Origin of the sequence: Actinokineospora fastidiosa (assembly GCF_014648415.1) — a bacterium.
GTDB lineage: Bacteria > Actinomycetota > Actinomycetes > Mycobacteriales > Pseudonocardiaceae > Actinokineospora > Actinokineospora fastidiosa.
In genome coordinates, this window is the sequence record NZ_BMRB01000001.1 from 340,504 (window position 1) to 567,046 (window position 226,543).

A 226,543-nucleotide genomic window follows, 5' to 3' on the forward strand; every position below is an offset into this window, starting at 1 on the left:
CACTGGCCTGGGGCTGGGGCCTCACCTGGCTGGACGTCGCCTTGGCGGTGTTCTTCTTCTACTTCTCCGGACTCGGCGTCACCGTCGGCTACCACCGGCTGTTCACGCACGGCTCGTTCAAGGCCAACCGGCCGCTGAAGATCGTCCTGGCCGTCATGGGCAGCATGGCCGTGCAGAGCCCGCCCATCACCTGGGTGGCCGACCACCGCCGCCACCACGCCTTCTCCGACCGCGACGGCGACCCGCACTCGCCCTGGCTGTTCGGCACCTCGCCGGTGGCCCTGGCCAAGGGCTTCTGGCACGCCCACATGGGCTGGCTGTTCGAGCACAGCGTGACCAACAAGCAGCGCTTCGCGCCCGACCTGCTGGCCGACCGCGACATCGTGCGGATCAACAAGCTGTTCCCGCTGCTCACCGGCCTGACGCTGATCCTGCCCGCGCTCATCGGCGGCCTGCTGACCTGGTCGTGGTGGGGCGCGTTCACCGCGTTCTTCTGGGCGGGCCTGGTGCGCGTCGCGATCCTGCACCACGTCACCTGGTCGACGAACTCGATCTGCCACATGATCGGCGAGCGGCCCTTCGCCAGCCGCGACAAGGCCGCCAACTTCTGGCCGCTGGCGATCCTGAGCTTCGGCGAGTCCTGGCACAACCTGCACCACGCCGACCCCACCTGCGCCCGGCACGGCGTGCTCAAGGGCCAGATCGACACCTCGGCGCGGCTCATCTGGCTGTTCGAGAAGTTCGGCTGGGCCACTGACGTGCGCTGGCCCACCCCGCAGCGGCTGGAGAAGATCTCGGCGAAGTAGCGGCGGCCCGCCCCCGGGGAGAGCACTAGGCTCCCCCGGGTGGCGGGGAGGCGGCGACGCAGCGCCGCGGGCGCCGGAACGGAGGTGTCCGCGGTGGCTCGCGTGCGCATGAGCGGCAGGGAACGTCGGGAGCAGCTGCTGGACGTGGCCCGCGCCCTGTTCGCCGAGAAGGGCTTCGAGGCGGCGTCGGTCGAGGAGATCGCGCACCGGGCCAACGTCAGCAAGCCCGTCGTGTACGAGCACTTCGGCGGCAAAGAGGGGATCTACGCCGTCGTGGTGGACCGGGAGATGCAGTCGCTGCTGGCGGGCATGACGCGGGCGCTGTCGGAGGACGCGCACCCCCGGCTGCTGCTGGAGCGGGCGGCCAGGGCGCTGCTCGACTACATCGAGGGCTCCACCGACGGCTTCCGCATCCTGGTCCGCGACTCGCCGGTCGCCACGTCCACCGGGACGTTCTCCAGCCTGTTGAACGACATCGCCAGCCAGGTCGAGCACATCCTCGGGGTGCAGTTCAGCAAGCGCGGCTACGACGCGAAGCTCGCCGCGCTCTACTCGCAGGCGCTCGTGGGCATGGTGGCGCTGACCGGCCAGTGGTGGCTGGAGGCGCGCAAGCCGAAGAAGGACGAGGTGACCGCGCACCTGGTCAACCTGTCCTGGAACGGGCTGTCCAACCTGGAGGGCAAGCCGGGACTGCGGGAGAAGTCGTGAGCCTGCTGGGGCCGGTGGAGATCCGGGCGCTGGCCGAGTCGCTGGGCGTGCGGCCGACCAAGAAGCTGGGGCAGAACTTCGTCCACGACCCGAACACCGTGCGGCGGATCGTGGCCACCGCCGACCTCGCCCCCGACGACGTCGTGCTGGAGGTCGGGCCGGGCCTCGGGTCGCTGACGCTGGCCCTGCTGCCCGCGTGCGCCGCCGTCGTCGCGGTGGAGATCGACCCGGTGCTGGCGGCGCGGCTGCCCGCGACCGTCGAGGACCGCGCGCCGGAGTTGGCCGACCGGCTGACCGTGGTGTGCGACGACGCCATGAAGGTGTCCACGCTTCCGTTGGCGCCCACGGCTTTGGTGGCGAACCTGCCGTACAACGTCGCCGTCCCGGTGGTGCTGCACCTGCTGGCCGTCGTGCCGACGCTGCGGCGGGTGCTCGTCATGGTGCAGGCCGAGGTGGCCGACCGGATGGCGGCCGGGCCGGGCGGGCGGGTGTACGGGGTGCCGAGCGTGAAGATCGCCTGGTACGCCTCGGCCCGGCGGGTGGCGACCGTGCCGAGGGCGGTGTTCTGGCCGGTGCCCAACGTCGACTCGGCGCTGGTGCTGCTGGAGCGGCGCGAGCAGCCGGACGCCGACCGCGACGCGGTGTTCGCGGTGATCGACGCGGCCTTCGCGCAGCGGCGCAAGACGCTGCGGGCGGCGCTGGCGGGCTGGGCCGGGTCGGCGGCCGCGGCCGAGGCGGCGTTGGTCGCCGCCGGTGTCGATCCCGGGGCGCGCGGTGAGCAACTGGCCGTCGGCGACTTCGTGCGGATTGCTCAACACGCGCATACCCGCCGGTAGTAGACCGTTCGGGGTCCTGGTCCGCACTCCGAGAGTGTGACGTTGCGAACGGTACGGCCGAACCTGCCATAAGCGGGTTGCGCGGCGACCAGGCGATCGGGTGTACTCGGGTCAGCTATCCATCAGGAGCGGCCGAGAGACCTGGCTCTGTGACGCCGCAGCAACCACCCACCGCGGGCAGGTGCTACCGCCAGGACCGATGGAGGAACCACATGGGGATTCTCACCCGCAGGCGGGTCATCGACGAGTGCAGGCGCACCGTGACCGGCTGTCGGCGAATGCGCGTATCCAGCTGATCCAGCTGTAGCCCGTCGCCTTCATCCACTTCGGACACCCCTTCTTCCCGCGCGCCTGGGGGCGCGTGGGCGCGCCTGGAGCCCTGTCATGATCACCGTTGAGAACGCCACCAAGACCTTCTGGACCGGCACCGGCCAGGTCGTCGCCATCGACGACGTCACACTCGACCTCGCCCCCGGCGCCATCACCGGGGTCGTGGGCGCCGCCGGGTCGGGCAAGTCGACCCTCGCCCGGCTCGTCTCCCTGCAGGACCGGCCCGACAGCGGCGTCGTCCGCGTCGAGGGCTACAACACCGCCGCGCTCGACCAGCGCCGCCTGCGCGCCGCGCGCCGCCGCATCGGCGTGGTCGGCCACGGCGAGCTGCTGCCGCAGCGCACCGCGGCAGGCAACATCGCGATGCCGCTGGAGCAGGCGGGCATCGACGGCCCGCAGCGCCGCGAGCGCGTCGGCAGGCTGCTGGACCTGATCGGCCTGACCGCGCGGGCGGGCGCCACCCCCGCCGACCTGACCCCGGGTCAGCGCGCCCGGGTCGAGATCGCCCGCGCCCTGATCGGCGATCCCGGCCTGCTGCTGGCCGACGACCCGACCGCGGGCCTCGACGCCGACGGCGCCGCTGGCGTGCTGGCCGTGCTGGACCGCGCGCGCAGCGAGCTGGGCACGACCGTGCTGGTCACGACCTCCGACGGCGGTGTCGCCCGGCGCATCGCCGACGACGTCGCCCTGCTCGACGGCGGCCGGGTCGCGGCGAACGGCTCGCTGCTGTCGCTGATCCAGAACCCGGGCAGCCCGATCGCCGACGCGCTGCTGCCCGCGATCGACACCCCGGAGTCCGTGCGCGCCGCGCACGACCGCACGGCCGAGGTCGTGCTGATCGGCTTCGCCGCGGTCGGCGCGCTGCTGCCGGAGGCCAGCGGCCGCTTCGGCACGGACGTCTCGGTGATCGGCGGCGGGCTGACCCGGGTGGGTGAAACCCCGGTCGCGCGCTTCCTGCTCGGGGTGTCCGGCCCGCAGGCGGAATCGACGCTGTCCTGGATCAGCGAGCGCGGCGGCGTGGTCAAGCGTCCGGTGCGGGGGCCGGAGGGCATCGCCGCCTGACCCGTAGGCTGGTCGGGTGCTCGCCGTCGTACCGCATCCCGTCACCGTTCGCGTGCCGTCCAAGGTGAACCTGCACCTCGCGGTGGGCGACGTGCGGCCGGACGGGTACCACGACCTGACGACGGTCTTCCAGGCGCTGTCGCTGACCGACGAGGTCACCGTGGCCGTCGCGGACGAGCCGGGCGTGGAGGTCGTCGGCGAGAACGCCGACGCCGTGCCGACCGGCCCGTCCAACCTGGCGTGGCGCGCGGTGCAGGAGCTGGCGCGGTTCTCCGGGCGCGACCCGGAGGAGCCGCGCGTGCGCGTGGTGATCCGCAAGGGCATCCCGGTGGCCGGGGGGATGGCGGGCGGCAGCGCCGACGCCGCGGCGACGCTGGTGGGCCTGTCCGCGCTCTGGCGGCTGGAGGTCACCCGCGACGACCTGGCCCGGCTGGCCGCGCGCATCGGCAGCGACGTCCCGTTCACCCTGTACGGCGGGACGGCGCTGGGGACCGGGCGCGGCGAGCAGCTGGTGCCGGTGCTCTCCCGGCACACCTACCACTGGGTCCTGGCCTTCGACCGCCGCGGCCTGTCCACCCCGAAGGTGTTCGGCGAGCTCGACCGCCTGCGCGCGGAGGGCGCCCCGCCCCGGGCGGGCGCGGTCGAGCCGGTGCTGGAGGCGCTGGCGACCGGCGACCCCCGGCAGCTGGCCCTGCTGCTCGGGAACGATCTCCAGGCCGCCGCGGTGTCCCTGCGGCCCGGCCTGCGCCGCACGCTGCGCGCCGGGGTGAACGCGGGCGCGCTGGCGGGCACGGTGTCCGGCTCCGGCCCCACCTGCGCGTTCCTGTGCGCCGACGAGCAGGCGGCGCTGCGCGTGGCCGCCGAGCTGGCGGGCGCGGGCGTCTGCCGCACCGTCCGCGTGGCCCACGGCCCGGTCCCCGGCGCCCGGGTGATCGGCGGCGAGGACGCGCCGCGGCCGGTGCCGCCGGAAGTGCACGCCTGACCATCCGGGTCGTGCCGGGACCGGTAACCGGTCGGGTGACTGCGGTTGAGGGGTGTCGGGCGCGCTGGTAGCCCTGTCCCATGTCGCTGCGGATCGGGGTGGTCGTGCCCAGGACGGGCAGGCTCTCGGCGTTGGGGGAGCCGCTCGACTTCGTCGCCGCGCGGTTCGCGGGCAGGGCGCGGATCTTCACCGCCGACAGTCGCTCGACGCCCGAGGGCGCGCGGCGGGCGGTTGAGCGTTTGGTGGTCGAGCACCGGGTGCCCATCGTGCTGACCATGGCGGGCAGCACGGTCCTCCCGGCCGCCGCCGACGCGTGCGACCGGCTCGGCGTGCCGTGTCTGTCCACGACGCTGCCCTGGCAGCTGTACCGGTCGTCCGGTTTCCACTTCGCGTGGGGCCTGGACGACATCGCGCGCGCCTTCGCCGAGCTGTGGGACCGGGTCGCGGAGCGGGCCACGGTGGGGTGCCTGTGGAACGACGGCATGCAGGGCGCCGCGCTGCGCCGGGGCTTCCTGCCCGCCTGCCGCGACCGGGTGATGGTGCACGAGCCCGCCTACACCGAGCGGACGCCGGACTTCGCGCCCCAGATCGCCGCGTTCGCCGACGTCGACGTCGTCACCAGCGCGGCGACCGCCGCCGACCTGGCCGCGTTCCTCGCGCAGGCGGCCCCGCCCCGGCTGGTCACCTGCTCCCGGTGGCTGACCTACCCGTTCGGCGTGCGGCGGCACAACCTGGACCGCGTCGCCACCATCGTCTACTGGACCCCGGACCACCCTTACGTGTCCAGTGTGGACGGCACGACCGCCGCGGAACTGGCCAGTGCCTACACGGAGTCGACCGGCAGGCCGTGGGCGCAGCCGCTCGGCCTGGCGCACGCCCTGTTCGAGGTCGCCCTGCACGCCTTCGCGCACGCGGCCGACCCCACCGACCCGGCCGCGCTGGCCGAGGCGATCGGGCGCGCCCGGGTCCCCACGATCGCGGGCCCGATCGACTGGCCGGGCGGCCCCGCGCCGGGCGTGGCCGCGGTCGCGCTGGCCGGGGGCCAGTGGCAGGGCGGTGACCTCGTCGTCGTCGCCAACACCGGCGCCCCGGACGCGCCCATCCGCGGTGATCTGCTGGTCAGTCGATCAGCGTGACGTCGAACCGGTAGACGACCGCCTTCGAGTCCGCCAGCACGGCCCGGGTCTGACCGCGCGCCGCGCTGTACTCGCCGGTTCCGCCGGTGACGGCGAAGGTCGTGTTCTTGAAGGTCCCGTTCGCGTACTCGCGCAGGCTGGACATGTGGATGTCGCCGCCGTCCAGGCGGAAGACGGTCGAGCAGTGCGCGGTCAGGACCGGCGGCACGGCGGTGCTGATCTCGGCGAGGGTGCACGACGACACCGCCCGTCCGACCGGGGCCTTGCGCGCGTCGGCCAGCTCGCCGCCCGCGAGGAACGTCGCGCCCACGGTGGGCGCGCCCGGCAGCGTGAACTGCCCCCGGGTGCCGAAGACCGTGATCACCTGCTCGGCCTGCGCCTGCCCGGGCGCCGAAGCCGCGCCGAAGACCGGGATGGCCAGCACCGCGGCGACTGCGCACGCGGCGGCGAGAATGCGATTGCGGTGGGACACGCCTCTCCTCCTGTCCTGTCGGTGTCACCAGGCGGGGAGGGGGACCGTTTCCTGTCTACCCGGCCGCGGGCAGTGCCCGCACCGGTAGCCACCCGAACGGGATGCGGGCTAGAACTCCCAACTCCAGCCCTCGGTGTCGCCCGCCAGGTTGTGCGGGCTGTAGACGAGGGTGCCGTGCTCGGCAGCGGAATCGAGGAGGACGACGCCGTAGTAGCCGGAGTCGGAGAGGTAGAAGTCGTCGACGAGGTAGTGGCTGTCCGGAAGGCAGGACGTGATGATTCCTCGCCCGTTCTCCTGCCCGTTCGAGTCGATCGTGGAGAAGTCGCTCGCGCTCATCCACCAGCCCCAGTCGGGCTCGTAATCCTCGGTGGTCTGCAGCACGATCGTCGCGGCGAGGTAGTGGCCGCGGTTGGGCGGGAGGCTGCCCGGCTCGGTGCAGGTCACCGGCTTGACGCTGTCCAGCCACATGGTCGCCAGCGTGGGACTGCCGGTGGCCCTGATCTGGATCTCCCGGCCCAGCTGCGCTGGCACCACGCCCTCCCCCGCCGGGGCGGTGCCGCATCCGGCGATGACCAGGAGCACAACCGCACCGATGACGCGGAACATTCCACCTCCAAGACAAACCCTACGTCGTAGGTAGTCGGAAATTGTTCCGATGTCAAAATGGTGAACACAGGGTATTGATCCCATCGCCCGCTGGTCCATTAACTGTGAAAACCGGGTGACGGGCGACACTGGGTAGGCTGGTCCGGTCTGTGCAGTGCCGGTCGAAGGTGCGTGAATGACCAACCTGGTCAACCTGGAGAAGGTTAACAAGAGCTTCGGTGTCCGTCCGCTGCTCGACGAGGTCTCCCTCGGCGTGTCCAGCGGCGACCGCATCGGGGTGGTGGGCCTCAACGGCGGCGGCAAGACCACGCTGCTGGAGGTGCTGGCCGGGCTGGAGCCGCCCGACGGCGGCCGGGTCAGCCGGGCCAGGGACCTGCGGATGGCGGTCGTCACCCAGCGCACCGACCTGCCCGCCGGGTCGACGGTGCGGGAGGCGGTGCTGAGCGCGTTCGACGCCGAGCACGAGTGGGCGGCCGACGCGCGCATCCGCTCCATCCTCGACGGCCTCGGCCTGACCGCGCTGGGCATGGACAGCCCCGTCGACACCATGTCCGGCGGCGAGCGGCGGCGGGTCGCGCTGGCCGCGGCGCTGGTGCGCGAGCTGGACCTGGTCGTGCTCGACGAGCCGACCAACCACCTCGACATCGAGGGCGTGCAGTGGCTCGCCGATCACCTGCTGGCCCGGGGCACGGCGCTGGTCGTCGTCACCCACGACCGCTGGTTCCTCGACACGGTGTGCACCAAGACGTGGGAGGTCGTCGGCGGCCGGGTCGAGCAGTACGAGGGCGGCTACGCGGACTGGGTCTACGCCCGCGCCGAGCGCGCCCGGCTGGCCGACACGCTGGAGGAGAAGCGGCGCAACCTGGCCCGCAAGGAGCTGGCCTGGCTGCGGCGCGGCGCGCCCGCGCGCACCTCCAAGCCGCGCTACCGCATCGAGGCGGCGGAGGCGCTGATCTCCGACGTGCCCGCGCCCCGCGACTCCGTCGAGCTGCTGGCCTTCGCCAAGCGCCGCCTCGGCCGCACGGTGCTGGAGCTGGAGGACGTCTCGATCGACGCGGGCCCCAAGCCGATCCTGCGCGACGTCACGTGGCGGATCGGGCCGGGCGACCGGGTCGGGCTGGTCGGGGTCAACGGCTCGGGCAAGTCCACGGTCCTCAAGCTGCTGGCGGGCGACCGCGAGCCGTCGGCGGGCAAGCGCATCCAGGGCCAGACGGTGCGGCTGGCGCACCTGAGCCAGGAACTGCACGACCTCCCCCCGACCCTGCGCGTCCTGGAGGCCGTCGAGGAGATCGCCCGGCGGGTCGTGCTCGGCAAGCAGGAGATGTCGGCGTCGCAGCTGGCCGAGCGCTTCGGCTTCCCCGCCGCCCGCCAGTGGACCCCCGTCTCCGACCTCAGCGGCGGCGAACGCAGGCGCCTGCAACTGGCCCGGCTCCTCATGGCCGAACCCAACGTCCTCCTCCTCGACGAACCCACCAACGACCTGGACATCGACACCCTCCAACAACTGGAGGACCTCCTCGACTCCTGGCCAGGCACCCTCGTCGTCGTCTCCCACGACCGCTACCTGGTAGAACGAGTCTGCGACTCCGTCCACGCCGTCCTAGGCGACGGAAAGGTCACCCACCTGGTCGGCGGCATCGACGAATACCTGTCCCGCCGAGCCACCCCACCTGGACAGACCCCTCCCACCCAGGGGGCTGACCCCCTTGGTCTTCAGCCTACCGGGGAGGACCGACAAAATCGGAAGCGACACTCCGGTAACGACGGAATGCGTGCCGGATCGGCTGAACATCGCGCGGCCCAGAAGGAACTGGCCCGCCTCGAACGCCGCCTGGAGACGCTGACCGAACGCGAGACCCGCCTGAACCACGACGTCGCCGAAGCGGGCACGGACCTCGAGCGCCTGGCGAAGCTCGACGCCGAACTCCGCCAGGTGGTCGAGGAGAAGGCCGACGTCGAGACCCGCTGGCTGGAACTGGCCGACGCGCTGGAGTAGCGACGGCAGGAATGGTGCGACCACCGCCAGGACGCCCGTCGCCGAAGGGGACGGCGGGAGTGGCCGCGTCAGCCGGACGACCCCCGGCGGACGGCTGGGGGTGCGTGATCCGGCGGGGCAACCGGAGCACTGATTCGGCGGAACGGGTCGAGCGCCCCAATCCCACCGGGCGGCCGGGGCGTGCACTCGGCAGAGGCAACCGGAGCACTGATTCGGCGGAACGGGTCGAGCGCCCCATCCCACGGGACGGCCGGAGCGCTCACCCGGCGGAGGCAACCGGAGCGCTGATCTGGCGAAGCGGGTGGAGCGCCCAATCCCGCGCGCTGGCCGGTGCACTCAACCGGCGGAGGCAACCGGAGCGCTGATCTGGCGAAGCGGGTGGAGCGCCCAATCCCGCGAGGCGGCCGGGGCGCCCACCCGGCGGAGGCAACTGGAGCTCTGGTTCGGGAGGGCGGGTGGTGTGGTCGCGCCCGACAGGGACGACAGAACGCCTTGCGGGAGCGGGGAACCCCAGCTGGGGGCAGGCGGCCGTGGACAGGACCGGCTGGCGTTGTCATGCGCCGGTGCGGGCGGGCGAGACGGCGTACTGGTGGAGGGGCGAGGACAGCGGCCACCAGCCCGGGCAACGGTCACCAGCCGAGGTGGGTGCGGAGGCGGTGAGTGGCCCGAGTTGATCCTGCTCGCGGAGCGCGGATAGGCGCGGGCAGGCACTCCCGTTGCCCCGCACAAGCGCTGTCGATCCGGATGGGGGCGGTCGGCCGACTAGGCTCCACCGCATGAGTCGGTTCGTTGACATGATGCTGGAGTCGGCCCGTACCCGGGGGTCGGCGCGGGGCATCACCACGGGGGAGCCCAAGGCGCCGGTTCGGCACACGTGGGGGCAGGTGCACGAGCGGGCCGCGCGGATGGCGGGGGCGCTGGTGTCGGGCGGGCTGGCCCGCAACGGCGCGGTCGCCGTGTTGGCCGCTGAGCCGGTGGCGATCGCGCCCGCCGTGCAGGCGGTGTGGTTGGCGGGCGGCAGCGTGACCATGCTGCACCAGCCGACCCCGAGGACCGACCTCGCCGAGTGGGCAGCGGACACCGTGCGGGTCCTCGCCATGATCGATTCCAAGCTGGTGCTGCTCGGCGCGCCGTTCGAGGCGGTGGCTCCGGTGTTGGACCAGCACGGCGTCGCCTACCGGATGCTGGCCGACCTGGAGTCCGGCGAGCCGCTGGCCGAGCCCGTCGATGTCGACGAGGACTCCCCCGCGCTGCTGCAGCTGACCAGCGGGTCCACCGCCGAGCCGAAGGCCGTGCGGATCACCCACGGCAACCTCTACAGCAACCTGACCGCGATGGCGCAGACGTCCGAACTGGACGTCGAGAACGACATCATGGTGTCGTGGCTCCCCCTGTTCCACGACATGGGGATGGTCGGCTTCCTGACCGTCCCGATGACGGTCGGGCTGGAGCTGGTCAAGGTCACGCCGGTCGAGTTCCTGACCGGCCCGCTGCTGTGGGCGGACCTCATCTCCCGCTACCGGGGCACGATCACCGCCGCGCCGAACTTCGCGTACGCGCTGCTCGGCCGCCGTCTCTCCAATGTGGACGACGACAACGCGTACGACCTGTCCTCCCTGCGAATCGCGTTGAACGGCGCCGAGCCGATCGACGAGGCCGCGGTGTCGGCGTTCGTCACGCAGGGCGCGCGGTTCGGCCTGGACCCGCGGTGCGTGTTCCCGGCGTACGGCATGGCCGAGACGACGCTGGCGGTGTCGTTCGCGCCGCTGGGCACCGGGCTGACGCTGGACCACATCGACGCCGAACTGCTGGAGGCGGAGAACAAGGCGGTGCCGTCGCCGGAGGGCTCGCGCGCGTTCGCGGTGCTGGGCAAGCCGTTGCCCGGCCTGGAGGCGCGGATCGTGTCCGAGTCCGGCGAGGTGCTGGGCGAGCGCGAGGTCGGCGAGATCCAGCTGCGCGGCGAGGCCGTCACGCCCGGATACCTGACCGTCGACGGCCCCGTGCCGACCCAGGACGCCGACGGCTGGCTGGCGACCGGCGACATCGGATACACAGTGGACGGTCAGATCGTGATCTGCGGGCGGCAGAAGGACGTCATCATCCTCGCGGGCCGCAACATCTACCCGACCGACATCGAGCGCGCCGCGGTCGGCGTCGAGGGGGTGCGCGCGGGCAACGCCGTCGCGGTGCGCCTGGACGCGGGCTCGCGGCGCGAGCGCTTCGCCGTCGTCGTGGAGTCCCGCTCGGCGGGCGACGATGCCGAGGAGAAGCGCATCAAGCGCGAGGTCGGGGCGCGGGTGTTCGAGTCGGTCAACGCGCGGCCGAGCGCGGTCCTGGTCCTGCCGCCCGGCACGCTCCCGAAGACCCCGTCCGGCAAGCTCCGCCGCGCGGCGGCCGGGCAGCAGCTCGCGGGCGGGATCTCAGCAGCGGAATCGTGACCGCGACCCGTGGCTGGCCGCTTCCCGAAGCGGCCAGCCGCGGCCACCGTTCTCGGCGCTCGCGGGTCAGGCTTCGCGGCGGCGCAGGTCCAGCGTCCAGGCGTCCACGAGGGCGTCGACCGTGCGGGGGTCGTAGCCCTGGCCGACGAGGGGTGTGAGGGTCAGGCGCAGCTGGGCCAGCTGGGCCGCCGTGGGCGCGTTGGCCGGGTCCTTCGCGGCCGCGGTCAGCAGGCGGGACAGGCGGTCGACGTCGTCGGGGCGGTAGCCGCGGACGTTCGGGGGCGCGGGCGGCAGGGGCAGGAACGGGACCTCGACCACGTCCGGCGGGGTGACCACGCGCTGGATCACGACGGTCCTGTTCGCCGCGCCCTCGGACAGGGTGACCACGACGGCGTCGAGGAAGGCGTCGACCTGGTCCTCGTCGTAGCCGCGGCGGATCCGGGATGCCTGGTCAAAAACGGCGGCGCGGACGTCGTCCGGCGTCAGCGGGGCCCCGCCGGACAGGGCGGCCTCGACGCGGTCGAGGAACGCGTCGACCTGCTCCTCGTGGTAGCCGCGCCTGCCCAGGGGCGCGCGGTCGAAGGTGACGGCGCGCACCGTGTCGGGGGTCAGCGGCGCCTTCACGCGTGGAAGGTGTTCTGGGCCGCGATGAGACCCTGGCCCACCAGCGCCTCCACGGCGTCGGCGCAGCGGTCGATCTCCAGGGCCAGGTCCTTGCGCTCGGTGGCGGAGAAGTCCTTGAGCACGAAGTCTGCCGGGTCCATCCGGCCGGGCGGGCGGCCGATGCCGAACCGCACCCTGGTGTACTCCCGCGTCCCCAGCGACTTGGTGATCGAGCGCAGGCCGTTGTGGCCGTTCTCGCCGCCGCCCAGCTTCAGCCGCACGGTGCCGAACGGGAGGTCCAGCTCGTCGTGCACGACCGCCAGGTCGGCGACGGCCACCTTGTAGAACTTCGCCACCGACGACACCGGGCCGCCGGAGACGTTCATGAACGAGCGCGGCTTGGCCAGCACCACGCGCCTGCCCGCGAGCCTGCCCTCCAGCACGTCCGCGCCGGACTTGTGGGCCTTGAACCTGCCGCCCACGCGGGCCGCGAGCTCATCGAGCACCAGGAAGCCGATGTTGTGGCGGTTGCCTTCATACCGAGGGCCCGGGTTGCCCAGGCCGACCACGACCGCCGGTGCGGTGTCCATGTCCACCCCTCAAGCATGACAATGCCCCGGGCTCGCGGGAGCCCGGGGCACACGTCAGGACCGACTCACTCCTCGGTGTCGGACTTGGGCTCCTCGACCACGCCCGCGCCCTCGGTGTCGAGCTCGCCCTCCATCTGCTCGGCCGTCGGCGCGGCGTTGACCGCCACGACCAGGGCCTCGGCGTCGGTCACCAGGACCGAGCCGCGCGGGAGGGTGATGTCGCCTGCGTGGATCTGGGTGCCCACGGCCGCGTCCTGCACGCTGACCTCGACGCCCTCGGGGATGTGCAGGGCCTCGACCTCCAGCTGCACGGTGGTCAGCTCCTGGTTGACCAGGGTGCCGCTGGCGGCGTCGCCGACCACGTGCACCGGCACGTCGACGGTGACCTTCTCGCCGCGCTTGACCAGCAGCAGGTCGACGTGCTCGATGTAGTTCTTCAGCGGGTGGGTGGTGACCGTCTTGGTCAGCGCCAACTCCGTCTCCGCGCCGAGGTCCAGGGTCAGCACGGCGTTGTTGCCGTGCTCGCGGACGACGCGGGCGAACTCGAGGGCCGGGAGGGACAGGTGCTTGGGCTCGGAACCGTGGCCGTAAAGCACGGCGGGGATGCGCCCCGCGCGACGAGTGCGGCGCGCGGCGCCTTTGCCAAACTCCGTGCGCTGCTCGGCGGCCAGACGTACCTCGGACACGGTGCTGCTCTCCTTGCTTGCTCAAACGCGGCAGGGGTGCTGCTCGGGGCTGGGAGCGCCTGCGGCGGAGGGGACGCGGAGAGCGTGAACGCGTGCGACTGTCATGCAGCCGCCACGTCGATCACGCCGGCGCTTGACCCGCCTCGCCGAGGCAACCCGGATAGCTTACGCGCCTGCGGGACAGCGGGCCCGTGGGGGTGCGCTTCGAGTTATCCACAGGCTCGCGAGGTAGCCCTATTGACAAGGGTGCGACGCCGGTAACCTGGAAGAACAGGGCGGTTAGGCCCCCGGTTGGGGCGGGGTGTCGGGTCGGATGGGGTGGCTGGGCTCGGGGATTCCCGATGACGCCGGACATCGGCGGTTGCGCGGGATGGTGTCGGCCTGCATCCACAGCGCCGTCCTGCCCGGTTCTGTGCGTGATGGCGTATTGGTGACGCGCTTCGCGAGTTGATTTGGGGGTCCGATGGGGTGGACCCGCATTCGCGGGGCCCCTAAGCGAAGCGTCGCGGGCGCGGAGAAGCGGCGGATCGGCGAAGCCGTCCGCGCCCGGGCGAGGGTAGCGACGCTTCGCTCCCCACGAATGCGGGTCCACCCCATCGGACAGAGCTCGTGGGGCGTGTTGCGTTCGTGGGTGGTTGCGCTGCTTTCACGGTTCGTATCGGGTGGTGCTTTGGCGTTGGCTTGCTAAGCGGCCCCGGAAAGGGCGAAGCCCCGGTGGCCCGCGTGGCGGGGCGGGGCACCGGGGCTTCGGTCGGGCTGGGTGTCAGGTCGGGAGGCCGAGCTGGCGCGAGCAGTGGGGCCAGGCGCCGTAGCCGCCGCGGTCGTCGCGGAGTTTGGTGGCGATGGCGATCTGCTGCTCCCGGGTGGCCTGGTGGGGGTACTCGGCGTACTGCTGGCCGCCGTAGGCGTCCCAGGTGCCCTTGTTGAACTGGAGGCCGCCGTAGTAGCCGTTGCCGGTGTTGATGGCCCAGTTGCCGGTGGACTCGCACTGGGCGAGGCGGTCCCACACCTGGCCGTCCGGGATGACCGGGACGGGGGGCTGCTTGGTGCCGACCCTGATCTTCTTCGGCTTGGCTTCCTTGACGACCTTCGAGCCGATCTCCTCGCGCTTGACCTCCTTGCCGTTCTTGGAGGTGATGCGGAGGGTGGCGATGCGCTCGCCGGGGACACCTTCCTCGACGACCACGGTCTTGCCCTTGTCGAGCTCGGGGTCCTCGACCTCGACGACCGGGGGCTCGATCTTCATCTTCTGGTTGATCACCGTCACGCCGGTCCGGCTGATGCGGACCTCGGCGCCGTCGCTGAGCTTGGTCTCGGCCTTCGGGGTGAGGGCGTCGTCCTTGCCGACGGTGAGGCCGAGCTCCTGCAGCAGCTCGCCGACGGTCACCGCGGTCGTGGTCAGCGGCGCGGGCTTCTTGCCGCCGTCGAAGAGGGTGATCCCCTTGGCGGTCTTGATCTCGACCGCCATGCCCTCCAGCGGCACGGGCGCGTCGGCCGGGGCCGACACCCACGAGCCCGCCAGCGGGGCGTTGGCCTGGCGCAGCGCCTCGCCGAGGTTGGTCGCGCGGACCCAGACCTCGGTGCGCTCGCCGTCGACGGTCATCGTCAGCGGGCGGCCGCGCTGCAGCACGATGCGGCCGTCGTCGTTGATCTCGGCGGCCGGGGACGGGCTGACCAGGTCGTGCTGGCCGACCGACAGGCCCTCCTCCTGGAGCACCTCGCCGACGGTGTCGGCGTAGGTGTTGACCTCCATGGCCTGGCCGTCGACCTCGACGGTGACCTGGTTGTTCATGGCGATCGCCGCGGCGCCCCCGCCGATCAGCGAGGTCAGCACGGCGGCGATGGTGGCCTTGAGGAACGTGGCCTTCCACCGCTTGACCGCGGTGATCAGGCCCGGGGCCGCCTTGGGCTGCGGCTCGGCGGCGATCTCGTCCGGGATGACCGGCAGCACGGTCGTCTCGGCGTTGACCAGCCGGATCAGCTCGTCGACGTCCACGCCCGCGGTCGCCATGATCTCCTCGGCCTGCGGGCCGAGTGCGTGGCGGACGTCCTGCGGGGTGATCGTGAGGGAGTCGGAGTACCCCGTGTCGTAGTCGTACTCGGGGAACTGGGAGCGCCAGGCGCGGAAGTCGTCCTCGTGCCCGTCGGCGGAAGGCTTCTCGACCGGCGTGAACCAGTCGGTGTCCGCGAATGCGCCGTGCTCGAGGCGGTCGAAACCGCCGTTCTGTTTACCGCTCACTGGGTCGTGTCCTCCAAGGCGGAGCCGCAATCCCGCACGCCGCTCACACCTCTTCGTCTTCTCGTGTCGACCCGCAGCCTGGCCACCCCGACGGTGTACTTGGCTCGCTCCGGGCTTCCCTGGGCACCGCTGCCCCGGGAGGTACGGTCACGGGACAGTAACGAGGGCAAGGGGGTTGCGCAAACACATCCGGCAATCTCGTGAGTCCCATCACACCAGCGCGTGATCAACACGTTCCCCCGTTCAGCGCAATCCCTGACGTTCGGAATCGTGGGATGTCACGCTGGGCAACGAAAACAGCCGCTCCGCCGTTGTCGAGACCACCTGCGCGAACTCGGCCACGTCGACGCCGCGGAGATCGGCGATCGCCCGTGCGGTGTAGGCGGCGCAGTAGGGCTCGTTCGGCCTGCCGCGGAACGGATGCGGTGTGAGATAGGGCGCATCCGTCTCGACCAGGATCCGGTCGGCCGGGACGAACGCGGCGGCCTCGCGCAGCGGGCGGGCGTTGGTGAACGTCACCGGGCCTGCGAAGCTGAGCACGTAGCCGCGATCGACGCAGGCGCGGGCGAAATCGAGATCACCCGAGAAACAGTGGAACACCACGTCTTCGGGTGATCCTTCGGCGTCGAGCACGGCGAGGATGTCGGCGTGGGCGTCGCGGTCGTGGATCATCAGCGGCTTGCCGACGCGTTTGGCCAGGTCGATGTGCCAGGCGAAGGCGTCCTTCTGCGCGTCGGGCGGCGAGTAGTCCCAGTAGTAGTCCAGGCCCGTCTCCCCCACCGCGACCACGCGCGGCTGCCGGACGAGCGCCTCGATCGCGGCTTTGTCCTCATCGGAGAAATCAGCGGTCCGGGTGGGGTGCACGGCGCAGGCGGCGAAGACGCGGTCGTCCCAGGTCGCCGCCTCGGCCGCCCAGCGGGCGGCGGCGAGGTCGTCGGCCACGGTGATCACCCGGCCGACCCCGGCCGCCGCCGCGCGATCCACCATTTCGGACACCGCGGCGGCGTCGGCCTCGACCCCCCGGCCCGCCGCGCACGCGTCGAGATGCGTGTGCGCGTCGACCACCGGGGCCGGGAGCGGCTCCGGGATCGGCGGACGCTCGCCGCGGCGGGGCGTCACGGGGCGATCGGGGCCCACTCGGGCCCGGTGTCGCCCAGTTCGGCGTCCAGCTTGGCGAACAGCGGGGACGGCTTGGCCAGCGGCCTGCCGACCTCGATGTCCACCGACTCCCACTTGGCCTGCTCGGCGGCGTAGTCACCGGTCAGGATCGGGTAGGCGCGCTCGGGCACGTCGAGGTCGGTGACCTCGTCGATGCGCGGCTGCGCCGACCACACGCCCGTGCCGCCCAGCGCCTCGTGCACCTTCTGCGCGGCGTGCGGGAGGAAGGGCGTCAGCAGCGTGTTGGCGTCGGAGACGACCTGCAGGGCCGTGTGGAGGATCGTGTCGCGGCGCTCGGGGTCGTCCTTGCGCTTCCACGGCTCCTGGTCCGACAGGTACTTGTTCGCCGCCGACACCACGCGCATGGCCTCGGAGGCCGCTGCCTTGAACCGCGAGCGGCGCAGGTTGTCGCCTACGACCCCGAACGCGGCGCGGGCCTGCTCGCGCAGGGCGATGTCCTCGCCGGTCAGCGCGGTCGGCGTGGGGATCGCGCCGACGTTCTTGTGCGCCATGGAGACCGAGCGGTTGACCAGGTTGCCCCACTCGTTGGCCAGCTCGAAGTTCGTCCGCCGGACGAACTCCTCCCAGGTGAAGTCCGTGTCCTGGTTCTCAGGGCCCGCCACGGAGATGAAGTACCGCAGCGTGTCCGGGCCGAAGTCGCGCAGGAAGTCGCGCACGTAGATCACGGTGCCGCGGGAGGTGGAGAACTTCGACCCGCTCATCGTCAGGAACTCGCTGGAGACGACCTCGGTCGGCAGGTTGAGCGTGCCGAACGCGCCCGGCTCGCCGCCCTTGTCGCCCGCGCCGTTCTGGCCGAGCAGCAGCGCGGGCCAGATCAGCGAGTGGAAGACGATGTTGTCCTTGCCCATGAAGTAGTAGCCCTGGGCGTCGGGGGTCCAGAACTCCTTCCACGCGTCGGCGTCGCCGGTGCGGCGGGCCCACTCGACGGAGGCGCTCAGGTAGCCGATCACCGCGTCGAACCAGACGTAGAACCGCTTCATCGGGGCGTCGCGCCAGCCGTCCAGCGGGACGGGGACGCCCCAGTCGAGGTCGCGGGTCATCGCCCGGGGGCGCAGGTCGTCGAGCAGGTTCTGGCTGAACTTGAGCACGTTCGGCCGCCACTCGGTGCGCGTGGACAGCCAGGAGCCCAACGTCTCGGTGAACGCGGGCAAGTCGAGGAACAGGTGCTCGGTCTCGACGAACTTCGGCGTCTCGCCGTTGATCCGCGACTTGGGGTTGATCAGGTCGGCGGGGTCGAGCTGGTTGCCGCAGTTGTCGCACTGGTCGCCGCGGGCGCCGTCGTAGCCGCAGATGGGGCAGGTGCCCTCGATGTAGCGGTCGGGCAGCGTGCGGCCGGTCGACGGGCTGATCGCGCCCATCTGCGTCTTGGGCACGATGTAGCCGTTGCGCCACAGCGCCATGAACAGGTCCTGCACGACCTTGTAGTGGTTGCCCGTGGTGGTGCGGGTGAACAGGTCGTAGGACAGGCCCAGGCCCTGCAGGTCCTCGGCGATGACGCGGTTGTACTTGTCGGCCAGCTCGCGGGCGGTCAGGTTCTCCTTGTCGGCCTGCACCGAGATCGGCGTGCCGTGCTCGTCGGTGCCGCTGACCATGAGCACCCGGTGGCCCGCCATGCGCATGTAGCGGGAGAAGACGTCCGAAGGGACACCGAAACCGGAGACGTGACCGATGTGGCGGGGCCCGTTGGCGTAGGGCCAGGCGACCGCGGTCAGCACTGGGGTGCTCATGGCGGCCTAGCCTACGGACGTCAAGAGCGACCCCGTCAGGGAGGACTGCGATGTCGGCCACGCGGATGCTGGTCCTCGGGATCATCCGGGGAGCGGGCCCCGCGCACGGTTACAAGGTCCGCGCCGAGCTGATGGGCTGGAACGCCCAGGAGTGGGCCCGGATCAACCCCGGGTCGATCTACCACGCCATCCGCAAGGCCGCCGCCGACGGGCTGCTGGTCGAGGCGCCCGACGACGCGCGCGAGGCAGGCCCGGACCGGATGCGGTACGCGGTGACCGAGGCGGGCGAGCGCGAACTGCGCGACCTGGTGCGCGCCGGGCTGCGGGTCACCCGCGACCCGTTCATGCTCAACGCCGCCGTGGCGATGCTGCCGGTGCTGGAGCGCGCCGAGGCCGTGGCCGCGCTCGACGAGCGGCTGGCCGAGCTGCGGACCGCGGTCGCCGAGTTGGAGTCCTGGGGCGACCGGACGCCGTATGAGAGCCCGGAGCACGTCATCGAGCAGGTCCGGCTGTGGCTGGCGCAGGTCAGGGCGGACATCGACTGGTCGTCCGGGCTGCGGCGGCGGTTGCTCGACGGCGCGTACCGGATGGCCGACGACTGACAATTCAAACTTGACTAGCCAGCGTAGGCTGAGCCGCGATAGTCAAACTTGATTAGAGGGGGACGGGTGATCACAGCACGGGGGTTGGCGCGGACGTTCACCGCGCGCGGCCGGTCCGTGGAGGCGGTCCGGGGTGTCGACCTGGACGTCGCGGCCGGGGAGCTCGTCGGGTTCCTCGGGCCCAACGGCGCCGGGAAGACGACGACACTGCGGATGCTCACCACGCTGATCAGGCCGACGGCGGGCACCGCGACCGTGGCCGGGCACGACCTGGCTGGCGACCCGCTGGGCGTGCGCCGCGGCATCGGCTACGTGGCCCAGGGCGCGGGCGCCACGCCGAACGCCAAGGTCGGCGAGGAGATGGAGCTGCAGGGCAGGCTGTACGGGCTGGGCAAGGCGGAGGCGCGCAGGCGCGGCGTCGAGCTGGGCGAGCGGCTGGACCTGTCCGGGCTCTCCGACCGGCTGGTCAAGACGCTGTCCGGCGGCCAGCGCAGGCGGCTGGACATCGCGCTCGGGCTGGTGCACGACCCCAAGCTCGTCTTCCTCGACGAGCCCACGGCCGCGCTCGACCCGCAGAGCCGCGCCAACCTGTGGGAGCACATCCGCGCGTTGCGCGACACCCACGGCACGACGGTCTTCCTGACCACGCACTACCTGGACGAGGCCGACGCGCTGTGCGACCGCATCCTGGTGATCGACCACGGCCGGATCGTCGCCGAGGGCACGCCCGCGGCGCTGAAGGCGCAGGTGTCCGGCGACCTGGTGGCGGTCTCGGTCGTCGCCGACGACGTGCCGCGCGCCGCCGAGATCGCCCGGCGGGTGCCCCAGGCGACCGAGGTGTCGACCGAAGGCGACGCCGTGCGGTTCCGGGTGCCGCGCGGCGACCAGGCCCTCGCCGAGCTGCTGCGCGGCCTGGACGCGGCGGGCATCGCCACGACGTCCCTCCAGGTGCACAGCCCCACCCTGGACGACGTGTTCCTGACCCTGACCGGGCGGTCGCTGCGCGACGCGGACCAGACGGAGGCCGAGCATGTTCCTGCGTGACACGTGGCTGATCTTCCGGCGGGACATGATCCTGTCGCTGCGCAACCCGGCGTGGATCGGGATCGGGCTGATGCAGCCGGTGCTGTACCTCTTCTTCTTCGGGCCGCTGCTGGAGCGCATCACCGAGAGCACGCCGGGGTTCCCGCCGGGCACGGCGTGGCAGATCCTCACCCCGGCGCTGATCATCCAGATCGCGCTGTTCGGCAGCTCGTTCGTCGGCTTCGGGCTGCTGGCCGACCTGCGCACCGGCGTGGTCGAGCGGCTGCGGGTGACCCCGGCGAGCAGGCTGGCCCTGCTGCTGGGCCGGGTCTTGCGCGACGCGCTGCAGACGATCGCCCAGGCGGTGATCATCCTGGTGATGGCGTTCACCATCTTCGACCTGCGGGCCTCGGCGGGCGCGATCGCGCTGACGCTGGTGATCGTCGGGCTGATGTCGGTGACGCTGGCGTCCTGCTCCTACGCGCTGGCGCTGCGGCTGAAGAACGAGGAGGCGTTCCCGGCCATCCTCAACACCGTGCTGATGCCGGTGCTGCTGCTGTCGGGGATCTTCATCCCGATCACCCAGGGGCTGGCCCCGGCCTGGCTGTACGAGCTGTCGCGGTGGAACCCGTTCACGCACGTGGTCGACATCGAGCGGGCGTCCTTCCGCGGGGACTTCACCACCGACGCGCTGCTCACCGGCTCGCTGGTGCTGTTCGCGATGACCGCGCTCGCCCTGTTCTGGGGCGTGCGCACGTTCCAGCGGGAGAACGCCTAGCGGACGGCCGCGTCGTACAGGGCCTTCTTGCTGACGCCGGTCTCGGCGGCGACGGCGGCGGCGGCGTCCTTGAGGCGGGCGCCGTCGGCCGCCATCGCCTTGACCCGGGCGACCAGGGTGTCCAGGTCGGGCGCCTCGGGCTCGGCCCCCGCGAGGACGACGGTGATCTCGCCCTTGACCCCGGCCTCGGCCCAGTCGGCCAGCTCGGCCAGCGTGCCGCGCTTGACCTCCTCGTACGTCTTGGTCAGCTCCCGGCACACCGCGGCCCTCCTGCCCGCGCCGAGCACGGCGGCGGCGTCGACCAGGAGGCTGTGCAGGCGGTGGGGCGACTCGAAGAGGACGGCCGTGCGCGGCTCGGCCCTGAGCTGCTCCAGCCAGCGCGTGCGCTCCCCCGGCTTGCGCGGGGCGAACCCCTCGAAGCAGAAGCGGTCGCACGGCAGCCCGGACAGCGCCAGCGCGGTGGTCACCGCGGACGGCCCGGGCAGGCAGGTGATCGGCAGGTCCGCCGCGGCGCAGGCGACGACCAGCCGGTACCCGGGGTCGGAGACGCTGGGCATGCCCGCGTCGGTGACCAGCAGGACGGTCTGCCCCTCGCGGACGGCGTCGACCAGGCCCTCGGTCTTCTGCGCCTCGACGGCGTCGTAGAAGCTGACGAACCGACCGCGCGGCTGGGCGGCCAGCGCGGCGGCGAGCGTCTTCGTGCGCCGGGTGTCCTCCGCGGCGATGACGTCGGCGGACTCCAGGGCGTCCCGCAGCCGCGGCGAGGCGTCGGCGGCGTTGCCCAGCGGCGTGCCCGCGAGGATGAGCCTGCCCTCAGCCACGGGAGTGCCTGCGGACGGCGGTGTGGAGGTCGGTGGACTTCCAGTCCGGCACGAAGTCGCTGACGATCACCGTCCGGTCGGAGCCGTTCCTGCGCATCCGCTCCACCGCCTTCCGGGGGGCGGGCTTGTCCGGGTCGACCGCCGTGGTCTCGGCGGCGCGGAACACCAGCTCGTCCCGCTTGAACAGGCCGATCGTGCGGACCTGCTCGAAGTCCCGCCAGCGCAGGACCGTGCGGACGTGGTCGCGGACCACCACCAGGCCGTCGTGCACCAGGGTCAGCGACCGGCGGCGGACGGCGCCCGCGGTGAGCGCACCGATGACCAGGCCGATGCCGCCTGCCGCGATCAGCGCCCCGGCCACCTGCCAACGACCGGTGATCGCGTCGATCGTCAGGTGGATCGCCAGCACGCCAGCACCCGCGGCGATCCCCGTGGTCACGGCGTAGACGGCGGTGTACGCCGGGGTCGGACGGTAGGTAGTCGCCACGATCGGTCAGCGTACGCGCGAAGCCCGACGCGGATCGCACATCGGGCGGCCTACGATCTCCCCTCGTGAGCGTCCTGGTTGCCGATGACTCGGCTGAGCGGGCGGCGGTCCCCGGGCCGCGGGTGTCCGACGCGGTGGAGCGGGCCCGGCTGCGGGTGACCGGGCGGCCCATGCCGTCGGATCGGGCGCGGGCGTGGCTGGTGACGGCCGTCATCGGGCTGATCGGCGGGATCGTCCGGTTCCAGAACCTGGGGTACCCGACCGACAAGGGCACGCCGGTCTTCGACGAGAAGCACTACGTGCCCCAGGCGTGGCAGATGCTGCGCAACGGCGGCTTCGAGGACAACCCCGGCTACTCGCTCACGGTGCACCCGCCGCTGGGCAAGTCGCTGATCGCGGTCGGCGAGTGGCTGTTCGGCTACAACGGGTGGGGCTGGCGGTTCACCGCCGCGCTCGCGGGCACGCTGGTGATCATCATGGTCGTCCGGATCGCCCGCAGGCTGACCCGCTCGACCCTGCTCGGCGCGATCGCCGGGCTGCTGATCATCGCCGACGGCGTCTCGCACCTGCAGTCGCGCATGGGCATGCTCGACGCCTTCCTGGTGTTCTTCGTGGTCGCCGCGTTCGGCTGCGTGCTCGTCGACCGCGACCAGACCCGCGCGCGGCTGGCCACGGCGGTCGCCGAGGGCTGGGCGGCCGAGTCGCCGTTCGGCCCGAGGCTCGGCGTGCGGTGGTGGCGCTTCGGCGCGGGCGTCATGCTCGGCCTCGCCTGCGCGGTGAAGTGGTCGGGCCTGTACTACGTGGCCGCGTTCGGCCTGCTCATCGTGCTGTTCGACGCCACGGCGCGGCGCGCGGCCGGGGTGCGCAGGCCCTGGGTCGGCGCACTCGTGCGCGACGTCCTGCCCGGGCTGTGGGCGATCGTCGGCGTCGGCCTGCTGGCCTACCTGGCCACCTGGTGGGGCTGGTTCGGCGGCGAGACCTCGATCGACCGGCACCTGGTGGCCACCGAGGGCACGGACCCGTGGTCGGTCATCAAGGGCGCGGTCGGCTCGCTGCTGCAGAACAGCGAGAAGGTCCTGACCTTCCACACCGAGCTGGTGACCAAGCCGGGCGAGGAACACCCGTGGGAGTCCAAGCCCTGGACCTGGCCCATGGGCCTGCGTCCGATGCTCTACTACTACGAGGGCTCCACGACCGGCTGCGGCGAGGTCACCTGCGTCTCGGCCACCATGCTCATCGGCACGCCCGCGCTGTGGTGGCTGGCGCTGCCGATGATCGCCTGGAGCCTCTGGCGGGTGTTCGCCCGCCTGGACTGGCGCTACGCGGCCGTCATGGTCGGGTACATGGCGGGTCTGCTGCCCTGGTTCATCAACATCGACCGCCAGATGTACTTCTTCTACGCCGCCCCGATGGCGCCGTTCCTGGTGCTGGGCCTGGTGCTGGCGCTGGGGCACGTGCTCGGGTCGAGCAGGGAGGGCCCCGAGCGCCGGGGCACCGGCCTGCTCGCCGTCGCGCTGTACGTCGGACTCGTGGTGGCCAACTTCGTCTGGCTGTGGCCCATCCTCAACGGCGACTCGATCACCGAGGCCCGGTGGCAAGCCGAACTGTGGCTGCCCTCCTGGCGCTGACCTGGTGGCGGGTGACCGGCCGGGCGTAGGCCAGCTCGGCGCGGACGCGCGCCCGGTCGCGGTCGTCGATGTCGGTCGAGCCCGCCATGCGGTGTCCGGGCTGGTGGTTGCGGTCGAGGAGGACCAGGGCGATCACGGCGAGTGCGAGGAGAATCAGCATGGCAGTAAGTCTGCGCTGCGCTAATTCCTGCCACGAGTGGCAGACGTGCCCTTGTGCGACAAAATCCTGCCAGCTACCGTGGCCCGCATGCTGAAGACCGTCGCCGCGCTGCTCATCGACTACGTGGCCCCGTTCGAGTTCGGCGTGGTTGCCGAGATCTTCGGCATCGACCGAACCGAGGACGGCGTGCCCGCCTTCGAGTTCCGGGTGTGCGGGGAGAAGGCGGGGGAACCCCTGCCGACCACCGTGGGCATGCAGGTCATCCCCGAGTACGGCCTGGAGGGCCTGGTGGGCGCGGACCTGGTCGCGGTGCCCGCCGCGACCATCCGCGACGAGTACCCGGCCGCGGTCCTCGACGCCCTGCGCGCCGCCCACGACCGCGGCGCGACGCTGATGTCGGTGTGCAGCGGCGCGTTCGTGCTGGCCGCGGCGGGCCTGCTCGACGGCAGGGCGTGCACCACGCACTGGCACCACGTCGACCGCTTCACCGAGCGCTTCCCGGACATCCACCTCGACCCGGACGTGCTGTTCGTCGACGACGGCTCGATCGTCACCAGCGCCGGGACGGCCGCGGGCATCGACGCCGCGCTGCACCTGGTCCGCCGCGAACTCGGCTCGGCCGTGGCCACGGCGATCGCGCGGCGGATGGTCGTGCCCCCGCAGCGCGACGGCGGGCAGCGCCAGTTCGTCGACCTGCCGGTGCCCGCGTGCACCGGCGACAGCCTCACCCCGGTGCTGACCTGGATGCTGGAGAACCTGGCCGAGGAGCACACGGTGGCCGCCCTGGCCCGCCGCGCGGCGATGTCCGAGCGCACCTTCGCCCGCCGCTTCGCCGCCGAGACCGGCACGACCCCGCACCGCTGGCTCTCCACCCAGCGCGTCCTGCACGCGCGGACGCTGCTGGAGGAGACATCGATGACCGTCGACGAGGTCGCCCGCCGCTGCGGCTTCTCCACCGGAGCCCTGCTCAGGCACCACTTCCAGAAGCTCGTCGGCGTCGCACCGGCCGACTACCGCCGCACGTTCGCGGGTCGTTCGGCCTGATCCCTGCCAGACTGCTTCCCGTGCCCCGGATCACCGACGAAACCCACGGAACGGTGGTGGTCACCACCACCGAGACCCGCGTCCTGGCCGCCGTCGCCACCACCGCGGCCGAGATCACCCGCAGCGGCGACGAAACCCGCCCCGACGTCCCTATCGGCACCCGCGATGCGGACTGCTTGACCCTGGTGGTCAACGGCTCCCCTGCCCGGCTTGCGCCCGGCAACGGCCGTTACAGCAGACGCTCTTACCGCGTGGACGCCTGGGTAGGGGATGTCCACTATCTACTCAAGCCGGAAGCTGACGGGAGCACTCTGTTGGCGGACGGGGTGGAGCGGGGGTTCTTTCCGGAGCAGAACCTGCCTGCGGTGTGGCTGCCAGGGTCGTCGCCCCAGGACGCGGCGATCGGGTACGCGCTGGCGGCTGCCTTCGGTGTGCAGGCCCGGAGCCTCTACGACACGGTCTTTCACGCGGCGGTTGATCCTGTGGTGGGGACTCAGCGGCCGATCACCTGAGCTGGCGCGTTCACGGTTCTGCCCGCGGGCCTGGGTGTGCTCCCCTCGGCCTCAATTGTTTAACCCTGGGAGGGCGGAGTAAAGGGCGCCTTCGGCGTCGCTGCGCGACAGGCTTCGCCTGCCCTTGACACCGCCCTCCCAGGGTTAAAGACGGCCAGGACGAGGGGGCAAGGGGGAAGAGCGGTCGACTGGGGGCAGCAGGTTGAGGTCGTTGTGGGGGACCCCAGCGACCTTCCCCTCTACCTCCTCATCGCATCGGGCGCGTTCGGTCCTCTATGTCCTCTCGGCGCACGATCTGGGTTACTGGGCCGGTTTCGGTGTGGCCCTCCCTGGCCAGCCAGTCGCTCAACTCGCGGGCCACTGCTTGGAGGGTGGGGCGGCGGCGGGGTTCGTTGTCCAGGGCCGCTGTCAGCAGGCGTAGGTGGGCGCTCTGCTTGGGGATCTCGGTCAGGGGCTCGGACTTCGCGGCGGCCATCAGGGCGGCCATGGCGTTCTCGCGGTTGCCGCGTGGGGGCTTGCCGGTGAGGGCGTAGCTCACCGTGGCGGCCAACTGCCAGGCGTCGGAGGCGGGGGTGGCGTTGGCGCCCGCGGCGGTCTCCGAGGCGAGGAAGTCGGGGGTGCCGACCATCATGCCGGTGGCCGTGAGGGTGGAGTCGCCCTTCGAGCGGGCGATGCCGAAGTCGATCAGGTGGGCGTTGCCGTCGGGGTCGATGATGATGTTGGAGGGCTTCACGTCGCGGTGGAGGACGCCCTTGGCGTGGGCGGCGGCGAGGGCGCCCGCCATGGTGATCCACAGCCGGGCGGCGGCCACGTCGTCGAGCGGGCCGCCGTCGGTGACGCGGTCGGCGAGGGGCTGGCCCTCGATGTACTCCATGACCAGGCCGAGGCCCTCGGGCTCGGAGACGATGTCGTACACCCGCACGCAGTTGGGGTGGTGCACGGCGGCCAGCGCGCGGGCCTCGCGCAGCATGCGCTCCTCGGTCTCGGCGTCGGGCGCGTGGGCCATCTTCACCGCGACCGTGCGGTCGAGCTGGGTGTCGACGGCCAGCCACACCGTGCCGAAGCCGCCCCGGCCCAGGGCGCGGACCTTGCGGAAGCGGCTGCCGGTCGGGCGGATGGACGGCGGCGGGGCGGCAGCGCCGCGCGGGGTGAACGGCAGCGGGCCGGGGTCGGCGGCCAGCGCGGCGCCCTCGGGCTCGCCGCGCAGCGTCGGCGGGTGCGCCGGGTAGGCGCCCTCCGGCTGGTACGGCGGCAGCGGCGGGGGCGGCTGGTACGGCGGCGGCTGCTGCCCCGACAGCAGCGGCGGCTGCTGGCCGGACATCAGCGGCTGGCCCTGCCCGGAAAGCGGGCCTGACAGCGGCTGGCCCTGCCCGGAAAGCGGGCCGGACAGCGGCTGCCCCTGCTGCGCTGTCGGCGGGCCGTGGGTGGGCGGGACGACCTTGGCGTTCTGCACGGCCAGGGCGCTGTCCACGCGGGTCGGCTGCGGCGGGCCGACCGGGCGGGCGGGCGGGGGCGGCGGCACCGGCCGGGCCGCGGTCTCCGGGCGCGGACCCTGGTCCGGTCGGGCGGGCTCGGGACGCTGGTAGTTGCGCTCGATGACCGCCCAGCTCGGCGGCCCGACCACCAGCACCGGGATGAGCCCGAGCACCGAGAACAGCAGGAAGCCCGCCCACAGGTGAGCCGCGGTGTTGGCCTCGACCGGCAGCGTGAGCAGCACCATCAGCGCGAACGGGCCCCACAGCAGCCTGCCCGGCCACTTCGGGCCGCGGCGCAGCGCCAGCCTGCCCTGGAGCAGCACGAACAGCAGGCACAGCGCGGGCACGATGACCAGCATCAGCAGCCGCAGCAAGTACATCGGGGTGCTCTCGAAGGGGTGGAACAGCACCTCGTAGGCGTTGGCCCGCCCGCCGAGGTACTCGGCCTGGCTGTCGACCCAGCAGTGCCGGTCGCCGAAGGAGGCCAGCTCGGCCTTGGACAGCGGCACCGGCTGGCCCGCGAACACCCGGTTGTAGACCGTGCCGACGCCGTTGAACAGCAGCCACGGCAGCAGCAGCCCGAACACGCCCCCGACCACGGCGAACACGCTGATCGTGGCGGTGTTGTAGAGGTTGCCGGTGAACTTGCGCACCAGGGCGATGACCAGGGCGCCGAGGGTCGGCAGGAGCGCGATCAGGGCTCCGGCCGTGCTGGTCGCCCACACCCAGTCGCCCGGGCAGAACCCGGGCCCGAAGATGCTGTGCGCGAACGACAGCAGCGAAGCGGCCAGCTCGAGCACTGCGTCCACTGCTCCTCTCTGATCCACCGGCTGTTGTCGACCAGCCTAATGCCGACGCCGATCGCCGCCTCGGGGCTCATCCACAGGGACGTCCGGAGACCCTCGGGGGTTGCGGTCGGATGGCAAGGTGGGGCCATGGGCTCCCACGCCGACGCGCACCGCCGCAGCATCGCCGACCCCGAGGGCTTCTGGCTGGAGGCGGCCGCCGCGGTCGACTGGACCCGGGCGCCGAGCCGGGCCCTGGACGACAGCGCCGCCCCGCTGTACCGGTGGTTCCCCGACGGCGTGCTCAACACCTGCCACAACGCCCTCGACCGGCATCTGCCCGACCGCGCCGACCAGGCCGCGCTGATCTACGACTCGCCCGTCACCGGCGTCAAGGCCACCTACACCTACGCCGAGCTGACGGACCTGGTCGCCCGGTTCGCAGGCGTGCTCGCGGGCCTCGGCGTCGGCCGGGGCGACCGGGTGATCGTCTACCTGCCGATGATCCCGCAGGCCGTGGTCGCGATGCTGGCCTGCGCCCGGCTCGGCGCGGTGCACTCGGTCGTCTTCGGCGGCTTCGCCCCGCGCGAGCTGGCCTCCCGCATCGACGACGCGCGGCCGAAGGCCATCGTGGCGGCCTCCGGCGGCATCGAGCCGAGCCGGGTGGTGCCGTACCGGCCGATCATCGCCGAGGCGCTGCGGATGAGCGCCCACCGGCCCGACCACGTGGTCGTGGTCCAGCGTCCCGAGGTCCCCGCCGAGCCGGTCGACGGCGACGTGGACTGGGACGCGGCGATGGCGGCGGCCGAGCCGGTGGGGTGCGTCCCGGTGGCGGCGACCGACCCGCTGTACGTGCTCTACACCTCCGGCACCACCGGGCGGCCCAAGGGCGTGGTGCGCGACAACGGCGGGCACGCGGTGGCGCTGGCCTGGTCGATGCCGAACATCTACGACATCCACCCCGGCGAGGTGTTCTGGGCGGCCTCCGACGTGGGCTGGGTCGTCGGCCACTCCTACATCGTGTACGCGCCGCTGCTGGTGGGCGCGACGACCGTGCTGTACGAGGGCAAGCCGGTCGGCACCCCGGACGCGGGCGCGTTCTGGCGCGTCATCGCCGAGACGGGCGCGAAGGCCCTGTTCACCGCGCCGACGGCGTTCCGGGCCATCAAGCGCGCCGACCCAGAAGCCGCCGAACTGGCCAAATACGACCTGTCCCGGTTCGAGACGCTGTTCCTGGCCGGGGAGCGGCTGGACCCGCAGACCTACCACTGGGCGGCCGGGAAGCTGGGCGTCCCGGTGATCGACCACTGGTGGCAGACGGAGACGGGCTGGCCGGTCTGCGCCAACCCCCGCGGCCTGGAGCCGATGCAGGTGAAGCCCGGCAGCCCGAGCGTGCCCGTGCCGGGGTTCGACGTGCGGGTCCTGGACGAGGGCGGCGCCGAGGCGCCCGCAGGCGTCGAGGGCGCGATCGCGATCCGCCTGCCGCTGCCCCCGGGCACGCTGCCCACGCTGTGGGGAGACGATCAGCGCTACATCGAGTCGTACCTGAGCCAGTACCCCGGCTACTACCTGACCGGCGACGGCGGCTATTTCGACTCCGACGGCTACCTGTACGTGATGGGCCGCGTCGACGATGTGATCAACGTGGCCGGACACCGGCTGTCCACCGGCGCGATGGAGGCCGTGCTGGCCGCGCATCCCGCCGTCGCCGAGTGCGCCGTCATCGGGGTCCGGGACGCGCTGAAGGGCCAGCTGCCCCGGGGTTTCGTCGTGCTCAAGGCTGGCGCGTCGATCGACCCGGAGACGTTGCGGTCGGAGCTGGTCGCGGCCGTGCGGCGGGAGATCGGCCCGGTGGCCGCGTTCCGCGATGTGGCCATTGTGGACGGACTGCCGAAGACGCGCAGCGGCAAGATCCTGCGGAAGACGATGCGCGGCATCGCCGACGGGCGCGACGAGCCGGTCCCCTCGACGATCGAGGACCCGGCCGTGCTGGCGGCGCTGCGCCCGGTCCTGCTGCCCGGCGAGGCCACCTGACGCGAAGCGGGGCCCGCTCGCGGAGAGCGGGCCCCGGTCGCGCTACTGCTGGTCCTGCTGGGACTGGGCCTCGGCGATCTTGGCCCGCACCTCGCCCATGTCCACGGCCTTGACCTGGCTGATCAGGTCCTCCAGCGCCGCGGCGGGCAGCGCGCCCGGCTGGGCGTAGAGGACGACGCCCTCGCGGACTGCCATCACGGTGGGGATGGACGAGACGCCGAAGGCTTGGGCGAGGGCCTGCTGGGCCTCGGTGTCGACCTTGCCGAACACGACGTCGGTGTGCTTCTCCGACGCCGCGTCGAACACCGGGGCGAACTGGCGGCACGGACCGCACCAGCTCGCCCAGAAGTCGACGAGAACGGTGTCGCCACCGCCCACGACCTCGTCGAAGTTTTCGGTGGTCAGCTCGACGGTTGCCACATGGCCTCCCTGGATTCGGCTGTCCCCAGGTTAACGATCCGGGTCATGGGGGAATTCCCCGGTGACCCCGCCCGGCAATCCCGAAGGGGCCGACTAACACGCTCGGTAAGCGGTCACCACCACCGACGCCGTCACCTGAACCGGCGTCGGCATCGCCGCTATGCGCTCATCGCGGTCCTGACGGGCGTGGAAAGCGTTCGGGCCCATACCGATGAGAGCGCGCACATCGTCGCGGTCGAGGGTGAGGGTGAATTCGCAGAGCCGCTGGTCGCGCACGGTGAAGAACGGCGCGAGGCGGGCGTCGATGCGGTCCTGCTTGTCCTCGTCCACGGTGAGCAGGTCCAGTTCGGACACCAGTTCGGCGAGGTGGCCGCTGGTCGGGGCCGCCACCAGCAGCGTGCCGCCGTCGCGCAGGACGCGGCGGAGTTCGGGCGGGTTGCGCGGGGCGAAGACGTTGAGGACCAGGCTCGCGGCCGCGGTGCGCACCGGTAGCGGCTGCCAGAGGTCGCAGGCCACGGCGCCGATGCGCGGGTGGGCCCTGGCGGCGCGGCGCAGGGCCGGTTTGGACGAATCGAGGGCGATGCCCGGGCCGTCGTCGAGCAGCGCGGAGAGGTAGAAGCCGGTGCCCGCGCCCGCGTCGACCACCAGCCCAGGCGCGCGCCAGTCGGCCAGAGCGCGCACAAGCGGGTCGTAGTGGCCCGCGGCCAGGAACCCGGCCCGGGCGGCGACCATCTCCGCGGTGTCGCCCGCGGCGGGCGCGCCGCGCAGGAGGGTCACGTATCCCTGCTTGGCGACGTCGAAGCTGTGCAGGCGCGGACAACGCAGCACGCCGACGTCCGCCGCCAGGCCCTCACCGCAATGCGGGCAGACCAGGAACGGCAGGACGTCGGCGAGCACGCACCGACCTTACGGGGTCAGCGGCGGGCGAAAGCCGCGCGGACCTTCGGGCTGAACAGGGCCAGACCGCCGCCTGCCAGCAGGAGCAGGCCGGTCAGCAGCAGCCAGCCGGGGTTGGCGCCGGTGTCGGCCAGGTCGTCGTCCTCCCCGGGCGCGCCGGGGGCGGTGGTCGTGGTGACCTCGGGCGAGGTGGGCACGTCCGTCGTCGGCGTCACGTCGGTGGTGGTCTCACCGGGCGCCGTGGTCGTGGTGGTCCCGCTGGAGGTGGTCGTCGTGGTCGTGGTGGTCGTGTCCTTGACCCCGCAGGCGAACCAGTGGCTGACGTCGGGGATGTTGCCGCCGTTGTTGAGCGGCGAGTACAGGTCCAGCCAGGGCAGGGCGCCCAGGTCGGGGGCGTCGTAGGTGTTGTAGCCGTCGCCGCCCTTGACGACCACGCCCACGACCTCGACGCCGTCGGGGACGGACGTGATGTCGATGTACTGCTTGCTCGGGTCGCTGTCGGTCAGCTGGACCGCGGTGCTGCCCGGCCACAGCTGCGGGCAGTCCTTCGCCACGGCGTTGCCGTCGTGCTGGGTCGCTCGGGGGTCTTCTTCAGGCGTCTGGGCCAGCGCCACGGACGGGAGGCAGGTCAGCAGGCCAGCCAGCAGGGCAGCCGCGCCGACGCGTCGCAGAGTGACCACTTTCTCCACCTTTGATCGAACATGGGCCATGTGGGCGACAACGATCGTCTTGGGCGGAAAGGTACCGCACGACTACTACGAGCTGACCACAACCCACCACGCTCGATCGAATGATTACGCCAGATCATCCAGAGCAGCGGAAATGGCGCGGTGGAAGGTGGGGTAGGCGAAGATCATCCCGCGCAGCGAGTCCACCGGGACCTCGGCGTGCACCGCGACGGCGAGCGCGCCGAGCACCTCGCCGCCCGCCGGTCCGACCGACGTCGCGCCGACGAGCACACCCCGTCCGGCGTCCGCGACCAGCTTGATGAAGCCGTCGTTGCCCACCTTGTGGATCCAGCCGCGCGACGACGACGGGATCAGCGTGCTGCCGACCCGGACGTCGACGCCGCGCTCCCGCGCCTGCGCCTCGGTCAGCCCGACCGCGCCCACCTCGGGGTCGGTGAACGTCACCCTGGGCACGGCGCGGTAGTCGGCGGACGCGGGCTCGCCCAGGATGTCGGCCACGGCGATCCCCGCCTGGTACATCGACATGTGGGTGAACGCGCCCTCGCCGGTCACGTCGCCGATGGCCCACAGCCCGTCCGCGGCGCGCATGCGCCGGTCGACCTCGATGCCCTTGGCGGACTCGTCCAGGCCGTACGCCCCGACGCCGAGCGCCTTGAGGTCGGTCCTGCGGCCGGTGGCGATCAGCAGCTGCCCGGCCTTCACCGTGTCGCCGTCGACGGTCACCGAGAACGCGCCGCCGTCGTGGCTCACCGACGTCACCTTCGCGCCGACGCGCACGTCGATGCCCTCGGCGGCGAACTGCTCCGCGATCAGCTCGCCCGCCTCCGGCTCGTCCCTGGGCAGCAGCCGGTCGGCGGACTGCACGACCGTGACCCGCGCGCCGAAGCGGCCGAACACCTGGGCGAACTCGCAGCCCACCGGCCCGCCGCCGACCACGACGACCTCCCCGGGCACGGCCTTGGCCCGCACGGCCTCCCGATTGGTCCAGAACGGCGTCCCGGCCAGCCCGTCGATGGGCGGCACGGCGGGCTCGGTGCCCGGGTTGAGCACGATCCCGCGCTCGGCGTGGATCGTGGTGTCGCCGACGACCAGCTCGCCGGGCCCGGTGATGCGCGCCCTGCCGCGCACGAACTCCACGCCCGCCTTGGTCAGCCGCTCGACGGCCACGGCGTCGTCCCAGTCGTCGGTGGCCTCGTCGCGGATGCGGGCGGAGACCATGGACCAGTCGGTGTGCACCTCCGCCGTCCCGGCCAGCTCCCCCACCCGGCGCGCCTCGGCCAGGGCGTGCGCGGCGCGGATCATCATCTTCGTGGGGACGCAGGCGTAGTACGGGCACTCCCCGCCGACGAGCCGCGCCTCGATCGCCGCGACCCGCAGGCCAGCGCCCGCGAGCCTCGTCGCCACCTGCTCCCCGCCCGGGCCCAGCCCGACCACCGCGATGTCCACCCGCACCGGCTTCTCCTCTCGACGACGTCAACTCTGCCACCGCCGGAGGGTCCCGGCCCCCGTGCGGGGGCCGGGAGCCGCTTTCCGCTACTGGAAGATCACATCACTGCAGAAGTAGTACGACTGGTCGAGGTGGCTGGCCTGCCAGATCGTGTAGACGATGTGGCGGCCCGTCCGGCTGCCCGCGTTGACGTCGACCTGGTAGATCCCGTTGCCGGGCGCGTACCGGCCGGTCGCGGTCACCAGCTGCAGGTCGCTCCACCGCAGCGGCTGGGTCGTGGGGTCGAAGCCCTGCCGGGTGATGTAGATCCGCAGGTAGTCCGCCCCGTGCCGGGCCTGGTCGGTGACGGTCAGCCGGAACTGCCTCGGCTTCACCGCCGCGTGCCAGGGCCCGACGGCGTCCAGCGACCGGTACCGGCCGCCCTCGGTCAGGCCCGCGCTGCACAGCTGCCCGTCGGGGATCGCGGCCTGGTGGTTGCCCCGCACGTTCTCCCGGAACAGCCCGTTCCAGTTCCACATCGCGTTCGGGTTGTCCCGCCACGCCTGCCAGCACATCGGGTCCTGCGTCGCCATCTGCGGGTTCTGGAAGTCGTGGCCCCACCGCTGCCAACACCCGTAGTTGCGCGACGCCGGGTCCGTCGCCGAGCCGTGCGCCGCCGCCGTGCCGGTGAACAGCCCCGACACCAGCAGCCCGACCGCGGCCAGCAGCACGGCCAGCCTTCTGCCTGTTCTCACGAGCGCCACATCGCCCTCCGCGTTGAGGAATCACCAACTGGTTGGGAGCGCTCCCAGTTCCTCACCTTAGGTGGCGCGCGGGATCTTGGGAAGCCCTAGACCCAGACCGCGACGGCGGTGCGGTCGTCGTCGTAGGTCTTGCGGGCGAAGCCGACCTGCGCGGCGAACTCCAGCTCCGGCGGCGGCGTGCGCCACAGCTCGGCCAGCGCGGCGCCCACCTCCCCGGCGCCGTCGCCGAGCGGGTCCCCGACGCCGTCGGAGAGCACGACCAGCACGTCACCGGGCTGGACGTCGGCGCGCGCGAGCACCGGCGTGGCGGGCAGCGGGAGCGCCCGGACCGCGGAGGTGTGGATGTCGGCGCCGTCGTTCTTGACCGGCTGCAAGGGGAACCAGCCGCCGCGGAGCAGCCAGATCGACGTGTCGCCCACGCTCGCCCCGTACAGGCCGCCGGTGGCCAGGTCGAGCACGGCGAACGACGCCGTCGTGGCCATCCGCTCGGCGACCTCGCGCGCGGTCAGCCCGCGGTCGCCGAGGAGGTCGGCGCCGAAGTCGGCGATGTCGGCGGCGATCACCTCGAACAGCTTCTCCCACGGGATGCTCGGCGCGTCCATTGTGGACAAGATGTCGCACAGGTGGTCGCCGCCCTGGCGGACGGCCCAGCAGGCGGCCCGGTGCGAGAGCGCGCCCGCCGACACCCCGTCGGCGACGGCCGCGATCACATAGCGGCCGTCGTCGGTGGTGCGGACCAGGTACTCGTCCTGGCGGACCTTGCCGTAGTGGCGGTGGGACAGGCCCCGCACGCTCGCGGCGCGCACATGCGCCGTGCGGCCCCCGTAGTGGACGGCGTAGCCGTCGATGACCGTGTCCGGCCGGTGCCAGTGCGCCGGGTCGGGGGCGGGCACCACGCTGCCGAACGCGCGGCCCGGCTCGCCGATGACGTAGGCGCCCATCAGACGAAGTCGTCGTCGGCGCCGTAGGACTTGACCCCGCCGGGCAGCTCCTCCTCGGGCGGCAGCAGGATGCCGGAGTCGCCAGCGGCCAGGCTCTGCCCCGACGCCAGGATGCTGGAGATCAGGATCTCGGCCATCATCGTGATCGCCTTGGCCGCGTCCTCGCCGGCATCGGCCAGGAACATCCGCATCGGCTTGCCGCCGCGCGCCGGGTGGATCAGCCGCTGCAGGATCGCCGGGTCCGCGCCCTCGACCCCGCACGGCACGACGTTGGGGAACATCGGGAAGCCCCGGCCGGTCTCCTTGTCGAACGCGGTCAGGTCGGTGAAGGCGGACACCCAGTCGTTCTCGCGGTCGGTGGGCGCGCCGTCGCTGAGGAAGAACACCGCGGGCCGGTGCACGGCGTACCCGTCGGCCTTGAGCTGCTTGACGTTCGCCTCGATCTCGGTGCGCAGCAGGCGGAAGGCGGCCATGTAGGACGTCCCGCCGCGCACGGACAGCTGGGGCAGCACGACGTTCTCGTCGAGCACGTCGCACAGCGGCAGCCGGACCTGGGCGTCGTCGGAGAAGTCGAGCACGCCGAAGCGGACCTTGTCGGACAGGATCGGCGCCTTGGCCAGCGCGTCGACCACCGCGGGCATGATCCGCGCCGCCGCGTCCAGCTTGGCCCCGGACATCGAGTACGACACGTCGATCACCAGGTAGAACGGGAGCAGCTTTCCGCGCATTGGTCTCCTCCTAGTAGTGGTGTCCGTTGGTGTGCACCGGGCGCAGCCGCACCGTGTCCTCCGGCGAGCCGTACGCCGCCTGCCCGTACGGGGTTTGCCCGTATGGCGCCTGCCCGTACGGGGTTTGGCCATGCGGGGCCGAGCCGGTCGGGCCGAAGTCGTGCGGGCGGACGTGGGCGCGGTACCAGCGGTCGAGTTCCTCGTCGGTGCGCGCCATCGCCACCTCGGCCCACACCTCGACCGAGCGCAGCGCGATGGCGCTCTGCCGCTCCACCAGCTTCTCCGTGGCCCGCCTGCCCACCTCGATCTGGGCGTCGACGCGCTGCTGGGCCACCGCGACGCGGGCGTCCTCCTCGGCCTGGCGCAGCTTGCGGTCGTTGGCGACGCGCAGTTCGTCGTCGGCGTCGGCGGCGTCGTCGGACCGCGCGGCGATGCGGTCGTAGAGCGAGTCCGACCCGACGCTCATGAGGACCTTGACCAGGATCGGCAGGATCTCCACGAACAGGAACAGCAGGAACAGCATCAGCCGGGCGGTCGCCGCGCCCGAGTGCTCGTCGCCGATCCGGTCGAGCGCGGTCAGCCGGGCGAGCATGCCGCTGTTGCCGTTCTGCGCCTCGTGGGCGTCGGCCTCGGCGGCCCGTTTGCGCTCCTGGGCGACAGACAGGTCGCTCTGCACCTCCGGCAGCTTCGCGCGCGCGGCGGCCACGGCGGCGGCCGCGCCCTCGTCCATCCGGTCCGTGGCCGCGGCGGTGACCTCGTCGAGCTTGCGCTTGGCCGCGTCGCGGTCGGCCCTGGCCCGGTCGGCGGCGGCGCGCTTCTGCCGCTGCGACTCGCCGACGCCGGGCACGCCGCTGCCGCAGGTGCCGTCCAGTTCGCACTGCGCGATGCGCTCGGCCTCGCGGTAGATCTCGTCCGCCCGCTCGTAGGCCTCCTTGGCGGCGACGACGTCGGGGTCGCCTGCCACGGACGGCCCGTCGCGGCCCTCGATGACCGCCAGCAGCCGCCGCTCCTCGACGGTGAGGTCCTCGATCTGCCGGAAGGCGGCGTCGAGCTCGACCTGGCTGCGCTGGTACGCCTCGGCCCGCATGGACGTCAGCTCGGCCTCGATCTCCGGCTGGAAGATCCGCAGCACCAGCGGCGTGGACACCACCGCGCCGATGACGAACGCCAGGGCGAGCCGGGGCACGGCCACCGCGGCCTTGTGCCAGAACCCGGACACCGACCCCATGCTGATCACCAGCATCCGGTCGAGGTTGAGGATGACCACGAACCAGACCAGCGCGGCGGCGACGGCGGCGACCGGCCCGAGCCCGAGCGCGGAGTGCAGCGCGAAGAACGCCGACACGCCCGCCAGCCCGGCCGTGGTCAGCAGGACGCCGCCCATGGCCGCCTGCTTGCCCAGGTCGCCGGGCGCGCGGGCGAGCACGTCGGGGCGGGCGCCCGCGAGCCGGGCGAGCAGCTGCCTCATGCCGCTCCTTCCGTGTCGAAGGTGAGGACCGGGCCCGCCCCGATGACGTCCTCGGGGGTCATCGACGCGGCCAGCGGGACGGTGAGCCGCAGCGGACCGGCGGCGCGCGCGACGTCCGCGGCGAGCGCGGGCGCCGGGACCGGCGCGGGCGGCACCGGCACGAACATCGGCGGCACGGGCAGGCCGACGTGCGGGAACACCAGCGACGGCAGCGGCGCGGGCAGCCACGCCGTCTCCGGCGGCTGCACCACCGCGACCGGCCCGATCACCTTCACGTCGACGCCGAGCTCGTTGTGCGCGTGGACCTGGACGAACCCGCTGCGCTCGACGTCGGCCAGCACGGTCCCCCTGCCCGCCTTGCCGTCCACGCGCACGGCGAACCCGCCCGAGCGCACCTCGACGGTCGTGGCGTGCTCCGCGGCCCAGGCCACCTCGACCGGCTGCCCGCGCAGGACGTGGTCGCGGCCCAGGCTCGCCGCGGTGATCACCGGCGGCTCCTCGGGCTCGCCGAGCAGCGCGTTGAGGTGGCGGCGCCAGTCCCGGGCGCTCGGCCGGACCGCGGGGTTCGCGTGCAGCGCCCTGGTCAGCAGGTCCATGCCCACGGCGTCGAGCACGGCGGCCGCGGGCGCTGGGTCGGTGTTGTTGGACGCGTCGGCGCCGGGCAGCAGGCAGCGCAGGACGAACAGGCCGTACTTGTAGAGGTCGGTCGCCCTGGTCAGCGGCCCCGGCTCCGGCGGGATCCAGTCCGGGGAGTTGAGCTGCGAGTGCCGCGCGACGACCCCGCGCGGGCGGACGCCGTCGCAGTCGATGAAGAAGACCCCGGTGGGCTCCAGGCGGTAGAGCTCGTTGGCGTGGTTGATGTCGCCGAAGACGACTTCCAGCTCGTCGTGGAAGAACGCGAGCGCGGCGGCCATGTCCCGGCACAGCGCGATCCGGGCGCGCATCGACGGCACCTCGTGCCCGAGGCGCGCCATGCGGCCGGGATCGATGAACAGGTTCTGCACTTCCCGCGCGTGCCGGGCGACGGTGTTGCTGCCGGGCAGCGAGATCTCCGCGGTGTACCGCGCGGGGATGCGCGGCATGACGATCCCGACGACCTCGCCGCCGTCCTCGACCACCCGACACGGCCACGCGGCCAGGCTGTCCAACCGATCCCGCCGCTGCAGATCCAACGCCCCGCGCACGGCGACGATGGTGCGCAGGCGCGCAGGCTCCCCGTGCGGCCTGCGGTACTCCTTGAACACCAAGGGCCCCGGCCGGTCCGGTGAGGACCACTTGGGCAACTCGTACACCGAGGCCTCGCCACCACGCCCGAGAAGCTTCCCGATCTCCCCCAGCCGCGCACGATCGACGGCGATCTCGGGACTTCCCAACGGGGTCACAACGCTCCAAACGGTCGCGGCACGTGTGCGGCAAACATAGGAGTGTGATCACGCCGTCGGCCCGTTTGTGGAGAAAGTGTCCTGAAGCTGTCAGGTCCCGCGGAGTCCCTCTTCCCGTCGACCAGACCGACACCGACGACCACGAGTTCGCCGGGGCGGCTGGCCCGCCCGCTGAGGAGCCCTGGCCATGCTCAACACCAACGGCCCAGCCGCAGCCACCACCCCGTTCCGCCACATCGGCGGCTACACCCCTCAACAACGGCCTGCTGATAGTCGGCTACCGCTACTACAACCCCACCTGGGGCCGCTTCACCCAACCCGACCCCACCAACCAGGAACGCAACCCCTACGCCTACGCCCAATCCGACCCGATCAACAATTCAGATCCCACCGGCGCCCAGTCCGTCGACCCGTGTCTCGGCGTCAACCTCGGTGCCATCTCCGTCGCGGCAGGCCTCTTGACAGGCGGCGTCGGTCTCATCGCCGCCTTCACCACAGTAAGCACGTTCGGCGTCGCCACCGGAATCGCTGCTCTCGGAGGCACACTCATCGGCGCCGTCGGTGCAACCCCACCAGGAGAAGCGTGCGCATGACCAACTACATGCCAATCGTGTTCGGCGCCATCGGGACACTCCTCGGCATTGCGGCCATCCTCATCGCCATGCGAAGCAGACGAAAGAAGTAATGGCAACCAAGGTCGAGCTCTGCCGGGCGCCAGCCGATCTGCGCGGCGGCGGCGTAGGTGGCATGCAGCGCCAGGTCGCCCCGGCCCGTGACGCCAGGTCGTGGGCGATGTCCTCGGCGGTGTCGAGTCCCGCGTCCAAGAACGCGACAGCTGCCCTCACCCGAGTAGCACTCCGGATGCTGAAGGGCGCCTACGCCCCGTACACGCGATGTGACGACCAGCAGCGTAAGCCGCTCCGACCTGGGAGGCGGCTTTCTTGCCATGAAAACCGTAGAGGGCCTACTAGCGGACTGGAACAGTCCTGCTAGTAGGCCCTCTGGGGTGGAGCTGAGGGGAATCGAACCCCTGACCTTCTCGATGCGAACGAGACGCGCTACCAACTGCGCTACAGCCCCGTAAGTGGTGCGCGGAGAGCATAGCAAGGGTCTCCGCGCACCCTCGGACAGGGGGTCCTACTCGCCCACCGCTCGGCGGTACGACAGCTCTCGGGGGTCGCCGAGGTCGTCGAACCAGGGGTCCTCGTCGTCGATGTCGACGGCGACGGCGCCCGGGTGGGTGGGGCGGGTGGCCGGGCGGGGGGCGTAGTCCTCGACCGGGCGGGCGTGGTGGCGGCGGGCGGCCTGCATGCGGGCGAGGCGCCTGCGGCGGATCTCGTCCTCGATGCGGACCTGCCTGCGCAGGTACGTCAGGTACCCGACCAGCAGGACGTCGATGCCGCCGTGGGCCCACCACAGCCACGGCGTGGCCACCCCGGCGACCACGGCGGTGGCGACGGCGGCCAGCAGCATCAGGACGACCACCCGCTGGCGGAACCGGTACTTGGCGCGCGCGGCGCGGGCGGCGGCGTCGGGGTCGAAGCCGCCGCGGCCGGGGCGGTAGCGGCGGGGTTCGATGTCGTCGTCGGCGAGCTGCTCGTCGTCCATGGGGAACTCCTCCCGGACGTGGGCGTCGTCATCGTCGCTTGGTTCGTCAGCAGCGCGGACGACGCGACCGGCGAGGGTGGATTCGGTGGTCCGGGCAATCTCCTGGCGCTTGCGCACGACCATCGGGACGAGAACGACGAGCCAGGCCACGACGAGCGCGACCACGATCAACGAGCTGGGCATGCCCCGGTACCTCCCCCTGTCCGTTCTCCCACGATGCTCCCTGCCTTCGCCACGTTAGTCACAACAGTCACACGTGTGGCGGAGGCGCGCCGCACGTTATCGCCCGTCCGGGTGGTCGCGCAGGGACTTTCCCCCGTAACGGTCTTGATCAAACTTTTTCCGCTGGGGCCGCCCTGCCCTCGGCGAGCAGCCTCGCGACCAGGCCGCCGGGGATGTCCTCTGTGGTCAGCGCGAGGCACCGGTGGTCGCGCCAGTCGCCCGCGACGTCGAGGTAGCGGCGGAAGAGGCCTTCCTCGCGGAACCCCAGTTTGGCCAGCACCCGCAGGCTGGGGACGTTCTCCGGCCGGACGGTCGCCTCGACGCGGTGCAGGCCCGCGCTCGCGAAGCAGTGGTCCACCACCATCGCGACGGCCGCCGTGGCGACACCACCACCCGCGGCATGGGTGCCCACCCAGTAGCCCACCCATCCGGAGCAGAGCGCCCCTCGGACGATGCCACCGACGGTGATCTGACCCGCTGGCCGCCCGTCGAGGACGATCACCAGCGGGATGGAGACACCGCGGCGAGCGAGACCGCGAAGAGTGCCCCATTGGGCAAGCCAGGCCAGCGGCGAGTTGCGGTCCTCCCACGTGCCCGGCGCGACCGGCTCCCACTCCTCCAGGTACCGGCGGTCGCGCAGCCGCACCCGGCTCCACGTGCCGCCGTCGCTCAGCCGCGGCGGCCGCAGCTCCACGACGCCCGCGGGCACCCGCAGCGGACCGAGCCGCACGGGCCATCCGGGGTGGCGCCCGGCCGGGTCAGCCACGCTGGGCGAGGAAGCTGACCTGGACCCGCTCACCGGCCGCGACCTCCGTGGTGTCCTCGTCCACCAGGATCAGGCAGTTGGCCTCGGCCAGCGACGCCAGCAGGTGCGAGCCGGACAGGCCGAGCGGCTGGACCAGGTAGTCGCCGGTCGACTCGTCGCGCAGCAGCTGGCCGCGCAGGAAGCCGCGGCGGGCCTTTGTGGACGTGATCGGGGACAGCAGGGCCGCGGTGACCACCCGGCGGTGCGGGTTGCGCTTGCCCTGGGCGGCGCGGATGAGCGGGCGCACCATGACCTCGAAGACGACCAGCGCGCTCATCGGGTTGCCGGGCAGCAGGAACGTCGGCACCGCGTCCGGGCCGAGCCTGCCGAAGCCCTGCACCGAGCCGGGGTGCATCGCGACCCGGGTCATGTCGATCTCGCCGAGGTCGACCAGCGCGGCGCGCACCTCGTCGGCCAGGTCGCCGCCGACGCCGCCCGCGATCACCACGATCTCGGAGAGCAGCAGCCTGCTCTCCACGGCCTCGCGCAGCTTGCGCGGCTCGGCGGGCACGATGCCCACGCGCACGACCTCGGCGCCCGCGTCGCGCGCGGCGGCGGCCAGGGCGTAGGAGTTGACGTCGTAGACCTGGCCCTCGCCGGGGGCGCGGTCGATGTCGACGAGTTCGTCGCCGACGGAGATGATCGAGACCCGGGGACGCGGGTAGACCAGCACCTTGGCCCTGCCGACCGCGGCGAGCAGGCCGACCTGGGCGCTGCCGATCACGGTGCCGCGCCGCACGGCGACGTCGCCGGTCTGCACGTCCTCCCCGGTGCGGCGGACGAACCCGGCCGACGGCACCGGCTGGTGCACGGTGACCCGCGCGTGGTGGCCGTCGGTGTAGCCGGTGGGCAGCACGGCGTCGGCGAGGGTGGGCAGCGGCGCGCCGGTCGCGATGCGCACCGCCTGCCCCGGCTGCAGCCTGCGCGGCTGGCGCGAGCCCGCCGCGATCTCGCCGACGACCGGCAGCACCACCGGCTCGTCCGCGGCGGACTGGGTGTCGACGCTGCGCACCGCGTAGCCGTCCACGGCGGCCTGGTCGAAGCCGGGCAGCGCGCGCTCGGCGACGACCTCCTCGGCGCAGAGGAGCCCCTGCGCCTCGGAGATGGCCACCCGGACGGGCGCAGGCCGCACCGCCGCGGCCAGCGCACGCTCGACTTGCTCGTCGACAGACCTCATCCGCACTCCCTGAACCCCCTGGTCACGCCAGCCGTTGCGTCAGCCACGCGCGCAGGTCGTCCCCATACTCCGGATGGTCGAGTGCAAAGTCCACGGCGGCGCGCAGGAACCCGCCCGGATTTCCCAGGTCATGTCGCCCGCCGCGGTGCACGACGACGTGCACCGGGTGGCCCTCGGCGATCAGCAGCGCGATGGCGTCGGTGAGCTGCAGTTCCCCGCCCGCGCCGGGGGTGATCCGCTTGAGCGCGTCGAAGACCGCGCGGTCGAGCAGGTAGCGGCCCGCGGCGGCGAAGGTCGACGGGGCCTGGTCGGCGGGCGGCTTCTCCACCATGCCGTTGACCTTGAGCACGTCGGTGTCGGCGGTGGGCTCCACGTCGAACACGCCGTAGGCGCTGATCTGGTCCTTGGGGATGTCGAAGGCGCAGAGGACCGTGCCGCCCTTGCGGGTGCGCACGTCGGCCATGCGGGCGAGGACGCCGGTGGGCAGCACGAGGTCGTCGGGCAGCAGGACGGCCACCGCGTCGTCGTCGCCGCGCAGGTTGGGCTCGGCGCAGCCGACGGCGTGGCCCAGGCCGAGTGCCTGTTCCTGCAGCGCCGTCTCGACTTCCAGGAGCGCGGGGGCGCGGCGGACCTTGTCCAGCAGGTCGGTCTTGCCGCGTTCTTCCAGCGTGCTCTCCAGTTCCGGGCGGGGGCGGAAGTAGTCGACGACCGCCTCCTTGCCGGGCGAGGTCACGATGACCAGGCGTTTCGCGCCCGCCTCTGCCGCTTCGCGGGCGACGTACTCGATGCCGGGGGTGTCCACGACCGGCAGCAGTTCCTTGGGAACCGACTTCGTGGTGGGGAGGAACCGGGTGCCCAGACCCGCTGCGGGCACGATGGCGGTGGTGAATGCGCTCGACGCGTTCATGGACAGTCAGCCTAACCTCGTGGGGTGGCCGGCTCTGGACGTGATCTCGACGCGACGCGGGCGTGGACGAAGGACCAGTGGCGCAGGGCGCTGCTCAGCGAACGCCGACGGGTCCCGGCGAGCGCCCGGTTCGCCGAGGCGATCAAGCTGACGGGCAGGCTCACCGAGGGCCGCGTCGTGCGTCGCGGGGACACGCTGTGCGGGTACGTGCCGATCGGGTCGGAGCCGGGGTCGTGGCAGATGCTCGACGAGGTGGCCGACCGGGGCGTGCGGATCCTGCTGCCGATCGTGGTGGGCAGGGAGCCGCTGGACTGGGCCTGGTACGACGGCAGGGAGTCGCTGCGGCCGGGGCCGTTCGGGCTGCTGCAGCCGATCGGCGAGCGGCTGGGCCCCGCCGCGCTGCGCATCGCCGACGCCGTGCTGGTGCCCGCGCTGGCCGTCGACCGGGCCGGGGTGCGGCTGGGGCGCGGGGCCGGGCACTACGACCGCTCGCTGGCGCTGGCCGCGCCGGGCACGCCGCTGATCGCCGTGGTGCGCGACCAGGAGGTGTTCGACCACCTGCCCGCCGAGCCGCACGACATCCGGATGACGGCGGTGCTGACGCCGGAGAAGGGGCTGCGTCCGCTGGGGGCATGACGGAGGTCACTTCCGGCCGCTTGCGCTGGTGTTTGCGCTCACGGTGGGTGGTGACGCAGAATTGTTTGGCACTCTGGCTGGTCGAGTGCCAGAACTGACGGAGAGGAACCGCGGTCGTGCCCACGTATCAGTACGCCTGTACGGCCTGCGACCACCGTTTCGAGGCGGTCCAGAAGTTCACCGACGCTTCGCTTACCGAGTGCCCGGAGTGCACCGGTAGGCTGCGCAAGCTCTACGGCTCGGTCGGTGTGGTGTTCAAGGGCAGCGGCTTCTACCGCAACGACAGCCGCTCGGGGACCAAGAGCACGACGTCCAGCGACTCGTCGTCCTCCACCACGGAGTCGAAGCCCGCAGCTAAGGCGGAGTCGTCCACGGCGTCCTCCACCTCGTCCTCCTCTACGACGACCACCACCACCGCCAAGGCGTCCTGACCTGCGGTTTCCCCGGTTGTCCACAGGCGCCGGGGCAACCCTGGCAGCGAGTGCTGCCCCGCTCCTACCGTCGGAAGGGACAGATCCGACCGACCTGGGGAGCCCGTGGTGCCTCGTGCCGTTCTCGACCGCCTGACCCGTCCGCTCAGCCTGCGCCGCGCCGCCGCTGGCGTGCTTGTGCTGCTCGCCGCCGTACTCGCGTTCACGCCGTCGGCGCGGGACGGGACGGCGCCCGTGCTCGTCGCCGCCCGCGACCTGCCCGCCGGGGCCGTGCTGTCGGCCGCCGACGTGCGGTCCGTCCGGATGCCGCCGGACCTCGTGCCCGGCGCCGCGCTGGCCGAGGCGTCCGAAGTGGAGTCGGCGGTGCTGGTGGCCGCCGCGAGCGCGGGCGAGCCGCTCACCCGGACCCGGCTGCTCGGGCCGGAGCACGTCCGCCTGGCCGCCGGTCCCGGCCAGGACGCGGTTCCGCTGCGCCTGGCCGATCCCGGGGTGGCGCGGCTGCTGCGGGCCGGTGCGCGCGTGGACGTCGTGGCCGCCGAGCCGCACGCGGTGGTGGCGCGCGACGGGGTGGTGCTCGCCGTGCACGGCGCCGACTCGGCGCGGGACGGGCCGGTGGTGCTGCTCGCCCTTCCGGGGGATTCGGCGACACGGGTGGCCGCCGTAGCTTTGGAGCGGCCGGTGGGCGTTACCCTGCGCTAGCGGTTGATCGCCGAGGCGGTCCGTCCCGCTGGTCAGGCCTGCTTTCGGCGGGCCCTAGACCGCCCATGCCGACACACCCCACCCCCGGACGGTTCCCCCGCCGTCCCCTGCGAACGGAGCAACCCGTGTTCAAGGGCTTCAAGGACTTCCTGATGCGCGGCAACGTCGTCGACCTCGCGGTCGCCGTCATCATCGGCGCGGCGTTCACGACCATCGTCACCGCGTTCACCAACGGCCTCATCAAGCCGTTGCTGAGCGCGATCGGCGGCAGCGACGCGGCGCAGGGCCTCGGGGTGCGCATCCTGAGCGAGAACCCGGCGACGTTCCTCGACTTCGGGTCGGTGATCAACGCCGCGATCAACTTCCTGATCGTCGCGGCGGTCATCTACTTCGTGATCGTCCTGCCGGTGAAGACCATCCAGGAGCGGCGCAAGCGCGGGGAGGAGGCCGGTCCGGCCCAGCCCACCGACGTCGAGCTGCTCATCGAGATCCGCGACCTGCTGCGCCAGCAGAACCACGCGGGCAAGTGACACGATTGGGGGTATGACGGAGTCCGACAACCCGAGCCCGGCCGAGCGGGCAGCGGCGGTCCGGCGCGCCGAACTCGACCGGATCTTCGGCGAGGTGCTGCCGGAGACCACCCGGGACGAGCGCGGCGACGGCGAGGACGAGCGGCGCGGGGACGACTGGTACCAGCGCAATCGTCCCCCGCACCACGAGGGCTGATCAGCTCGCGTAGATGTCCGACAGCTCGCCGATCACGTACGGCACCAGGGTGGACAGCGTGGCCATGCCGTCGCGCACGGCGCTGCGCGACCCGGCCAGGTTGACCACCAGGGTGCTGCCGGAGATGCCGACGAGGCCGCGCGAGATGCCCGCGTCGACCGCGCCCGCGGCCAGGCCGGAGGAGCGCAGGGCCTCGGCGATGCCCGGGATGGGCCGGTCGAGCACGCCCTGCGTGGCGTCCGGGGTGACGTCGCGGGGGGACACCCCGGTGCCGCCGACGGTGATGACGAGGTCGGCGCCGCCGATCACGGCGGTGTTGAGGGCGTTGCGGATGGCGACGGTCTCGCCCTCGACGGGGACGACGCCGTCGACGATGAAGCCTGCTTCCTCCAGCAGCTCGGTCACCAGCGGCCCGACGGAGTCGTCCTCCTCCCCGTGCGCCAACCGGTCATCCACGATGACGATAAGAGCCCTGCCCAGCTGCTGCGCGCTGCGTTCCATGCCGCCAACCGTAGTCGTCCGCCCGGCGACGGGCCGCTGCGAGTGATCCGTGTCGTGCGGGTCGTGTTCCTGACGAAATCGTGACGGCCGCTCGCCCACCGACGGTGAGGCGTGCTCGGGCGGTGGCGGCGTGACTTCGTCGTGGTCTGGCGCTGGCGTCGGGTGGTCCTGGGGTCAGGCGCTCGCCAGGGGGAGGCGGACCTCGAAGCGGCAGCCGGGGCCGTGGTTGCGGGCGGCGATGCGGCCGTGGTGGGCCTCCACCAGGCCCTTGGCGATGGCCAGGCCCAGGCCGCCGCCCGCCGGGTCGGGGTTCGGGGTGGGTGGGGTGCGGGCGGGGCTGCCGCGGAAGGCGACGTCGAAGACGCGGGGCAGGTCGGCTTCGGGGATGCCGCCGCAGGCGTCGGCGACGGCCAGCACGGCGTCCTCGCCCTCGACGCCGACCTGGATGGCGACGGTGCCGTCCGGGGGCGTGTGGCGGATGGCGTTGGAGACCAGGTTGCGCACCACGCGGGCCAGCTCGGGGTCGCTGCCGAGGACCACTGGCCAGGCGTCGGCGTGGGCGTGGATGGTGACGCCCTTGCGACTGGCCACGGGGGTCTGGGCGGCGAGCGCGTCGCTGACGACGTCGCGCAGCGGGACCTCGGACAACGTCAGGCGGAGCGCGCCCGCGGTGATGCGGGAGAGCTCGAAGAGGTCGTCGACCATGCCGGAGAGGCGGGTGGCCTCGTCGCCGATGCGGTCGGCGTAGCGGCAGACCTCGTCGGGGGCGGACACGACGCCGTCGGCGAGGGCCTCGGCCATGGCGCGGATGCCCGCCAGCGGGGTGCGCAGGTCGTGGCTGATCCAGGCGACCAGTTCGCGGCGGGAGGCCTCGGCGCCGCGCTCGCGTTCGCGGGCCTCGCGCTCCCAGACCGTCCGGGCGGCGGTGCGGCGGCCGAGGAACACCGCGACCGGGACGGTGACGACGGTGACCAGCAGGCACACCAGCAACATCGTCGTCAGCGTCGTGTTGAACATGAACCCGCAGATGCCGAGCACGCCCGTCACCATCGCGGCCAGCGGAACCAGCACGAGCACCGTCATCGAGGTCGACAGCGCGCGATCACGCAACAGATGCAGCACGAGCGCGCCGACGGCGACGACCGGGAGGACCAACAGCAACGCGTACGGCAGGATCTCCACGACGTGCCCGATCATCTGCCGCATGGTCTCGTCGTCGTCGACCATCACGTGCTCCTGTCGTAGCGGTACCCGACACCCCAGACCGTGCTGATGCGGGTGGGTTTGGCGGGCGCGCGCTCGATCTTCTCCCGCAACCGTCGCACATGGACGGTAACTGTGGACCGGTCGCCGAACTCCCAGCCCCAGACCTCATGCAGCAGCCGCTCGCGGGTGAACGCCTCGCCGGGGTGGGCCATCAGGAAGGCCAGCAGATCGAACTCGCGCGTGGTGAGGGCCAGCTCCACCCCGTCCATGCTCGCCTGGCGGGCGGCCGGGTCCACCCGCAGCCCACCGTCGACCAACACGGCCGCCACGGGCGGAGCAGCATTGGCCCGCCGCAACACCGAGTCGACCCGCAACGCCAACTCCCGGGGGCTGAACGGCTTGGTGACGTAGTCATCCGCTCCCAGACTCAGCCCCGCGATGCGGTCCTCCTCCTCGCCGAGCGCGGTCAACATGACGACCGGGACAGCACTGCGCTCTCGCAGCCGCCTGCACACCTCCAGCCCGTCGATGCCGGGAAGCATGAGGTCAAGCACGACCAGGTCCGGCCGATGCTCGGCAGCCCAGGCCACCCCCTCCTCGCCGGTAGCCGCCAACACGACCTCATGCCCAGCCCGCTCGAGGTACCGCCGCACCACGTCGGACACGGTCATGTCGTCGTCCACCACGAGCACGCGCCCCATCAAACTCCACCTCTCAGCTGCCCAAAAGAACTGCTGCGCCCGGGATGACAACGCCGCCTCGACCTTTCCGCCCCGGAAGATACGCCCGCCGCAACGACCACCCCGCCCACGAAGCGCACCCAGTCCACGTCCTCCGCCAACACCCGGCACAAACCACCGCCCCACGGCAACGCCGCACTCCCCGCGCACCGCCCCACGGGATAGTCGTTCGACCAGAACGCGCCCGCCTCTGGACCAACGACCGGCCCCGAAACCGCTCGCCCCGACCTGTGCCGCCGAATTACCCCGCAAACGTTTTCGTCCTGCGGTTGCAACCTGACCGCCCGGGACGGCGGGCCCATTCCCCGAGCGACGAGCGCCCTTGCCCCGAGCAGCCTGAGCGCGCCGTCCCTGCTCCCGGTCCTGCGGCACACCGCCGACGGTAATCCAGCGAACTCAGCACCAGCCGGTCCGAGCTACGACGTCACCGATCGGTAAGGACGTGGTGACGAGCGCCGATTACCGTCAATCCATGGACTCGGCCGCCGTCTCGACTTCGTCGGGGGTGTGTATGGCCGGATGCCCGGGTACTCGGTTGAACTGCTGATCCGTGGCGCGATGATAGGGCGGGAGTGCTGCGATGACCGTACTGCTCGTGATCGCCGAGGCGCCGGTCGCCGGGTTGGTGAAGACGGGGTTGATTCCGCCCGCGTCGCCTGCTGAGGCCGCGGATCTGGCGGCTGCGGGGCTCCTCGACACGCTGGCGGCCGTCCGAGCGACGCCGGGTGTGCAGCCGGTGGTCGCCTTGGCAGGCGACGTCCGCGCGGCCGAGCGGGGCGAGCAGGTGGCTGAGGCCTTGTCGGGATGCGTTGTCATCGGACAGCGCGGGCGTGGCCGGGCGGATTGTCTGGCCAACGCCTACGCGGACGTGGCCGTCCGCTACCCGGGGGAAGCGGTCGTGCAGATCGGGATGGACACCCCGCAGGTCACCCCGCCTCTGTTGGCCGCGGCTGCGAGCGGGCTGGACTCCGTTGATGCCGTGTTGGGCCTGGCTCTCGACGGTGGCTGGTGGGCATTGGCACTCCGCGATCCCCGGTCGGCAGGTGTCCTGCGGACGATTCCGGTATCGAGGGCCGACACGGGCATTCGGATCCGGCACGCGCTCATCGAGGCAGGCCATCGGGTCGGCAGCCTACCGCGGTTGTCCGATGTGGACACGCTGGCGGATGTCGACCTGGTCGCCGAGGCCGCGCCCGGGACGCGGTTCGCCGAGGCCGCGCTGCTGCTCCGTGCCCGTCGCTGACCCTGCGCCCGGCGGACCCACTCGATGAGCGGCGGCCGCGGCGGGCGGGAGGGGATCCGCCGCGCCGCGGCCGTCCGCGGAGGGCTCCTCGGCTGGGAGCCGCCGGCTCGGGGGCAATACGAGCCGGGCGTTCAGTTGACCTCGACCGGTTGGCCGCCGAGGGTGGCTTCGACGGTTCGCTCGCCGTCGCCGATCACCAGGGTCACCTTGTCGCCGGGGGCGTGGGCTCGGACGGCGGCCACCAGGGCGTCGGCGCCGTCGATCCGGCGGTCGTTGAGGCGGGTGATGACGTCGCCGGGGGCGAGGCCCGCCTTGGCGCCGCCGCTGTCGGGCACCACCTCGTTGACCAGTGCGCCCAGGCCGTCGGGGTCGTCGCGGACGGTGACGCCCAGGACGGTCTGGGTGGCTTGGCCGGTGTCGATGATCTGGTCGGCGGTGCGGCGGGCCTGGTTGATCGGGATCGCGAAGCCGATGCCGACCGAGCCCGCCTCGCCGGAGCCCGCGCCGGGGCTGTAGATCGCGGAGTTGATGCCGATGACCTGGCCCTGCATGTTGACCAGCGGACCGCCGGAGTTGCCGGGGTTGATCGCGGCGTCGGTCTGGATGGCGTCCAGGACGGTGGCCTGGCTGCCGTCCTCGCCGCCTGCGCGAGTCGGGCGCTGCAGGGCGCTGATGATGCCGGAGGTGACGGTGCCCGCCAGCTCGAACGGCGACCCCACGGCGACCACGCTCTGGCCGACCCGCAGGTCATCCGAGCGCCCCAGCTCGGCGACGACGAGATCGCCGATGTCCTGCGCCTTGACCACGGCGACGTCCGATGTCGGGTCGCGCCCGACGACGGTGGCCCGGGCGGAGCGGCCGTCCTGGAACACCGCGGTGATCCGCCCACCCCCGGCGGCGGCCTCGATGACGTGGTTGTTGGTGACGATCAGGCCGTCCTCGCTGATCACGAAGCCGGACCCCTCACCGGCAGCGTTCCGGCCGCGCACCTGCAACTGGACGACGCTGGGCAGCACCTTCGCCGCCACCGCCTCGATGGACCCCGAGGGCGCGGGCGTGTTGGCCTGCTTGGCGGGCGGCGGCACGTTCAACGCGTTGGCGCTCGACGAGCCCGCCTGGCTCTCGGCGACGAGGTAGCCGCCCGCGGCGCCCGCCCCGCCGCCGACGAGCAACGCCAGCGCGGTCACGCCCGCGATCAGGGCGCCGGACCGCTTCTTCTGCGGCTGCTGGAAGCCACCGGTCGAGGAATGGTGGGCGTGGTGCCCGGGGGCGGAACCGCCGAACAGAACCTGCTGCCCGGACGGCGCCGTGTGGGTGGGACGGGCCCACTCGCTGTGCTGCCAGGACTTGGTGTCGTGGGGCCGCTCCCAGCCGGTGGCCTCGGACCGGTGCTCGGTGGAGCGCTGGTCGGCCGGGCCGTGGTTCCCGGGATAGCCAGCGTGGCCGTACCCGACCGGCTGGCGGTCCGCAGAGCCGTGATCGGCAGGACGCTGCGCGGAGGGGCTGCGGTCGGCGGGATGACCAGCCAGGCCGTGGTCGACAGGACTGTGGTCGGAAAGGCCACGGTTGCCGGGCTGGTCGGCCTGGCCGTGGGCCGCAGGATTCTGGTCGGAGAGACCATGGTTGCCGGGCTGGTCGGCCTGGCCGTGGGCCGCAGGATTCTGGTCGGAGAGACCATGGTTGACGGTGCGGCCCAAGGCGGCCGGGCGTTGGTCGGTGGAGCCTTGGTCCGCCGGACCTTGGTCGGCGGGGCGCTGCTCGGTCAGGCCATGGTCGGCGGAGCGTTGGTCGGTGGGAGCGCTCGACGGGGCGTCGGCGGGGTGGCCGTCGGTGCGGCTGGGCGGTGACTGGGGGGCGGAGCCACCGTCGGCGGCCGAACCAGCAGCGGTGCCGGAATCAGCGCCAAAGCCAGAGCCAGCGGAGGCGCCAGTACCAGAGCCAGCGGCGGCGCCAGAGCCAGCGGCGGCGCCAGCGCCAGAGTCGGAGTCGGCGGCGGAGCCAGCGCCAGAGTCGGAGTCGGCGGAGCCAGCGGCGGCGCCAGTGCCAGAGTCGGAGTCGGCGGCGGAGGCGGCCTCGGCGGGACCGGTGCCAGCGCCAGCGTCGGCAGAAGCGGCCTCGGCGGGACGGGCACCAGCGTCGGCGGAAGCGGCGTCGGTGGGACCGGCGGCGGCGCCAGTGGCGGCTTCCCGGCGGGGGCCGGGGGCGTCGGAGCCGGGGTCGGACATCGGGGTTCCCCCTGGGGGCGTGGTGACGGGCACGGCTTCCGGGTGGTCGGGGCCCTGCTCCCCGACCACCCGGTCGCCGGATGTCGGTTGTCCGGGGCCCTGCTCCCCGGACGAACCGTGGCTCATATTCGGGGTGTTCCCCGGGTGCTGGCGGTCAAAACCCGTCATGACCCCACCATGCGCGTCGTGACTGAGAAGGAGCTGAGGAGGGCCTGTGGGGCCGCCTAGAACCCGTATCGGGGCGGGGCCGCGCGGAGGCGGGCGGCGAGGTCTTCGGGTTTCACGTCGTTGATCCAGACCGCCATGCCGGACTCCGAGCCCGCCAGGTACTTCAGTTTGTCCGCTGTGCGCAGGATCGAGAACACCTGCAGGTGCAGCCACGCCAGCTCGCGGCCCTCGGCCACCGGCGCCTGGTGCCATGCGGCGATGTAGGGCAGTTCCCGGTCGTACAAGCCGTCCAGCCTGCCGAGCACCCGCAGGTACAGCTCCGCGAAGTCCGCGCGTTCCGCCGCCGTCAGCGCGGGCAGGTCAGGCACCTGGCGGTGCGGAACCAGGTGGACCTCGACCGGCCACCGCGCCGCCTCGGGGACGAACGCGGTCCAGTGCGCCGACTCCGCGATGACCCGGGGGCCCGCGCCTTCGGCCGCCAACACATCGCCCATCAGCGGGCGGCCGTGCTCGGCCAGATAAGCCGACGCCGTCGCCAGCATCCGTTCCGTGCGTGGCGTGACAAAGGGGTACGCGTAGATCTGCCCGTGCGGATGGGCGAGCGTGACGCCGATCTCGTCCCCGCGGTTCTCGAACGGGTACACCTGCGCCACCCCAGGCATAGCGCTCAGCGCGGCCGTGCGGTCGGCCCACACGTCGACGACCATGCCCACGCGTTCCAGCGACAGCTCACCGAAGGACGTCGTGTGGTCGGCGGTGAAGCACATGACCTCGCAGCGCCCCATGTCGCCGGAGAAGGACGGGAAGCGGTTCTCGAACACCACCACGTCGTAGTCCGCTTCCGGCACCTCCGTCGGTCGGCCCGGCGCGGAAGGACACAGTGGACACAGCCCGGCGGGCGGCTTGTACGTGCGGCTCTGCCGGTGCGCGGCCAGCGCGACGCACTCGCCGGTGAGCGGGTCGCGGCGGATCTCCGAGGCCGCGCCGCGCGGCGGCAGGTCGCGGGTGTCGACGGCGGTGCGCTCCGGCGCCCCGTCGGCGTCGTAGTAGTGGATCTCCCGGCCGTCGGCCAGCAGCCGGACCGTGTGCCTCATTCCGCGACCCGCGCGGACTCCGGCACGTCGGCGACGATGAGCTCGCCGACGCGGGCGGCCAGGATCTCCCTGGCGTCGTCGGCGATGCCCTCGTCGGTGACGAGCACGTCGGCCTCGCTCAGGTCGGCGATGGTGGAGATGCCGACCATGCCCCACTTGGTGTGGTCTGCCAGCACGACGAGCCTGCCGCCCGCCTCGACGAGCGCCCGGTCGGTCTCGCTCTCGTTGAGGTTCGGCGTGGTGAAGCCCGGTCCGTCGGCCATGCCGTGCACGCCGAGGAACACCATGTCCAGGTGCAGGGAGCGCAACGACTGCACGGCGACCGGCCCGACCAGCGCGTCCGACGGCGTGCGCACGCCGCCGGTGAGCACGACTGTCCTGTCCGGACGGTCGGTGCGCAGCACGTCGGCGACCCTGATCGAGTTCGTCACGACCGTGATGTCCGGGACGTCGTCGAGGTGGCGGGCGAAGGTCCACGTCGTGGTGCCCGCGGAGATGCCGATGGCGGTCCCCGGGCGGATCAGCGAGGCCGCCCGGGCGGAGATCGCGTCCTTCTCGGCCAGCGCGCGCACGGACTTGGCCTCGAACCCGGGCTCGTCGGTGCTGCGCCCGACGACCGAGGTCGCGCCGCCGTAGACCTTCTCGACGAGGCCGCGCTTGGCCAGCACGTCGAGGTCGCGCCGGATGGTCATGTCGGACACACCCAGCCTGGTGACGAGCGCGTGCACCTGGACGGCCCCGCTGCGGCGGACCTCGTCCAGGATCACCTCCTGGCGCTGACGGGCAAGCACAACACAATCGTACACACTCGAACGGTCGATTTTGTTGTTGTCACCCCGGGTGACCGGGCAGTCGCATCGCCATGAGCGCCCCGCCGTCGACCGAGCGGCCCGCGTAGACCGAGCCGCCGTGGCGCTGCGCGGCCTGCTTGACGATCGCCAGCCCCAAGCCCGACCCGGGCAGCGTCCGGGCCTCCTCCGAGCGGTAGAACCGCTCGAACACGTGCGGCAGGTCGGCGTCGCTGATCCCCGGGCCCTGGTCGGCGACCTGGAGGAACGCGTAGCCGGTGCCCGCGTCGTCCAGGGTCACCCGCACCGTGCCGCCCGGCGGGCTGAACTTGACCGCGTTGTCGAGCAGGTTGAGCACCGCGCGCTCCAGCGTCGCGGCGTGGCCGATGAGGTGCCACGGCCGCAGGTTCACCTCGAACCGCACGTCACCGGCCCGGCGGCGGGCCCGGTCGAGGGCCTGTTCGACCACCTCGGTCAGCTCGACGTGCTCGTGCACGTCGGCGCCCGCGTCGGTGCGGGCCAGCTCGACCAGGTCGCCGATGAGCTGGGTGAGCTCGTCGAGCTGGGCGCGCAGGTCGTCCTGGATCTCGGCCTTGTCCGTGGGCGACAGCGTCGGCGCGCCGGGCCGTTCGGAGGCCAGCAGCAGCTCCAGGTTGGTGCGCAGCGAGGTCAGCGGGGTGCGCAGCTCGTGCCCGGCGTCGGCGACCAGCCTGCGCTGCCGCTCCTGGGCCTCGGCGACCGCGCCCAGCATCGTGTTGAAGCTGTGCGTGAGGCGGGCGAGTTCGTCGTCCCCGGCCACGGGAATCGGCCGGAGATCACCCGTATAGGTGACGTGCTCGGTGGCCGCGGTGAGGCGTTGGATGGGTCTCAGGCTGCCACCGGCGACCGCGAGACCGGCCAGGGCGGCGACGATGATCCCCCCGCCGCCGATCACCACGAGGACGACGGCCAGCTTGGCCAGCGTCGCCTTGGTGGACTCCAGCGACTGGGAGAGCACGAGCGCGGTGTTGTCGAGGAATGTGTACTTGACCGCGTACACGCGCGAGTCGGTGCCCTGGTCGGTGCGGACGTTGCTCTGCAGCAGGCCGCGGGCGACCTTGAGCTCCTCATCGCGGATCGGCGGCCGCGCGACCGGCCGGTCGATGGAGATCGCCGACTCCCCGGACGCGTCGATGACGTCGAACTTGACGTCGGAGAGCTCCAGGAAGAACACCGGGATCTCGGTGCGGCCCTCGGTGATCACCCGGGTGTTGTCCAGCAGCGCGTTGGCCCGCTCGATCAGGTTCTCGTCGACCTGCTGGTGCATCCCCTGGTAGACGGTGATGTAGGCGCCGAGGGAGACCAGCGCGACCGCGCCGCCCACGCACAGCGCCGCCAGCAGGCTGATCCGGGAGCGCATGGTGACGCGCTGGCGGGCGCCGGTCGGTGCGGTCATCAGGGCGGGGTCTCCCGCAGCACGTAGCCGACGCCGCGCACGGTGTGGATCAGCCGGGGCTCGCCGTCGGCCTCGGTCTTGCGGCGCAGGTAGCCGATGTAGACCTCCAGCGCGTTGCCGGAGGTGGGGAAGTCGTAGCCCCAGACCTCCTCCAGGATGCGGCTGCGGGTGAGCACCTGCTTCGGGTGGCTGAGCAGCAGTTCGAGCAGCGCGAACTCGGTGCGGGTGAGGCTGATCGCCCGCTCGCCGCGCACGACCTCGCGGGTGCCGGGGTCCATGCGCAGGTCGGCGAAGGACAGCCCGCCCTCGGACTGCTTGGCCTGGTCGGGGGTGGCGCGGCGCAGCAGCGCGCGCAGCCGGGCCAGCAGCTCCTCCAGGGCGAACGGCTTGGGCAGGTAGTCGTCGGCGCCCGCGTCGAGCCCGGCGACCCGGTCGGAGACGAGGTCGCGCGCGGTGAGCACGAGGATCGGCAGGTCGTCGCCGACGCCGCGCAGCCGCCTGCACACCTCCAGGCCGTCGAGCCTGGGCATCATGACGTCGAGCACCATCGCGTCCGGCCTGCTGCCGGAGTCCATGACCAGCTCCAGGGCGGCCTGGCCGTCACCGGCGAGGTCGACCTGGTAGCCGTTGAACTGCAGCGACCGACGCAACGAGTCGCGCACGGCCCGATCGTCATCGACCACGAGAATGCGCATGTCGCCAGTGTTCCTCTTGCTGCTGAGACGCGCCTGAGAGAGGGCCTCAGAACTCGTCGGCCATGCGGGCCGGACGCGCGGCGCCGATCAGCCGGTCGAGTCCGGAGGCGTCACCGCCGGTCAGCAGCCCGGCGCGGCGCAGGGTCGCGCTGTCGGCCGCCCCGGCGTACCAGGCGGACAGACCGCGCGCGGTGATGTGGACCGCTCCCGCTCCGCCGGGCTCGTAGCGCACGGCCGTGCCGTCCCAGACCAGCCGGTGGCGGCCGGAGTTCCAGGGCGCGTCGGCGTCGTCGACCTCGATGTCGACGGTGAACGGCCGGGCGTGCGCCGCGGCGGGCCAGCCGCGGGCGTCGACCGCGGCGGGGAGGTCGACCACGCGCAGCATCCACGGGTGGACGTCGACCGGGCCCTCGGCGCGCGGGACGAGCAGGTCCACGGCCGGGTCGATCAGGCGGAGGCCGACCTCGGCGACCACCGTCGACCACGCGGTCAGCCCGGCGAGCAGGGCGGTCGCGGTCTCGGCGTCGTCGGCGACCAGGTCGTGCACGACGAGCCCGTCATCGCGGCGGTCGGCGGTGAGGTAGCCGCTCAGGCCGTCCTGGCCGTCGACCACGTGGACGATGTCGAGTTTCAGCACGTCGGCGAGGGTGAAGGCGGGGGCGGACCGGTCGAGCATGCCGTCCACGCGGGCGGCGGTGCGCAGGTAGGCGGCGTGCAGCGCGGGCAGGTCGGCCTCGACGGCCGGACGGACCGGCCGCGTGGGCCGCAGGCGCGCCAGCGCGTGCGTCGGGACGCGCAGGCGCTCGGTGGTTCCCGCCAGCTCCCAGCCGTACCGCCGGTAGACGTCGGCAGCGCTGGGGTACAGCGCCGCGATCGGCTGCCCCGCGACCCGCATCATGCCGAGCAGGCCGCGCAGGAGTTCCCCGGCGACGCCGCGCCCGCCGACGTGCGGGAGGACGACGACGCTCGCCACTCCCCCGCACGGCACCGCGCGCCCGCCGAAGAACTGCCCGTAGCGCCACACCCGGGCCGCGCCGACCGGACCGGTCGGGTCCTCGGCGACCAGCCCGGACCACCCCTCGCCGAGCGGACCGCCGCCGCCGAAGGCGAGCCGCCGCATCCGCTGCACGGCGTCGGTGTCGCCGGGCTCGAACGGCCGGACGGTCACCACGTGAAGAAGCCCTGGCCGCTCTTGCGGCCGAGTTCGCCCCGGGCGACCTTCTCGCGCAGCAGGGCGGGCGGCTCGAACCGCGGCCCCAGCTCGCGCGCCAGGTGCTCGGCGATGGACAGCCGCACGTCCAGGCCGACGAGGTCGGTCAGCCGCAGCGGGCCCATGGGCCAGGCGTAGCCCAGCCGCATGCCGGTGTCGATGTCCTCGGCGGAGGCCACGCCCTCGGCCAGCATCCGGATCGCCTCGAGGCCCACTGCCACGCCCAGCCGCGAGGTGGCGAACCCGGGCGAGTCGCGGACCTCGATGACCGTCTTGCCCAGCGCCTCCGCCCAGCCGCGCACGCGCGCGAGCACGTCCGCGCCGAGCCCTTCGTGGTGGACCAACTCGACGAGCGCCTGGACCGGCACGGGGTTGAAGAAGTGCATGCCCAGCACGCGCTCGCCCGGCAGGCCGTCGGCGAGCGCCGAGATCGACAGCGACGAGGTGTTGGACGCCAGCACCGCGTCCGGGCAGACGGCGGCCACCTGGGAGAGCACGGTCTGCTTGAGCGCCAGGTCCTCGGGGACGGCCTCCACGACCAGACCGGCGTCGGCGGGCAGCTCCGCCAGCGAGTCCACAGTGGACAGCCCGGCCAGCGCGGCGGCCGCGTCGGCGATCTTGCCGCGGTCCTGGGCCTTGGCCAGGGAAGCGGCGACGGCGTCCGCGCCCGCTTGCGCGCGAGCGGCGTCGGCCTCGGCCAACACAACGCGTGACCCCGCGACCAGGAACACGTGCGCGATTCCGGCGCCCATGGTTCCCCCACCCACCACGACAACGGTTCCCGGGACGCTCACAGTGACGCTCCTTTAGTCTTTGGCGGTGCATCCAGCCTATGTACCTGCCACAGGATGCTGACAACCGGCACCATGGAAGCGTGCGGATCATCCTCCTTCGGCACGCCGAGAGCATCGGCAACGTCGACGAGCTCGCGTACTGCCGCGTCCCCGACCACGCGCTGCCGCTGACCGAACGCGGCGAGGCGCAGGCGGAGGCGGCGGGCGCGGAACTGCGGGCGCTGCTCGGCGACGAGAAGATCGCCGTCTACGTCAGCCCGTACGTGCGGGCCGTGCGCACCCTGGCCCTGCTCGGCCTCGGGGAGCGGGTGGTGCGCCGGGTCGAGGAGCCCCGGCTGCGCGAACAGGACTGGGGCAACCTGCAGGACCCGGTCGAGCAGGAGGTGCAGAAGCGCAAGCGGCACGAGTTCGGCCACTTCTTCTACCGGCTCGCGCACGGGGAGTCCGGGGCCGACGTCGACGACCGGGTGGCCAGCTTCCTCAACGAGCTCGAACAGCGCGTGGAGTACGACACGTCACACCCGAAGACCGCCTTGGTCGTCTCTCACGGGCTCACCACCCGGCTGCTGTGCAGGCGGATGTTCTCCTGGAGCATCGACCTGTTCGAGTCGCTGTCCAACCCGACGCACTGCGAGCACCGGATCCTCACCTACGCGGGCGGCCGCTGGCACCTCGACCGTCCGTTCGAGCAGTGGCGGACCTCCCCGGACGGCTCCAGTCAGCTCTAATGGGGTCGCGCGGCTCTAATACCATTCAGGGGCATCCCCCTACTTTGGAGAGTCAGCCGATGAGCGACCAGCCCGTGGTCCGACCCGCCCCGATCAGCGGCTTCAGCGAGTGGCTGCCCGAGGTGCGCCTGGTCGAGCTGCATTGGCTGGACCGCATCCGGGCCACCTTCGAGCGCTACGGGTTCGCCTCGATCGAGACCCCGTCGGTCGAGTCGCTGGACGTGCTGACCGCCAAGGGCGAGACCTCGCAGGAGGTCTACACGCTGCGGCGGCTGCAGGCCGACCCGCGCGACACCAGCGACGCCAAGCTCGGGCTGCACTTCGACCTCACCGTGCCGTTCGCCCGCTACGTCGCCCAGCACTTCAACGACCTGGTCTTCCCGTTCAAGCGGTACCAGATGCAGCGGGTGTGGCGGGGCGAGCGGCCGCAGGAGGGCCGCTTCCGCGAGTTCACCCAGTGCGACATCGACGTGATCAACGTCGACAGCGTCCCCCTGCACTTCGACGCCGAGCTGCCCAGGATCATCCACGAGGTGCTGACCGGGCTCGGCCTGCCGCCGTGGTCGCTCAACATCAACAACCGGAAGATCCTGCAGGGCTTCTACGAGGGCCTGGGCATCGGCGACCCGCTCGCGGTCATCCGGATCGCCGACAAGCTCGACAAGATCGGCGTGGCCGGCGTGTCCGACCTGCTGGCAGGCGCGGGCCTGTCGCCAGAGCAGGTCACCGCCTGCCTCGACCTGGCGCAGATCAAGGGCTCGGACGCCTCCGTCGTCGACGAGATCACCCGGCTCGGCGTCAAGTCCGACCTGCTCGCCGAGGGCCTGGACGAGCTGGGCTTCGTGCTGGAGTCGCTGGCCGACCTGCCCGACGGCAGCGTGGTCGCCGACCTGTCGATCGCCCGCGGCCTCGACTACTACACCGGCACGGTCTACGAGGGGAAGTTCCTCGACTGGCCGAACTACGGCAGCATCTGCTCCGGCGGGCGCTACGCCAACCTGGCGGGCTCGTTCATCCGCCGCGACCTGCCCGGCATCGGGCTGTCGATCGGCCTGACCCGGATCTTCGCCAAGCTCGTCGCCGAGGGCCTGCTGCAGACCGGGCCGATGACGCCCAGCCAGGTGCTGGTCGTCGTCCCGTCCGACGAGCGCCGCGCCGACGCGCTGGCCGTGGCCGCGCGGCTGCGCGAACGCGGGTACAACACCGAGATCTACCACCAGGCGGACAAGCTGAAGAAACAGCTCAAGTACGCCTCGCAGAAGGGCATCCCGTTCGTGTGGTTCCCGCCGTTCGAGGACGGCAGGCCGCACGAGGTGAAGGACATGGCCTCCGGCGCGCAGACCGAGGCGGACCCGGGGACGTGGACGGCATGAGCGGCGACATCACGGTCCTGCTCGGCCAGCGGGTGGCCGACGCGCTGGCCCCGCTCGGCGTGGAGATCACGCCGGATGAGGCGCTGATCAGGCCGTCGACCCGCCCGGGCGCGGACTACCAGTGCAACGTGGCGATGAGCCTGGGCAAGAAACTGGGCAGGCCGCCGCGCGAGCTGGCGCAGGCCATCGTCGACGGCATGGCCGCCCCCGAGGTCGAGGCGCCGGAGGTGGCCGGGCCGGGGTTCATCAACCTCGCCCTGCGCACCGACTGGCTCGCCGCGCGGCTGTCCTCGCTCGACGACCGCGTCGGCGTGGTGCCCGCCGCCGAGCCGCGCCGGTTCGCCCTGGACTACTCCAGCCCGAACGTGGCCAAGGAGATGCACGTCGGGCACCTGCGCTCGACGATCATCGGCGAGTCCCTGCTGCGGCTGCTGCGCTTCGCCGGGCACGAGGTCGTCCCGCACAACCACCTCGGCGACTGGGGCACCCCGTTCGGCATGCTCATCGAGCACCTGTCGGAGCTGGGCTGGTCCGGCGACCACACCATCGGCGACCTGAACGGCTTCTACCAGGAGGCCCGCAAGAAGTTCGACGCCGACCCGGACTTCGCCGACCGCGCCCGGCTGCGCGTGGTCGCCCTGCAGAGCGGCGACGAGCCGACGCTGGCGCTGTGGCGGGACCTGGTGGAGGAGTCCACCCGGCACTTCGCCAAGGTGTACGAGCTGCTGGACATCTCGCTCACGCCGTCGGACATCTACGGGGAGAGCTTCTACAACCCGTACCTGGCCGAGGTCATCACCGAGATGGAGGCCCAGGGCATCACGGCGGTCAGCGACGGCGCGGTGTGCGTGTTCCCGCCGGGCTTCGCCAACCGCGACGGCGACCCGCTGCCGCTGATCCTGCGCAAGCGCGACGGCGGCTACGGCTACCCCGTCACCGATCTGGCCACGGTCCGGTACTGGATCCGCGACCGCGGCATGACCGACCTGCTGTACGTGGTGGGCACGCCGCAGGCCCAGCACTTCCAGATGGTGTTCGCGGCCTCGCGCATGGCGGGCTACCTCGGCCCGGGGAACACCGCCGTCCACATCGGATTCGGCACCATCCTGGGCGAGGACGGCAAGACCATCCGCACCCGCGCGGGCGGGACGCTGAAGCTGGTCGACCTGCTCGACGAGGCCGTGCAGCACGCCGCCGCCCTGGTGAAGGAGCGGTCGTCGCTGGACGCCGACGAGCAGGCCGAGGTCGCCCGCGCGGTCGGCATCGGCGCGGTGAAGTACGCGGACCTGTCCGGCGACCGGGAGAAGGACTACACCTTCACCTGGGAGCGGATGCTGGCGACCGAGGGCAACACGTCGGTGTACCTGCAGTACGCCAACGCCCGCATCCACTCGATCCTGCGCAAGGCCGGGGAGTCCGCGCCGGGCGAGATCGTCATCACCGAGCCCGCCGAGCGCGCGCTGGCCCTCAAGCTGGCCCAGTTCCCGACGGCGATCGCCGCCGCGGTCGAGGGGTACGCCCCGCACAAGCTGTGCCTGTACCTGTTCGAGACGGCGACGGCGTTCACCTCCTTCTACGACAGCTGCCCGATCCTCGCCGCGACCACCCCGGAGCCGGTCCGCCGCTCCCGGCTCGCCCTGGCCGTCCTGACCTCCACCGTGCTGACCCGCGGCCTGGGCCTCCTCGGGATCGAGGCGCCGACCCGCATGTGACCTGGGGTGATCTGCGCGACCCCGGGGAACAACCCGGCGCCGCCCGTCGTCGCATTCAGTGGATCATCGGATGTGGAGGTCGGGGTGGGCGGATTCACCGCACGGGTCGACAGCCTGCGCGAGGCCGCGTCGGCGGCGGGCTCGCTGGGCGAGGAGTTGCGCGCGCGGGCGGAGGGCCTGCTCACCGCGGACACCGGCGACCCCGGGCACGCGGGGCTGGCCCAGGAGATGCGCGCCTTCGCCGAGCGCCTGCGCGCACTGGCGGACGGGTTCACCGACGAGGTGGACTCCATCGGCGAGCGGCTCACCGCCTCGGCGGCGGCCTACACCGACACCGACGGCGAAGCGGCGGGGGTGTTCACCGCGTGGCTGAGCTGACCATCCCGGGCGACGTCGCCGCGATCCGGGCCGACGCCGAGCGCTGGCGGCGCTTCGGCGAGGCGCTGGAGGCCGCGCAGCGCGGGGTGGCCGCGCTGGCCCCGGAGTGGGAGGGCGAGGCGGCGCTGGCGTTCGCGGCGTACCAGGAGCGCACGGCGCCGGGCTGGCTGGCCGCCGTGGACGCCTGCCACGCCGCGGGCCGGGCCGTCGCGGCGTACGCGGACACGCTGGAGTGGGCGCAGCGGGAGGCCGAGACCGCGCCGGAGGACGACCACGAGCGCATCCGGACCCAGGTCGCGACCGCAGGCGACGACGCCGTGCTCGCGGTGCGCGCCGCCGACGCCCAGGCCCCCCGGACCCTCGCCCAGCCGGGCGCGTCGGGCAGCAAGTGGGACGACGTGGTCGGCGACCACCCCGACCCGAGCACGATCAACGCCGAGGGCAGGCGCACCCACATCCTGTGGGGAGACCACCGCGGCGGCGGCCACCACCACGACAGCGGGGTCCCGGGCAAGACGGTGTTCCCGGAGGACTGGGACGACGACAAGATCATGGACACGGTGGACGACGTCGCCCGCAACCCGGACCAGGCCCCGCAGCGGCAGGACAACGGCAACTGGATCGCCGAGGGCACCCGTGACGGCGTGCGCGTCGTGGTGATCGTCGACGACGACGGCGACGTGGTGACCGCCTATCCCGAGTACGGCAAGGGCGTCTGCCGCAACGACGAGGAAGGCGACCCGCAGCCGCTCTCCCCCGAGGAGAACGGCGGCCGCAGCAGCGTCGACATCGACGAGGAGCTCGACGACGCGCAGGAGGCCGACGACCACGCCGAGGAGGCCGAACACCGCGCGGACGAGCACGAGGAGGCCGCCGAGGAGGCCGCGGAGGCGGGCGACCACGAGGCCGCGTCCGAGCACAGCGCGGCCGCCCAGTCCCTGCGCGACGAGGCCGAGACCTCGCGCATGGCCGCCGACCAGCACCGCGAACGGGCCGACCGCGCGCACGACGCCGACCGCGACGCGTCCTCGTTCTGGAACCTCTGAAGGGAATGACCGTGCAGACACCCGAGATGCGCGCCAAGGCCACCGCGCTGGTCGAGAGCCTGGCCGACCGCCTCCCGCCGGACCGCCTGGCCCGGTACCGGCAGTTCGCGTTCGTCGGCGAGTGGGGCGAGCTGGCGGACAACCTCGCCGCGGGCCTGGTCAACCGCCGGATCCCGGTCACGGCAGCGGAGAAGGAGGCCCTGCGGGAGGTCCTGTACTCCTTCGAGCTGCCCTACCCGGGCCACAGGTTCATCGAGCGGCGCGACGAGATCCTCGCCGCCCTAACCATGGCCGGGTGACCACGGCTTTCCGGCTCGGGCGGCGGCGCGGAGCATCTATCCTGCCCCGGTGAGCCCCGACCTGATCCTGCTGTCGCGGGTGTCCTACCGGGACCGGGAGATCACCGCGGCCCGGCTCCGGGACCTCGTCGCGCTGCTGGCCGCCGACCTGCGCGGTGGGTGCGGTACGCAGCGGCTCATCGACGAGCTGTGGCCGGACGAGCGGCCGGAGAACCCGGCCAAGGCGCTGCAGATCCTGGTCTCCCGGACCCGCGCGCAGCTCGGCCCCGACCTCGTCGTCCGCACGCCGACGGGGTACCGGCTCGGGCTGGAAGCGGACCAGGTGGACAGTTCCGCGCTGGTCGCCCGCGCGGCGGCGAGCGCGCAGTGCTCGCGCGCGGGCGACCACGCGAGCGCGCTGGAGCACGCCGAGGCCGGTCTGGCGCTCTGGGACGGCGGCGGCGTCGACGGCGACGGCCCGCTGTCGGCCCTGCGCGCGGACCGGATGGCCGCGCTCGGGTCGCTGGAGCGCGCGCGGGCGCTGGCGCTGTCCCGGCTGAACCGCCACGCAGAGGCGCTGGACGCGCTGACCGCGCTGGCCGGGGAACGCCCGCACGACGAGGAGGTCCTGCTGGAGCTGCTGCGCTCCGAGGCCGCCACGGCCGGGCCCGCCGCCGCCCTCGCCCGGTACGAGACCTACCGCCGCTTCCTGCGCGACGAGCTCGGCAGCGACCCCGGGGCCGCCGTCCAGGCGCTGCACCAGCGGCTGCTCCAGGGCGAGCCCGTGCGGCACAACGTCGCCCACGAGCCGAACCCCCTGCTGGGCCGCGACGCCGACCTCGCCGCGGTCACCGGCCTGGTCAGGACGTCCCGGGTGACGTCGATCGTCGGTCCCGGCGGCTTGGGCAAGACCCGGCTGGCGCAGGCCGTCGGCCACCAGGCCGAGCAGCGGGTCGTGCACCTGGTCGCCCTCGCGGGCGTCGGCTCCGACGACGACGTGGCGGGCGAGGTCGCCTCGGTCGTCGGCGCGGGCGAGGGCCGGATCGCCGACGCGCTCGGGCCCGGCGCCCTGCTCATCCTGGACAACTGCGAGCACGTCCTGCGCGGCGCGGCCAATCTCGTGCGGACGCTGGTGTCGACGACGAAGGACCTGCGCGTCCTCACCACCAGCCGCGCGCCGCTGGGCCTGTCGTCCGAGTCGGTGTACCCGCTGCCCGAGCTGGACCTGGCCACGTCCGTGGCCCTGTTCGAGCACCGCGCGCGAGCCGCCCGGCCCGGTGTCGAGCTGCCGAGGGACGTCGTCGCCGAGCTGTGCGAACGCCTCGACGGCCTGCCGCTGGCCGTGGAGCTGGCCGCCGCCCGCGTGCGCGTGCTGTCGGTCCCCGAGATCGCCGCGCGCCTCGCCGACCGGTTCACCCTGCTGCGCGGCGGGCCGCGCGACGCACCCGCCCGCCACCGGACCCTCCGCGCGGTCGTCGACTGGTCGTGGAACCTGCTGGACCCCGACGCCCAGGCCGCCATGACCGCGCTCGCGGTCTTCCCCGGCGGGTTCACCGAGGAATCCGCAGGCTGGCTGATCGACGGCGACGTGCTGGACACCATCGAGGCCCTGGTCGACCAGTCCCTGCTCAAGGTCGAGGACACCCCGACGGGCACCCGCTTCCGGATGCTGGAGACCGTGCGCGAGTTCGCCCAGGGCCCGCCGGACGAGCGCTTCCTCGCCTGGGCGGTCGACTTCGGCACCCGCTACCACGACGCGGTGTTCGGGCCGGACGCCTTCGAGGTGGCCGCGCGGATCCGGGCCGACGAGGACAACCTCCTCCACGCCCTGCGCCTGTCCCCGCACCCCGCGGTCGCCGCCGTGCTGATGAGCCTGTGGATCATCGAGTCCAACTACACCCGGCTCGCCGTGGTCGCCGCCGAGGTCGATCCCGTGCTCGTCCGCGCCGAGCCGTCGGACCCGGCCGTCACCGCCCTCACCCTGTCCACTTGGTACAAGCTGATGCTGGGCGGCTCGCGCCCGGAGCGGACGACGGACGCGTTGCGCGCGATCCTCACGGCCCCGCCGGACACGATGATCCGGGCGTTCGCGCACGTCCTGGTCGGCTCCCGGCCGCACGGCGACGAGCCGCTCCTCGTCGCGGCCGCGAGCGCCCTCGACAGCTACGTCCACGAGCACGACGGCGACCTTGACGCCGCGATCGCAGCGGCCGACCTGGTGTTGGCGAGCACGGACGAGCGGACAACCCCGTGGCAGTGGGCGATGGCGCACAGCAGGCTCGCCGAACTCACCCTGCGCGACGACGACGGCGAGCGCAGCCGTGACCACCTGCTGGCCGCGCTGCCGGTGCTGGAACGGCTGGGCGCCGCGGCCGACGTCGTCGGGCTGCGGTGGTGGCTGGTGCTGACGAACCTGCGGATCGGCGAGCTGGACGAGGCGGGCCGCTGGCTGGAGCTGGTGTCGCGCGGGGCGGAGGAGAACGGCTCGACCGGCTACGACCTCGCCGTGCGGGCCGAGGTCCTGCTCGCCCGCGGCGAGACCGAGGCAGGTCTCGCCCTGTGGCGGCGCGTGCTGGACCACGTCAGGCAGACCGAGGGCGAACCGCCGGGCCACGACCTCTGGGAGATCGAGGCACGCTGCGTCGCCGTGGTCGCCCACGCCCGCCACGGCGCGCTCGACCTGGTCGGCGACGCCCTGGCCGTGCTGACCGAGCACCTGGTCGACATGCTCGACCACCCGGTGGACAACCCGCCGCCCTACCTGATCCAGCTGCCGCTGTGGGGCGCTCAGCTGCTGGCGGTGGGCATGGTCGACCTCGCCCGCGGCGACACGCGCGGGGTCCGGCTGATCGCGCTGGCCGAGGCCTGCGGGTACCTGCGCAACTTCCAGCCCACCATGTCCGTCGCCGCCGCCCGCGCGGCCGCCGAGGACGCCGACGGCCCGGCGTACGCCGACGCGGTGTCGGAGTACGCCGGGCTGGGCCGGGAGGAACTGCGGCTGGCCGCCCTGGCGGCGCTCAGCGGTCGCGGTTGAACAGCTTGCGCGACCACAGGTAGCCGCCCAGCGCGATGACCGCGCACCAGCCCACCGCGAGCCACCCCTTGGTGACCGGGGCGTGGGTCAGCAGACCGCGGATGGTCTCGATGATCGGGGTGAACGGCTGGTGCTCAGCGAAGGCGCGGAGCCCGGCGGGCATCGAGTCGGTGGGGACGAACCCGCTGCTGAGGAACGGCAGGAACATCAGCGGCATGGGCAGGTTGCTCGCGCCCTCGACGGTCTTGGACACCAGCCCGAGCGCGACCGCCAGCCAGACGATCGCGAGGGTGACCAGGGCGATGAACCCGAGCACGCCCAGCCACTCGACGGCGTTCGCGCTGGGCCGGAAGCCGATGAGCAGGCCGACGCCGAGCACCAGCACGATGCCGACCATCGTCTGGACCATGCTGCCGACGACGTGTCCGGTGAGGACGGACACCCTGGCGATGTTCATGGTGCGGAAGCGGGCGATGATGCCCTCGGTCATGTCGGTGGCCACCGAGATCGCCGTGCCCTGCGCGGCGCTGGCGATGGACATCAGCAGGATGCCGGGGACGACGTACTCGATGTAGTCCGCGCGTCCCCCGGACCCGCCGAGCCCGGCGCCGAGCGTGCCGCCGAAGACGTAGACGAACAGCAGCAGGAACAGGATCGGGAAGCCCGCCAGCATGATCGTCACCGACGGGTAGCGCAGCAGGTGCCGGAGGTTGCGGCGCAGCATGGTGGCCGAGTCGGCCAGGGCGTGGCTCATCGCGCGGGCTCCTTGTCGGTCAGGGCGAGGAAGACGTCGTCGAGGTCGGGGGTGTGGATGGACAGCTGCTCGACCTCGATGGACTCGTCGTCGAGGCGGTCGAGCAGGGCCTTCACCGAGCGCAGGCTGCCGTCGCTGGGCACGTGCAGGGCGAGGTCGTCGCGCTGGGCGGCGCCCAGGGCGTAGGCGGCGGACTCCAGGCCGCGGGCGTCGGCGAAGCGCAGCCGGACGTGGCCGCCGGGGATCATCCGCTTCAGCTCGTCGGCGGTGCCCTCGGCGACCAGCCTGCCGCCGTTGAGCACGGCGATGCGGTCGGCGAGCTGGTCGGCCTCCTCCAGGTACTGGGTGGTCAGGAAGACCGTGGTGCCCTGGCGGACCAGGTCGCGGATGATCTCCCACATGCCGCGGCGGCTGCGCGGGTCGAGGCCGGTGGTCGGCTCGTCGAGGAAGATCAGCCGGGGGCCGCCGACCAGCGTCATGGCCAGGTCGAGCCTGCGCCGCATGCCGCCGGAGAAGGTGGCCGCGGTCTTCCTGGCCGCGGCCACCAGGTCGAAGCGCTCCAGCAGGTCGGCGGCGACCCGGCGGCCCGCGCGGCGGCCGAGGTGGTGCAGGTCGGCCATGAGGATGAGGTTCTCCTCGGCGGTGAGCAGGTTGTCCACCGCGGAGAACTGCCCGGTCACCCCGATGGCGGCGCGGATCGCGTCGGGCTCCCGCTGGCCCATGATCGCGACGTCGCCAGCGTCGGCGCGGATGAGGGTGGTGAGGATGTTGACGGTGGTCGTCTTGCCCGCGCCGTTGGGGCCGAGCAGCGAGAAGATCGTGCCTGCCGGGACTTGGATGTCGATGCCGTCGAGGACGGTGTGGTCGCCGTAGGCCTTGCGGAGCCCCACGACGCTGATCGCGTTGGTCATGGGCACAGCCTGCGGCGGCGCCGGATCAGGGCGGTTTCAGCGCGGTTTCAGAGCAACTCGTCGAGCAGGCGGTACCAGTACAGCCTGTCCGCATCGATGGTCGTCGGGCCGTATTCGGCGAGGAAGGCGGCGAAGGCGGGACCGGGCAGTTCCCGCTCGGCGATGGCGAGGTCGCGGTGGCGGTCGGCGCGGCCGAGGCGGGAGACGTCGATCAGCACGCAGGTCCCGTCCGGGCGGAGGAGGACGTTGGCGGGCGTGAAGTCGCCGTGGGCGACGACCGGGTCCGCATCGGCTGGCTTGAGCTTGACCAGCCGGTCGAGGAGGTCGGCGGGCGAGCAGCCCGCGTGGTCGTCGTCGAAGTCGTCCGGGTCGACCCGGCCGGTCTCCACCATGGCGGTCGCCGCGGCCACGGCCGAGTCGGAGCCCGCGTCGAAGGGGCACTCCTCGACGGGGAGGGCGTGGAGGGCGCGCAGCAGGCGGCCCATCGCCGCGCCCGCCGCCTCCGGCGCGACGCCCGCCAGCGACGGCGCGCCGACGTCGGCCAGGACGAGCCAGTCGCCCGCGAACGCCGCGACGGCGGGGACGGCGACGCGCCCCTCCAGCCAGCGCAGGCGCTCGTGCTCCCGGACGGCGTCCGGGCCCCGCTTGACGAAGAACGTCCCCGCCGCGCCGGTGGTCTTCCGCACGCCACCGCTGAGCCCCTCGTGGTCGGCGCTCCACACCGCATCGCCGCCGACGACATCGAGCACGGACCGCGGGATCTCCATACGCCCAGTCTGCCAGAGCGACCGGCGCCCGACCATCCATTATGGACGATCGGGCGCCGGTCGGACGGCTACTCCCTTTCGGTGATCACGAACTCCACGCCGCCCAGGTCCTCGCCGCGCTGGTCGGTCTGGAACATCCGGACGGTCTGGCCGGGGGCGGCGGTGTCGCCCGCGGCGAACGTGAGCGTGGTCTGCAGGCGCTCACCGGGCTTGAGCTCCAGGTCGTGCAGCACGGCGCGGCGCGGGTCGGCGATCTCGACCCGGGTCTCGCCGACCCGGCGCACGCCCTCGGCCTTGCCGCCCGCGGCGAGCCAGCGGCGGGTGAGGTCGGGGCCGAGGTCGAGCACCAGCCTGCCGCCGAACGCCCGCTCACCGCCCGCCAGCACCAGGTCGGTGACCAGCGGCTCGGGGAACGGGTTGCCGACGGTGAACGGGCGGGTGATCGGCTTGGTGCCCGGCAGCGCGCGGACCGAGTTGATGTTGCGCCAGGCGATGTTGTTGTTGTTGCGCGCGTTCGTGTGCGTCGCCGGGGTCTCGGCGAACGTCATCGGGTCGGTCGCCGACTCCCAGCGGGCGAGCAGGCAGAAGTGGCCGGGGCCGGGCACGTTCGGCCACTCGACCATCACCGTCGTCCCGCCCGGGGGCACGGTGACCCCGGACTCGGAGCCGAACTCGGTCCAGTGCGTCGGCCACTGCGCGCCCCCGCCCTGGGCGGTGTAGTAGAGCCGGAGCGTGCCGACCCCGGTGCCGCTGCCGCCCGGGCCCGGGTTGCGCAGGTCCACGAACACGTAGTTCGTCGCCCCCGCGATCGGGTTGGCGCCCGGGCAGGACGACGGCGTGGTGCAGACCCGGATGTCCGGGCTGGTGTACGCCGACCCGGAGACCAGCGGCTCGACACCGGCGTCGGAGGTGTTGTCACGCATGAAGACGTCGGTGGGCGCGCAGTTGTGCAGCGCGCGGCGGATGTAGGCCGCGGTGTCGGCGCCGAGCGGATCGGTCTGGTAGAAGTAGCCGCCGGTCGTGGTGGCGTAGTCCTGCATGATCGGCACGATGGCGCCGCTGTAGACCGTGGACGTGGGCACGTAGATCGGCGTCAGCTTGATGCCGCCCGCCTGCGCGTCGAGGGCTACCTGGTGGGCGTTGGCGACGTCCGCGGCGGTGTGCGCGTTGTCGAACCCTCCGGGGCGGGCGTCGGTGACCATGATCGTGTGCTTGGTGGCGTTGGTGCGCCACGTGCCCGCGAAGTCGCCGGTCTGGGGGCGCCCGGCGGCGGGCAGGTTGTTGACCACGGTGTTGAGCGCCTCGTCGGACGCCTCCGGCTCCGCGGAGCCGCCGGTCGCGGTGAGCGCGCCGAGCTGGGCCGCCACGGCGGCCTGGTTGCCCGCCGCGAGGTCGACGTGCACGGACACGGTGTCCTTGAAGCTGACCAGCCCTAACTTGTAATCACCGCCGGACAGCGCCACCACGTCGGACAGGATGCTGTTGAGCCCGGACTGCACGTTGGTCAGCGCGCCGCCCATGCTGCCGGTCGTGTCCAGCACGATGGTGACGTCCATCGGGCCGCACGGGCTCGCCGCGGCCGGGGCGGCCGCCGCGCTCATCGCCGGGGCGAGGGCGGCGGCGACGGCCACCGCGGCCAGTAGCGGGACGCGCCGCCGCTGCAGGGGGTGGGACATGGGGATCCTTTCCGTCGGACCGGGGTTCGCCCGAGCGTCCGGCCGTCCGGTTGCAGCGGGGTTGTGCCGTGGTTGTCGGCGCAACCCGGTTGGCCGATTTGCCCGTTCGCCCGGCCGGCTACGCTCGCGTCGGGCGATGACGCACGGAGGCGACCTGGGGTGACCGGACCCGGATGGCTCGGTGTCCTGGGACCGGTCGAGGCCGTCGGTCCGACCGGGCGGGCTGAGCTGCACGGCGCGCGTCAACGCGCTGTCCTCGGCGTGCTCGCGCTGCACGCGGGCACGGTGCTGTCCGCGACCCGGCTCGTCGACGTCCTCTGGGGCGACCAGCCGCCGCGCACCGCCGTGAAGACCCTGCACAGCCACGTCGCCCGGCTGCGGACCGCGCTCGCCGCGGCGGGCTTCGGCGGCGTCCTGGTCACCCGAGGCCCCGGCTACATCCTGGACGTCGCGCCGGAGTCGGTGGACGCGCACCGCTTCGCCGCGCTGGTCAGGGCGGCCCGCGGGCTCGCCGCCGACCGCGCCGCCGCGCTGCTGCGCGAGGCGGTCGGGCTGTGGCGGGGCGAGCCGTTCGCCGACACCCCGCTGGCCGACTGGGGCAAGCACGCCGTGGACGACCTCGCCGAGCAGCGATTATCCGCGGTGGAGGACCTCTGGGATGCCGAGCTGCGGCTGGGCGGGCACGACGACGCCGCCCGCGAACTCCCCCGCCTGCTGGCCCGCCACCCGCTGCGGGAGCGCATGGCCGGGCTGGCGATGCTCGCGCTGCACCGCTGCGGCAGGCACGCCGACGCGCTGGCGGTGTTCGACCGGGTCCGCCGCGACCTCGCCGAGTCCTACGGCGCCGACCCCGGGCCGGACCTGGCCGCCCTGCACACCGCGATCCTGCGCCGCGACCCCGCGCTCGACGGCGAGCCCGCCTACCTGGCCGCGCCCGCGCAGCTGCCCGCCCCGGTCGGGCACTTCACCGGCCGCGCCGCCGAGCTGTCGGCGCTGGACGACGTCGTCGCGGGCGCCGAGCGGCCGGTCGTGGTGATCACGGGCGCGGCTGGCATGGGCAAGACCGCCCTGGCCGTGCAGTGGGCGCACCGGGTGGCCGCCCGCTTCCCCGACGGGCAGCTCTACCTCGACCTGGCCGAGCAGGGCCCCGCCGACGCGCTCGCCCACCTCCTGCGCTCGCTGGACGTGCCCGACGACCGCGTCCCCGCCGACGCCGCCGAACGGGCCGCGCTGTACCGGTCGCTGCTCAAGGCCCGCCGCTGCCTGGTGCTCGTGGACAACGCGGGCGGCGTGGACGACGTGCTGCCGCTGGTGCCCGGGGCCGGGGCGAGCGTGCTGGCCGTGACCAGCCGCGCGACCCTGGCGGCGCTGGGCACGCGGCACGCGGTGCGGGTGGTCGCCGTCGACGCGCTCGACCACGCCGACTCGCTCGCCCTGCTCGCCCGGGTGCTCGGCGACGCCCGCGTCCGCCGCGAGCCGGTCGCGGCCGCCCGGCTGGCGCGGCTGTGCGGCGGGATGCCGCTGGCGCTGCGCATCATCGCCGCCCGGCTGCAAGCAGCGGCGTCGGCCACGCTGGCCGCCACGGCCGCCGACCTGGCCAGCGCGGGCCGGTTGGACGGGCTCGCCATCGAGGGCGACTCGCGCACGGTGGGCACCGTGCTGGCCAGCGCGTACCGGCCGCTGTCCCCGGCCGACGCCGCGATGTTCCGGATGGTCGGGCTGGCGCCCGGCGCGACGGTGACGGCCGGGGCCGGGGCCGCGCTGTGCGGGATCGGGACCGCGCAGGCGGCCGACGCGCTGGCCGCGCTCGCCAGCGGGCACCTGCTCAGCCCCGTCGGTCAGGACCGGTACCGCGCGCACGACCTGACGCGCGAGTTCGCCGCGGAGCGGGTGGCGGCCGAGGTGTCGGCCGCCGACCGCGCCGCGGCGGTGGACCGGCTGTTGGACTGGTACCTGGCCGTCGCCGAGGCCGCGAACCGGGTGATCGATCCGCGCCGGGACGCGGTGCGCCCCGACCCCGGGTTCCGCCCGGACCGCCTGCCGTTCCCGGACGACCGGCACGCCGCCCTGGCGTTCCTCAACGGCGAGCGGGACAACGTGCTGCCCGTGGTGCGCCTGGCCCGCGCGCACGGCAGGCTCGACGCCGCGTGGCAGCTGACGTACCTGCTCACCAGCTACCACGACGCGACCGGCCACTGGCACCTGCGGACCAGGGTGTGCGCCGTGGCCGCGGAGGCCGCCGCCGCGCTGGGCGACCCGCGCGCCGAGGCCGAGACGCTGCGCGGCCTGGGCGTCGCGTACTTCATGATCCGCCGGTTCGAGGACGCCCTGGCCACCAACCGCGCCGCGCTGCTGGCCGCCCAGGCGGCGGGCGACGCGGCAGGCGAGGGGCACGTCCACAACAACATCGCCAACGCCCTGGCCGAGCTGCGCCGCTTCGACGAGGCGGTCGTCGCGCACGAGCGCGCCGTGGCGACCTGCGGCGCGGCGGGCAACGCGCTGGGCAGGGCGCTCGCGCAGCGCAACCTCGGCCACACGTACGTGCGCATGGGCCGGGCCGGGCTGAGCCTCGCCCCGCTGACCGACGCCCTCGGCACCTTCGCCGACCTCGGCCACGACCGGCTGGTCGCCGCGACCCTGGACACCATCGGCGAGGCGCGGCTGCAGCTCGGCGAGCACACCGCTGCCCTCGCCGCCGTCGAGCGGGCCATCACCATCAGCCGCGACCTCGGCGACCAGTGGCTGGAGTGGGAGTGCCTGCTCGACGCCGGGCGGGTGCACCTCGACCGAGGCGCCCCCGGCCCGGCGGCCGACCACTTCGCCAGCGCCCTGCAGGCCAGCCGCGCCGTGGGCGACCGCCACGGCGAGGCGGCCGCCATCGCCCACCTGGGCCGCGCCTACCTCGCAGCGGGCCGCCACACCGACGCCCGCCGCGAACTGGAACGCGCCGTCGTCCTGCGCGCGGGCGTGCCGGACGAGGACGAACAGGCGCAGCTGCAGGCCGCGCTGGCCGAACTCCACGAGGTCACCGCACCCGGCCGGTGAGCCGGTGGGGACGCCTCGACCGAGGCGCCCCCACCGGCTGTCGACTCACTTCGCCAGGATGGTCACCACGGTCCTCGGCGAGTCGAGCACGCCTGCCGACGGGTCGAACAGCTCGAACACGAACCGCTCCTCCGCCGGGCGCGGGCCGGGGAGCAGCTTGATCTCCGCGACGCCGGTCGTGCTGCCCACCGGGATGGTGATCAGGCCGTCGCGCACCGGCTCGTAGCCGACGGGCTTGTCCAGCGCGATGGTCCGGAAGTGCACGGTGATCGGCGCGCGGGCCGGGAGGTTCGTCCGGATCGCGACCCGGCAGGTCTGCTCGGAGTTCGTGCCCCGGTCGATCGCCCAGCAGATCTTGCCCCCGTCGACACCCGTGCGCTGCGGCGGGTCATCGTCGTCCAACACGGCGCCGAACCCGGTCTGCTTGGTGATGACGAGGTTGACCGGATTGGTGAGAACCACGGTGAACCCCTCGTCGTTCTCAGCGGTGGAGTCGGCTATGACGGGCACGGTGACGGTGCGCGGCGCGGTACCGCCGTTCCAGCTCACCGTGGTGGTGGTCGCCTGGAAGTCACCCGGCGCCTGCGCCGTGCCGTTGGACGTGTGCACCTGGACGGAGCCGGTCGCCGTGCACCCTGCGGCGGGGGTCACCGCGACCAGGAAGGTGAAGCTGCGGACGCCCTGACCGGTGCCCTCGTAGTTGCTGTAGTTGCTGATCGCGACGGCGGCGGGAGCACAACTCGCCGTCAACGACACCCCCGAGGGTGAAGCCGTCAACGAGCCGACCGTCATCGTCGCCACGAGCGCGCATAACACCGCTGTCCGCACCACTTCGTCCGCCTCCCATCACTGGAACCATCCCAGTCCTGGCTAGACCACGGCGGTTGCAGCACGGTTGTGGACGCAGCTAGACCTTGGTGATCCGGATCGCGGCGAAGGCGATGCGTTCATCGCGGATGGCGCAGCCGGTGTCGCCGCTGTGCTCGTCGTAGCGCTGCTGCATGGTGATGCCGATCATCGCGTCGCCGTCGACGTCGGAGGTGCGGACGGTCGGGAGGTCGACCCAGGAGCCCCGGTGCGCGGACTGGTCGAGGCTCAGGGACATGCTCGGGCCGCTGTACTCGGCGTTGGTGGTCAGCCCGTCGATATCGGGGACGCGGATGGACACCACGTACTCGCCAGCGGGGATGCCGGAGAAGACGTAGGTCGCGTACGGCACCGTGCACCCGCTGCCGAAACGACCGGCGCCCACGCGTAACCGTCCTCGTAGCGCAGGTCCCCGACTACCTCGCTGCCCGAGGGATACGGCCAGAACCGCAGCTGCAGACCGGATCCCGGATCCACCGACGACTCGCGCGAGGTGTCCGGCGTCACCGTCCACGACGCAGCGGGGCGGGGCGCGGCGGTCTTCGGGGCGGGCGCGCGCGGTGTGGTCGTCGGGGGGACCGTGGTGGGCGGCGGGGGCGGCTGGGTGGTGGTTGTCGTCGTCGCAGGCGCCTGCGTCGGCGGTGAGACGGTGGTCTGTTCCGAGGTGGGCGGTGGTGGGAGCCCTTGGGCGGTGCCGGGCCGGGCGTAGAACACGACGAAGGCGACGTTGGCGAGCACGAAGACGATGCCGAGCGCCCGGCCGGCAGCGGGAATCGCGCGCCAGGTCGCGACCACGATGACGGCCACGACGAGCGCGGCGGCGACGCTGCTGAAGGTGAAGAACTCCCGCCACTTCGTCGGGTCGAGCAACGCCGTCGTCAGCGCGGTCGCGATCTGCAGTCCGTCGGCGATGAGCGCCACGAGGATCACCGAACGCGCGCTCTCCATCCGCTGCCAGCCGTTCGGCGGCGGTCCAGGCTGGTAGGTCACCCACGCTCCTCGGTGCTCGACCCGTGGCTGCCGGGCCCGCAGTCAGGGACTCGTCATCGGGCGCCGACCTGTTACATCACGCGGCGTCGTCGAAGGGCGGGTAGCTCTCGCGGCCGGACCGCTCGGCGGCGTCGATGTAGTCGGCGAGGGCGTCGCGGGAGCGGGCGAGCCGCTCGATCCGCTCGTCCAGCCGTCCCAGCCGGGACCGCATCGCGGCCAGCAGCTCGGGGCAGCCGACCAGCTCCGGCGTCTCCCCGGTCGCGCAGGGCAGCAGGTAGGCGATGTCCTCGCTGGACAGGCCCGCGCCGAGCAGGTGGCGGATCTGCTTCACCCGCAGGACAGCGGCGTCGTCGTACTCGCGGTAACCGTTCGCGCCACGCGCCGCGGGCAACAGCCCCTGCGCCTCGTAGTAGCGCAGCTGATGGGCGTGCACCCCCGTGCGACGACTCAGTTCCCCGATCCGCATCGCGACCTCGCTTGACCTTCACACCGGTATCAACGTTGACGATGCTGCCATGACCAACGACAGCAAGGCGCCCGTGACGATCCTCGGCCTCGGCCTGATGGGCCAGGCACTCGCGGCCGCGTTCCTCGACAACGGCCACCCGACCACCGTGTGGAACCGCACGCCAGCCAAGGCCGAGCACCTGGTGGCACGCGGCGCCCGTCTGGCGACGACGATCGACGACGCGGTGAAGGCGGGCCTGGCGATCATCTGCCTCACCGACTACCACGCCGTGCACGACCTGCTGGCCCCCGCCGACCTGGACGGCGCCGTGCTGGTGAACCTGACCTCCGGCACCTCCACCGAGGCCCGCGACACCGCCCGCTGGGCGGCGCAGCGCGGCGCGAGGTACGTCGACGGCGCCATCATGGCGACCCCGCCGTACATCGGGACTCCGGACGCGCTGATCCTGCTCAGCGGCGCGCCCGTGGACGATCAGCTCACCGCTCTAGGCACCGTCAACCACCTAGGCCCCGACCACGGCCTAGCCTCCCTCTACGACGCCGGGGGCCTGACCATGATGTGGGGCATCCTCAACGCCTGGCTCCACGGCACCGCCCTGCTCAGGACCGCGGGCGTCAACGCCGCGACCTACGCCCCCTTCGCCCAACACCTGGCCAGAGGCGTCGCCGAATGGTTGCCCGGCTACGCCTCCCAAATCGACAACAACGCCTACCCCGCCGAGGCCTCAGCCCTGGAAACCGATGCCCGGGCAATGGACCACCTGATCGCGGAAAGCGAGGCAGTGGGCATCAACACCGCCCTACCCCGCCTGTTCAAGACCTTCGCCGCCCGCGCCATCTCGGCAGGCCATGGCGGAGAGCAGTACCCGGTGCTGATCGAGGAGTTCATCAAACCGGGAAACGAGTAATCAGCGCTCCGCGACGGCTGAGCCCCCGATGTCATTCACTCCATCGCCGTTCTGAGTGCCCCCGGCAGGAATCGAACCTGCGACACACGGTTTAGGAAACCGATGCTCTATCCCCTGAGCTACGAGGGCGTGCCTGGGGTCACCTTACCCCGAGGGCGCGGTCGGGGCGGCCACTAGGGGGCCTGCCGGATGTCCGGTTCGCCCGGGGCGGGCAGTATGGGGGGTGTTCGCCCTGGTGAGGACGATGAGGGGAGTGGCGGATGGGTCGCCGTCTGGAGATCGATGGGGTCTCCAAGAGGTATGGGGACGTCGTGGCGTTACGGGAGATGACGTTCGACGTGCGGGCTGGGGAGTTGTTCGGGTTCGTCGGGAGCAACGGGGCCGGGAAGACGACCACCATGCGGATCGCGCTGGGGGTTCTGGCGGCTGATGGTGGGGAGGTGCGGTGGGATGGGGCGCCCATCACACCCACCACGCGGCGGCACATCGGGTACATGCCCGAGGAGCGGGGGCTGTACCCGAAGATGAAGGTGGGCGAGCAGCTGGTCTACCTGGCCCGCCTGCACGGCCTCTCCCCCTCGGCCGCCGAGCGGTCGGTGCGGGAGTGGACCGAGCGGCTCGGGGTGGCGCAGCGGTGGGACGACGAGGTGCAGAAGCTGAGCCTGGGCAACCAGCAGCGGGTGCAGCTGGCCGCCGCGCTCGTGCACAACCCGCTGATCCTGGTGCTCGACGAGCCCTTCTCCGGTCTCGACCCGGTCGCCGTCGACGTCATGAGCACCGTGTTGAAGGACAAGGCGCGGGACGGGGTCCCGGTCGTGTTCTCCAGTCACCAGCTGGATCTGGTGGAGCGGCTGTGCGACCGGGTCGGCATCGTCCGGAATGGACAGATGGTGGCCTGTGACACCGTCGAGGCGCTGCGCGCGGGCGGCACGACGCGGCTGGTCGTGGTGGCGCCGCAGGCCGAGCCCGGGTGGGCCGACCACCTGCCGAACGTGACCGTGCGGGAGCACGACGGCGCGCGGACGGTGTTGGAGCTCGGTGAGGGCGCCGACGACCAGGCCGTGCTGCGCGCGGCACTGGCGACCGGGCCGGTGACCGAGTTCAGCAGGCACCGCCAGTCGCTGACCGAGCTGTTCCGCAGCGTGGTGACCGGGGAGGTGGCGGCATGACCGACACGCCGGACGTGCGGCTGGGCAACTGGCAGGCCGTGGGCCTGGTGGCGGGCCGCGAGATCAAGCTCAAGGTGCGGTCGAAGGCGTTCATCGCCGTCACCGGCGTGACGCTGGTGCTGCTGGTCGGGTTCAGCCTGCTGATGAAGCTGATCAGCGGCGGGTCGGACGCCACGGTCGGGCTCACCGGGCCGACCACCGCCCTGGAACAGCCGTTGAAGGCCACGGCGAGCACCATCGGCCACACCGTCGACACCCGGTCGGTGGCGAACGAGGCCGATGGGCGCGCGGAGCTGGCGGCCGGGAACCTGGACGCGCTGCTCGTCCCCTCGGGCGACACCTTCGTGGTGGTGGTCCAGCAGGACCTCGACGGCTCGCTGGAGGACGTGTTCAACGTGCTCGCCGGGCAGCTCGCGTTCAACAACGCGATCACCGACCTCGGCGGCGACCCGAGCGCGGTCAACGAGACCGTGGCGCGCGCCCGGGTCGAAGTGCTGCCGATCGAGCCGCCCCAGGAGTACGACGGGCAGCAACTGGTGATCGGCATGGTCGCCGGGGTGCTGATCTACATGTCGCTGCTGCTCAACGGGCAGATGGTGGCGACCGGCGTGGTCGAGGAGAAGTCCAGCCGGGTCGTCGAGCTGCTGCTGGCCACCATCCGGCCGTGGCAGCTGATGGCGGGCAAGGTGCTGGGCATCGGGGTCATCGGGCTGGCGCAGATGGCGGTGATCGGCGGCGTGGGCATCGGGGCGGCGCTGGCCTTCGACGTGCTCACGATCAGCCTGTCGACCGCCGTGGGCACGGTGGTGTGGCTGGTCGTGTGGTTCCTGCTCGGCTTCCTCGTCTACTCCCTGCTGTTCGCCGCCCTGGCCGCCCTGGTGTCCCGGCAGGAGGACGTCGGCGGGGTGATCACGCCGCCGCTGATGTTCGTCATCCTCGGCTACGTCGTGGGCATCTCGGTGCTGCCCGCGGACCCGGGCAACAAGCTGGTGGAGACGCTGTCCCTGATCCCGGTCTTCTCCCCCACCCTGATGCCCATGCGCCTGGCGATGGGCGGCGTGCCCGCGTGGCAGGCGATCATGGCCGTGGTCCTCACCATCGCCCTGATCCCGGCGCTGGTGTGGCTGTCCGGCCGCGTGTACCGCAACGCGGTGATGCGCAGCGGCGCCCGGGTGAAGCTGATGGACGCCCTCAAGCCCGTGTGACCACAGCAGAGGAGGGGGGAGCCGGTCCGGCTCCCCCCTCTTGCCGTGTCAGTGGGCGTACACCTCGATCTCGTAGAGCGAGTACCCGTACCGGGTCGCCCGGGTGACGCCCTGCATCCGCACGTAGCGGGCTTCGGTGGCGGGGAACACCGCGGTGTCCAGGCCGCCGTCGCCGGAGGCGGTGGACCAGACCGGCCGCCACGTGGACCCGTCGCGGGAAACCTCGATCCGGTAGGACAGGGCGTGCGCGGCCTCCCACTGGAGCCGCACCCGGGACACCGGCCGCACGGCGCCCAGGTCGACGGTCAGGGACTGGCCGTCAGTCCAGTCGCTGGCCCAGCGCGTCGCCGGGTCCCGGTCCACGGCCAGGGCGGGCGGGTACGCGGTGAACAGGCCGCGTTCGTGGCTGGTCGCGGTCGCCGACCGGGCGAGGTTGGCGATGACGTCGCCTCGGCGGGCCGGGAACTCCACCACCTGCTGGTACGTCGGGCGGTTCTGGGTGGTGATGGGCTCCTGCGTGATGCCGCCCAGCGCCGTGTGGATGATGGCGTCGGCGCACCACTGGTCGCCCGCCGCGCAGTCGCCGTCGCCGGGGTAGACGGTGGTGGCGGGGGTCGCGGCGGCGGCGCGCAGGGAGTCGACGAGCACCGCGCGGCAGCGGGACAGCTCGCCCGCGCCGCAGAACTCCGCGCCCAGGGGACCGGCCACCGGCTCGTTCAGCACGGCGCGGAGGTCCTTGTGGACGAAGCCCCACCAGCCCGCCTGGTACGACGAGCCCTGGTGGGCGTTGCCGTTGGACGGGGACTCGTCCACCTTCAGCACCCGCGTCAGCTCCTGGTACGCCTTGTCGCCCGAGCCGGGGGCGAACTGGGCGCGGACCAGCAACGGCCACCACGCGTCCATGATCCGGATCGCGGTGGCGTGCTGGTAGGCCCGCGCGCCCTGCGCGGTCGGTCGGCGGAGCCCGCCCGCGGCCAGCCACTCGCGCAGCGAGCGCAGGGCGGAGTCGACCGCCGCGTCGCCGGTGGAGTCGCCGATGACGCGCAGCAGCAGGGGCAGCACGCGTTCGGCCCGGAGGTCGACCAGCGCCGCCTCCGCCATCGCCTGGGTCAGGCCGACCCGCGTCACGCCTCCGTCGGCGACCAGGGCCCGCACGCGGGAGTCCAGCAGGTCGCCCCGGTGGACGGCGCCGCGCTCCAGCCCGGACGCCGCCGTGCCGGGCGCCTGGTTGTTGTTCCAGGAGATGATGTAATCCTGGTTCACCACCTGCGGATGCGACTCGTACGACGTGTACGCCGCCCGGTTGGTGTCCGGGTTCCAGTCGACCCAGTCATACCCCGCGTTCGCCAGCACCGGCATGCCCGGGTCGACGGACGGGTGGCGGACCGGGTTGTTGCCGGAGTTGTAGTACGCGATGTCGTCGGCGTCGGCGTAGAACCAGTTGAACGTGTACCCGATGTGCGACGCCGCGCGCTGGAAGTCCGCGGCGGACCGGATCGCCGACGGGTCGTTGAACTCCTGGAAGCCGATCACCGAGTCCAGCTCGTGCAGGTACGTCGACCGCAGCCGGGTGTACGCCACGGGCTTGCCGCCGATGGTCGCGCGATGGGTCACCGGCCCGTACTTCGTCCGATAGACGCGCAGCGTGTACGACCCCGCGTCGACCGGGCTGCCGACCGACCAGTACCAGGAGTTGCGCCGCTCCACGGTCTCCATCGGCACGCACTGGCCGCGGTGCAGGTAGTGGTCGCTCTCCAGGGTCGGCGCGCCGCTGGGCGAGCACAGCTCCACCGCGTACGTGTCGATGATGTCCTGTGAGGACGATGTCGCGCTCCACGCGTAGTCCTGTCCGCGACCGAGCAGGACGTAGAAGCTGATCCCCGCGAACGACGCCCCGCGCGCGCTGATCCCCGGTCCCTGCAACTCCTGCAGCATCAGCAGCTGCGGCGCGAAGTACCCGGTCTGCGGACCGAACACGGCGATGGGGTTCCCGCTGGCGGTGTGCGCGCCGGAGACCAGCAGCGCGTTGGACATGCCGTGCTTGTTCTCCAGCAGGTCCCCCGGCAGGACGCCGTCGGCCAGCACGCCGTGCGCCGCCTCGATCGTCTGCGGCCCGGGCCGCGGCGACGCCAGGTCCTTGCGCTGGACCGCGGCCGCCTGCGCGCCCGACCGGTCGAACACCAACTGCTGGCGCACGACCGACCCGGGATCGGGCAGCGCCGCACCGCGTGGATCGGCGGGCGGGAGCGCGTACGGGAACCGCTGTCCGTTGTGGACGGTCTGGATGTGCTCGGGATCGTCGGCGGTGCGCAGCGATCGCCAGACGCGCTCGCCCTCCACGACGCCGTAGCGCTCCTGGATGGCCAGCTTGGCGACCGCGGCCTGCACCTCCCCGCCGCCGCCCGCGCCGAACTGCGCGCCGATGACCGCGGCGATCACCGCGAGGTCGGTGAGCTTGAACGGCTCGATCCGCCCGGCGTTGGTGACCGCGTCGATGTGGCCGAGCAGCACGTACTCGCCGGGGAAGTACCGGCCGCTGTGCGCCTGGCCGATGTAGGTGTTGATGCCCTCGACGTAGTCGCGCGCGTCCGCCATCGCCTGCGCGCCGCGCGGCCCGGCGGCGGCGCTCTCGTCGATCTGGCGCTGCAGGTCGGCCTCGGTGTACGGGGCGTCGGCGAAGAAGCCCTGCTCCAACTGCTGGTTCGCGGCCGCGCCGCCCGCGAACGGGGTCAGCTGCCCGCGCCCGACGCGGCGCAGGACGTCCATGAGGAACAGCCGGTCCTGCGCGGCGGCGTACCCGGCGCCGAACATGGTGCCGGAGCGGGTCGTTCCGGTGATGTGCGGTGTGCCGGTCGCCTTGTCGCGCACGATGGTGACGTCGGCGCGCGGCCGGATCGTGCTCTCCACCTGCGCGGGCGGCACGCCGAACGAGGAGTCGTTGAAGAACCGGGAGATCGTGTCGGTGGTCAGGCCCGGATAGCCGGTGGCGAGGGCGTCGTACTTGCCGAGTTGGTCGTCCGCGTGCCGGGGTCGGGTGCCGAGGACCTGGTGGGCCAGGATCTCGGTGAGCGTGGCGCTGCCGTTCTGGCCGGGCGGGTTGATGTCGGCGCACTGGCCGATGCAGTGGTCGGTCGCGGCGGTGGGCGGGAGGACCTGCGCCGCTGCGGGCTCGGGGACCGCGAGCAGGGAGGCCAGCACCGTCACACACGTCGCCGCGGGGATGAGGATTCGCACCGTGGGCTCCTCTCACGACGTGACGTTCGGTCACGCTACCGGTGCGTGCCGCATTCGCGAAAGGCTTTCAGCTTCGGCGGCTGGGGCTGGCCGGTAAGCTTTCGAAAAGGGCACCCTTCGGGGAGGGCGCATGCTGAAAGTGATCGTCGCCGACGACGAGGACCTCGTCCGCTCCAGCCTGCGGACGATCTTGTCGAGCGCGCCCGACGTCGAGGTCGTCGCCGAGTGCGCCGACGGCAACGGGGTCGCCGAGGTCGTCCGGCTGCACCGCCCGCACGTCGTGCTGCTCGACATCCGCATGGGTGACACCGACGGGATCACCGCGCTGCGCGCGATCACCGCGCTGCCCGACCCGCCCGCGGTGTGCATGCTCACCACCTTCGACATGGACGACTACGTCCGCCGCGCGCTGCGGCTCGGCGCTGCCGGGTTCCTGCTCAAGGACGTCGACCCGGCGTACCTGATCAAGGCCGTGCACGACCTGGCCTCCGGCGGCGTCGTGCTCGACCCGACGGTCGCCGCGCGCGTGGTCAACGCGATGACCACCGGCGAACGCGAGGCCGAGCCCGCCCGCGAGCGGCTGGCCACGCTGTCCGACCGCGAGCGCGAGGTGGTGACGCTGATCGGGCGCGGGCTGTCGAACGCCGAGATCGGCCGGGAGCTGCACCTGTCGGAGACCACGGTCAAGGGGTACGTGTCCGCGGTGCTGGGCAAGATCGGGGCCAGCAACCGCGTGCAGGCCGCGCTCGTCGCCTACCGCGGCGGGTTGATCGCGTAGTCCTCGACGGAGGCGTGCACCTCGACCCGGTTGCGCCCTCGGCGCTTGGCCCGGTAGAGGGCGATGTCGGCGTTGGCGAACAGCTTCTCCAGCGAGTGCGGCCCCGTCGCCACGCCGATGCTGACGGTGGGCCGCTGGGTGGTGCCGAGCACGGCCGTCCAATCGTGCTGGTCGACGGCGGTGCGCACGCGCTCGGCGACCGAGACGCCGACCGGGACGTCGTGGGCGTGGTCGGCCGGGTTGTCGACGAGCACCACGACGAACTCGTCGCCTGCCCAGCGCGCGATCAGGTCGCCGACGCGGCACTCGTTGCGCAGGACCTGGGCGATCTCGCGCAGCGCCGCGTCGCCCGCGGCGTGGCCCGCGGCGTCGTTGACGCCCTTGAACCAGTCGACGTCGATGAGCACCAGCCACGGCACCCTGCCGCTGGCGACGGCGCGTTCCAGCAGCTCGGGAGCGGTGTGCTCCAGGCCGAGGCGGTTGGCCAGGCCGGTGAGCGGGTCGCGGGCGGCGGCCTCCTGGGCGGCCATGGCCAGGCGCTGGGCGCGGATGGCCAGGCGGCGCTGCTCCAGGGCTTGGCTGAGACCCTCCTGCAGGGTCTCGACCGCGGTCCGGCGGGCCATGACGGTGCGGCGCAGCGCGGCGGCCTCGCCAGCGTGGTCGCCGTTGTCGCGGCAGATGTTGGCCAGGTCCTCGGAGTAGCGCTGGAGCAGGGCGACGTCGTTGATCTGCTCGGCGCACTCGACGGCGGTGATGCCGTGCTGGGTCGCCTCGTCGAGGTCGCCGGTCTGCCAGCGGATGCGGGCCAGCACCCAGTTGCCCACCGACTCCGCCCACACGTCCGGGCCCGGCGCGGCCAGCTCCAGCGTCTGGCGCGCGATGCGCTCGGCCTCCTCCAGCTCGCCCAGCCCCGCCAGCGAGGCCCCGTACGCGGCGAGCAGGGCCAGGTGGATGCGGCCCTCGGTGGCCAGGCCGAGGCCCTCCTGGAAGGCGGCGATGGCCTCCCGGTAGCTGGCCTCGGCCTCGGCGGGCGCCTGCTCGCAGGCGCGGAAGTTCAGCGTTCCGCCCAGGTTCTGCAGAGCGTGCGCCAGGATCTCCACGTCGTCACCCTTGCGTGCGACTTCGACGGCCACGCGGGTGATGTCCAGCGACGCCCGGCGATGGCCGATGCCCTCCAGAAGGTAACCCAGACGGTGCAGCGTGTCGGCGGCGAAGGAGCCGCGCGGCTGCTCGGCGTCGATGTCGCTCCAGCCCTCGGCGGCCAGTTCGAGGGCCAGCGGGATGCGCCGCAGCCGCCACGCCGAGACGGCGCGGCGGGTCAGGATGGCCGCGCGCGTCCACGGCGCCAGACCCGGCGGGACCTTGGCGAGCAGCTGGTCGAACAGCATGTTCGCCTCGTCGGCGCGGCCTGCGTCGATGAGCAGCCGCACCTCCCGGTCCGCCCGGAGCGCCTCAGCGGCGGCGAGTTGGTCGTCCTGGCCCACACCGTCCTCGGTCTTTGTCCTGGCCACCCGCCGCGCGGGCAGGGTGGCCCGTGGTCTGAGACACAGTGGGAAAAGGCTACTAGGCCAGACGTGCGTAACCTGTTCGGAGTAGCCAATTCAGGACAATCCAGACGACAGCGTGCGACCGCTTCGGCACGGACCGTCAGGACCGTCCGGATCCAGGGTAGGGCAGCAACGCCATCTCGCGGGCGTTTTTGATCGCGGTGGCCACCTGTTTCTGCTGCTGCGGCGTGAGGCCGGTGACCCGGCGGGCCCGGATCTTGCCCCGGTCGGAGATGAACTTGCGCAGCAGCTGGGCGTTCTTCCAGTCCACCCGCTCGATGCCCTCGGTGATCAGCGGGTTCGCCTTCTTGCGAACCGGCCGGTCGAACTTCTTCGCCATCACCGCTCCTCCTTGAAGTCGACGTGCCTGCGGGCGACGGGGTCGAACTTGCGCAGGACCAGCCGGTCCGGATCGTTGCGGCGGTTCTTGCGCGTGACATAGGTGTAGCCGGTCCCCGCGGTGGACCGCAGCTTGACGATGGGCCGCAGCTCGTTGCGCGCCATCAGAGCCGCACCCCGTCCCGCCGCAGCCGCGCGACGACGGACTCGATGCCGTGCTTGTCGATCGTGCGGATGCCCTTGACCGAGACCGTCAGGGTGATCCAGCGGCCCTCCGCGGGCAGGTAGTACCGGCGGCGCTGGATGTTGGGGTTCCAGCGCCTGCTCGTGCGCCGGTGCGAGTGCGAGACCTGCTTGCCGAAGCCCGGCTTGCGGCCGGTCACCTGGCAGACCGCGGACATGCGACCTCCATCAGATAATGGGACTCGTTTTCACCTTGCTCGCCGACAGGGTAGCGTTCGGGGCGGTCAGATGGAAATCATTGTCAACAAGGAGGCGCGGTGGAGAACCCCCGGCTCGTGCTCGTGGCCGGTCTGCCCAGGGACGCGGGCCAGGTGGCCACCCGACTGCTCGGCCCCCGGACGGCCGTGGTGCACCACGACCTGCGGCAGGCGGCGGCCGGGACGGTGCGGCGCAGGCTCAGGGTGGGCTGGGAGACCGACACCACGACGGTCGTCGACCTCGCCCACGCCTGCGTGTCCTGCACGCTGCGCGAGGACGTCCTGCCCACGATCGAACGGCTGGCGCGCCAGGTGGACACGATCGTCCTGCACCTGGACCCGATGGTCGAGCCGGAGCCGGTGTGCCGGGCGGTGCGCGCGGTCATGGACGTCCACGCCGTGATCACCGTGGTCGACGAGGGGTCGTGGCTGGCGGACGCCTCCGGCGACGAGCCGGTGCCGTTCGCCCCGGACGACGACGACCGCACGCTCGCCCAGGTCGCGGTCGGCCAGGCCGAGTGCGCCGACGTCCTGGTGCTCACCGGCGACGCCGACCGGTGGACGTCCGCGCGCACCGCGGCCGTGCTCGACCGGCTCGCCCCGGACGCGCGCCGCGTCCGGCTCGACTCGGTGACCGCGTCCGTGCTCGCCCGCGTCCGCCCGGACGCCGAGCGGGGCGAGCCGGTCGACATCCACGGCCCGCTGCTGCGCGGCCAGCCGCCGCTCGCCCCGGACTGCGGGGTGACGGTGACCCTGTTCCGCGAGCGGCGCCCGTTCCACCCCGAGCGGCTGCACGAGGCGATCGACGTGCTGCTGGAGGGCGTGGTCCGGGCCAGGGGGCGGCTGTGGGTGGCCACCCAGCCGGACGTGGCGCTGTGGCTGGAGTCCGCGGGCGGCGGGCTGCGGATCGGCGAGGCGGGCGCCTGGCTGGCCGCGCTGGACGACCGGGGCTGGGACCGCGCGCCCGCGCACCGCAGGGCCAAGGCGGCGCTGGACTGGCACCCGCGGTTCGGCGACCGGGTGCAGGAAGTGGCGGTGCTGGCCCACGACGCCGACCCGGAGCACCTGCTCGCGGTGCTGGGCCGGGCGCTGCTGACCGACGAGGAACTGGACGGCGACTGGTCGGCGCTGGCCGACCCGTTCGCCATCGCTGGAAAGGACATGACGTGAAACCCGGCATCCACCCCGACTACCACCCGGTGGTCTTCAAGGACCTGTCCACGGGGACGGCGTTCCTGACCCGCTCGACGGCGACGTCGTCGACGACGATCGAGTGGTCGGACGGCAACACCTACCCGCTGATCACCGTCGACGTCACCGCCGACTCGCACCCGTTCTGGACGGGCCAGCAGCGCGTGATGGACGCGGCAGGCCAGGTCGAGAAGTTCCGCAGGCGCTACGGGACGAGGCGCTGATGGCCGTCCCCAAGCGCAAGAAGTCGCGGTCCACCACCCGGCACCGGCGGGCGCAGTGGAAGGCGAGCGCGCCGGACCTGGTCGAGGTGCGGACCCCGGACGGGCAGCGGATCCGGGTCCCCCGTCGCCTGGTCGCAGCAGCGGAACGGGGTCTGCTCTGACCCGGAGTCGATCACGACGTACCCGATAGAGGGAACGCCGTCCCCGATGGTGTTGACCCACTAGGCACCGGCGGAGCGGTCCTGATTGCCTTGGCGCGCAGGTCGATCCGCCGGTGCGCGGCGGGGAAAGCGAGTGGGTCGTGCCGCAGCCGTTCCAGTTGCCCGAGTTCTACGTGCCCTACCCGGCGCGGCTGAACCCGAACCTCGACGCGGCCAGGGCGCACACGCGCGAGTGGGCGCGCGCGATGGACATGGTCGACGCCCCGCAGAACGGCGTGCGCATCTGGGACGAGGCCGACCTGGAGGCCCACGACTACGCCCTGCTCTGCAGCTACACCCACCCCGACGCGGACGAGCCCACCCTCAACCTCGTCACCGACTGGTACGTCTGGGTCTTCTACTTCGACGACCACTTCCTGGAGATGTTCAAGCGCACCCGCGACATCGACGGCGGCAAGGCGCACCTGGACCGGCTGAAGGCGTTCATGCCGCGCCACGGCGAGATCAGCGCCGAGCCGACCAATCCCGTCGAGCGCGGGCTAATGGACCTGTGGAACCGCACGGTCCCGCACCGGTCGGAGCACTGGCGGGCGCGGTTCATCGAGAGCACCGCCGCCCTGCTCGACGAGTCGCTCTGGGAGCTGGCCAACATCAACGCCGGGCGGGTGGCCAACCCGATCGAGTACATCGAGATGCGCCGCAAGGTCGGCGGCGCGCCGTGGTCGGCGAACCTGATCGAGCACGTCGCCGACGCCGAGGTGCCCGCCGAGGTGGCCGCGGCCCGGCCGATGCTGGTGCTGCGCGACACCTTCGCCGACGCCATCCACCTGCGCAACGACCTGTTCTCCTACGAGCGCGAGGTGCTGGACGAGGGCGAGCTGTCCAACGGCGTGCTCGTGTTCGAGACGTTCCTCGGCATCGGCACGCAGGAGGCCGCCGACCGGGTCAACGACCTGCTGACCTCCCGGCTGCACCAGTTCGACCACACCGCCGTCACCGAGGTCCCGGCGATGGCCGACGACGCCGGGCTCGGCCCAGCGGACCGGGCGGCGCTGCTGGCCTACATCAAGGGCCTGCAGGACTGGCAGTCCGGCGGGCACGAGTGGCACCTGCGCTCCAGCCGGTACATGAACGCCGACACCCGGTCCTCCGCGCTGGCCGGGCCGCTCGGGCTGGGCACGTCCGCGGCGCGGATCGTGCCGTCGCTGCTGTCGCCTCGGCGGTTCGACCGGTTCACCCACGTGCCGTTCACCCGGGTCGGGCCGCAGGGCGTGCCGCCGATCGACATGCCGTTCCCGCTGACGCTGAGCCCGCACCTGGACCACTCCCGCGACCACGTGGTCGAGTGGTCGGAGTCGATGGGGATCCTCGCGGAGGGGGTGTGGAACGAGACCAAGCTGCGCGCGTACGACCTGCCGCTGTGCGGGGCGGGGCTGCACCCGGACGCGACGGTCGACGCGCTCGACCTCACCTCCGACTGGCTCACCTGGGGCACCTACGGCGACGACTACTACCCGGTGGTGTTCGGCCGGTCGACGAACCTGGGCGCTGCCAAGGCGCTGACCGCGCGGCTGAAGACGTTCATGCCGCTGGAGGGCGACATGCCCAGGCCCGGGATCGCGCTCGAACGCGGCCTCGCCGACCTGTGGGTCCGGACGGCGACCGGGATGACCCCGGAGAACCGGGTGTCGTTCCGCACGGCAGTGACGGACATGCTCGACAGCTGGCTGTGGGAGCTGGCCAACCAGGCGCAGAACCGCATCCCGGACCCGGTGGACTACATCGAGATGCGCCGCAAGACGTTCGGGTCCGACCTGACGATGAGCCTGTGCCGCATCGGCCACGGCAGGCGCGTCCCCCCGGAGATCTACCGCACCCGCCCGGTGCGCGCGATGGAGAACGCCGCGATGGACTGGGCCACCCTGCTCAATGACGTGTTCTCCTACCAGAAGGAGATCGAGTACGAGGGCGAGATCCACAACGCGGTGCTGGTGGTGGAGAACTTCCTGGGCATCGACCGCACCGCAGCGCTGGCTGTGGTCGGGGACTTGATCGACGCGCGCATGCGGGAGTTCCGGCATGTGACCGAGAACGAGCTGCCGATCCTGTTCGAGGACTACGACCTGGGTGACGAGGCCCGCGAGACCCTGCGGAACTACGTCGGGGAGTTGCAGAACTGGATGGCGGGCATCCTCAACTGGCACGAGGGCTGCCACCGGTACACCCCGGAGGCCCTGGAGAAGCACACCGCCCCCGCCGCCGTACAGGCACTCGGCACGACCGGCCTGGGCATGACGGGCCTGGGCATCGGAACCGACCGAATCGGCACAGCCGCCCTGCGCCTCCTCCCGACGCTCCCGCGCTGAACGCCCGGATGATCAGACCGTCTGGATGGTGACATCATCTGGATGTTCAGATCATTTGGATGGTCACGCCATCTGGATGATCAGGCCATTCGAATGGTCACATCATCTGGAAGAACTCGGGCGATCCAGATGGCCAGATTATCCGGATGATGAGGTCATCTAGAGGGTCGAGCCATGTCGATTGGCCACTCGACCGAGATGGTCTGATCATCTGGATGATGCCGTCATGCGGGTCCCGGCTAGGCACGTTGAGCCCGATCGCCTCGCCCTCAATTTCAGATGATGACATCGTTTGGATGTTGTGGGCATCTGAGGCGGGCGGGGACGCCCAGATGATGCGGGCATGCGAATTTGAGATGGTGCGGTCATCTGGAGGGTGGTTCAGATGACCGCACCATCTGGCGGAGTGGTCCGGGTTTGTGTGTGGGGTCTACTGGGCGGCGGGGAGTCCATTGAGGAAGTCGGTGAGGGCCGCGTTGAAGACCTCTGGGCGTTCCAGGTTGGGCATGTGGGCGGCGCCGTCCACTACGACCAGGTGGCCGTTGGGGAGGGCGTCGGCGGTTTCCCTGGCGATCGGGACCGGGGTGAACTCGTCCTCCGCGCCCACCACGACCAGGCCGGGGACCTTGGCCGCGCGCAGGCTGGGCAGGTAGTCCGGGCGGTCGGCGCGACCGCGTTGGGCCGCTGCCGCACCGGCGGCGGGGGCGGCCGCCATCATCGGGAGGACGACGGCGCCCACCTCCGGGTTGTTCGGCGACACCATCTTCCAGATGACGTCGTCGGCATAGCCGCGCATGCCCTCGCGGTCCAGTTGGTCGGCCATGGCGATGCGGTTGCGGCGGGACTCGGGGGTCTCCGGGTGCGGGGTCGTGTCGGCCAGCACCATGCCGCGGACTCGATCGGGGTGCAGGCGGTGGAACTCCATCACCAGCTGGCCGCCCATAGACAGTCCACACAGGACCACCGAGGGCACATCCAGCGCGTCCAGGAGTTCGACCAGGTCGGCGATGTGGGTGGCGAACGGCACCGTGCCCGGGGTCACCGGGCTCTCGCCGTAGCCGCGCAGGTCCGGCGCTATCGCGCGGAAGCCCAGCTCGGGCAGCAGCGCCAGCTGCGGGCGCCACATCGAGCGGTCGAACGGATGTCCGTGCACCAGCAGGACCGCGGGGCCGGAACCGGCGTCGTCGTACGTCAGCACCCTTCCGACGATAACCGAACCGGCTACCAATCCCACCTGAGGAGATAACGCCCCGGCTGGGCGTCCGCCGTGGTGAGCTGGGCGCTGAGCGAGGCGTCCAGGCGCAGCGGCTCGGCGCGGGCCACGGCGCCGCCGCCGTTGCGGTGCTCCCAGCGGCAGCGGGACGGGCGGGCGGCGCGGTCGAAGACGACCTCCAGGTGCAGGTCCCGCACGGGATAGCGGAGCTTGCGCTCGTAGTGGTCGCTGCGCTTGCCCGTGGGCGGGCAGTACAGCTCGTACTCCACGAGGATCGCCTCGCTGCGCGACAGTTCGCGGTCGAACTGCAGGGCGGCGACCATGCGGCCGTGCGCCGCGTCGTAGAACGAGCGGGCGACCGTGCAGTGGCGCAGCGGGCGCAGGCGCGGGCCGATGCGGTGCGGGGCGTCCAGGGCGAAGGCGACGACCACCTCGCGCACCCCGGCGCGTTCGGCGCGCAGGACCTGGCGGACGCGGACGAGCCGCTCGGCGCGGTCGGGGCCGATGCGCACCAGGTCGTGCTGGCTGACCCGGGTCAGGTGGCGGTCGTGGCCCTCGTCGATGCGGCGCAGCAGCAGCGACATGGTCGCGTCGTTGGGCCACACGGCCTCGGGCGAGAGGTCGACGCGTCTGCGCCTGCCACGCGGACGCGGGGCGCCGAGCAGCCCGACCAGCGCGCCGTCGGGAACGCCCACCACCTGCTCCAGCACGCCGAGCGCGACCAGGGACTCCCGCCGCTCCGGGCGGCTGCGGCCGGACTGCCAGTGGCTGAGCGCGGCGACACTGACCGCGCAGCCGTGCTTGGCCAGCCGGGTGCGGATGCGCTCCAGGCTGAGCCCGCTGCGGTGGATCGCCGCGCGCAGGGCCACCTCGAACGGTCCGGTGGCGAGCACGTCGGAGAAGTCCTGCTGTTCGACCGACATCGTCTCTCCGCCTCGGCCCTCCCCCAACGCGATTCGGACGGCGGAACTGTAGCCCGGCACCGCATCCGGGTTCGACAACCCGCTCGCGCCGATGATTGTCCGGCGCAGGTGGGCCGCCGTGCACGCGCCTTTCGAAGAGTTCCACAGATTACGGTTTGGTGGGAAACTCACCAGGACCAGCGGATCCCGGTGATCCCCGGCGGCACGTCGCCGCAGACGATGTGCGGCGCGCGGGTGCGCTCCAGGGCGTGCTCCTCGTCGTCGCGGTACTCCGCGCAGGCCGACGGGGCCACCCCGGGGTCGAAGACGACCTGCAGGACGTAGTTCTGCGCGCTGCGGGCGAAGCGGCGCTCGACGTAGGTCGTCGGCTCGCTGGGCGCGGTGGCCAGCACGTAGTCGACCACCGCGGTCTCGCCGGGGCGCAGCGCGCGGCCGAACATGATCTGGGCGTTCATCAGGCCGGTCTCGTCGTGCGTGCGGACCGCGCCGAGCCAGCCGGAGACGACCCGCTCGAACCGGGGGATCTCGCGGTCGCTCGGCGAGCCCGCCGCGGTGATGTGCAGCCGGTCCACCCCGGGCACCTCCGCGCGCACGACGACGCGGGTGTGGACGCGCCGGGCGAGACCGTCGCGATCGACGAACTGTTGATCGTGCACCGACAGGTAGGAAAGCCTGCGCGGCGGCGGGCAGCCCAGGTCGCCGAGGATCTCCGGCAGCCGCTCGGGATCGACGTTCCACAACCGGTCGAACCCGATGACGCCGCCGCGGTCGGCGGCCCAGCGCCCGCGCGGCCGCTTCGGGCCGAGGAGGGCGACCAGGCCGCCGGGGCGCACGTTCAGCATCGCCTCCAGCTCGCGCACCGCGCGGATGGACGCGGGCCGCTCCGGGCGGCTGCGGCCGCGGCGCCAGTAGCTCAGCGTGGAGAGGCTGACGTCGAGCCCCTTGGCGCGCAGGCGCTCGCGGATGCGGTCGAGGGTCAGCCCGCTGTCGTCGACCGCCCGGGACAGCGCCGCGGCGAACCGGTCAGGGTGCCGCCTGCCGGGTTCCATCTGGTGATCCTCCCCCGCCTCGAAGTGCGGCACAGTATGGCGGGAGACGGCGATCTTCGTAGTGACTCAGGACACATGAGCCTTTCTCGCTAGAGCGCGGCGGCGAGTCGCGTGCCCTGGTCGATGGCGCGCTTGGCGTCGAGTTCGGCGGCGACGTCCGCGCCACCGATGAGGTGCACCGGGATCTCGCCCAACTGGCTGGCGAGATCGCGCACGGATTCCTGGCCCGCGCACACGACGATCGTGTCGACGGCGAGCGTGCGCGGGTTCTCCCGCTTGGGGCCGAAGGTGATGTGCAGGCCGTCGTCGTCGACGCGCTCGTAGTTTACGCCGGTGATCTGCTCCACGCCCTTGCTCTTCAGCGCGGCGCGGTGCACCCATCCGGTCGTCTTGCCGAGCCCGGCGCCGATCCGGGATGTCTTGCGCTGCAACAGGTACACGTGGCGAGGTGACGCGGAAGGGCGCGGCGCCACCAGTCCGTCCGGGCCGACGCCCCACTCCGCGCGCCACGCGGCGAGGTCGAGGGCCGGGGACTCGGCGTGGGTCAGGTACTCGCTGACGTCCACGCCGATGCCGCCCGCGCCGATCACCGCGACCCGCGCGCCCACCGGGGCCCCATGCCTGACCACGTCCACATAGGACAACACACTCGGGTGGTCGATGCCGGGGATGTCCGGCACCCGGGGGGCGACCCCGGTGGCCAGGACGACCTCGTCGAAGCCGGTGAGGTCGGCGGGCGTGGCGCGGACGCCGAGTCGCACGTGGACGCCGGTGAGGTCGAGCTGGCGCTCGTAGTAGCGGATGGTCTCGGCGAACTCCTCCTTGCCCGGGATGCGCCGGGCGATGTCGAACTGCCCGCCGATGTGGTCGGCGGCCTCGAACAGCTCGACCCGGTGGCCGCGGCCCGCCAGGGTGACCGCGGCGGACAGTCCCGCCGGGCCCGCCCCGACGACGGCGACGCGCTTGGCGCGGCGGGCGGGCGCGAGCACCAGTTCGGTCTCCCGCGCCGCGCGCGGGTTGACCATGCAGGTGGCGCGGCGGTTGCCGAAGATGTGGTCCAGGCACGCCTGGTTGCAGGCGATGCAGGTGTTGATCTCGTCGGCCCGGTTCTGCTCCGCCTTGCGGACCCAGTCGGGGTCGGCGAGCATCGGGCGGGCCATGGACACCAGGTCCGCGCCCCCGCTGGCCAGGATCTCCTCGGCGACCTGCGGCATGTTGATCCGGTTGGTGGCCACGACCGGGATGCCGACGTGCGGCTTGAACGCCCGGGTGACGTCGGTGAACGCCGCGCGCGGCACCGAGGTGACGATGGTGGGCACGCGGGCCTCGTGCCAGCCGATGCCGGTGTTGATGATGGTCGCGCCCGCGGCCTCGACCTCCGCGCCGAGCGCGGTGATCTCGTCCCAGGTCTGGCCGTCCTCCACCAGTTCGGCCATCGACAGCCGGTAGACGATGATGAAGTCCGGGCCCACCGCCGCGCGGGTCCGGCGGACGATCTCGACGGCCATGCGGCGGCGGTTCTCCGGGGAGCCGCCCCAGCGGTCGGCGCGCTTGTTGGTGCGCGGGGCGAGGAACTGGTTGATGAGGTAGCCCTCGGAGCCCATGATCTCGACGCCGTCGTACCCGGCCTCCCTGGCCAGCGCGGCGCAGCGGACGAAGGCGTCGATCTGGGCGCGGACACCCCGGTCGGACAGCGCCCTCGGGGTGAACGGGTTGATCGGGGCCTTGATCGCCGACGCGGACACGCTGAACGGGTGGTAGGCGTAGCGGCCTGCGTGCAGGATCTGCAGGGCGATCTTGCCGCCCTCGGCGTGCACGGCCTCGGTGACCGGCCGGTGGCGGCGGGCCTCCGAGGCGGTGGTCAGCTTGCCGGAGAACGGCTTGAGCCAGCCGGTGCGGTTGGGCGCGTACCCGCCGGTGATGATCAGGCCGACGCCGCCGCGGGCGCGTTCGGCGAAGTAGGCGGCCAGCTTGGGCAGGTCGCGGGCGCGGTCCTCCAGCCCGGTGTGCATCGAGCCCATGACGACCCGGTTGCGCAGGGTCGTGAAACCCAGGTCGAGCGGGGACAGCAGGGTGGGGTATTCGCTCATGACGGCTCCATGGCGCCGAGCACTTCGCCGCACCAGGCGACGAAGGCCTCCTCCGCGGCGATGCCGCCGCGCAGGACGAGGTACTGGTGCAGGGTCTGGCCGGTGTGCGCCGGACCGTCGGGGAAGTCGGCCGCCTCGATGGCCCGGTAGGCCGCGAGGCGCTCGGCGTGGACCCGCCGGTGCCGCCGCACCTCGGCGACGACGGCCGCCGGGTCGCCGAAGCCCGCGCCGCGGATCTTCACGGCGAGGTCGGTGCGCAGTTCGACGGGCTCGCCGGGCTCGGCCAGCCAGCGCGCGAGTTCGTCGCGGCCGTCGGCGCTGACGGAGTAGACCTTCTTGTCCGGCCTGCCCTCCTGGGCGACGTGCTCGACGGTGACCCAGCCCTCGTCGAGCATCCGCTTGAGGACGCGGTAGATCTGCTGGTGAGTGGCGCGCCAGAAGAACCCGATCGACTTGTCGAACCGTCGGGTCAGCTCGTACCCGGACCCCGCCCGCTCCCGCAGCGAGACCAGGATCGCGTGCTCCAGCGCCATGTACCGGAGGGTAACTTCGCGGGCGGACCATGTGCAACTAGGTGCATATCACGCCTCGGCCTGCGGAACGACCTGCCGGGCGCCCACGCCGAGGGAAAACTCGAAAAGCTCGAATTGCGGGACAATTGTCGATCAGATGGCGCATTGACCGCCGTGAAGCCGGGTCGATAGCGTGATTGCCGGGGGAACTCTTCCGCGCGGTCCGATCACCCGCGCGCCTCCGCGCTTATGCGCTGAATTCTTCTTATCGACTCTCCATTGAATGGAATGATTCCTGTGCGCTCATTCACCTGGCTCGCGCCGGTCGGCGCCGCGGCCGCGCTCATGCTGGCCGCGGCGGGCGTCGCGACCGCGATGCCGGTCCCAACCGTCTCCGTCTCGCCTTCGGGCCCCTACACCGACGGCCAGACCGTCACGGTGTCGCTGTCCGGGTTCGCCACCTCGACGTCGGCGGTCCTGGAGCAGTGCCACAACCTGTCGGGCGTGGACTACTGCGACCCGACCACCCAGAGCGGCCTCAGCCTCAGCGGCGGCGCGGGCAGCACCACGTACACGCTGAACCAGGACTATTCGGGCGAGGACGCCTCCGGAAACCCGTCGCTGGCCGCGTGCGAGTTCAGCTACTGCTTCATCAGAGCGACCAGCAACACCGGGCTCGTCGCCACTTCCGGGCGACTGGTCTTCTGATCCAGCCGAATTCCGGGCGGGATCGGCGCCTTTCCGGTCCCGCCCGGAATTCGCGCCGCCCGGGAAGTCCGCGCCGGTTCGTGGGTCCGGCCGAGGCGCGCCCGCGCTGGGCCGTTCAGCGGTACCCGGTGGCGGGTCGGGTTCTCCTGGTCACCGAGGTCGCGGCCGCCGGCCGCCCGCGCAGGGCCACCCCCATAAAGTTCCGTACCCCTACGGATACCGACCCTGATTGTTCCCTACCGGGTGTCACTCGAAAGTGACCTGCAGCGAGTGGCCGTCGACCCTGCCTAGAGGCGGCTGTTCCTGATCCGGAAAGGAACCAACGTGAAACGTACACCACGGTCCGTGGGCCTCCTGGCCTTGGCCGCGGCGACGGTGCTGGTGCCGCTCGGCACGACCATCGCGCTGGCGGCCGGGGAAAGCGGCTCCGCGAACGTGCCCGCGGCCAACTACGAGGGCGACACCGTCTCCACCGCCCCCGACAGCGACGCCGGTGCGTACTTCTACAACGGTCAGGACGCGACCGTCAGTGAGTTCCCCGGGATCATCGCGGGCATCCGCGCGGGGGGCACCCGTCCCGAGGGCCAGTCCTGCACCGGCACGGTCGTGGCGCCGCGCAAGATCCTCACCGCCGCGCACTGCAAGGACATCTCCGGCGAGAAGAGCTACGTCTACGGCCTCAACAACCTGGACGACTTCAACGGCGGTTCCGGCCCGGGCGAGCACTACCGGGTCGTCGACTACAAGCAGCACCCCAGCTACGTCAACTTCGACCAGGGCTACGACGTCGCGGTCGTCACCGTCGACCGGGACATCCAGCTGCAGGGCGGCGCCGCCTACCCGCAGGTCGCCACCTCGGCCGACAGCGGGATCTGGGCCGTGGGCGACAACGGCCAGGGCTTCGGCTACGGCAAGAAGACCCACAACGACAGCCCGGCCGACGTCACCCTCGACAAGGCCACCCTGCCGATCGTCAACGGCGACTCGCAGTGCCAGGGCGTCGGCGCCGGGTTCAAGTCCGCGACCATGATCTGCGCGGGCTACGCCGACGGCCGCACCACGATCCTGCAGGGCGACTCCGGCGGCCCGTTCATCGTCGACGGCAAGATCGTCGGCATCGCGTCCTGGAGTCGGTCGGACTTCCGCTGGTACAGCATCTACGGTCGCCTCGACAACGCGATGGGCGACTGGGTCAAGCAGGAGATCGGCGACGTCAACAACCCGACCGAGTTCAGCGTCACGGTCAAGCCCGCGTCCGGCTCGGTCGCCGCGGGCAACCACCTGTCGGTCGAGGTCGACACCGAGGCGGGCGACCTGGGCTCGGCGGACGCCAAGCTGACCACCTCCGGCGTCCCGTCCGGCGTGCAGGCCGTGTTCCAGAACGACCAGGTGACGCTGGGCGAGTCGGCGAAGCTGACCTTCGACGCGTCGACCAGCGCGGCCAACGGCACGCACGAGATCACCGTGACGGCGACGACCACGGACGGCAAGACCGCGTCCGGGAAGTTCAGCCTCACCGTGACCGACGGCAACCAGCAGCCGCCGGGCGAGTTCAGCCTCGGCGCGTCGCCGAACTCGGTGACCGTCGGCGCGGGCAAGACCGTCTCCACCACGGTGACGAGCAACGCGGGCAACGACGGCAGCGAGACCATCAGCCTGACGACCTCCGGCGTGCCGAGCGGTGTCACGGCGCAGCTGCAGCCCACCAGCATCACCACGGGCAACAACGCCAAGCTGTCGTTCACCGCGGGCAGCACCGTCACCTCGGGCACCCACACGGTGACCGTCACCGGCACCGACAGCACGGGCAAGACGGCCACGACGACCGTCACGCTCAAGGTCGAGGGCCAGCCCGGCGGCGGCTCCGTCACCGTGACGGCCAACCCGACCAGCGGCAGCGGCTGGCAGGGCTCGCTGATCCAGACCCGGGTCAGCGCGCGCGGCGGCACCGGCAACCTGACGCTGTCGGCCACCGGCGTCCCGGCGGGCACCCAGGTCTACTGGAACCCGCAGACCATCGCCCAGGGCGGCAGCAGCGACGTCTGGTTCTTCACCAACTTCCAGACGGCGCCGGGCACCTACCGGATCGCGATCAAGGCGACCGCGGCGGACGGGAGCACGGGCACGACCACGTTCACGATGACGGTCACGTCCTTCGCCTACTCGAACGGCCGCGAGTCCAAGGCCTGGTAATCGACACACGGCAGTGACGGCAGGCCCCGCCGCCCTCGGCGTCCGGGGCCTGCCGTTTCGGCTTGCCTGAGGAGTCCTCCCATGACCATGGACACCTTCCCCGCCGTGCTCGACCGCACGATCGAGCGCAGCGGGATGAGCCTCGAACACCTGCAGCGTCGGCTGTCCCAGCGCGGCATCCGGGTCAGCCTGTCGACGCTGAGCTACTGGCGGCGCGGCCGCACGCGCCCGGAGCGCCCGGAGTCGCTGCGCGCGGTGGAGGCGATGGAGGACGTGCTGGACCTCCCCCGCGGCCACCTGGGCTCGCTGCTCGGCCCGCGCAAGCCCCGCGGCCGCTGGGCCGCGCGCGCAGGTGCGACCCGCGAGCCGGAGGCGCTGTGGCGCGACACCGGCGGCCTGGCCACCGCGCTGTCCTCTTTGGACGACCCGGTGCCGGGCACCCTGACCTACCTGTCGGTGCACGACCACCACCACGTCGGCCAGGACCGCAGGGACAGCCACACCGTCATCCGGATGGTCCTGCGCGCGGAGGCGAACGGCATGCGCTCCTGCGTCGTGCTGCACCGCGCGGAGGACGCCGACCGCGCGCTGCCGGTCCTGGTGGCGGGCGCGGGCTGCGTGGTCGGCCGGGTGCGGGCCCAGACCGCCAGCCGCTTCACCGTCGCGGAGATCCTGTTCGACCGGACCCTGTCCACCGGCCAGACCGCCGTGGTGGAGTACGAGGTGCGCTGGTTCGGCACCACGACGACCACCCGCTACAGCCGGGCGATGCGCCGCGACCCGCGCTCGTACCTGGCGCAGGTCAGCTTCCACCCGTCGGCGCCGCCCGCGGAGTGCCACGCCTTCACCCAGGCGGACGCGTGGGCGCCGGAGATGGGCGGCGGCCAGCTGCGCCTGGGCGCCTTCGCGGGGGTGCACACCCTGGTGACCGACCCGGCCGCCCCGATCGTCGGCATCCGCTGGCGGTGGTGAACGACCAGCCGCGAGCTGGTGAGGGAAGTGCGCTGGCCTTCGGTGGGTCAGGCGAGGGCGGTCAGCCAGTCGCCGGGAAGTTCGACGGCGAGGCCGCCGGGGTTGATCAGGATGACGGCGCCCGGGAGCAGGGGGAGCAGGGCGCGGGCGGTGACGTCGACGGGGGTCTGCGCGGCGGGCGGCAGGTGCGCGGGTGAGGTGAACAGCGCGAGGCAGCGCCTGCCGTCCGGGCGGACCGCGGTCACCGGCACGCCCGTTTCGTCGGTCTCGATCAGGAAGCGGGTGTCGAGTGCGGCGGCGGCCAGCGTGTCGCGGGGGAGCCAGTCGGCGGCGGCGTAGGCCAGCAGGCGCTCGAAGGCGTTGTGGGGCTGGGGGAAGCCGCGCCGGGTGGGGCCGGGCCGGTATTCCGGGTTGACGTAGGTCTCCCCGGTCGGCTCGCCCGTCGGGCCGACGCGGTACGCGCCGAGGTAGACGTGTGGGGGCATGCCCCGCAGGAGGCGGGGGTCGGCATCCGGGTCGGGGAGCCAGACCCAGCCGTTGGGGGTGCGCAGGGCCTCGGCGCGCAGGGCGTCGGTGATGGGCGGCAGCGGGTTGAGCACCAGCCTGCCCGCCAGGTAGGCGACGGCGTCCTCCACGTCGCCGAAGCGCCTGCCGCGGTCGTCGCGGTACACGCGGTACCAGTCGCCGTCGCGGACCAGGCACCACACGCCGTCCCGGTGTTCGCCGAGCGAGCAGGCTCCCGGGAAGCGCTGGACGACGGGCGCGACGGCAGCGGCGAACTCCGCGTCCGGCCCCTCCCACGGCCTGCCGGACGCCAGCGCGGCGGCGCGGCCCATCGCGATGCGGGGCACCTCCTCGGGCAGGCGGTAACGCTGGTTGCGGATGTGGTCGACCAGGCCGATCACCGGCGGCACCCCGTGCCTGTCCAGGTAATGCGCCACGGCGGCGGACCAGACCCAGCGGCCGTCCGTGTGGAAGGCCATCGGGACGGCGGGCTCGCCGGTGAACTCGTCGTCGGCCGTGCCGACGGCGGACAGCACCACAGGGGCGTTCTCCAGGTACCGCAGGATGCCCACCGCCTCCCGGGCGTCCACCGCCGCCCGGTGCCACACCGGCCTCCCGTCGGCGTCGCGGCCGTCGAAGAGCCGGGCCATCTCGCAGTCCGTCGGTTCGTCGGCGTCGCCGACCTGCTGGCGCCGCAGGACCTCCAACCCCGCCTCGACCTGCCAGGCGGGCAACAGGTCGGGCCTCGGGTGCACGGGCAGCAGCCGCCAGTCATCGGCCAGGTGCCGCGCCGCCGACCCGGCATCGGACCGCACCCGCCACCGCGGCGGCCGGTCGACCACGTAGTCGGCCTCGACCGGCTGCCCCGGCCGCAAGACGAACCGCGCGGTGAACCACTTCGGGTGCAGACTGCGATGGTGGCGCAGCCGCAGCCGGTGCAGCCACTGCCCGACGATCGCGGGCGGCGACCACGACACGACCCCGCCGTCCGCGTCCGTGACGGTCGCGCTCACTTCCATGCGCCGCACGGTGATCCGGCACTCCAGCCGCACTTCCCGCCATCCGGGCGGCGCGCTCGCGGCGATCGCGTCCATTGTGGCCAGTCGGACGACCTCGCGGTCCGGGTCCGGTGTGGACGCTCCGGTGAGCAGGGCGGGCGTCCACGCACCGGGCAACGGCGGCGCGACGCGGAGCTGCACCAGCCCGCCATCGCCGACGCAGCCCGCCACCGGGTCCGCGTCCACCCGCTCGCCGTCGTCCGTCCACGTGGACAGGTGGAACACCGACTCGAACAGCGAGCGCCGGACCTGGCGGACGGCGCGGCCGTCCGCCAAGGTGACGACAGGACCGTCCAGCGGCACGTCGGGCGCGACGAACGCCGCCGCACCCGGCCCGTCCTCGAACCGGAACACCCGGTCGCCCACCACGGCCAGGTCGGCGGTGGTCATCGTGGCGCCGGGCGACTGCCCGCCATCAGGCCTGCGGCATCTCGTACGGCTTGACCGCGTCGTAGGCCGTCTTGGCGTAGTCGCCGTACTCGGAGAACCGCTCCAGGCCCTTGATCAGGCCGGACATCTTCTCGGTGAGCTTGGCGATCCGCATGCCCATGCGCTGCATGGCCATCAGCAGCTTGCTCAGCCGGTTGGCCATCTTGGTCGCCAGCATCGCCGCCCGGGTGCCCGCGTACCCCGCGTAGGTCGCGATCGACGCGCCCGCGGTCGGGACTGCCGACGCGGCGGCGATCAGCGCGCCCGCGATCAGCTCGCCGATGAGGTCGGAGATCCAGTCGAACACCATGCCGCGCAGCTCGCACACCAGCGCGCCGGACAGGGCGTAGATCGCGGCCGTGCCGTCCATGGTCTTGCCGAGGGCCTCGTACTCCGCGGCCATCTGCTCCATGTTGGCCCGGAACGCCTCGCCGGACTCACCCTCCCAGGAACCGCCCGTCGCGCTGATGTCCTCGCGGTGCTCCTGGGCGATCATCTTCATCTCCAGGGCGGCGGTCTTGAGCTGGTCGGTGTTGGCGTTGATCTCGTCCGGGTTGCCCAGCAGCGCGTCCAGCGGCTCGCGGATGAACGAGATGTGCTCCAGCAGCCAGCCGACCCCGGCGGAGAACACCGCCGCCAGCGGGTTCGCCGCGGACGACACCAGGTCGACGACCATGCCCGCGCCGCCGAGCGCCACGTCGATGACGTCGACGCCCTCGCCCTCGGCCTCACCGGTCAGCGTGTCGACGAACCCGGCGACGCTCTCGACCGCGCCCGCGCCCTCGTACCACTCGGTCACAGCCCTGCCCCCACTCCGCTCTTACTTCCGGTAGATCGATTCGTCGCTGAAGTCGCCGTCGTCGTCGTCCGTCGGCGGCGGGGCGGGACGACGCGGGCGCGCCGGTGGCGGCGGCGGGGGCGGCGTCTCGTCGACCAGCGGCTGCGGGACGAACCGCGCCTGCTCGGGCCGCGCGGGCTCGGGCGCGGGCTCCTCCTCCGGCGGGAGGTACTCGGTGATCATCCGGTAGGTCTCGGACCCGGCGCCCGCCGCGGCCGCGAACGTCTCGGCGACCTGGTTGGCCGCGCTGCGCTGCGCCTTGCGCGCGGTCGCCATGATCTCGGCGGACAGCGCCGCAGGCGACTTCCCCATCGCCGCGGGCGTGAGCCGCAGGTCGGTCAGCGCGCCGGTGGGCGCCACGCTCACGGTGACCGCGCCGTCCGGGGACGACGCGCTGCCGCCCGCGTTGGCCAGCCCCTGCTGGATCGCGGCGGCCTTGGCCTTGGCGTCGGCGATGCGGCCCTCGAACTCGCGCATCCACTCCTCGGGCGTCTTCACCGGCTCCCCCTAGTCGATAGCACCTGCGGCGTGCACAGGGTGTCATACGCCGCAGGCGAGCGTACGCCGAACGGGCGACCTCGCCGCAGCGGACACTCGGACGCGAGCGCGGCCCCGGGGGTTCCCCGGGGCCGCGCCGAATCCACGCTCAGGTCAGAAGGTGAGCGTCCAGGTGTCGATCACCCCGGTGTCGTGCCGGTAGATGTCGGTCACCCGCAGCCTCCACGTGCCGTTCTTGGCCTCGCCGGAGGCGTCGACCGTGAAGGTCTGGTGGATGCCCGCCGCCGAGCCGATGCCCGCCGGGGCGTGCAGCAGGAACGCGCGGCCGGACGGGCCGACCAGCTCGACCTTGAGGTCGGCGGTGTAGGTGTGGTTGATGTCGACCTTCACCGAGGTGGACGCCGACGCGTTGCCCGTGCAGTTGCTGAACACCAGGTCGGAGGTGACCGCGGTGTTGGTGTCCGGGATCGCGACGTCGTCGCCCTTGGTGCCGCCCTCGCACGGCGGCGGCGGGTTGCCGTCGCCCAGGAACATGGTGTTGACCAGCAGGTTCGGCGACCCGGCTCCGGGGCTGTTGATGGTGTCCTTGATCGCGTTCGCGCGCAGCGTGTCGTTGACCTGCTGCGGGGTCGCCGAGGTGTTCGTCGACAGGTAGAGCGCCGCGACACCGGCAACGTGCGGGGAGGCCATGGAGGTGCCGGACATCCCGGTGGACCCGCCGCCCAGGCTCAGCGAGATGACACCGTCGGCCGGGGCCAGGATGTCGACGCAGCTGCCGTAGTTGGACAGCGAGTACTTGCCGTCGCTGCTGTTGGTGCCACCCACGTTGATCGTCGACGGCTCGTTGCCCGGACCGAAGCTGCAAGACCCGCTGTTGTTGTTGCCCGCGGCCGCGACGAACGGGATGCCGGCGCGGTTGAGGCCCGCCAGGGCGTCGTCGCCGATGTCGGCGGTGTCGAAGCCCCAGGACGCGTTGACCACGGCGGGCTTGACCGCGTTCGCGGTGACCCACTCGATGGCCTCGACGCCCGCCGAGTCCGGCGCGGTCGCGCCGCAGTTGACGCCCAGCATCTTGACCGAGACCAGCTTGGCCTTCTTGGCCACGCCGTAGGTCTTGGAACCGATGGTGCCCGCGACGTGCGTGCCGTGGCCGTTGCAGTCCTGGCCGTCCTCGGTCACGAAGTCGGCGCCGACGCTGGCCCGGCCCTCGAAGTCGGCGAGCCCGGTCTTGATGCCGGTGTCGGTGACGTAGACCGTCACGTTCGACGCGGTGCCGTTGTAGTGGTACTTGCGGTCCAGCGGCAGGTCGACCTGGTCGATGCGGTCGATGCCCCACACCGCGTTCTCCTGCACGTCGTACGCGCGGGCGGTGCCGACCTGGTAGACCTTCTTCACCGTCGGGTCCGCGGCCAGCCGACGGGCCTCGGTCGCGGTCATGTCCCAGGTGAGGAAGCCGCTCATGGACGCGGTGAACACCGTGTCCAGCCTGCCGCCGTACTCGGCGGCCAGGGACGCCGACGTGGACTTGACGGAGGCAGCCGACGCGGTCGCCTCACCCGCCTTGAGCGAGACGATGAAGCCGCCGCCTGGCCAGGGCTTGGATGCGGGCACGAAGGCCGCCTCCGCGGACGCGGTGCCTGCGGTGGCGATCAGCGCGGCCGTCACCGACGCCGCGCCAAGGGCGGCCAGTGCCACCCGCCCGAACGAGCGGGACTTTCCTTGCATGACTTGTCCTTCCGCGAAGGTCGACAGCCGCCCCGGGGAACGGCCGACAGGGTTTCGACTAGCGGGGGTCCGGTCCGCCCGCGCGATCGCACCGCGCGGGCGGACCGGGGTTCGTCACGGCGTGATCGACCAGGTGTCGAGCGTGCCGGAGTCGTAGCGCCACACGTCGGTGACCTGCAGCTTCCACGCGCCGTTCGCCGCCTCGCCGGACAGGTCGACGGTGAAGGTCTGGTCGTAGACGCCGGTGCCCTTGCCGCCGCCCGCCTTCTTCAGGTTGTAGGACGTGCCGGACGGGCCGACCAGGTCGATGACCAGGTCGCCGATGTAGCTGTGGCGGATGGTGACCTTGACCTGCGCGTTGGTCGAGCCGTTGCCGGTGCAGCCGGAGACGGTGATCGTCGAGCCCACCGCGGTGTTGCTGTCCGGGATGGCCACGTCGGTGCCGTTGGTGCCGCCGGAGCACTCGCCGCCGCCGCCGTCGCCGATGAAGCCGGTGTAGAGCAGCAGGTTCGGCGAGCCCGTCCCGAGGTTGGTGACCTTGTTCGGGGTGGCGTTGTTCACCAGGGCGTCGCGGACCTGCTGGTTGGTCGCGTTCGGGTTGGCGTGCAGGTACAGCGCCGCCGCGCCCGCCACGTGCGGGCTGGCCATCGAGGTGCCGCTGTTGGCGCCGGTCGAGCCGTTCATCGTGGTCGAGGTGATCCCCGTGCCGGGGGCGAAGATGTCGACGCAGCGGCCGTAGTTGCTGCCGTTGACGTTGTTCCAGTCCGACGGCCGGGCGCGGCTGTCGGTGCGGGTGGTGGCCGCCACGGTGATCGCGTTCGGCGTGCTGGCCGGGCTGTAGTTGCAGGCGTCGGCGTTGTCGTTGCCCGCGGCCACGACCGAGGTCACGCCCGCGTTGATCAGGCGGTTGACCGCGTCGTTGACCGAGGACGCCGAGCCGCCGCCGATGCTCATGTTCGCCACGGCGGGCTTGCGGTGGTTGTTGGCCACCCAGTCGATGCCGCCGATGATCTGCGACCACTGGCCGGTGCCCTGGCAGTTGAGCACCCGGACCGCGACGAGCTTGACCTTCTTGGCCACACCGTACGTCTTGGACCCGACGGTGCCCGCCACGTGCGTGCCGTGGCCCTGGCAGTCGGAGGAGTCGCTGTCGTTGTCGATGAAGTCGCGGCCGTGCGTGACGCGGCCCTCGAAGTCGGGGTGGCTCTCGTCCACGCCGGTGTCGATGATGTAGGCGTTGACCGACGACGCGTCGTTCCCGTAGGTGTAGCTGTTGCTCAGCGGCAGGTCGCGCTGGTCGACGCGGTCGATGCCCCAGGTCGGGTTCTGCTGGGTGTCGCTGATGCTCATGTAGCCGTCTTGCTCGACATACGCGACCGCAGGGTTGGCCGCCAGTCGCTTGGCCGCGGCCTCGTCCATCCGCACGGCGAAGCCGCGGATGGACGCGGTGTAGGTGCTCTTGACCTGGCCGCCGTACTGCTTGGCCAGGTCGAACGCCTTGTTGTTCACCGTGGGCGCGTTCGCGTTGCGGTCCTTGAACACGACGATGTAGCTACCCTCGACCGGGTTCTCGGCCGCGCGGATCGCGCCGGTCGCCTCCTGGGCCGTCGCGGGGCTCGCGGCGACCACGGCGGCCAGGGCGCAGGCGCCCGCCGCCACACTCGCCACCACGACCCGGCGGGTCTTGCGATCATGTCGCATATTGGGCTTCTCCATTCCACTCCACCGGGCGGGGAACACCACCCGGAGGGGCGGCTGTCGGGCAGGGTTGGGTCACTGACAGCCACTCGGGAATCACGATCGGGCGGGGCGAAGGCGTGAACAATCCGGGTATCGGTACGTAGGGCTACGGCTCTTTCACCTAAGATCAACTTTCCGGCCTGTCCGCTTCGCGGAGTTTCCGCCGAGGCCCGAGCGGCCTAGGCTGCGAGACCGGCACGACTCCCCGGGGGTGACGGATGACGCGCAAAGCGATCGATCCTCTGATCCGCACCAGCTCGCCGGTGCTCGTCGGCCGCGACGAGCAGTTCGCCTCGCTGCGGTCGGTGGCCGCGCTGCACCCGGCGGTCGTGCTGATCGAGGGCGAGGCGGGCGTCGGCAAGAGCAGGCTCATCGCCGAGCTGCTCGCGGGCGACCTCGGCCCCGCGGTGCCGCTGGTCGGCGCGTGCGCGCAGGTCGGCGAGCCCTTCCCCTACGGTGCGGTGCTGGAGGCGCTGCGCGGCGCGCGGGGCAGGCTGGCCGCCCGGCCGCCGCTGTCGCCGGTCGCGGGCGCGCTCGCCCCGCTGCTGCCGGAGATCGCCGAGTTCCTCCCGCCGCCGCCCCCGCCGATCGGCGACCCCAGGGCCGAGCGGCACCGCCTCTTCCGCGGCGTGCGCGAGGTGCTGGGCGCACTGGGCCCGGTGCTGCTCGTCGTCGAGGACCTGCAGTGGGCCGACGACGGCACCCGCCAGCTGCTGCGGTTCCTGATGAGCGAGCCGCCGTCCACCCTGGCCGCGATCGTCACCTACCGGCGCGAGGACGTGCCGGGCGGGCTGCCGCTGGGCACCGCGTACCGCCCGCCGACGGGCGTGGTCAGCGTGCTGCTCGAGGTCGTGCCGCTCAAGGTCGAGGACGTGCGCAGGCTGGCCGAGGCGATCCTCGGCGAGGACTCGGTGTCCGCGGAGTTCGCCGCCAAGCTGCACGAGCGGACCGCGGGCATCCCGTTCGTGATCGAGGAGACGCTGCGCGCGCTGCGCAACCCGGCAGGCGCGGTCCACGCCGACGGCGCGACCGCGCGCAGGCTGCTGGACTCCGTCGAGGTGCCGGTCCTGCTGCGCGACGCGATGGCCGAGCGGCTGGCCGCGCTGCCGACGGCGGCGACCCGGCTGGCCCAGGCCGCCGCCGTGCTGGGCGCCGCCGCGCCCGCCGAGCTGCTCGGCGAGGTGTCCGGGGTGCCCGAGCCCCGGCTGCGCGCCGCGCTGAACCACGCGCTGGCGGGCCACGTGCTGTACGAGGTGGACGGCGGCCGCTACGGCTTCCGGCACTCGCTGGCCCGCCAGGCCGTCTACGACACCCTCGGCGGCCCGGACCGCACCCACCTGCACAACCGCGCGATCGACGCGCTGGACCAGGTCGAGCCGCGCCCGCTGGTGCAGCTCGCCGAGCACAGCGCGCGGGCCGGGCGGATCGCCGCGTGGCTGCACTACGGCGAGGCCGCCGCCGACCGGGCCGCCGAGGTCGGTGACGCCGCCACGGCGACCTCCATGCTGCAGCGGCTGCTGCGCGAGCCGACGCTGCCCGCCGAGCACGTCGACCGGCTGGCGATCAAGCTCGGCCAGATCGCGCACACCGGACTCGACCAGCGCGACCCGACCGAGCTGCTGGAGCGGCTGCTCGGCGACTCCCGGCTGTCCACTTCGGTCCGGGGCGAGGTGCGGCTGTACCGGGGGCTGCTGCTGCTGCGCGGCGCGGGCAGGCTCGGCGAGGCGCGCAGCGAGATCGAGCGGGCCATCGGCGACCTGACCGAGCGCCCCGACCTCGCCGCCAAGGGCGTGGCGGTGCTGGCGATGCCCTACGTCGGCCTGGCCCCGCTCGCCGAGCTGGAGCCGTGGCTGGCCAGGGCCGACCGCTACCGCGACGAGTGCGCCGACAGCGAGCTGCGGCTGTCCCTGCTGGCCAACGAGCTGGGCTCGAAGCTGCACGTGGGCGACCCGACGGTGCTCTCCCGGCTGCGCCAGCTCCCCGAGGTGGTCGAGACCGTCGGCGAGCAGCGCCAGCTGGCCAGGGCGTGGTGCAACCTCGCCGACGGCGCCAACGCCACCGGCCACCTGCGGCTGGCCAGCGAGCTGCTGCGCTCCGGGCTGCGCCTGGCCGCCGACTGCGGCGCCACCTGGGTGGTCAGCACCGCGCGGGCCACGCAGTCCAGGTTGGACTGGTTCACCGGCAAGTGGACCGGGCTGGCCGAGCGGACGCACCGGCTGCTGGAGGAGTACCGCGACCTGTTCCCGGTCGCCAGCGAGCTGGCCCTGGTGCTGGGCTCGCTCGCGGTGGCCAGGGGCGAGTGGGCCGAGGCGACCAGCTGGTTCACCGAGACCGGCGCGTTCGCCCCCGAGGAGGCGATCTCGCAGGTCGCGATCGCGGGCTGCGCCGGGCTGGCGTGGAACCACCTGTCCCAGGACGACGCCGAGCGGGCGTGCGCCGACGCCGACCGGGGGATGGCGATCCTGCGCACCAAGGGCGTGTGGGCGTGGGGCGGGGAGATCGCGCCCATCGCGGTCGGCGCGTACCTGGCCGTCGGCCGGGTCGCCGACGCCGAGGCGCTCGTCGCCGAGCTGGCCGAGGGCCTGGTCGGCCGGGACGCGCCGCTGGCCGAGGCCGCGCTGGCCGCGTGCCGGGGCAGGCTGGCCGAGCACGCGGGCGAGTCGGCCGACGCGGTGCGCCACTACCGCGACGCGGGCACCCGGTACGCCGCGCTGCCCGCCCCGTACCTGGCCGCGGGCATGGCCGAGCGCGAGGCGCTCTGTCTGCTGTCGACGGACGCCGACGCCGCGACCGCGCTGTTGTCGGCCCAAGTGGACGCCTACGACGCGCTCGGCGCGACCCGCGACGCCGCCCGCTGCCGCCACCACCTGCGCGGCGTCGGCGGCGGGAAGCCGTCGCGGCGGGGCAGGCGCGGCTACGGCAACGAGCTCTCGCCCCGGGAGCTGGAGGTGGCCCGGCTGCTGGCGGGCGGGCACACCAACCGGGAGATCGCCGAGGTGCTGTTCCTGTCCCCGAGGACGGTCGAACAGCACGCCGCGCGGGTGCTGCGCAAGCTCGGCGTCGGATCACGCACGCAATTGCAGGTGGAGGACCTCACATAACCCGATGGAGCGAGGAATACCGCCCGCGTGATCGCGGACCGTCATAAACAATCACCCGATGGAGGACCGAAATCGGGTGTGGTCGAATACTCGGGTCACATCATTGACGCCGAGGAGTGGTTATGAGAGCGATCGCCTGGGCCCTCGCGCTTGCCGCCGTCCCGCTGGCAGCGGGCACCGCATCCGCCGAGGAGTTCCGTGACACCGACCTGTCGCTGACCACCGACGACGGGTTGCAGGTGTCCTCTGTGTCCAGCGGGGCCCGCCCCGACAGCTCGCACTACGCGAAGGACCACCTGATCGCGGGATTGCAGGGCGTGGACATGGACTCCACGAGCTCCAACACAGAGCCCACCATTCTGGGGGCTGTCCGCTCGATGCTCGGGTAAACACGCCGAACACCAAAGTGCCCCTTCGGGGGACAGGGGTTTCGCTGCGCATGCCGGCAGGCAAGTCTGGAGTCGCCGCCTTCACCGGAGGCGGCGCAAATTCGCCGATTCAGACCAGGAGATCGAATATGCGCAGCATTACCCGAATGGTCCTCGGCGGCCTGCTGGCCGTGCCGTTGACCGTGGGACTGGCGGGCGCGGCCATGGCCGACGACTTCACCGAGCATGTCGCGTACGCCGGTCCTGAGGGGACTGAGCACTACCTCGTGCACGCTGGCGTGGACGATGACGGCAATACGCACTTCTTCGAGTACTACGCGTCGACAGGGCACGACGGCGCGTACTCCTCGACCACGATCGCGGCCGCTGGCGATGACGACGACGACTACGGCCGCGACGACCACGAGGGCTGGGACGGCGGCGGCGAAGCCGTCTACTTCAGCACCTCCAACGCCGCGGGCCCGGACGGGGCGTGGTCGAACACCGTCCTGTCGTCCGTCGACAGCCACGACGAGCAGAGCAACTGCCACAGCGATGACCCGTGCGACGACGACGATGACGACGACCACGATCACCACGACGACGATGACGACCACGACCACGACTACTGCGACGACGATGACGACGACCCGTGCGACGACTGATCGCCTGACCTGACCTGACCGGACTCGGGGGCGCTGGCAGACCAGCGCCCCCGAGGTCGTGTCAGCACGACGGGGGTGTGCCCGGGCCGCCGCTGGCCGGGCACACCCCCGTCGACAGGGATCGCACCAGCCGAGCCGCCCCCTGCGTCGCAAGCGGCTCGGCTCGGACGACGCGGCCGGTGCCGAATCGGCCGCGTCGCGGGGTTTCCGCGATCCGATGGGGCGGGCCGGTGAGGGAGGGCCCGCGCGTGGTGGTCCGTATGGGTGATGTGGTGTTCCTCGCCAAGCCGTCGGGCGGAGGAGAGGCCAGGGCGTTTCGGTCGCCTCTCCTCCGAACCATCCGACGAAACCGCCAGGCAGGGTGTGGTTCTCAGGCGGTTTGCTTCGCAGGGACGACGATCCCCCGGCGCGTGGGGGAAGAACAATCGCGGAACCACTAGGTAGGGCTACCTATTTATTGGCGCGCCCCTGACTTGATCGATCAGACCTGCGCGGAAGGCGCGCGACGCCGCCGGGAGATGGGAACGAACGGGAACAAAGCCCTACGACCGCAGCCTTGTGGGCATCGGATGCGCACGTCACTATTCGACCTGCCAGAGCCGGTGCACGCTGTCGTGAGGGCGCCCCTGCGGGTTCGACAGCGGGTCCGGCACAACCGAACCTCCAGCGCCGTCCGGGCGCACCCTGCAGGAGGCAGCGTGAAACGCAAACGCCTGTCCGTATTGGTCGGCGCGGCGGCGGCCGTCGCCCTGATCGCGACCACCAACCAGACTGCGGCAGGTGGCGACACCGCCGCGGCCGCCCCTCGGGCCTCGGCCGAGTACCACGTCCTCGGCGTGAAGAACGCCCAGCAGCGCACCGCCATCAGCAAGACCGGCGCGGCGATCAACGGGGTCGAGGACAGCCGGACCCTGATCACGGCCACCGACGCCGAGGTCGCCAGGATCCGGGCCCTCGGGTTCACCGTCGAGGCCGAGGCGCCCGCGGTGACCGCGCAGGGCGAGGTCAACCCGATGGACTTCCCGTCGTCGCACTCGGACTACCACAACTACGCCGAGATGACCGCGGCCATCGACCGGGCGGTCGCCGACCACCCGAACCTGATCACCAAGCGGGTGATCGGCAAGTCGTACCAGAACCGCGACCTGTTCGCGCTCAAGATCTCGGACAACCCGGGCACCGACGAGAACGAGCCCGAGGTCCTGTTCACGCACCACCAGCACGCGCGCGAGATCCTGACGGTGGAGATGGCCCTCTACCTGATGAACCAGTTCACCGACAACTACGCGACCGACTCGCGGATCAGGAACCTGGTGGACACCCGCGAGATCTGGATCCTGCCGAACGTCAACCCCGACGGCGGCGAGTTCGACATCTCGACGGGCAGCTTCCAGGGCTGGCGCAAGAACCGGCAGCCCAACAGCAACGGGACCGTCGGCACGGACATGAACCGCAACTGGGACTACCAGTGGGGCTGCTGCGGCGGCTCGTCGTCGACCCCGAGCTCGGAGACCTACCGCGGCACCCGCGGCGAGTCGACCCCCGAGGTCAAGGCGATGGCCGACTTCGTCCGCAGCCGCAACATCGGCGGCAAGCAGCAGATCACCGTGGGGATCGACTTCCACACCTACAGCGAGCTGGTGCTCTGGCCCTACGGCTACACCTACAACGACACGGCCCCCGGTCTGACCACCGAGGACCAGCGGGTCTTCTCGACCATCGGCCGGGAGATGGCGCAGTCCAACGGCTACACGCCCCAGCAGTCCTCCGACCTGTACATCACCGACGGGTCGATCGACGACTGGCTGTGGGGCAGCCAGCGCATCTACGGCTACACCTTCGAGATGTACCCGGCCTCCGGCGGCGGCCTGAGCGGCTTCTACCCGGACGACTCGGTCATCGCGCGGGAGACCTCGCGCAACAAGGAGGCCGTGCTCGACCTGATCGCCTACGCCGACTGCCCGAAGCGGTCGATCGGCCTGACCTGCGACGACAACCAGGAGCCCCCGGGCGGCGACGAGTTCGAGAACACCAACGACGTCCAGATCCCGGACGCGGGCTCGGCGGTCACCAGCAACATCGCGGTGTCCGGCCTGTCCGGCAACGCGCCGTCGGACCTGCAGGTCAGCGTGGACATCCGGCACACCTACCGCGGTGACCTGGTCGTCGACCTGATCGCCCCGGACGGCACCGCGTACCGGCTCAAGAACTCCAGCTCCAGCGACTCGGCGGACAACGTGATCGCCACCTACACGGTGAACGCGTCGTCCGAGGTCGCCAACGGCACCTGGAAGCTGCAGGTCCGGGACGTCTACCGAGCTGACACCGGATACATCAACTCCTGGAAGCTCGTGTTCTAGCGGCCCCACCCGCAACAGCGAAACCTCGATGCCCCGGGCCGCGGCCGACACCGGCGCGCCCGGGGCATCTCCCCCCTGTTTTCCGGCCATCACCCTGCGATGTGGCCGGTGAAAGGAAACGAACCATGACAGAGGGCAAGTGGTTCATCAGAACCGCGCTGGCCGCGGCGGGCGCGGTGGTCACGATGGCCGCCGCCGTCGGCACGGCGGCCGCGGCGCCGCCGTCGTCGGACCCCGGCGACGTGGGCGTCCAGGTCGTCGGCGGCACCCGCGCCGCCCAGGGCGAGTTCCCGTGGATGGTGCGGCTGTCCATGGGCTGCGGCGGCGCGATGTACACCGAGTCGCTGGTGCTCACCGCGGCGCACTGCGTCAACAGCACCGGGCCGAACACCAGCATCACCGCGACCTACGGCGTCGTCGACCTGCAGAGCAGCAGCGCGGTCCGGCGCACGTCGAACTACGTCTACCGCAACCCCGGCTACAGCACGTCCGCGGGCGGTGACTGGGCGCTGATCCGGCTGTCGCAGCCGATCACCGGCGCTGCCCTGCTGCCGATCGCCACCACCAGCGAGTACAACAGCGGCACGTTCACCATCGCCGGATGGGGCGCGGCCACCGAGGGCGGGGCGCAGCAGCGCTACCTGCTCAAGGCCGAGGTGCCGTTCGTCTCCGACGCCGAGTGCCGCCAGTCCTACCCGTCGATGAAGACCGCGGTCGAGATCTGCGCGGGCTACGACCAGGGCGGCGTGGACACCTGCCAGGGCGACTCCGGCGGACCGATGTTCCGCAGGGACAGCGCGGGCCGGTGGATCCAGGTCGGCATCGTCTCCTACGGCCGCGGCTGCGCCCGCCCGGGCTACCCGGGCGTGTACGCCGAGGTCAGCGCGCTGGCCACGGCGATCAGGGCGGCCGCTGCCGACCTCGGCGGCAACCCCGACCCGGACCCGGACCCCGACCCGCCGGGTGACACCTTCGAGAACACCAACAACGTCACCATCCCGGACGCGGGCTCGGCCATCACCAGCGACATCGCGGTGTCCGGCCTGTCCGGCAACGCGCCGTCGGACCTGCAGGTCAGCGTGGACATCCGGCACACCTACCGCGGTGACCTGGTGGTCGACCTGATCGCCCCCGACGGCACGGCCTACCGGCTGAAGAACTCCAGCGGCTCCGACTCCGCCGACAACGTGATCGCCACCTACACGGTGAACGCGTCGTCCGAGGCGGCCAACGGCACCTGGAAGCTGCAGGTCCGGGACGTCTACCGGGCCGACACCGGCTACATCGACGCCTGGAAGCTCGTGTTCTGACCCGCTGTGCCCCTTCGGCCCCGATCAGGTGAGTTCCACCTGGTCGGGGCCGCTTTTTTGGCATATCCGCACGACCGTGCGCATATCTTTTGCGCACACCCTCTGGCCGAACCCGACATCGGCAGGCAAGATACCCGGGAAAGTTACCGATAGGTAGCCGCTTTGCGCCGCTGCCTGCGTCGTGTCGCCGAGGAGCAGATCATGCGCGAATTCGCCGTTCCCCCCGTGGAGAAGCGCACCGAGGCGGGCGGTCTGGCGGACCTGGTCTTCACCAACGCCGTCGAGGCCCCCACCCACGTCTCGTTCCGACGGCGCTCCGGGGCGGGCTGGGTCGACGTCACCGCCGAGCAGTTCCGCGACGAGGTCGTCGCCGCGGCGAAGGGCCTGGTCGCCGCCGGGGTCGGCGCGGGCGACCGGGTGGCCATCCTGGCCGCGACCCGGTACGAGTGGACGCTGCTGGACTTCGCGATCTGGGCGGCTGGCGCGGTCACCGTGCCGATCTACGTGACCTCCTCCGCCGAGCAGATCCAGTGGATCATGTCCGACTCCGGCGCGGTGGCCATCATCGCCGAGACCGACGAGCACCTGGCCAGGATCGAGCAGGTGCGCCCGGCCCTGCCCGCGCTCAAGAGCGTCTGGCGCATCGACGACGTCGACAAGATCGTCGAGGGCGGCGCTGAGGTCGACACCGCCGAGATCGAGGCGCGGCGCACGGCGGTCAAGGGCGGCGACGTCGCCACGATCATCTACACCTCGGGCACCACCGGCCAGCCCAAGGGCTGCGTGCTCACCCACGACAACTTCTTCGCCGAGTGCGGCTACGGCACCACGACGCTGGCCCCGCTGTTCCGCGGCCTCGGCGGCACCGAGGAGCCCAGCACGCTGCTGTTCCTGCCGGTGGCGCACGTGTTCGGCCGCATGGTGCAGATCGGCTGCGTCTACAGCCGCGCGACCATGGGCCACGGCCCGGACGTCAAGAAGGTCATGGACGACCTGGCCACCTTCCGCCCGACCTTCATCCTGTCGGTGCCGTACGTGCTGGAGAAGGTCTACAACGGCGCCCGGCAGAAGGCGCACGCGGCGGGCAAGGGCAAGATCTTCGACGCCGCCGCGGCGACCGCGATCGCCTACAGCGAGGCCGACGGCAAGCCCGGCCTCGGCCTGCGCCTCAAGCACGCCCTGTTCGACAAGCTGGTGTACGCCAAGCTGCGCGCGGCGATGGGCGGCAGGACCAAGTACGCCATCTCCGGCGGCGCGGCGCTCGGCCTGCGGCTGACCCACTTCTTCCGCGGCGTCGGCCTGACCGTGCTGGAGGGCTACGGCCTCACCGAGACCACGGCGGCGTCCACGGTGAACTCCCTCGACGCCTTCAAGCCCGGCACCGTCGGCCGCCCCATCCCGGGCACCGCGGTGCGCATCGCCGAGGACGGCGAGATCCAGATCAAGGGCGAGGTCGTCTTCCAGGGGTACTGGAACAACGCGGAGGCCACCAAGGCGGCCATCGACGCCGACGGCTGGTTCGCCACCGGCGACCTCGGCGAGCTCGACGCCGACGGGTTCCTGAAGATCACCGGGCGGAAGAAGGAGATCCTGGTGACCTCCGGCGGCAAGAACGTCGCCCCCGCGGTCATCGAGGACCGGATCGCCTCGCACCCGCTCGTGGCCCAGGCGATGGTCGTCGGCGACGGCCAGAAGTACATCGCCGCGCTGATCACGCTCGACCCGGAGTACTTCGCCTACTGGAAGACCACCGCGGGCAAGCCTGCCGAGGCGACGATCGCGTCCCTTGTGGACGACCCGGACCTGCTCGCCGAGGTGCAGAAGGCCGTCGACGAGGGCAACTCGGCGGTGTCCACGGCGGAGTCCGTGCGCCGGTTCCGCGTCCTGGCCACGGAGTTCACCCCGGAGACCGGGCACCTGACGCCGTCGCTGAAGCTCAAGCGCCGGGTCATCATGAAGGACTTCCAGGCCGAGGTCGACAGCCTGTTCAGCTAGCGGGCGCACCGGCGTCGGGCCGAGGGCCCGACCCCGGTCCCGTCTCAGGCGGCGCTGAGCACGCCGTCCTGGCGGTCCTCCATCTCGCGCGCGCTGGTCTCGGGGAGCGCGAGGGTGCAGACCACCGAGAGCAGGCCGAAGCCCGCCAGCATCACGCCCACGGCGCCGCCGCCGTGGGCGGCGCTGAGGTCGGCGGCGAGGATGGGCGCGGTGCCGCCGCCCACCACGCCCGCGAGGTTGTAGGCGATGCCCGCGCCGCTGTAGCGGTAGCGGGTGCGGAACATCTCCGGCAGCAGCGCGCCCGCGGGCCCGTACGCCACGCCGAAGACCGCCATGGTGACCATCAGGACGACGGCGAACGCGACGGCCGACCCGGTGTCCAGCAGCGGGAACATCACCAGGCTCCACGGCACCGACACCACGCAGGCGCCGAGCACGACGCGCTTGCGGCCCACGCGGTCGGAGTAGACGCCGGACAGCGCGATCGCCGCGCCGAAGACGATCGTCGACGCCGCGCCGATGGCGAGCACGGCCGAGCGGGACAGCCCCACCTTGGCCGTGCCGTACGAGGTGAGGAACGCCGTGCCGATGTAGAAGAACGCGAACAGCATCGCCAGCGCGCCCGCGGCGAGCAGGATCTCCCGCCACTGGTGCCGGAACGCGCCGACGATCGGGGCGCGCGCCCTCGGCGCTGCCGGGTCGGCGACCGCCTTGCGGAACATCGGGGTCTCGTCGATCGCCAGCCGCACGTAGAGGCCGACGGCGAGCAGCAGCGCGCTGAGCAGGAACGGCACCCGCCAGCCCCACTCGACGAACGCGGGCGAGGCCTCCCCGACGAAGAGGTTGACGATCAGGAACGTGACGCTGGAGAGCGCGAAGGCCAGCGCGGGGCCGAGCTGCGGGAAGACGCCGTAGAGCCCGCGTTTGCGCGCGGGCGCGTACTCCGCGGCCAGCAGCGTCGCGCCCGCCCACTCCCCGCCCACCGCCAGCCCCTGCGCGATCCGCAGGGCGACGAGCAGGATCGGCGCGGCCACGCCGATGCTGGCCGCGCTGGGCAGGCAGCCGATGAGCACGGTGGCGATCCCCATGAGCAGCAGCGTGCTGATCAGGGTCCGCTTCCGGCCGAGCCGGTCGCCGAAGTGTCCGAACAGGACCGCGCCGAGCGGCCGCGCGCCGAAGGCGACGGCGAAGGTGGCGAACGAGGCCACCGTGCCCGCCGCCTCGCCGAGCGCGGGGAAGAAGACCTTGGGGAAGACGAGGGCTGCCGCCGTCCCGTAGATGAAGAAGTCGTAGAACTCGATGGTGGTGCCCGCGCAGCTGGCGAGCGCGACGCGGCGCATCGGTGTGCTCATCTGGCTCTCCCTCTCTTGCGTGGCAGGGAGTGTGAGGGAAGCCACGCTGGCCGGAATACCCCCGGAAAGGGGTAGCCGTCAGGGGAGCAGCATCGCCTTGCGGGCCCGGACGACGGCCTCGTGGCGCGTGCGCGCGTCCAGCTTGCGCATCGCGGACTGCAGGTACGCCTTGACCGTCTCCCTCGACAGCGCCAGCCGGTCGGCGACCTCGGCGTTGGTGCAGCCGAGCGCGACCTGGGAGAGCACGTCGGTCTCCCGAGTGGACAGTCGGACGGCTGGCTCCGGCGTCGGCTCGCCGTCGCCGAGGTCGGCGAGGCGCTGGGCGGCGGCGTAGACGCGCCGCTGCAGGCCGGGGTCGGCGATGCTGCCCGCGATGGCCCGCAGCTCCGAGTGCACCGAGCGCAGTTCCTCCAGGGTCGCGGCCTGCGCGGGTTCGAGGTGGCGGACCGCGGCCAGCGACTGGGCCATGGCCAGCCTGCAGTCCACCTCGTCGCGGACGGCGAACTCGTGGGCGAGGCGGCGGCCTGCGGCGATGAACTGGTCCCACATCCGGTCGCCGAAGGCCAGCGGCTGGCGCAGCGCGCCGTAGAGGACGGCCCGGCAGCGCCCGCCCGCCTGCACGGGCACGGCGAGGATGGAGGACAGGCCCTCGGCGAGGACGGGCCGGTCGTAGTCGTGGGTGATGGTGCGGGCGGCGCCGTAGTCGGTCACCCCGGCCGGGCGGCCCTGCACGAACACCCGCCCGCCCAGCCCGGTGCCCGCGTGGACCTCCAGGTTGTGCAGGCCGGTGGTGCGGGTGCCGACGAACTCGACCAGGCGCAGCCGGTTGGCCGCGACCTCACCGGCGAACGCGACCGGCACCCCCGACTGGCGCAGCGCGCGCAGTTCGGCGCGCAGGACCGCGCGGTCGTCGGGGCGCAGCAACCGGGTGTCCGTCATCGGCCCGCTCCTTGGCGTCGATCCGCCCACGGTACGACGCAGGGGACGGGGAGTCGACCGTCCTACCCACTTCCGGGGGTAGAGCGCCGCGGCCCGCGCGGGCCACCCTGACCGCCGACGTGGGAAGGAGCCGCACGATGACGCCGACGCAGGACTACCGCGAGGCCCGCGACCTGCTGATCCGCTCCCGGACCGAGTACGACGCGGCGATGGCGGGATTCCGCTGGCCGCGCATCGATGGCCGGTTCAACTGGGCGGTCGACTGGTTCGACGCCATCGCCAGGGGCAACGACCGGACCGCGCTGTGGATCGTGGAGGAGGACGGCGCCGAGGCGCGCTACACCTTCGACGAGATGGCGCGCCGGTCCGACCGGGTGGCGACCTGGCTGAGCGGCATCGGCGTAGGGGTCGGCGACCCTGTCCTGCTCATGCTGGGCAACCAGGTGGAGCTGTGGGAGTCGATGCTGGCGCTGATGAAGCTGGGCGCGGTCATCATCCCCACGACGACCGCCCTCGGGCCCGCCGACCTCGCCGACCGCATCGAGCGCGCGGGCGCGCGGTTCGTGATCGCCAACGCCGCCGACACCGGGAAGTTCACCGGGGTCACCGGCGTGGTGGTGGGCGATCCGGCGCCGGGGTGGCACTCCTACTCCGCCGCCGACTCCGTGGCCGACGTGCGCACGTTCTCCTCGGTGACGTCGGCGGACGACCCGCTGCTGTTCTACTTCACGTCCGGGACGACGAACCGGCCGAAGCTGGTGGAGCACACGCAGGTGTCGTACCCGGTGGGCCATCTGTCCACTCTGTACTGGATCGGGCTGCGCCCCGGCGACGTGCACCTGAACATCAGCTCGCCGGGCTGGGCCAAGCACGCGTGGAGCTCGTTCTTCGTGCCGTGGATCGCCGAGGCGACGATCTTCGTCTACAACTACTCGCGCTTCGACGCCGCCGCCCTGCTGGCCCAGGTCCGCCGCGCGGGCGTGACGACGATGTGCGCCCCGCCGACGGTCTGGCGGATGCTGATCAAGGCCGACCTCTCCGGCGGCCCGGGCGCGCTGCGCGAGGTCGTGTCCGCGGGCGAGCCGCTCAACCCCGAGGTCATCGACCAGATCGAGGCCGCGTGGGGCCTGACGCTGCGCGACGGCTTCGGCCAGACCGAGACGACCGCGCAGGTCGGCAACCCGCCGGGCGCGCCGCTGAAGCCCGGGTCGATGGGCCGCCCGCTGCCCGGCGTCCCCGTGGTCCTGGTCGACCCGCTGACCGGCGAGCCGTCGTCGTCGGAGGGCGAGCTGTGCCTGGAGCTGTCCGCGCTCAACCTGATGACCGGCTACCGCGACGACCCGGCCAGGGACGCTGAGGTCAGGGCGGGCGGCTACTACCACACCGGCGACGTGGCCTCCCTGGATTCCGACGGGTACCTGACCTACATCGGCCGCACCGACGACGTGTTCAAGGCGTCGGACTACAAGGTCTCGCCGTTCGAGCTGGAGAGCGTGCTGGTCGAGCACCCCGCGGTGCTGGAGGCTGCCGTCGTGCCCGCGCCGGACGAGGTGCGCCTGGCGGTGCCCAAGGCGTACGTGTCGCTGGCCCCGGGCTGGGAGGCGGGCCCGGCGACAGCGCTGGAGATCCTGCGGCACGCGCGCGAGCACCTGGCGCCCTACCTGCGAGTGCGGCGGCTGGAGTTCTTCGACCTGCCGAAGACGATCTCGGGCAAGATCCGCCGGGTCGAGCTGCGGGGCCGCGAGCAGGCGGCGGCGGGCGTCCGGCTGGCTGAGGAGTACCGCGACAGCGATTTCGCCGAGCTGACCGGCCGGGAGGGTCCGCGCTGACGGTCAGGCCGCGCCGAGGCGCTGCGTCTCGATCGCCAGGTACAGCTCCGCCGTGCCCCGCGGGTCGGCGAGGTCGCGCCCGGTGAGTTCCTGGACCCGGCGGATGCGGTACCGCACGGTGTTGGGGTGGACGAAGAGGCGCTCGGCGGCGTCCTTGGCCGAGCCGTGCTCGGCGAACCACACGCGCAGCGTCGTCAGCAGGACGTCCCGCTCCGCCGCCGGGAGGGCGAGCAGGTTCGCCAGGATGTCGCGGGCGAGTTCCCCGGCGAGCGCGCCAGCGCCCGCCACGAGTGTCGTGAGTGGACGGTCGGTGAACGCGGCCGCGCCGTGCTCGCCGGGGGCGAGGCAGCGGCGGGCGATCCGCGCGCGGCGCAGGGCGGCGGGCAGCAGGTGCATGCCGGTGACCGGCGGGCTCATCCCGACCGCCCCGGCGAGGCGGTCCAGGCTCTGCCGCAGGCCGCGCAGGTCGCCGGGCACGACCACGACGCCCACCTCGGCGTCGGCCGTGCGCCGCCAGACCGCGCGCCAGCGGGCCGGGTCGACCACGGTGGACGGCGCGGGGTCGGCGGCGTCGGCGTACAGCACGACGAAGGGGCCCGCGACGGGCAGGCCGAGGCCGCGGGCGGCGTCGGCGAACTCGGCGGGCCGGGTGACGCGGCCGTCGAGGAGGCCGTCGAGCCAGGCGGCGCGGGCCTTCTCGGCGCAGCGGGCCTCGTCCGCGGCCACCTCGGTGTACGCCGTCGCGATGGTCTCGGAGTAGGCGTCGACGATGCGCCAGATCGCGGTGCTGACCGGCAGCAGCTGCTCCGGGGTGATCGTCCCCGGCGGGATCGCCCGCTCCACGATCGCCTGGTAGGAGAACGTCCCCGCGATGCGGAACGCCCGCAGGACGGCGGGCAGCGGGATGCCCATGCGGGCCTGCGCGCGGGCGGTCTTGCGGGCGCACTCGATGTGGACGTCGCGGCATTCGAGGAACGCGTCGAAGGCGTTGCGGAGATTGACCTCGCACACCTTGCGCAGTTCATCGGGAGCGGTCTCCTCGACCCGCCGGTAGGACTCCTCCTTGTCGCGCAGGAGCGCGGCGAGCTCGGCCGCGAGCACCGGCAGCCGTCCGAGCTGCGCTTTCGCCACCTCGGCGAGCTCGGGCGGCAGCGGCGACATGACCGTCGGAACGCCCATCGCACGACTGTAACCCGGTTTTTGCCCATTCCGTACCGGCCGGTAGCGGAATTGTTGTCACACGGGATCGATCCCGAACGCGCCGAGCAGCGTGCCGAACTTCGCCGACGTCTCGGCCAGTTCGGCGGCCGGGTCGGAGGCGGGCATGATCCCCGCGCCCGCGAACAGCCGCATGCGCGACCCGGCGACCTCGGCGCAGCGGATCGCCACGACCCACTCGCCGTCGCCGGAGGCGTCGCACCAGCCGACGACGCCGCTGTAGAAGCCGCGGTCGAACGGCTCCAGCTCGGCGATGGTGTCGCGGGCCAGCGCGGTGGGCGTGCCGCAGATGGCCGGGGTCGGGTGCAGGGCGGCGGCCAGCCGCAGCGACGAGACGTCCGGGTCGGCCAGCGTCCCGGTCACCCGGGTCGACAGGTGCCACACGGTCGGCGTCCTGATCAGCTCGGGGCGCTCCGGCACGGAGATGGCCGTGCAGAACGGGCGCATGGTCTCGACCACGGCGTCGACCACGACGCGGTGCTCGTCGAGGTTCTTGGCCGAGGCCAGCAGCGCGGCGGCGTTGGCCCGGTCCGCGGCGGGGTCCGCGCCGCGCGGGAGCGTCCCGGCCAGCGGGTTGGCCGTGACGGTCATGCCTCGGCGGGACAGCAGCAGCTCGGGGGTGGCGCCGACCAGCGTGGTGTCGGGCAGCTCGGCGGCGAAGGTGTAGCCGCGCGGATTGGCCCGCACCAGCCCCGGGAGCAGCCCGGGGAGGTCGACCGGCGCGGCGAAGTCCAGCTCCAGGGTCCGGGCGAGCACCACTTTGCGCAGCTCCGACCCGTTACGCAGGGTACGCACGGCGGCCGAGACAGCGGCCTCGTACGCCGACCCCGACGGCACCGACCGCCGCTCCACCGGCACCCACCGCGGCGGCACCCCCGCAGGCGCTACCGCAGGCCCGGCCCGCGTCGCGGACTCGGGAATCACCACATGCGAAGCCGCCCCGGGCAGAAAGGGCAACGCCCCGACGGCGAGCGGGGCGCCGGTGTCGAGCAGCAACTTGGCCACCCGCCCGGCGAGTTCATCGGCATCGGTCTCGGCGACCACGGCCTGACCACCCCGCGCGTGCACCGTGGTCTCCGGCCCCGCGAGCAGGAAGTCGCCGGGGCGGTAACCGGCCACGAGCGAAGCCGCACCCGAGTTATCCACAGGCAGCCACCGTGCCCCTGTTGACAAGTTCGGAATATCGGTAGTTTGGAAAAAGAGGGCGGTTTGCCCCCGGTTGGGGCGGGGTCCGTTCGCCGGGGTTTGCGGGGATGTGGGCGTGGGCGAGGGCCTGCGTGGGGACCGCCGGGCTCGTGGTCCGTCCGCCGGGATCTACGGGAACGTGAGCGTGGGCCTGTCTGGGGGCAGCAGGGCACGTGGTTCGTCCACCGGGATCTACGAGAACGTGAGCGAGGGCCTGCCGCGGGGCAACCGGGCTCGTGGTCCTTTCGCTGGGGATCGAGAGACCGTGGCCATGCGCGAGGGACTGCCAGGGGGCGGTTCGGCTGGTGGTCCGTCCACAGGCGTTCGAGGGAACGTGGCGACGCGGGTGGGATTGCCTGGGGGCAGCGGCGCTCGTCCGTCCGCCGGGATTCGGGAGAGCATGGTCGCGCGCGAGAGCCTGCCTGCGCGCGGCAGGGCTGGTGGTGCGAGCGCCGGGATTCGGGAGAACGTGACCTCGTGCGAGGACCTGCCTGCGAGCAGCCGCGCTGATAGTCCATCGGCCGTGATTCGCGGCGACGTGATCACGTGCGAGGGCCAACCAAGAGGCAGTCGGACTGGTGGTCCGTCCGCGAGCGTTCGGGGCAACGTGGTCGCGCGCGAGGGCCTGCCAGGGGGCAGTCGGACTGGTGGTCCGTCCGCGAGCGTTCGGGGCAACGTGGTCGTGGGCGAGGGCCTGCCAGGAGGCGGCGAGGCTCGGGGTCCATGAGCCGGGATTCGGGGAGGCGTGGACGGGCGCGAGGGTCTGTTCGGGGGCGGCCGGGGTGGGCCGTTCGAGCGCGTCGTCCACGGTCCCATCATGCCTACCGGGGAGTCGGGGGACGGAACGGGCAGTGCGTGTCCTTGCCCACGCAAAGCGGCAGGTGGGCACCCGTGGGGGTGCCCACCTGCGAAAAGGACCTAGGTCCCGATCTAGCCGAGCGCCTCGATCAGTGCGGCGCGCTGGCGTTCGCCGAGGCCGGCTGCGCGGCGGTCGGGGTCGATGCCCGCCTGCTCAAGCAGGGCGGCGACCTTCACCTGACCGAGTCCGGGGACGGCCTTGAGGAGCGCGGCGACCTTGGTCTTGCCGATGGTCTTGTCGTCCTTGGCCTTGCCGAGCACGTCGGCGATGGTCTTCTCCCCCGCTTTGATCGACGCGAGCAGTTCCGAGCGCGCCTTGCGGGCCTCGGCTGCCTTGGCGAGCGCCTCGGCGCGCTGCTCGGGGGTCAACGTGGGCAGAGCCAACGTAATTGTCCTTTCATTCCCACCCCGCCGTTGCGGCGGCGGGGTCACATCTGGTGTGCGGCACCGCGACTACCCACGGTCACCGCTGGAGGCTGTCGTCCCCACCCGTGGTCGGCGGTGCCACCCGGCCTGCCCGGGTGCCTTTGGCCAGTAAACGACACCTCGGGTCGCAACATACCCCCGACACGCGGAAATCTCCTGTGGAGCGTCCCGTCAACGGGTGACGACGGAGCGTGACAGCATGATCAACTAGCCGTCGGGTGGTGTCCTGGGCCACAGGCGCGCACTAGAGTCACGTCTTACTCGCCAGTAAGTCGGGGACCGAACGCCAGGGAGCTTGAGCGACGATGTTGAGCACCATGCAGGACGGCAACCTGTCCATCGGAACGCTGCTGCGGCACGGATCGAGGGTCCACGCGGGCAGCACGGTCAGCACGTGGACCGGTGACGGCGCGCGCACCACGACCTTCGCCGAGATCGGCGCGGACGCCGCCCGGCTGGCCAACGCGCTGCGCGGCCTCGGCGTCACCGGGGACCAGCGGGTGGCGACGTTCATGTGGAACAACGCCGAGCACCAGACCGCCTACCTGGCCGTCCCCGCGATGGGCGCGGTCCTGCACACCCTCAACCTGCGCCTGTTCCCCGACCAGCTGACCTACATCGCCAACCACGCCGAGGACAAGGTCGTCATCGTCGACGCGACCGTGGCCCCGCTGCTGGCGAAGGTCCTCCCCACGTTCCAGACCGTCGAGCACGTGATCGTCGCCAACGGCCCGAAGGACGCGCTGCAGGCCCCCGACGGCATCCAGGTGCACTCGTGGACCGAGCTGCTGGCGGGTCAGTCCGCCGACTTCGACTGGCCGGACGTGGACGAGCGCGCCGCCGCGGCGATGTGCTACACCTCCGGCACCACGGGCAACCCCAAGGGCGTCGTCTACTCGCACCGGTCGATCTGGCTGCACTCGATGCAGGTCTGCATGAGCGACGGCCTGGGACTGTCCCCCGCCGACACCTCGCTGGTGATCGTCCCGCAGTTCCACGCCATGTCCTGGGGCATGCCGTACGCGGCGTTCATGTGCGGGGCGTCGCTGGTCATGCCGGACCGGTTCCTGCAGCCCGAGCCGCTGCTGGCCATGATCGAGGCGCTCAAGCCCACGCACTCGGCCGCCGTGCCGACCATCTGGCAGGGCGTGCTGGCCGCGCTGGAGCAGAACCCGCGCGACATCTCCAGCCTGCGCGAGGTCGTGGTCGGCGGCGCGGCGTGCCCGCCGTCGATGATGCACACCTTCGCGGAGAAGTACGGCGTGCACATCGTCCACGCCTGGGGCATGACCGAGACCTCGCCGCTGGGCTCGGTGTGCCGCCCGCCCGCGGGCCGCTCCGAGGAGGAGACCTGGCGCTACCGCTACACCCAGGGCCGCCTGCCCGCGGGCGTGCGCGCCCGGCTGGTCGGCGACGACGGCGCCGAGGTGCCGTGGGACGGCGTCAGCGTGGGCGAGCTGGAGGTCAGGGGCCCGTGGATCACCGGGTCGTACTACCGCCTCGACGAGGACGGCGACGGGTCGGAGAAGTTCCACGACGGCTGGCTGCGCACCGGCGACGTCGGCACGCTGACCCCTGACGGCTTCCTCACGCTGACCGACCGCTCCAAGGACATCATCAAGTCCGGCGGCGAGTGGATCTCGTCGGTGGAGCTGGAGAACCACGTGATGGCGCACCCGTCGGTCGCCGAGGCCGCGGTGATCGGCGTGCCGGACGCGAAGTGGGACGAGCGCCCGCTGGTCACCGTCGTGCTGCGGGAGGGAGCCAGCGCCACCCCCGAGGAGCTGCGCGGGTTCCTGGCCGACAAGGTCGCCAAGTGGCAGGTCCCGGAGAACTGGGCGTTCATCCCGGAGGTGCCCAAGACCAGCGTCGGCAAGTTCGACAAGAAGGTCCTGCGCGCCCAGCACGCCGAGGGCAGACTGGACGTCACGCACCTGGACTGACGGCCCGCAGGCGCGGCCCGCGACCGCGGGCCGCGCCGGAGCCGCCCCCGGCCCCGCGGCGCGATGGGTAGGGTCTGCGCTGACCCGGGCGAGCGAGGAGGTGACCGGGGCTGCCGACCGAATCGGGCAAACGCGCCCGCAAGCTGAACGCCACGTCCTATGTGGTGCTGGGGATGCTGTCGTACGCGCCCGCCACGAGCTACGAGCTCAAGCAGCGGGTGGGCATGACCATCGGCAACTTCTGGGCGTTCGCCCACTCCCAGCTCTACGACGAGCCCGCCCGGCTGGCCGAGGACGGGCTGGTCACCGCGACCGTCGAGCAGGGCGGGCGGCGCAAGCGCACCTACTCGATCACCCCGGCGGGCCGCGACGCGCTGGCCGCGTGGCTGGCCACCGAGAGCCGCGAGCAGACCGAGGTCCGCGACATCGGCCTGCTCAAGCTGTTCTTCTCCACCATCGGCACGCCCGAGGACCTGCGCAGGCTCGCCCAGGACCGGTACGAGTCGCACAAGGCGCGGGCGGACAACTACCTCGCCCAGCACGAGCAGATCGTCGACCACGCCGACCGCTGGCAGGTCAAGACGCTGGAGCTGGGCATCCGCTTCGAGCGCACGGTCGAGGCCTTCTGGGCGGAGTTCATCGCCGAACTGGACGCCGAATCCTGACGTGTTCACCGACGCCGACTACCCCGCAGCGCCCTATCCGGGGACCCGTCCCCCGACCTCCTTCGTCCACATCGACGGCCGCGGGTTCCCGCTCGCGCCGGACCCCACGGCGCTGTCCGGGTGGCGGGTCGGCGCCGATGACCTGGACGCCTGGCTGGCCGCGCGGTCGTGCCCGCCGCTGGCCGACCGCGTGCCGCTGCTGTCCTACGGGTCCAACGCCTGCCCGTCGAAGCTGACCTGGCTGCGCGCGGCGCACGGGCTGGGCGGGCCGGTCGTCGTGCTGCGCGCGCGTACGTCCGGGCTGTCCGCGGTGTGGGCCGCGGGGCTGCGCGTGGTGGACGACCAGCGCCCCGCGGTGCTGGCGGCCGCGCCCGACGCGGTCGAGGAGCACGCGCTGCTCATGGTCGCCGAGGAACAGCTGGCCGCGTTCGACAAGTGCGAGGGCCGGGGCGACCGCTACCACCTCGCGACCGTCGCCACCGGCACTGTGTCCACTGAGGATAGTGGAGCGTGGGACCGGGTGCTCGCCTACGCGGGCGCGCGGGAGATCCGGCGGCCGCTGCTGGTGCGCGGCGCGGCGGTGCCGTGCTCGGCGGTGTCGCAGGAGGACGCCGTCCACCTGGTCGGCACGCCCGCCGAGGACGACGGGCTGGCCGCGACCCCGGTGTCCGGGCCGCCGGACCCGCGCGACTTCCCCGGTTCGCTGTTCGTCTACGGCACGCTGCAGCCCGGCGCGGCCGCGTGGCACCTGATGGCCCCGCACGCCGACGGGCCCGCGCGGCCCGCGTCGCTCTCCGGCGCCTTGTACGACACCGGTTTCGGCTACCCCGCGCTGCTGCGCGGCGCGGGCTCGGTCGTGTCGGGCTGGTCGGTGCCGCTGCGCTCCGGCGCCGCGCTCGCCGCGCTGGACGAGTACGAGGGTCCGCAGTACGCGCGCGTGCGGGTCGTGTTGACCGACGGCTCGGTGGCGTGGACGTACGTGTGGCTGCGCCCCGTCTCCGGGATGCGCCTGCTCGACGGGCCGTGGCGGTGAGGTCAGCGGACCCGCTTCCTCGGCATGTCCGACGGCTTGGGACCGCGCGGGATCGGCACCGGCGCGGGTGCCTCGGGGAAGCCGTAGTAGCGGAACAGTTCGACGGCGTCGGAGAGCGGCGCCTGCGGCGCGTCCTTCACCACCGACAGCCGCACGCCCACCCGCAGGCCCTCGGTGTCGTTCTGCGCGCCGCGCAGCGGGACGAAGGTCTCCTTGTGGCCGAACAGGCCCGTCCGCACGGTGACCCATTCGGGTTCCCGGGTCACCCCATCGACGTACACCGTGCCCACGCGGCCGATGCGTTCGCCTTCCGGGTCGTAGACGTCGTGTCCGATGAGGTCCTGCGGCTTCATGTGACCAAAATCGCCCCACCGGACGCCGTGGGCAACCGCGATCACCTGAACGTGGGACGCTTCACCCACCCGGGGATGCGGAAAAGCCCAGCATGCGAAGGATGACGCCATGTCGCTCGACGCGCTCGCAGCCGCGCTCCCGGAGTACGCGGAGGACATCCGCCGCAACCTGCGCTCGGTGCTGGGCGACTCCCCGCTGACAGAGCAGCAGGCGTGGGGCGCCGCCCTGGCGTGCGCGGTGGCCTCGCGCGACCCCCGGGTGCTCGCCGAGATCGCCGACGAGGCGTCCGGGCGGCTGTCGGCCGAGGCCGTGACCGCAGCCAAGGCCGCCGCGTCGATCATGGCGATGAGCAACGTCTACTACCGCGCCAAGCACCTCATCGGCGACGACGCCTACGCCGCGATGCCCGCGCGGCTGGCCATGCGGGTCACCGCGCGCCCCGGCGTCGACAAGCTCGACTTCGAGCTGTGGGCGCTGGCGGTCTCGGCGATCGGCGGCTGCGGGGCGTGCCTGGAGACGCACGAGAAGCGGCTGCGCGCCGCGGGCGTGCCCGCCGAGGCCGCGCACGAGGCGCTGCGCATCGCGGCCGTGGTCCACGCGGTCGCGGTGACCCTCGGGGCCGAGCGCGTGCTCAGCTGATCGGATGACAAGGACCGGGTGAATGGTCCACTCTCTGCGTCATGACCTCCGACCCGCTGGACCAGATCACGCTCTCGCCCCGCCGGTTCGCCGCGGTCCTGGCGTCCCTGGCCCTGCTGCTCGGTCTGGTGCTGGCCATCGTCCCGGTGTGGGTGGCCGGGCCCGACCCCGGCAGGCCCGGATCGGTGAACTGCGGGAACGCCGTCGGCGGGGTGGAGACGGCGTGGATCGTCGAGGACCTCGGCCACGACGTGCGGGTGGTGACCATCGAGTACATCGCCATCTGCGAGCAGGCCGTCGACGGGCGCGGGACCAAGGCGTCGCTGCTGTTCCTCGGCGGGCTGCTGGGGATCATCGGGCTGGGCGTCGTCCGACGACCAGCTTCCCCGGGTTCAGCACCCCCGTCGGGTCCAGCTCCCGCTTGACCGAGGCCAGCACGTCCACGCCGAGCCCGCCGATCTCCTCGGCCAGGTAAGGGGCGTGGTCAACGCCGACGGCGTGGTGGTGGCTGATGGTGCCCAGGCCGGTGATGGCCTCGCAGGCCGCGCGCTTGGCGTCGGTCCACTGGGCGACCGGGTCGTCGGAGCGCGGGACCAGGACGGTGAAGTACAGCGACGCGCCGGTCTCGTAGCTGTGGGAGATGTGGCAGGCCACGATCGGCCTGCGCCCGGCCGTGGTGAGGGAGTCGAGCAGGGCGGTGCGGACCGCTGCGCGCAGGGCGTCGAGGCGCGACCAGTGGGTCGCGGTCTCCAGGGTCTCGACGCACACGCCCGCGTCCATCAGGGCGTCGCGCTGGCGGGGCCCGGCGAAGCGGCCGTGCCGCCACGCCTCGCCAGCAGCCGTCCCGAGGGAGACATAGCCGCTGAGCAGGCGCAGGGTGGCCCGGCGGCGGGCGGCGAGGTCGGCTTTGTCGCGGCCCTCCCAGCCGAGGACGAGCAGGCAGGGCTCGACGACGCCGCGCGCCCTGAGGTAGCGGCGCAGCGCGGTGATCTTCCACCCGCCCTTGAGGGTGAAGCCGACCTCGGTCTCCTGCGGGTCGGACAGGCGCACCACCGAGCACCGGCCGCCGTCCTGCGCCAGCGCGCGGACGGCCGCGACGCCCGCCGCCCAGCCGTCGAACACCAGGCCCTCGTAGCGCTGGGCCTTCGGGATCGGCCGCACGCGCAGGGCGACCTCGGTGATCACGCCGAATGCGCCCTCGCTGCCGACCACGAGCTGCTTGAGGTCCGGCCCGGCCGCGGACGCGGGCGCGACGCCGAGCCGCCACTCGCCGCGCGGGGTGGCCACGCGCACGCCCTCGACCATGGCCTCGAAGCGGCCGTACCCGGCGCTGGCCTGGCCGGACGAGCGGGTCGCGGCGAACCCGCCGACGGTGGCGCGCTCGAAGGACTGCGGGAAGTGGCCGAGGGTGTAGCCGTGCGCGGCCAGCATCCGCTCGGCGTCAGGGGCGACGACGCCCGCCTGCAGCACGGCGATGCGGGAGACCGGGTCGACCGAGACCAGCCGGTCGAGGCGGGCCAGGTCGAGCGCGATCACCGCTGCCTTGTCCCCGCGCAGCGCCTTGACCCCGCCGACGACGGAGGTGCCGCCGCCGAAGGGGACCACGGCGATGTCGTGCTCCACACAGGACTCGATGACGCGCTGGACCGCGTCGGGGTCGGCGGGCTCGACGACGGCGTCCGGCACATCGATCCGGCCGCCCCTGTGCGCAAGGAGGTCCAGATAGGACAGTCCCCCCGAGCGGCCGAGCCGGGTCCGCGCGTCGGCGCGGACGTGCTCGTCGCCCACGATCGCGGCCAGCGCCGCGCGCGCGTCGCCGGGCAGCGCGGACTCCGGCACGTCAGGATGGACCACGGGCGTGCGGACGTCGCGCAGCCCGGTGCGCTCGCGCAGCCAGCCCGCGGCGTGCGCCGGAAGCCGTGCGTCCGCGGCGCCCGCGGGCGTCCAGGTGGCGCGGGCGTAGGGGTCGAGGTGGTCCGCAACGGGGGTCACGCGCTAGAGTGTGACACATGAACGCGAAACGTCACACCCCGCCTGCGACCAGGGTGGACGACCGCGTGCTGCTCGACGCCGCGAAGGACTGCGTCCTCGCCCAAGGCGTCCGCCGCACGACGCTGACCGACGTCGCCCGGCGCGCCCGGGTCAGCCGCATGACCCTGTATCGCCGCTACCCCGACGTGCGTTCCCTCCTCGCGGCCCTGATGACCCGCGAGTTCGGCGACCTGCTCACCCGCGCGGCCGCCTCGGTCATCGAGGGTCCGACCGCGCGCGACCGCCTCGTGCGGGGCGCGGTGGCGGGCGTCCGCGCGATCACCGCCGACCCGCTGATGCGCACGGTCCTCGACCGCGACGGCGCGCTCGTGCTGCCCTACATCGTCGAGCGGTTGGGCAGCACGCAGAAGATCGCCGAGGCGTACCTGGTCAGCCAGCTCACCGCGGGCCACGCCGACGGGTCCATCCGGCGGGCGGACACCGCGGTCCAGGCCCGCGCCCTGCTGCTGACCGTCCAGTCGTTCGTGCTGTCGTTCGGCCCGGCCACCGCGGACGTCCCCGCCGACGACCTGCTGACCGAGTTGACCCACCTGCTCGACGCCGTCCTGCGTCCGGAGTCGCCATGAGGAGCACGGCCCTGAACGCCAGCAGGCGCGCCGACGACCTGGCCGCGCTCGCGGGCGAGACCGTCGACGTGCTCGTCGTCGGGGGCGGGATCACCGGCGCGGGCGCGGCCCTCGACGCGGCGGCGCGCGGGCTCAGCGTGGCCCTGATCGAGGCCCGCGACCTGGCGTTCGGCACGTCGCGGTGGTCGAGCAAGCTGATCCACGGCGGCCTGCGCTACCTCGCCAGGGGCGACGTCGGCCTGGCCAGGGAGAGCGCCGCCGAGCGGCACGTCCTGCTCACCCGGACCGCCCCGCACCTCACCAGGGCGCTGCCGCAGCTGGTGCCGCTGACCCCCGGCGTGTCCCCGCAGGCGGCGGCGCTGACGTACGCGGGCCTGACCGCGGGCGACGGCCTCCGCCGGTTCGCGGGCACCCCGTCGGACGTCCTGCCCCGCCCCCGGCGGGTGTCGGCGCCGGAGGCCAGCGTCCTCGCCCCCGGCCTGCGCCACCAGGGCCTCCGCGGCGGCCTGCTGTCCTTCGACGGCCAGGTGATCGACGACGCCCGCCTGGTCGTCGCCCTCGCCCGCACCGCGGCGGGCCGGGGCGCGCGCATCCTGACCAGGGTCCGCGCCCTCATGCTCGACGGCCACGGCGCCCAGGTCCTGGACGAGGTGACCGGCCACGAGATCCACCTCCGGGCCCGAGCCGTCATCAACGCGACGGGCGTGTGGGCGGGCGACCTGGTGGACGAGGTCCGCCTCCGCCCCTCCCTCGGCTCCCATCTGGTGCTGGACGGCGCGGACCTGGGCATCGGCGGCACGGCCCTCACCATCCCCGTCCCGGACCGCTTCGGCAGCTTCGTCCTCCTCCTGCCCCAGCCGGACGGACGTGTGTACCTGGGCCTGACGGATGTCCCCGTGGACGACATCCCCGACGTCCCGACGGTCCCGGAGTCCGATGTGGACTTCCTGCTGGAGGTGGCCGGGACCGTGTTGTCCCGCCCCCTGAGCCGCTTGGACGTCATCGGCTCGTTCGCGGGCCTGCGCCCCCTGCTGTCGAACCCCGGCGAACACACCTCAGACCTCTCCCGCCACCACGCGGTACTGGTGGCGAAGAACGGCGTGATCACGGTCGTGGGCGGCAAACTGACGACGTACCGCAAGATGGCCGCAGACGCGGTCGACATGGCGATCCGCAAGGCAGGGATGGCCCCCAGCCGCACTCAGACCCGAGACATCCCCCTGGTAGGCGCGGCCCCCCGCCGCTATCTGTCCACACTGGAAGCCCCCCAGTGGCTGATATCCCGCTATGGCACAGAAGCGACGACAATCCACGCGATGGCCCAACTAGACCCAGACCTGGCAAAGCCAGTAACCCCCACCAGCCCCATCACCGCAGCAGAAGTCGTCTGGTCAGTACGCACAGAAGGCGCCCTGACCCCAGACGACGTCCTGGACCGCCGAACCAGAATCGGCCTAGTCCCCACAGACAGAGCAGAAGCCGAACCAGCAGTAGCAGACCTGGTTGAACGAGCCCTAGAGGGCCTGCACTAACAACACCAGCACCATCCCGCACCATCGCAACCACCCACAAACGCAACACGCCCCAGACAACTGTCCGATGGGGTGAACTCGCATTCGTGGGGAGCGAGACGGTGCTACCCTCGCTCGGCGCGGACGGCTTCGCCGCTCCGCCCCTAATCCGCGCCGCGCCGTCTCGCTTAGGGGCCCCGCGAATGCGGGTTCACCCCATCGGACACCCCCAAAGCAAATCGCGAACCACCCACCCACCGCAGCCCCACCACCCGCCCCACCCACAACGCCAAGGGGGGAAGGGCGGCAGAAAAGGGAACGAGCCAGACGGAAGGGGCGGATGCGGGAAAGGGCTGATCGAGAGGGAGGGACGCCAGCGCCAGCCTAAGCAGGCGCAGGCAATGAAAGCCACACGCAGGCGACCAGGGCCCGCGACCGAGGCAGCCGCAGGCGAACCGGATGGGACCGAGGCAGCCGCAGGCGAACCCGATAGAGACCGAGGCGCCGCAGCCGAACCCGATAGACCGAGGTGGCCGGCGACGAGCAGCGGTAGCACGAGATAGCGGCCAAGCCGCCCAGCAACGGTTGATAGTCAGCGCAGAAGCAAGGCGGCGCAAGAAACCAGGCTACCCAAAGCGAAAGCGGGTCACCCCAGGAACGAGACGTAGAAGCCGGGCAGCGCCAACGCGATGAGCAGACGCAGCGAGAGCACGCCCGAAGCAGTTGCAGGACGGGTTGGCCAGCCGAAAGAGCCCACCAACCACTGAGGGCTGCCCCCCACCCCAGGAGACAGCCCTCAGCGCAACACCCCTACTGCGCAGGCGCCTCCAGCACCGCCATCAGCGATCCCCACTGCGCCAGCATGTACATCACGCCCGCCAGCAGGTTGTCGACCGGCTGCCAGATGTTCGGGTATCCCGCCACCTGGTGCTGCTGGAACTGCGGGTCCGTGATCTGCATGAGCCCCTTCGGCGGCGTGCCCTCGGCCGCGGACGGGTGGCGCATGTCCATGGCGTGGGGATTGCCGCCGGAGAGGCGGTCGACGATCTGGGCGATCTGGCCAGCGTCGATGCGCTCCGGGGGGACGCCGTGGTTGATGAGGATCTCGACCGCGGAGCCGATCCACCTGGCGCGGTCCACCCGGGAGGCGGGGACGCCCGGGTCCGGCGGCGGGCCGCTGGGGCCGTACGGGGACGGGCGGCCCGGCGGGGGCTGGGTGGAGCCCGGCGGGCGGTACCCGCCCGGCACCGGCTGGTAGCCGGAGTACCCGGGCGGCGGTGGCGCGTAGCCGCCCTGCTGCCCCGTCGGCGTTCCCGGCGGCCGGTACGGGTCGTAGTTGTACGCGGGCGGCGCGTCCTGGGCCCGCGTGGGGCCGGACCAGTTGCTCGGGGTCGTGTAGCGGCGGTCCGCTGCCTCGTCGAGGCTCCGCGTGTCGACCGGGGTCGCGTTGTGGACGCGGGCGCGCGGCGCGGTGTTGGCGCGGCCGCCGATGGTCTCCAGCAGCTGCTTGACGGCCTTGGCCAGGTTCACGATCCGCTGGATCGTCTGCAGGATCTTCTGCAGCGACGAGATGAACTTCTGGACCTTGGAGATGATCTTCTGCGCGGTCTGCACCGCCGTCGCCACCGACTGGGCGATGCCCATGGCGATCGAGGCGCCGAAGCTCAGCCAGGACGCCGACAGCGCCTCGATGATGATCTGGATGACCCGCTGCACACAGCGGTTGATCATCTCAAGCACGGTGTTGCGGACCTCGGCGAGCAGCTGGCCCGCCTGCGTGATCGCCTGGCCGACGGCCTTGCTGACCTGCGACAGCGCCTCCAGGCCCTCGGCCTGCGTCGTGCTGGCCGAGCGGTAGGCGTTGCCCGCGGAGCCGTGCCAGTTGCAGGTCTCCTCGCGCGCTGCCTGGCGGTAGCGCTCGGCGGTCGCGGCGAGCTGGTCGCCGGTGCGGTTCCAGCCCTCGGCGCTGCCGATGATCGAGTTCGCGTCGCCGAGCAGGGCGTCGAAGGGCTCGCGGAGGAACGAGATGTGCTGGATGATCCAGCCGAACCCGGCGCTCGCCGCCGCGCCGAGCGGGTCGCCCGCGATGTTGATGACGTCCATGGCGACGTTGGTGACCGCCATGCCCGCGTCCAGCCAGTCGCCGCTGTCGATGGCGGCGCGGGCGGCGCGGACGTTGTTCGAGATGGTCGCCGCGGCCTGTTCGCCACTGCCCTGCGGCGTGAAGCTGACGGTCACTGTCTCGTCCTCCCGCTGAAGGTGTCGGCGTTGCCCCGGTCGATGGCCTCGTAGTCGTCGGCGACGGCCTCCAGGCCCTGGCGGACCTCGTCGACGGCGGCCGCGACCCGGTTGATGCCCTCCAGCACGTCGCCGCACGCGGAGAGGATCGCCGAGGCGAAGAAGCCGCCGATCAGCCCGTAGGCGTTGTCGGAGACCATCCGCGCCATGCTGCCCGCGCTGTGGACCTGCGACGAGCAGGCCGCCACGGTGCGGGAGTGGCCGCGGACCTCGGCCACGTTGATGCTGAATCCAGTGCCCATGCGAGCCGCTCCCCTGTCCTAGTTGACGACTTCCGGCGGGTTCTCGAAGTACTCCTCGTCCGACCGGGTGTCGCGGTGCTTCTCCAGGTCCAGCGGAGCGTCGGCGCCGTCGCCGCGGAAGCCCTCGGGCAGGTGCGACTTGACGACCTCCAGCGCGGGCCCCTCCCCGACCAGCTCGCGCATGGTGTCGACGACCTTCGCCGCGGCGTCGCGCTGCGCCTGCCGGGTGGTCTCCATGATCACCCTGGCCAGGTGCTCGGGCTCGAGGTCGCGCACGCCCGGTCGGAGCACCAGGCCCGTGGTCGCGCCGTTGGCGCTGACCCGCACCGTGATCTCCCCGTCGGGCGAGCTCGCGGCGCCGCCCACCTCGCGCAGCGCCTTCTCGGTCTTCTGCGCGCTCTTGGCCGCGGCCTGGAGTTTCTCGTCGTATTGCGCCAGCCACTGCTCCGGCTTCATCCCCGGCCCTCCCATGGTCCAACCCGGATCATCGTGTTGGACGGAGCATGTCCCGCGCGGTTCCCCGGCGGGAGTGATTCGGCCAACTCGTTTGCAGGCGCACCCGAGCCCCCCTCGGCAGGCCAGGAGCGCGATAATGCTCCGCGTACGGCGACGCGAGGGGGGAGCTGTGGGCCCGGCGAGCACGGTGTGGCTGATCGCCCGCCGCGAGATCGACGCCCGGCTCCGCACCAGGTCGTTCGTGGTCAGCACGGTCGCCGCCATCGTGGCGCTCGTCGGTCTCGTGCTCATGCAGAGCACCCTGTTCTCCTCCGTCGAGCGCAGCCGGGTCGGCCTCGCGGGCCAGGCCGCCGCGATCGCCACCCCGCTGGTAGCGCAGGCCGGGGCGCGCGGCATCGACGTCGACACCACGACCGTCCCCGACGTGCCCACCGGCGAGGCCATGGTCGGCGCGGGCGAGCTGGACGTGCTGGTCAGCGGCGCCCCCGCGGCCCTGCGCGTGGTCGTGCGGGAGGCGCTGGACAACGACATCCGCCAGGTGCTCACCAGCCTGGTGCGCGAACAGGTCCTGCGCGCCGAACTCGCCGCCGTCGAGGACCTCGACCCCGACCGCGTCCTGACGACGGTGGCCGACGCGACGATCGACGTGCACACCATGACGACGCCGGACCCCGCGCGCGACCAGCGCATGGCGGTGGCGCTGATCGTCATCGCCCTGCTCTACATGGCGCTGCTGTTCTACGGGACGATGGTCGCCCAGGGCGTGGTGGAGGAGAAGGCCAGCCGCGTCGTCGAGGTGCTGCTGGCGACCGTGCGGCCGTGGCAGCTCCTGATGGGCAAGGTCATCGGCCTCGGCCTGGTCGGCCTTGCCCAGTTCGCCGCGATCGGCGGCGCTGGCCTGCTGCTGGCGCTGACGACGGGCGTGCTGGCCATCCCGTCCGCCGCGATCGGCACGCTCGCCTGGGGCCTGGTCTGGTACCTGCTGGGATTCCTGTTCTACGCCACGGTGTTCGCCGCAGCGGGCTCGCTGGTGTCGCGGCAGGAGGAGACCTCCGCGGTGCTGCTGCCGATCACGATGGTGCTGGTGGTGGCGTTCGTCCTGGGCTTCGGCCTGCTCTCGCGCTCCCCGTCCGGGACGGCGACGACCGTGCTGTCCCTGGTCCCCCCGCTGTCCCCGGTCATGATGCCGGGCCGCATCGCGCTGGGCGTCGCACCGCTGTGGCAGATCGGGTTGGCGATGATCATGACCCTGGCCGCCGTCGCGGGCCTGGCCTGGCTGGGCGCCCGCGTCTACACCCGCGCCGCCCTGAGCACCGGACCCCGGATGCGCCTGCGTGACGCCATGCGGGTGCAGCGATGAGGCATGGGGAGTCGCGCGGCGAGAAGCGCTCGTGACCGGACCGCCAGCGCGAGCCTGGCGGCCCCGACCGGGGCGGACCCGGGCCCAGGTCGAAGCGGAGCAGGACAAGGCGGCGGGCGGCGCGCACCGGCGGGCGGTGCGCGTCGAGACGGGCGAGACCGCGCGCGGCCACGTGCTTCTCAAGGCATCGGGCGGCATTGTCCGCGCCTACCTGCGCTGGCGCTCCGACGGCCGCTCGGTGGTGCGGGCACTCGGCCCGGTGGACGGCGAGACCAGGATGGCGAACCTGGCGGAAGGCTGGGAACGCGCGCGGGCGGCCGGTCTCGTCGGTGACGAGGTGCGGCCGCCCGGGTCATGGGCGTCATCGCCCGCGGCACGCGCCACGATGCGGGCCAACCGGGGGCGCGACACCTTGCCGGAACGCAGGCTGCGGGCGCTGCTGCACCGACGGGGTCTGCGATACCGGGTCTCGGTTCGCCCGCTGCCGGACTTCCGGCGCACGGCGGACATCGTGTTCCCGGGCGCGCGGGTCGCGGTGTTCGTCGACGGCTGCTACTGGCACGGATGCCCCGACCACTACCAGGAGTCGGCGACGAACTCCGCCTTCTGGCGCGACAAGATCGCCACCAACGCGCGCCGCGACCGGGAGACCACCCGGGTGCTCGAAGAGCAGGGGTGGACCGTGGTGCGGTGCTGGGAGCACGAGGAGCCGAGCGTCGCCGCCGAACGGGTCATCCACGCGCTCGACGAGGCGAACGGCCGGGGGAAAGGCTGAACGCGGCCTTACCCGGAGATCTCCCCGTAGCGGTCGAGGGCGACCTTGCGTTCCTCGGCGTGGTCGACGATCGGGGGCGGGTAGCCGGGGGCGTTCCTCGGCTCGTGGACGTCGCCGTCGTGGTGGCGGAGTTCGGGGATGTGGCGGCGGATGTAGGCGCCGTCGGGGTCGAACTTGCGGCCTTGGGTGACGGGGTTGAAGACGCGGTAGAACGGGGCGGCGTCGGTGCCGGAGCCCGCGGTCCACTGCCAGCCGTGTTGGTTGGACGCGAGGTCGGCGTCGACCAGGTGGGCCATGAAGTGGCGGGCGCCCCACCACCAGGGCAGGTGCAGGTCCTTGGTGAGGAAGCTGGCGGTGATCATGCGGACGCGGTTGTGCATCCAGCCCTCGGCCAGCAGTTGGCGCATCCCGGCGTCGACGATGGGGTAGCCGGTCTCGCCGCGGCGCCACGCGGTGAAGCGGGCCGGGTCGGTGTCGTGGCGCAGGGCGTCGAAGCGGGGGTTCACGTTGGCGCGGGCGGTCTCCGGGCGGTGCCACAGGAAGTCGGCGTAGAACTCGCGCCAGGCCAGTTCGGTGCGATACGCGGTGTCGCGGCGTCCGAGGTCGGCGAGCAGGGTGCGCGGGTGGACGCAGCCCCAGCGCAGGTACGGCGACATGCGGCTGGTCGCGTCGAGGTCGGGGCGGTCGCGGCGGGCGGCGTAGTCGGGCAGGCGCTCGTCGCGGAACGCCTCCCAGGCGGCCATGGCGGCGTGCTCGCCGGGTTCGGGGAGCCGCGCCGAACAGGCGGGCGGGTCGGGCAGACCGCCGTCGACCGGCTCTATCCAGTGCAAAGTGGACGCCGAGGTCTTCGCGGGCGTCCGCCAGCCGTGCTCGGCCCACGCGCGGCTGAACGGGGTGAACACGCGATAGGACGTCCCGTCCGCCTTGGTGATCCGCCCCGGCGTCACCGCGTACGGCGATCCGGTGCGCACGAATTCCACATCGGACAGTGCATGCTCGACGGCGAGGTCCCGCGTCCGGCCGTACGGTCCCGCGTCCGCCGAGACGTGGACGGACGTGGCGCCGACCGACCGGGCGACCCGGGGCACCACCACCGCCGGGTCGCCGTCGGCCACCATGAGACGGCCGCCGAGCTGCTCGTCCAACGCGCGCAGGCAGCCGTGCAGGAACGCCAGCCGGGCCGCCCCCGCCGGAGCGGTCAGTGCCGGGTCGACGACGAACAGGGCCAGGGCGTCATGGCCGCGGTCGGCGGCGGCCAGCAGCGCGGGGTGGTCCCTCAGCCGCAGGTCGCGGCGGAACCAGACGATCGACGGTGGCACGGCGGACTACGCTACCGCCGGACGCGGCGCGGGGCCGCCCCAACGCGGGACGGCCCCGGAAAGGCTCGGGCGCTCAGCGCTCCGAGAGGGACTTGTAGTCGCGGACGGTGTGCCCGGTGTAGACCTGGCGCGGGCGCCCGATCTTGGTGGCCGGGTCGTTCATCATCTCCCGCCAGTGGGCGATCCAGCCGGGCAGACGGCCCAGGGCGAACAGGACCGTGAAGAACTTCGTCGGGAAGCCCATCGCCCGGTAGATCAGGCCGGTGTAGAAGTCCACGTTCGGGTAGAGCTTGCGCTCGATGAAGTAGTCGTCGGAGAGCGCGTGCTCCTCCAGCTGCTTGGCGATGTCGAGCAGCGAGTCGTCGCCGCCGAGCTTGCCGAGGATGTCGTCGGCGGTGCGCTTGATGATGGCGGCGCGCGGGTCGTAGTTCTTGTAGACCCGGTGGCCGAAGCCCATCAGCTTGACGCCGTCCTCCTTGTTCTTGACCTTGGCCACGAACCGCTCGACGTCGCCGCCGGAGTTGCGGATGCCCTCCAGCATCTCCAGCACCGCGCTGTTGGCGCCGCCGTGCAGCGGGCCGAACAGGGCGTTGATGCCCGCCGAGATCGAGGCGAACAGGTTGGCCTCGGAGGAGCCGACCAGCCGGACGGTGGAGGTCGAGCAGTTCTGCTCGTGGTCGGCGTGCAGGATGAAGAGCAGGTCCAGCGCCTTGACCAGGGCCGGGTCGAGCTCGTAGGTCTCGGCCGGGAAGCCGAAGGTCATCCGCAGGAAGTTCTCCACCAGGCCGAGGGAGTTGTCCGGGTAGAGGAACGGCTGGCCCACGGACTTCTTGTAGGCGTACGCCGCGATGGTCGGCAGCTTGGCCAGCAGCCGGATCGTGGAGATCTCCACGTGGTTGGAGTCGAACGGCTTGAGGCTGTCCTGGTAGAAGGTCGACAGCGCCGACACCGCGGACGAGAGCACCGGCATGGGGTGCGCGTCGCGCGGGAAGCCGTCGAAGAAGCGTTTCAGGTCCTCGTGCAGCAGGGTGTGCCTGCTGATCTTGTGGGTGAACTCCTCCAGCTCCGTGCGGGTGGGCAGCTCGCCGTAGATCAGCAGGTAGCTGACCTCCAGGAACGTCGAGTGCTCCGCGAGCTGCTCGATCGGGTAGCCGCGGTAGCGGAGGATCCCCTGGTCGCCGTCGATGTAGCAGATGGCGGATGAGCAGCTGGCGGTGTTGACGAACCCGGGGTCCAGGGTGACCAGGTCGGTCTTGGCGAGCAGCTTGCCGAGATCGATGCCTGAGGTTCCCTCGGTGGCCGGGACCACCTTCATCTCGTGCTCTCCACCGGGGTAGCGCAGGGTGGCGGTCGGCTCGGTGCCGGTGGGCACAGCGGTCCCGTCGGGCATGCAAGTACCTCTCACACTCGGACAGGGCGGTGTCGCGGCCGAGCCGGTGCGGGCCTGGTCCGGTGCGTTCCGCGGCAGGGTCGTCGCCGCGGCGCAGCACCGCCCCGTTGGGGTCCTGAGCCCCCTACGCTAGTGCGCCGCGCCCAATCCGGACACCCGTGAACCCGGCCTACCGGCAGCGTTGGGACACGCATCACAGGGGTTCACGGCGCGTCCGGGCGAGTGGTGAGCTCCAGACCGCCCAACAGCAGGTCGGACAGCGCGGCGAACGCCTCGGCGTCGGAGACTTCCGCGCGCCGTCCGAGCACTCCGGTCTGGATGCCCTCGATGAGCCATCCGGCCATCTCGCCGACCAGGCGGGCGTGCACGTCGCGGAACAGGCCCTCGGCGACGCCCTCCTGGATGAAGGCGCGGATGCGGGCCGCGGCGGCCTTGGCGTTGCGCTCGTAGACGGCCTGGGTGGAGGCGAACGCGGCGACGTCGGCGACGAACCGGTCGGAGGCGGGTTTGAGCTCGTCGGCGGCGGCGTGCAGGTAGGTGGAGATCCGGCCGCGGGCGTCGGCGGCCTCGGCGACCCGCTTCTCCACCCGCTCGGTCGCGTCGCGGAAGAACCGGCTGACGACCCGCCTGGCCAGCTGTTCCTTGCTGGGGGCCAGGGCGTAGAGGGTCGACTTGGAGCAGTGCAGCCGGGCGGCGAGGTCGTCGAGGGTGAACCCGGCGAAGCCCTCCCGCAGGAACAGCGCCAGCAGCTCCGCCAGCACTGCGGACTGGCGGGCGGTCAGCGCGGGCCGGGCTCGGGTCATCTGATCAGCGTCTCACGGTACTCTGGAGCGTCCTAGCGTACTGCTTTCCGTATCTCCCGATCGGAGGACCGCCGTGCCCGCCGAGCGTCTGCTCCCCTCCACCGAGGCCGAGGACCTGCTCAAGCTGACCCGCGAGATCGCGCGGGACGAACTGGCGCCGATCGCCGCGGAGCACGAGGAGGCCGGTCGCTTCCCGCGCGAGCAGTTCCGCCTGCTCGGCCGCAGCGGCCTGCTGGGCCTGCCGTACCCGGAGCGCTGGGGCGGCGCGGCGCTGCCCTACGAGGTGTACCTGCAGGTCCTGGAGGAGATCGCCACCGCGTGGATGTCGGTCGGCGTCGGCCTGTCGGTGCACACGATGTCCTGCTACGCCCTGGCCGGGCACGGCACCGACGAGCAGCGCGACCGCTTCCTGCCGGACATGCTCGGCGGCGACCTCCTGGGCGCCTACGCCCTGTCGGAGTCGCACGCGGGCTCCGACGCGGCCGCCCTGTCCACCCGCGCGACCCGCGACGGCGACGACTACGTCGTGAACGGCACCAAGGCGTGGATCACCCACGGCGGCGAGGCGGACTTCTACACCACGATGGTCCGCACGGCCGACACCGGCGCGAAGGGAATCAGCTGCCTGCTGGTCCCCGCCGACACCCCCGGCCTCTCGGCGGCCCCGCCCGAGCGCAAGATGGGCCTGACCGGCTCGACGACGGCCCAGATGCTTTTCGAGGGCGCCCGGGTGCCTGCCGACCGGCTGCTCGGCGCCGAGGGCGAGGGCCTCAAGATCGCCCTGACCTCGCTCAACTCCGGACGGCTCGGCATCGCCGCGTGCGCGGTCGGCCTGGCGCAGGCCGCGCTGGACGAGGCCGTGGCCTACGCCAAGGGGCGCAGGCAGTTCGGCAGGGCGATCATCGACTTCCAGGGCATGGAGTTCCTGCTCGCCGACATGGCCGCGGCCGTGGAGTCGGCGCGGGCGACGTACCTGGAGGCCGCGCGGCGGCGCGACCGAGGACTGCCGTTCGTCCGCCAGGCCTCGATCGCCAAGCTGGTGGCGACGGACGCGGCGATGAAGGTGACCACCGACGCCGTCCAGGTCCTCGGCGGCGCGGGCTTCACCCGCGACTTCCCGGTGGAGCGCTACATGCGCGAGGCGAAGGTGCCGCAGATCTTCGAGGGCACCAACCAGATCCAGCGCGTCGTCATCGCCCGGGAGCTGAAGACCGCCTGAGCTACGACCCCGACAGGCTGTGGTTGATGAGGAACACCGCGGCCACGATGATCGGGACGACGACGAGCGCCCAGACCAGGATCAGCTTGATCATCCGCAGCTGCACCAGCTGCAGGTAGCCCACCTGCAGCTGGGCGGCCTCGATGGACTCCGCCGAGCGGATCCGCGCCTCCCAGTGGCGCACGGTCTCCGGCGGCGTGCCCCCCGCGTACGCGGAGTGCAGCGGGATCTGGGGGGCGGTCTCGTCGGCCATGGGCGGCATTGTGACAAGCGAGGGGGCCGGATTGGCCCGGAACGACGACGCCCGCCCGGTGCGGCCACCGGGCGGGCGGTCTCGGCTCAGCCCTCCCGGTAGTACGGGTCCACCGTGACGCCGCGGCCGGCGGCCTCGTCGTAGGTGTAGACCTCGCGGCCGCCGACGAAGACGCGCAGGGCGCGGCTCATGACGTCGAGCGGGTCGCCCGACCACACGACCACGTCGGCGTCCAGGCCGGGGGCCAGCGCGCCGACCCGGTCGTCCAGGCCCAGGATCTCCGCCGGGTTCACCGTGATGGAGCGCAGCCCCTCGGCCGGGTCCAGGCCCTCCTTGACCGCAAGCGTCACCTGGTGGACCAGGAAGTCGATGGGGATGACCGGCGCGTCGGTGGTGATCGCGATCTTCACGCCAGCGCGGGCGAGGATGCCGGGGTTGCGCAGGTGGCGGTTGCGCAGCTCGACCTTCGACCGGGTGGTGAACAGCGGGCCGATGATCACCGGGATGCCCCGCTCGGCGATGGTGTCCGCCAGCAGGTGGCCCTCGGTGCCGTGGTTGAGGACGAGCTTGTAGCCGAACTCGTCGGCCAGGCGCATCGCGGTGGCGATGTCGTCGGCGCGGTGGGCGTGCTGGCACCAGGGCGTGGTGCCCTCCAGCACGGCGGCCAGCGCCTCCATCGTCAGGTCGCGCTCGAAGGGCTTGCCCTCCTCGGCGGCGTGCGCGCGCCGGGCGATGTAGTCCTGCGCCTTGGTCAGCTGCTCGCGGATGACCGCGGCCACGCCGAGGCGGGTCGACGGCATGGTCTTCTTCTCGCCGTAGACGCGCTTGGGGTTCTCGCCGAGGGCGCTCTTCATGCTGACCGCGTCGCGGATCAGCATGTCGTCCACGGTGCGGCCCCAGGTCTTGAGCGCCACGGTGTGCCCGCCGATGACGTTGCCCGAGCCGGGCTTGACGACACAGGTCGTCACCCCGCCAGCGAGCGCGTCCCGGAAGCCCTCGTCGGCCGGGTTGACCGCGTCGAGGGCACGCACCTTGGCGGTGACCGGGTCGGTCATCTCGTTGGTGTCCTGCCCCGCCCAGCCCTCGGCCTCCTCGTGCACGCCGAGGTGGCCGTGCGCCTCGACGAAGCCGGGCAGCACCCACTTCCCCGCCGCGTCGACGATGGTCGCGCCCTCGGGGATCTCGACGTCCGCGCCGACCGCGACGATTTTGCCGTCGTCGATCAGCACCGTTCCCCCGTCGATCGGCTCGCCGACCACGGGGACCACATATCCACCAGTTACTGCGATCGTCACACCCAGAACCTTAGCAAGGCGAAATACCCCAGGTCCCGGTCCAGGTGTCCCCCGGCCCGATCTCGATCAGGTCCACGCCGGAGTTGAGCGCGTCCGGCGGGCAGGTCATCGGCTCGACGGCCACCGCGCGGCCGTCCGCGCCGGGGAACTCCGGCGGGGTGAACACCTGCACCCAGCCGAACACCGGCTCGGCCCAGACCAGCACGCCGCCGTCGTCGCCGCGCAGCCAGTGGCGGACGACGCCGTCCGCGTCGGGCACGCAGCCGCCGAACGCGTCGTCGAGCCGCAGCGTCCGCAGCTCGGCGCCCTCGGCCAGGGCGGGGTCGATCGGCTCCTGGCCGTTCACCGGCACCATGCGCTCGGGGTCCAGCGGCAGGTGGGTGGTGGCGGCGAGCTTGAGCACGCACGTGTCGGCGTCGGCCTTGCCCGGCCGGGGGTACGGGTGCGTGCCCACCCCGAACGGCATGGTCTCGGTCCCGGTGTTGACCACGTCGTGCGTGACGCGCAACCCGCGCTCGTCCAACGCGTACGTGATCGCCGTGCGGAACGGGTACGGCCAGCCGGGCCGCTCCCCCACCGCCACCTCCAGCCGCACCGACGACGCCGTGTGCTCGACGACGGTCCACTCCTCGTGCCGCACCAGGCCGTGGATCGCGTTGCCCCGGGCGGGCTCGGTGACCTCCAGCTCACCGCTGCGCCACCGCGCGCCCGCGACCCGGTTGGGCCAGGGCACCAGCACCGACCCCGACCCCAGCGGCGGCGTCGCGTCCTCGGGGAACGTCTCGGTGTAGCCGACCCCCGCGACGGAGAACTCCCGCAGCGTCGCGCCTCGGGTGGTGACGACGGCCCGCGCGTCGTCGCGGGTGATCACAAGCTGCTCGCCCATGGGTGCGTCCATGTGCCGACACATTACGGTGATCACGTCCGGTTTTCCCAGGCAGCGCAACCTTTTCGGGTTAACGGTGCGGCCCGGCGCAGGAGAGCGGATCGACGTGCAGGGTCACCCCGTCCAGGCGCGGGAGCGCGTCGCGGAGACGATGCTCGGCGGTGACGGCGATCGCGTGCGCGGCCACCAGGGTGGCGTCGTCGTCGGTGACGATCACGGCCTCGGCGAACTGGCGGTGCCCGACCCACCGCAGCCGGACGGAGTCCACGCCGCGCACGCCCGGCGCGGTGGCCAGGGCGACCTCGGCGCGCTCCACCATGGCCGGGTCGACGCCGTCGAGGAGGCGGGCGAACACCTCGCGGGCGGCCTCGCGCAGCACCATCGCGATGAGCACGGCCATGCCCATGCCGATGACCGGGTCCGCGTACGGGATGCCCAGCCACGCGCCGAGCGCCGCGCCGACCACGGCAAGGCTGGTGAACCCGTCGGTGCGGGCGTGCAGGCCGTCGGCGACCAGCGCGGCCGAGCCGATCTCCCGCCCGATCCGGATGCGATAGCGGGCGACCCACTCGTTGCCGAGGAAGCCGACGACCCCGGCCAGGGCCAGCAGCGGCAGGTGCTCGACCGGGCGCGGGTCCAGGACGCGCGCCACCGCCTGGTAGCCCGCGGCGACGGCGGACGCGGCGATCAGGCCGACCACGACCAGCCCGGCGAGGTCCTCCGCGCGGCCGAGGCCGTAGGTGAAGCGCTTGGTCGCGGCCCGCCTGCCCAGCAGGAACGCGACCGCGAGCGGCAGCGCCGTCAGCGCGTCGGCGAGGTTGTGGAGGGTGTCGCCGAGCAGGGCGACCGAGTCGGTGACGACCACCAGCGCCGCCTGCGCCAGCGCCGTGGCCAGCAGCACGGCGAAGGAGACCTTCAGCGCCCGCATGCCGCGCCGACTGGTCTCCAGGGCCGGATCGGTGCGATCGTGCCCATGCCCGTGTCCGTGCCCGTGGCCATGCCCCATGGGCAGGGACGATACCTGCATATCTAGTCGATTGTGAAGGTGTTGTGCACTCGGCATCGAGGGACCACCACGCGCGGACCGGCGAGCCCACCGACGACCAGGTGGACACGGCGGTGGGCGTGTTCGCGATGCTGTCGGACGCGACCCGGCTGCGCATCCTGTGGGCGCTGCGCGACGGCGGCGAGCGGGACGTCACGACGCTGGCCGACCTGGCCGGGGTCGGGCCGACCAGCGCCAGCCAGCACCTGACCAAGCTGCGGCTCGCCGGGCTCGTCGCGACCCGCAAGGAGGGGCGCAGGGTGTTCTACCGCGCCCGCGGCTCGCACCTGCGCAGGCTGCTCGACGAGGCCCTGTTCCGGGCCGACCACGAGACCTCCGGCCTGCCCGACGACGACTAGGCGACCTTCTCCGGGTCGAACCGGTACCGCCAGAACGAGGGCACGGCCGCCACCGCCACCACGGTCAGCACCACGGTGAGCACGCCGCCCGCGGTCGCCGCGAGCGCCGGGCCGACTGCCGCGCCGCCCCAGCCGTGCAGCAGGTCGGCGATGCGCGGGCCGCCCGCGACGACCACGGTGAACACGCCCTGCATGCGCCCGCGCATCTCGTCGGTGGCCTCGGTCTGCAGCATCGAGCTGCGGTGCACGGCGCTGATCAGGTCCGCGCCGCCGCCCAGGGCGAGGAACACCGCGGCGAGCCACAGCGAGGACGTCAGTCCGAACGCGGCGACCGACAGCCCCCACGCGATGATCGCGACCGTGATCACCGCGCCCTGCCGGGTCAGCCGGGAGAACCAGCCGGAGAACAGGCCGAACAGCGCCGAGCCCAGCGGGATCGCGGCGAACAGCCAGCCCAGCGCCAGCCCGCCGCCGGGCGGGTCGCCGAAGACCCGCTCGGCCATCTCCGGGAACAGCGCGCGGGGCATGCCCGCGACCATCGCGATGACGTCGACCAGGAAGCTGACCAGCAGCAGCTTGCGCGCGCTGAGGTAGCGGAAGCCATCGGCGATGTCGCGCAGCCCCGCCCGCCGCGACGCGCCCTCGCCCGGCTCGATCGGCGGCAGCAGGCAGACCATGACCAGCGCCAGCACGAGCGCGACGCTGTCGATCAAGTACAAAGTGGACAGTCCGAGCAGCGGGATCAGCGCGCCAGCGGCCAACGGGCCGAACACCATGCCGAAGGTGAACGTGGTGAAGCTCAGCGCGTTCGCGGGCGGCAGCAGCTCCGGCGGGACCAGCCGCGCCACGGCGGCGCTGCGCGTGGGCATGTTGACCGCGACGAACGCCTGTTGCAGCCCCAGCAGCGCGAGCACGACCCACACCGAGTCCATGCCCACGAACGCCTGCAGCCAGAACAGGCCCGAGGTCACCGCGACGCCGGTGTTGCTGATGATGAGCACCCGCCGCCGGTCGAACGCGTCGGCGATGGCCCCGCCCCAGAGGCCGAACACCAGCAGCGGCACGAGCCCGACCGCGCCGGTGAGCCCGACCCACGCCGAGGACCCGGTGAGGTCGTAGATCTGCTTGGGCACCGCGACGGCGGTGAGCTGGCTGCCCACCGCGGTGATCGCGGTGGACATCCACAGCCTGCGGTAGTCCCGGATGCGCAGCGGGCGCGTATCGATCAGCGCCCTGCCGAGGAAACCGCGCGGGCGCTCTTTCAGGGTCACAGGTCGTTAGCTTAGGTCAGCTAACGACCTGTCCGCCTGTGATTTAGGGCCCGAGCCGCTCGACCTTCCAGCCGTCGCGGGTCAGCTTGAAGCGCAGCCGGTCGTGCATGCGGTCGCGGCGGCCCTGCCAGAACTCGACGACCTCGGGCTGGATGCGCCAGCCGCCCCAGTGCGGCGGCACCGGCACGGTCTCGGCGTCGGCGAAGCGGCGCTCCACATTGGCCAGCGCGGCCTCCAGCGCGGGGCGGCCGCTGACCACGATCGACTGCGGCGACGCCCAGGCGCCCAGCTGCGAGCCGCGCGGGCGCTTGGCCCAGTAGGCGGCGGTCTCCGCGGCGCTGACCTTCTCGACGGTCCCGCGCACGGTCGCCTGGCGGTGCAGGCCGTACCAGGGGAACGTCGCCGATGCGTAGCGCGCCGCCATCAGGTCGTGGCTCTTGGCGGAGGTGTAGTTGGTGAAGAAGACCAGACCCCGGGCGTCGAGGCCCTTGGCGAGCACGGTCCGTGACGACGGCATCCCATCGGCGCCCGCGGTGGCGAGCACCATCGCGTTCGGCTCGGCCAGCCCGGCCCGCTTGGCCTCGTCCAGCCAGAGCTGCAACTGCTCGTGCCAGGTGTCGGCGAGCTCGGCCTCGCTCAGCGCTCCGGTCTCGTACGAGACGCGCATGCTCGGCAGTTCCAGCGTGATGTCCGCTACGTCAGGGCCGTCCGCCATCGGCTTCTCCATCCAGGTGGGGGGTCACCACACGTGCGGCCGACGGTACGGGTATTCCAGGTGAACGGAAACCGCCCAGACGGTGACACCGCCCACCTCCCCCGACCGGGGGGAGCTGGATCGTTCCACTGGATCGTGACCGAAGACACCTGCGTGAACGATTGCTAACCTCACGCGCGGGGAGCAAGGTGTTCGGCAGCCGTGCGGAGCCGCCTTCGGCGACCCTGGTATGGGCGGGAACCGCGCGAGCACAGTCGGGGCTTGGCGCGAAAGGCGGACCCATGCACAGTGCGGTGCACACCGAACCCAAAGCGGACGACGGCTTCCGTCCGGGGCTGGAGGGCGTGATCGCCTTCCGCACGGAGATCGCCGAACCCGACCGCGACGGCGGCGCGCTGCGCTACCGCGGAGTGGACATCGAGGACCTCGCGGGCCGCGTCACGTTCGGTGACGTGTGGGCGCTGCTGGTCGACGGCCGCTTCGGCTCCGGCCTCCCGCCCGCCGAGCCGTTCCCCATCCCGGTCCACTCCGGCGACGTCCGGGTGGACGTCCAGGCCGGCCTGGCCATGCTGGCCCCGATCTGGGGCTACCAGCCGCTGCTGGACATCACCGACGACGAGGCCCGCGACCAGCTCGCCCGCGCGTCGGTCATGGCCCTGTCCTATGTGGCGCAGTCCGCGCGCGGCATCCACCAGCCCGCGGTGCCGCAGCGGCGGGTCGACCAGTGCCGCACCATCACCGAGCGCTTCATGACCCGATGGCGCGGCGAGCCCGACCCCGCCCACGTGAAGGCCGTCGACGCCTACTGGGTGTCCGCCGCCGAGCACGGCCTCAACGCCTCCACCTTCACCGCCCGCGTGATCGCCTCGACCGGAGCCGACGTCGCCGCGTCGCTGTCCGGCGCGATCGGCGCGATGTCCGGCCCGCTGCACGGCGGCGCGCCCGCGCGCGTGCTGCCGATGATCGACGCCGTCGAGCGCACCGGCGACGCCCGCGCGGTCGTGCGCGGCATCCTCGACCGCGGCGAGCGGCTGATGGGCTTCGGGCACCGGGTGTACCGGGCCGAGGACCCGCGCGCCCGCGTGCTGCGCCGCACCTGCCAGGAACTCGGCGCGCGCCGCTACGAGGTGGCCGCCGCGCTGGAGCAGGCCGCCCTCGCCGAACTGCGCGAGCGCCGCCCCGACCGGGCCATCGAGACCAATGTGGAGTTCTGGGCCGCGGTGATCCTGGACTTCGCCGAGGTTCCGCCGCACATGATGCCCGCGATGTTCACCTGCGCCCGCACGGCGGGCTGGTGCGCGCACATCATGGAGCAGAAGCGCACGGGCAGGCTCGTCCGCCCAGCCGCGTCCTACGTCGGCCCCGGCCCGCGCACCCCGGACCAGGTCGACGGCTGGGCCGCCGTCACCCCGCTTTCATAGAAAGGCCGTCGGTCTTATCGGATTGCTTTATGACCGACAATTCCTCCCATGCTGCAGACCACTGAACACGCCCTGCTGCGCCGCGTCGCGGTCGAGCAGGCCGAGAGCCGCGCGCCCTCCGTCACCGCCGGTGTCGTGCGCGACGGCGGGCTTGCCTGGTTCGGCGCGCGCGGGAAGGTCGACGGGCTGGCCCCGTCGGCCGACACGCAGTACCGGATCGGGTCGATCACCAAGACCTTCGTGGCGGTGCTGGTCATGCGGCTGCGCGACGAGGGCAGGCTCGACCTCAACGACCCGCTCGACAAGCACGTGCCCGGCACGTCGTTCGGCGAGGTCACCATCGCCCAGCTGCTCGCGCACACGGCGGGCCTGACCTCGGAGTCGCCGGGGGCGTGGTGGGAGCGGGCGCCGGGGGCCGACTGGCGGTCGCTGGAGCAGAGCCTGGCCGAGAACGCGCTGCGGCACCGCTCCGGCGCGCGGTTCCACTACACGAACGTGGGATACGGCGTGCTCGGCGAGCTCGTGGCCCGGGTGCGCGGGTGCTCCTGGCTGGAGGCGCTGGAGGCGGAGATCCTGCGGCCGCTGGAGATGACCCGCACGACCCCGATGCCGCAGGCCCCCGCCGCGCCGGGCTGGGCCGTGCACCCGTTCGCCGACGTGCTGCTGCCCGAGCCGACCCCGGACGCGGTGGCGATGGCGCCAGCGGGCCAGCTCTGGTCCACGCCGAACGACCTGGCCAGGTGGACCCGCCTGATCGCGGGCGACAGCGGCGGCGTGCTGCACCCGGACACCGTCGCCGAGATGCGCGAGCCCGCGCACGTCGACGACGCCGACGAGTGGACCGCCGGCTACGGCCTCGGCCTGCAGGTCCTGCGCGTCGGCGGGCGGCGGCTGGCCGGGCACGGCGGGTCGATGCCCGGCTTCCTGGCGATGGTCCTGGCCGACGAGCGCACCGGGACCGGCGCGTTCGTCACCGCCAACTCCACCTCGGGCGTCGCGGTCAGCACCGTGGCCCTCGACCTGATCAACATCATCGAGCAGCACGAGCCCGCGCTGCCCGCCGAGTGGTCGCCGATGGCCGACCACGACCCCGCGCTGCTGGCGCTGACCGGCCTCTGGCACTGGGGCCCGACGCCGTACGTGCTCAAGCTGCTCCCCGACCGCTGGCTCAACCTCGCGCCGGTGACCGGCCGGGGCCGCCAGTCGCGGTTCCGCCCGGCCGGTCCCGACAGGTGGACGGGCCTGGACGGCTACTACGCGGGCGAGACGCTGGAACTGCACCGCGACGCCGAGGGCGCGCCGTCGCACTTCGACCTGGCGACCTTCATCTTCACCCGGGAGCCGTACGGGACGCCGGACGCCATCCCCGGCGGGGTGGACGAGAAGGGCTGGCGGTCGGGCATCAGCTAGAGGTGCGAGACTGGTCACCGCCGCCGCCAACGTCGCCGGGGTGACCAGTACATCGCATGCGAAAGGCGCCACGATGACCCAGACCGCCGACCCGAGCACCCTGGAGCTGCCCGCCGAGCTGCGCCCGTCCGACGGCCGCTTCGGCTGCGGACCGTCCAAGGTCCGCCCCGAGCAGGTGGCGGCGTTGGCCTCGGAGGGCGCGCGGCTGCTGGGCACCTCGCACCGGCAGAAGCCGGTGAAGTCCCTGGTCGGCCGGGTGCGCGCGGGCCTGCGCGAGCTGTTCTCGCTGCCGGAGGGCTACGAGGTCGTCCTCGGCAACGGCGGCACCACCGCCTTCTGGGACGCCGCGGCGTTCGGCCTGGTGCGCGAGCGGTCCCAGCACTTCACCTACGGCGAGTTCTCCGCGAAGTTCGCCAAGGTCGCCAAGGGCGCGCCGTTCCTGGCCGACCCGATCGTGGTCTCCGCCGACCCGGGAAGCGCCCCGGCGATCACCTACGCCGAGGGCGCCGACCTGGTCGGCTGGGCGCACAACGAGACCTCGACCGGCGTGGCCGTCCCGGTCTCGCGGCCCGCGGGCTCCGACGGCGCGCTCGTGGCCGTCGACGCCACCTCGGGCGCGGGCGGGCTGCCGGTGAAGGCCGAGGACTTCGACGTCTACTACTTCGCCCCGCAGAAGTGCTTCGCCTCCGACGGCGGGCTGTGGCTGGCGCTGATGAGCCCGGCCGCGCTGGAGCGCGTCGCCGAGATCGGCGCGTCGGACCGGTGGGTGCCGGAGTTCCTGTCGCTGCCCGTCGCGCTGGACAACTCCCTCAAGGACCAGACGTACAACACCCCCGCGGTGTCGACGCTGTTCCTGCTGGCCGAGCAGATCGACTGGATGCTGGCGCAGGGCGGCCTGGAGTGGACCGTCGCCCGGACCAAGGACTCGTCCGACCGGCTGTACGGCTGGGCCGAGAAGACCGAGTACACCTCGCCGTACGTGGCCGACCCCGCGCACCGCTCGCAGGTCGTGGGCACCATCGACTTCGCCGACTCGGTGGACGCCGCGACCGTGGCCAAGGTGCTGCGGGCGAACGGCGTCGTCGACGTCGAGCCCTACCGCAAGCTCGGCCGCAACCAGCTGCGGGTGGCCATGTTCCCGGCCGTCGAGCCCGCCGATGTGACCACCCTCACCCGGGCGATCGACTGGGTCGTCGAGCGCGTCGCTTGATATTCCCCCTGCCCGTGCCCCCATTAGGGGGTGCGGGCGGGGCGGCGGATACGGCAAGATCACAAGAGGATGTCACGGGGATCGCGGCGCGCCTAGCGCGTCAGGGCACTTCGCCGATTTACCGTGGGACGCTGACGAGTGATGTCTGCTCACGTCGTACGGGAGGGTCGCGATGCGCGCGCTGCGGGTCGTCGGACTCGCCGATGGCGGCAAGACCGTCATCTGCGAGGACCCGGCGCGCGGTGAGCGCTTCACGCTCCCGGCCGACGAGCGGCTGCGAGCGGCGGCCCGCGGGGACGTCACCCGACTCGGCCAGATCGAGATCGAGCTGGAGAGCCAGATGCGTCCTCGCGAGATCCAGGCCCGCATCCGCGCGGGCGAGTCCGTCGAACAGGTCGCCGAGGCAGCGGACATCCCCACCGCCAAGGTCGAGCGGTTCGCCTACCCCGTGCTGCTGGAGCGCTCGCGCACCGCTGAGCTGGCCCAGCGCGCCCACCCGGTCCGCGAGGACGGGCCCGACCTGCAGACCCTGGGTGAGATCTGCCTGCACGCCTTCACCCTCCGCGGCCAGGACTACACGGCGGCGGTGTGGGACTCCTGGCGCGGCGAGGACGGCAAGTGGATCGTGCAGCTGTGCTGGCAGGCGGGCCGGTCGGTCAACCGCGCCCACTGGGCGTTCCACCCCGGCGCCCACGGCGGCACGGTCCAGCCGCTGGACGAGCACGCCCACGACCTGCTGGACCCCCAGCCCGCCCGTCCGCTGCGCACGGTGCGGCCGGTGACGGAACTGGCCCAGGCGGCGCTGAACATCGACCCTGCGCTGCTGCCGCCACGCCCGGAGCCCGCGGCGATCGAGGCGGCGTCCATCGAAGCCGCGTCGATCGAGGTCAGCGACCTGCCGGTGGCCCCGGTGACCCGGTCGGAGCCGCCGGTCGCCCCGGTGACCCGGCCGGAGGCGCCGGTCGCCCCGGTGATGCGGCCGGAGCCCCCGGTGGCCCCCGTGGTCCGGCCCGAGGCGCCGGTGCGCGCCCCTGCCGCGCGTGAGGCGTACCCGGCCGAGCCGCTGGCAGGCGAGCCCGAGGCGGCCGAGCCCGCCGCGCAGGAGTCCGCGGCGTCCGTGGCCGAGTCCGCAGCGGTCGAGCCGGACGGGATCGACCCGGCGGCCCGCGAGCACCAGGACTTCGTCGAGGACTTCGAGCTGACGGCCCCGGTCGACCCCGCCGCGGCCGACCAGACCGCGCTGATCGACGAGCCCGCGCGCAAGGCCGAGCCCCCGCGCCGGGCCAAGGGCAAGAAGAACCGCCCGATCGTCCCCTCGTGGGAGGACGTCCTGCTCGGCACCCGCTCCAACCGCGGCTGACGACACCGCACCGACGACACCGGCGCGGTTGGGATGACGACATCATCCCAACCGCGCCGTTCGCGTCATCCGGATGCTCGCAACATCCAGATGTCGTGACCATATGACGTCATCATCGGGATGATGACGTCATATGGTCTGATCATCTGAATGTCAGCCCACGCGCCAGAGGGCGGGGACGTTCGGGGGCTCCCAGCCGGGCTGGGCGGTGTGGGCCTGGAGGCACACGTAGCCGCTGCCGCCGTAGGTGACCCGGGCGCCTGCGGAGTACGCCGTGCCCACCGCCCACGTGCCGCCGCCGGGCGGGTTCGACGTCGTGGTCGTGGGCCTGGTCGTCGGGCCCGTGGTCGGCGTCTGCTGGACGTTCAGGACGAAGTCGAACGTCGCCTCCCGCCCGCCGCCCGCGTTGCGGACGTTCATCAGCAGCCGGGGGTCGAACAGCGAGTCCGTGTTGTTGCGCGGCTCGCCCGGGAAGTACAGCTGCGTGGTCAGGATCGGCCTGCCCGGCGCCTGCGCCTTCACGTGGATGTGCCGCGTGCGCCCCGGGTAGAGGCCCGGCACGATCGTGGTCAGGTGGAAGGCGCCGTTGGCGTCGGTGAACTGGTGGCCGCGGAAGCGGTAGGTGACGTTGTCGTACGCGCCCGCGTTGTCGGCCTGCCAGAAGTCCAGGAGGACGTTGGCGATCGGCTGGCAGGCCAGGCCGAAGACGTAGCCGCTGACGGTGAGCCGGGTGCCCGCGCCGTCGCTGACCATCGAGTTGCGCCTGGGCGAGTTCGGCTTGAAGTAGGGACCCTCCATCTGCGGCGGCGTCGGGTCGTCGCCGTCGTCGCACATCGGGGTGGGTTCGGGGGTCGCGCCGTCCGGCAGGGTACGGGCCAGCGCGGGGGCCGCGACGAACGCCGCTGGCACGGCGACGCCCGCGGCCAGGGCGGCGCGCAGCACCGTCTTGCGGCTGAGATTGCGGTCTTCCATTCCGACTCCTTGTTCGGGACTTGCTCCCGAAACTACGAACCCGGCCAGGGCGCGACGATGGACTAACCCGGCTGGTCGTGGTGAAAACCGTGGGTGCCGTTCCCACGTCGGAAGTCACCGGGGCTGCATCCGGTCTCGCGGCGGAAGAACCGGCAGAAGTACGCCGGGTCGCCGAACCCGACCCGGGCGGCGACCTGCCGCACGGTGAGGTCGGTGCGGGCGAGCAGCCGCTTCGCCTCGTGGACGCGGGTCTCGCGGACCAGTTCCGACGCCGGTCGCCCGGTCGCGGCCTTCACCGCCTGCGTCAGGTGCCCCGGCGTCACGCCGATGCGCTCGGCGTAGGCGCGCACGGACCACAGCTGCGAGCCCGCGCGCAGCCGGGCGAACTCCTCGGCGACCGAGCCGGTGCGGGCGGGCGGGGCCACCCTGGCGGCCCGGGCGGCGCGCACCACCAGCACGTGCAGCAGGGAGCGCAGCACCGTGTCCGAGCCCTCGGCCCCCGCCTGGTACTCGGCGTGCATCTCGGCGATGAGCCGGACGGCGTCGTCGGGGGCGTCCAGCCACGGCCTGCCGCTGAGGGCGCGCAGCACGCCCCGGTCGGCGGGGTGGTCGAGCAGGAAGTCGTCGGTGAACAGCACGACGTGGCCGTCGAGGCCGCGCGCGTCCCAGTGGTGCACCTGGCCGGGGGCGATGACGCACAGGTGCGGGGGCCGCAGCTCCCAGCGGGCCAGGTCGACCACGTGCGCGCCCCGCCCGCTGGTGACGAGCACGATCTCGTGGAAGGTGTGCCGGTGCGGGAAGTCCGCGCGCGACATCGGGCCGATGGAGTCGAACGTGCCGATGGCGAACGGCAGGTCGCCGGACACCTCCAGCCGGTGCATGGGCAGCACGCCCTCGCGTCGCGCCTGACAGGGCGTTCCCTGCGGCACCGTGGTTCCGCGCATCATCCCTCCCAAGGTCCAGACCAATCCACGATGGCACGGGCCCGGCGTCTTGGGAACGCGATGTGATCAGCTCTCGGCGGGCGGCACGGCGTCGAGCAGGGCGATGTCCCAGCCCTCGTGCTCCAGCCAGTCCTCGGCCTCCTCGCGGGTCACCCACTCGGCGCCCGCGGGCCTGCCCCTGCCGAGCCTGTCCCAGCCGTCGGGGGCCAGCACGTGCAGACGGGCGGCCCGCAGTGCCAGCAGGCGCCCCTGCGGGAAGGCCATGGTCGGTTCGGTGCGCAGGAACCGCACCGGCTCCGGTCGCGTCATGCCCCAAGGGTAACCCCTGTCCACAGTGGAGCACTTGACCTCCAGCGCGGTGCAGGTCGGAAACTCGGATGACGACGCACGCGACCAGGCGTAACGTCGAAGGCCGACTGCCTGGGGGGAGCCACATGGAGAGCGAACCGAAACGCGGCGGCCTGGCCTCGATCGCGCGGCTGGGCCCCTACCTGCGCCCGGTCCGCGGCCGGGTCATCGGCTCGGCGGTCGCCGTGCTCTGCTCGATGATCTGCGGGCTGACGATTCCGCTGGTCATCCAGCGCATCCTGGACGGGCCGGTGGCCACCGGCGACACCGGCGGCCTGGTCTGGCTGGTGGCCGCGGTCGCCGCGCTCGGCGCCACCGAGGCCGCGCTGTTCTTCACCCGCCGCAGGCTCATCGCCGGGCCGAGCACCCGGGTCGAGGCGAACCTGCGCGCCGACCTGTACGCCCACCTGCACCGGCTGCCCATCGCCTTCCACGACCAGTGGCAGTCCGGGCAGCTGCTGTCGCGCGCGGTGTCGGACCTGTCGACGATCCGCCGGTTCATCGCGTTCGCGGGCATCTTCCTGGTGGTCAACACCCTGACCATGGTCATCGGCCTTGGCGTGCTGTTCTTCCTCGACCCGGTGCTGGGCGCGATCACGCTGGCCTGCGCGCTGCCGCTCATCGTCATCTGCACGCGCTTCGAGTCGAAGTACTCCGTGCTCTCCCGCCGCGCCCAGGACCAGGAGGGCGACCTGGCCACCACGGTCGAGGAGTCGGCGCTGGGCATCCGGGTGCTCAAGGCGTTCGGCCGGGGGCCGGAGCTGGCCCGCCGCTTCGCCGCGCAGGCCCGCGAGCTGCGCGGCACCGAGCTGGCCAAGGTCCGGGTGCTCGCGCTGCTGTGGGGCGCCATCATCATGCTGCCCGAGCTGGGCATCGCCGCCCAGCTGCTGGTCGGCTCGCTCGGCATCGCCAACGGGACCATGACGGTCGGCACGCTGGTCGCGGGCATCACCGTCGCGGTATTCCTGCGCTGGCCGGTGGACTCGATCGGCTGGCTGCTGGCCGAGACCAACCAGACGGCGACGGCGGCGGAGCGGTACTGGGAGGTCCGCGACGCCGAGGTCACCATCACCGACCCGGACTCCCCCAAGCACCTGCCCGCCGACGGCGCGGGCCTGCTGCGGTTCGAGGACGTGCGCTTCGCCTACCCCTCCGGCGCCGAGGTGCTGGCCGGGGTGGACCTGGAGGTGCGCCCGGGCGAGACGGTCGCGCTGGTCGGCCCCACCGGTTCCGGCAAGACGACGCTGACCGCGCTGGTCGCCCGCCTGGCCGACGTGACCGGGGGACGCGTCACCGTCGACGGGGTGGACGTGCGCGACCTGCCGCTGGCCGAGCTGCGCACCGCGGTGGCCACGGCGTTCGAGGAGGCGGTGCTGTTCTCCGCCAGCGTCGCCGAGAACGTCCGGCTGGGCGCGCCCGAGGCCTCCGACGACGACGTGCGCACCGCGCTGCGGATCGCGCAGGCGGAGAAGTTCGTCGACGGCCTGCCCTGGGGCCTGGACACCCGCATCGGCGAGCAGGGCCTGTCGCTGTCCGGCGGCCAGCGGCAGCGCCTGGCGCTGGCCCGCGCGGTAGTCGGCAGGCCGAAGGTGCTGGTGCTCGACGACCCGCTGTCCGCGCTGGACGTGCAGACCGAGGCCGAGGTCGAGCACGCGCTGCGCAGCGTGCTCTCGGGCGTGACGGCGCTGGTCGTCGCGCACCGGCCGAGCACGGTCCAACTGGCCGACCGGGTCGCGCTGCTGGAGGGCGGCCGCATCACCGCGGTCGGCACGCACACCGAACTGCTGGCGGCCAACCCGGCCTACCGGGCCCTGCTGTCCACTCTGGACAACGAACGGACGAGCGTATGAGCACGCCGGAAGAGGAGTGGCGCGGCGTCGCCGCCGAGGACACCGAGAACCTGACCCAGCGCGCGACGCTGCGGCTGCAGAAGCGCTCGCGCGCCCTGCTGGGCCGGCTGATCCGCCCGCACCTGGGCGCGACCGTGCTGGCGCTGGCGCTCGTCGTCGCCGAGAACCTCGCCTCGCTGGCCGGTCCGCTGCTCATCGCCGCGGCCATCGACAACGGCATCCCGTCGGCCATGGGCGGGGACGCCACGACGCTGGCCTGGTGCGTGGGCGGCTACCTGGCGGCGACGACGGGCTCGGCCGGGCTGCGCTACGCGTTCCTGCGGTTGTCCGGGCGCATCGGCCAGGACCTGCTGCTCGACCTGCGGCAGCGGATCTTCCGGCACGCGCAGCGGCTGTCCCTGTCGTTCCACGAGTCCTACACCTCCGGGAAGGTCATCTCCCGGCTGACCAGCGACGTCGACTCCCTGGACGACCTGCTGGAGAACGGCGTCGACGGGCTGCTGTCCGCGGCGCTGTCGGTCACCGGAATCGCGGTGCTGCTGCTGGTGCTGGACGCGCCGCTGGCGCTGTTCGTGCTGGCCGGGTTCATCCCGCTGCTGCTGGCCGCGCGCTGGTTCTTCCGCAATTCCAACGCCGCCTACCGCAACACCCGGGGCGCGATCGCCAAGATCATCGTGCAGTTCGTGGAGACGATGAACGGCATGCGCGCGGTGCAGGCGTTCCGCCGCGAGGCCCGCAACGAGTCGATCATGGCAGGGCTCAACGACAGCTTCCGCAGGGCCAACCACCGCGCGCTCGACGTCGTCGCGGTCTTCACCATGACCGTGCGGCTCGTCGGCAACATCAGCCTGGCCGTGGTGCTGCTGATCGGCGCGTGGCGGGTCGTCGGCGGCGGGCTGGAGCTGGGCGTGCTCACCGCGTTCCTGCTGTACCTGCGCCGCTTCTACGACCCGCTCGACGACATGGCGATGTTCGCCAACGCGTACTCGGCGGCCACGGCGGCGCTGGAGAAGATCTCCGGCGTGCTGGAGGAGGAGCCGGACGTGCGCGAGCCCGCCGCGCCGGTGGCCCTGCCGCCGTCGGCGCTCGGCCGCGCGATCACCTTCGACAGCGTCGAGTTCCGCTACACGCCGACCGGGCCGGTGGTGCTGCCGGAGTTCGACCTGGTCATCCCGTCCGGCCAGACGGTGGCGCTGGTCGGCCCGACCGGGGCGGGCAAGTCGACGCTGGCCAAGCTGGTCGCCCGGTTCTACGACCCGACGGCGGGCGCGGTCCGGCTCGACGGCGTGGCGCTCACCGACATCGCCGACGCCGACCTGCGCCAGGCGGTCGTCATGGTGACGCAGGAGAACTTCCTGTTCGCGGGCTCGGTCGCCGACAACATCGCCCTGGGCAAGCCGGACGCGACCCGCGCGGAGGTCGAGTCGGCGGCCGGGGCGGTGGGCGCGCACGAGTTCATCTCGCGCCTGCCCGACGGCTACGACACCGACGTCCGCAAGCGCGGCGGCAGGCTCTCGGCAGGCCAGCGGCAGATGGTGGCCTTCGCCCGCGCGTTCCTGGCCGACCCCACGGTCCTGGTGCTGGACGAGGCCACGTCCAGCCTGGACATCCCGACCGAACGGGCGGTGCAGGGCGCGCTGGAGTCGGTGCTGGCCGACCGGACGGCGCTGATCATCGCCCACCGGCTGTCGACGGTGCTGATCGCCGACCGGGTCCTGGTGATCGACGACGGCCGGGTGGTCGAGGACGGCTCCCCCGCCGACCTCATCGCCGGGTCCGGCCGCTTCGCCGCCCTGCACACCCGCTGGCGGGACTCGCTGGTCTAGCCGAAGACGATGAACGGCAGGGCCACCCAGCCCGCGCCGATGCCGCCAGCGACGCCGAGGGCGACCCAGCGCCAGATCGGCACGCCCTTGGTCAGCCACACCGACGGGAGCAGGCCCGCGGTCACCACGACGTTGGCGCCCACCGCGAGCAGCGGGGACGTCTCGTCGAGCGTGGCCGACAGCGTCCCGACGGCGAACACGACCAGGGTGAAGGCGAAGGCGGCGACCAGCAGGCCGGTGGCCCACGGCGTGGGCTCCGGCGGCGGCGGCTGCTTCTCCTGGGTCACCGGCGGGGCGAGCACCGCGACCTCGCCGGAGAGCGGGTCGACGTAGCTGACCTGGGTGTTCATCGCCTCGGCGACGCGGGCGGCGAGCTGGCGGCCGCGCCGGGAGACCACGGCGGCCGCCGACTCCGCCTCGGTGCGCCCGACCGCGCCCGCCACCCTGGCCCAGTCCCGCAGATCGGCGGTGAGGTCCGCGCCCAGCGGCAGGGTGTCCGGGTCGATCTCCCGGTCATCGCCGACGAGCACGGCCCGCTCATCCCTGGCGCGCAGTTCCACCCCGGGCTCCTTCGGTGAGTGCGTAGAACGCGACCGCGCCCGCGGTCGCCACGTTGAGCGAGTCGACGGCGCGCGACATCGGGATGCGCACGGCGGCGTCGGCGGCGGCGATGGCCGCCTCGGTCAGGCCGGGGCCCTCCGAGCCCAGCAGCAGCGCCACCCGCTCGCCGCCGACGGCGACTTCGGACAGCGGGACCGCGTCGGCGCGCGGGGTCAGGGCCAGGACGCGGAAACCGGCCGCCCGCAGCAGGTCCAGCCCCGCTGGCCAGTCGTGGAGCGGCGCGAACGGGACGGCGAGCACGTGTCCCATGGAGACGCGGACGCTGCGCCGGTACAGCGGGTCGCTGCAGCCCGGGCCCAGCAGGACGGCGTCGACGCCGAGGGCGGCGGCGTTGCGGAACAGCGCGCCCAGGTTCTCGTGGTCGCCCACGCCCTCCAGGACGGCGATGGTGCGCGCGGTGGCCAGCAGGTCGGGCAGCGGGACCGGCGCGGCCCGGTCGGCGGCGGCGAGGACGCCGCGGTTGAGGTGGAAGCCGACGGTCTCGGCCATCACCTCCGCGCTCGTGGCGTACGCCGGGATGTCGCGGTCGGCCAGGTCCGGAGCCAGCGCCTCGATGCGGCGCGGGACGCCGAGCAGGGCGCGCACGGGGTAGCGGGAGGCGAGCAGGCGCTGCACGACGACCACGCCCTCGGCGATCACCAGGCCGCGCCCGCCGGGCCGGTCCGGCCTGCGGTCGGCGGTCGTGAGGTCGCGGAAGTCGTCCAGCCTGGGGTCCGCTGGGTCCGCCACCTCGATCACCTGCGCCACCCGCGCAGTGTCGCACGGCGGGGCGGGCGCGCCCAGGCGTCCCCGCCGCTTGCGCTGCGTTACCTCGGCATAACGGACGGCACCAGTTTGGGCGCTAGAAAGGAAGTGAGGGCTATGCCAACGTTGGCCTCCCGCGCACGTTCCGGCTGACGAGCCGGACAGACGGGAGGGGCGTCATGGGCCAGAACGTAGCCACCGAGCCAGGCGGACTCGACCGGCAGCGCTATCGGGCGAAAATGCGCCGGTGTCTGGACGCGCTGGGGCGGATGCTGGCCGAGGGCGGCTTCAACGCCGCGCCGCCGCAGATGGGCATGGAGATCGAGCTCAACCTCGTCGACGACACGCTCGGGCCCGCGATGCTCAACACCACGGTCCTGGAGAAGATCGACGATCCCTGCTACACGCTCGAACTGGGCCAGCACAACCTGGAGTTCAACGTGCGGCCCCGGCCGCTGGGCGGCAGCCAGTCCATCGAGCTGGAGTCCGAGCTGACCGCGTCGCTGGCCGGGGCCTCGCTCAAGGCGCTGGACGCGGGCGCGCGGCTGGTGCTCATCGGCACGCTGCCGACACTGCGGCCGGAGCACCTTGAGGTGCGCTGGCTGACGCAGAAGACGCGCTACCGCAGGCTGAACGAGCAGATCTTCGCCGCCCGGGGCGAGGAACTGGTGCTGCACATGGAAGGCACGCCGCTGCCGGGGCGGCGGGCGGAGAAGCTGCGCCGGATGCAGGACTCGATCCTCGCCGAGGCCGCGTGCACGTCGTTGCAGCTGCACCTGCAGGTGCCGCCGGAGGAGTTCGCCGCCAACTGGAACGCCGCGCAGTGCCTCGCTGGCGTGCAGGTCGCCATCGGCGCCAATTCACCGTTCATGCTGCGCAAGGCGCTGTGGCATGAGACACGGATCCCGTTGTTCCTCCAAGCGACTGACACCCGTCCGGAGGAGTTGAAGAACCAGGGCGTGCGGCCGAGGGTGTGGTTCGGCGAGCGGTGGATCACCTCGATCTTCGACCTGTTCGAGGAGAACGTCCGGTATTTCCCCGGTTTACTGCCCGAAGTGGACGACGAGGACCCGCTGGACGCGCTGGACCGGGGCCGTCCGCCGAGGCTGAGCGAGCTGCGCCTGCACAACGGCACGATCTGGCGGTGGAACCGGCCGGTGTACGACGTCAGCGACGACCTGCCGCACCTGCGGGTGGAGAACCGCGTGCTGCCCGCGGGCCCGACGGTCGCCGACATGATGGCCAACGCCGCGTTCTTCTACGGAGCCCAGCGCGCGCTGGCCACACAGGACTATCCGTTGTGGACCCAGATGTCGTTCCAGGCCGCCGAGGAGAACCTGCACGCGGGCGCGCGGCACGCGTTCGGCAGCCAGCTGTACTGGCCCGGCGCTGGCTGGGTCCCGCCGGACGAGCTGGTGCTGCGCAAGCTGCTGCCGATGGCGCACGAGGGCCTGGCCGACTGCGGCGTCTCCGACAGCGCGCGCGAGCGCTACCTCGGGATCATCGAGGCCCGCTGCACGGCCCGGCGGACCGGGTCGTCGTGGCAGCGCGACACCGTCACCGTGCTGGAGGCGCGCGGGATGGACCGGGAGGCCGCCCTGGCCGGGATGCTCCGGCGGTACGTCGAGCTGAGCGAGGCGGGCGAGCCCGTGCACACCTGGCCCGTGCTCGGCTAGTGTTGCGAGTGGGTTGCAATTACGACTGATTGGCATCTGGAGATGGCTCCCTACGTCCTGCCCGACCTCGACTACGACTACGGCGCGCTGGCGCCGGTGATCATCGGGGACATCAACGAGCTGCACCACGGCAAGCACCACGCCGCGTACGTCAAGGGCACCAACGACACGCTGGAGAAGATCGCCGAGGCCCGCGACCGGGGCGACTTCGGCGCGATCGTCGGCCTGGAGACCACGCTGGCGTTCAACCTCGCGGGCCACACCCTGCACGCGCAGTGGTGGAAGAACCTCAGCCCGGACGGCGGCGACAAGCCGACCGGCGAGCTCGCCGCCGCCATCGACGAGCACTTCGGCTCGTTCGACGGCCTGCGCGCGCAGCTGAACGCCGTGTCCGCGACCATCCAGGGCTCGGGCTGGGGCGTGCTGGCCTGGGACCCGGTGGGCGAGCGGCTGGTGACCCAGCAGCTCAAGGACCACCACTCCAACCTGTCGATCGCCACCACGCCGCTGCTGGTGTTCGACACCTGGGAGCACGCGTACTACCTGCAGTACCGCAACGTGAAGACCGACTACATCGAGAAGCTCTGGAACATCGTGGACTGGGCCGACGTCACCGCGCGCTTCGAGGCCGCCCGCGCGGGCGTCAACGGCCTGCGCCCACCCGCCCCCGCGGCCTAGAGGACCCGGCGGATGCTCCGACAGGCCCCGCCGTGAAATGAATGGCCCCCGCTTCCGGACGCTGGGAAGCGGGGGCCATTCGGTTCCCGAACTGACTGCCGCTCCCACCACGAAGCGGACAAGACTTAGGTTAGCCTTACTTCAGTTCTCCTGACAACCCCCGTGCGGCAGTGACCTGGCCCACTGAAGAGGTGTTGGAAAGCGGGTCAGCGCACCCGGGCGCGGCGCTCGCGGCGCAGCACGCGCAGCCGGGACCAGTTGGCCGGGGACACCCGGACGCCGCCGCGGCGCAGCAGGAGCAGGCCGCAGGCGATCGCGGCGAGCGCGGCCACCGCGCCGCCGACGATGAACGGGGAGCGGCCGCCGAACTGGTCGGCCAGCCAGCCGGTCATCGGGGCGCCGAGCGGGTTGCCGCCGACGAAGACCAGCATGTAGAGGCCCATGACCCGGCCGCGCATCTCCGGGGCCGCGGCCAGCTGCACGGTCGAGTTCGCCGCGGTCATGAACGTCATCAGCGCCAGGCCGACCGGGATCAGGCCGATGGCGAACATGCCGTAGGTCGGCAGCAGGCCGAGCACGACCTGCAGGACGCCGAACAGCAGGGCCGAGCCGAGCAGCAGGCGGGTCCTCGGCCTGCCGCGCGAGCTGCGGCGCGCGGCCAGCAGGGCGCCTGCGAGGGTGCCGACGGCCAGGGTCGTCGAGAGCAGGCCGTAACCGCTGGCGTCCTGGTGGAAAACGTTCGCCGCGGCGATCGCCAGCGAGACGAAGAAGGTCATGCCGAAGGTGCTGACGAAGAACACCAGCACCATCACGGTCAGGATGTCGGCGCGTCCGCGCACGTAGCGCAGGCCCTCCATCAGCTGACCGCGCCGGGCGGCCACCCGGGGCGACGGGTGCAGGTCGCCGACGCGCATCAGCAGCAGGCCCGCGACCACGGCGCCGGTCAACACCGCGTTGGCCAGGAACAGCCAGCCGGTGCCGATGAGCGTGATCAGCACGCCCGCGATGGCCGGGCCGACGATCCGGGCGAGGTTGAAGTTCGTGGAGTTGAGCGCGACCGCGTTGGTCAGCTGCCCCCGGCCGACGATCTCCACCACGAACGACTGCCGCACGGGCACCTCGACCGCGCTGAACGCGCCCAGCACGAAGCAGAGAACGTAGACGTGCCAGACCTGCACGACACCGGTGACGTCCAGCACGCCCAGCACCACCGCGCTCAGCGCCATGCCCGTCTGCAGCCCGATGAGGAGCTTGCGCTTGTCCATCCGGTCGGCGAGCACGCCCGCCCACAGCGACAGCATCAGCGTGGGCAGGAACTGCAGCGCCGCGGCGATGCCGAGGGCGACCGGGTTGTTGTCGGTGAGGACGAGCACGAGCCAGTCCTGCGCGATGCGCTGCATCCACGTGCCGGTGTTCGACAGCAGCGCGCCGCCCGCGAAGAGGCGGTAGTTGCGCACGCGCAGGGACGAGAACATCCCGTCCCGGGTAGACGGACGCGACGGGCTGGGCGGAGACGGTGCGGGGGTAGGGATGGGGGTGAGCCTGTCCTGTGTGCCCGCTGGTGTCCGCACTAGTCCGCTTTACCTGCCATCCTGTCGATGATCTCGGCGGCGCGGGCGAGGATCGCCCGTTCCTCGTCGTCGAGTTCGTTCAGCCGTTCGTCCAGCCACGCCTCGCGCGCGGTGATCTCGCCCTTGATGTAGACCAGTCCGGTCTCGGTGAGGGCGACGATCGCCTGCCTGCCGTCGCTGGGGTGCGGACGGCGCGAGACGTAGCCCATGTCCTCCAGCGCGGCGATCACCCTGGTCATCGACGGGGGCTGCACGCCCTCCTTGGCCGCCAGCTCGCCCGGCGTCAGCGGTCCGCACTTGTGCAGGCAGGACAGCGCCGAGATCTGGGTGAGGGTGACCGTGGCCGTGGTGCGCTGCGCCCGGAGTCGGCGGTTGAGCCGCACGACGGCGAGCCGCAGCCTGCTGGTCAGGGTCGACTGCTCCGGGGACACGATCGTTAGCATACCTCACTAACAGCCTTCCCGCCACGGTCGGGTGGGTCACAGGGCCTGGATCGGCCCCATGGCGAAGTAGACGATGAACGCCGCCGACACGATCCACATCAACGGGTGCACGCCACGCGCACGCCCGGTCACCACGTGCAGCACCACGTAGCTGACGAAGCCCGCGCCGATGCCGTTGGCGATCGAGTACGTGAACGGCATCACGACGATGGTGAGGAACGCGGGCAGCGCCACGGTGAAGTCGCTGAAGTCGATGTCGCGGATCTGGGCCATCATCAGCGCGCCGACGATCACCAGCGCGGGCGCGGCCGCCTCGATCGGCACGACCTGGTAGAGCGGGGTCAGGAACATCGCGGCGATGAACAGCAGGCCGGTGACGACGTTGGCCAGGCCGGTGCGCGCGCCCTCGGCGATGCCCGCCGCGGATTCGATGTAGACGGTGTTGGAGCTGGTGGACGCCGCGCCGCCAGCGACAGCGCCGAGGCTGTCGACGAACAGCGCCTTGCCGGTGTTGGGCAGCTTGCCGTCCTTGTCGACCAGGCCCGCCTCCTTGCCGAGGCCGGTCATCGTGCCGATGGTGTCGAAGAAGTCCGTCAGCACGAGCGTGAACACCAGCAGCGCCGCGGTCAGCGCGGGGACCCGCCACCACGCGCCGAAGGAGACCTCGCCGAGCAGGGCGAGGTCGGGGATGCCGAAGACCTGCTCGGGCAGCGCCGGGTAGCCCAGGTTCCAGCCCTTGGGGTTGACGCCAGCCGACGGCCCGGCCTTGACGATCGCCTCCAGCACGATGGCCAGCACGGTGCCGACCGCCACCCCGATGAGGATCGCGCCCTTGACCCGCTTGGCGATCAGGATCGAGGTCACCACCAGCCCGACGACGAAGACCAGCGTCGGCCAGGAGGCGATCGATCCGTTGATCCCCAGCCCGACGGGCACGGTGGTGTTGGCCGCGTCCGGGAGCCTGCGCACGAACCCGGCGTCCACCAGCCCGATGAGCGCGATGAACAGTCCGATCCCGACCGCGATCGCGGACTTGAGCGCGGCCGGGACGGCATTGAAGACCGCCGTGCGCACGCCGGTGACGACCAGCAGCAGCACGACGACGCCGTTGACGACCACCAGGCCCATCGCCTCCGGCCAGGTCATCTGCGGGGCGATCGTGACGGCGACGAGGGTGTTGATGCCCAGGCCGGTGGCCAGCGCGAAGGGGAAGTTGGCGATCAGGCCGAACAGGATCGTGATCACGCCCGCGACCAGCGCTGTCGCCGCGGCCACCTGGTCGACGGGCAGGATGTTGCCGAAGAGGTCGCGGTGCGCCGCGGTGTCGTCGGCGGCGAAGCTGCCGATGATCAGCGGGTTGAGCACCACGATGTAGGCCATCGTGACGAACGTGACGACGCCGCCGCGCACCTCGCGCCCCACCGTCGACCCGCGCTCGGTGATCTTGAAGAACCGGTCGACGCCGGACCGCCGCTCGTCCGTCCCGCTGGCCATGTGCCGTAGCCTCCCGCTGTGCCTGAACCGCGACCGGACCGATCGCTGCGCCCGCCGCCCCCGCTGCCGCCTCGGCTGCTGGAGCTGGGACCCATCGTGTACGTCGGCACCGGCATCTGGCTGGTGGCCGCCCTGGTCATGACCGTCTTCCCGCTGGGTCTCGACCCGGTGTGGCGGTGGACGGCGCTGGCCGGTGCGGCCCTGGGCATCGTAGGCGCGGCCATCATGGCCTGGCAGCGCCACGCCGCCAAGTCGGGCCGCAGGGGCGCGCAGAAGCTGGATTAGGCCCTCGCGGGATCTTGAAGGTCCTCTCAGGGCCGCCGGAATAGCCTGCGGTCATGGGGGAAGGCGGGGCGCGGGCGTGGCTGCCCGCCGCGACGGGCGCGTGGGCGGCCTGCCACGCGGTCATGCAGATCACGTGGGCCACGACCGGGGCGGCCGTGCCGTGGTCGCCGCATGTCGCGTACCACCCGGCGGTCCACCTGGCGCTGGCGGCGGTGGCCGTCGCGGCCGGGGCCGCCGCCGTGGCCACCACCCGCGTGCGCAGCAAGGCCGTGCTGGCGGCGGCGGCGGCCGCTGCGGCGGTCTTCGCGACCGGGATGCTCAGCCTGCCCGCGCACGTCGTGACGCTGCTGTCCTTCTCCGGCGTCGAGAGCGGCGCCGGACTAACCCAGGTGCTGTCGAGCACCGTGGGCGTGTGCCTGCTCGTCGGCGTCGCGACGCGGTACCGGCGGCGGCTGCGCGGCCGGTGTCCCCGATGCGGCGCAACGCATCCGGCCGAGCACACCGGCCCCTTGGTCTACCCGCCGCCGTCCGTCGCCCCGGCGCGGACGCGGCTGCTGGTCGGCGTCCTGGTGTGCGGCGTCGTGCCGTGGGCGGCCGTCAAGACGGTCTGGACGCTGGGCGGGGACGCCCTCGGGGTCACCGCCGAGGCGTGGCGGGCGGGCAGCGCCGGGGAGTCCGGCGTGCTGGCCGCGCTCGGCTCGGTCGGCGTGGACGTGACGGTGCTGGCCGCGGCGGCCGCGCTCGTCCTGGTGGCCGGGCTGACGTTCCGGTGGGGGCAGGTGTTCCCCCGGTGGGCGTTCCCGGTGGCCGGGCGGCGCGTCCCCCGCCTGCTGCCCCTGCTGCCCGCGTGGCTGACCGCGGTCGGCCTGTCGGTGTACGGGCCGCTGCTCGTGGCCTACGCCGCGCTCAGCGCCCTAGGTGTGCTGCCCGCCATCGCGCCCGCCGAGCCGTTCCCGACCTCGGCCGACACGACCTGGATGGTCGCCTTCGGCGGGCTGGCGTTCGGCGGCCTCGGGTCCGGGCTGCTCGTGGCCGCCGGGTCGTACGGCAAGCGCACCCGCCCGACCTGCTCGGTCAGCTCAGGTAGAGCGCCGGGTCCTCGATCAGCGCGGTGAACGTGTGCCGCTCCGGCCAGCGCCGGGTCGTCCAGGCCAGGGTCCTGGCCAGCGCCTCCGGGGTGTCCTCGCAGTGCGCGACGCCGTCGTCGGTGATCCACCAGGGGACCTGGTGCTCGCCGGTGTCGGTCCGGACGACGAGCTTGTCGTGGACGATCGGCCCGCCCGGCGGGACCTCCTCGCCCAACAGGTCGCAGGCCGCGGCGACCGCGCCCAGCTCCGCCCACGGGACGTACTCCCCGTCGGAGACCGGCTCGGCCTCGACCTCGTCGGTGGCCAGCGGGATGTCCAGCAGGTCGGCGAGGGGCTCGGCGAGGGCGAAGTCCGGGCCAGCCGAGACCACGGCGGAGTCCGGGAGGACGGCCAGCAGCCACGGGCCGTCGACCACGACGCAGTCGTCGGAGGGCGTGCCCGCCAGCGTGCGGAACTCGTCCGGCGGGGACAGGTCCTCCAGCACGATCACCTCGTCGCGCAGGGCTTCGGCGAGCGCGGTGTGGGCGCGCAGGACGATGCCCGGCGGGATCTCGCGGTCGCGGTCGGCCAGGCGGTGGGCGAGGTCCTCGGCGTCCGCGCCGTTGTGGACGGCCAGCTCGGTGCGCACGCCGATCGCGGTCAGCACCCTGGCGTCCACGTCGACATCGGGCAGCGGGTCGTAGATGCCGGTCAGCTCCACGGCGTCCGGCATGCGCCAGGACGTGGGCGGCGCGCCCGCGAGCACGGCGTGCCTGCCGATCCACCACGCCGGATAGCCGTCCGGGTCGACCAAGGCGCGCCAGGTCTCCGGGTTCGCCGCCAGCAGGCGCAGGGCCATCGGCCAGGCGTCGGGGGCGACCAGGTCGAGGTCGCGGATGCCGACGAGCCGGTTCGGCGGCTCCGGCAGCGCGTCCCACCAGTCGGCCTCGTCGGCGAGGTCGTGGTCCGGCCCGGTCGGCGACTCGTCGACGACCACGGCGAACGCGTCGAGGACGCCCGCGGCGGTGAGCACCGACTCCGGCCACTGCTCGGCCACTGCGGAGGACAGCACGCCGATGGGCGAGTCGGGGTCGAGGACGTCGAGCAGGGGCGAGCCGGGCAGGGCCAGCTCGTCGGCCCGCCGCCAGTCCCCCACCGAGTCGGGCAGGGCCAGCGCGCCCAGCCACGGCATCGCGACCGCGCCGGACTCCTGGACCAGGCGCAGGACGATCGGCGCGAGGGCGGCGATGTCCACCCCGGACTCGTGGTCGTCCATGCTGCGCTCGACGGCGTCGCGCAGGTTCTCCAGCAGGTCCGCGGCCGTGCCGTGCTGGGCGCCGAGGCGGTCGAGGACCGGGTGCGCGGCCACCGGGTGGATCACCCGGAGGGCGCCGACGTCGGTGTGCGTGAGCAGGTCGAGCAGCTCGGGGTCGCCGTCGTAGCGCAGGGCGCCGCGCGGGCCGGGCAGCGTGCGGCCGTCGGCCAGCGGGACGGGCAGCCCGCCCAACTCCTCGCGCGCTGTGGAGTCGGTCTCCACGATCGGCGCGAGCGCGGTGTAGAGCCGGTGCCACCACTCCGGCGGGCGGGTCGTGCCGGTGATGGCGGCCACGACCTCGGCCATGCGCAGCCGCGTCACCTCCAGCGCGTTCAGCGCCCCGGTGTGCGCGGCGTCGGACAGCGCGCCGTCGGCCAGGTCGGGCAGGACCTCGGACAGCAGGTCGGCCAGGCCGGGCGCGGCCGTGTCGAGCACCCGGGCGCGGGCCGGGGTCAGCCAGCCGGAGCCCGCGGCGGGCAGCCACTCGGCGCGGCGCAGCGCGGCCAGCACCAGCGCGCGCAGCCGATCGTCCAGTTCGGACAGCGGGAAGCCGGTCCTGGGCACCAGCGCCGTCCGCCGCTTGCCCGGGAGCTTCGCGACCAGGCCGGGGTAGGCCGCCGCGGCCGCGGCCAGCACCTCGTCGGCGGCCGGACCGGGGCGCGCGCGCCTGCGGCTCGGCTCGATGGGCACGGTGGCGACCAGGCGGACCGGCAGCGACAGCCGCTCGTCGGTCGGCGTCGGGGCGTGCAGCACGTCCTCGGTCAGCGGGTGCGGCGCGCCGTCGGGGTCCAGCCGCAGCGCCCACGTGACCGTCCACTGTGACCGCTCGCGGGACTCGACGCCCAGCGTGGCCAGCACCTCGGCCGACAGCGAGCCGGACACCCGGTGCACGAGCCAGGACAGCGCCTCGCCGGGCCCGTGGATGCTCAGCCGGTCGCCGTCCTCGGTCCGCGACCACACCGTGCCCGCGATCTCGATGCGGGACAGGGCGGGCAGCGCCAGCAGCAGGTCGGCCGCCTCGTCGGCGAACGCGGCCAGCAGCGCGGGGCCGTCGACGTCGGCGCGCAGCGGCAGCCGGACCTCGGTGGCGAACCCGGTCGGCGGCGCTGCCTCGTCGGTCGGCCACACCATGCGCAGCACCGGCACGCGGCCGGCGCGCTCGGCGGCCCGGGCGGCCAGCTCCGGGTGGTCGGCGATGGCCTCGGTGGTCCGCGTCGCGGAGAAGGCGACCCCGCCGGAGGTCGACACCACGCGCGGGGCGTCGGTGACGGCGAGGACGGCGGCGAACCCGATGCCGAACTGCCCCACCCCGCGCTGCTTGGCCGACGCGCGCAGCGACGACAGGGCAGCGACGCCCTCGGCGTCCAGCGGCCTGCCGGTGTTGGCCGCGCGCAGCTCGCCGTCGACGACGTCGACCCGCAGCGTGCCGCCCGCCCCGGCCGCGTCCGCGGCGTTCTGGGCCAGCTCGACCAGCAGCCGGTCGCGGTAGCCGCCGAGGTAGAGGTCCTCCTCGGCGTTGGCGTCCTCGCGGAACCGGGTGGGCGACGACGTCCACGCGCCCAGCACCGACGCGCGTAAGGCGGCGGTGTCGAAGGGGTCCGCGCTCACTCGTCCGACTCGACGTCGACGGTCGGCTCGGACTCGTCCTCGTCGGCCTCGGCGGCGGGCAGCGGCGCGTCGGCCACCTCGGAGACGGCCTCGTCCTCCTCCGGGGAGTCCGCGGGCTCCGGCTCGGAGACGTCCAGCTGGGCGTCGTCGTAGATCAGGTCGGCGACCAGGACCGGGGAGACCTGCTCGACCTCGGCCTCCGAATGCGCCCCGCAGCCGTACTCGGCGTGCACCACGCGGGCGTCGGCGGGCGCGATCTCGTTGCCGCACACGCCGAAGGCCGCGCCGAGCGAGCCCGCGACAGGCAGGTAGAACCCGCACGTGCCGCAGTGCGCGGGGGCGCTGCGGGCCATGTCCGACGCGGGCCCGAACTCCCCGGACATCCACCGGTCGGCGGCGTCGAGCCTGCCCTCGCGGGACATCACCCGCTTGCGGCCCAGGCCGACCTCGCGGGCCAGGTCCTCCACGGCCGGGTCGTCGGAGGCGGCGTAGCCGGGCACGAGCCGGAAGTCGTCGGGCGCGGTCGGCAGCAGGTCGCCGACGCCGAGGTCGCCCGCGCGGACCCGCTCCTGCCACGGCACCCACGGGGGCGCGACCAGCGCCTCCGGGCCGGGCAGCAGCACGACCTCGCTGACGGTCACCTCGCACTCCGGCGCGCGGGCCACGGTCACCGCCCAGCGCCAGCCCGCGTAGCCGGGCTTGTCGGCCTCGAAGAGGTGGGTGGCGGCGTGCGCGTCCTCCGGGGCGACGGCGACGTGCGCGCCCACCTCGTCGCCCGCCTCCGCCTCCGCTGCGGCGCGTGCGAGGTCGACCGCCGCGAGCAGCGCGGGGTCGGTCACGTCCTGGGGTGCGGGCGTCGGCGTCATCACCGTCCGATTGTGCCGCACGCCTGCGCGCGCCCGCTCAGCCGTGTCACGCTAGGCCGGTGCGTGCGCTGTCCCTGCTCGTGAGCACCCCGCTGATCGCCGCCGTCCTCCCTGTCGCCGCGTGCACGGCGGAGCAGCCGTCCACCGAGGTCGTGGAGCTGCGCGTCGACGTGGTGGCCGAGATCCCGCACGACCCGACCGCGTTCACCCAGGGCCTGGAGCTGGTCGACGGCGTGCTCTACGAGGGCACCGGCCTGGTGGGCCGCTCCGAGCTGCGCGCCACCGACCCGGCCACCGGCCAGGTGCGGGCCCGCACCGCCCTGCCCGGCGACCTCTTCGGCGAGGGCATCACCGTCGTCGGCGACCGGATCTGGCAGCTCACCTGGCAGCACGGCGTGGCCATCGAGCGCGACCGGGAGAGCCTGGCCGAGCTGCGCCGCGTCACCTACCCGGGTGAGGGCTGGGGCCTGTGCCACGACGGCGAGCGGCTGGTGATGAGCGACGGCAGCGCCACCCTCACCTTCCGCGACCCGGAGACGTTCGAGCCCGTCGGCACGGTCGACGTCCACCACGACGGCGAGCCCGTGCTGCGGCTCAACGAGCTGGAGTGCGTCGACGGGTCGGTCTACGCCAACGTCTGGCAGACCGACCGGATCGTGCGCATCGACCCCGGCACGGGCGCGGTGACCGCCGTGGTCGACATGTCCGGTCTGCTGTCCCCCGACGAGCGCGCGGCGACGGACGTGCTCAACGGCATCGCGCACGTGCCCGGGACCGACGAGTTCCTGGTCACCGGCAAGCTGTGGCCCTCGATGTTCCGGGTCCGGTTCGCCCCGGGACCGGGCTGAGCCCGAGCACGTCCGGTTTCGGTGTCAAGACCCCTGATACGGCAGGATGGGACGGGTGATGCGCTCCGGCTCCCCTGATCAGCCCCCGCGGCGGCCCAAGCGGGGCCGCAAGGGCTGGACGGACGCGCCGCAGCCCGCCTGGCGCCCCGCCGACCCGCCCCCGCGCAACCGTCCCACCCGGCCGTACGAGCGCCAGGACGAGCCGGAGTTCGAGACCTTCGGCGACCGCTACCCGAACGACTACCCGCCGCGGCGGCCCCGCCCCCCGTGGCGGGACGACCGCTACGCCGACCGCTACGACGCCCCCCGGGGCTGGGCAGGCCCGCCGCGCTCGCGCGAGCAGCACCACCACGAGGGCCCGTACCGCGACGACCCCTACCGAGACGACCCGTATCGCGAGGACCCATACCGCGATGGCCCGTACCGCGACGACGAGCGGCCCCGGTATGACGAGCGCCACCGCGACGAGCCGCCGCGCCACCCCGACGACCCGGCCGAGCGGCCGACCGATGAGGTGCCCGGCGCGCCGCGCTTCCCGAAGAAGCTCACCGTCACCCGGGTCGCCGCGCTGCGCAGCAGGCAGTTGACCACGCAGGCGGTCAGCGCGTTCCGCAGGGCGGCGGGCGCCGACGGCGCGGAGAAGTCCGGCCTGACCGCGCTCACCTACGCCACGATGCTCAACTACGCCAGCGACGCGGCGATGGCCGTCGCGCTGGCCAACACGCTGTTCTTCTCCGCGGCCAGCGGCGAGAGCAGGGGCAAGGTCGCGCTCTACCTGCTGATCACGGTGGCGCCGTTCGCCCTGATCGCCCCGGTCATCGGCCCGGCGCTGGACCGCATCCAGCGCGGCCGCAGGCTGGCGATGTCCGCGGTCTCGGCAGGCCAGGCGCTGATGTGCCTGATCATGGCGCTGAACTTCGACACCTGGCTGCTCTATCCGGCCGCGCTGGGCAAGATGGTGCTGTCCAAGTCGTTCACGGTGCTCAAGGCCGCGGTCACGCCACGCGTGCTCCCGCAGGAGATCACCCTCGCCAAGACCAACGCCCGGCTGACGGTGTTCGGGCTGTTCGCTGGCGCGGTGTTCGGCGGGATCGGGGCGGCCTTCGCGGCCCCGTTCGGCTCGGCGGGCGCGCTGTGGTTCACCGTCGTCATCAGCGCGGTGGGGGCGGTGCAGGCGCTGCGCATCCCGGCGTGGGTGGAGGTCACCGAGGGCGAGGTGCCCGCCTCGATCAAGGCGCACCCCGGCAAGGGGCGCCGACAACCCATGGGCCGCCACATCGTGGTCTCGCTGTGGGGCAACGGCACGATCCGGGTGCTGACCGGCTTCCTGATGATGTTCGCCGCGTTCGCCGTGCGCGCGGAGTACGAGGCCGAGCCGTTCCAGCAGGTGCTGCTGCTCGGCGTCATCGCGGCCGCGGCGGGCATCGGCAGCTTCGTGGGCAACGCCATCGGCGCGCGCGTGCACGTGGGCAAGCCCGAACAGGTGGTCATCGGCTGCGCGTTCGCGGCCCTGACGTCCACGGTGGTGGCGACGTTCGCGGCCGGGATCACCACGGCGGCGATTGTCGGCCTCGTCGGCGCGATCGCCAGCGCGCTGGCGAAGAACAGCCTGGACGCGGTCATCCAGGACGACCTCCCCGAGGAGTCGCGCGCCTCCGGGTTCGGCCGCTCGGAGACGGTGCTGCAGCTCAGCTGGGTCTTCGGCGGCGCGGTCGGCGTGCTGCTGCCGCCGACCTGGTGGCTGGGCTTCCTGGTCGTGTCGGTGCTGCTGGCCGTGGGCATCGCCCAGACGCTGCTGTCGCGGCGCGGCCAGTCGCTGATCCCCGGCCTCGGCGGCGACCGGCCGATCCGGCCGGACCAGACCAGCGAGCACCCGATCCCGCGCTCGGCGGGCTGGCGGCCCGCGACCCTGCACGAGGGTCCGCCGAATCCGGCCCCGTAGGGTCGGCTCCGTGCGTAAGACCATCGCGATCCTGGCCGCCGCGTTCGCACTGGCGGGCTGCGGCGCCGTCCCGCCGCCCGAGGTGACCTTCTACGCCGACGGCGACGCCGTCCGCGCCCACCCGCAGATCCTGTGCGACCTGGCGACGCTCACCTGCGAGCAGGACGAGGACGCCGTGGTCACCCTGGCCGTGCGCCCCGGCTACCCGGTGCAGATCTCGGTGCCCGCCGCGCTGGCCCGCGAGCCGTGGGGCGTGGTGTTCTCCTACCTCACGCCCGACGGCGAGCGGGTGGACGGCAGCAGCCGCATCTTCGTCCCCGGCCAGTTCCGGCAGTACGCGTACACGCTGGAACTGCCCAACGAGGACGACCGCCTGCTGTTCGCCGCCGTGCAGCGGCTGGCCATCGTGCAGGGCGACACGCCCGTCCCGACCGGGTACTGGATCCTGCGCGCCGAGGCGTAGGCGCGCAGGGGGTTACGGGTCGAGCTCCCGCGCGACGGCGCGGACCACTTCCGCGACCCGCTTGGTGACCTTGCGGTCGGGATAGCGGCCGCGCTGCAGGTCGGGCTGCACCGTCGACTCCAGCATCTTGATCATGTCCTCGACCAGGCCGTGCAGCTCCTCGGCAGGCCTGCGCCGCGCCTCGACCACCGACGGCGGGGCGTCGATCAGCCGCACGGACAGCGCCTGCGGGCCCCGGCGGCCGTCGGCCACCCCGAACTCGATGCGCTGGCCCGCCTTGAGCCCGGAGACGCCCGCGGGCAGGGCGGACGCGCGGACGTAGACGTCCTCCCCGCCGTCCTGGGTGACGAACCCGAAACCCTTCGCCGTGTCGTACCACTTGACCCTGCCGGTCGGCACCGCACTCACCATTCCCTCGTCGTCTTCAACCGCCGTTGCGCACCCGCCCCGCAAGACGAACGCGTCCTGGGACACCACCGCAGGACGCGCGTCCGTCCAGCCTAAACCGGCGGGGCGCGGCTCGGCTTGTCCCCCTCCGGGTGTCATCGCCGGAAGGGGTCCGCGCACGGCGAACTATCCTCCCGGGTATGAGCGTTCCCCGGACCATGATCGCCGCCGTGGCGCTGTTCACCGTCGGTCTGCTGGCGGTGATCGCTATTTTCGTGCTCGGCGCGCTCGACCGGCAAGCCAGTTGGCTGTGGGCGGTCTCGATGGCGCTGCCGATCGGCCTCGGCGTGGCCGTGGCGCACATCGTCAGAGCGAACGCAGCCAGGCGGGGAACTCGGTCAGGTCGCTGAGCACGACGTCCGCGCCCGCCGCGCGCAGCGAGTCCGCGTCGCAGGGCCCGGTGGGGACGCCGACGGCGATCGCGCCCGCCGCCTTGGCGCCCAGCACGTCGCCCTCGTGGTCGCCGACGAACACCCGCGCCCCGTGCTCGCGCAGGACGCCGCCCTTCGCCTCGGCCCACCGCCCGCCCGCGACGACGTCCACCGGCCAGTCGAACGTCTTGACGTGCAGGATCGCGTTCGGCTCGAACTTGCCGGTGACCACCAGGTTCACCCCGCCGAGCGCCTTGACCGCCGCGAGCGCGTCCGCCGCGCCGGGCATGGGGACCGTGGCGGGCACCACGACGTCCGGATAGAGCGCGCGGAAGCGCGAGACCAGGCCGGGGATGCGCTCCTCGGGCGCCTCGAAGCCGCGGAACACCACGTCCAGCGGCGGGCCCAGGGCGGCGGCGAAGCGCTCGCCGTCGAGGGCCAGCCCGCTCTCCGCGGCGAGCGCGTTCATGGCCGCCACCATGCCCGGCCGGGGATCGATGAGCGTCATGTCCAAGTCGAAGCCGACCGCCAAGTCCTCGCGCACCCGACCGACGCTACCCGCGGGCTACTCCAGGCCCAGGATCTCCACCGCCGCCGCCCGCATCTCGACCTTGCGGATCTTGCCGGTCACCGTCATCGGGAACTCGTCCACGACGTGGACGTAGCGGGGGATCTTGTAGTGGGCGAGCTTGCCAGCGCAGAACTCGCGGACCGACTCGGCGGTCAGCGGGGTCGTGCCCGGGCGCATGCGGATCCAGGCCATCAGCTCCTCGCCGAACCGCTGGTCGGGGACCCCGATGACCTGGGCGTCGAGCACGTCCGGGTGGGTGTAGAGGAACTCCTCGATCTCGCGCGGGTAGATGTTCTCCCCGCCGCGGATGACCATGTCCTTGATGCGGCCGGTGATCTGGACGTACCCGTCGGCGTCCATCACCGCGATGTCGCCGGTGTGCATCCAGCGCGCGGAGTCGATGGCCTCCGCGGTCTTGTCCGGCTGGTCCCAGTAGCCGAGCATCACCGAGTAGCCGCGGGTGCAGAACTCGCCCGGCTCCCCGCGCGGCACGGTCCGGCCGGTGGCCGGGTCCACGATCTTGATCTCCAGGTGCGGGTGGACCCGCCCGACCGTGCCCACCCTGCGGTCGATGGTGTCGTCGGCGCGGGTCTGGGTGGACACCGGGGACGTCTCGGTCATGCCGTAGCAGATGGTCACCTCGGTCATGCCCATCCTGTCGATCACCTGCTTCATGATCTCCGCGGGGCACGGCGACCCGGCCATGATCCCGGTCCGCAGCGACGACAGGTCCAGCTCGCCCAGCTCGGCGAGCATCGCGATGAACATCGTGGGGACGCCGTAGAGCGACGTGCACCGCTCCTCCGCGCAGGCGCGCAGGCTGGCGACCGGGTCGAAGGCGGGCGCGGGGATCACCATGCACGCGCCGTGGCTGGTGGCGGCCAGGTTGCCCATGACCATCCCGAAGCAGTGGTAGAAGGGCACCGGGATGCAGATCCGGTCGGTCTCGGTGTACCCGCAGAGCTCCCCGACGAAGAAGCCGTTGTTGAGGATGTTGTGGTGCGACAGGGTCGCGCCCTTGGGGAACCCGGTGGTGCCGGAGGTGTACTGGATGTTGATCGGGTCGTCCGACGACAGCTCGATGGCGTCCAGGGCCGCGGCGTCGCCGTCCACGCGCAGGTCGTCGAAGTCCACGCCGATGAGCACGACGTCGCGCAGCGCCGGGCACTGCGGGCGGACCTCATCGATCATCCCCCGGTAGTCCGACGTCTTGAACGACTCGGCGGCGACGAGCATGCGCACGCCCGCCTGGTTGAGCACGTACTTCAGCTCGGAGACGCGGTAGGCCGGGTTGATGTTGACCAGGATCGCGCCGACGCGCGCGGTCGCGTACTGCACCAGCGTCCACTCGGCACAGTTCGGCGCCCAGACGCCGACCCGGTCGCCCTTGCCGACGCCGCGGGCGAGCAGGCCGTGCGCGACGCGGTCGACGTCGGCGGCGAACTCCGCGTAGGTCCAGCGGCGGCCGGTGGCGAACTCGACGAGGGCGTCGCGGTCGGGGAAGCGGGCAGCGGTCGCGATCAGGTTGGCCGGGATGGTGTCGCCGAGCAGCGGGACGTCCGAGGTCCCGGAGGCGTAGCTGGTCATCGACGGTCCCTTCGACGGTGTGCGCCGTCTCACGCAAGCACATGTCCGCTTCCGGGACAATGGGGCCATGCGAACGCTGCTGAACGTGATCTGGCTTGTCCTGTCCGGGCTCTGGATGGCGATCGGCTACGTCCTCGCCGGGATCATCTGCTGTGTGCTGATCATCACCATCCCGTTCGGCCTGGCCTCCTTCCGGATCGCCAACTACGCGCTCTGGCCGTTCGGGCGGACCATCGAGACCCGGCGGGAGGCGGGCGTCGCGTCAGTGATCGGCGACGTCGTGTGGATCGTCGTCGCCGGGTGGTGGCTGGCGATCGGGCACATCGTCTCCGGCATCGCGCTCTGCGTCACCGTCATCGGCATCCCGCTGGGGATCGCCAACTTCAAGATGGTCCCGGTCTCCCTGGTCCCCCTCGGCAGCCGGATCGTCAGCACCTAACCGGACCACCAGGCACGGCCCGCCGACGAACAGGCCCGCGTCGATGCCCAGGGCCTTGCCGCCCGCGTACTCGTAGGGGCCGTCGATGTCGGCGGGCAGCACGCCGAGCTGGTCGGCGATGACGCTGTGGCCGTGCACCACCTGGCGCCCGCCCAGGACGCCCAGCAGCTCGTCGGCGATCTCCTCGCCGTCGGGGCCGCGGAAGGCGTAGCGGGTGGTCATCCGCCGCCACACCTCCCACCACTCGACGATGTCGTCCGAGCGCAGGATGGCCCGGACGGTGGCGTTGATCTCCTCGATCTCCTCGCCCCAGGCCAGGTACTCCAGGGTGTCGGAGTGCATGAGCAGGTGGTCGCCGACCAGGGCCAGCACCGGGCGCTCGACGAGCCAGGCGACGTGCGCGTCGGTCAGGCCGTCCTGGTCGGAGCGCAGGCCGCCGTTCATCTCCCAGCTGCGGGCGAAGCTGCGCGGGCCGAAGTCCGACGGCACCTCGGTCTCGCCGAAGCGGCGCATGCCGAGCAGGAGGATCTCGTGGTTGCCGAGCAGGGTCTCCACCCGCCCGCCCTGCTCGCGCGCCTGCTCGGACAGGCTCATGACCAGGTCGATGACGCCGATGCCGTCCGGGCCGCGGTCGACGAAGTCGCCGAGGAACCACAGGTGGGCCGTGCCGCCCGCCCAGGCGTCGCGCTCGTCGAGGAGGCCGCGCCCGCGCAGCGCGGCGGCCAGCTCGGCGCGGTGGCCGTGCACGTCGCCCACCACGTACGTCTCCACGGCACTGACCATAGGCGAGCCCTCCGTCACGCGCCCTCGCCGAACGGGTCGTGCGAGCGGCCCACCAGGTCGGCGACCGAGTCGATCACCCGGGTGGGCCGGTACGGGTAGAGCTCGGCGGTGTCGCGGGTCGAGATGCCGGTGAGCACCAGGATGGTCTTCAGGCCCGCCTCCAGGCCGCTGCGCACGTCGGTGTCCATCCGGTCGCCGATCATCAGCGTGGTCTCCGAGTGCGCGCCGAGGGAGTTCAGCGCCGAGCGCATCATCAGCGGGTTGGGCTTGCCGACGTAGTACGGCGAGCGGCCGGTGGCCCGCTCGATCAGCGCGGCGACCGAGCCGGTCGCGGGCAGCGAGCCCTCCCGGCTCGGCCCGGTGGCGTCGGGGTTGGTGGCGATGAACCGCGCGCCCTCCTCGACCAGCCGGATGGCCCGGGTGATCGCGGTGAAGCTGTAGGTGCGGGTCTCACCGAGGACGACGTAGTCGGGGTCGCGGTCGGTGAGGACGTAGCCGATCTCGTGCAGCGCGGTGGTCAGGCCCGCCTCGCCGATGACGAACGCGGAGCCGCCGGGGCGCTGGGTGTCGAGGAACCGGGCGGTGGCCAGCGCCGAGGTCCAGATCGACTGCTCCGGCACGTCGAGGCCGCTGCGCAGCAGGCGGGCGCGCAGGTCGCGCGGGGTGTAGATCGAGTTGTTGGTGAGCACGCGGAACGGCGTCCCGTTCGCGGTGAGCTCGGCGACCAGCTTGTCCGCTCCCGGGACCAGGTGCTCCTCGTGCACGAGCACGCCGTCCATGTCCATCAGGTACGCCCACATGCTGCGCAGGCTACCCAGTGGCGGCATGCACGGTGACCTCTGTCGCCTTCACGCTGAGGTAGACGGCGGCGCCGGGCTCCAGCGCGAGGTCGGCGACGGCGGCCGCGGTGAGGTCGGCGGCCAGCTCCGGGGTGCGGACGCGGATGAGGTCGCCGTGCGGTTCGAGGGCGGTGACCGTGGTGGCGAAGACGTTGCGCGGGCTGCCGTGGACGGGCTCGGTGTAGACGGCGACGTCGGCTGGCCGGAACACGGCGACGGCGGGCTCGCCGGGCTCGGCGTCGACCGTGCCCGCGATCACCCTGCCGTCGGTGTGCAGGCCGTCGGGCTGGGCGATGCCGGGGATGAGGTTGAGCCCGGCGACGCGCGCGGTGAAGGCGGTGCGGGGGCGGCTGAGCACGGCGCGGGTCGCGCCCTGCTCGACGACGCGGCCGTCCTCGATGACGATGACGCGGTCGGCGAGGGCGAGCGCGTCGAGCGGGTCGTGGGTGACGATGACGGCGGCGCGGCCGCGCAGGACCCGGCGGAGCAGGCCGCGCAGGGCGGGGGCGGCGTCGACGTCGAGGGCGGCGAAGGGCTCGTCGAGCAGCAGCAGGTCGGGCTCGGCGGCGAGCGCCCTGGCGATGGCGACGCGCTGGGCCTGGCCGCCGGAGAGCGCCCTGGGCCTGCGGTCGGCGAGGTGGGCGGCGTCCACTTCGGCCAGCCACCGGCGGGCGGCGGCGTGCGGGTCGGGAAGCCCGCGTGCCCGCGGTCCGAACGCGACGTTGGCCAGCGCGGTGAGGTGCGGGAACAGCAGGGGGTCCTGGGCGAGCAGGCCGACCCGGCGCTGGTGCGGGGGTAGCGCGGTGACGTCGCGCCCCCCGATCTCGACCCGGCCCGCGTCGGGGCGGACCAGGCCCGCGAGCACGTCGAGCAGCGTCGACTTGCCCGAGCCGTTCGGTCCCATGACGGCGACGACATCGTCGGCGGCTATGCGCACGTCGAGCCGGAAGGCGCCCCGGGTGACGGTGAACTCGGCCCTCACTGCGTCCTCGGCTTCACCAGCGCCACCACCGCGACGGCGACGACGACCAACAGCAGCGAGACGGAGACGGCGGCGTCCACATCGGTCTCGCCGAGGAGGTAGACCTCCAGCGGGAGGGTGCGGGTGACGCCCTGGAGGCTGCCCGCGAAGGTGATGGTCGCCCCGAACTCGCCGAGCGCCCTGGCGAAGCAGAGCACGAGCGCCGACCCGAGCGCGGGCAGCACCAGCGGGACGGTGACGCGGCGGAACACCGTCCACGGCCGCGCCCCGAGCGTGGCGGCCACGGCCTCGTAGCGGGCGCCCGCGGTCCTGAGCGCCCCTTCGAGCCCGACGACCAGGAAGGGCATCGCGACGAACGTCTGCGCCAGAACGACAGCCGCGGTCGTGTACGGCACCCGAATCCCCGCCGCGTCGAGCACCTCCCCCGCCAGCCCGCTGCGCCCCAGCAGGTACAGCAACGCCAACCCCCCGACGACGGGCGGCAGGACCAGCGGCAACAACACCAGCGCCCGCACCACCCGAAGCCCCCTCACCCGAGCCAACACCACGGCAAGCGGCCCACCCAACACCAAACACAACAGAGTGGCGACCCCCGCGGTCCGCACGGAAAGCCACAACGCCGAAACCGCCCCCGGACTGCTGACGTGCTCGGGGAACTCCCCAAGATCAGTCCGAACCACCAGCCCCAGCACAGGCAAGGCGACAAGCCCCAACCCCAGAACGGCAGGCACCCAGAGCACCCCAGGCACAAACGCCCGCCCACGCTCCCCCACCACCCCCGACACCCCCCACCCACGCCCGCCTCGCCCACGCCCCAACCGCCCACGCCTTACCCGCCCACGCCCCAACCGCCCACGCCCACGCCCCATCCGCCCGCGCCCGTGCTCCATCCGGCCGCGCCCGTGCTCCACGGCTCGCCCAGCCACCCCCGCCACCTGCCGATCCCTACCACTCACGGCTCAGCCCACCCCATTCCCCACACCCACCACCACCGACCCAGCCCACCCCAAACTCCACAACCACACCGCTGACCCGACCGATTCCACAACCACACCAACGCCGCCCAACCCGATCCCACGGCCACACCCCATCCACCCGAACCACGGCCACACCCCATCCACCCGAACCACGGCCACACCCACCGACCCGACCCACGGCCGCACCACCCACCGACTCCACAACCACACCACCGCCGCCCCAACCCCACGGCCACACCCCATCCACCCGAACCACGGCCACACCCACCGACCCGACCCACGGCCGCACCACCCACCGACTCCACAACCACACCACCGCCGCCCCAACCCCACGGCCACACCCCATCCACCCGAACCCGCAACTGCACCACCCACCGCCCCAGGCGCACCAGCGCTGACACAACCCGACCCCACAACCACGCCACCGTCGCCCCAACCCGACCCCACGGCCACACTCCACCGACCCGACTCCAAGGCGGCACCACCCGCCGACCCGACTCCAAGGCGGCACCACCCGCCGACCCAACCGGCTCCACAGCCACACCAACGCTGACCGCCCGACTCCACAGCCACACCACCACCGACCTGGCCCGGCCGCCCTACAGCGACACCACCGCTGCCCTGCCCCGGCCCCACAGCCGCACCACCGCTGACCTGACCCGCCTCTGCCTCTGCCTCCATGCCCCGGCTGACCCGGAATTCCCGGTCCACCCCTCCACCACCCAGGGGCGCTCTGCGCGTCCCGTTGGCCTCAGCTCCTGGGCGTCCTCCGAGCGGCCGCCCCGCCTGCCAGTCGACGTTGGCCTGCCGGGCTGCGGCGGTGACCACAACACTGCGCGGTGCCAGCGGGCGTCTCCGGCTGCTGCTCCGTCCAGGCCCTGATCGCACCGGGCGCGTGGTCACACCGGTCATGGGGTCGCCTGGGTCGGTGGGCCGAAGCCGTGGTCGGCCAGGATGGCTTGGCCTTCGGGGCTCAGCACCAGGTCCACGAACTCGCGGGCGAGGGTGGGGTGTGGGGCGTCCGCGAGGACGGCGATCGGGTAGCGGTTGATGGCCTTCGTCGACTCCGGGAAGTCGATCGCCGTCACCGCCGCCCCGCGTACGTCGGTTACGTAGACCAGGCCCGCGTCCGCCTCGTCGGCCGCCACCTTCGTCAGGACCGCCTTGACGTCCTGTTCCTCGCTCGCAGGCCGCAGTGTCACGCCCGCGGCGGTGAGGACCGTGGTGGTCGCCGCGCCGCACGGGACCTGGGGGGCGCAGACCACCGTCACGACGCGGGGCAGGTCGGCGAGGCCGGTGACCTGGGCCGGGTTGCCCGAGGGGACCGCGATCGTCAGGCGGTTGGTGGCGAACACCCGCGACGACGGCGGGGCGACCTTCGCCATCGTGGCCTCGTCGGCGGACGCGAAGACGTCGGCCAGCGCGCCCGTGCGCAGTTGCTGGGCCAGCGCCGACGACGCGGCGAAGTTCACGCGGAGGTCGACGTCCGGGTGGATGGACTCGAAGGTCTTCTCCAGCGCCGTGAACGACTCCGTCAGGGATGCCGCGGCGAAGACCGTCACCACCGTGCGACCCGATCCCGGCGAACACGCCGTGACCAGCAACAACACCCCCAACGCCCACCTCACGGCGTCTCCACCACCACATGCGTGGCCTTGGTCAGCGCCACCGCGAGCACGCCCGGTTCGAGGCCCAGCTCCTCCACCGCCTCCGCGCTCATCAGCGAGACCACCCGGTGCGGGCCGCACTGCATCTCGACCTGCGCCATGACCTTGTCGGCGACCACCCGCGTCACCAGGCCGACGAAGCGGTTGCGGGCCGAGCGGGCGACGCCGGTCGGGTCCGGGATGGCGTCGGCCTGGGCGCGGGCGAAGGCGGCGAGGGCGGCGCCGTCGACCACCTTGCGTCCGGCCGCGTCGGTCGCGGCGGGCAGCAGGCCCGCGTCGGACCAGCGGCGGACCGTGTCGTCGCTTACGCCCATCAGGCGGGCGGCCTCGGAAAACCGATACTGCGGCACAACAACCCACTTTATGTCCGCAAATACGTTCCCTCAACTACCAAAACTCCGCAGATGCGGAGAACCGCCGATAGCGGAGGGTCGCATCCTTCGACCCATTCGGTGAAACGGCGACTACGCTTGATCGGGTGACCCCCGTTGACCTCGGGTTTCCCGGCCTGCCGGGCAGGAAAGACCGCCCGGACACGCCCGGCCTGGTGGACCGGTTCGGGCGGGTCGCCACGGATCTGCGGGTCTCCCTGACCGACCGGTGCAACCTCCGCTGCACCTACTGCATGCCCGCCGAGGGCCTCGACTGGCTGCCCCGGGGCGACCTGCTCACCGACGCCGAGCTCACCCGGCTGATCCGCATCGCCGTGGAGCACCTGGGCGTGACGAACGTCCGGTTCACCGGCGGCGAGCCCAGCCTCCGCAAGGGGATCACCGACCTCGTCGCGGCCACCGCGGCGCTGCGGCCCCGGCCGAGGATCTCGATGACCACCAACGGCATCGGCCTCGTCCGCCGCGCCCGCGACCTCGCCGCCGCGGGCCTCGACCGGGTCAACATCTCCCTCGACACCCTCGACCCCGCGCGGTTCGCCGCGATCACCCGCCGGGACCGGCTCGCCGACGTGCTCGCCGGGCTGGCCGCCGCCCGCGACGCCGGGCTGACGCCGGTGAAGGTCAACGCCGTGCTGCTGCGCGGGATCAACGACGACGAGGCCGTCCCGCTGCTGCGCTACTGCCTCGATCATGGCTACCACCTGCGGTTCATCGAGCAGATGCCGCTGGACCCCCAGCACGGCTGGGACCGGGCGAACATGGTCACCGCTGCCGAGATCCTGGACCTGCTCGGCGCCGAGTTCCGGCTCACCGAGAGCCCGCGCCCGCGCGGCGGCGCGCCCGCCGAGCGCTGGCTGGTCGACGGCGGACCCGCCGAGGTCGGCGTGATCGCCTCGGTGACGCGGCCGTTCTGCGCCGACTGCGACCGCACCCGTCTGACCGCCGACGGCGCGCTGCGCTCGTGCCTGTTCAGCGAGCGGGAGACCGACCTGCGCGGGCCGATGCGGGCGGGCGCGTCCGACGCCGAGCTCGCCGAGTCGTGGCGCGCGACGATGTGGGCCAAACTGGCGGGCCACCGGATCAACGACGCCGGGTTCGCGCAGCCGATCCGGCCGATGAGCGCCATCGGGGGCTGAGTTCCTTGATCACCGTCAGGGTCCGCTACTTCGCGGGCGCGCGCGCCGCGGCCGGGGTCGCGGAAGAGGATGTCGCGCTGGCCGTTCCCGCGACCGTCGACCATGCCCTGACCGCCGTCGGGGACCGTCACGGGGAACCCCTCCGCCGGGTGTTGACGGCGTCGAGCTACCTCTTGAATGCGATCGCGGTGCGTGACCGATCGACACTTGTGGGTGATGGCGACGCGCTCGACGTCCTACCCCCCTTCGCTGGCGGCTAAACATCGAATGGCCCAACACGCCGGTTCCGACGTGACTCAGAACTCACTTAGAGTGAATTATCTCGAGTAAGACACGGCGATATCACGGCCCGGTTCAGACCATCTCACCTGCGGTTTTCCTGCGGATCGATGCAAGATCCGCCCTGTTACTGTGATTACGGTCACACACCGCATAATTTTCCCTTCCTATTTCGATTACGTACCGTCGCTAGCGGCTGATCCCCGATCAGCCGAGCAAGACCCGGGAGTCCGCAGCGCCGAGCCCCTGTCCGGCGGCCTCCTGGGAACCAACCCCGAGCGAAAGCGACCTCCGGACAGGGGACGAGGGACCACGACGAGCGGGCTGGCACGAGCCGCGAGGCGTGGCGGCCGGGACGGCGGTCCCGGACGGTCCGGCAAGCCCGGATCCACCCGAGCAGCACGCAGGCGCGGGAGGAGAGATGGCGATGGGTAATCGAGGTAAGCACAGCAAGTCGGCCGTCCAGCGCTTCCTGGCCCGCGTGATCGTGGCCGGTGTCGCTCTCGGCGCGTCGATGGCCGTGGCCGCCTCCCCGGCGTCCGCCGACAGCAGCGTCAACTGGGACGCGATCGCGCAGTGCGAGAGCGGCGGCGACTGGAACATCAACACCGGCAACGGCTACTACGGTGGCTTGCAGTTCCTGCCGAGTACCTGGCGCGCCCACGGTGGTCAGGGCATGCCACACCAGGCCTCACGCGAGCAGCAGATCGCGGTGGCCGAGCGCGTCCTGCAGACGCAGGGCATCGGCGCGTGGCCCGTGTGCGGCAAGCGCGGCGGCTCCGCGGCTCCGGCCAAGAGCTCGCCGTCGTACACCAAGTCGACCACTCAGCAGCGGTCGACGGCGGACGCCCCGAAGCAGCGGGCGCCGCGCACCAGCGCCCCGGTTTCCGTCCTGGCCAAGGACAACCCGAAGGGCGACTACACCGTGGTCGCGGGCGACTCGCTGTCCAAGATCGCAGGCAAGCTGAAGCTGAAGGGCGGCTGGCAGGACCTCTACGAGAAGAACAAGGACTACATCGGCGACCCGGACCTGATCCTCGTGGGTCAGAAGATCGCCACCAAGTAGGCCCTTGCCTGTCTAGCTAGACCCTCCCTCCCCGAACCCCATCCGCGATCCCCCGGCGGATGGGGTTCGGCCGTTTTCAGATGGTCAGATCATCTGACGAGACCATCGGAATGCTGAGGTCATATGACATGAACATCTGGATGGCGAGATCATATGATCGCGACATATGATCTCGTCATCTGGAATCACGGGCAGTTGACCCACTCGTCGGTGCCGTCGGTGAAGACCTGGTGCTTCCAGATGGGCAGGCGGGCCTTGACCTCGTCCACGAGGTCGGCGCACGCGTCGAAGGCCGCACGGCGGTGGTCGGCGGAGACCGCGCAGGCGAGCGCGACGTCCCCGATGGCCAACGCCCCGACCCGGTGCGACACGGCCAACGCCCGAACCCCCGGATGCCGGACAGCGATGTCCCCGGCGACCTCGGCGATCACACCGTTGGCAGATGGGTGTCCCTCGTAATCCAGGGCGGTCACCCCACGCCCGTGGTCGTGATCCCGGACCACTCCGGCGAAGGTCACCACGGCCCCCGCGGCGGCGTTCTCCACCAACGCGGCATGGCTCTCCACGTCGATGGGCGCGTCGGAGACCTCCGCCCGCAGCACCCGAGCCACACCTCCGTTCTCCACCGACGCGGACGGCCCTTCGCCACCAGGCGGACCAGCGGCCTCCGCGCCCGACACCCGGGCCCCACCGCTCGCGGCGTGGCCCTCCACACCAGCGCGTGAACGGGAGACCTCGGTTGACGACACCCGAGCCGGACCCGCGGAGCGGGACCCCGCGTGGCCCTCCGCCCCACCGTGGGAACCAGAGACATCCCCGGGCGACACCCGGGCCAAACCCGAGGCGCCGCTCCCGGCGGGACCCTCGCTAGCCGCCCGCGGGACCTCCGCAGGCGACCCCCCAGCCTCGGCACGCCCCTCCGCGGCCGCCACCGGAGCGACACCCGCAGGACCGCCCACGACGGGAATCTCCGCCCCCTGGGCCTCCGCAGGCGTCACCCCCACGGCGTTCTCGGCACGACCCTCCGCGGCCGATGCCCGAGCCACGCCCGCAGGACCGCTCTCGGCGGGGCCGTCCATGCCGAAGCGCGGGTCGGACGCCTCGGTCCGCGACCCCTCGGCCGCACCTGCGCTGCTGTCCACCAGGTCGGCGGGGCTTCGCGGGCTGGTGGACAAGTCGGATGCGTTCGCTGGCGCCTGGCCTGCGGCCCGCGAGGCGACGGCTCCCGGGTGTGCCGGGTCCGGCGACGACGGGTGGTCGGCGGACCGCGAGACCTGCGGCTGCGCAGGCTCCGACGCCTGATTCGCGGACCGCGGGACCTGCGGCTGCTCCGGCCCCGGAGCCTCGTCGGCAGGCCGCGAGGGCTGCGGCTGTGCCTGCTCCGGCGACGGCGGGTGGTCGCCGCCGCGGAGTTGGTCGACGGCGTGGTCGAGGACGTCGGACAGGACGGCGAGGCCGTCCTTCACGCCGCCGGTGGAGCCGGGCAGGTTGACGACCAGGGTGCGGCCCGCGACGCCTGCCAGGCCGCGGGACAGTGCCGCCGTGGGAACCTTGGGGAGGCCTGCCGCCCGGATCGCGTCGGCAAGGCCGGGGATCTCGTAGTCCAGGACCGCCCGGGTCGCCTCCGGGGTGCGGTCGGTGGGGGTCACGCCGGTGCCGCCGGTGGTCACCACGACGTCCACCGCCGCGGCGACCGCAGCACGGAGGGCGGACTCGACCGGGGCGCCATCGGGCACCACCTGGGCGTCCGGCACCGTGTAACCGCGGTCGCGCAGCCACGCCACGATGAGCGGGCCCGTCTTGTCGGCGTACACCCCCGCCGCGGCGCGGTTGGACGCTGTCACCACGCGGGCGGTGCGGGTCATCGGTCCCACGTCCCGCTCTTGCCGCCGTCCTTGTGTTCCACGCGCACGTCGCCCAGCACGGCTCTGGGGTCGACGGCCTTGATCATGTCGTGGAGGGTCAGCCCGCAGACCGCGACCGCCGTCAGGGCCTCCATCTCCACGCCCGTCCGGTCGTTGGTGCGCACCGTCGCGGTGATGGCGACCTCGGACTCCCGCAGCTCCAGGGCCACCTTCACCCCGGACAGCGCGATCGGGTGGCACAGCGGGATCAGCTCGGGCGTCTTCTTCGCGCCCATGATCCCGGCGATGCGCGCGGTGGCCACGGCGTCGCCCTTGGGCAGGCCGTCGCGCCGGAGCAGGCCGATCACCTCCGGCGTGGTCCGCAGGACACCGGTGGCCACCGCCGAGCGCGCGGTCACGGACTTGCCGGAGACGTCGACCATCCGCGCTGCGCCGGACTCGTCGACGTGGCTCAGTTCACCCACAACCGAATGCTAGTGCCCGCCCGCTGCCTTCCGGACGGCCTCCGCCACCGCGGGCGCGACCGCCGCGTCGAACACCGACGGGACGATGAACGAGGCGTTGAGGCGCTCCCCGTCCACCACGTCGGCGATGGCGTCGGCCGCGGCCAGCAGCATGGCGTCGGTGATGGTGTGCGCCTGCGCGTCGAGCAGGCCGCGGAAGACGCCCGGGAACGCCAGCACGTTGTTGATCTGGTTCGGGTAGTCCGAGCGGCCGGTGGCGACCACGGCGGCGTGCTTCTGCGCCTCCAGCGGGTCGATCTCCGGGTCCGGGTTGGCCAGGGCGAACACCACCGCGTCGGGGGCCATCGTGGCGACCTGCTCCGCGCCGAACAGGTTCGGGGCCGAGACGCCGATGAAGACGTCCGCGCCGACCAGGGCGTCGTGCAGGCGGCCCGATTTGTTCTCGCGGTTGGTGTTGAGCGCGACCCAGCGCAGGTTGGCGTCGGTGTCGCCGCGGTCGCGGTGGACGATGCCGTCCACATCGACGGCCACGATGTCGGCGGGCCCGCGCTGCAGCAGCAGGCGGATGATCGCCGAGCCCGCAGCCCCGACGCCGCACACCACGATCTTGGCGTCCGCCATGTCCTTGCCGACCACGCGCAGGGCGTTGCGCAGGGCCCCCACGACGACGATGGCGGTGCCGTGCTGGTCGTCGTGGAAGACCGGGATGTCGAGCTTCTGGCGCAGCCTGCGCTCGATCTCGAAGCAGCGCGGCGCGGCGATGTCCTCGAGGTTGATGCCGCCGTAGACCGGGGCGATCAGCTCGACCGCGCGGATGATCTCCTCGGTGTCCTGGGTGTCCAGGCAGACCGGCCAGGCGTCCACGCCCGCGAACTTCTTGAACAGCGCCGCCTTGCCCTCCATCACCGGCAGCGCGGCGGCCGGGCCGATGTTGCCCATGCCGAGCACGGCCGACCCGTCGGTCACGACGGCGACGGTGTTGCGCTTGATGGTCAGGCGGCGCGCGTCGTCGGGGTTGTCGGCGATCGCCTGGCAGATGCGGGCGACGCCGGGGGTGTAGGCGCGGGAGAGGTCGTCGCGGTTGCGGAGGGCGACCTTGGCGCTGATCTCGATCTTCCCGCCGAGGTGCACGAGGAACGTGCGGTCGGAGACCTTGCGGACGTCCACGCCCGGCAGCGCGCGCAGCGCCTCGGTGATGTCGCGGGCGTGGTCGGCCGACAGGGCGTTGCAGGTGATGTCGATGACGACGCTGTCGGCGTGCGAGTCGACGACGTCGAAGGCGGTGATGACCCCGCCGACGTGGCCTACTGCGCTGGTGAGGTCCCCGGCCACGCTGGCCGACGGCGGGGCCGCGACGCGGATCGTGATGGAGTAACCGGGACCGGGGACTGGCATGGCGGCTGGCCTTCCGAAGTGGACGGACTTGTGCGGCCTTGCCGACCCTATACCTACTTGTTGATCTCGGTCACCGGGTGCACGTACGGCACGGTCTCCAGCGGGAAGGTGACATCGCCGTAGGGCGACAGCGCGCCCTGGCGGTCGGCGGTCAACTCGGTGACAGGGTGGGAGCCGTTGTCGTCAACGCCCTTCCAGTGCGGGTCGACGCGGTCGGACTTGGCTACCTTGCCCACTGTTCCTCCTCGACTGAGCGGCAGTACGGAGGTTACCGGACTCCGTATACCGTGGTCAGGGTGTCCACCCTCACCGATTGGCTGCGCGAGGCGGACGAGGCCGACGTGGTCGCGCTCCTGCGCGCCCGCCCGGACCTGGCCACCCCCCGCCCGGCGGACACCACCGTGCTCGCGGCCAGGGCGGCCAGCCGGGCCTCGGTGGCCAGGGCGGCGGAGGGCCTGGACACCGCGACGCTGGCCGTGCTGGACGCGCTGCTGGTCGCCGGGGCCGACCACGCGCCGGTCTCCCCGGACGCGCTGGACATCGGCCTTCCCCCGGAGCGGGTCCGGGCCGCCGTGGCCGTGCTGCGCGGGCTGGCGCTGGCCTGGGGCGAGCCGGAGGTCTCCCTGGTGCCCGCGGCCCGCGAGGTGGGCAACCTGCCCCCGTCGACGCCCTCCCCCGCGCCCGCCGACGTCCCGGGCCTGCTGGCCGCCCTCGGCGGCGACGAGCGGCAGGTGCTGGACACGCTCGCGCACGGCACCGGTGTCGGCAAGACCAAGGACGCCGACTTCGCGGGCAGCCTCGACGACGCCGTGACGCCCATCCAGCGGCTGCTCGCCCGCGGCCTGCTCGTCCGCCGCGACGGCGAGACCGTGACGCTGCCCGGACAGGTCGCCGCCGTCCTGCGCGGCGCCCCGACCGCGCTGGTCGAGCCGCGGCTGCGCACGACGCCGCACCAGCGGGCGACCGTGGACGGGACCGCGGCGGGCGAGGCGATGGAGTTCGTGCGCCACGTCGAGACCCTGCTGCGGCTGTGGTCGGACGAGCCCGCGCCGGTGCGCAAGGCGGGCGGGGTCGGCGTGCGGGAGATCCGCAGGCTGGCCAAGGCCGCCGACGTGTCCGAGGCCAGGGCGGGCCTGCTGATGGAGCTCGCCGCGGGCGCCGGGCTGGTCGCCGACAGCGGCGACCTCGAACCGGAGTGGATGCCGACGACGCTGGCCGACTCCTGGCTGGCCGCGACCGCCGCCCACCGCTGGGCCGCGCTGGCCTCGGCCTGGATCGACCTGCCCCGGCTGCCGGGGCTGGGCGGGCGCAAGGACGCCCGCGACAAGCTGCTCGCGCCGCTGTCGGACGACCTGCGCCGCCCGACGGCCCCGGTGGAGCGCATGCGCGTGCTGCGCGCGCTGCCGTCCGACGGCGGCGTGGTCTCGGCGGACGAGCTCGCCGCCGTGCTGGCCTGGCGGGCGCCGCGCCGGGGCGGGCGGCTGCGCGACGACGTCGTTCGGTGGACGATGGCCGAGGCGACCGCCCTGGGCGTGGTCGCCCTGGGCGCGCTGAGCGGGCCGGGCCACGCGCTGCTGGACGAGGACGTGTCGGCAGCGGCGAAGCGGATGGCCGAGGCGATGCCGCAGCCGGTGGACCACGTGCTGGTGCAGGCGGACCTGACCGTGGTCGCGCCGGGACCGCTGGAGCCGCACCTGGCAGCGCGGGTGGCCGAGGCCGCCGACCTGGAGTCGGCGGGGGCGGCCACGGTGTACCGGGTCACCGAGACCTCGCTGCGGCGCGCGCTGGACGCCGGGAGGTCGGCGGAGGACCTGCACGAGCTGTTCCGCACCCGGTCGAGGACGCCCGTGCCGCAGGGGTTGACGTACCTGATCGACGACGTGGCGCGCAGGCACGGACGGCTGCGCGGCGGGGCGGCGGCGTGCTTCCTGCGCTGCGACGACCCGGCGCTGCTGGCCGAGGTGGCGGCCAGCCCGGCGGCCCTGGGCCTGCGGCTGCGCCGGATCGCGCCGACGGTGCTGGTGTCGCCGGTGCCGTTGCTGGAGGTGCTGGAGGAACTGCGCGCGGCCGGGTTCGCGCCCGCGGCGGAAGGGGCAGACGGGCAGATCGTCGACCTGCGGCCCGCGGGGCGGCGGGTCGCCGCTCCCCCGCGAGCCGCGCAGCGGCCCGCCGCGTCCCGGCAGGTGGACGCGGAGACCCTGACGGAGCTGGTCCGGGGAATGCGGCTCGGGGACCAGGCGGTGTCGGCGCGGGCCGGGCGGACGGTGACGGCGGGGGCCGGGCTGGGCGGGAACTCGGCGCAGACGGTGGCGCTGCTGAGTGAGGCTGTCCGGGCTCGGCAGCGGGTGGTCGTGTCGCTTGTGGACGCTCATGGGGTGGCGTCGCGGCATGTGATCCAGCCGGTGCGGGTGGGGGCCGGGGTGGTGGAGGGGACCGCAGGGGAGCAGACGCATCGGTTGCCGCTGCACCGGATTTCCGCGGTGTCGCTGGTCGAGGAGTGACGGGGTCGGGCTTCTCGGGCGTCGCGTTGCTCGCGGGGTGTGCTCCCCTCGGCCTCAATTGTTTAACCCTGGGATGGCGGAGTAAAGGGCGCCTTCGGCGTCGCTGCGCGACAGGCTTCGCCTGCCCTTGACACCGCCATCCCAGGGTTAAAGACGGCCAGGACGAGGGGGCAAGGGGGCAGAGCGGTCGACTGGGTGGCCGTTGTGTGGGGTTGTGTGTCCGGGGGTTTGCACCTTTGGGCAGTGATTTCGGTTGTGGCTTCTGGAGACTCGTTGTGGGCCGAATGTCGGGGGTGGCGGGGCGGTGGGTTCCGCTGGAGGGGTCCCTTCGACCGGGAGGTGCGGAGTGGCTGGCGACATCGGGATGCGCGAGCGGGTGCTTGTGCGGAGCTTCGAAGCAGCGGCGGACCCGGCGGGGGTGCCGGGTGGGGTGGTGCACGAGTACGGGCCGAGGGTGGTGGTGGCCGCGGCGCCGGACGGGGTGGTGGTGCCGCAGGGGATGGGGGACGCCGCTGACCTGGACGAGACCGGGGCGTTGGGGATGGCGGCGTTCGCGTTGCGGGAGTCGGAGGAGTTCGCCTCGGCCAAGGCGAATCGGCCGCTGGACGGGGTGGACTGGGGCGATGGGGACGCCCCCGACCACTTCGATGACGACGAGCCGCGGGCGGAGGCGGGTGCGGCGTTGAGCGCGCGGCTCACCGGGCGGGTCGCGGTCGGGGTGGTGATCGTGGAAGGGCCGACGGACGCGTTGCGGTTCAGCGCGGACGAGCGGACCAAGGTCGTCGCCGAGGTGCAGAACGGGCTGAGCTGGTTGGGGGCGCAGAGTTCCCCGGGCGGTGTCACGTGGGTGCACAGCATCCGCACCGTCAACCTGACCGTGCAGGCCGACGCGAGCCTGCCCGACGACCAGAAGGAAGCGCACTGGCGCGATCCGGCGATGGCCGCGCTCGGCTTCCCCGCTGGCATGGCAGGCGTGACCGCCTACGCCGAGTCCCTGCGCACCAGTCTGCGCACCGACTGGGCCTACGTCGCGTTCTTCACCAAGTACCCGCTCAAGCACTTCGGCTACGCGTCCATCGGCGGTCCGCGCCTGGTCATGGCCTACGCCAACGACGGATGGGGCCCGGACAACATCGACCGCGTCTTCGCCCACGAGACCGGGCACGTCTTCGGCGCGCCCGACGAGTACGCCTCCTCCGGCTGCACGTGCGGCGGGTCGTGGGGCTTCTTCGGCAAGCCCAACGCCAACTGCGACAACTGCGCGACCGATCCCGTGCCCTGCATCATGAAGTCCAACTCGTGGGAGGTCTGCAACCACACGCCGTACCACCTGGGGTTCCCGCAGGGCCAGCGCTACTCGGGCGTGTTCACCGCGGGCGGCGGCGGGTACGGGCTGTGGGTCAACGCCGACTGGAACCACTTCGTCGCCAAGTGGCAGGAGTGGAGCGGCGCGGGCCTGCGGCTCGACGAGCTGGAGATCAGCAAGCCGGGCGGGCAGCTGCGCTACTCCGGCGTCTTCAGCGCGGGAACCGGCGGCTACGGCCTGTGGGCGCTGGCGGACTGGAACAGCTTCGTGGCGAAATGGCAGGAGTGGAGCGGCCAAGGGCTGCGGCTGGTCGACCTCGACATCACCGACGTCAACGGCCAGCCCCGCTACTCCGGCGTGTTCCGCGCCGGGACCGGCGGCTACGGGCTGTGGGTGAACGCGGAGTGGAACAACTTCGTGGCCAAATGGCAGGAGTGGAGCGCTCAAGGGCTGCGCCTGGACGACCTCACGATCACCACGTTCAACGGCCAGGTGCGCTACTCCGGCGTCTTCAGCGCGGGCTCGGGCGGCTACGGGCTCTGGGTCAACGCCGACTGGACCAGCTTCGCCGCCAAGTGGCAGGAGTGGAGCGGCCAGGGCCTGCGGCTGGTCGACCTCGACATCACCGAGATCAACGGCCAGCCCCGCTACTCCGGCGTCTTCCGCGCCGGGACCGGCGGCTACGGGCTGTGGGTCAACTCCGACTGGACCAGCTTCCTGGAGAAGTGGCAGCAGTGGAGCGCCCAGGGCCTGCGCCTCGTCGACTTCGACGTCACCCTGACCGGCATCGAGTCCCTGGTCGACGCCGCGGGCGAGGCCGTGCAGGCGGAGGGGGACGTGGCGGTGCTGGACCTGATCCCGGAGGGCATGGGCTTCAGCTCGCTATCCCCCGAGGTCGCCATCGCCGGCGAGATGGTCCACAACGGCGCCGACGACGGCTCCGGCGAGCCCGCGCCGGGCGTCGGGTTCCTGTCCGAGGGCGTGGCCGTCGGGCTCGGCGAGCGCTCCGAGGACGGCGCGGCGGAACTCGCCGGCTTCGGCGCGATGTCGACCGACTGAGCGGAGCGGGCCTGCCCCCCTCAACCGGGGGCAGGCCTGCCCGGAAGGCTCAGCCCGCGCGCGACATCCGCTGCTGCATCGCGTGCTCGACCAGGGTGATCAGGACCTCCTTGGTCGACTCGCGGTCCCGCGCGTCGGTGGTCACGATCGGCACGCCCACATCGATCGTCAGCGCCTCGCGGACGTCGTCGATCCGGTGGTGCAGCACGCGGTCGAAGCAGTTCAGCGCGATGATGTAGGGCAGCCCGCGGTCCTCGAAGAAGTCGATGGACGCGAACGCGTCGGCCAGCCTGCGGGTGTCGACCAGCACGACCGCGCCGATCGCGCCGCGCACCAGGTCGTCCCACATGAACCAGAAGCGGTGCTGGCCGGGCGTGCCGAACAGGTACAGGATCAGATCCGAGTCCAGGGACACGCGCCCGAAGTCCATCGCGACGGTCGTGGTCACCTTGTTCGGGGTCGACGACAGGTCGTCGACGTCCACGCTGGCCTCGGTCATGACGGCCTCGGTGGTCAGCGGGACGATCTCGGAGACCGAGCCGACCAACGTCGTCTTGCCGACACCGAACCCGCCAGCGACCACGATCTTGGCCGAGGTGGTGGGCTGCGGCGCCGCGTCGTGCGCGCTGAGGGGACTAGAGCCTGCGGAGCCCACTGAGCACCCTTTCCATGAATTCGATCGAAGGCCGGTCACCGACGACCATGCCGCTCTGGTGGATGGAGACCAGCCCGAGCCCGGCCATGTCGCCGATGAGCACCCTGGCCACCCCCAGCGGCAGCCGAAGGTAGGCGGCCACCTCGGCGACCGAGCGGGTGTCCATGCACAGCCCGCAGATGGTGCGGTGCTCCGCACGCACCGAGGGGTCGGGCATGCGGCCGCGGTCGCTGGTGGAGACCAGGGCCTCGATCGCCAGATCGTAGTCCGAGCGGGTGCGGCCCCCGGTCTTGGTGTACGGGCGGACCAGCGAGCCGGTCTCGTGCGGGGCGGGTTCGGCCGGGTCGGGGACCGGGTCCGGCTCGACGGCCGGGATCTCCTTGGAGTCCCAGTCCGACTGCGCCGGGATGCCCGAGTCGCCATAGAGGCCCGCGGAGGGGCCGCCGAAGAGCCTGGCCTGGAAGCCGTTGATGTCGAACCTGTTCGGCGGCTCGCCGTGCTCCGGCAAGTCCTCCCAACCGCGTTCCGACATGTCCGCAGCCCTCCGCTCGGCCTGGTCGTACTCGGGCCTGTCGTAGTCCGGTCCGGTGTCCGAGTCGAACAGGTCCCGGTACGGGTAGTCCTCCTCGGCACGCCTGTCGGCGGCTCTACGACCCGTCGTCATCGCCCGCCCCTTACCTGCGCTGGGTGCCCTGGAGCTGCGCCCGCAGCTCCGGCGTCATCTGCTGGCCGACCCGCTCGACCAGCAGCGTCATCTCGTAGGCGACCAGGCCGATGTCGCAGTTCGGCGCGGCCAGCACGGCCAGGCACGAGCCGTCGGAGATGGACATCAGGAACAGGTAGCCGCGGTCCATCTCCACGACGGTCTGGTTGACGCCACCGGCCTCGAAGCAGCGCGCGGCGCCCTGGGTGAGGCTGACCAGCCCGGACGCGACGGCGGAGAGCTGCTCGGCGCGGTCGCGGGGCAGGCCCTGCGAGCTGGCCAGCAGCAGGCCGTCGGCGGACACCACGACGGCGTGGGCGACGCCGGGCACTTGGCGGACGAAATCAGTGATGAGCCACCCGAAACTGCCGGGCTGCTGTGCGGACGCGGTCACTCCTGCTCCTCGTCTCGGCGGCTCTCCTCGGAACCGTTCTGGTCACCAGCGTAGGCGTCGATGAGGGCGTGTCGACCCCGGCGCACCCCCTGCTGGAAGCTGGACATCCGGCCGCGGATCGCGTCGGCCGTGCGTGGCGGCAGGGCGGGCGCGATCGGCTGCTCGGCCGTGGTGGCCGCCGCCGGGGTCTCGCGCGGGGCCGCCGAGCCGGGCACCAGGTGCTGCTTGGGCACCCGCTTGGGCAGCCCGGCGCTGGTGCTGGTGGTCTCCGGCGGCGAGTCCAGCAGCGCGCGGGCGCGCCGCCAGCCGTCGTCGCCGGGAGAGGTCCAGCCGTTCTCCTCCGGCGCGGGCTCGGCGGCGGGCTCGGCCTCGGCCTGCACGGCGCCGTCCTGGCCGACCTTGTCCTGGGACCCGGTCTCGCCCGCCTCGAACCACTGCGACAGCACGGCCTCGTAGATCGGCAGCCGCTCGGTCGGGGCGTCGAGGACGCGCTCGGCGGGCTTCATGAACGCCGTGGCGATGCCGTTGCTCGGTGCGGCGCCCGACTCGGGCCGCTGCGGCTCGGGCTGCGGCTCCGGCTCGCCCGCCAGCGGGGCGCCGAAGAGCGCGTGCGCGCCCTCGGTGTCGACCAGGTGGCCGTTGAGCCGGGCCCGGATCTCCTCGGGGGAGGCGGGCGGGCCCCAGCCGCCGGTGTCGTCGGGCTCGCCGCCGCCCACCTGGAACGGCGGGAAGCCCGCGACCTCGTCGGCAGGGCGGTCGACCTGCGACTCGCTGAGGAAGCCGCCCTCGGTGCGCACGCGCGGCGTGCTGCCGGTGAAGGCGCCCGCGATGCCGCTGGCCCTTGCGGCGGTCTCGTCGGCGGCCGGGGGCAGCGGGAAGCCGCCGGACGGCGTCGCGGGCGAGGCCACCGAGGACGCCGACGACGCGGACGACACCGAGGAGGGCATCGACGGCATCGAGGGCATGGAGGTCTGCGACGGCATCGACGGCAGCGACAGCGAGCCCATCGTCGGCGCCGAGGCGTTCGGGTTGCCGTGGACCAGGGCGGCGGGCACGGTGATCCGGGCGATCAGGCCGCCCTCGATGTCCTCGTTCTCGCGCAGCCTGACCTTGATGTCGTGCCGCTTGGCCAGCCGCGCGACCACGTAGAGGCCCATGCGCCTGGTCACGGCGACGTCGAGGTCCGGCGGGTCGGCCAGGCGCAGGTTGGCCGCCTCGATCTCGTCGGCCGACATGCCCACGCCGGAGTCGGTGATCTGGACCGCCAGCTCCTTCTTGCGCGTGACGGCCATCCGGACGTAGACCTTCTTGTCCGGCTCGGAGAACGACGTGGCGTTGTCCAGCAGCTCGGCGATCAGGTGCACGAGGTCGGAGACCGCGCGGCCCTGCACCGAGATCTCCGGGGCGGAGAGCACCTCGATGCGGGCGTACTGCTCGACCTCGGACACCGCGGCGCCGACGACCTCGGCGGCGGGCACCGGGCGGGAGAGCTGGCGGGACAGGCCGGAGCCGGAGAGCACCAGCAGCGACTCGGAGTTGCGCCGCATGCGGGTGGCCAGGTGGTCCAGCTCGAACAGCGAGGCCAGCTGGTCGGGGTCCTGCTCGTCCTGCTCCAGCCGGTCGATCAGCGCCAGCTGGCGCTCGACCAGGGTCTGCGACCGGCGGGACAGGTTGACGAAGATCGAGTTGATGTTGTCGCGCAGCAGCGCCTGCTCGGTCGCCATCCGGACCGCCTGGTCGTGCACCGCGTCGAAGGAGCGGGCCAGCTGGCCGGTCTCCTCGCGGGTGAACACCGGCACCGGCTCGACGGCGTTCTTCGCCGCCTCGACGGGGTCGGGGTCGGCGAGGATGCGCTGGACCGTCTCCGGCAGGCGCCGGTTGGCGACGTCGAGGGCGTCGCGGCGCAGCACGCGCAGCGGCACCAGCAGCGAGCGGGCGACCACGAAGGTGACGACCATCGCGGCCAGGATGGCCAGCAGCACGATGATCGCGTCGCGCCAGGCGTTGGCCATGGCGTCGTCGGCCGCGGTGCTCGCCGCGTTGCCCAGCTTCTCCAGCAGGGTGATCTCGACCTTGCGCAGCGCCTCGCTGGCGGCGCGGGCGGAGTCGGCGAGGTCCTTGCGGTCGATCTGCAGGCCGAGGTCGCGCTCGGCGCGGCTGATCGCGGTCAGCTTGATCCGCTCGCGGGCGTCGACCTCGGCGCCGGTGTAGGTGTCGGCGAAGAACTGCGCCTCGGCGTTCTCGGCGTTGGCCCGGAAGTTGTTGATCGACGCGGCGAAGCTGGCGTCGGCGGCGCGGGTCAGGTCGAGGAAGCCGGGCGGGAAGGCGTTGCGCTGCGCGGCGATGGTCAGCGCGGCGTTCTGCTGGCTGAGGAACTCCTTGGCCTCGACGATGGCCAGCGAGGCCGCGCCGAGGCGGGAGATCTCCGACTGGACCAGCGAGGAGGTGAACTCCGCGCCCGCGCCCAGCACCGACGCCAGCAGCGTCGTGTAGGAGCGGTAGACGCCCACGTCGGGGTAGTCGCTCTCGATGGCGGCCAGGCGGACGGCCTCGATGGCCAGCAGCCGGTCGCGCAGCCCGACCAGCAGGCCGCCGCGCTCGGTGGAGACGTTGGCCGCCGCCTGGTTGAGGCGGGTCAGCGAGGCGTTGGTCTTCTGGATCTGGCCCTGCATCTGCCCGGTGTCGCCGGTGCGGCCGCGGGCGACGTAGTCGACCACGAGCGTGCGCTCGTACTGCAGGTCGTGCACGAGCGCGACGACGTCGAGGGTCGAGGTCACCGCGGTGCGGGCGTCGTCGAAGGTCTGGGCCCGCTCCAGCTCGCTGGTGGCCCTCAGCACGCCCAGCGCGATGACGGTCACGACCGGCACCATGAGGACCGCGATCAGCTTCGTGCGCAGCCGCCAGTTGCGCAGCTTCCAGCGCGATCCGCCCTCGACGGACTTGCGGGCAGGCAACCGGGGCGCGGGCGCGCCCGTCTCTACCTCGGACACGGCAGCACCACCGTCTTTCCCTTGGCCTGCGTCGACCCCACCGGGGTGGTCGGGCACTGCATGCGCACTCCCTGCATCTGAGCCGTGCCCGTTACTCGGTGTCCAGCTCTAACCGGTCAATCCATGCGGACGCCCCCGACGCTCCATGATGCAGTACGCCCCCGGCCGACCTCGGACCGACGTGGCCTTCGCGCATCAAGACCGCTCCTACCGCTACAGATGGATCTGCACCCACGCTGTGGGCACAGAAGGTAGCGAAGTCTACGCCACGATGTAACCCTTCCAGGGCATCATCACACGCCGTATCAGGTAGTTAGCGTGGGCAACATCTTCAGCCAGTGATCCAAAAGCCGTATTCCGACGTCAAGGTTCCCCCGAATGGCCACATTGTGAACGCCCGTTCACTGAATCGGTGACGTTCGGTAAACCCCAGGTCAGCCCCGGGGAGTAATTGCGCCAAGTGGGGCAACGACATCGCCTGATTCAGTGAGAGAGTTCACCGGGTGGAGAGTGGTGCGCACTCATTGTGACAACGGTGCTAAGTCTCTAGAGTGCCACCTGGTGCCAGGGGGGCCCACAACCTCGACAATTGCCAACCTCCTACGAGGAGAGCTTCATGCTCCGAAGCGTTACCAGGCGGACCGCCCGCGCCCGCCTGCCGATCGCGGCCCTGGCCGTGGCGCTCGCCGCGACGCTCACCGGCTGCGGCCTGCTGGGCGGGGACGACGACGGCGGCACCGCCAACCCCGGCCCGGGCGGGCTGGAGAAGACCCAGATCAAGGTGGGCACCATCCCCGTCGTCGACGTCGCGCCGCTGCACTACGCGATCGACAACGGCTACTTCAAGGCCGAGGGCCTTGAGGTCACGGCCGAGGTCGTCAAGAGCGGCCACGAGGCGCTCAACGGCATCATGAGCGGCACCCTCGACATCACCTTCTCCACCTACGCGGCCACCTTCACCGCGCAGAGCAAGCGGATCGCCGACTTCAAGGTCGTCGCCGACGGCCTCGCGGCCAAGCCCAACCACCTGATGGTCGTGGCGACCCCGAACTCCAAGGTCAAGAAGGCCACCGACCTGCCGGGCAAGAAGGTCGCCATCACCGCCCAGAACACCTTCACCGACCTGGCCCCGATGGCCGTCATGAACGTGCAGGGCATCGACTACTCCGAGATCGAGTGGATCTCGATGGGCCTGCCGCAGATGCTGCCCGCGATGCTGGACGGCTCCGTCGACGCCGCCGTGGTCGTGGAGCCCTGGGTGACCAAGGCGATGAAGGAGGCGGGCGCGGTCCCGGTGCTCGACGCGGCCTCCGGCCCGACGGCCGAGCTGCCGATGTCCGGCTACATCGCCGTCGCTGGCCCGGGCAAGTTCGCCACCACCAGCCCGAACACCATCGCCGCCTTCCAGCGCGCGCTGGCCAGGGCGCAGGCCGAGGCGACCGACCGGTCCAAGATGGAGCCGATGTTCGTCAAGTACGCCAAGATCGACGAGCCCACCGCGCGGCTGGTGACGATCGCGACCTACTCGACGACGCTCGAGGCCAACCGCCTGCAGCGGGTGGCCAACCTGCTGGAGCAGTTCGGGGCGATCAAGGGCAAGCTCGAGGTGGCCCCGATGATCATCAGCTCCCCGGCGAGCGGCTGAGTCAGGAGGTGGGCCCCGGGGCCGTCGCGCCCCGGGGCCGCGCGTTGTGAGGCGTATCCGCCGAGTGCCCTCGGGCCTGGTCGGGATGGTCGGGCTGTTCGCCGTCTGGGAGGCGGCGAGCAGGTCCGAGGTGGTCCCGAGCAATTATCTCGTTCCCCCAAGCATCGTCCTGCCCACCATGGTCTCCATGCTGGGCGACATCGAGTTCCTGCGCGCGGTGATCGCCACCGTGCTGGCCGCGGTGATCGCGCTGGCGATCGCCGTCGCCGTCGCCGTGCCCGCCGGGCTGGTCCTGGGCAGCGTCCCCGCCGTGCGGCGGGCCGCCATGACGCTGGTGGAGTTCCTGCGGCCGATCCCGTCGGTCGCGCTGATCCCGCTGGCCATGATGACCTTCGGCACCGGGCCGGAAACCAAGATCACCCTCGCCGTCTACGCGGCGGTGTGGCCGATCCTGTTCAACACCATCTACGCCCTCGACGAGCTGGACCCGCTGCATGTGGACACAGCGCGCGCGTTCGGCACCAGCCGGGTCGGCGTGCTGACCCGGGTGGCGCTGCCCAGCGCGGCGCCGTTCGTGCTCACCGGCGTCCGGCTGTCCGCGGCGATGGCGCTGGCCGTGGTGGTCAGCACCGAGCTGCTCAGCGGCGGCACCCCGGGCATCGGCCGCTACATCATGGTGGCCAACAGCTCCGGGTCCTACATGGACGAGGTGCTGGCGGGCACCGTGCTGGCCGGGCTGATCGGCTACGCGGCGAACGCAGGCCTGGAGCGGCTGCACCGGCGGCTGTTCTCGTGGAGCACGCCCAAGGGGGTCGACCAGTGAACCTGCTGACCCGGTTCACCCAGCACTGGGCGGTCTTCCTGGTCGCCGTCGCGGCGTGGGAGCTGCTCACCCGGCTGGCGGGCAGCCCGTTCTTCCCGCCGCCGTCGACGATCGCGCCGATCATGGTGGACCAGTGGTTCTCCGCGACGTTCTTCGACCACATGGTCCCCGGCGTCGGGCGGATGCTGCTGGGCTGGGCGCTGGCCGCGGTCCTGGGCGTCGCGCTGGGCATCCTGCTCGGCCGCTCGGCGCGCGCGATCGCCTACCTGGGACCGCTGTTCGCGTTCATGCGCTCGATCCCGCCGCCGCTGCTGGTGCCGTTCTTCGTCGCGGCGGTCGGGGTGACCGACATGCAGCTGCCCACGATCGTCTTCGGGGCGCTGTGGCCGGTGCTGCTCAACACCGTCGACGGCGCGAGCGGCGTCGACGCGACCAAAGTGGACACCGCGCGGGTGTTCCGGCTCTCCCCCGCGCAGTGGACGCTCGGGGTGGTGCTGCCCGCGGCGCTGCCCAAGGTGTTCGCCGGGCTGCGGGTGAGCCTGTCCATCGCGGTGGTCGTCATGGTCGTGTCCGAGCTGGTCGGCTCGGTCAACGGCATCGGGTACCTGCTCGTGCAGGCCCAGCAGTTCTACGACCTGCCGGTCATGTGGGCGTGGATCGTCACCCTCGGCGTGCTCGGCTACCTGTTCAACTCGCTGCTGCTGGCCGCCGAGCGCCGTGCGCTGGCCTGGCAGCCGCGGCACTCCCTCGAAGCCCAGACGCTGGCGACTGGAGGATGATGTGAGCCCCATGCTCGAGGTCACCGGCCTCGGCCACACATACGAGGCCAAGGACGGGGCGCACACCGCGATTTCCGGGTTGTCGTTCACCGTGGAGAACGGCGAGCTGCTGTGCGTGGTCGGCCCGTCCGGCTGCGGGAAGTCGACCCTGCTGCGCGCCATCTCCGGGCTCATCCGGCCCAGCGAGGGCACGGTGAGCCTGCACGGGACGCCGGTCGAGGGCGTGCCCGCCGACCTGGCCGTGGTGTTCCAGGACTACAGCCGCTCGCTGTTCCCGTGGCTGTCCGTGCAGCGCAACGTGGAGTTCCCGCTGCGGGACCTGCCGCGCGCCGAGCGGCACGAGCGGGCCGAGGAGGCGCTGGCGGCCGTCGGGCTGTCCGCGGCGGCGCGCAAGCACCCGTGGCAGCTCTCCGGCGGCATGCAGCAGCGGGTCGCCATCGCCCGCGCGCTGGCCTACCGGCCCGCGCTGCTGCTGATGGACGAGCCGTTCGCCTCGGTGGACGCGCAGACCCGCTTCGAGCTCGAGGACCTGCTGCTGCGGGTCCGGCGCGAGCAGGAGACCACCGTCATGCTGGTCACCCACGACATCGACGAGAGCGTCTACCTGGGCGACCGGGTGCTGGTGCTGTCGAAGTCGCCCGCGACCGCGGTGGCCGCGCTGGACGTCCCGCTGGGCGCCGAGCGCGAGCAGATCGCCACGCGGGCGTCGGAGGAGTTCGTCGACCTGCGGGCCAGGGTGGCCGGGCTGCTGCAGGCCAGGGAGCCGGTCGAGGCGTGAGGAAGGGCCCGGGGGCGACCCCGGGCCCTTCCGCCGTCACGGCAGCTTCACGCAGACGACGCTGGGTGGCTCGGTGTAGCTCAGGCCGTTGACCGCGCCCTCGACCGAGGCGCACTCCTCGACGTCGGTCTTGCCGTCGAGCACCTCGACGATCTCCAGTTCGACGTCGGAGCCGCCGCAGGCGACCTTCTTGGTCTTCTCCGGGCTGTCGAGGCCGGTCAGGCACTCGCCCTTGGTGGCGTTGACCGTCAGGCACAGGGAGAAGTCCGAGCCGCGGCCGGACTGCGAGTACTGGGTGTAGTCGCCGTCGGGGCAGCTGGCGGTGTCGCTGTCGAGCTTCTTGCCGACCTTGAACACCGCGTCCGGGCTGTCGCAGCCGATCTTCTCGACGTCGGCGTCGGTCGAGCTGGCCTTCTTGACCTTGATGCAGTCGCCGACGTTCGCGCTGGCCGGGGACTTGGTGAAGAAGTAGACGCCGACGCCGCCGACCACGAGGATGCCGACGATCACCACGATGGCGCGGATGAGCTTGGAGTTGGACTTGCGCGGCGGGGGCGCCGCGCCCTCCGGCGGGGCCGCCGGGAACTGCTGCTGCCCGTAGGGCTGCCCGGGCGGCGGCGTCTGGCCGTAGGGCTGGCCCTGCGGGGGCGTCTGCGGGAAGCCCTGGTCCTGCGGGTACGGCTGGCCCTGCGGCGGGTACTGCTGCCCCTGCGGCGGGAACTGCTGCCCCTGGGGCGGGTACGGCTGGCCCTGGGGCGGGAAGGGCTGGCCCTGCTGCGGGTAGGGCTGGCCCTGCTGGTGGGGTCCGCCGGGAGGCGGCTGCTGCCCGTAGGGCGGCTGGGGGCTGGACATAGGCACCTTCTGAGGGATTCCCGGGTTTGGCGGTGCAATCTAACCCGAGCGGCCCGACAGCGGGTTGCGTTTGGACATTCCGGGCGTCAGGCCCCCGGCGTCTCGATGCAGAAGACGACCGGCGGCTCCGGATAGCCCAGGCCACTGCCGTCCGGGCAGCCCGAGGGGTCGGTTGTGCCCTCGATCACCTCGGAGATGCGGATGGCGTTCTCCGACGAGCAGTCGGCGACGACGAACGCGCTGTTGGCGTCGTCGGGGTCGTAGCAGGTGTCCGCGACGAAGTTGGGCATCAGGCACAGCAGCTCGGTGCCGGTGCGCACCTCGCGGTAGGCGCCCTCGGGGCAGCCCACCTCGTCGAGCGAGCGGGTGGAGGCCAGCTTGAAGGTGGCGTCGGGCGCGGCGCAGTCGACCGCCTCGGCCTTGGCCGTGTCGTCGGGGCCGGTGACGGCCATGCAGGGGCCCGAGGCGCTGGTCGCGCCCGGCCTGAGCGCGAGGTAGACCCCGACCCCGGCCGCGGCCAGCACGACGGCGGCGATCACCGCGACGGCCACCAGCGGCAGCCCCAGCACCTTCCTGGCCTGGGCTTTCGGCTCCTGCTCCGTCATGTCGCCTCCGCGCTCGTGGTACGGACGAGGCCGCACGGTACCGGACTCTGCGACACTGGAGAACGTGACCGACGGACCGCTGATCGTGCAGTCGGACAAGACGCTCCTGCTGGAGGTCGACCACCCGCTGTCCGATGACGCGCGGACGGCCATCGCGCCGTTCGCCGAGCTGGAGCGCGCGCCCGAGCACGTGCACACCTACCGCGTGACGCCGCTGGCGCTGTGGAACGCGCGCGCCGCCGGGCACGACGCCGAGCAGGTCGTGCACGCGCTGACGACGCATTCGCGCTACCCCGTGCCGCAGCCGCTGCTGATCGACATCGTCGACACCATGGCCCGGTTCGGGCGCCTCACGCTGCACAACCACCCCGCGCACGGCCTGGTGATGTCCACCACGGACCGGGCGGTGCTGGAGGAGGTGCTGCGGCACAAGAAGATCGCCCCGATGCTGGGCGCGCGCATCGACCCCGACACCGTCGTCGTGCACCCGAGCGAGCGCGGCCGCCTCAAGCAGGTGCTGCTCAAGGTCGGCTGGCCCGCCGAGGACCTCGCGGGCTACGTCGACGGCGAGGCGCACCCCATCGACCTGCGCGAGGACGGCTGGTCACTGCGCGACTACCAGCGGCAGGCGGCGGCGGCGTTCTGGGACGGCGGCTCCGGCGTGGTCGTGCTGCCCTGCGGCGCGGGCAAGACCCTGGTCGGCGCGGCGGCGATGGCGCACGCGAAGGCCACGACGCTGATCCTGGTGACCAACACGGTGGCGGGCAGGCAGTGGAAGCGCGAGCTGATCGCGCGCACGTCGCTGACCGAGGAGGAGATCGGCGAGTACTCCGGCGAGCGCAAGGAGATCCGGCCGGTCACAATCGCCACGTACCAGGTCATCACCCGCAAGTCGAAGGGCGAGTACAAGCACCTGGAGCTGTTCGACTCCCGCGACTGGGGCCTGGTGGTCTACGACGAGGTGCACCTGCTGCCCGCGCCCGTGTTCCGGATGACCGCCGACCTGCAGTCCCGGCGCCGCCTCGGCCTGACGGCCACGCTGGTGCGCGAGGACGGCCGCGAGGGCGACGTGTTCTCCCTCATCGGCCCCAAGCGCTACGACGTGCCCTGGCGCGACATCGAGAACCAGGGCTGGATCGCGCCAGCGGAGTGCACCGAGGTCCGCGTCACGCTGACCGACCGCGAGCGGCTGGAGTACGCCACGGCCGAGCCGGAGGAGCGCTACAAGCTGTGCGCCACGGCCCGGACCAAGATCCCCGTGGTCCGGTCCATCCTGGACCGTCATCCCGGCGAGCCGACGCTGGTCATCGGCGCCTACCTCGAGCAGCTGGAGGAGCTGGGCGCGGCGCTGGACTGCCCGGTGATCCAGGGCTCGACCCGCAACGCCGAGCGCGAGCAGCTGTTCGACGCGTTCCGGTCCGGGGAGCTGCCCCGGCTCGTGGTGTCCAAGGTTGCCAACTTCTCCATCGACCTGCCGGAGGCGTCGGTGGCGATCCAGGTGTCCGGGACGTTCGGCTCGCGGCAGGAGGAGGCCCAGCGGCTGGGCCGCCTGCTGCGCCCCAAGGGCGACGGCAGGCAGGCGCACTTTTACTCGGTGGTGTCCCGCGACACCCTCGACACCGACTACGCCGCCCACCGCCAGCGCTTCCTGGCCGAGCAGGGCTACGCCTACCGCATCTGCGACGCCGACGACCTGCTGGGCCCGCTACCGGAGATCGGCTAGCACGGCGTCGGTGAACGGCGTCCACGCCTGGATCGCCCACTCCCCGAACGGCCGGTCGGTGAGCACGACGCACGCGGCCCCGGCGTCCGGGTCGACCCACAGGAACGTGCCGGACTGTCCGAAGTGGCCGTAGGTGCGAGGCGAGCTGGTCGTGCCGGTCCAGTGCGGCGACTTGGCGGAGCGGATCTCGAAGCCGAGGCCCCAGTCGTTGGGCTTCTGCATGCCGTAGCCGGGCAGGACGCCGTTGAGCCCGGGGAAGGCCACGGAGGTGGCCTCGGCGAGGGTGCCGGTCAGGGTGGGGTTCTGCAGCTCGGCGACGAACCGGGCGAGGTCGTCGACGGTGGAGACGGCCCCGGCGCCCGCGCTGCCCTCCAACCGCGTGTCCGCCATGCCGAGCGGGGCGAAGACGCCTTCGGCGAGGTAGTCGGCGAAGGCGATCCCGGTCGCCTTCGCGATGTGCTCGGCGAGCACGGCGAAGCCGGTGTTGGAGTAGATGCGGCGGGTGCCGGGCTGGGCCTGCACGGCATCGGAGTCGAACGCCAGTCCGGAGGTGTGCGCGACGAGGTGCCGCACGGTCGCGGGCCCGGCGGGCTCGTCCCACTCGACCGCGCCCTCCTCGACGGCCAGCAGGACCCCGTACGCCGTCAGCGGCTTGGTGACGGAGGCGAGCTTGAACACCCGGCCCGTGTCCCCGTAGCTCCCCAGCACGGCCCCGTCGGCGCCCACGACCGCCGCGGCCACGTTGTCGACCGGCCACTCACTGAGAAGACGCAGGCTGTCCATGCGGCCAGCCTAGGTGGCCCGCCGCGGGCTGGCGGACGCCCCACCGCGAAGCCGCTGCCCGGGAAAGGGCGAAGGCCCGGTCCGAGTGGACCGGGCCTTCGCCGTGGTGCTGGAGGCGTGGATCAGAAGTCCATGCCGCCGGTCGGGTCGCCGCCGCCGGGGGCGGCGGAGGCCTTCTCCGGCTTGTCGGCGACGACAGCCTCGGTGGTGAGGAACAGCGCCGCGATGGAGGCGGCGTTCTGCAGCGCCGAGCGGGTCACCTTGGTCGGGTCGAGGACGCCCGCCTTGACCAGGTCCTCGTACTCGCCGGTGGCGGCGTTGAGGCCGTGGCCTGCGGGGAGGTTCTTGACCTTCTCCACGACGACGCCGCCCTCGAGACCGCTGTTGACGGCGATCTGCTTGAGCGGGGCCTCGACGGCGACCTTGACGATGTTGGCGCCGGTGGCCTCGTCACCGGTCAGCTTGAGGCCCTCGAACGCGGTCTTGGACGCCTGCAGCAGGGCGACGCCACCACCGGCGACGATGCCCTCCTCGACGGCGGCCTTGGCGTTGCGCACCGCGTCCTCGATGCGGTGCTTGCGCTCCTTGAGCTCGACCTCGGTCGCCGCACCGGCCTTGATGACCGCCACGCCACCGGCCAGCTTGGCCAGGCGCTCCTGCAGCTTCTCGCGGTCGTAGTCGGAGTCCGACTTGTCGATCTCGGCGCGGATCTGGTTGACCCGGCCCTCGATCTGCTCGGCGTCGCCGGAGCCCTCGACGATCGTGGTCTCGTCCTTGGTCACCACGACCTTGCGGGCGCGGCCCAGCAGCGAGATGTCGGCGTTGTCGAGCTTGAGGCCCACGTCCTCGCTGATGACCTGGCCGCCGGTCAGGATGGCCATGTCCTGCAGCATCGCCTTGCGGCGGTCGCCGAAGCCGGGCGCCTTGACGGCGACCGACTTGAAGGTGCCGCGGATCTTGTTGACCACCAGGGTCGCCAGGGCCTCGCCCTCGACGTCCTCGGCGATGATCAGCAGCGGCTTACCGGCCTGCATGACCTTCTCCAGCAGCGGGAGCAGGTCCTTGACCGACGAGATCTTGGAGCCGAACAGCAGGATGTACGGGTCCTCCAGGACCGCTTCCTGACGCTCGGGGTCGGTCACGAAGTAACCGGAGATGTAGCCCTTGTCGAAGCGCATGCCCTCGGTGAGCTCAAGCTCCATGCCGAGCGCGTTGCTCTCCTCGACGGTGATGACGCCTTCCTTGCCGACCTTGTCCAGCGCCTCGGCGATCAGCTCGCCGATCGTGGTGTCGCCAGCGGAGATCGACGCGGTGGCGGCGATCTGCTCCTTGGTCTCGACCTCGGAGGCGCTCTTGTGCAGCTGCTCGATCACGGCCTCGACGGCCTGCTCGATGCCGCGCTTCAGCGACAGCGGGTCCGCACCGGCGGCCACGTTGCGCAGGCCCTCGCGGACCAGCGCCTGGGCCAGCACCGTTGCGGTGGTGGTGCCGTCACCGGCGACGTCGTCGGTCTTCTTGGCGACCTCTTTGACGAGCTCGGCCCCGATCTTCTCCCACGGGTCCTCGAGCTCGATCTCCTTGGCGATCGACACGCCATCGTTGGTGATGGTCGGCGCGCCCCACTTCTTCTCGAGCACGACGTTGCGGCCACGGGGGCCGAGCGTCACCTTGACGGCGTCGGCGAGGGTGTTCAGGCCGCGCTCGAGGCCGCGGCGCGCTTCCTCGTCAAACGCGATCAACTTGGCCATTGCGGTGTAGTCCTCCGTCGGGTGGAAACACGAGTGGCCAGGCTCGGTGCCCGCGACGGACGACAGGCGACTTTGGCCTGCCTCACCGTCCCGACCTCGTTGGCACTCGATGAGCCCGAGTGCCAACGTCGTGTTTAGCACTCTCCGACGGCGAGTGCAAGCCAACGGGTCAGGGCGTGCGGGTGACGATGGAGATGTCGGGCAGCGTGGCGCGCGGGGTGGTGGTGGTCGTCTGCTCCGCGCTCTCCCCGCCCGGACCGACCTGGATCGACGGCGCCGTGGTGCTCGGACCGGGCTCGGTGCCGCCGTCGGAGGAGGTCAGGATGAGCACGACCGCGACGATCACGCCGATGGCGACCGCGCCGACGGCGACCGGCGCGACCCAGCGGGCGCGGGTCTTCTCCTCGCGGAAGGCCGACGCGCCGATGGGTGTCGGCGGGCGCAGCCGGACCGGCTCCGCGGGGCGGTGCGGCGGCCGGGGCGGCGGCTGGGGCGCGCGCATCGGCTGGCCCTGCGGCGGGCGCGGCCCGGCGGGGCGGCGCGCGGGCGGGGCGGTGGACTGCGCGGCGGCGCCGAGCGCCTGGCGGGCGGCGGCGACGAGCTCGCGGCAGTTGGCGAAGCGCTGCCCCGGCGTCTTGGCCATGCCCCGGCGCACGATGTCGTCGATGGCCGGGGGCAGCACGACCTGGTCGGTCACGGCGGGCACCTCGCGGTGCAGGTGGCCCTGGATCACGTCGGGCACCTGCCCGGTGAACGGCGGGCGGCCGGTCAGGCAGGCGAACAGCACGCAGGCCAGCGAGTACGCGTCGGTGCGGCCGTCGACGGGCTCGCCGCGCAGGTGCTCGGGCGCGGCGTAGGTCGGCGAGCCGAGGAAGTCCCCGCCGCGCGTGCGGTGGCCGGTCGCGCCGCGCCTGGTCAGGCCGAAGTCGGCGAGGTAGACGTGCTCTGCGGTCGACTCGCGCGCGGTGACCAGCACGTTCGCTGGCTTGACGTCGAGGTGCACCAGGCCGCGGTCGTGCAGGTTGTCCAGGGCCTCGGCGACCTGGGCGAGCAGGGCCAGCGTGCGCTGCGGCGACATCGGGCCGTCGGCGATCAGGCTGGCCATGTCCGAGCCGTCGACCAGCCGCATGGCGATGTAGAGCAGGCCGTCGACCTCGCCGAAGTCGTACAGCGGGACGACGTTCGCGTGGTCGATGGCGGAGGTGTTGCGGGCCTCGTCGACGAAGCGCTCGCGGAACTCGGGGTCGGTGGTCAGGTGCTCGGCGATGATTTTCAGCGCGACCTTGCGCCCCAGCCGGACGTCGGTGGCGCGGTACATCACGCTCATCCCGCCCTTACCGAGCACGCCGTCGATGCGGTAATGACCCAGACGCCGCCCGGTGAGATCCTCCGACACGCTCGGCAGCGTAACGGTCAACGCCCGGCCGCTGGGCGCGGCCTGCGGGTTTGCACCAGAACCTGACCCGGCCCGGCGAGGTCGAGCAGCAGGCCGTCCCCGGTGCGCAGCGACTGCGGTCCGGACGGGTCGACGGCCCGCAGCCGCACCTGGGTGGTGTCGGAGTAGGCGAGCAGGTGCGCGGGCTCGACGGTGATCGCCTCGCCCGGGTCCAGCGCGATGGCGTCGAGGGCGCCGCCGCAGGCCAGCACGGTCACGCCCATGCCGGAGAGGTGTTCGAGGAAGCCGTGCTCGACGCCGAACAGCGGGTGGAAGCCCGCCCAGCCGGGGTCGGCGCGCAGCGTCACGGGCAGGGCGAGCCGGGCGCCGCGGGCCACGCACCAGCCCTGCGAGCCGTCCAGCTCCAGCACGTGCGCGTCGCCTGCGTGCGCGGGCGCGAGGTCGACCCAGCCGCCCTCGGCGGGCGCGGTGAACACCGCGGGACGCGCCCGGCCCCGGCCCCTGCCGGAGTCGATGACCACGCCGTAGCTGGTGGCGACCATGGCGGCGTACTCGGCCTGGACGGCCTCGCCGGGCGCGAGCACCAGCCGCGCCACCGCGAACGCCTGCGTGTGCCGCGTGCGGACCTGCATCGTGTTCCCTCCCCCGAGCGAATGCGCCGTGGAGTCTCGCACGCGGGCAAGATGAGCCCGTGATGTGGAGCGCTTCGGACTACCGGGACCGGGTCGCCGCCCTGGTGCCGCCCCTGCCGGTGGTGTCCGCGCCGCTGGCCGACTGCCTCGGCCTGGTGCTGGCCGCCGACGTGGTGGCGGGGGTGTCGCTGCCGCCGTTCGACAACTCCGCGATGGACGGCTACGCCGTGCGGGCGGCGGACCTCGGCGAGACGACCGTGCTGCCGGTGGCCGACGACATCCCGGCCGGGCGCACCGACGTGCGGCCGCTGGAGCCGGGGACGGCCCAGCGGATCATGACCGGCGCCCCGCTGCCGCCCGGCGCGGACGCGGTCGTGCAGGTCGAGCTGACCGACGGCGGCATGGACACGGTGACCCTGCGCGGCCGGGTCGAGCCGGGCAAGCACATCCGGCGCGCGGGCGAGGACGTCGTCGCCGGGACGGTCGTGCTGCGGGCGGGGACGGTCCTGGGCTCGGCGCGGCTGGGCCTGGCCGCCGCGGTCGGCCTGGGCGAGCTGCCGGTCCGGCGACGCCCCCGGGTGGTCGTGCTGTCCACCGGCACGGAACTGACCCCGCCGGGCGAGCCGCTGGCCCCGGGCCGCATCTACGAGTCCAACAGCGTGCTCCTGGCCGCCGCCGTGCGCGAGGCAGGCGGCGAGGCGACCGTCCTGCGGTTCGTGCCCGACGACGTGCCCGCCTTCCTGTCCGCCATCGAGCCCTACCGCGACGCCGACCTGCTGATCACCTCCGGAGGGGTGAGCGCGGGCGCGTACGAGGTGGTGAAGGACGCACTGTCTGACCGCGGCGTGGAGTTCGTCAGGGTCGCGATGCAGCCGGGCGGTCCACAAGGCTGCGGCCGGATCCGGTTCCCGGCTGACTCGACTGGCTTCGACCACACAGGCGCGGCCGAGCCGACAGGTCCGGACCGCGCGACGGCAGCTGAGTCGGCTGCGGTCGGGCCAGCTGCTCCTGACCGCGGGACAGCGGCCGGGTCGGCCGCGCTGAGCCCCACCGCAGCTGGGCCGACAGGTCCGAATCGCGGCGCCGAGGTCAGGCAGGCCCTGGAGGGTCCGGCCGCAGCCGGATCAGCCGACTCGGACCACTGGGCGGCTGGGTCGGCCGCGCTGAATCACGCTGGGGCTGAGTCGGCTGGTCCGGATCGGGGGGCGGCGGGCGGGGCGGCTGCGCTGGGGTCCGCCGCGGCTGGGTCGGGTGCCGGGGATTCGGGGGGCGGGCTGGCGGTGGTGACCCTCCCGGGCAACCCGGTGAGCGCGGCGCTGTCGTTCGAGTTGTTCGTCCGGCCCGCCCTGCTGCGGGCGGCGGGGCACGCAGTTGTGGACCGGCCGCGGGCCAGGGCGCGTACGACGGAGGCGCTGCGGTCGCCGTCGGACAAGGTGCAGTACCGGCGCGGCCGTCACGACGCGGGGGTGGTCGAGGTGGTTCCGGTGGGCGGGCCGGGCTCCCATCTGCTGGCCTCGTTCGCCGAGTCCAACTGCCTGATCGAGCTGCCGGTCGGCGTGACCGAGATCGCCGCGGGCGACGAGGTCGATCTGGTCCTGCTCGACTGAACCCGCAGGTCAGATGATCTGAACATATGATGGCACCATCTGGAGCGGCAGTTCGAATGATGCCGTCATATGATCTCATCATCCAAATGATGGCATCATATGTTCAGATCATCTGACTGTGGTGGGGGCGGCGGGCGTCCAGATGCTGGTCAGCGGAAGTGATTCGGTTGTTCGCAAAGCGTAGGATCAGGCTGCCGTCCGGGCACCGCGTGCGACGTCGGGGGCGCACGCGTTGTCCGGGCCCTGGCAGGCGTAGCGTGTGCCGCAAACCCTGTCGAGACGTTGGGGAACCACGCATCCGATGAGCGCCGCACCCGAGAAGCCCGGCGCGCTGGCCCACGCGGTCGCGCTGACCAAGAGCATCATCCCGCCGCTGCACCCCGCAGGCAGGCCGTTCGTGGCGGGCGGTGCGCTCGCCGCGCTGCTCATCCGGGCGAAGTCCCGCCGCGCAGGCGTGCTCGCCGGGATCTTCACCGCCTGGCTGGCCTGGTTCTTCCGCGAGCCGAGGCGGGTCACGCCGAAGCGGCCCGGCATCGCCGTCGCCCCGGCCGACGGCACGGTGTCGCACGTCGTCGAGGCCGTCCCGCCCGCCGAGCTCGGCCTGGGCGAGACCCCCATGCTGCGGGTGAGCGTCTTCCTGTCGGTCTTCGACGTGCACGTCCAGCGCACCCCCGCCACCGGCGTGGTCGTCAGCGCCGTGCACGTGCCCGGCAAGTTCCTCTCCGCCGACCTCGACGAGGCCAGCGAGGTCAACGAGCGCACCAGCGTCCACCTGCGCACCGACGACGGCCACGACCTCGCCGTCGTGCAGATCGCAGGCCTGGTCGCGCGCCGGATCATCTGCTCGGTCCACGACGGCGACAAGGTGCTCGCTGGCCAGACCTACGGGCTGATCCGCTTCGGCTCCCGGGTCGACCTCTACGTCCCGACGGGCAGCCGCGTGCTGGTCGAGCCGGGGCAGCGCACGATCGGCGGGGAGACCGTGCTCGCCGAACTGGCCTCCTGATGGCCCCCGCCGGGCCCGGCGTCCGCCTGCTGCCCAACGCGATCACCGTGCTCGCGGTGTGCGCGGGCCTGTCGGCGGTGCACTTCGCGCTCAACGGCCAGCCCGCGGGCGCGATCGCCGCGATCGGCGTGGCCGCGGTGCTCGACAGCCTCGACGGCCGCATCGCCCGCCTGCTCGACGCCACCAGCAAGATGGGCGCGGAGCTGGACTCGCTGGCCGACGCGATCTCCTTCGGCGTCGCGCCCGCGCTGGTGCTCTACGTCTGGAAGTTCGACAGCGCCAACCGCTTCGGCTGGGTCATCGCGCTGATCTTCGCGGTGTGCATGATCCTGCGCCTGGCGCGGTTCAACACCCTGCTCGACGACGCCGAGCAGCCGCCGTACGCCAAGGAGTTCTTCGTCGGCGTGCCCGCGCCCGCTGGCGGCCTGCTGGCGCTGCTGCCGCTGATCGTGGCCATCCAGGTCGGCGGGGACGGCCAGTGGTGGCAGTCCGAGGCCGTGGTCAGCGTCTGGATGGTCGCGGTGTCGGCGCTGCTGATCAGCCGCATCCCGACGATGTCGCTCAAGACCGTGCGCGTGCCCGCGCGCGCCGTCGCGCCGCTGCTGGTCGGTGTCGGCCTGCTGGCGGCGGCGGTGATCACCTACCCGTGGCTGGCGCTGTCGGTCGCGCTGGTGCTGTACCTGCTGCACATCCCGTACGCGGTGCGCCGCAAGCACTGGCTGGCCAAGCACCCGGAGGCGTGGGACGTCCCGCCGCGCGAGCGCCGAGCGATCCGCCGCGCCCACGGTCGACGCCTGGGACTGCGGCCGCCCGGGTTCGGCAAGGTCGCGGGCGCGGCCCGGCGCGCGGTCGGCAGGCGCGGTGAGCGGCTGCGCGAGGCGCGCGCGCCGATGGCCCGGTCGTGGCGGCGTACGGGGCTTCGCCGGACGCAGCGGTCGCGGGAGCAATAGCCTGGGCGCGTGAGCCCTCAGATCACCCTGACCGTCCGGTTGTCCCCGTCCGCTCTCGACAGCAGGCGCGGTGTCGTCCGGCTGCACCCGGAAGTGCTCGACGCGCTGGGCCTGCGGCCGTGGGACGGGGTGCGGCTGACCGGCGCCCGGGTCAGCGCCGCCCTGGCCGCCGAGGCCGGTGTGGACGGTCCGACCGGCGTGGTCCTGCTCGATGACATCACCATGTCCAACGTGGGCGTCACCGAGGGCGGCGAGGTCGTCGTCGCGCCGGTCGAGGTCGCGCCCGCGCGCTCGGTCACGGTCGCGGGGTCGCGGCTGGCGGGCACGGCGCTGTCCCCGGAGACGGTGCGGTCGGCGCTGATGGGCAAGGTCCTCACCGTCGGCGACGCGGTGTCGCTGCTGCCGCAGGACCTGGCCCCGCCGCCGGGCGCGGACGTCGGCGCCGTGCGCGGCAAGCTGTCCCGCGCCATCGGGATGACCTGGACCAACGAGCTGCTCACGATCACCGCGACCGAGCCGACCGGCGCGGTCACCGTCCACCCGACGACGGTCGTGGGCTGGCGCGACGGCGCCCGCACGGGCGAGCGGGCCGCGGTGGCCGTGGGCGGGAGCGCGCCGGTCTCGCGCGCCGCCGAGCAGGTGATCGACGCCGAGGTGGTGGCGCAGGAGCGGACCGAGACCCCGGTCCCCCTGACCGACCTGGTGGGCGCCCGGGAGGCAGCGCGGACCCTCGGCGAGTGGTTCGAGCTGGCGTTCACCCGGCCGGAGCTGCTGGCGCGGCTGGGTGCGGCGGCCCGGCTCGGGGTGCTGGTGACGGGCCCGGAGGGTGTGGGCAAGGCAACGCTGGTCCGGTCGGTGGCCGACGCCGCGGAGGCCCGGGTGGTGGAGCTGACCGCGCCGACGGTGGCCGTGCTGGAGCCCAACGCGGCCGCGGCCCGGGTGCGCTCGGCGATCGAGGCCGCGCAGGCCGCGACGCCGTCGGTGCTGCTGATCACCGACGTCGACGCCCTGCTGCCCGCCGCCGACCAGCCGCCGGTCGCGCCGGTCGTGCTGGACGCGCTGCGGGCCGCGGTCGAGCACCCCCGGCTGGCGCTGGTGGCCACGACCGCGCACCCGGAGGGCGTCGACCGGCGGCTGCGCGGGCCGGACCTGATCGACCGCGAGCTGTCCGTGCCGCTGCCGGACGCGCGCGGGCGCACCGAGCTGCTGCGGGTGCTGTTCCGGGACGTGCCGGTGGAATCCGATGTGGACTTCGGCGCGCTCGCCGCGCGCACGCCCGGCTTCGTCGCCGCCGACCTGATCGCCGTGCGCCGGGAGGCCGCGATCCGCGCCGCCCTGCGCGACCGCGACGCCGACGAGCCCCGGGTGGTGCAGGACGACCTGATGGGGGCCGTGCAGACGATCCGGCCGACGTCGATGTCGTCGAGCCTGAACACCGGCGGGATCACCCTGGACGACGTCGGCGACATGGCCGAGACCAAGCAGGCGCTGACCGAGGCCGTCCTGTGGCCGCTGCGCTACCCGGACTCCTTCGCCCGCCTCGGCGTGGCCCCGCCGCGCGGGGTGCTGCTGTACGGGCCGCCCGGCGGCGGCAAGACGTTCCTGCTGCGGGCGATGGCGGGCACGGGCCAGCTGAACGTGCTCGCGGTCAAGGGCGCCGAGCTGATGGACAAATGGGTCGGCGAGTCCGAGCGGGCGGTGCGCGACCTGTTCCGCAGAGCCGCGGACGCCGCCCCCGCGCTGATCTTCCTCGACGAGGTCGACGCGCTGGCGCCCCGGCGCGGGCAGTCGTCGGACTCCGGCGTCGCCGACCGCGTCGTGGCGGCCCTGCTGACCGAACTGGACGGTGTGGAGCCGCTGCGGGACGTGATCGTGGTGGGCGCGACGAACCGGCCCGAGCTGGTCGACCCGGCCCTGCTGCGGCCAGGGCGGCTGGAGCGGCTGATCTACGTCCCGCCGCCGGACACCGAGGCGCGCGCGGCGATCCTGGCGGCCACGGCGCGCAACACGCCGCTGGCGGAGGACGTGGACCTGGCGGCGTACGCCGAGGAGCTGGAGGGCTACTCGGCCGCCGACTGCGCCGCCCTGATCCGCGAGGCCGCGCTCACCGCGATGCGCGAGTCCCTGGACGCCAAGATCGTCACCGCCGCCCACCTGGCGACGGCCCGCGACCGGGTCCGCCCGTCACTGGACCCCGCGCAGCTGGCGGCCCTGGAGGCATACGCCCAGAGCCGCGCTTAGCCAATTCCAGATGACGGCATCATCTGGGCGGTCATGTCAGATGATGCCATCATCTGATCAACCGCGCTAGATGATGTGATCATATGATCCGACCATCCGGATGATTGCGTCATATGACGGCAGCATCCGGATGGTCAGATCATCCGGATGATGTGGCCATCTGAATGGTCAGGCGAAGGGGTCGTCGCTGGTGGCGGGGTCCCATGACAGGCCGGGGGTGCCCCACTTGTTGGCCTTGAGCATGCGCTTGGCGTCGCGGGAGTTCCTGCCGACCAGGCGGTTGAGGTAGAGGAGGCCGTCGAGGTGGTCGGTCTCGTGCTGCAGGCACCGGGCGAAGAAGCCGGTGCCCTCGACCTCGATCGGGTTGCCGTCGACGTCCTGCCCGGTCACCTTGGCCCAGGACGCGCGGCCCGTCGGGAACGCCTCGCCGGGCACGGACAGGCAGCCCTCCAGGTCGTCCTCCGGGTCCGGCATGCCCTCGGGGACCTCACTGGTGGTCAGCACCGGGTTGACCACGTGCCCGTAGTGGCGGGTGCCCTCGTCGTCGGGGCAGTCGTAGACGAACACGCGCAGGCCGATCCCGATCTGGTTCGCGGCGAGGCCGACCCCTCTGGCGGCGGCCATGGTCTCGAACATGTCGTCGACGAGGGCCTTGAGCTCGGCGTCGAACGCCTCGACCGGCTTGGTGGGCTGGTGCAGCACCGGCTCGCCGACGATCCGGATCGGGTGAACTGTCATACCCGCAGGGTAGAAGGAGATGACCGGGACGCGCCGGGGGACGTGACGATCACCTGGCCCGCTCACGTGGTGTAATGACCGCACGCGCCAGCGAAGTCGCCCGCGAGGAGCAGATGGACGCCGCCGAAGTGCCAGCCGAGGCCCCCGGTCTCAGCGACCGGGACCGAGCCTTCCTCGCCTTCGAGCGCCAGTGGTGGAAGGCCGCGGGCGCGAAGGACAAGGCGATCCGTGAGACCTTCGGCCTGTCCAGCACCCGCTACTACCAGCTGCTCAACGCCCTCCTCGAGACGCAGGAGGCCATGGCGGCCGACCCCATGCTGGTCAAGCGGCTGCGCAGGCTACGAGCCACCCGACGCGCCCGACGGCTGGGATTGGAGCCCCGATGACCACCGAACCGATGCGCCCCGCGCGGATAGCGGGACTGGCGCTGCTCGGCGTGGCGGCGGTCGCCACCGTGCTGGGCGTCGTCACGCTGCTCGGCGGCAACGGCGAGCCCAGCGCCGGTCAGACGAGCATCACCCTGCCCGCGGGCAGCACCACCCCGCCGACCGGCGCCACCACGGAGATCTCCGGCCCCGGCACCACCACCCCGCTCCCCCCGACGACCGGCGCGACCCAGCCCCCCACGGCCACCACCGAGCCCAGCGCCGTGCCCACCGCCCCCGGCGGCGGCCCCGGCACCACCGGCGGCCCGGGAGCCCCCGGCTCCCCCGACAACCGGCCGTCCTATCCGGACATGCAGGTCCGGGTCTACAACAACAGCACCATCAGCGGCCTCGCCGACCGCGCCGCCGCCGACCTCAGGGCAGCGGGCTGGAACGTCGTGGAGGTCGGCAACCACCAGGGCAGGCTCCACGAGACGACGGTGTACTTCCGCCCCGGCACCGACGAGGAGGCCGCCGCCCGCGCCCTCGCCGCCGCCTTCAAGATCCGCGTGGAACCCCGCTTCGCAGGCATCGAGAACGCCAGCCCCGGCGTCATCGTCATCGTCACCAAGGACTGGGCCGAGCGCGCCCCAAGCAAGGGCTGAGGCTGTCAAAGGCCCGGCGATAACGGGTAACGCCTACCGCTTCACCGACGACGCACAGCAGGTCCGACGACCAAGGGGCCTGCGTGCGCGGTGTGGTGAATCTGCTGATGGTCCTGCTCGGCGCCTCCGGCTGCTCCAATGCGGTGGTCGGGCACCCGTCACCTGAACCCCTGCGCGCAACCGAGGTCATCCTCCTCAGCCCCATGTCCGCCCCGGAGGACACGGCGCGGTGGCGGATCACCGAGGAGGCGGTGGGCGGCTGCCACTCGTCGAGCATCAGCCCGGCGAACTCCCGGGCCCGCCGGTGCTTCACGGAGGACTCGCAGGTCCTCGACCCTTGCTACGTGTCGCCCTTCGCCGGATCGGACGAGGCGCTTTGCCTGTCGGACCCCACGGGCGGCGACGCGGTCAGAATCGTCATCACGTCCGATGCGTAAGGGCCGCCCGGTGACGCTCCCCCCTCGGGCAACCCGTGGTTCCTCGAGCTGGAGGACGGCCAGCGCTGCGGGATGATGGGCGGCGCGACGACCACGCTCAGCGGGATGCGCATGAACTACGCCTGCGATGACGGGTACGGATACGGCGACGTCGATCAGAGCGCGAAGATCTGGACGCTGTTCTTCCAGTCCGATGGTTCGCCCGAGGTCATCGAGGTTCCAGTGCGGACGGCGTGGTTCTGAGGGGTCGGTGAAAACCGCTTTCCCCCGACCGGCCGACGCACGCACCATCTGCGGGTATGACCGGTTCCAGCATCGTCGCCTTCCTCGTCGCGTCGTTCACCCTGGCCATGGTGCCTGGGGTGGGGACGGCGATGCTGCTGCGACAGTCCGTGCGCGGGGGCCGGAAGGCGGCGGTGGCGACAGTGGTGGGGATGGAGGTCGGGGTCGCCGTGTGGGCGTTGGCGGCGGCGTTGGGGCTGTCGGTGTTGTTGGTGGCCTCCGAGATCGCCTACCAGGTGTTGCGGATCGCCGGGGTGGTCGTGCTCATCGGGTTCGGGATCAAGGCGCTGGTCGCTCGGGGGGTCGGGGAGCTGGGGGAGGCGCCGGGCGGGAGCGGCTTCCGGTCGGGGCTGGTGGTGAACCTCGCCAACCCGAAGCTCGCCGTGTTCGCGGTGTCGTTCCTGCCGCAGTTCGTCGACCCGGACGCCGGGCGGTGGGTGCTGGTGCTGCTGGCCGCCGCCTGGGTCGTCATCGACACGATCTGGTACCTGCTCGTCCTCGCCCTGCTCACGCGGGTGATGGACGCCCTGAAGCGGCCCCGGGTGCGGACGGTCCTGGAGCGGATCTCCGGGATCGCCCTGGTCGGCCTCGGGATCAAGCTCGCCGTCGAGGGCTAGGCGCGCCAGGGCAGGTCGGGGAGGGCCGTCATCGCGGCGTAGCCGGGCGACTCGGCCAGCTCCTCGGCCCGCCCGGCCAGCAGCAGGACGCGGATGCGCCGGGCCTGCGCCGCGGTGAACGTCTCGCCGACGAGCAGGAACGGCAGCGTCAGCCGCCAGAACGCGACCACGGTGTCGCGGTGGCGGTCGGCGGCGCGCAGTGCGGCGACGGCCACCCGCAGGGTGTGCTCGTTCTGCGTCATCGCCACCGGCATGCCGCCGTGGTCCCACGCCCAGCGGGACTGGTCGGCGCGGGCGCAGGTCAGGCAGCCCGGGTCGCCGGTGCCGAGTTCGGCGCGACAGGCCGGGCACGGGATCAGCCGCAGCGCCCAGTCGGTGCACGTCCACGGGTACACCCCGGCTGGCTCGGCGAGCACGTCGGCGGCCAGGTCGCGGTCGGCCGTGTCGTCGCCGCGCAGGGCCTCCCAGTCGGCCTTCCAGTACGCGTCGACGGCATCGGCGCAGGTGGCGCACGTCGGGTAGCCCCGGCCGAGCGGGTCGCCGCAGCCCGCGCACGGCCGCACCGCATCGGGTCGGGCCAGGAGCCGCGCTCCCGGCGGGTACGGCCGCGCCATGGTCGACAACCCTAATGCTCACTTGGCAGCCACGCCCCCCGCCGGCTAGGGTCGGCCTCGGAGAAAACCCAGAACGCGGGAGCTCGCGCCAAGGCGGGCTGAGAGGGCGACCGACACCGGTGTCGCCGACCGCTGAACCTGACCGGGTAATGCCGGCGTAGGAAGGACAGCGTCCCCGTGACCGCTCTTGACGACCGTTCCGTGCGTCCTGCCGTCACCACCGGGCCCATCGAGGGCTCGCACAAGCGCTACACCGAGGTGGACGGCCTGCGCGTCCCCGTGCGCCGGGTCGAGCTGACCAACGGCGAACACCTCGACCTCTACGACACCTCCGGCCCGTACACCGACGCCGATGCCCACATCGACGTCCACTCCGGACTCCCGCGGCTGCGCGAGTCCTGGATCGCCGAGCGTGAGCCGGTGAACGGCGCCGTCACCCAGCTGGCGTACGCCAAGGCCGGGATCATCACCAAGGAGATGCGCTTCGTCGCCGCGCGCGAGGGCATGGACCCCGAGTTCGTGCGGCAGGAGGTGGCGATCGGCCGGGCGGTGATCCCGGTCAACCGCCGCCACCCCGAGGTCGAGCCCGCCATCATCGGCAAGAAGTTCCTTGTCAAGATCAACGCCAACATCGGCAACTCGGCGGTGACCTCCTCGATCGAGGAGGAGGTGGAGAAGATGGTGTGGGCGACCCGCTGGGGCGCCGACACGATCATGGACCTGTCCACCGGCAAGCGCATCCACGAGACCCGCGAGTGGATCATGCGCAACTCCCCCGTCCCGGTCGGCACCGTGCCGATCTACCAGGCGCTGGAGAAGGTGAACGGCGACCCGGCCAAGCTGAGCTGGGAGGTCTACCGCGACACCGTGATCGAGCAGTGCGAGCAGGGCGTCGACTACATGACGGTGCACGCGGGCGTGCTGCTGCGGTACGTGCCGCTCACCGCGCGGCGCGTCACCGGCATCGTCTCCCGCGGCGGCTCGATCATGGCGGCGTGGTGCCTGGCCCACCACAAGGAGTCGTTCCTCTACACGCACTTCGAGGAGCTCTGCGACATCCTGCGCGCCTACGACGTGACCTTCTCCCTCGGCGACGGCCTGCGCCCGGGCTCGATCGCCGACGCCAACGACGAGGCCCAGTTCGCCGAGCTGCGCACCCTCGGTGAGCTGACGCACATCGCCAGGGCCAAGGACGTCCAGGTGATGATCGAGGGACCCGGGCACGTGCCGATGCACAAGATCGCCGAGAACGTGCGGCTGGAGGAGGAGCTGTGCGGCGAGGCGCCGTTCTACACCCTCGGTCCACTCGCGACGGACGTGGCCCCCGGCTACGACCACATCACCTCGGCCATCGGCGCGGCGCAGATCGGCTGGCTGGGCACGGCGATGCTGTGCTACGTCACGCCCAAGGAGCACCTGGGCCTGCCCAACCGCGATGACGTCAAGACCGGCGTCATCACCTACAAGATCGCCGCGCACAGCGCCGACCTGGCCAAGGGCCACCCGCGCGCGCAGGAGCGCGACGACGCGCTGTCCAAGGCGCGCTTCGAGTTCCGCTGGACCGACCAGTTCAACCTCTCGCTCGACCCGGACACCGCGCGCTCGTTCCACGACGAGACGCTGCCCGCCGAGCCCGCCAAGACCGCGCACTTCTGCTCGATGTGCGGGCCGAAGTTCTGCTCGATGAAGATCACCCAGGACGTGCGCCGCTACGCCGAGGAGCACGGGCTCGACTCCGCGGAGGCCATCGAGGCGGGCATGGCCGCCAAGTCCGAGGAGTTCGCCGACCAGGGCGGCAAGGTGTACCTGCCGGTGGTCAAGTGACCCCGCCGCGGGCGCTCACGATCGCCGGGTCGGATTCCGGCGGCGGCGCCGGGCTGCAGGCCGACCTGCGCACGTTCTTCGCCTGCGGCGTGCACGGCATGACCGCCGTGACCGCGGTGACGGTGCAGAACTCCGTGGGCGTCAGCGGCTACACGGTGATCCCGCCGGAGGTGGTGGCCGCGCAGATCCGCGCGGTCGCCACCGACATCGGCGTGCAGGCGGCGAAGACGGGCATGCTGGCCACCGCGGAGACCATCGCCGCGGTGGCCGCCGCCGTCGATGAAGTCCACATCGGACCGCTCGTGGTCGATCCGGTGGCCGCGTCGATGCACGGCGACCAGCTGCTGCGCGACGAGGCGCTGGACGCGCTGAAGACGCTGCTGTTCCCGCGCGCGACCCTGATCACCCCGAACCTCGACGAGGTCCGGCTGCTGACCGGCATCGACGTGACCGACCGGGCCGGGCAGCGGGAGGCGGCCAAGGCGCTGCACGCGTTCGGCCCGAAGTGGGTGCTGGTCAAGGGCGGGCACCTGTGGACCGATCCGTCCTGTGTGGACCTTCTTTACGACGGATCGGAGTTCGTCGAGCTGGACGGCCCGCGCTTCGACGTGCGTCACACCCACGGCAGCGGTGACACGCTGGCGTCGGTGGTGACCTCGGCGCTGGCGAAGGGCAACACGCTGCCGGACGCCGTGCGCGCGGCGAAGGCGTTCATCGTGGAGTCGGTGCGGCACGCGTACCCGCTGGGGGCGGGCGTCGGCCCGGTGTCGCCGCTGTGGCGGCTGCCGGACGCGGCGGCGTTCCTCACTCCGCCAGCAGCGACTCCAGCACGGGGATAGCGGCGACCAGGGTGGCCAGCTCGGCCTCGGTGAGCCGGTCAAGCCGCTTGCCGAGGTCGCGCACCCGGTTGGAGCGCACGCCGGAGACGATCCGCGCGCCCTCCTCGGTGGCCTTCACCAGCCAGGCCCGCCGGTCGGCCGGATCGGGCTCGCGCCCGACGTAGCCCGCCTCCACGAGCGCGGCCACGATCCGCGACATCGTCGGCGCGGCCACGTTCTCCCGCGCGGCGAGGTCACCGAGCCGCTGCTCGCCCGATGTGACCAAAGTGGACAAAGCCGAGATCGACCCGTGGCCGAGCCCGGCACTGCCGGACCGCCGCAGCGACCGCGACAGCCGCCCGATCGCCAGGTACAGCCGGGCCGCGATGTCAGTCTCCGCAGAGCTCATCCGGTTATTGTGGCCGCATCCGGGGAGCGGACGAACCCCACCCTCCGCCAGCCGCACGCCAGCCCTCGGTCGCGCAGTTCGCCGTTAGCCCAATCGATCTACATATCCGCGTTCGGCGTACATAACGCATCCACGTCGCTACATTCTGGGTCCGGCAGCCCGAAACACCAGGGGGAATCGTGTCCGGATTCGAGGTCGACGTCGACCGCGCGCATCAAGCAGCGACCGTGTCGCTACCGCAGGCGGCCTTCCACCTCGCCCGCCCGGCCTCCCTCCTCAAGCAGCACGAGGGATTACGCCGCGACGGCGGAGAAAGCCTTCCCGCCCTCGACGCACTCCAGGTGACGTACGCCACTTATAGCGACAACCTGGCCGCTCGCTTGGTGGATGCGGTCGGCATCATCCACGAGACCGCCCAAGCCCTGGAAGAGATAGTCCTCCTGTACCGCCGAGCCGACGGACAGGGGTGAACAATGGCCGGTCCCTGGCCCTCAGAGGCCGATATCCACACCAGCGCCGACCTACTCGCCCAGAAGTTCTTCGAACTCATGGTGCACACCAACCCGTTCGGCGCCGAAACCGCGCACAACTGGCTCGCCACGAACAAACCGATGTTCCATCAGCGGTCCGAGTCGTTCATCACGCTGGACCCACAGAAGATCATAGACGAGATGGAGCGCGTGCAGTCCGCCGCGAGCGCGGTGGCATATGATCTTTCCGAGGAGTTCAGGGCAGCCATGCGGCAGGCCCGCGATCACCTGTCGGACTGGCTTGGCCCCGCTGCGGACGCCTTTCGTCAGCAACTCACACATATCGAAGCTTTCACCAATCGCCATAGTGATCTCATCACCAGGTCGGTTGGCGCTCTGGGCGCATCGGTCGCGGTGGCGACACATGTTCGCCGGGACTACCTGGAATTGGCAGACAACACGGTCAGCGCCATTGACAAGGTGATCAGGGACGGCGAGCAGTCCGGAGCGGCGTTCGCGTTGAAGATCGGCGGCGGCATCGCGAAGACCGTGATCGGCGCCCTCGCGGACCCCAGGACCGCCTTGGCCACGGTTGCGCAGGGAGTGATCGATTTCGCCGTGGAGACGGTGGACTACGGGATCAAGGGAGCCGACTTCAACGAGGTGCTCGGCTCCTACGTGCACGAGGAGGACCGGCTGCGCCGGGATTACGAGGCGGAACTCGACGCGATCAGCCACTCGCTGCGACTGGCGGACGGCGACTTGGCCGACGAGGCCTTCTCGATGTACCGCCCGCTGCCGTCGAACACCGACGTCGACAGCCCCGACTTTCGTTACGAGCATTTCTTCACGAAGGAAAGGCTCCCGGACGACGAATTCAACCAACGGGTCGAGAACGAGCGAGAGCGGATGGCGGCAGGCGGAAGCGCGTCGTCGGACATCTCCACAAGCGCGGTTCGACGACGCCTTGCTCCTGAGGAGGACCGTTGATGCACAGGGTGACCACGGGAGCCATCGCTTTCAGCGTCTTGCTCCTAGCGAGCGGCTGCTCGAAGGCGATCGGCGGCGACCCGACCACAGCACCGCGGCCGACATCGACGAGTGCGGCGTTGCCGACACCGTCGGCTCCACCAGTACACCGGCCGATCGATATGGATCCGTATCTCTCGAAGCCGTGCGCGCTGACTCCGGTGGAAGACCTTCGGGAGTTCGACCTCGGCGCCGAGGTGCGGCAGCTTGAACAGTTCAGCCGGGACCTGGCTTCCTGCTCTTCCTCGGGCGACCTCGACGCGGGCAGCCTCGACCTGGCCCTGTTCGAGGCATCGCCGGTCGGGTCGCCGCTGGTGATGGCCTACCACCACAAGACTTCGTCCGAGGTCTTCGAGCCGCTCGAGATCAGCGGGATGCCCGCCGTCCGATACGGCTCCGGAGAAGCCGGGGACAGCTGCTACGTCGCGGTCGGAACCGACAGCGACCAGGGATTCCGCATCGACTACCGCCCCGGGAAGCCCGCACCCGACTTCGCCGACACCTGCGACTCGGCCGTCTCCGCGGCGGAGATCGTCGTGGGGCGGTTGGGGGTGTGAGTCACCTCGGCGGGCTTGAGGCTTGGGCCCAGAAGCGTTGGGGGATGCGGCCCGCGGCGCGGGCGAGGCGGCCTGCGGTGACGGCGTGGCGCATCGCGGCGGCCATGCGTTCGGGGTCTTCCGCCCTGGTCACGGCGGTGGCCAGGAGGACGGCCGAGCAGCCGAGCTCCATGGCCAGCGCGGCGTCGGATGCGGTGCCGATCCCGGCGTCGAGGATGACCGGGACGGACGCGCGCGCCACGATCAGCTCGATGTTGTGCGGGTTGCGGATGCCCAGGCCGGTGCCGATCGGCGAACCCAGCGGCATGACGGCGGCGCAGCCCGCCTCCTCGAGCCGCAGGGCGAGCACCGGGTCGTCGTTGGTGTAGGGCAGGACGACGAAGCCGTCGTCGACCAGGGTCGTCGCCGCGTCCAGCAGTTCGACCGGGTCGGGCAGCAGGGTGCGGTCGTCGGC

211 protein-coding genes, 2 tRNA genes, 4 pseudogenes and 1 riboswitch (2 of these 218 running past the window's edge) are annotated in these 226,543 nt (G+C 72.4%); of the genes and pseudogenes, 100 read left to right on the forward strand and 117 right to left on the reverse strand.

Annotated features, from left to right (window positions below; translation table 11 throughout):
• The 6 genes from IEY98_RS01525 to IEY98_RS01550 all read left to right on the forward strand — a co-directional run.
• Positions 1-806 carry the 3' portion of an acyl-CoA desaturase gene (locus IEY98_RS01525; protein WP_189208474.1) on the forward strand. Its footprint begins 121 nt before the window's first position, so the window shows 806 of its 927 coding nt (coding positions 122-927); its start codon lies off the left edge, out of view; the stop codon is at positions 804-806.
• Between the two features lie 108 nt (positions 807-914).
• Positions 915-1,514: a TetR/AcrR family transcriptional regulator gene (locus IEY98_RS01530; protein ID WP_189209973.1), complete on the forward strand. Its 600-nt coding sequence runs from the start codon at positions 915-917 to the stop codon at positions 1,512-1,514.
• A 5-nt stretch (positions 1,515-1,519) separates the two neighbouring features.
• Positions 1,520-2,350 carry a 16S rRNA (adenine(1518)-N(6)/adenine(1519)-N(6))-dimethyltransferase RsmA gene (gene rsmA / locus IEY98_RS01535; protein WP_189209972.1) on the forward strand — a complete coding sequence of 277 codons (831 nt, stop codon included), beginning with the start codon at positions 1,520-1,522 and terminating at the stop codon, positions 2,348-2,350.
• Between the two features lie 116 nt (positions 2,351-2,466).
• Positions 2,467-2,556, forward strand: a riboswitch (SAM riboswitch).
• A 178-nt stretch (positions 2,557-2,734) separates the two neighbouring features.
• A complete protein-coding gene (locus IEY98_RS01540) occupies positions 2,735-3,742 on the forward strand; it encodes a methionine ABC transporter ATP-binding protein (protein WP_189208475.1) in 1,008 nt (335 codons plus the stop codon).
• 16 nt (positions 3,743-3,758) lie between these two features.
• Positions 3,759-4,724, forward strand: a complete 966-nt coding sequence (locus IEY98_RS01545; protein WP_189208476.1) for a 4-(cytidine 5'-diphospho)-2-C-methyl-D-erythritol kinase — start codon at positions 3,759-3,761, stop codon at positions 4,722-4,724.
• Positions 4,725-4,804: 80 nt separating this feature from the next.
• Entirely contained in the window at positions 4,805-5,860 is a 1,056-nt protein-coding gene (locus IEY98_RS01550) for an ABC transporter substrate-binding protein (protein WP_189208477.1), read from the forward strand.
• Here IEY98_RS01550 and IEY98_RS01555 read toward each other — a convergent pair.
• Both IEY98_RS01555 and IEY98_RS01560 read right to left on the reverse strand, forming a co-directional pair.
• Positions 5,844-6,332 carry a hypothetical protein gene (locus IEY98_RS01555; protein ID WP_189208478.1) on the reverse strand — a complete coding sequence of 163 codons (489 nt, stop codon included), beginning with the start codon at positions 6,330-6,332 and terminating at the stop codon, positions 5,844-5,846. The genes IEY98_RS01550 and IEY98_RS01555 overlap by 17 nt on opposite strands.
• Positions 6,333-6,440: 108 nt before the next feature.
• Entirely contained in the window at positions 6,441-6,938 is a 498-nt protein-coding gene (locus IEY98_RS01560) for a hypothetical protein (RefSeq protein ID WP_189208479.1), read from the reverse strand.
• Positions 6,939-7,113: 175 nt separating this feature from the next.
• Here IEY98_RS01560 and IEY98_RS01565 point away from each other — a divergent pair, with 175 nt between their 5' ends.
• Complete coding sequence (locus IEY98_RS01565; protein ID WP_189208480.1) at positions 7,114-8,934, forward strand: ABC-F family ATP-binding cassette domain-containing protein; 1,821 nt, start codon at positions 7,114-7,116, stop codon at positions 8,932-8,934.
• A 776-nt stretch (positions 8,935-9,710) separates the two neighbouring features.
• On the forward strand, positions 9,711-11,372 hold the full coding sequence (locus tag IEY98_RS01570; RefSeq protein WP_189208481.1) for a fatty acyl-AMP ligase: 1,662 nt from the start codon (positions 9,711-9,713) through the stop codon (positions 11,370-11,372).
• A gap of 66 nt (positions 11,373-11,438) precedes the next feature.
• Here the strand turns inward: IEY98_RS01570 and IEY98_RS33235 are convergent, their stop codons facing one another.
• The 6 genes from IEY98_RS33235 to metG all read right to left on the reverse strand — a co-directional run bounded on the left by IEY98_RS33235 (position 11,439) and on the right by metG (position 18,396).
• The gene (locus IEY98_RS33235) at positions 11,439-11,996 is read right to left on the reverse strand and encodes a DivIVA domain-containing protein (RefSeq protein ID WP_308425814.1); all 558 of its coding nucleotides are present in this window, start codon (positions 11,994-11,996) and stop codon (positions 11,439-11,441) included.
• Positions 11,993-12,565 carry an aminoacyl-tRNA hydrolase gene (gene pth, locus IEY98_RS01580; protein ID WP_189208482.1) on the reverse strand — a complete coding sequence of 191 codons (573 nt, stop codon included), beginning with the start codon at positions 12,563-12,565 and terminating at the stop codon, positions 11,993-11,995. The genes IEY98_RS33235 and pth overlap by 4 nt, the downstream gene beginning before the upstream one ends.
• Before the next feature lie 65 nt (positions 12,566-12,630).
• On the reverse strand, positions 12,631-13,251 hold the full coding sequence (locus IEY98_RS01585) for a 50S ribosomal protein L25/general stress protein Ctc (RefSeq protein WP_189208483.1): 621 nt from the start codon (positions 13,249-13,251) through the stop codon (positions 12,631-12,633).
• A 763-nt stretch (positions 13,252-14,014) separates the two neighbouring features.
• Positions 14,015-15,490, reverse strand: coding sequence for a resuscitation-promoting factor (locus IEY98_RS01590; protein WP_229786452.1), 1,476 nt, complete (start codon positions 15,488-15,490; stop codon positions 14,015-14,017).
• A gap of 243 nt (positions 15,491-15,733) precedes the next feature.
• Positions 15,734-16,609 carry a TatD family hydrolase gene (locus IEY98_RS01595; RefSeq protein WP_189208484.1) on the reverse strand — a complete coding sequence of 292 codons (876 nt, stop codon included), beginning with the start codon at positions 16,607-16,609 and terminating at the stop codon, positions 15,734-15,736.
• On the reverse strand, positions 16,606-18,396 hold the full coding sequence (metG, locus tag IEY98_RS01600) for a methionine--tRNA ligase (RefSeq protein WP_189208485.1): 1,791 nt from the start codon (positions 18,394-18,396) through the stop codon (positions 16,606-16,608). The genes IEY98_RS01595 and metG overlap by 4 nt, the downstream gene beginning before the upstream one ends.
• Positions 18,397-18,446: 50 nt before the next feature.
• On the opposite strand from metG, the gene IEY98_RS01605 reads away from it, so the two are divergent.
• The 3 genes from IEY98_RS01605 to IEY98_RS01615 all read left to right on the forward strand — a co-directional run bounded on the left by IEY98_RS01605 (position 18,447) and on the right by IEY98_RS01615 (position 20,799).
• Entirely contained in the window at positions 18,447-18,998 is a 552-nt protein-coding gene (locus IEY98_RS01605; RefSeq protein ID WP_189208486.1) for a PadR family transcriptional regulator, read from the forward strand.
• A gap of 66 nt (positions 18,999-19,064) precedes the next feature.
• Positions 19,065-20,042 carry an ATP-binding cassette domain-containing protein gene (locus IEY98_RS01610; protein ID WP_189208487.1) on the forward strand — a complete coding sequence of 326 codons (978 nt, stop codon included), beginning with the start codon at positions 19,065-19,067 and terminating at the stop codon, positions 20,040-20,042.
• Positions 20,029-20,799, forward strand: a complete 771-nt coding sequence (locus tag IEY98_RS01615; RefSeq protein WP_189208488.1) for an ABC transporter permease — start codon at positions 20,029-20,031, stop codon at positions 20,797-20,799. The genes IEY98_RS01610 and IEY98_RS01615 overlap by 14 nt, the downstream gene beginning before the upstream one ends.
• Here IEY98_RS01615 and rsmI read toward each other — a convergent pair.
• Both rsmI and IEY98_RS01625 read right to left on the reverse strand, forming a co-directional pair.
• On the reverse strand, positions 20,796-21,620 hold the full coding sequence (rsmI, locus tag IEY98_RS01620; RefSeq protein WP_189208489.1) for a 16S rRNA (cytidine(1402)-2'-O)-methyltransferase: 825 nt from the start codon (positions 21,618-21,620) through the stop codon (positions 20,796-20,798). The genes IEY98_RS01615 and rsmI overlap by 4 nt on opposite strands.
• On the reverse strand, positions 21,613-22,107 hold the full coding sequence (locus IEY98_RS01625; protein ID WP_189208490.1) for a hypothetical protein: 495 nt from the start codon (positions 22,105-22,107) through the stop codon (positions 21,613-21,615). Before IEY98_RS01625 ends, rsmI begins: the two co-directional genes overlap by 8 nt.
• 122 nt (positions 22,108-22,229) lie before the next feature.
• Here IEY98_RS01625 and IEY98_RS01630 point away from each other — a divergent pair, with 122 nt between their 5' ends.
• Positions 22,230-23,735, forward strand: a complete 1,506-nt coding sequence (locus IEY98_RS01630) for a dolichyl-phosphate-mannose--protein mannosyltransferase (protein ID WP_229786728.1) — start codon at positions 22,230-22,232, stop codon at positions 23,733-23,735.
• On the opposite strand, the gene IEY98_RS01635 is transcribed toward IEY98_RS01630, so the two are convergent.
• Positions 23,686-23,895 (reverse strand): hypothetical protein, encoded by a 210-nt coding sequence (locus tag IEY98_RS01635; protein WP_189208491.1) that lies wholly within the window; start codon positions 23,893-23,895, stop codon positions 23,686-23,688. The genes IEY98_RS01630 and IEY98_RS01635 overlap by 50 nt on opposite strands.
• 87 nt (positions 23,896-23,982) lie before the next feature.
• Here IEY98_RS01635 and IEY98_RS01640 point away from each other — a divergent pair, with 87 nt between their 5' ends.
• Both IEY98_RS01640 and IEY98_RS01645 read left to right on the forward strand, forming a co-directional pair.
• Positions 23,983-24,939: a helix-turn-helix domain-containing protein gene (locus IEY98_RS01640; RefSeq protein WP_189208492.1), complete on the forward strand. Its 957-nt coding sequence runs from the start codon at positions 23,983-23,985 to the stop codon at positions 24,937-24,939.
• A gap of 20 nt (positions 24,940-24,959) precedes the next feature.
• Positions 24,960-25,451, forward strand: coding sequence for a hypothetical protein (locus IEY98_RS01645; protein ID WP_189208493.1), 492 nt, complete (start codon positions 24,960-24,962; stop codon positions 25,449-25,451).
• Positions 25,452-25,698: 247 nt separating this feature from the next.
• Here IEY98_RS01645 and IEY98_RS01650 read toward each other — a convergent pair whose 3' ends face one another.
• Positions 25,699-27,735 carry a serine/threonine-protein kinase gene (locus IEY98_RS01650; RefSeq protein WP_189208494.1) on the reverse strand — a complete coding sequence of 679 codons (2,037 nt, stop codon included), beginning with the start codon at positions 27,733-27,735 and terminating at the stop codon, positions 25,699-25,701.
• A 126-nt stretch (positions 27,736-27,861) separates the two neighbouring features.
• On the opposite strand from IEY98_RS01650, the gene IEY98_RS01655 reads away from it, so the two are divergent.
• Positions 27,862-29,745: a propionyl-CoA synthetase gene (locus tag IEY98_RS01655; RefSeq protein WP_189208495.1), complete on the forward strand. Its 1,884-nt coding sequence runs from the start codon at positions 27,862-27,864 to the stop codon at positions 29,743-29,745.
• Positions 29,746-29,787: 42 nt separating this feature from the next.
• Here the strand turns inward: IEY98_RS01655 and trxA are convergent, their stop codons facing one another.
• The 9 genes from trxA to IEY98_RS01700 form a co-directional block, all read right to left on the reverse strand.
• The gene (gene trxA, locus IEY98_RS01660; protein ID WP_189208496.1) at positions 29,788-30,165 is read right to left on the reverse strand and encodes a thioredoxin; all 378 of its coding nucleotides are present in this window, start codon (positions 30,163-30,165) and stop codon (positions 29,788-29,790) included.
• 93 nt (positions 30,166-30,258) lie between these two features.
• Positions 30,259-31,062 carry a putative RNA methyltransferase gene (locus IEY98_RS01665; RefSeq protein WP_189208497.1) on the reverse strand — a complete coding sequence of 268 codons (804 nt, stop codon included), beginning with the start codon at positions 31,060-31,062 and terminating at the stop codon, positions 30,259-30,261.
• A 17-nt stretch (positions 31,063-31,079) separates the two neighbouring features.
• Entirely contained in the window at positions 31,080-31,742 is a 663-nt protein-coding gene (locus IEY98_RS01670) for a hypothetical protein (RefSeq protein WP_189208498.1), read from the reverse strand.
• Positions 31,743-31,856: 114 nt separating this feature from the next.
• A complete protein-coding gene (locus IEY98_RS01675) occupies positions 31,857-33,203 on the reverse strand; it encodes a dihydrolipoyl dehydrogenase family protein (RefSeq protein WP_229786453.1) in 1,347 nt (448 codons plus the stop codon).
• A gap of 81 nt (positions 33,204-33,284) precedes the next feature.
• Positions 33,285-33,932, reverse strand: a complete 648-nt coding sequence (locus IEY98_RS01680) for a lytic polysaccharide monooxygenase auxiliary activity family 9 protein (protein WP_373292298.1) — start codon at positions 33,930-33,932, stop codon at positions 33,285-33,287.
• 95 nt (positions 33,933-34,027) lie between these two features.
• Positions 34,028-34,882 carry a protein phosphatase 2C domain-containing protein gene (locus IEY98_RS01685; RefSeq protein ID WP_189208500.1) on the reverse strand — a complete coding sequence of 285 codons (855 nt, stop codon included), beginning with the start codon at positions 34,880-34,882 and terminating at the stop codon, positions 34,028-34,030.
• Positions 34,882-35,610: a vWA domain-containing protein gene (locus IEY98_RS01690; protein ID WP_189208501.1), complete on the reverse strand. Its 729-nt coding sequence runs from the start codon at positions 35,608-35,610 to the stop codon at positions 34,882-34,884. The genes IEY98_RS01685 and IEY98_RS01690 overlap by 1 nt, the downstream gene beginning before the upstream one ends.
• A gap of 10 nt (positions 35,611-35,620) precedes the next feature.
• Positions 35,621-37,078: a DUF4407 domain-containing protein gene (locus tag IEY98_RS01695; protein ID WP_189208502.1), complete on the reverse strand. Its 1,458-nt coding sequence runs from the start codon at positions 37,076-37,078 to the stop codon at positions 35,621-35,623.
• Positions 37,075-38,370: a protein kinase family protein gene (locus IEY98_RS01700; RefSeq protein WP_189208503.1), complete on the reverse strand. Its 1,296-nt coding sequence runs from the start codon at positions 38,368-38,370 to the stop codon at positions 37,075-37,077. Before IEY98_RS01700 ends, IEY98_RS01695 begins: the two co-directional genes overlap by 4 nt.
• Before the next feature lie 134 nt (positions 38,371-38,504).
• Between IEY98_RS01700 and IEY98_RS33335 the strand changes: the two genes are divergently transcribed.
• Positions 38,505-39,053 carry an RHS repeat-associated core domain-containing protein gene (locus IEY98_RS33335; protein ID WP_373292299.1) on the forward strand — a complete coding sequence of 183 codons (549 nt, stop codon included), beginning with the start codon at positions 38,505-38,507 and terminating at the stop codon, positions 39,051-39,053.
• A 414-nt stretch (positions 39,054-39,467) separates the two neighbouring features.
• On the opposite strand, the gene IEY98_RS01710 is transcribed toward IEY98_RS33335, so the two are convergent.
• The 5 genes from IEY98_RS01710 to IEY98_RS01730 all read right to left on the reverse strand — a co-directional run bounded on the left by IEY98_RS01710 (position 39,468) and on the right by IEY98_RS01730 (position 43,179).
• Positions 39,468-39,540: transfer RNA gene (locus IEY98_RS01710), tRNA-Ala, on the reverse strand.
• Positions 39,541-39,597: 57 nt separating this feature from the next.
• Positions 39,598-40,251, reverse strand: a complete 654-nt coding sequence (sepX, locus tag IEY98_RS01715; RefSeq protein WP_189208505.1) for a divisome protein SepX/GlpR — start codon at positions 40,249-40,251, stop codon at positions 39,598-39,600.
• A gap of 148 nt (positions 40,252-40,399) precedes the next feature.
• Complete coding sequence (locus tag IEY98_RS01720) at positions 40,400-41,020, reverse strand: GNAT family N-acetyltransferase (protein ID WP_229786454.1); 621 nt, start codon at positions 41,018-41,020, stop codon at positions 40,400-40,402.
• A 28-nt stretch (positions 41,021-41,048) separates the two neighbouring features.
• Positions 41,049-42,272, reverse strand: coding sequence for a molybdotransferase-like divisome protein Glp (gene glp, locus IEY98_RS01725; RefSeq protein WP_189208507.1), 1,224 nt, complete (start codon positions 42,270-42,272; stop codon positions 41,049-41,051).
• A gap of 22 nt (positions 42,273-42,294) precedes the next feature.
• Positions 42,295-43,179, reverse strand: coding sequence for a UTP--glucose-1-phosphate uridylyltransferase (locus tag IEY98_RS01730; RefSeq protein WP_189208508.1), 885 nt, complete (start codon positions 43,177-43,179; stop codon positions 42,295-42,297).
• A 24-nt stretch (positions 43,180-43,203) separates the two neighbouring features.
• Between IEY98_RS01730 and IEY98_RS01735 the strand changes: the two genes are divergently transcribed.
• On the forward strand, positions 43,204-43,815 hold the full coding sequence (locus tag IEY98_RS01735) for a 5-formyltetrahydrofolate cyclo-ligase (protein WP_189208509.1): 612 nt from the start codon (positions 43,204-43,206) through the stop codon (positions 43,813-43,815).
• Positions 43,816-43,931: 116 nt separating this feature from the next.
• Positions 43,932-44,072: pseudogene (locus tag IEY98_RS33340) on the forward strand (FmdB family zinc ribbon protein); the annotation flags it as partial.
• Positions 44,073-44,086: 14 nt separating this feature from the next.
• Here IEY98_RS33340 and IEY98_RS33345 read toward each other — a convergent pair.
• On the reverse strand, positions 44,087-44,224 hold the full coding sequence (locus tag IEY98_RS33345; protein WP_373292363.1) for a hypothetical protein: 138 nt from the start codon (positions 44,222-44,224) through the stop codon (positions 44,087-44,089).
• 130 nt (positions 44,225-44,354) lie between these two features.
• On the opposite strand from IEY98_RS33345, the gene IEY98_RS01745 reads away from it, so the two are divergent.
• The 3 genes from IEY98_RS01745 to IEY98_RS01755 all read left to right on the forward strand — a co-directional run bounded on the left by IEY98_RS01745 (position 44,355) and on the right by IEY98_RS01755 (position 45,671).
• Positions 44,355-44,945 carry an SAF domain-containing protein gene (locus IEY98_RS01745; RefSeq protein ID WP_229786459.1) on the forward strand — a complete coding sequence of 197 codons (591 nt, stop codon included), beginning with the start codon at positions 44,355-44,357 and terminating at the stop codon, positions 44,943-44,945.
• A gap of 125 nt (positions 44,946-45,070) precedes the next feature.
• Positions 45,071-45,475, forward strand: a complete 405-nt coding sequence (mscL, locus tag IEY98_RS01750) for a large-conductance mechanosensitive channel protein MscL (protein WP_189208512.1) — start codon at positions 45,071-45,073, stop codon at positions 45,473-45,475.
• A 13-nt stretch (positions 45,476-45,488) separates the two neighbouring features.
• A complete protein-coding gene (locus IEY98_RS01755) occupies positions 45,489-45,671 on the forward strand; it encodes a hypothetical protein (RefSeq protein WP_189208513.1) in 183 nt (60 codons plus the stop codon).
• Here the strand turns inward: IEY98_RS01755 and IEY98_RS01760 are convergent, their stop codons facing one another.
• The 3 genes from IEY98_RS01760 to IEY98_RS01770 all read right to left on the reverse strand — a co-directional run bounded on the left by IEY98_RS01760 (position 45,672) and on the right by IEY98_RS01770 (position 48,079).
• On the reverse strand, positions 45,672-46,172 hold the full coding sequence (locus IEY98_RS01760) for a MogA/MoaB family molybdenum cofactor biosynthesis protein (protein WP_189208514.1): 501 nt from the start codon (positions 46,170-46,172) through the stop codon (positions 45,672-45,674). It abuts the gene before it with no gap.
• Positions 46,173-46,346: 174 nt separating this feature from the next.
• On the reverse strand, positions 46,347-47,399 hold the full coding sequence (locus IEY98_RS01765; RefSeq protein WP_189208515.1) for a sensor histidine kinase: 1,053 nt from the start codon (positions 47,397-47,399) through the stop codon (positions 46,347-46,349).
• Positions 47,399-48,079 (reverse strand): response regulator transcription factor, encoded by a 681-nt coding sequence (locus IEY98_RS01770; protein WP_308425815.1) that lies wholly within the window; start codon positions 48,077-48,079, stop codon positions 47,399-47,401. The genes IEY98_RS01765 and IEY98_RS01770 overlap by 1 nt, the downstream gene beginning before the upstream one ends.
• A gap of 619 nt (positions 48,080-48,698) precedes the next feature.
• On the opposite strand from IEY98_RS01770, the gene IEY98_RS01775 reads away from it, so the two are divergent.
• Positions 48,699-49,361, forward strand: coding sequence for a TIGR04282 family arsenosugar biosynthesis glycosyltransferase (locus IEY98_RS01775; RefSeq protein ID WP_189208517.1), 663 nt, complete (start codon positions 48,699-48,701; stop codon positions 49,359-49,361).
• A gap of 131 nt (positions 49,362-49,492) precedes the next feature.
• Here the strand turns inward: IEY98_RS01775 and IEY98_RS01780 are convergent, their stop codons facing one another.
• The 7 genes from IEY98_RS01780 to IEY98_RS01810 form a co-directional block, all read right to left on the reverse strand.
• Positions 49,493-51,058 carry a trypsin-like peptidase domain-containing protein gene (locus IEY98_RS01780; protein ID WP_229786460.1) on the reverse strand — a complete coding sequence of 522 codons (1,566 nt, stop codon included), beginning with the start codon at positions 51,056-51,058 and terminating at the stop codon, positions 49,493-49,495.
• Between the two features lie 752 nt (positions 51,059-51,810).
• Positions 51,811-52,848 (reverse strand): galactose-1-phosphate uridylyltransferase, encoded by a 1,038-nt coding sequence (gene galT, locus IEY98_RS01785; protein WP_189208518.1) that lies wholly within the window; start codon positions 52,846-52,848, stop codon positions 51,811-51,813.
• Positions 52,845-53,639 carry a DeoR/GlpR family DNA-binding transcription regulator gene (locus IEY98_RS01790; protein ID WP_189208519.1) on the reverse strand — a complete coding sequence of 265 codons (795 nt, stop codon included), beginning with the start codon at positions 53,637-53,639 and terminating at the stop codon, positions 52,845-52,847. The genes galT and IEY98_RS01790 overlap by 4 nt, the downstream gene beginning before the upstream one ends.
• 40 nt (positions 53,640-53,679) lie before the next feature.
• Positions 53,680-55,071: a sensor histidine kinase gene (locus tag IEY98_RS01795; RefSeq protein WP_189208520.1), complete on the reverse strand. Its 1,392-nt coding sequence runs from the start codon at positions 55,069-55,071 to the stop codon at positions 53,680-53,682.
• Positions 55,071-55,766 (reverse strand): response regulator transcription factor, encoded by a 696-nt coding sequence (locus IEY98_RS01800; protein ID WP_189208521.1) that lies wholly within the window; start codon positions 55,764-55,766, stop codon positions 55,071-55,073. The genes IEY98_RS01795 and IEY98_RS01800 overlap by 1 nt, the downstream gene beginning before the upstream one ends.
• A 46-nt stretch (positions 55,767-55,812) precedes the next feature.
• Complete coding sequence (locus IEY98_RS01805; protein WP_229786461.1) at positions 55,813-56,934, reverse strand: GNAT family N-acetyltransferase; 1,122 nt, start codon at positions 56,932-56,934, stop codon at positions 55,813-55,815.
• On the reverse strand, positions 56,931-57,770 hold the full coding sequence (locus IEY98_RS01810) for a 3-hydroxyacyl-CoA dehydrogenase family protein (RefSeq protein WP_189208522.1): 840 nt from the start codon (positions 57,768-57,770) through the stop codon (positions 56,931-56,933). Before IEY98_RS01810 ends, IEY98_RS01805 begins: the two co-directional genes overlap by 4 nt.
• 80 nt (positions 57,771-57,850) lie before the next feature.
• Between IEY98_RS01810 and IEY98_RS01815 the strand changes: the two genes are divergently transcribed.
• The 7 genes from IEY98_RS01815 (at position 57,851) to IEY98_RS01845 (ending at position 66,319) form a co-directional block, all read left to right on the forward strand.
• Complete coding sequence (locus IEY98_RS01815; protein ID WP_189208523.1) at positions 57,851-58,498, forward strand: histidine phosphatase family protein; 648 nt, start codon at positions 57,851-57,853, stop codon at positions 58,496-58,498.
• Between the two features lie 59 nt (positions 58,499-58,557).
• Entirely contained in the window at positions 58,558-59,871 is a 1,314-nt protein-coding gene (hisS, locus tag IEY98_RS01820; RefSeq protein ID WP_189208524.1) for a histidine--tRNA ligase, read from the forward strand.
• Positions 59,868-61,583 (forward strand): arginine--tRNA ligase, encoded by a 1,716-nt coding sequence (gene argS, locus IEY98_RS01825; protein WP_189208525.1) that lies wholly within the window; start codon positions 59,868-59,870, stop codon positions 61,581-61,583. The genes hisS and argS overlap by 4 nt, the downstream gene beginning before the upstream one ends.
• An 84-nt stretch (positions 61,584-61,667) precedes the next feature.
• Positions 61,668-61,961, forward strand: a complete 294-nt coding sequence (locus IEY98_RS01830; RefSeq protein ID WP_189208526.1) for a DUF6317 family protein — start codon at positions 61,668-61,670, stop codon at positions 61,959-61,961.
• Positions 61,949-63,007: a putative T7SS-secreted protein gene (locus IEY98_RS01835; protein WP_189208527.1), complete on the forward strand. Its 1,059-nt coding sequence runs from the start codon at positions 61,949-61,951 to the stop codon at positions 63,005-63,007. Before IEY98_RS01830 ends, IEY98_RS01835 begins: the two co-directional genes overlap by 13 nt.
• Before the next feature lie 11 nt (positions 63,008-63,018).
• Positions 63,019-63,306, forward strand: coding sequence for a hypothetical protein (locus tag IEY98_RS01840; RefSeq protein ID WP_189208528.1), 288 nt, complete (start codon positions 63,019-63,021; stop codon positions 63,304-63,306).
• 49 nt (positions 63,307-63,355) lie between these two features.
• Entirely contained in the window at positions 63,356-66,319 is a 2,964-nt protein-coding gene (locus IEY98_RS01845; protein WP_189208529.1) for an ATP-binding protein, read from the forward strand.
• Here IEY98_RS01845 and IEY98_RS01850 read toward each other — a convergent pair.
• From IEY98_RS01850 to IEY98_RS01865, 4 genes are all read right to left on the reverse strand, one after another.
• Positions 66,303-67,073, reverse strand: a complete 771-nt coding sequence (locus IEY98_RS01850; RefSeq protein WP_189208530.1) for an ABC transporter permease — start codon at positions 67,071-67,073, stop codon at positions 66,303-66,305. The genes IEY98_RS01845 and IEY98_RS01850 overlap by 17 nt on opposite strands.
• On the reverse strand, positions 67,070-67,984 hold the full coding sequence (locus IEY98_RS01855; protein WP_189208531.1) for an ATP-binding cassette domain-containing protein: 915 nt from the start codon (positions 67,982-67,984) through the stop codon (positions 67,070-67,072). Before IEY98_RS01855 ends, IEY98_RS01850 begins: the two co-directional genes overlap by 4 nt.
• Positions 67,985-68,031: 47 nt before the next feature.
• Complete coding sequence (locus IEY98_RS01860; protein ID WP_189208532.1) at positions 68,032-68,751, reverse strand: aminoglycoside 3'-phosphotransferase; 720 nt, start codon at positions 68,749-68,751, stop codon at positions 68,032-68,034.
• A gap of 68 nt (positions 68,752-68,819) precedes the next feature.
• Entirely contained in the window at positions 68,820-70,427 is a 1,608-nt protein-coding gene (locus tag IEY98_RS01865; RefSeq protein WP_189208533.1) for a vWA domain-containing protein, read from the reverse strand.
• A gap of 159 nt (positions 70,428-70,586) precedes the next feature.
• Between IEY98_RS01865 and IEY98_RS01870 the strand changes: the two genes are divergently transcribed.
• Positions 70,587-73,472, forward strand: a complete 2,886-nt coding sequence (locus IEY98_RS01870) for an AfsR/SARP family transcriptional regulator (RefSeq protein WP_189208534.1) — start codon at positions 70,587-70,589, stop codon at positions 73,470-73,472.
• A 45-nt stretch (positions 73,473-73,517) separates the two neighbouring features.
• Here IEY98_RS01870 and IEY98_RS01875 read toward each other — a convergent pair whose 3' ends face one another.
• Together IEY98_RS01875 and IEY98_RS01880 are read right to left on the reverse strand one after the other, a co-directional pair.
• Complete coding sequence (locus IEY98_RS01875; RefSeq protein ID WP_189208535.1) at positions 73,518-74,249, reverse strand: Calx-beta domain-containing protein; 732 nt, start codon at positions 74,247-74,249, stop codon at positions 73,518-73,520.
• 130 nt (positions 74,250-74,379) lie between these two features.
• On the reverse strand, positions 74,380-74,724 hold the full coding sequence (locus tag IEY98_RS01880) for a hypothetical protein (protein ID WP_189208536.1): 345 nt from the start codon (positions 74,722-74,724) through the stop codon (positions 74,380-74,382).
• A 360-nt stretch (positions 74,725-75,084) separates the two neighbouring features.
• Here IEY98_RS01880 and IEY98_RS01885 point away from each other — a divergent pair, with 360 nt between their 5' ends.
• Positions 75,085-75,324 carry a hypothetical protein gene (locus IEY98_RS01885; protein WP_189208537.1) on the forward strand — a complete coding sequence of 80 codons (240 nt, stop codon included), beginning with the start codon at positions 75,085-75,087 and terminating at the stop codon, positions 75,322-75,324.
• An 81-nt stretch (positions 75,325-75,405) separates the two neighbouring features.
• Here the strand turns inward: IEY98_RS01885 and IEY98_RS01890 are convergent, their stop codons facing one another.
• Entirely contained in the window at positions 75,406-75,795 is a 390-nt protein-coding gene (locus tag IEY98_RS01890; protein ID WP_189208538.1) for a MerR family transcriptional regulator, read from the reverse strand.
• A 49-nt stretch (positions 75,796-75,844) separates the two neighbouring features.
• Between IEY98_RS01890 and IEY98_RS01895 the strand changes: the two genes are divergently transcribed.
• On the forward strand, positions 75,845-76,705 hold the full coding sequence (locus IEY98_RS01895) for an NAD(P)-dependent oxidoreductase (protein WP_189208539.1): 861 nt from the start codon (positions 75,845-75,847) through the stop codon (positions 76,703-76,705).
• Positions 76,706-76,761: 56 nt separating this feature from the next.
• Here IEY98_RS01895 and IEY98_RS01900 read toward each other — a convergent pair.
• Positions 76,762-76,834, reverse strand: a tRNA-Arg gene (locus IEY98_RS01900).
• Positions 76,835-76,965: 131 nt separating this feature from the next.
• Here IEY98_RS01900 and IEY98_RS01905 point away from each other — a divergent pair.
• Positions 76,966-77,874 carry an ABC transporter ATP-binding protein gene (locus IEY98_RS01905; RefSeq protein ID WP_189208540.1) on the forward strand — a complete coding sequence of 303 codons (909 nt, stop codon included), beginning with the start codon at positions 76,966-76,968 and terminating at the stop codon, positions 77,872-77,874.
• Positions 77,871-79,079 carry an ABC transporter permease gene (locus tag IEY98_RS01910; RefSeq protein WP_189208541.1) on the forward strand — a complete coding sequence of 403 codons (1,209 nt, stop codon included), beginning with the start codon at positions 77,871-77,873 and terminating at the stop codon, positions 79,077-79,079. Before IEY98_RS01905 ends, IEY98_RS01910 begins: the two co-directional genes overlap by 4 nt.
• 48 nt (positions 79,080-79,127) lie before the next feature.
• On the opposite strand, the gene IEY98_RS01915 is transcribed toward IEY98_RS01910, so the two are convergent.
• Positions 79,128-82,313, reverse strand: a complete 3,186-nt coding sequence (locus tag IEY98_RS01915) for a penicillin acylase family protein (protein WP_373292300.1) — start codon at positions 82,311-82,313, stop codon at positions 79,128-79,130.
• A 130-nt stretch (positions 82,314-82,443) separates the two neighbouring features.
• Here IEY98_RS01915 and IEY98_RS01920 point away from each other — a divergent pair, with 130 nt between their 5' ends.
• The gene (locus IEY98_RS01920) at positions 82,444-83,091 is read left to right on the forward strand and encodes a response regulator (protein WP_189208542.1); all 648 of its coding nucleotides are present in this window, start codon (positions 82,444-82,446) and stop codon (positions 83,089-83,091) included.
• Here the strand turns inward: IEY98_RS01920 and IEY98_RS01925 are convergent.
• From IEY98_RS01925 to rpmB, 4 genes are all read right to left on the reverse strand, one after another.
• Positions 83,067-84,602, reverse strand: a complete 1,536-nt coding sequence (locus IEY98_RS01925; RefSeq protein ID WP_229786463.1) for a GGDEF domain-containing protein — start codon at positions 84,600-84,602, stop codon at positions 83,067-83,069. The genes IEY98_RS01920 and IEY98_RS01925 overlap by 25 nt on opposite strands.
• A gap of 136 nt (positions 84,603-84,738) precedes the next feature.
• A complete protein-coding gene (gene rpsR, locus IEY98_RS01930; RefSeq protein WP_189208543.1) occupies positions 84,739-84,978 on the reverse strand; it encodes a 30S ribosomal protein S18 in 240 nt (79 codons plus the stop codon).
• Positions 84,978-85,142 carry a 50S ribosomal protein L33 gene (rpmG, locus tag IEY98_RS01935; RefSeq protein ID WP_189208544.1) on the reverse strand — a complete coding sequence of 55 codons (165 nt, stop codon included), beginning with the start codon at positions 85,140-85,142 and terminating at the stop codon, positions 84,978-84,980. The genes rpsR and rpmG overlap by 1 nt, the downstream gene beginning before the upstream one ends.
• Positions 85,142-85,378 (reverse strand): 50S ribosomal protein L28, encoded by a 237-nt coding sequence (rpmB, locus tag IEY98_RS01940; RefSeq protein ID WP_189208545.1) that lies wholly within the window; start codon positions 85,376-85,378, stop codon positions 85,142-85,144. Before rpmB ends, rpmG begins: the two co-directional genes overlap by 1 nt.
• Before the next feature lie 99 nt (positions 85,379-85,477).
• On the opposite strand from rpmB, the gene mrf reads away from it, so the two are divergent.
• The 4 genes from mrf to IEY98_RS01960 all read left to right on the forward strand — a co-directional run bounded on the left by mrf (position 85,478) and on the right by IEY98_RS01960 (position 89,359).
• Positions 85,478-86,587 carry a ribosome hibernation factor-recruiting GTPase MRF gene (gene mrf, locus IEY98_RS01945; protein ID WP_189208546.1) on the forward strand — a complete coding sequence of 370 codons (1,110 nt, stop codon included), beginning with the start codon at positions 85,478-85,480 and terminating at the stop codon, positions 86,585-86,587.
• Complete coding sequence (locus IEY98_RS01950) at positions 86,584-86,832, forward strand: type B 50S ribosomal protein L31 (RefSeq protein ID WP_189208547.1); 249 nt, start codon at positions 86,584-86,586, stop codon at positions 86,830-86,832. The genes mrf and IEY98_RS01950 overlap by 4 nt, the downstream gene beginning before the upstream one ends.
• Positions 86,832-86,993, forward strand: a complete 162-nt coding sequence (gene rpmF, locus IEY98_RS01955) for a 50S ribosomal protein L32 (protein WP_189208548.1) — start codon at positions 86,832-86,834, stop codon at positions 86,991-86,993. Before IEY98_RS01950 ends, rpmF begins: the two co-directional genes overlap by 1 nt.
• Before the next feature lie 140 nt (positions 86,994-87,133).
• Entirely contained in the window at positions 87,134-89,359 is a 2,226-nt protein-coding gene (locus IEY98_RS01960) for a terpene synthase family protein (protein WP_189208549.1), read from the forward strand.
• 430 nt (positions 89,360-89,789) lie between these two features.
• On the opposite strand, the gene IEY98_RS01965 is transcribed toward IEY98_RS01960, so the two are convergent.
• The 5 genes from IEY98_RS01965 to IEY98_RS01985 all read right to left on the reverse strand — a co-directional run bounded on the left by IEY98_RS01965 (position 89,790) and on the right by IEY98_RS01985 (position 95,167).
• Positions 89,790-90,557, reverse strand: a complete 768-nt coding sequence (locus IEY98_RS01965) for an alpha/beta fold hydrolase (protein WP_229786468.1) — start codon at positions 90,555-90,557, stop codon at positions 89,790-89,792.
• A 23-nt stretch (positions 90,558-90,580) separates the two neighbouring features.
• On the reverse strand, positions 90,581-91,495 hold the full coding sequence (locus IEY98_RS01970; RefSeq protein ID WP_189208550.1) for an XRE family transcriptional regulator: 915 nt from the start codon (positions 91,493-91,495) through the stop codon (positions 90,581-90,583).
• Between the two features lie 167 nt (positions 91,496-91,662).
• A complete protein-coding gene (locus IEY98_RS01975; RefSeq protein WP_189208551.1) occupies positions 91,663-92,544 on the reverse strand; it encodes a helix-turn-helix transcriptional regulator in 882 nt (293 codons plus the stop codon).
• 89 nt (positions 92,545-92,633) lie between these two features.
• Positions 92,634-94,634: an NADPH-dependent 2,4-dienoyl-CoA reductase gene (locus tag IEY98_RS01980; protein WP_189208552.1), complete on the reverse strand. Its 2,001-nt coding sequence runs from the start codon at positions 94,632-94,634 to the stop codon at positions 92,634-92,636.
• On the reverse strand, positions 94,631-95,167 hold the full coding sequence (locus tag IEY98_RS01985) for a PadR family transcriptional regulator (protein WP_189208553.1): 537 nt from the start codon (positions 95,165-95,167) through the stop codon (positions 94,631-94,633). Before IEY98_RS01985 ends, IEY98_RS01980 begins: the two co-directional genes overlap by 4 nt.
• A gap of 276 nt (positions 95,168-95,443) precedes the next feature.
• Between IEY98_RS01985 and IEY98_RS01990 the strand changes: the two genes are divergently transcribed.
• The 3 genes from IEY98_RS01990 to IEY98_RS02000 all read left to right on the forward strand — a co-directional run bounded on the left by IEY98_RS01990 (position 95,444) and on the right by IEY98_RS02000 (position 99,019).
• The gene (locus IEY98_RS01990; RefSeq protein ID WP_189208554.1) at positions 95,444-95,854 is read left to right on the forward strand and encodes a neocarzinostatin apoprotein domain-containing protein; all 411 of its coding nucleotides are present in this window, start codon (positions 95,444-95,446) and stop codon (positions 95,852-95,854) included.
• Positions 95,855-96,199: 345 nt separating this feature from the next.
• The gene (locus IEY98_RS01995) at positions 96,200-98,047 is read left to right on the forward strand and encodes a trypsin-like serine protease (protein WP_229786469.1); all 1,848 of its coding nucleotides are present in this window, start codon (positions 96,200-96,202) and stop codon (positions 98,045-98,047) included.
• An 81-nt stretch (positions 98,048-98,128) separates the two neighbouring features.
• A complete protein-coding gene (locus IEY98_RS02000; RefSeq protein ID WP_189208555.1) occupies positions 98,129-99,019 on the forward strand; it encodes a helix-turn-helix domain-containing protein in 891 nt (296 codons plus the stop codon).
• Between the two features lie 47 nt (positions 99,020-99,066).
• On the opposite strand, the gene IEY98_RS02005 is transcribed toward IEY98_RS02000, so the two are convergent.
• The 5 genes from IEY98_RS02005 to IEY98_RS02025 all read right to left on the reverse strand — a co-directional run bounded on the left by IEY98_RS02005 (position 99,067) and on the right by IEY98_RS02025 (position 105,772).
• Positions 99,067-100,971 (reverse strand): SseB family protein, encoded by a 1,905-nt coding sequence (locus tag IEY98_RS02005; protein WP_189208556.1) that lies wholly within the window; start codon positions 100,969-100,971, stop codon positions 99,067-99,069.
• A gap of 25 nt (positions 100,972-100,996) precedes the next feature.
• Positions 100,997-101,809, reverse strand: a complete 813-nt coding sequence (locus IEY98_RS02010; protein ID WP_189208557.1) for a WXG100 family type VII secretion target — start codon at positions 101,807-101,809, stop codon at positions 100,997-100,999.
• Between the two features lie 21 nt (positions 101,810-101,830).
• A complete protein-coding gene (locus IEY98_RS02015; protein WP_189208558.1) occupies positions 101,831-102,346 on the reverse strand; it encodes a YbaB/EbfC family nucleoid-associated protein in 516 nt (171 codons plus the stop codon).
• A 153-nt stretch (positions 102,347-102,499) separates the two neighbouring features.
• Positions 102,500-104,071 (reverse strand): S8 family serine peptidase, encoded by a 1,572-nt coding sequence (locus tag IEY98_RS02020; protein WP_189208559.1) that lies wholly within the window; start codon positions 104,069-104,071, stop codon positions 102,500-102,502.
• A gap of 114 nt (positions 104,072-104,185) precedes the next feature.
• Positions 104,186-105,772, reverse strand: a complete 1,587-nt coding sequence (locus IEY98_RS02025; RefSeq protein ID WP_189208560.1) for a S8 family peptidase — start codon at positions 105,770-105,772, stop codon at positions 104,186-104,188.
• A gap of 257 nt (positions 105,773-106,029) precedes the next feature.
• Here IEY98_RS02025 and IEY98_RS02030 point away from each other — a divergent pair, with 257 nt between their 5' ends.
• The 7 genes and pseudogenes from IEY98_RS02030 to IEY98_RS02055 all read left to right on the forward strand — a co-directional run bounded on the left by IEY98_RS02030 (position 106,030) and on the right by IEY98_RS02055 (position 115,610).
• Complete coding sequence (locus IEY98_RS02030; protein ID WP_189208561.1) at positions 106,030-108,912, forward strand: ATP-binding protein; 2,883 nt, start codon at positions 106,030-106,032, stop codon at positions 108,910-108,912.
• Between the two features lie 122 nt (positions 108,913-109,034).
• Positions 109,035-109,301: a hypothetical protein gene (locus IEY98_RS02035; RefSeq protein ID WP_189208562.1), complete on the forward strand. Its 267-nt coding sequence runs from the start codon at positions 109,035-109,037 to the stop codon at positions 109,299-109,301.
• A gap of 128 nt (positions 109,302-109,429) precedes the next feature.
• The gene (locus tag IEY98_RS02040; RefSeq protein ID WP_189208563.1) at positions 109,430-109,945 is read left to right on the forward strand and encodes a hypothetical protein; all 516 of its coding nucleotides are present in this window, start codon (positions 109,430-109,432) and stop codon (positions 109,943-109,945) included.
• Between the two features lie 698 nt (positions 109,946-110,643).
• Positions 110,644-112,305 (forward strand): M14 family metallopeptidase, encoded by a 1,662-nt coding sequence (locus tag IEY98_RS02045; protein ID WP_229786473.1) that lies wholly within the window; start codon positions 110,644-110,646, stop codon positions 112,303-112,305.
• 125 nt (positions 112,306-112,430) lie between these two features.
• Positions 112,431-113,228 (forward strand): annotated as a pseudogene (locus tag IEY98_RS02050) (S1 family peptidase); the annotation flags it as partial.
• A 111-nt stretch (positions 113,229-113,339) separates the two neighbouring features.
• Positions 113,340-113,615 carry a proprotein convertase P-domain-containing protein gene (locus IEY98_RS33240; RefSeq protein WP_308425866.1) on the forward strand — a complete coding sequence of 92 codons (276 nt, stop codon included), beginning with the start codon at positions 113,340-113,342 and terminating at the stop codon, positions 113,613-113,615.
• Positions 113,616-113,816: 201 nt separating this feature from the next.
• On the forward strand, positions 113,817-115,610 hold the full coding sequence (locus tag IEY98_RS02055) for an AMP-dependent synthetase/ligase (protein WP_189208566.1): 1,794 nt from the start codon (positions 113,817-113,819) through the stop codon (positions 115,608-115,610).
• A 44-nt stretch (positions 115,611-115,654) separates the two neighbouring features.
• Here IEY98_RS02055 and IEY98_RS02060 read toward each other — a convergent pair whose 3' ends face one another.
• Both IEY98_RS02060 and IEY98_RS02065 read right to left on the reverse strand, forming a co-directional pair.
• The gene (locus tag IEY98_RS02060) at positions 115,655-116,962 is read right to left on the reverse strand and encodes an MFS transporter (RefSeq protein ID WP_189208567.1); all 1,308 of its coding nucleotides are present in this window, start codon (positions 116,960-116,962) and stop codon (positions 115,655-115,657) included.
• 78 nt (positions 116,963-117,040) lie between these two features.
• Complete coding sequence (locus IEY98_RS02065) at positions 117,041-117,901, reverse strand: LuxR C-terminal-related transcriptional regulator (RefSeq protein WP_189208568.1); 861 nt, start codon at positions 117,899-117,901, stop codon at positions 117,041-117,043.
• Between the two features lie 137 nt (positions 117,902-118,038).
• On the opposite strand from IEY98_RS02065, the gene IEY98_RS02070 reads away from it, so the two are divergent.
• Positions 118,039-119,730, forward strand: coding sequence for an AMP-binding protein (locus IEY98_RS02070; protein WP_189208569.1), 1,692 nt, complete (start codon positions 118,039-118,041; stop codon positions 119,728-119,730).
• A gap of 3 nt (positions 119,731-119,733) precedes the next feature.
• Here IEY98_RS02070 and IEY98_RS02075 read toward each other — a convergent pair whose 3' ends face one another.
• The 3 genes from IEY98_RS02075 to mihF all read right to left on the reverse strand — a co-directional run bounded on the left by IEY98_RS02075 (position 119,734) and on the right by mihF (position 123,375).
• Positions 119,734-120,909: a PucR family transcriptional regulator gene (locus tag IEY98_RS02075; RefSeq protein ID WP_229786474.1), complete on the reverse strand. Its 1,176-nt coding sequence runs from the start codon at positions 120,907-120,909 to the stop codon at positions 119,734-119,736.
• Positions 120,910-120,966: 57 nt separating this feature from the next.
• The gene (locus IEY98_RS02080) at positions 120,967-122,067 is read right to left on the reverse strand and encodes an isochorismate synthase (protein WP_229786475.1); all 1,101 of its coding nucleotides are present in this window, start codon (positions 122,065-122,067) and stop codon (positions 120,967-120,969) included.
• Positions 122,068-123,063: 996 nt separating this feature from the next.
• The gene (mihF, locus tag IEY98_RS02085) at positions 123,064-123,375 is read right to left on the reverse strand and encodes an integration host factor, actinobacterial type (protein ID WP_189208570.1); all 312 of its coding nucleotides are present in this window, start codon (positions 123,373-123,375) and stop codon (positions 123,064-123,066) included.
• A 347-nt stretch (positions 123,376-123,722) separates the two neighbouring features.
• On the opposite strand from mihF, the gene IEY98_RS02090 reads away from it, so the two are divergent.
• The 3 genes from IEY98_RS02090 (at position 123,723) to IEY98_RS02100 (ending at position 127,058) form a co-directional block, all read left to right on the forward strand.
• Positions 123,723-125,360, forward strand: a complete 1,638-nt coding sequence (locus IEY98_RS02090) for a long-chain fatty acid--CoA ligase (RefSeq protein WP_189208571.1) — start codon at positions 123,723-123,725, stop codon at positions 125,358-125,360.
• Positions 125,361-125,533: 173 nt separating this feature from the next.
• Positions 125,534-126,025, forward strand: coding sequence for a PadR family transcriptional regulator (locus IEY98_RS02095; RefSeq protein WP_189208572.1), 492 nt, complete (start codon positions 125,534-125,536; stop codon positions 126,023-126,025).
• A 1-nt stretch (position 126,026) separates the two neighbouring features.
• Positions 126,027-127,058, forward strand: coding sequence for a gamma-glutamylcyclotransferase family protein (locus tag IEY98_RS02100; protein WP_189208573.1), 1,032 nt, complete (start codon positions 126,027-126,029; stop codon positions 127,056-127,058).
• Between the two features lie 2 nt (positions 127,059-127,060).
• On the opposite strand, the gene IEY98_RS02105 is transcribed toward IEY98_RS02100, so the two are convergent.
• On the reverse strand, positions 127,061-127,411 hold the full coding sequence (locus IEY98_RS02105) for a PRC-barrel domain-containing protein (protein ID WP_189208574.1): 351 nt from the start codon (positions 127,409-127,411) through the stop codon (positions 127,061-127,063).
• A 109-nt stretch (positions 127,412-127,520) separates the two neighbouring features.
• On the opposite strand from IEY98_RS02105, the gene ahpD reads away from it, so the two are divergent.
• Together ahpD and IEY98_RS02115 are read left to right on the forward strand one after the other, a co-directional pair.
• Positions 127,521-128,051, forward strand: coding sequence for an alkylhydroperoxidase, AhpD family (gene ahpD / locus IEY98_RS02110; RefSeq protein ID WP_189208575.1), 531 nt, complete (start codon positions 127,521-127,523; stop codon positions 128,049-128,051).
• A gap of 41 nt (positions 128,052-128,092) precedes the next feature.
• Positions 128,093-128,476, forward strand: coding sequence for a hypothetical protein (locus IEY98_RS02115; protein ID WP_189208576.1), 384 nt, complete (start codon positions 128,093-128,095; stop codon positions 128,474-128,476).
• Here IEY98_RS02115 and IEY98_RS02120 read toward each other — a convergent pair.
• Positions 128,403-130,043 carry an FAD-binding oxidoreductase gene (locus IEY98_RS02120; RefSeq protein WP_189208577.1) on the reverse strand — a complete coding sequence of 547 codons (1,641 nt, stop codon included), beginning with the start codon at positions 130,041-130,043 and terminating at the stop codon, positions 128,403-128,405. The genes IEY98_RS02115 and IEY98_RS02120 overlap by 74 nt on opposite strands.
• A gap of 17 nt (positions 130,044-130,060) precedes the next feature.
• Between IEY98_RS02120 and IEY98_RS02125 the strand changes: the two genes are divergently transcribed.
• Both IEY98_RS02125 and IEY98_RS02130 read left to right on the forward strand, forming a co-directional pair.
• Positions 130,061-130,669, forward strand: coding sequence for a TetR/AcrR family transcriptional regulator (locus IEY98_RS02125; RefSeq protein WP_189208578.1), 609 nt, complete (start codon positions 130,061-130,063; stop codon positions 130,667-130,669).
• On the forward strand, positions 130,666-132,201 hold the full coding sequence (locus IEY98_RS02130) for a glycerol-3-phosphate dehydrogenase/oxidase (RefSeq protein ID WP_189208579.1): 1,536 nt from the start codon (positions 130,666-130,668) through the stop codon (positions 132,199-132,201). Before IEY98_RS02125 ends, IEY98_RS02130 begins: the two co-directional genes overlap by 4 nt.
• A gap of 789 nt (positions 132,202-132,990) precedes the next feature.
• Here IEY98_RS02130 and IEY98_RS02135 read toward each other — a convergent pair.
• Genes IEY98_RS02135 through IEY98_RS02145 form a run of 3 tightly spaced genes read right to left on the reverse strand, consistent with a single transcriptional unit; the run spans position 132,991 to position 135,176 of the window.
• The gene (locus tag IEY98_RS02135; RefSeq protein WP_189208580.1) at positions 132,991-134,418 is read right to left on the reverse strand and encodes a WXG100-like domain-containing protein; all 1,428 of its coding nucleotides are present in this window, start codon (positions 134,416-134,418) and stop codon (positions 132,991-132,993) included.
• Positions 134,415-134,720 carry a type VII secretion target gene (locus IEY98_RS02140; RefSeq protein ID WP_189208581.1) on the reverse strand — a complete coding sequence of 102 codons (306 nt, stop codon included), beginning with the start codon at positions 134,718-134,720 and terminating at the stop codon, positions 134,415-134,417. The genes IEY98_RS02135 and IEY98_RS02140 overlap by 4 nt, the downstream gene beginning before the upstream one ends.
• A gap of 18 nt (positions 134,721-134,738) precedes the next feature.
• On the reverse strand, positions 134,739-135,176 hold the full coding sequence (locus IEY98_RS02145) for a YbaB/EbfC family nucleoid-associated protein (RefSeq protein WP_189208582.1): 438 nt from the start codon (positions 135,174-135,176) through the stop codon (positions 134,739-134,741).
• 169 nt (positions 135,177-135,345) lie between these two features.
• Between IEY98_RS02145 and IEY98_RS02150 the strand changes: the two genes are divergently transcribed.
• Positions 135,346-136,536, forward strand: a complete 1,191-nt coding sequence (locus tag IEY98_RS02150) for an ABC transporter permease (protein ID WP_229786477.1) — start codon at positions 135,346-135,348, stop codon at positions 136,534-136,536.
• 31 nt (positions 136,537-136,567) lie between these two features.
• The gene (locus IEY98_RS32355; protein ID WP_189208584.1) at positions 136,568-137,311 is read left to right on the forward strand and encodes a very short patch repair endonuclease; all 744 of its coding nucleotides are present in this window, start codon (positions 136,568-136,570) and stop codon (positions 137,309-137,311) included.
• Positions 137,312-137,319: 8 nt separating this feature from the next.
• Here IEY98_RS32355 and IEY98_RS02160 read toward each other — a convergent pair whose 3' ends face one another.
• From IEY98_RS02160 to IEY98_RS02170, 3 genes are all read right to left on the reverse strand, one after another.
• On the reverse strand, positions 137,320-138,630 hold the full coding sequence (locus IEY98_RS02160; RefSeq protein ID WP_229786479.1) for a cryptochrome/photolyase family protein: 1,311 nt from the start codon (positions 138,628-138,630) through the stop codon (positions 137,320-137,322).
• Between the two features lie 73 nt (positions 138,631-138,703).
• On the reverse strand, positions 138,704-140,020 hold the full coding sequence (locus IEY98_RS02165) for a citrate synthase (protein ID WP_189208585.1): 1,317 nt from the start codon (positions 140,018-140,020) through the stop codon (positions 138,704-138,706).
• 203 nt (positions 140,021-140,223) lie between these two features.
• On the reverse strand, positions 140,224-140,823 hold the full coding sequence (locus IEY98_RS02170) for a TetR/AcrR family transcriptional regulator (protein WP_189208586.1): 600 nt from the start codon (positions 140,821-140,823) through the stop codon (positions 140,224-140,226).
• 73 nt (positions 140,824-140,896) lie between these two features.
• Between IEY98_RS02170 and IEY98_RS02175 the strand changes: the two genes are divergently transcribed.
• Positions 140,897-142,042 (forward strand): acyl-CoA dehydrogenase family protein, encoded by a 1,146-nt coding sequence (locus tag IEY98_RS02175; RefSeq protein WP_189208587.1) that lies wholly within the window; start codon positions 140,897-140,899, stop codon positions 142,040-142,042.
• A 1-nt stretch (position 142,043) separates the two neighbouring features.
• Here the strand turns inward: IEY98_RS02175 and IEY98_RS02180 are convergent, their stop codons facing one another.
• From IEY98_RS02180 to IEY98_RS02195, 4 genes are all read right to left on the reverse strand, one after another.
• The gene (locus tag IEY98_RS02180) at positions 142,044-142,295 is read right to left on the reverse strand and encodes a hypothetical protein (protein WP_189208588.1); all 252 of its coding nucleotides are present in this window, start codon (positions 142,293-142,295) and stop codon (positions 142,044-142,046) included.
• An 86-nt stretch (positions 142,296-142,381) separates the two neighbouring features.
• On the reverse strand, positions 142,382-143,590 hold the full coding sequence (locus tag IEY98_RS02185) for an amidohydrolase (RefSeq protein ID WP_189208589.1): 1,209 nt from the start codon (positions 143,588-143,590) through the stop codon (positions 142,382-142,384).
• A 10-nt stretch (positions 143,591-143,600) separates the two neighbouring features.
• A complete protein-coding gene (locus IEY98_RS02190; protein ID WP_229786480.1) occupies positions 143,601-144,476 on the reverse strand; it encodes an aldose 1-epimerase family protein in 876 nt (291 codons plus the stop codon).
• A gap of 70 nt (positions 144,477-144,546) precedes the next feature.
• Positions 144,547-145,503, reverse strand: coding sequence for a cation diffusion facilitator family transporter (locus IEY98_RS02195; RefSeq protein WP_229786482.1), 957 nt, complete (start codon positions 145,501-145,503; stop codon positions 144,547-144,549).
• A gap of 23 nt (positions 145,504-145,526) precedes the next feature.
• Between IEY98_RS02195 and IEY98_RS02200 the strand changes: the two genes are divergently transcribed.
• Positions 145,527-145,880 carry an ArsR/SmtB family transcription factor gene (locus tag IEY98_RS02200; RefSeq protein ID WP_229786484.1) on the forward strand — a complete coding sequence of 118 codons (354 nt, stop codon included), beginning with the start codon at positions 145,527-145,529 and terminating at the stop codon, positions 145,878-145,880.
• Here the strand turns inward: IEY98_RS02200 and IEY98_RS02205 are convergent.
• Positions 145,877-147,151 carry an MFS transporter gene (locus IEY98_RS02205; protein ID WP_258905724.1) on the reverse strand — a complete coding sequence of 425 codons (1,275 nt, stop codon included), beginning with the start codon at positions 147,149-147,151 and terminating at the stop codon, positions 145,877-145,879. The genes IEY98_RS02200 and IEY98_RS02205 overlap by 4 nt on opposite strands.
• Before the next feature lie 43 nt (positions 147,152-147,194).
• The gene (pdxH, locus tag IEY98_RS02210; protein ID WP_189208592.1) at positions 147,195-147,866 is read right to left on the reverse strand and encodes a pyridoxamine 5'-phosphate oxidase; all 672 of its coding nucleotides are present in this window, start codon (positions 147,864-147,866) and stop codon (positions 147,195-147,197) included.
• 281 nt (positions 147,867-148,147) lie between these two features.
• Between pdxH and IEY98_RS02215 the strand changes: the two genes are divergently transcribed.
• From IEY98_RS02215 to sepH, 4 genes are all read left to right on the forward strand, one after another.
• Positions 148,148-149,287, forward strand: a complete 1,140-nt coding sequence (locus IEY98_RS02215; protein ID WP_189208593.1) for a citrate synthase 2 — start codon at positions 148,148-148,150, stop codon at positions 149,285-149,287.
• 48 nt (positions 149,288-149,335) lie between these two features.
• Positions 149,336-150,697, forward strand: a complete 1,362-nt coding sequence (locus tag IEY98_RS02220; protein WP_189208594.1) for a serine hydrolase domain-containing protein — start codon at positions 149,336-149,338, stop codon at positions 150,695-150,697.
• 73 nt (positions 150,698-150,770) lie between these two features.
• Positions 150,771-151,907 (forward strand): phosphoserine transaminase, encoded by a 1,137-nt coding sequence (gene serC / locus IEY98_RS02225; protein ID WP_189208595.1) that lies wholly within the window; start codon positions 150,771-150,773, stop codon positions 151,905-151,907.
• A 172-nt stretch (positions 151,908-152,079) separates the two neighbouring features.
• Positions 152,080-153,267 carry a septation protein SepH gene (gene sepH / locus IEY98_RS33020; protein WP_189208596.1) on the forward strand — a complete coding sequence of 396 codons (1,188 nt, stop codon included), beginning with the start codon at positions 152,080-152,082 and terminating at the stop codon, positions 153,265-153,267.
• Between the two features lie 153 nt (positions 153,268-153,420).
• On the opposite strand, the gene IEY98_RS02235 is transcribed toward sepH, so the two are convergent.
• The 3 genes from IEY98_RS02235 to IEY98_RS02245 form a co-directional block, all read right to left on the reverse strand.
• Positions 153,421-154,239 (reverse strand): dioxygenase family protein, encoded by an 819-nt coding sequence (locus tag IEY98_RS02235; protein ID WP_189208597.1) that lies wholly within the window; start codon positions 154,237-154,239, stop codon positions 153,421-153,423.
• A gap of 62 nt (positions 154,240-154,301) precedes the next feature.
• Complete coding sequence (locus IEY98_RS02240; protein ID WP_189208598.1) at positions 154,302-155,183, reverse strand: helix-turn-helix transcriptional regulator; 882 nt, start codon at positions 155,181-155,183, stop codon at positions 154,302-154,304.
• Between the two features lie 66 nt (positions 155,184-155,249).
• Entirely contained in the window at positions 155,250-155,492 is a 243-nt protein-coding gene (locus tag IEY98_RS02245; protein WP_229786485.1) for a hypothetical protein, read from the reverse strand.
• A gap of 125 nt (positions 155,493-155,617) precedes the next feature.
• On the opposite strand from IEY98_RS02245, the gene IEY98_RS02250 reads away from it, so the two are divergent.
• Positions 155,618-157,381: an ABC transporter ATP-binding protein gene (locus tag IEY98_RS02250; RefSeq protein ID WP_189208599.1), complete on the forward strand. Its 1,764-nt coding sequence runs from the start codon at positions 155,618-155,620 to the stop codon at positions 157,379-157,381.
• Positions 157,378-159,207: an ABC transporter ATP-binding protein gene (locus IEY98_RS02255; protein ID WP_189208600.1), complete on the forward strand. Its 1,830-nt coding sequence runs from the start codon at positions 157,378-157,380 to the stop codon at positions 159,205-159,207. Before IEY98_RS02250 ends, IEY98_RS02255 begins: the two co-directional genes overlap by 4 nt.
• Here IEY98_RS02255 and IEY98_RS02260 read toward each other — a convergent pair.
• Entirely contained in the window at positions 159,204-159,767 is a 564-nt protein-coding gene (locus IEY98_RS02260) for a DUF2537 domain-containing protein (RefSeq protein ID WP_189208601.1), read from the reverse strand. The two genes, IEY98_RS02255 and IEY98_RS02260, sit on opposite strands and share 4 nt — an antisense overlap.
• The gene (locus IEY98_RS02265; protein ID WP_189208602.1) at positions 159,745-160,575 is read right to left on the reverse strand and encodes a TrmH family RNA methyltransferase; all 831 of its coding nucleotides are present in this window, start codon (positions 160,573-160,575) and stop codon (positions 159,745-159,747) included. The genes IEY98_RS02260 and IEY98_RS02265 overlap by 23 nt, the downstream gene beginning before the upstream one ends.
• 176 nt (positions 160,576-160,751) lie before the next feature.
• On the opposite strand from IEY98_RS02265, the gene IEY98_RS02270 reads away from it, so the two are divergent.
• Complete coding sequence (locus tag IEY98_RS02270) at positions 160,752-162,248, forward strand: glutamate-cysteine ligase family protein (RefSeq protein ID WP_189208603.1); 1,497 nt, start codon at positions 160,752-160,754, stop codon at positions 162,246-162,248.
• A gap of 42 nt (positions 162,249-162,290) precedes the next feature.
• The gene (locus IEY98_RS02275) at positions 162,291-162,926 is read left to right on the forward strand and encodes a superoxide dismutase (RefSeq protein ID WP_189208604.1); all 636 of its coding nucleotides are present in this window, start codon (positions 162,291-162,293) and stop codon (positions 162,924-162,926) included.
• 206 nt (positions 162,927-163,132) lie between these two features.
• Here IEY98_RS02275 and IEY98_RS02280 read toward each other — a convergent pair whose 3' ends face one another.
• The 3 genes from IEY98_RS02280 to IEY98_RS02290 form a co-directional block, all read right to left on the reverse strand.
• The gene (locus IEY98_RS02280) at positions 163,133-164,401 is read right to left on the reverse strand and encodes an MFS transporter (RefSeq protein WP_189208605.1); all 1,269 of its coding nucleotides are present in this window, start codon (positions 164,399-164,401) and stop codon (positions 163,133-163,135) included.
• A gap of 95 nt (positions 164,402-164,496) precedes the next feature.
• On the reverse strand, positions 164,497-164,928 hold the full coding sequence (locus tag IEY98_RS02285) for a MarR family winged helix-turn-helix transcriptional regulator (RefSeq protein WP_229786486.1): 432 nt from the start codon (positions 164,926-164,928) through the stop codon (positions 164,497-164,499).
• 48 nt (positions 164,929-164,976) lie between these two features.
• Positions 164,977-166,434 (reverse strand): NCS2 family permease, encoded by a 1,458-nt coding sequence (locus tag IEY98_RS02290; protein WP_189208607.1) that lies wholly within the window; start codon positions 166,432-166,434, stop codon positions 164,977-164,979.
• 18 nt (positions 166,435-166,452) lie between these two features.
• Between IEY98_RS02290 and IEY98_RS02295 the strand changes: the two genes are divergently transcribed.
• Complete coding sequence (locus tag IEY98_RS02295; protein ID WP_229786487.1) at positions 166,453-166,719, forward strand: DUF2530 domain-containing protein; 267 nt, start codon at positions 166,453-166,455, stop codon at positions 166,717-166,719.
• A gap of 53 nt (positions 166,720-166,772) precedes the next feature.
• On the forward strand, positions 166,773-167,834 hold the full coding sequence (locus IEY98_RS02300; protein ID WP_189208608.1) for a hypothetical protein: 1,062 nt from the start codon (positions 166,773-166,775) through the stop codon (positions 167,832-167,834).
• Here the strand turns inward: IEY98_RS02300 and IEY98_RS02305 are convergent.
• Together IEY98_RS02305 and IEY98_RS02310 are read right to left on the reverse strand one after the other, a co-directional pair.
• The gene (locus IEY98_RS02305; RefSeq protein WP_189208609.1) at positions 167,794-170,709 is read right to left on the reverse strand and encodes a sacsin N-terminal ATP-binding-like domain-containing protein; all 2,916 of its coding nucleotides are present in this window, start codon (positions 170,707-170,709) and stop codon (positions 167,794-167,796) included. The two genes, IEY98_RS02300 and IEY98_RS02305, sit on opposite strands and share 41 nt — an antisense overlap.
• Positions 170,706-171,575 carry a DUF3027 domain-containing protein gene (locus IEY98_RS02310; protein WP_189209991.1) on the reverse strand — a complete coding sequence of 290 codons (870 nt, stop codon included), beginning with the start codon at positions 171,573-171,575 and terminating at the stop codon, positions 170,706-170,708. Before IEY98_RS02310 ends, IEY98_RS02305 begins: the two co-directional genes overlap by 4 nt.
• Positions 171,576-171,634: 59 nt before the next feature.
• On the opposite strand from IEY98_RS02310, the gene IEY98_RS02315 reads away from it, so the two are divergent.
• From IEY98_RS02315 to IEY98_RS02325, 3 genes are read left to right on the forward strand one after another with little or no spacing between them, the layout of a single operon-like run.
• Positions 171,635-172,423 carry a glutaminyl-peptide cyclotransferase gene (locus IEY98_RS02315; protein ID WP_373292301.1) on the forward strand — a complete coding sequence of 263 codons (789 nt, stop codon included), beginning with the start codon at positions 171,635-171,637 and terminating at the stop codon, positions 172,421-172,423.
• A gap of 46 nt (positions 172,424-172,469) precedes the next feature.
• Positions 172,470-174,365, forward strand: a complete 1,896-nt coding sequence (locus IEY98_RS02320) for an MFS transporter (protein WP_229786488.1) — start codon at positions 172,470-172,472, stop codon at positions 174,363-174,365.
• A gap of 10 nt (positions 174,366-174,375) precedes the next feature.
• Positions 174,376-174,828, forward strand: coding sequence for a DUF2771 family protein (locus IEY98_RS02325; RefSeq protein WP_189208610.1), 453 nt, complete (start codon positions 174,376-174,378; stop codon positions 174,826-174,828).
• Between the two features lie 12 nt (positions 174,829-174,840).
• Here the strand turns inward: IEY98_RS02325 and IEY98_RS02330 are convergent, their stop codons facing one another.
• Positions 174,841-175,227 (reverse strand): cold-shock protein, encoded by a 387-nt coding sequence (locus tag IEY98_RS02330; RefSeq protein WP_189208611.1) that lies wholly within the window; start codon positions 175,225-175,227, stop codon positions 174,841-174,843.
• 188 nt (positions 175,228-175,415) lie between these two features.
• On the opposite strand from IEY98_RS02330, the gene IEY98_RS02335 reads away from it, so the two are divergent.
• Positions 175,416-175,625, forward strand: coding sequence for a hypothetical protein (locus tag IEY98_RS02335; protein WP_189208612.1), 210 nt, complete (start codon positions 175,416-175,418; stop codon positions 175,623-175,625).
• Here the strand turns inward: IEY98_RS02335 and IEY98_RS02340 are convergent.
• Both IEY98_RS02340 and IEY98_RS02345 read right to left on the reverse strand, forming a co-directional pair.
• On the reverse strand, positions 175,582-176,154 hold the full coding sequence (locus tag IEY98_RS02340) for an HAD family hydrolase (protein ID WP_189209994.1): 573 nt from the start codon (positions 176,152-176,154) through the stop codon (positions 175,582-175,584). The two genes, IEY98_RS02335 and IEY98_RS02340, sit on opposite strands and share 44 nt — an antisense overlap.
• Positions 176,155-176,211: 57 nt before the next feature.
• Positions 176,212-177,804, reverse strand: coding sequence for an AMP-binding protein (locus IEY98_RS02345; RefSeq protein WP_189208613.1), 1,593 nt, complete (start codon positions 177,802-177,804; stop codon positions 176,212-176,214).
• A gap of 67 nt (positions 177,805-177,871) precedes the next feature.
• Between IEY98_RS02345 and IEY98_RS02350 the strand changes: the two genes are divergently transcribed.
• Positions 177,872-178,243 carry a YccF domain-containing protein gene (locus IEY98_RS02350; protein ID WP_189208614.1) on the forward strand — a complete coding sequence of 124 codons (372 nt, stop codon included), beginning with the start codon at positions 177,872-177,874 and terminating at the stop codon, positions 178,241-178,243.
• On the opposite strand, the pseudogene IEY98_RS02355 reads toward IEY98_RS02350, so the two are convergent.
• The 6 genes and pseudogenes from IEY98_RS02355 to IEY98_RS02380 all read right to left on the reverse strand — a co-directional run.
• Positions 178,241-179,026: pseudogene (locus IEY98_RS02355) on the reverse strand (metallophosphoesterase family protein); the annotation flags it as partial. The gene IEY98_RS02350 and the pseudogene IEY98_RS02355 sit on opposite strands and share 3 nt — an antisense overlap.
• 14 nt (positions 179,027-179,040) lie before the next feature.
• Complete coding sequence (locus IEY98_RS02360) at positions 179,041-179,826, reverse strand: HAD-IIA family hydrolase (protein WP_189208615.1); 786 nt, start codon at positions 179,824-179,826, stop codon at positions 179,041-179,043.
• Between the two features lie 10 nt (positions 179,827-179,836).
• Positions 179,837-180,847 (reverse strand): sulfate/molybdate ABC transporter ATP-binding protein, encoded by a 1,011-nt coding sequence (locus IEY98_RS02365; protein ID WP_229786489.1) that lies wholly within the window; start codon positions 180,845-180,847, stop codon positions 179,837-179,839.
• Complete coding sequence (locus IEY98_RS02370; RefSeq protein ID WP_229786492.1) at positions 180,844-181,596, reverse strand: ABC transporter permease; 753 nt, start codon at positions 181,594-181,596, stop codon at positions 180,844-180,846. The genes IEY98_RS02365 and IEY98_RS02370 overlap by 4 nt, the downstream gene beginning before the upstream one ends.
• Positions 181,597-182,732: 1,136 nt before the next feature.
• On the reverse strand, positions 182,733-183,452 hold the full coding sequence (gene modA, locus IEY98_RS02375; RefSeq protein WP_189208616.1) for a molybdate ABC transporter substrate-binding protein: 720 nt from the start codon (positions 183,450-183,452) through the stop codon (positions 182,733-182,735).
• The gene (locus IEY98_RS02380; RefSeq protein ID WP_189208617.1) at positions 183,449-183,841 is read right to left on the reverse strand and encodes a TOBE domain-containing protein; all 393 of its coding nucleotides are present in this window, start codon (positions 183,839-183,841) and stop codon (positions 183,449-183,451) included. The genes modA and IEY98_RS02380 overlap by 4 nt, the downstream gene beginning before the upstream one ends.
• A gap of 128 nt (positions 183,842-183,969) precedes the next feature.
• Here IEY98_RS02380 and moaA point away from each other — a divergent pair, with 128 nt between their 5' ends.
• From moaA to IEY98_RS02395, 3 genes are all read left to right on the forward strand, one after another.
• Complete coding sequence (moaA, locus tag IEY98_RS02385) at positions 183,970-185,019, forward strand: GTP 3',8-cyclase MoaA (RefSeq protein ID WP_189208618.1); 1,050 nt, start codon at positions 183,970-183,972, stop codon at positions 185,017-185,019.
• Between the two features lie 8 nt (positions 185,020-185,027).
• Positions 185,028-185,279: a MoaD/ThiS family protein gene (locus IEY98_RS02390; RefSeq protein WP_189209997.1), complete on the forward strand. Its 252-nt coding sequence runs from the start codon at positions 185,028-185,030 to the stop codon at positions 185,277-185,279.
• A 446-nt stretch (positions 185,280-185,725) separates the two neighbouring features.
• The gene (locus tag IEY98_RS02395; RefSeq protein WP_189208619.1) at positions 185,726-186,364 is read left to right on the forward strand and encodes a LysM peptidoglycan-binding domain-containing protein; all 639 of its coding nucleotides are present in this window, start codon (positions 185,726-185,728) and stop codon (positions 186,362-186,364) included.
• A 185-nt stretch (positions 186,365-186,549) separates the two neighbouring features.
• On the opposite strand, the gene IEY98_RS33350 is transcribed toward IEY98_RS02395, so the two are convergent.
• The 5 genes and pseudogenes from IEY98_RS33350 to IEY98_RS02420 form a co-directional block, all read right to left on the reverse strand.
• Complete coding sequence (locus IEY98_RS33350; RefSeq protein WP_229786733.1) at positions 186,550-187,443, reverse strand: molybdenum cofactor biosynthesis protein MoaE; 894 nt, start codon at positions 187,441-187,443, stop codon at positions 186,550-186,552.
• A 270-nt stretch (positions 187,444-187,713) separates the two neighbouring features.
• Positions 187,714-188,229 (reverse strand): annotated as a pseudogene (locus IEY98_RS02405) (MogA/MoaB family molybdenum cofactor biosynthesis protein); the annotation flags it as partial.
• Positions 188,226-188,693: a cyclic pyranopterin monophosphate synthase MoaC gene (gene moaC / locus IEY98_RS02410; protein WP_189208620.1), complete on the reverse strand. Its 468-nt coding sequence runs from the start codon at positions 188,691-188,693 to the stop codon at positions 188,226-188,228. The gene moaC and the pseudogene IEY98_RS02405, both read right to left, overlap by 4 nt.
• Positions 188,694-188,702: 9 nt before the next feature.
• Positions 188,703-190,088 carry an NAD-dependent malic enzyme gene (locus tag IEY98_RS02415; RefSeq protein WP_189208621.1) on the reverse strand — a complete coding sequence of 462 codons (1,386 nt, stop codon included), beginning with the start codon at positions 190,086-190,088 and terminating at the stop codon, positions 188,703-188,705.
• Positions 190,089-190,141: 53 nt separating this feature from the next.
• On the reverse strand, positions 190,142-190,324 hold the full coding sequence (locus IEY98_RS02420; RefSeq protein ID WP_189208622.1) for a hypothetical protein: 183 nt from the start codon (positions 190,322-190,324) through the stop codon (positions 190,142-190,144).
• A gap of 51 nt (positions 190,325-190,375) precedes the next feature.
• Between IEY98_RS02420 and IEY98_RS02425 the strand changes: the two genes are divergently transcribed.
• Positions 190,376-192,589 carry a helicase-associated domain-containing protein gene (locus IEY98_RS02425; RefSeq protein ID WP_189208623.1) on the forward strand — a complete coding sequence of 738 codons (2,214 nt, stop codon included), beginning with the start codon at positions 190,376-190,378 and terminating at the stop codon, positions 192,587-192,589.
• Positions 192,590-192,935: 346 nt separating this feature from the next.
• Positions 192,936-194,954: a hypothetical protein gene (locus IEY98_RS02430; RefSeq protein WP_189208624.1), complete on the forward strand. Its 2,019-nt coding sequence runs from the start codon at positions 192,936-192,938 to the stop codon at positions 194,952-194,954.
• A 49-nt stretch (positions 194,955-195,003) separates the two neighbouring features.
• On the opposite strand, the gene IEY98_RS02435 is transcribed toward IEY98_RS02430, so the two are convergent.
• Genes IEY98_RS02435 through IEY98_RS02450 form a run of 4 tightly spaced genes read right to left on the reverse strand, consistent with a single transcriptional unit; the run spans position 195,004 to position 199,696 of the window.
• Positions 195,004-195,609: a GTP-binding protein gene (locus tag IEY98_RS02435; RefSeq protein WP_189208625.1), complete on the reverse strand. Its 606-nt coding sequence runs from the start codon at positions 195,607-195,609 to the stop codon at positions 195,004-195,006.
• Positions 195,590-196,273 carry a DUF742 domain-containing protein gene (locus tag IEY98_RS02440; RefSeq protein WP_189208626.1) on the reverse strand — a complete coding sequence of 228 codons (684 nt, stop codon included), beginning with the start codon at positions 196,271-196,273 and terminating at the stop codon, positions 195,590-195,592. Before IEY98_RS02440 ends, IEY98_RS02435 begins: the two co-directional genes overlap by 20 nt.
• Positions 196,274-196,283: 10 nt before the next feature.
• On the reverse strand, positions 196,284-196,706 hold the full coding sequence (locus IEY98_RS02445; protein WP_189208627.1) for a roadblock/LC7 domain-containing protein: 423 nt from the start codon (positions 196,704-196,706) through the stop codon (positions 196,284-196,286).
• On the reverse strand, positions 196,703-199,696 hold the full coding sequence (locus tag IEY98_RS02450; protein ID WP_229786496.1) for a sensor histidine kinase: 2,994 nt from the start codon (positions 199,694-199,696) through the stop codon (positions 196,703-196,705). The genes IEY98_RS02445 and IEY98_RS02450 overlap by 4 nt, the downstream gene beginning before the upstream one ends.
• A 616-nt stretch (positions 199,697-200,312) precedes the next feature.
• Here IEY98_RS02450 and IEY98_RS02455 point away from each other — a divergent pair.
• Genes IEY98_RS02455 through IEY98_RS02470 form a run of 4 tightly spaced genes read left to right on the forward strand, consistent with a single transcriptional unit; the run spans position 200,313 to position 203,721 of the window.
• Entirely contained in the window at positions 200,313-201,341 is a 1,029-nt protein-coding gene (locus tag IEY98_RS02455) for an ABC transporter substrate-binding protein (RefSeq protein WP_189208628.1), read from the forward strand.
• A 55-nt stretch (positions 201,342-201,396) separates the two neighbouring features.
• Entirely contained in the window at positions 201,397-202,164 is a 768-nt protein-coding gene (locus IEY98_RS02460; protein WP_373292348.1) for an ABC transporter permease, read from the forward strand.
• Complete coding sequence (locus tag IEY98_RS02465; RefSeq protein ID WP_229786498.1) at positions 202,161-202,943, forward strand: ABC transporter permease; 783 nt, start codon at positions 202,161-202,163, stop codon at positions 202,941-202,943. Before IEY98_RS02460 ends, IEY98_RS02465 begins: the two co-directional genes overlap by 4 nt.
• 1 nt (position 202,944) lies before the next feature.
• On the forward strand, positions 202,945-203,721 hold the full coding sequence (locus IEY98_RS02470) for an ABC transporter ATP-binding protein (RefSeq protein ID WP_189208629.1): 777 nt from the start codon (positions 202,945-202,947) through the stop codon (positions 203,719-203,721).
• 36 nt (positions 203,722-203,757) lie between these two features.
• Here the strand turns inward: IEY98_RS02470 and IEY98_RS02475 are convergent, their stop codons facing one another.
• Positions 203,758-204,573, reverse strand: a complete 816-nt coding sequence (locus tag IEY98_RS02475) for an LppU/SCO3897 family protein (protein WP_189208630.1) — start codon at positions 204,571-204,573, stop codon at positions 203,758-203,760.
• Between the two features lie 86 nt (positions 204,574-204,659).
• Entirely contained in the window at positions 204,660-205,178 is a 519-nt protein-coding gene (locus IEY98_RS02480) for an LppU/SCO3897 family protein (protein WP_189208631.1), read from the reverse strand.
• A 64-nt stretch (positions 205,179-205,242) separates the two neighbouring features.
• Here IEY98_RS02480 and IEY98_RS02485 point away from each other — a divergent pair, with 64 nt between their 5' ends.
• Entirely contained in the window at positions 205,243-206,901 is a 1,659-nt protein-coding gene (locus IEY98_RS02485; protein WP_189208632.1) for a DNA repair helicase XPB, read from the forward strand.
• Here IEY98_RS02485 and IEY98_RS02490 read toward each other — a convergent pair.
• From IEY98_RS02490 to IEY98_RS02505, 4 genes are all read right to left on the reverse strand, one after another.
• On the reverse strand, positions 206,884-207,684 hold the full coding sequence (locus tag IEY98_RS02490) for a serine hydrolase domain-containing protein (RefSeq protein WP_189208633.1): 801 nt from the start codon (positions 207,682-207,684) through the stop codon (positions 206,884-206,886). The genes IEY98_RS02485 and IEY98_RS02490 overlap by 18 nt on opposite strands.
• Before the next feature lie 122 nt (positions 207,685-207,806).
• Positions 207,807-209,432, reverse strand: a complete 1,626-nt coding sequence (gene groL, locus IEY98_RS02495) for a chaperonin GroEL (RefSeq protein WP_189208634.1) — start codon at positions 209,430-209,432, stop codon at positions 207,807-207,809.
• A 169-nt stretch (positions 209,433-209,601) separates the two neighbouring features.
• Positions 209,602-210,828 carry a serine/threonine-protein kinase gene (locus tag IEY98_RS02500; RefSeq protein WP_189208635.1) on the reverse strand — a complete coding sequence of 409 codons (1,227 nt, stop codon included), beginning with the start codon at positions 210,826-210,828 and terminating at the stop codon, positions 209,602-209,604.
• A 17-nt stretch (positions 210,829-210,845) separates the two neighbouring features.
• On the reverse strand, positions 210,846-211,460 hold the full coding sequence (locus IEY98_RS02505; protein ID WP_189208636.1) for an AIM24 family protein: 615 nt from the start codon (positions 211,458-211,460) through the stop codon (positions 210,846-210,848).
• Positions 211,461-211,522: 62 nt separating this feature from the next.
• Between IEY98_RS02505 and IEY98_RS02510 the strand changes: the two genes are divergently transcribed.
• From IEY98_RS02510 to IEY98_RS02525, 4 genes are all read left to right on the forward strand, one after another.
• Positions 211,523-213,067, forward strand: a complete 1,545-nt coding sequence (locus tag IEY98_RS02510) for a molybdopterin molybdotransferase MoeA (protein ID WP_189208637.1) — start codon at positions 211,523-211,525, stop codon at positions 213,065-213,067.
• A 301-nt stretch (positions 213,068-213,368) separates the two neighbouring features.
• Entirely contained in the window at positions 213,369-214,073 is a 705-nt protein-coding gene (locus IEY98_RS02515; protein WP_189208638.1) for a phosphatidylserine decarboxylase, read from the forward strand.
• A complete protein-coding gene (pssA, locus tag IEY98_RS02520; protein ID WP_189208639.1) occupies positions 214,073-215,023 on the forward strand; it encodes a CDP-diacylglycerol--serine O-phosphatidyltransferase in 951 nt (316 codons plus the stop codon). The genes IEY98_RS02515 and pssA overlap by 1 nt, the downstream gene beginning before the upstream one ends.
• Positions 215,024-215,032: 9 nt before the next feature.
• Entirely contained in the window at positions 215,033-217,264 is a 2,232-nt protein-coding gene (locus IEY98_RS02525; protein WP_189208640.1) for an AAA family ATPase, read from the forward strand.
• Between the two features lie 168 nt (positions 217,265-217,432).
• Here IEY98_RS02525 and IEY98_RS02530 read toward each other — a convergent pair whose 3' ends face one another.
• Positions 217,433-218,002 carry a peptide deformylase gene (locus tag IEY98_RS02530; RefSeq protein ID WP_189208641.1) on the reverse strand — a complete coding sequence of 190 codons (570 nt, stop codon included), beginning with the start codon at positions 218,000-218,002 and terminating at the stop codon, positions 217,433-217,435.
• 113 nt (positions 218,003-218,115) lie between these two features.
• Between IEY98_RS02530 and IEY98_RS02535 the strand changes: the two genes are divergently transcribed.
• The 5 genes from IEY98_RS02535 to IEY98_RS02555 all read left to right on the forward strand — a co-directional run bounded on the left by IEY98_RS02535 (position 218,116) and on the right by IEY98_RS02555 (position 220,368).
• Positions 218,116-218,388 (forward strand): DUF3263 domain-containing protein, encoded by a 273-nt coding sequence (locus tag IEY98_RS02535; RefSeq protein WP_189210002.1) that lies wholly within the window; start codon positions 218,116-218,118, stop codon positions 218,386-218,388.
• A complete protein-coding gene (locus IEY98_RS02540; protein WP_189208642.1) occupies positions 218,385-219,032 on the forward strand; it encodes a LytR C-terminal domain-containing protein in 648 nt (215 codons plus the stop codon). The genes IEY98_RS02535 and IEY98_RS02540 overlap by 4 nt, the downstream gene beginning before the upstream one ends.
• An 83-nt stretch (positions 219,033-219,115) precedes the next feature.
• A complete protein-coding gene (locus IEY98_RS02545) occupies positions 219,116-219,469 on the forward strand; it encodes a hypothetical protein (protein WP_189208643.1) in 354 nt (117 codons plus the stop codon).
• A 105-nt stretch (positions 219,470-219,574) separates the two neighbouring features.
• Positions 219,575-219,712 carry a hypothetical protein gene (locus IEY98_RS02550; RefSeq protein ID WP_189208644.1) on the forward strand — a complete coding sequence of 46 codons (138 nt, stop codon included), beginning with the start codon at positions 219,575-219,577 and terminating at the stop codon, positions 219,710-219,712.
• A 56-nt stretch (positions 219,713-219,768) separates the two neighbouring features.
• On the forward strand, positions 219,769-220,368 hold the full coding sequence (locus tag IEY98_RS02555) for a LysE family translocator (RefSeq protein WP_189208645.1): 600 nt from the start codon (positions 219,769-219,771) through the stop codon (positions 220,366-220,368).
• On the opposite strand, the gene IEY98_RS02560 is transcribed toward IEY98_RS02555, so the two are convergent.
• On the reverse strand, positions 220,365-220,982 hold the full coding sequence (locus IEY98_RS02560) for a hypothetical protein (protein ID WP_189208646.1): 618 nt from the start codon (positions 220,980-220,982) through the stop codon (positions 220,365-220,367). The genes IEY98_RS02555 and IEY98_RS02560 overlap by 4 nt on opposite strands.
• A gap of 177 nt (positions 220,983-221,159) precedes the next feature.
• On the opposite strand from IEY98_RS02560, the gene thiC reads away from it, so the two are divergent.
• Positions 221,160-222,806: a phosphomethylpyrimidine synthase ThiC gene (gene thiC / locus IEY98_RS02565; RefSeq protein WP_189208647.1), complete on the forward strand. Its 1,647-nt coding sequence runs from the start codon at positions 221,160-221,162 to the stop codon at positions 222,804-222,806.
• The gene (gene thiD, locus IEY98_RS02570; protein WP_189208648.1) at positions 222,803-223,645 is read left to right on the forward strand and encodes a bifunctional hydroxymethylpyrimidine kinase/phosphomethylpyrimidine kinase; all 843 of its coding nucleotides are present in this window, start codon (positions 222,803-222,805) and stop codon (positions 223,643-223,645) included. The genes thiC and thiD overlap by 4 nt, the downstream gene beginning before the upstream one ends.
• Here the strand turns inward: thiD and IEY98_RS02575 are convergent.
• The gene (locus tag IEY98_RS02575; RefSeq protein ID WP_189208649.1) at positions 223,611-224,033 is read right to left on the reverse strand and encodes a MarR family winged helix-turn-helix transcriptional regulator; all 423 of its coding nucleotides are present in this window, start codon (positions 224,031-224,033) and stop codon (positions 223,611-223,613) included. The genes thiD and IEY98_RS02575 overlap by 35 nt on opposite strands.
• A gap of 179 nt (positions 224,034-224,212) precedes the next feature.
• Here IEY98_RS02575 and IEY98_RS02580 point away from each other — a divergent pair, with 179 nt between their 5' ends.
• From IEY98_RS02580 to IEY98_RS02590, 3 genes are read left to right on the forward strand one after another with little or no spacing between them, the layout of a single operon-like run.
• Positions 224,213-224,503 (forward strand): hypothetical protein, encoded by a 291-nt coding sequence (locus tag IEY98_RS02580; RefSeq protein WP_189208650.1) that lies wholly within the window; start codon positions 224,213-224,215, stop codon positions 224,501-224,503.
• 3 nt (positions 224,504-224,506) lie between these two features.
• Positions 224,507-225,493: a hypothetical protein gene (locus tag IEY98_RS02585; protein WP_189208651.1), complete on the forward strand. Its 987-nt coding sequence runs from the start codon at positions 224,507-224,509 to the stop codon at positions 225,491-225,493.
• Complete coding sequence (locus tag IEY98_RS02590) at positions 225,493-226,089, forward strand: DUF3558 domain-containing protein (RefSeq protein ID WP_189208652.1); 597 nt, start codon at positions 225,493-225,495, stop codon at positions 226,087-226,089. The genes IEY98_RS02585 and IEY98_RS02590 overlap by 1 nt, the downstream gene beginning before the upstream one ends.
• 1 nt (position 226,090) lies before the next feature.
• On the opposite strand, the gene IEY98_RS02595 is transcribed toward IEY98_RS02590, so the two are convergent.
• Positions 226,091-226,543 carry the 3' portion of a thiazole synthase gene (locus IEY98_RS02595; RefSeq protein WP_189208653.1) on the reverse strand. Its footprint extends 303 nt past the window's final position, so only the last 453 of its 756 coding nucleotides appear in the window; its start codon lies off the right edge, out of view; its stop codon occupies positions 226,091-226,093.

What these genes read in the sequence shown, in the direction of transcription:
- IEY98_RS02170 (WP_189208586.1), bottom strand. Translation starts at nt 140,823, where the DNA reads ATGACCCGAGCCCGGCCCGCGCTGACCGCCCGCCAGTCCGCAGTGCTG.
- IEY98_RS01850 (WP_189208530.1), bottom strand. Translation starts at nt 67,073, where the DNA reads ATGAGCCACGCCCTGGCCGACTCGGCCACCATGCTGCGCCGCAACCTC.
- hisS (WP_189208524.1), top strand. Translation starts at nt 58,558, where the DNA reads ATGAGCGACCAGCCCGTGGTCCGACCCGCCCCGATCAGCGGCTTCAGC.
- IEY98_RS01970 (WP_189208550.1), bottom strand. Translation starts at nt 91,495, where the DNA reads ATGTCGGTCGAACAGCAGGACTTCTCCGACGTGCTCGCCACCGGACCG.
- IEY98_RS02515 (WP_189208638.1), top strand. Translation starts at nt 213,369, where the DNA reads ATGAGCGCCGCACCCGAGAAGCCCGGCGCGCTGGCCCACGCGGTCGCG.
- IEY98_RS02340 (WP_189209994.1), bottom strand. Translation starts at nt 176,154, where the DNA reads ATGACGCTCATCGATCCCCGGCCGGGCATGGTGGCGGCCATGAACGCG.
- IEY98_RS02105 (WP_189208574.1), bottom strand. Translation starts at nt 127,411, where the DNA reads ATGAAGCCGCAGGACCTCATCGGACACGACGTCTACGACCCGGAAGGC.
- IEY98_RS33350 (WP_229786733.1), bottom strand. Translation starts at nt 187,443, where the DNA reads ATGGACGGCCCCGCCGAGAGCGGTCCTGCGGGCGTGGCTCGGGCATCG.
- rpmG (WP_189208544.1), bottom strand. Translation starts at nt 85,142, where the DNA reads ATGGCGCGCAACGAGCTGCGGCCCATCGTCAAGCTGCGGTCCACCGCG.
- IEY98_RS02165 (WP_189208585.1), bottom strand. Translation starts at nt 140,020, where the DNA reads ATGCCCGACGGGACCGCTGTGCCCACCGGCACCGAGCCGACCGCCACC.
- IEY98_RS01760 (WP_189208514.1), bottom strand. Translation starts at nt 46,172, where the DNA reads ATGGAACGCAGCGCGCAGCAGCTGGGCAGGGCTCTTATCGTCATCGTG.
- IEY98_RS01690 (WP_189208501.1), bottom strand. Translation starts at nt 35,610, where the DNA reads ATGCGCGGAAAGCTGCTCCCGTTCTACCTGGTGATCGACGTGTCGTAC.
- IEY98_RS02275 (WP_189208604.1), top strand. Translation starts at nt 162,291, where the DNA reads ATGGCTCCCTACGTCCTGCCCGACCTCGACTACGACTACGGCGCGCTG.
- IEY98_RS01975 (WP_189208551.1), bottom strand. Translation starts at nt 92,544, where the DNA reads ATGGAACCCGGCAGGCGGCACCCTGACCGGTTCGCCGCGGCGCTGTCC.
- IEY98_RS02395 (WP_189208619.1), top strand. Translation starts at nt 185,726, where the DNA reads ATGGGTAATCGAGGTAAGCACAGCAAGTCGGCCGTCCAGCGCTTCCTG.
- IEY98_RS02060 (WP_189208567.1), bottom strand. Translation starts at nt 116,962, where the DNA reads ATGAGCACACCGATGCGCCGCGTCGCGCTCGCCAGCTGCGCGGGCACC.
- IEY98_RS01655 (WP_189208495.1), top strand. Translation starts at nt 27,862, where the DNA reads ATGGGCTCCCACGCCGACGCGCACCGCCGCAGCATCGCCGACCCCGAG.
- IEY98_RS02195 (WP_229786482.1), bottom strand. Translation starts at nt 145,503, where the DNA reads ATGCAGGTATCGTCCCTGCCCATGGGGCATGGCCACGGGCACGGACAC.
- rpmF (WP_189208548.1), top strand. Translation starts at nt 86,832, where the DNA reads ATGGCCGTCCCCAAGCGCAAGAAGTCGCGGTCCACCACCCGGCACCGG.
- IEY98_RS02090 (WP_189208571.1), top strand. Translation starts at nt 123,723, where the DNA reads ATGTTGAGCACCATGCAGGACGGCAACCTGTCCATCGGAACGCTGCTG.
- IEY98_RS01890 (WP_189208538.1), bottom strand. Translation starts at nt 75,795, where the DNA reads ATGCGGATCGGGGAACTGAGTCGTCGCACGGGGGTGCACGCCCATCAG.
- IEY98_RS02075 (WP_229786474.1), bottom strand. Translation starts at nt 120,909, where the DNA reads ATGGGCGTTCCGACGGTCATGTCGCCGCTGCCGCCCGAGCTCGCCGAG.
- IEY98_RS02490 (WP_189208633.1), bottom strand. Translation starts at nt 207,684, where the DNA reads ATGGACAGCCTGCGTCTTCTCAGTGAGTGGCCGGTCGACAACGTGGCC.
- IEY98_RS01565 (WP_189208480.1), top strand. Translation starts at nt 7,114, where the DNA reads ATGACCAACCTGGTCAACCTGGAGAAGGTTAACAAGAGCTTCGGTGTC.
- IEY98_RS02320 (WP_229786488.1), top strand. Translation starts at nt 172,470, where the DNA reads ATGGGACGGGTGATGCGCTCCGGCTCCCCTGATCAGCCCCCGCGGCGG.
- IEY98_RS01530 (WP_189209973.1), top strand. Translation starts at nt 915, where the DNA reads ATGAGCGGCAGGGAACGTCGGGAGCAGCTGCTGGACGTGGCCCGCGCC.
- IEY98_RS02345 (WP_189208613.1), bottom strand. Translation starts at nt 177,804, where the DNA reads ATGACCAGCTACGCCTCCGGGACCTCGGACGTCCCGCTGCTCGGCGAC.
- IEY98_RS02095 (WP_189208572.1), top strand. Translation starts at nt 125,534, where the DNA reads ATGCTGTCGTACGCGCCCGCCACGAGCTACGAGCTCAAGCAGCGGGTG.
- IEY98_RS02255 (WP_189208600.1), top strand. Translation starts at nt 157,378, where the DNA reads ATGAGCACGCCGGAAGAGGAGTGGCGCGGCGTCGCCGCCGAGGACACC.
- IEY98_RS02550 (WP_189208644.1), top strand. Translation starts at nt 219,575, where the DNA reads ATGCGCATGAACTACGCCTGCGATGACGGGTACGGATACGGCGACGTC.
- IEY98_RS02590 (WP_189208652.1), top strand. Translation starts at nt 225,493, where the DNA reads ATGCACAGGGTGACCACGGGAGCCATCGCTTTCAGCGTCTTGCTCCTA.
- IEY98_RS02475 (WP_189208630.1), bottom strand. Translation starts at nt 204,573, where the DNA reads ATGTCCAGCCCCCAGCCGCCCTACGGGCAGCAGCCGCCTCCCGGCGGA.
- pth (WP_189208482.1), bottom strand. Translation starts at nt 12,565, where the DNA reads ATGGACACCGCACCGGCGGTCGTGGTCGGCCTGGGCAACCCGGGCCCT.
- IEY98_RS02065 (WP_189208568.1), bottom strand. Translation starts at nt 117,901, where the DNA reads ATGACGGACACCCGGTTGCTGCGCCCCGACGACCGCGCGGTCCTGCGC.
- IEY98_RS02480 (WP_189208631.1), bottom strand. Translation starts at nt 205,178, where the DNA reads ATGACGGAGCAGGAGCCGAAAGCCCAGGCCAGGAAGGTGCTGGGGCTG.
- IEY98_RS02290 (WP_189208607.1), bottom strand. Translation starts at nt 166,434, where the DNA reads ATGGCCAGCGGGACGGACGAGCGGCGGTCCGGCGTCGACCGGTTCTTC.
- IEY98_RS01550 (WP_189208477.1), top strand. Translation starts at nt 4,805, where the DNA reads ATGTCGCTGCGGATCGGGGTGGTCGTGCCCAGGACGGGCAGGCTCTCG.
- IEY98_RS02585 (WP_189208651.1), top strand. Translation starts at nt 224,507, where the DNA reads ATGGCCGGTCCCTGGCCCTCAGAGGCCGATATCCACACCAGCGCCGAC.
- sepH (WP_189208596.1), top strand. Translation starts at nt 152,080, where the DNA reads ATGCGCGCGCTGCGGGTCGTCGGACTCGCCGATGGCGGCAAGACCGTC.
- IEY98_RS02215 (WP_189208593.1), top strand. Translation starts at nt 148,148, where the DNA reads ATGCACAGTGCGGTGCACACCGAACCCAAAGCGGACGACGGCTTCCGT.
- IEY98_RS02030 (WP_189208561.1), top strand. Translation starts at nt 106,030, where the DNA reads ATGACGCGCAAAGCGATCGATCCTCTGATCCGCACCAGCTCGCCGGTG.
- IEY98_RS02025 (WP_189208560.1), bottom strand. Translation starts at nt 105,772, where the DNA reads ATGCGACATGATCGCAAGACCCGCCGGGTCGTGGTGGCGAGTGTGGCG.
- IEY98_RS02440 (WP_189208626.1), bottom strand. Translation starts at nt 196,273, where the DNA reads ATGACGACGGGTCGTAGAGCCGCCGACAGGCGTGCCGAGGAGGACTAC.
- IEY98_RS02130 (WP_189208579.1), top strand. Translation starts at nt 130,666, where the DNA reads ATGAGGAGCACGGCCCTGAACGCCAGCAGGCGCGCCGACGACCTGGCC.
- IEY98_RS02455 (WP_189208628.1), top strand. Translation starts at nt 200,313, where the DNA reads ATGCTCCGAAGCGTTACCAGGCGGACCGCCCGCGCCCGCCTGCCGATC.
- IEY98_RS02020 (WP_189208559.1), bottom strand. Translation starts at nt 104,071, where the DNA reads ATGCAAGGAAAGTCCCGCTCGTTCGGGCGGGTGGCACTGGCCGCCCTT.
- IEY98_RS01615 (WP_189208488.1), top strand. Translation starts at nt 20,029, where the DNA reads ATGTTCCTGCGTGACACGTGGCTGATCTTCCGGCGGGACATGATCCTG.
- IEY98_RS02555 (WP_189208645.1), top strand. Translation starts at nt 219,769, where the DNA reads ATGACCGGTTCCAGCATCGTCGCCTTCCTCGTCGCGTCGTTCACCCTG.
- IEY98_RS01570 (WP_189208481.1), top strand. Translation starts at nt 9,711, where the DNA reads ATGAGTCGGTTCGTTGACATGATGCTGGAGTCGGCCCGTACCCGGGGG.
- IEY98_RS01910 (WP_189208541.1), top strand. Translation starts at nt 77,871, where the DNA reads ATGACCGACACGCCGGACGTGCGGCTGGGCAACTGGCAGGCCGTGGGC.
- IEY98_RS01635 (WP_189208491.1), bottom strand. Translation starts at nt 23,895, where the DNA reads ATGCTGATTCTCCTCGCACTCGCCGTGATCGCCCTGGTCCTCCTCGAC.
- IEY98_RS02190 (WP_229786480.1), bottom strand. Translation starts at nt 144,476, where the DNA reads ATGGGCGAGCAGCTTGTGATCACCCGCGACGACGCGCGGGCCGTCGTC.
- IEY98_RS01855 (WP_189208531.1), bottom strand. Translation starts at nt 67,984, where the DNA reads ATGACCAACGCGATCAGCGTCGTGGGGCTCCGCAAGGCCTACGGCGAC.
- IEY98_RS02360 (WP_189208615.1), bottom strand. Translation starts at nt 179,826, where the DNA reads ATGTGGGCGTACCTGATGGACATGGACGGCGTGCTCGTGCACGAGGAG.
- IEY98_RS02415 (WP_189208621.1), bottom strand. Translation starts at nt 190,088, where the DNA reads ATGCCAGTCCCCGGTCCCGGTTACTCCATCACGATCCGCGTCGCGGCC.
- IEY98_RS01540 (WP_189208475.1), top strand. Translation starts at nt 2,735, where the DNA reads ATGATCACCGTTGAGAACGCCACCAAGACCTTCTGGACCGGCACCGGC.
- IEY98_RS02145 (WP_189208582.1), bottom strand. Translation starts at nt 135,176, where the DNA reads ATGAAGCCGGAGCAGTGGCTGGCGCAATACGACGAGAAACTCCAGGCC.
- IEY98_RS02280 (WP_189208605.1), bottom strand. Translation starts at nt 164,401, where the DNA reads ATGTTCTCGTCCCTGCGCGTGCGCAACTACCGCCTCTTCGCGGGCGGC.
- IEY98_RS01985 (WP_189208553.1), bottom strand. Translation starts at nt 95,167, where the DNA reads ATGGCGCTGGAGCACGCGATCCTGGTCTCGCTGCGGGAGCGGGCGGGG.
- pssA (WP_189208639.1), top strand. Translation starts at nt 214,073, where the DNA reads ATGGCCCCCGCCGGGCCCGGCGTCCGCCTGCTGCCCAACGCGATCACC.
- IEY98_RS01640 (WP_189208492.1), top strand. Translation starts at nt 23,983, where the DNA reads ATGCTGAAGACCGTCGCCGCGCTGCTCATCGACTACGTGGCCCCGTTC.
- IEY98_RS02180 (WP_189208588.1), bottom strand. Translation starts at nt 142,295, where the DNA reads ATGGCCGACGAGACCGCCCCCCAGATCCCGCTGCACTCCGCGTACGCG.
- IEY98_RS02235 (WP_189208597.1), bottom strand. Translation starts at nt 154,239, where the DNA reads ATGGAAGACCGCAATCTCAGCCGCAAGACGGTGCTGCGCGCCGCCCTG.
- IEY98_RS02270 (WP_189208603.1), top strand. Translation starts at nt 160,752, where the DNA reads ATGGGCCAGAACGTAGCCACCGAGCCAGGCGGACTCGACCGGCAGCGC.
- IEY98_RS01775 (WP_189208517.1), top strand. Translation starts at nt 48,699, where the DNA reads ATGACCGTACTGCTCGTGATCGCCGAGGCGCCGGTCGCCGGGTTGGTG.
- IEY98_RS02220 (WP_189208594.1), top strand. Translation starts at nt 149,336, where the DNA reads ATGCTGCAGACCACTGAACACGCCCTGCTGCGCCGCGTCGCGGTCGAG.
- serC (WP_189208595.1), top strand. Translation starts at nt 150,771, where the DNA reads ATGACCCAGACCGCCGACCCGAGCACCCTGGAGCTGCCCGCCGAGCTG.
- IEY98_RS01685 (WP_189208500.1), bottom strand. Translation starts at nt 34,882, where the DNA reads ATGGGCGCCTACGTCATCGGCGAGCCGGGCCGCGCGTTCGGCAGCGTG.
- IEY98_RS02250 (WP_189208599.1), top strand. Translation starts at nt 155,618, where the DNA reads ATGGAGAGCGAACCGAAACGCGGCGGCCTGGCCTCGATCGCGCGGCTG.
- IEY98_RS02335 (WP_189208612.1), top strand. Translation starts at nt 175,416, where the DNA reads ATGAGCGTTCCCCGGACCATGATCGCCGCCGTGGCGCTGTTCACCGTC.
- IEY98_RS02070 (WP_189208569.1), top strand. Translation starts at nt 118,039, where the DNA reads ATGACGCCGACGCAGGACTACCGCGAGGCCCGCGACCTGCTGATCCGC.
- glp (WP_189208507.1), bottom strand. Translation starts at nt 42,272, where the DNA reads ATGAGGTCTGTCGACGAGCAAGTCGAGCGTGCGCTGGCCGCGGCGGTG.
- IEY98_RS02510 (WP_189208637.1), top strand. Translation starts at nt 211,523, where the DNA reads ATGTGGAGCGCTTCGGACTACCGGGACCGGGTCGCCGCCCTGGTGCCG.
- IEY98_RS02540 (WP_189208642.1), top strand. Translation starts at nt 218,385, where the DNA reads ATGACCACCGAACCGATGCGCCCCGCGCGGATAGCGGGACTGGCGCTG.
- IEY98_RS01895 (WP_189208539.1), top strand. Translation starts at nt 75,845, where the DNA reads ATGACCAACGACAGCAAGGCGCCCGTGACGATCCTCGGCCTCGGCCTG.
- IEY98_RS01865 (WP_189208533.1), bottom strand. Translation starts at nt 70,427, where the DNA reads ATGTCCCACCCCCTGCAGCGGCGGCGCGTCCCGCTACTGGCCGCGGTG.
- IEY98_RS02055 (WP_189208566.1), top strand. Translation starts at nt 113,817, where the DNA reads ATGCGCGAATTCGCCGTTCCCCCCGTGGAGAAGCGCACCGAGGCGGGC.
- IEY98_RS01905 (WP_189208540.1), top strand. Translation starts at nt 76,966, where the DNA reads ATGGGTCGCCGTCTGGAGATCGATGGGGTCTCCAAGAGGTATGGGGAC.
- IEY98_RS02140 (WP_189208581.1), bottom strand. Translation starts at nt 134,720, where the DNA reads ATGGGCACTGGATTCAGCATCAACGTGGCCGAGGTCCGCGGCCACTCC.
- IEY98_RS01730 (WP_189208508.1), bottom strand. Translation starts at nt 43,179, where the DNA reads ATGAACGCGTCGAGCGCATTCACCACCGCCATCGTGCCCGCAGCGGGT.
- groL (WP_189208634.1), bottom strand. Translation starts at nt 209,432, where the DNA reads ATGGCCAAGTTGATCGCGTTTGACGAGGAAGCGCGCCGCGGCCTCGAG.
- IEY98_RS01885 (WP_189208537.1), top strand. Translation starts at nt 75,085, where the DNA reads ATGCCGAGCGCCCGGCCGGCAGCGGGAATCGCGCGCCAGGTCGCGACC.
- IEY98_RS02575 (WP_189208649.1), bottom strand. Translation starts at nt 224,033, where the DNA reads ATGAGCTCTGCGGAGACTGACATCGCGGCCCGGCTGTACCTGGCGATC.
- IEY98_RS02005 (WP_189208556.1), bottom strand. Translation starts at nt 100,971, where the DNA reads ATGACCACCGCCGACCTGGCCGTGGTGGGCGACCGGGTGTTCCGGTTC.
- IEY98_RS01860 (WP_189208532.1), bottom strand. Translation starts at nt 68,751, where the DNA reads ATGGAGATCCCGCGGTCCGTGCTCGATGTCGTCGGCGGCGATGCGGTG.
- ahpD (WP_189208575.1), top strand. Translation starts at nt 127,521, where the DNA reads ATGTCGCTCGACGCGCTCGCAGCCGCGCTCCCGGAGTACGCGGAGGAC.
- IEY98_RS01920 (WP_189208542.1), top strand. Translation starts at nt 82,444, where the DNA reads ATGCTGAAAGTGATCGTCGCCGACGACGAGGACCTCGTCCGCTCCAGC.
- argS (WP_189208525.1), top strand. Translation starts at nt 59,868, where the DNA reads ATGAGCGGCGACATCACGGTCCTGCTCGGCCAGCGGGTGGCCGACGCG.
- IEY98_RS02125 (WP_189208578.1), top strand. Translation starts at nt 130,061, where the DNA reads ATGAACGCGAAACGTCACACCCCGCCTGCGACCAGGGTGGACGACCGC.
- rpsR (WP_189208543.1), bottom strand. Translation starts at nt 84,978, where the DNA reads ATGGCGAAGAAGTTCGACCGGCCGGTTCGCAAGAAGGCGAACCCGCTG.
- metG (WP_189208485.1), bottom strand. Translation starts at nt 18,396, where the DNA reads ATGAGCACCCCAGTGCTGACCGCGGTCGCCTGGCCCTACGCCAACGGG.
- IEY98_RS01980 (WP_189208552.1), bottom strand. Translation starts at nt 94,634, where the DNA reads ATGAGCGAATACCCCACCCTGCTGTCCCCGCTCGACCTGGGTTTCACG.
- IEY98_RS01765 (WP_189208515.1), bottom strand. Translation starts at nt 47,399, where the DNA reads ATGGTCGACGACGACGAGACCATGCGGCAGATGATCGGGCACGTCGTG.
- IEY98_RS02350 (WP_189208614.1), top strand. Translation starts at nt 177,872, where the DNA reads ATGCGAACGCTGCTGAACGTGATCTGGCTTGTCCTGTCCGGGCTCTGG.
- IEY98_RS02310 (WP_189209991.1), bottom strand. Translation starts at nt 171,575, where the DNA reads ATGACGCCGACGCCCGCACCCCAGGACGTGACCGACCCCGCGCTGCTC.
- rpmB (WP_189208545.1), bottom strand. Translation starts at nt 85,378, where the DNA reads ATGTCCGCGGTCTGCCAGGTGACCGGCCGCAAGCCGGGCTTCGGCAAG.
- IEY98_RS02535 (WP_189210002.1), top strand. Translation starts at nt 218,116, where the DNA reads ATGGACGCCGCCGAAGTGCCAGCCGAGGCCCCCGGTCTCAGCGACCGG.
- IEY98_RS02240 (WP_189208598.1), bottom strand. Translation starts at nt 155,183, where the DNA reads ATGCGCGGAACCACGGTGCCGCAGGGAACGCCCTGTCAGGCGCGACGC.
- IEY98_RS02040 (WP_189208563.1), top strand. Translation starts at nt 109,430, where the DNA reads ATGCGCAGCATTACCCGAATGGTCCTCGGCGGCCTGCTGGCCGTGCCG.
- IEY98_RS01795 (WP_189208520.1), bottom strand. Translation starts at nt 55,071, where the DNA reads ATGACCGCACCGACCGGCGCCCGCCAGCGCGTCACCATGCGCTCCCGG.
- pdxH (WP_189208592.1), bottom strand. Translation starts at nt 147,866, where the DNA reads ATGGCGGACGGCCCTGACGTAGCGGACATCACGCTGGAACTGCCGAGC.
- IEY98_RS02530 (WP_189208641.1), bottom strand. Translation starts at nt 218,002, where the DNA reads ATGACAGTTCACCCGATCCGGATCGTCGGCGAGCCGGTGCTGCACCAG.
- IEY98_RS02560 (WP_189208646.1), bottom strand. Translation starts at nt 220,982, where the DNA reads ATGGCGCGGCCGTACCCGCCGGGAGCGCGGCTCCTGGCCCGACCCGAT.
- IEY98_RS01695 (WP_189208502.1), bottom strand. Translation starts at nt 37,078, where the DNA reads ATGAGGCAGCTGCTCGCCCGGCTCGCGGGCGCCCGCCCCGACGTGCTC.
- IEY98_RS02505 (WP_189208636.1), bottom strand. Translation starts at nt 211,460, where the DNA reads ATGCAGGTCCGCACGCGGCACACGCAGGCGTTCGCGGTGGCGCGGCTG.
- IEY98_RS02115 (WP_189208576.1), top strand. Translation starts at nt 128,093, where the DNA reads ATGACCTCCGACCCGCTGGACCAGATCACGCTCTCGCCCCGCCGGTTC.
- IEY98_RS01755 (WP_189208513.1), top strand. Translation starts at nt 45,489, where the DNA reads ATGACGGAGTCCGACAACCCGAGCCCGGCCGAGCGGGCAGCGGCGGTC.
- IEY98_RS02300 (WP_189208608.1), top strand. Translation starts at nt 166,773, where the DNA reads ATGGGGGAAGGCGGGGCGCGGGCGTGGCTGCCCGCCGCGACGGGCGCG.
- IEY98_RS01560 (WP_189208479.1), bottom strand. Translation starts at nt 6,938, where the DNA reads ATGTTCCGCGTCATCGGTGCGGTTGTGCTCCTGGTCATCGCCGGATGC.
- IEY98_RS01605 (WP_189208486.1), top strand. Translation starts at nt 18,447, where the DNA reads ATGTCGGCCACGCGGATGCTGGTCCTCGGGATCATCCGGGGAGCGGGC.
- IEY98_RS01770 (WP_308425815.1), bottom strand. Translation starts at nt 48,079, where the DNA reads ATGGGGCGCGTGCTCGTGGTGGACGACGACATGACCGTGTCCGACGTG.
- IEY98_RS02000 (WP_189208555.1), top strand. Translation starts at nt 98,129, where the DNA reads ATGACCATGGACACCTTCCCCGCCGTGCTCGACCGCACGATCGAGCGC.
- IEY98_RS02035 (WP_189208562.1), top strand. Translation starts at nt 109,035, where the DNA reads ATGAGAGCGATCGCCTGGGCCCTCGCGCTTGCCGCCGTCCCGCTGGCA.
- galT (WP_189208518.1), bottom strand. Translation starts at nt 52,848, where the DNA reads ATGAGGCACACGGTCCGGCTGCTGGCCGACGGCCGGGAGATCCACTAC.
- IEY98_RS01800 (WP_189208521.1), bottom strand. Translation starts at nt 55,766, where the DNA reads ATGCGCATTCTCGTGGTCGATGACGATCGGGCCGTGCGCGACTCGTTG.
- IEY98_RS02245 (WP_229786485.1), bottom strand. Translation starts at nt 155,492, where the DNA reads ATGACGCGACCGGAGCCGGTGCGGTTCCTGCGCACCGAACCGACCATG.
- sepX (WP_189208505.1), bottom strand. Translation starts at nt 40,251, where the DNA reads ATGCCCAGCTCGTTGATCGTGGTCGCGCTCGTCGTGGCCTGGCTCGTC.